Annotated in this window: 206 protein-coding genes, 1 tRNA gene, 1 rRNA gene, 1 pseudogene and 3 riboswitches (1 of these 212 cut by a window edge); of the genes and pseudogenes, 43 read left to right on the forward strand and 166 right to left on the reverse strand. The window is 40.4% G+C overall.

The window, feature by feature from the left end; translation table 11 throughout:
• Positions 1-81: ribosomal RNA gene (locus ACFVSW_RS05915) — 16S ribosomal RNA — on the reverse strand; the annotation flags it as partial.
• A gap of 368 nt (positions 82-449) precedes the next feature.
• Positions 450-1,352, reverse strand: a complete 903-nt coding sequence (locus ACFVSW_RS05920; protein WP_387313446.1) for a DMT family transporter — start codon at positions 1,350-1,352, stop codon at positions 450-452.
• A 114-nt stretch (positions 1,353-1,466) separates the two neighbouring features.
• Between ACFVSW_RS05920 and ACFVSW_RS05925 the strand changes: the two genes are divergently transcribed.
• The gene (locus tag ACFVSW_RS05925; protein ID WP_387313449.1) at positions 1,467-2,162 is read left to right on the forward strand and encodes an MgtC/SapB family protein; all 696 of its coding nucleotides are present in this window, start codon (positions 1,467-1,469) and stop codon (positions 2,160-2,162) included.
• Between the two features lie 85 nt (positions 2,163-2,247).
• Positions 2,248-2,320, forward strand: a tRNA-Ala gene (locus tag ACFVSW_RS05930).
• Between the two features lie 93 nt (positions 2,321-2,413).
• On the opposite strand, the gene ACFVSW_RS05935 is transcribed toward ACFVSW_RS05930, so the two are convergent.
• Complete coding sequence (locus ACFVSW_RS05935) at positions 2,414-2,593, reverse strand: hypothetical protein (RefSeq protein WP_387313452.1); 180 nt, start codon at positions 2,591-2,593, stop codon at positions 2,414-2,416.
• Between the two features lie 56 nt (positions 2,594-2,649).
• Between ACFVSW_RS05935 and ACFVSW_RS05940 the strand changes: the two genes are divergently transcribed.
• Both ACFVSW_RS05940 and ACFVSW_RS05945 read left to right on the forward strand, forming a co-directional pair.
• Positions 2,650-2,976, forward strand: a complete 327-nt coding sequence (locus ACFVSW_RS05940) for a DUF485 domain-containing protein (protein WP_387313454.1) — start codon at positions 2,650-2,652, stop codon at positions 2,974-2,976.
• Positions 2,976-4,520 carry a solute symporter family protein gene (locus ACFVSW_RS05945; protein WP_387313456.1) on the forward strand — a complete coding sequence of 515 codons (1,545 nt, stop codon included), beginning with the start codon at positions 2,976-2,978 and terminating at the stop codon, positions 4,518-4,520. Before ACFVSW_RS05940 ends, ACFVSW_RS05945 begins: the two co-directional genes overlap by 1 nt.
• 43 nt (positions 4,521-4,563) lie before the next feature.
• Here the strand turns inward: ACFVSW_RS05945 and ACFVSW_RS05950 are convergent, their stop codons facing one another.
• The 17 genes and pseudogenes from ACFVSW_RS05950 to ACFVSW_RS06030 form a co-directional block, all read right to left on the reverse strand.
• Complete coding sequence (locus ACFVSW_RS05950; RefSeq protein WP_387313458.1) at positions 4,564-5,940, reverse strand: DEAD/DEAH box helicase; 1,377 nt, start codon at positions 5,938-5,940, stop codon at positions 4,564-4,566.
• 116 nt (positions 5,941-6,056) lie between these two features.
• A complete protein-coding gene (locus ACFVSW_RS05955) occupies positions 6,057-6,818 on the reverse strand; it encodes a DeoR/GlpR family DNA-binding transcription regulator (RefSeq protein WP_387313461.1) in 762 nt (253 codons plus the stop codon).
• Between the two features lie 363 nt (positions 6,819-7,181).
• Complete coding sequence (locus tag ACFVSW_RS05960) at positions 7,182-9,251, reverse strand: bifunctional aldolase/short-chain dehydrogenase (RefSeq protein ID WP_387313464.1); 2,070 nt, start codon at positions 9,249-9,251, stop codon at positions 7,182-7,184.
• A 193-nt stretch (positions 9,252-9,444) separates the two neighbouring features.
• Positions 9,445-11,235: an L-fucose isomerase gene (locus ACFVSW_RS05965; protein ID WP_387313467.1), complete on the reverse strand. Its 1,791-nt coding sequence runs from the start codon at positions 11,233-11,235 to the stop codon at positions 9,445-9,447.
• Positions 11,236-11,255: 20 nt separating this feature from the next.
• Positions 11,256-12,725, reverse strand: coding sequence for a rhamnulokinase (locus ACFVSW_RS05970; RefSeq protein ID WP_387313470.1), 1,470 nt, complete (start codon positions 12,723-12,725; stop codon positions 11,256-11,258).
• Positions 12,726-12,749: 24 nt separating this feature from the next.
• Positions 12,750-13,400, reverse strand: a complete 651-nt coding sequence (locus ACFVSW_RS05975) for a class II aldolase/adducin family protein (RefSeq protein WP_387313472.1) — start codon at positions 13,398-13,400, stop codon at positions 12,750-12,752.
• Between the two features lie 18 nt (positions 13,401-13,418).
• Positions 13,419-14,402: a Gfo/Idh/MocA family protein gene (locus tag ACFVSW_RS05980; RefSeq protein WP_387313475.1), complete on the reverse strand. Its 984-nt coding sequence runs from the start codon at positions 14,400-14,402 to the stop codon at positions 13,419-13,421.
• A 58-nt stretch (positions 14,403-14,460) separates the two neighbouring features.
• Complete coding sequence (locus ACFVSW_RS05985) at positions 14,461-15,417, reverse strand: ABC transporter substrate-binding protein (RefSeq protein WP_387314091.1); 957 nt, start codon at positions 15,415-15,417, stop codon at positions 14,461-14,463.
• Positions 15,418-15,509: 92 nt separating this feature from the next.
• Positions 15,510-16,493 carry an ABC transporter permease gene (locus tag ACFVSW_RS05990; RefSeq protein ID WP_387313477.1) on the reverse strand — a complete coding sequence of 328 codons (984 nt, stop codon included), beginning with the start codon at positions 16,491-16,493 and terminating at the stop codon, positions 15,510-15,512.
• Positions 16,494-16,530: 37 nt separating this feature from the next.
• A complete protein-coding gene (locus ACFVSW_RS05995) occupies positions 16,531-18,036 on the reverse strand; it encodes a sugar ABC transporter ATP-binding protein (protein WP_387313479.1) in 1,506 nt (501 codons plus the stop codon).
• A 249-nt stretch (positions 18,037-18,285) separates the two neighbouring features.
• On the reverse strand, positions 18,286-18,717 hold the full coding sequence (gene fucU / locus ACFVSW_RS06000; RefSeq protein ID WP_387313482.1) for an L-fucose mutarotase: 432 nt from the start codon (positions 18,715-18,717) through the stop codon (positions 18,286-18,288).
• A gap of 240 nt (positions 18,718-18,957) precedes the next feature.
• Entirely contained in the window at positions 18,958-22,644 is a 3,687-nt protein-coding gene (locus ACFVSW_RS06005) for a glycosyl hydrolase family 95 catalytic domain-containing protein (protein ID WP_387313484.1), read from the reverse strand.
• Positions 22,645-22,740: 96 nt separating this feature from the next.
• The gene (locus tag ACFVSW_RS06010; RefSeq protein WP_387313487.1) at positions 22,741-26,688 is read right to left on the reverse strand and encodes a glycosyl hydrolase family 95 catalytic domain-containing protein; all 3,948 of its coding nucleotides are present in this window, start codon (positions 26,686-26,688) and stop codon (positions 22,741-22,743) included.
• Positions 26,689-26,914: 226 nt separating this feature from the next.
• The gene (locus ACFVSW_RS06015) at positions 26,915-32,755 is read right to left on the reverse strand and encodes an OmpL47-type beta-barrel domain-containing protein (protein ID WP_387313489.1); all 5,841 of its coding nucleotides are present in this window, start codon (positions 32,753-32,755) and stop codon (positions 26,915-26,917) included.
• A gap of 301 nt (positions 32,756-33,056) precedes the next feature.
• Positions 33,057-33,383, reverse strand: a pseudogene (locus tag ACFVSW_RS06020) (transposase zinc-binding domain-containing protein); the annotation flags it as partial.
• 77 nt (positions 33,384-33,460) lie between these two features.
• Positions 33,461-36,208 carry an FIMAH domain-containing protein gene (locus tag ACFVSW_RS06025; protein ID WP_387313491.1) on the reverse strand — a complete coding sequence of 916 codons (2,748 nt, stop codon included), beginning with the start codon at positions 36,206-36,208 and terminating at the stop codon, positions 33,461-33,463.
• A gap of 61 nt (positions 36,209-36,269) precedes the next feature.
• The gene (locus ACFVSW_RS06030) at positions 36,270-37,190 is read right to left on the reverse strand and encodes a hypothetical protein (protein ID WP_387313494.1); all 921 of its coding nucleotides are present in this window, start codon (positions 37,188-37,190) and stop codon (positions 36,270-36,272) included.
• A 778-nt stretch (positions 37,191-37,968) separates the two neighbouring features.
• Here ACFVSW_RS06030 and ACFVSW_RS06035 point away from each other — a divergent pair.
• Together ACFVSW_RS06035 and ACFVSW_RS06040 are read left to right on the forward strand one after the other, a co-directional pair.
• Complete coding sequence (locus ACFVSW_RS06035) at positions 37,969-38,376, forward strand: InlB B-repeat-containing protein (protein WP_387314098.1); 408 nt, start codon at positions 37,969-37,971, stop codon at positions 38,374-38,376.
• A gap of 69 nt (positions 38,377-38,445) precedes the next feature.
• Positions 38,446-38,832, forward strand: a complete 387-nt coding sequence (locus tag ACFVSW_RS06040; protein WP_387313496.1) for a hypothetical protein — start codon at positions 38,446-38,448, stop codon at positions 38,830-38,832.
• 484 nt (positions 38,833-39,316) lie between these two features.
• Here the strand turns inward: ACFVSW_RS06040 and ACFVSW_RS06045 are convergent, their stop codons facing one another.
• The 4 genes from ACFVSW_RS06045 to ACFVSW_RS06060 all read right to left on the reverse strand — a co-directional run bounded on the left by ACFVSW_RS06045 (position 39,317) and on the right by ACFVSW_RS06060 (position 44,764).
• Positions 39,317-41,581, reverse strand: coding sequence for an alpha-galactosidase (locus tag ACFVSW_RS06045; protein ID WP_387313499.1), 2,265 nt, complete (start codon positions 41,579-41,581; stop codon positions 39,317-39,319).
• Positions 41,582-41,633: 52 nt separating this feature from the next.
• The gene (locus ACFVSW_RS06050) at positions 41,634-42,449 is read right to left on the reverse strand and encodes a carbohydrate ABC transporter permease (protein ID WP_387313501.1); all 816 of its coding nucleotides are present in this window, start codon (positions 42,447-42,449) and stop codon (positions 41,634-41,636) included.
• Positions 42,446-43,396, reverse strand: coding sequence for a carbohydrate ABC transporter permease (locus ACFVSW_RS06055; RefSeq protein WP_387313503.1), 951 nt, complete (start codon positions 43,394-43,396; stop codon positions 42,446-42,448). The genes ACFVSW_RS06050 and ACFVSW_RS06055 overlap by 4 nt, the downstream gene beginning before the upstream one ends.
• A 111-nt stretch (positions 43,397-43,507) precedes the next feature.
• Positions 43,508-44,764: an ABC transporter substrate-binding protein gene (locus tag ACFVSW_RS06060; RefSeq protein WP_387313506.1), complete on the reverse strand. Its 1,257-nt coding sequence runs from the start codon at positions 44,762-44,764 to the stop codon at positions 43,508-43,510.
• 173 nt (positions 44,765-44,937) lie between these two features.
• On the opposite strand from ACFVSW_RS06060, the gene ACFVSW_RS06065 reads away from it, so the two are divergent.
• A complete protein-coding gene (locus ACFVSW_RS06065; protein WP_387313508.1) occupies positions 44,938-46,689 on the forward strand; it encodes a cache domain-containing sensor histidine kinase in 1,752 nt (583 codons plus the stop codon).
• Positions 46,667-48,172 (forward strand): response regulator transcription factor, encoded by a 1,506-nt coding sequence (locus ACFVSW_RS06070; protein WP_387313510.1) that lies wholly within the window; start codon positions 46,667-46,669, stop codon positions 48,170-48,172. Before ACFVSW_RS06065 ends, ACFVSW_RS06070 begins: the two co-directional genes overlap by 23 nt.
• Before the next feature lie 112 nt (positions 48,173-48,284).
• On the opposite strand, the gene ACFVSW_RS06075 is transcribed toward ACFVSW_RS06070, so the two are convergent.
• Complete coding sequence (locus tag ACFVSW_RS06075) at positions 48,285-52,241, reverse strand: FIMAH domain-containing protein (protein ID WP_387313512.1); 3,957 nt, start codon at positions 52,239-52,241, stop codon at positions 48,285-48,287.
• A gap of 175 nt (positions 52,242-52,416) precedes the next feature.
• Positions 52,417-55,062, reverse strand: coding sequence for an FIMAH domain-containing protein (locus ACFVSW_RS06080; RefSeq protein ID WP_387313514.1), 2,646 nt, complete (start codon positions 55,060-55,062; stop codon positions 52,417-52,419).
• A gap of 395 nt (positions 55,063-55,457) precedes the next feature.
• Between ACFVSW_RS06080 and ACFVSW_RS06085 the strand changes: the two genes are divergently transcribed.
• Complete coding sequence (locus ACFVSW_RS06085) at positions 55,458-56,027, forward strand: RBBP9/YdeN family alpha/beta hydrolase (protein ID WP_387313517.1); 570 nt, start codon at positions 55,458-55,460, stop codon at positions 56,025-56,027.
• Between the two features lie 581 nt (positions 56,028-56,608).
• Here ACFVSW_RS06085 and ACFVSW_RS06090 read toward each other — a convergent pair.
• The 5 genes from ACFVSW_RS06090 to ACFVSW_RS06110 are packed head-to-tail and all read right to left on the reverse strand — an operon-like array spanning position 56,609 to position 59,628.
• Entirely contained in the window at positions 56,609-57,061 is a 453-nt protein-coding gene (locus ACFVSW_RS06090) for an OsmC family protein (protein ID WP_387313520.1), read from the reverse strand.
• Between the two features lie 11 nt (positions 57,062-57,072).
• The gene (locus tag ACFVSW_RS06095) at positions 57,073-58,242 is read right to left on the reverse strand and encodes a vitamin-B12 independent methionine synthase (RefSeq protein WP_387313523.1); all 1,170 of its coding nucleotides are present in this window, start codon (positions 58,240-58,242) and stop codon (positions 57,073-57,075) included.
• A gap of 16 nt (positions 58,243-58,258) precedes the next feature.
• Positions 58,259-58,972: a sulfurtransferase TusA family protein gene (locus tag ACFVSW_RS06100; RefSeq protein ID WP_387313525.1), complete on the reverse strand. Its 714-nt coding sequence runs from the start codon at positions 58,970-58,972 to the stop codon at positions 58,259-58,261.
• A gap of 15 nt (positions 58,973-58,987) precedes the next feature.
• Positions 58,988-59,350, reverse strand: coding sequence for a DsrE family protein (locus ACFVSW_RS06105; protein ID WP_387313529.1), 363 nt, complete (start codon positions 59,348-59,350; stop codon positions 58,988-58,990).
• A gap of 44 nt (positions 59,351-59,394) precedes the next feature.
• The gene (locus ACFVSW_RS06110; protein ID WP_387313531.1) at positions 59,395-59,628 is read right to left on the reverse strand and encodes a sulfurtransferase TusA family protein; all 234 of its coding nucleotides are present in this window, start codon (positions 59,626-59,628) and stop codon (positions 59,395-59,397) included.
• A 152-nt stretch (positions 59,629-59,780) separates the two neighbouring features.
• On the opposite strand from ACFVSW_RS06110, the gene ACFVSW_RS06115 reads away from it, so the two are divergent.
• Positions 59,781-60,668 (forward strand): selenium metabolism-associated LysR family transcriptional regulator, encoded by an 888-nt coding sequence (locus ACFVSW_RS06115; RefSeq protein WP_387313533.1) that lies wholly within the window; start codon positions 59,781-59,783, stop codon positions 60,666-60,668.
• Positions 60,669-60,802: 134 nt separating this feature from the next.
• Here ACFVSW_RS06115 and ACFVSW_RS06120 read toward each other — a convergent pair whose 3' ends face one another.
• The 14 genes from ACFVSW_RS06120 to ACFVSW_RS06185 form a co-directional block, all read right to left on the reverse strand.
• Entirely contained in the window at positions 60,803-62,296 is a 1,494-nt protein-coding gene (locus ACFVSW_RS06120; RefSeq protein WP_387313535.1) for an acyl-CoA synthetase, read from the reverse strand.
• Between the two features lie 205 nt (positions 62,297-62,501).
• Complete coding sequence (gene fabG, locus ACFVSW_RS06125) at positions 62,502-63,242, reverse strand: 3-oxoacyl-ACP reductase FabG (protein ID WP_387313538.1); 741 nt, start codon at positions 63,240-63,242, stop codon at positions 62,502-62,504.
• A 3-nt stretch (positions 63,243-63,245) separates the two neighbouring features.
• Entirely contained in the window at positions 63,246-64,136 is an 891-nt protein-coding gene (gene phaZ / locus ACFVSW_RS06130; protein ID WP_387313540.1) for an intracellular short-chain-length polyhydroxyalkanoate depolymerase, read from the reverse strand.
• Between the two features lies 1 nt (position 64,137).
• Complete coding sequence (locus ACFVSW_RS06135; RefSeq protein ID WP_387313542.1) at positions 64,138-65,154, reverse strand: 3-oxoacyl-ACP synthase; 1,017 nt, start codon at positions 65,152-65,154, stop codon at positions 64,138-64,140.
• A 6-nt stretch (positions 65,155-65,160) separates the two neighbouring features.
• Positions 65,161-65,346 carry a hypothetical protein gene (locus ACFVSW_RS06140; protein WP_387313544.1) on the reverse strand — a complete coding sequence of 62 codons (186 nt, stop codon included), beginning with the start codon at positions 65,344-65,346 and terminating at the stop codon, positions 65,161-65,163.
• A gap of 12 nt (positions 65,347-65,358) precedes the next feature.
• Complete coding sequence (locus tag ACFVSW_RS06145) at positions 65,359-66,357, reverse strand: branched-chain amino acid ABC transporter permease (RefSeq protein WP_387313547.1); 999 nt, start codon at positions 66,355-66,357, stop codon at positions 65,359-65,361.
• Between the two features lie 4 nt (positions 66,358-66,361).
• Positions 66,362-67,222 (reverse strand): branched-chain amino acid ABC transporter permease, encoded by an 861-nt coding sequence (locus tag ACFVSW_RS06150; protein ID WP_387313549.1) that lies wholly within the window; start codon positions 67,220-67,222, stop codon positions 66,362-66,364.
• Between the two features lie 18 nt (positions 67,223-67,240).
• Entirely contained in the window at positions 67,241-67,951 is a 711-nt protein-coding gene (locus ACFVSW_RS06155; RefSeq protein WP_387313551.1) for an ABC transporter ATP-binding protein, read from the reverse strand.
• A complete protein-coding gene (locus ACFVSW_RS06160) occupies positions 67,926-68,702 on the reverse strand; it encodes an ABC transporter ATP-binding protein (RefSeq protein WP_387313552.1) in 777 nt (258 codons plus the stop codon). Before ACFVSW_RS06160 ends, ACFVSW_RS06155 begins: the two co-directional genes overlap by 26 nt.
• An 87-nt stretch (positions 68,703-68,789) precedes the next feature.
• Positions 68,790-69,986, reverse strand: a complete 1,197-nt coding sequence (locus ACFVSW_RS06165; RefSeq protein WP_387314100.1) for a substrate-binding domain-containing protein — start codon at positions 69,984-69,986, stop codon at positions 68,790-68,792.
• Positions 69,987-70,132: 146 nt separating this feature from the next.
• Positions 70,133-73,366 (reverse strand): winged helix-turn-helix domain-containing protein, encoded by a 3,234-nt coding sequence (locus ACFVSW_RS06170; protein WP_387313554.1) that lies wholly within the window; start codon positions 73,364-73,366, stop codon positions 70,133-70,135.
• Between the two features lie 92 nt (positions 73,367-73,458).
• Entirely contained in the window at positions 73,459-74,370 is a 912-nt protein-coding gene (gene thrB, locus ACFVSW_RS06175) for a homoserine kinase (RefSeq protein ID WP_387313556.1), read from the reverse strand.
• Positions 74,357-75,427 carry a threonine synthase gene (gene thrC, locus ACFVSW_RS06180; protein ID WP_387313558.1) on the reverse strand — a complete coding sequence of 357 codons (1,071 nt, stop codon included), beginning with the start codon at positions 75,425-75,427 and terminating at the stop codon, positions 74,357-74,359. The genes thrB and thrC overlap by 14 nt, the downstream gene beginning before the upstream one ends.
• Complete coding sequence (locus tag ACFVSW_RS06185; RefSeq protein WP_387313561.1) at positions 75,424-76,719, reverse strand: homoserine dehydrogenase; 1,296 nt, start codon at positions 76,717-76,719, stop codon at positions 75,424-75,426. The genes thrC and ACFVSW_RS06185 overlap by 4 nt, the downstream gene beginning before the upstream one ends.
• A gap of 644 nt (positions 76,720-77,363) precedes the next feature.
• Here ACFVSW_RS06185 and ACFVSW_RS06190 point away from each other — a divergent pair.
• Both ACFVSW_RS06190 and serA read left to right on the forward strand, forming a co-directional pair.
• Positions 77,364-78,521, forward strand: a complete 1,158-nt coding sequence (locus tag ACFVSW_RS06190) for a pyridoxal-phosphate-dependent aminotransferase family protein (RefSeq protein WP_387314103.1) — start codon at positions 77,364-77,366, stop codon at positions 78,519-78,521.
• Entirely contained in the window at positions 78,514-80,157 is a 1,644-nt protein-coding gene (serA, locus tag ACFVSW_RS06195; protein ID WP_387313564.1) for a phosphoglycerate dehydrogenase, read from the forward strand. Before ACFVSW_RS06190 ends, serA begins: the two co-directional genes overlap by 8 nt.
• A gap of 339 nt (positions 80,158-80,496) precedes the next feature.
• Here the strand turns inward: serA and ACFVSW_RS06200 are convergent, their stop codons facing one another.
• From ACFVSW_RS06200 to ACFVSW_RS06210, 3 genes are all read right to left on the reverse strand, one after another.
• Complete coding sequence (locus ACFVSW_RS06200; RefSeq protein ID WP_387313566.1) at positions 80,497-81,621, reverse strand: HAD family hydrolase; 1,125 nt, start codon at positions 81,619-81,621, stop codon at positions 80,497-80,499.
• 210 nt (positions 81,622-81,831) lie between these two features.
• The gene (locus ACFVSW_RS06205; protein WP_387314105.1) at positions 81,832-83,253 is read right to left on the reverse strand and encodes an NAD-dependent succinate-semialdehyde dehydrogenase; all 1,422 of its coding nucleotides are present in this window, start codon (positions 83,251-83,253) and stop codon (positions 81,832-81,834) included.
• A gap of 215 nt (positions 83,254-83,468) precedes the next feature.
• Positions 83,469-84,071 carry a cell wall hydrolase gene (locus ACFVSW_RS06210; RefSeq protein ID WP_387313568.1) on the reverse strand — a complete coding sequence of 201 codons (603 nt, stop codon included), beginning with the start codon at positions 84,069-84,071 and terminating at the stop codon, positions 83,469-83,471.
• A 352-nt stretch (positions 84,072-84,423) separates the two neighbouring features.
• Here ACFVSW_RS06210 and ACFVSW_RS06215 point away from each other — a divergent pair, with 352 nt between their 5' ends.
• Positions 84,424-84,870 carry a Dps family protein gene (locus ACFVSW_RS06215; RefSeq protein WP_387313570.1) on the forward strand — a complete coding sequence of 149 codons (447 nt, stop codon included), beginning with the start codon at positions 84,424-84,426 and terminating at the stop codon, positions 84,868-84,870.
• Between the two features lie 110 nt (positions 84,871-84,980).
• Here the strand turns inward: ACFVSW_RS06215 and ACFVSW_RS06220 are convergent, their stop codons facing one another.
• The 20 genes from ACFVSW_RS06220 to ACFVSW_RS06315 all read right to left on the reverse strand — a co-directional run bounded on the left by ACFVSW_RS06220 (position 84,981) and on the right by ACFVSW_RS06315 (position 110,881).
• Complete coding sequence (locus tag ACFVSW_RS06220; RefSeq protein WP_387313573.1) at positions 84,981-86,279, reverse strand: MFS transporter; 1,299 nt, start codon at positions 86,277-86,279, stop codon at positions 84,981-84,983.
• Between the two features lie 314 nt (positions 86,280-86,593).
• Positions 86,594-87,340: a LytR/AlgR family response regulator transcription factor gene (locus tag ACFVSW_RS06225; protein WP_387313575.1), complete on the reverse strand. Its 747-nt coding sequence runs from the start codon at positions 87,338-87,340 to the stop codon at positions 86,594-86,596.
• A complete protein-coding gene (locus ACFVSW_RS06230; RefSeq protein ID WP_387313577.1) occupies positions 87,318-89,096 on the reverse strand; it encodes a LytS/YhcK type 5TM receptor domain-containing protein in 1,779 nt (592 codons plus the stop codon). The genes ACFVSW_RS06225 and ACFVSW_RS06230 overlap by 23 nt, the downstream gene beginning before the upstream one ends.
• A gap of 102 nt (positions 89,097-89,198) precedes the next feature.
• Positions 89,199-89,903 carry a response regulator transcription factor gene (locus tag ACFVSW_RS06235; RefSeq protein WP_387313579.1) on the reverse strand — a complete coding sequence of 235 codons (705 nt, stop codon included), beginning with the start codon at positions 89,901-89,903 and terminating at the stop codon, positions 89,199-89,201.
• Positions 89,893-91,041, reverse strand: coding sequence for a sensor histidine kinase (locus ACFVSW_RS06240; RefSeq protein WP_387313582.1), 1,149 nt, complete (start codon positions 91,039-91,041; stop codon positions 89,893-89,895). Before ACFVSW_RS06240 ends, ACFVSW_RS06235 begins: the two co-directional genes overlap by 11 nt.
• Before the next feature lie 98 nt (positions 91,042-91,139).
• A complete protein-coding gene (arcC, locus tag ACFVSW_RS06245; RefSeq protein ID WP_387313585.1) occupies positions 91,140-92,102 on the reverse strand; it encodes a carbamate kinase in 963 nt (320 codons plus the stop codon).
• Positions 92,103-92,132: 30 nt separating this feature from the next.
• Positions 92,133-93,032, reverse strand: a complete 900-nt coding sequence (locus ACFVSW_RS06250; RefSeq protein WP_387313587.1) for an oxamate carbamoyltransferase subunit AllH family protein — start codon at positions 93,030-93,032, stop codon at positions 92,133-92,135.
• A complete protein-coding gene (locus ACFVSW_RS06255; RefSeq protein WP_387313590.1) occupies positions 93,033-94,313 on the reverse strand; it encodes a YlbE family protein in 1,281 nt (426 codons plus the stop codon).
• A gap of 54 nt (positions 94,314-94,367) precedes the next feature.
• Positions 94,368-96,116 (reverse strand): acyl-CoA synthetase FdrA, encoded by a 1,749-nt coding sequence (fdrA, locus tag ACFVSW_RS06260; protein WP_387313593.1) that lies wholly within the window; start codon positions 96,114-96,116, stop codon positions 94,368-94,370.
• Positions 96,117-96,352: 236 nt separating this feature from the next.
• Positions 96,353-97,402: an ureidoglycolate dehydrogenase gene (allD, locus tag ACFVSW_RS06265; protein ID WP_387313597.1), complete on the reverse strand. Its 1,050-nt coding sequence runs from the start codon at positions 97,400-97,402 to the stop codon at positions 96,353-96,355.
• A gap of 41 nt (positions 97,403-97,443) precedes the next feature.
• Positions 97,444-98,493 carry an ureidoglycolate dehydrogenase gene (gene allD / locus ACFVSW_RS06270; RefSeq protein WP_387313599.1) on the reverse strand — a complete coding sequence of 350 codons (1,050 nt, stop codon included), beginning with the start codon at positions 98,491-98,493 and terminating at the stop codon, positions 97,444-97,446.
• 37 nt (positions 98,494-98,530) lie between these two features.
• The gene (allE, locus tag ACFVSW_RS06275) at positions 98,531-99,295 is read right to left on the reverse strand and encodes a (S)-ureidoglycine aminohydrolase (protein ID WP_387313602.1); all 765 of its coding nucleotides are present in this window, start codon (positions 99,293-99,295) and stop codon (positions 98,531-98,533) included.
• A gap of 27 nt (positions 99,296-99,322) precedes the next feature.
• Positions 99,323-100,549: an allantoate deiminase gene (gene allC / locus ACFVSW_RS06280; protein WP_387313604.1), complete on the reverse strand. Its 1,227-nt coding sequence runs from the start codon at positions 100,547-100,549 to the stop codon at positions 99,323-99,325.
• Positions 100,550-100,726: 177 nt separating this feature from the next.
• The gene (locus ACFVSW_RS06285; protein WP_387313606.1) at positions 100,727-101,110 is read right to left on the reverse strand and encodes a RidA family protein; all 384 of its coding nucleotides are present in this window, start codon (positions 101,108-101,110) and stop codon (positions 100,727-100,729) included.
• 63 nt (positions 101,111-101,173) lie between these two features.
• Positions 101,174-102,850 (reverse strand): PucR family transcriptional regulator, encoded by a 1,677-nt coding sequence (locus tag ACFVSW_RS06290; protein ID WP_387313609.1) that lies wholly within the window; start codon positions 102,848-102,850, stop codon positions 101,174-101,176.
• A gap of 86 nt (positions 102,851-102,936) precedes the next feature.
• A complete protein-coding gene (locus ACFVSW_RS06295; protein WP_387313611.1) occupies positions 102,937-104,280 on the reverse strand; it encodes an allantoinase in 1,344 nt (447 codons plus the stop codon).
• Positions 104,281-104,592: 312 nt separating this feature from the next.
• Positions 104,593-105,951: an allantoinase AllB gene (gene allB, locus ACFVSW_RS06300; RefSeq protein ID WP_387313613.1), complete on the reverse strand. Its 1,359-nt coding sequence runs from the start codon at positions 105,949-105,951 to the stop codon at positions 104,593-104,595.
• 82 nt (positions 105,952-106,033) lie between these two features.
• Positions 106,034-107,503 carry an allantoin permease gene (allW, locus tag ACFVSW_RS06305; protein WP_387313616.1) on the reverse strand — a complete coding sequence of 490 codons (1,470 nt, stop codon included), beginning with the start codon at positions 107,501-107,503 and terminating at the stop codon, positions 106,034-106,036.
• A 311-nt stretch (positions 107,504-107,814) separates the two neighbouring features.
• Entirely contained in the window at positions 107,815-109,212 is a 1,398-nt protein-coding gene (locus tag ACFVSW_RS06310; protein WP_387313619.1) for an NCS1 family transporter, read from the reverse strand.
• 346 nt (positions 109,213-109,558) lie between these two features.
• On the reverse strand, positions 109,559-110,881 hold the full coding sequence (locus tag ACFVSW_RS06315; RefSeq protein WP_387313622.1) for a uracil/xanthine transporter: 1,323 nt from the start codon (positions 110,879-110,881) through the stop codon (positions 109,559-109,561).
• Positions 110,882-111,132: 251 nt separating this feature from the next.
• Here ACFVSW_RS06315 and ACFVSW_RS06320 point away from each other — a divergent pair, with 251 nt between their 5' ends.
• The 3 genes from ACFVSW_RS06320 to ACFVSW_RS06330 all read left to right on the forward strand — a co-directional run bounded on the left by ACFVSW_RS06320 (position 111,133) and on the right by ACFVSW_RS06330 (position 114,299).
• Positions 111,133-112,791 carry a PucR family transcriptional regulator gene (locus ACFVSW_RS06320; protein WP_387313625.1) on the forward strand — a complete coding sequence of 553 codons (1,659 nt, stop codon included), beginning with the start codon at positions 111,133-111,135 and terminating at the stop codon, positions 112,789-112,791.
• A 359-nt stretch (positions 112,792-113,150) separates the two neighbouring features.
• A complete protein-coding gene (locus ACFVSW_RS06325; protein WP_387313628.1) occupies positions 113,151-114,008 on the forward strand; it encodes an alpha/beta hydrolase in 858 nt (285 codons plus the stop codon).
• 192 nt (positions 114,009-114,200) lie between these two features.
• A complete protein-coding gene (locus ACFVSW_RS06330) occupies positions 114,201-114,299 on the forward strand; it encodes a YjcZ family sporulation protein (RefSeq protein ID WP_387313631.1) in 99 nt (32 codons plus the stop codon).
• Between the two features lie 308 nt (positions 114,300-114,607).
• Here the strand turns inward: ACFVSW_RS06330 and ACFVSW_RS06335 are convergent, their stop codons facing one another.
• The 4 genes from ACFVSW_RS06335 to ACFVSW_RS06350 form a co-directional block, all read right to left on the reverse strand.
• The gene (locus ACFVSW_RS06335) at positions 114,608-115,036 is read right to left on the reverse strand and encodes a disulfide oxidoreductase (RefSeq protein ID WP_387313634.1); all 429 of its coding nucleotides are present in this window, start codon (positions 115,034-115,036) and stop codon (positions 114,608-114,610) included.
• Positions 115,029-115,745 (reverse strand): DsbA family protein, encoded by a 717-nt coding sequence (locus tag ACFVSW_RS06340; RefSeq protein ID WP_387313636.1) that lies wholly within the window; start codon positions 115,743-115,745, stop codon positions 115,029-115,031. The genes ACFVSW_RS06335 and ACFVSW_RS06340 overlap by 8 nt, the downstream gene beginning before the upstream one ends.
• Positions 115,746-115,948: 203 nt before the next feature.
• The gene (gene manA / locus ACFVSW_RS06345; RefSeq protein WP_387314108.1) at positions 115,949-116,896 is read right to left on the reverse strand and encodes a mannose-6-phosphate isomerase, class I; all 948 of its coding nucleotides are present in this window, start codon (positions 116,894-116,896) and stop codon (positions 115,949-115,951) included.
• A 7-nt stretch (positions 116,897-116,903) separates the two neighbouring features.
• A complete protein-coding gene (locus ACFVSW_RS06350; protein WP_387313639.1) occupies positions 116,904-117,782 on the reverse strand; it encodes an ROK family protein in 879 nt (292 codons plus the stop codon).
• Positions 117,783-117,932: 150 nt separating this feature from the next.
• Between ACFVSW_RS06350 and ACFVSW_RS06355 the strand changes: the two genes are divergently transcribed.
• Positions 117,933-118,997, forward strand: a complete 1,065-nt coding sequence (locus ACFVSW_RS06355; RefSeq protein ID WP_387314110.1) for a lactonase family protein — start codon at positions 117,933-117,935, stop codon at positions 118,995-118,997.
• Between the two features lie 104 nt (positions 118,998-119,101).
• Positions 119,102-119,803 (forward strand): DUF421 domain-containing protein, encoded by a 702-nt coding sequence (locus ACFVSW_RS06360; protein WP_483871746.1) that lies wholly within the window; start codon positions 119,102-119,104, stop codon positions 119,801-119,803.
• Between the two features lie 59 nt (positions 119,804-119,862).
• Here the strand turns inward: ACFVSW_RS06360 and ACFVSW_RS06365 are convergent, their stop codons facing one another.
• The 30 genes from ACFVSW_RS06365 to ACFVSW_RS06510 all read right to left on the reverse strand — a co-directional run bounded on the left by ACFVSW_RS06365 (position 119,863) and on the right by ACFVSW_RS06510 (position 149,902).
• The gene (locus ACFVSW_RS06365; RefSeq protein ID WP_387313644.1) at positions 119,863-120,984 is read right to left on the reverse strand and encodes a DegT/DnrJ/EryC1/StrS family aminotransferase; all 1,122 of its coding nucleotides are present in this window, start codon (positions 120,982-120,984) and stop codon (positions 119,863-119,865) included.
• 30 nt (positions 120,985-121,014) lie between these two features.
• On the reverse strand, positions 121,015-121,581 hold the full coding sequence (locus tag ACFVSW_RS06370; RefSeq protein WP_387313646.1) for an N-acetyltransferase: 567 nt from the start codon (positions 121,579-121,581) through the stop codon (positions 121,015-121,017).
• Positions 121,578-122,660: a Gfo/Idh/MocA family protein gene (locus ACFVSW_RS06375; protein ID WP_387313648.1), complete on the reverse strand. Its 1,083-nt coding sequence runs from the start codon at positions 122,658-122,660 to the stop codon at positions 121,578-121,580. The genes ACFVSW_RS06370 and ACFVSW_RS06375 overlap by 4 nt, the downstream gene beginning before the upstream one ends.
• Before the next feature lie 11 nt (positions 122,661-122,671).
• Positions 122,672-123,997 carry a nucleotide sugar dehydrogenase gene (locus tag ACFVSW_RS06380; protein ID WP_387313651.1) on the reverse strand — a complete coding sequence of 442 codons (1,326 nt, stop codon included), beginning with the start codon at positions 123,995-123,997 and terminating at the stop codon, positions 122,672-122,674.
• Positions 123,994-125,100: a non-hydrolyzing UDP-N-acetylglucosamine 2-epimerase gene (wecB, locus tag ACFVSW_RS06385; protein WP_387313653.1), complete on the reverse strand. Its 1,107-nt coding sequence runs from the start codon at positions 125,098-125,100 to the stop codon at positions 123,994-123,996. Before wecB ends, ACFVSW_RS06380 begins: the two co-directional genes overlap by 4 nt.
• Positions 125,101-125,186: 86 nt before the next feature.
• Positions 125,187-125,810: an acetyltransferase gene (locus ACFVSW_RS06390; protein WP_387313656.1), complete on the reverse strand. Its 624-nt coding sequence runs from the start codon at positions 125,808-125,810 to the stop codon at positions 125,187-125,189.
• A 44-nt stretch (positions 125,811-125,854) separates the two neighbouring features.
• Complete coding sequence (locus tag ACFVSW_RS06395; protein ID WP_387313659.1) at positions 125,855-126,100, reverse strand: acyl carrier protein; 246 nt, start codon at positions 126,098-126,100, stop codon at positions 125,855-125,857.
• Between the two features lie 65 nt (positions 126,101-126,165).
• Positions 126,166-127,128: an ATP-grasp domain-containing protein gene (locus ACFVSW_RS06400; protein ID WP_387313661.1), complete on the reverse strand. Its 963-nt coding sequence runs from the start codon at positions 127,126-127,128 to the stop codon at positions 126,166-126,168.
• 24 nt (positions 127,129-127,152) lie between these two features.
• A complete protein-coding gene (locus tag ACFVSW_RS06405) occupies positions 127,153-128,400 on the reverse strand; it encodes a type III PLP-dependent enzyme domain-containing protein (RefSeq protein ID WP_387313663.1) in 1,248 nt (415 codons plus the stop codon).
• Positions 128,387-129,328, reverse strand: a complete 942-nt coding sequence (locus ACFVSW_RS06410; RefSeq protein WP_387313665.1) for a beta-1,6-N-acetylglucosaminyltransferase — start codon at positions 129,326-129,328, stop codon at positions 128,387-128,389. The genes ACFVSW_RS06405 and ACFVSW_RS06410 overlap by 14 nt, the downstream gene beginning before the upstream one ends.
• Positions 129,329-129,343: 15 nt before the next feature.
• A complete protein-coding gene (locus tag ACFVSW_RS06415; protein ID WP_387313668.1) occupies positions 129,344-130,279 on the reverse strand; it encodes a polysaccharide pyruvyl transferase family protein in 936 nt (311 codons plus the stop codon).
• A 197-nt stretch (positions 130,280-130,476) separates the two neighbouring features.
• The gene (locus ACFVSW_RS06420) at positions 130,477-131,820 is read right to left on the reverse strand and encodes an ANL family adenylate-forming protein (protein ID WP_387313671.1); all 1,344 of its coding nucleotides are present in this window, start codon (positions 131,818-131,820) and stop codon (positions 130,477-130,479) included.
• The gene (locus ACFVSW_RS06425; protein WP_387313674.1) at positions 131,821-132,519 is read right to left on the reverse strand and encodes an SDR family NAD(P)-dependent oxidoreductase; all 699 of its coding nucleotides are present in this window, start codon (positions 132,517-132,519) and stop codon (positions 131,821-131,823) included.
• Positions 132,504-132,818, reverse strand: a complete 315-nt coding sequence (locus ACFVSW_RS06430; protein WP_387313677.1) for an acyl carrier protein — start codon at positions 132,816-132,818, stop codon at positions 132,504-132,506. Before ACFVSW_RS06430 ends, ACFVSW_RS06425 begins: the two co-directional genes overlap by 16 nt.
• 26 nt (positions 132,819-132,844) lie before the next feature.
• Positions 132,845-133,897, reverse strand: coding sequence for a 3-oxoacyl-ACP synthase III family protein (locus ACFVSW_RS06435; protein WP_387313680.1), 1,053 nt, complete (start codon positions 133,895-133,897; stop codon positions 132,845-132,847).
• A gap of 14 nt (positions 133,898-133,911) precedes the next feature.
• A complete protein-coding gene (locus ACFVSW_RS06440) occupies positions 133,912-134,967 on the reverse strand; it encodes an ATP-grasp domain-containing protein (RefSeq protein WP_387313683.1) in 1,056 nt (351 codons plus the stop codon).
• Between the two features lie 92 nt (positions 134,968-135,059).
• Positions 135,060-136,292 carry a glycosyltransferase family 4 protein gene (locus tag ACFVSW_RS06445; RefSeq protein WP_387313686.1) on the reverse strand — a complete coding sequence of 411 codons (1,233 nt, stop codon included), beginning with the start codon at positions 136,290-136,292 and terminating at the stop codon, positions 135,060-135,062.
• Positions 136,273-136,953 carry a WbqC family protein gene (locus ACFVSW_RS06450; RefSeq protein WP_387313688.1) on the reverse strand — a complete coding sequence of 227 codons (681 nt, stop codon included), beginning with the start codon at positions 136,951-136,953 and terminating at the stop codon, positions 136,273-136,275. The genes ACFVSW_RS06445 and ACFVSW_RS06450 overlap by 20 nt, the downstream gene beginning before the upstream one ends.
• 19 nt (positions 136,954-136,972) lie before the next feature.
• Positions 136,973-137,608, reverse strand: a complete 636-nt coding sequence (locus ACFVSW_RS06455; RefSeq protein WP_387313690.1) for a PIG-L deacetylase family protein — start codon at positions 137,606-137,608, stop codon at positions 136,973-136,975.
• A gap of 15 nt (positions 137,609-137,623) precedes the next feature.
• The gene (locus ACFVSW_RS06460; protein ID WP_387313693.1) at positions 137,624-138,724 is read right to left on the reverse strand and encodes a glycosyltransferase family 4 protein; all 1,101 of its coding nucleotides are present in this window, start codon (positions 138,722-138,724) and stop codon (positions 137,624-137,626) included.
• On the reverse strand, positions 138,721-139,989 hold the full coding sequence (locus ACFVSW_RS06465; RefSeq protein ID WP_387313696.1) for an O-antigen ligase family protein: 1,269 nt from the start codon (positions 139,987-139,989) through the stop codon (positions 138,721-138,723). The genes ACFVSW_RS06460 and ACFVSW_RS06465 overlap by 4 nt, the downstream gene beginning before the upstream one ends.
• Before the next feature lie 68 nt (positions 139,990-140,057).
• The gene (locus tag ACFVSW_RS06470; RefSeq protein ID WP_387313698.1) at positions 140,058-141,407 is read right to left on the reverse strand and encodes a polysaccharide deacetylase family protein; all 1,350 of its coding nucleotides are present in this window, start codon (positions 141,405-141,407) and stop codon (positions 140,058-140,060) included.
• Complete coding sequence (locus ACFVSW_RS06475) at positions 141,404-142,357, reverse strand: GNAT family N-acetyltransferase (RefSeq protein WP_387313701.1); 954 nt, start codon at positions 142,355-142,357, stop codon at positions 141,404-141,406. Before ACFVSW_RS06475 ends, ACFVSW_RS06470 begins: the two co-directional genes overlap by 4 nt.
• Before the next feature lie 68 nt (positions 142,358-142,425).
• Positions 142,426-143,712 carry an oligosaccharide flippase family protein gene (locus ACFVSW_RS06480; RefSeq protein WP_387313703.1) on the reverse strand — a complete coding sequence of 429 codons (1,287 nt, stop codon included), beginning with the start codon at positions 143,710-143,712 and terminating at the stop codon, positions 142,426-142,428.
• Between the two features lie 59 nt (positions 143,713-143,771).
• Positions 143,772-144,536: a tyrosine-protein phosphatase gene (locus tag ACFVSW_RS06485; protein WP_387313705.1), complete on the reverse strand. Its 765-nt coding sequence runs from the start codon at positions 144,534-144,536 to the stop codon at positions 143,772-143,774.
• A gap of 36 nt (positions 144,537-144,572) precedes the next feature.
• Positions 144,573-145,271, reverse strand: a complete 699-nt coding sequence (locus ACFVSW_RS06490; protein ID WP_387313708.1) for a CpsD/CapB family tyrosine-protein kinase — start codon at positions 145,269-145,271, stop codon at positions 144,573-144,575.
• The gene (locus tag ACFVSW_RS06495) at positions 145,240-145,989 is read right to left on the reverse strand and encodes a YveK family protein (protein WP_387313710.1); all 750 of its coding nucleotides are present in this window, start codon (positions 145,987-145,989) and stop codon (positions 145,240-145,242) included. Before ACFVSW_RS06495 ends, ACFVSW_RS06490 begins: the two co-directional genes overlap by 32 nt.
• A 222-nt stretch (positions 145,990-146,211) precedes the next feature.
• Entirely contained in the window at positions 146,212-147,327 is a 1,116-nt protein-coding gene (locus tag ACFVSW_RS06500) for a DegT/DnrJ/EryC1/StrS family aminotransferase (RefSeq protein WP_387314112.1), read from the reverse strand.
• 113 nt (positions 147,328-147,440) lie between these two features.
• On the reverse strand, positions 147,441-148,064 hold the full coding sequence (locus ACFVSW_RS06505) for a sugar transferase (RefSeq protein WP_387313713.1): 624 nt from the start codon (positions 148,062-148,064) through the stop codon (positions 147,441-147,443).
• Between the two features lie 14 nt (positions 148,065-148,078).
• A complete protein-coding gene (locus ACFVSW_RS06510; protein ID WP_387313716.1) occupies positions 148,079-149,902 on the reverse strand; it encodes a polysaccharide biosynthesis protein in 1,824 nt (607 codons plus the stop codon).
• 569 nt (positions 149,903-150,471) lie between these two features.
• Between ACFVSW_RS06510 and ACFVSW_RS06515 the strand changes: the two genes are divergently transcribed.
• From ACFVSW_RS06515 to ACFVSW_RS06560, 10 genes are all read left to right on the forward strand, one after another.
• Positions 150,472-150,843 (forward strand): helix-turn-helix domain-containing protein, encoded by a 372-nt coding sequence (locus tag ACFVSW_RS06515; RefSeq protein WP_387313719.1) that lies wholly within the window; start codon positions 150,472-150,474, stop codon positions 150,841-150,843.
• 49 nt (positions 150,844-150,892) lie between these two features.
• Positions 150,893-151,010: riboswitch (SAM riboswitch) on the forward strand.
• Positions 151,011-151,123: 113 nt separating this feature from the next.
• A complete protein-coding gene (locus ACFVSW_RS06520; RefSeq protein WP_387313721.1) occupies positions 151,124-152,236 on the forward strand; it encodes a methionine biosynthesis PLP-dependent protein in 1,113 nt (370 codons plus the stop codon).
• On the forward strand, positions 152,236-153,429 hold the full coding sequence (gene metC, locus ACFVSW_RS06525; protein ID WP_387313724.1) for a cystathionine beta-lyase: 1,194 nt from the start codon (positions 152,236-152,238) through the stop codon (positions 153,427-153,429). Before ACFVSW_RS06520 ends, metC begins: the two co-directional genes overlap by 1 nt.
• Entirely contained in the window at positions 153,426-155,285 is a 1,860-nt protein-coding gene (locus ACFVSW_RS06530) for a bifunctional homocysteine S-methyltransferase/methylenetetrahydrofolate reductase (protein WP_387313726.1), read from the forward strand. Before metC ends, ACFVSW_RS06530 begins: the two co-directional genes overlap by 4 nt.
• Complete coding sequence (gene metH / locus ACFVSW_RS06535; RefSeq protein ID WP_387313729.1) at positions 155,266-158,715, forward strand: methionine synthase; 3,450 nt, start codon at positions 155,266-155,268, stop codon at positions 158,713-158,715. The genes ACFVSW_RS06530 and metH overlap by 20 nt, the downstream gene beginning before the upstream one ends.
• A 229-nt stretch (positions 158,716-158,944) precedes the next feature.
• The gene (locus tag ACFVSW_RS06540) at positions 158,945-159,358 is read left to right on the forward strand and encodes a MarR family winged helix-turn-helix transcriptional regulator (protein ID WP_387313730.1); all 414 of its coding nucleotides are present in this window, start codon (positions 158,945-158,947) and stop codon (positions 159,356-159,358) included.
• A 15-nt stretch (positions 159,359-159,373) separates the two neighbouring features.
• Positions 159,374-160,588: an MFS transporter gene (locus ACFVSW_RS06545; RefSeq protein ID WP_387313733.1), complete on the forward strand. Its 1,215-nt coding sequence runs from the start codon at positions 159,374-159,376 to the stop codon at positions 160,586-160,588.
• 69 nt (positions 160,589-160,657) lie between these two features.
• On the forward strand, positions 160,658-160,882 hold the full coding sequence (locus tag ACFVSW_RS06550; RefSeq protein ID WP_387313736.1) for a hypothetical protein: 225 nt from the start codon (positions 160,658-160,660) through the stop codon (positions 160,880-160,882).
• Positions 160,883-160,959: 77 nt separating this feature from the next.
• Complete coding sequence (locus ACFVSW_RS06555) at positions 160,960-161,523, forward strand: NAD(P)/FAD-dependent oxidoreductase (protein ID WP_387313737.1); 564 nt, start codon at positions 160,960-160,962, stop codon at positions 161,521-161,523.
• A 178-nt stretch (positions 161,524-161,701) separates the two neighbouring features.
• Positions 161,702-163,213, forward strand: a complete 1,512-nt coding sequence (locus ACFVSW_RS06560) for an MDR family MFS transporter (protein ID WP_387313740.1) — start codon at positions 161,702-161,704, stop codon at positions 163,211-163,213.
• A 253-nt stretch (positions 163,214-163,466) separates the two neighbouring features.
• On the opposite strand, the gene ACFVSW_RS06565 is transcribed toward ACFVSW_RS06560, so the two are convergent.
• The 6 genes from ACFVSW_RS06565 to ACFVSW_RS06590 form a co-directional block, all read right to left on the reverse strand.
• Positions 163,467-163,862: a hypothetical protein gene (locus tag ACFVSW_RS06565; RefSeq protein WP_024029616.1), complete on the reverse strand. Its 396-nt coding sequence runs from the start codon at positions 163,860-163,862 to the stop codon at positions 163,467-163,469.
• Between the two features lie 110 nt (positions 163,863-163,972).
• Entirely contained in the window at positions 163,973-164,101 is a 129-nt protein-coding gene (locus ACFVSW_RS06570; protein ID WP_387313743.1) for a hypothetical protein, read from the reverse strand.
• 12 nt (positions 164,102-164,113) lie between these two features.
• Complete coding sequence (locus ACFVSW_RS06575; RefSeq protein WP_387313745.1) at positions 164,114-165,334, reverse strand: helix-turn-helix domain-containing protein; 1,221 nt, start codon at positions 165,332-165,334, stop codon at positions 164,114-164,116.
• A 271-nt stretch (positions 165,335-165,605) separates the two neighbouring features.
• On the reverse strand, positions 165,606-166,544 hold the full coding sequence (locus ACFVSW_RS06580; RefSeq protein WP_387313746.1) for a magnesium transporter CorA family protein: 939 nt from the start codon (positions 166,542-166,544) through the stop codon (positions 165,606-165,608).
• Positions 166,545-166,763: 219 nt separating this feature from the next.
• A complete protein-coding gene (locus ACFVSW_RS06585; RefSeq protein ID WP_387313749.1) occupies positions 166,764-167,663 on the reverse strand; it encodes a cation diffusion facilitator family transporter in 900 nt (299 codons plus the stop codon).
• A gap of 126 nt (positions 167,664-167,789) precedes the next feature.
• A complete protein-coding gene (locus ACFVSW_RS06590) occupies positions 167,790-167,927 on the reverse strand; it encodes a hypothetical protein (protein WP_387313751.1) in 138 nt (45 codons plus the stop codon).
• Positions 167,928-168,014: 87 nt separating this feature from the next.
• Here ACFVSW_RS06590 and ACFVSW_RS06595 point away from each other — a divergent pair, with 87 nt between their 5' ends.
• The gene (locus ACFVSW_RS06595) at positions 168,015-168,188 is read left to right on the forward strand and encodes a YozQ family protein (protein ID WP_387313754.1); all 174 of its coding nucleotides are present in this window, start codon (positions 168,015-168,017) and stop codon (positions 168,186-168,188) included.
• 50 nt (positions 168,189-168,238) lie between these two features.
• Here ACFVSW_RS06595 and ACFVSW_RS06600 read toward each other — a convergent pair whose 3' ends face one another.
• Positions 168,239-168,994 (reverse strand): TraR/DksA C4-type zinc finger protein, encoded by a 756-nt coding sequence (locus tag ACFVSW_RS06600; protein WP_387313756.1) that lies wholly within the window; start codon positions 168,992-168,994, stop codon positions 168,239-168,241.
• A gap of 223 nt (positions 168,995-169,217) precedes the next feature.
• Here ACFVSW_RS06600 and ACFVSW_RS06605 point away from each other — a divergent pair, with 223 nt between their 5' ends.
• The gene (locus tag ACFVSW_RS06605; RefSeq protein WP_387313758.1) at positions 169,218-169,376 is read left to right on the forward strand and encodes a hypothetical protein; all 159 of its coding nucleotides are present in this window, start codon (positions 169,218-169,220) and stop codon (positions 169,374-169,376) included.
• Between the two features lie 200 nt (positions 169,377-169,576).
• Here ACFVSW_RS06605 and ACFVSW_RS06610 read toward each other — a convergent pair whose 3' ends face one another.
• From ACFVSW_RS06610 to ACFVSW_RS06620, 3 genes are all read right to left on the reverse strand, one after another.
• On the reverse strand, positions 169,577-170,203 hold the full coding sequence (locus ACFVSW_RS06610; RefSeq protein WP_387313761.1) for a LysE family transporter: 627 nt from the start codon (positions 170,201-170,203) through the stop codon (positions 169,577-169,579).
• Positions 170,204-170,317: 114 nt separating this feature from the next.
• A complete protein-coding gene (locus ACFVSW_RS06615) occupies positions 170,318-171,349 on the reverse strand; it encodes a glycosyltransferase (protein WP_387313763.1) in 1,032 nt (343 codons plus the stop codon).
• 20 nt (positions 171,350-171,369) lie between these two features.
• Positions 171,370-173,040, reverse strand: a complete 1,671-nt coding sequence (locus ACFVSW_RS06620; protein WP_387314114.1) for a DUF6044 family protein — start codon at positions 173,038-173,040, stop codon at positions 171,370-171,372.
• A gap of 213 nt (positions 173,041-173,253) precedes the next feature.
• Here ACFVSW_RS06620 and ACFVSW_RS06625 point away from each other — a divergent pair, with 213 nt between their 5' ends.
• Positions 173,254-174,525, forward strand: coding sequence for an MFS transporter (locus ACFVSW_RS06625; RefSeq protein ID WP_387313765.1), 1,272 nt, complete (start codon positions 173,254-173,256; stop codon positions 174,523-174,525).
• 15 nt (positions 174,526-174,540) lie between these two features.
• On the forward strand, positions 174,541-175,134 hold the full coding sequence (locus ACFVSW_RS06630; protein WP_387313767.1) for a helix-turn-helix domain-containing protein: 594 nt from the start codon (positions 174,541-174,543) through the stop codon (positions 175,132-175,134).
• A 46-nt stretch (positions 175,135-175,180) separates the two neighbouring features.
• On the opposite strand, the gene ACFVSW_RS06635 is transcribed toward ACFVSW_RS06630, so the two are convergent.
• Entirely contained in the window at positions 175,181-175,345 is a 165-nt protein-coding gene (locus ACFVSW_RS06635; RefSeq protein WP_387313769.1) for a Spo0E family sporulation regulatory protein-aspartic acid phosphatase, read from the reverse strand.
• A gap of 201 nt (positions 175,346-175,546) precedes the next feature.
• Between ACFVSW_RS06635 and ACFVSW_RS06640 the strand changes: the two genes are divergently transcribed.
• Positions 175,547-176,533, forward strand: a complete 987-nt coding sequence (locus ACFVSW_RS06640; protein ID WP_387313771.1) for a potassium channel family protein — start codon at positions 175,547-175,549, stop codon at positions 176,531-176,533.
• A 44-nt stretch (positions 176,534-176,577) separates the two neighbouring features.
• Here ACFVSW_RS06640 and ACFVSW_RS06645 read toward each other — a convergent pair whose 3' ends face one another.
• From ACFVSW_RS06645 to yugI, 4 genes are all read right to left on the reverse strand, one after another.
• Positions 176,578-177,924 (reverse strand): glucose-6-phosphate isomerase, encoded by a 1,347-nt coding sequence (locus tag ACFVSW_RS06645; protein ID WP_387313773.1) that lies wholly within the window; start codon positions 177,922-177,924, stop codon positions 176,578-176,580.
• Between the two features lie 110 nt (positions 177,925-178,034).
• A complete protein-coding gene (locus tag ACFVSW_RS06650; RefSeq protein WP_387313775.1) occupies positions 178,035-179,198 on the reverse strand; it encodes an iron-containing alcohol dehydrogenase in 1,164 nt (387 codons plus the stop codon).
• Between the two features lie 109 nt (positions 179,199-179,307).
• Positions 179,308-180,579 carry a Glu/Leu/Phe/Val family dehydrogenase gene (locus ACFVSW_RS06655; protein ID WP_387313777.1) on the reverse strand — a complete coding sequence of 424 codons (1,272 nt, stop codon included), beginning with the start codon at positions 180,577-180,579 and terminating at the stop codon, positions 179,308-179,310.
• Positions 180,580-180,771: 192 nt separating this feature from the next.
• The gene (yugI, locus tag ACFVSW_RS06660) at positions 180,772-181,173 is read right to left on the reverse strand and encodes a S1 domain-containing post-transcriptional regulator GSP13 (protein ID WP_387313779.1); all 402 of its coding nucleotides are present in this window, start codon (positions 181,171-181,173) and stop codon (positions 180,772-180,774) included.
• Between the two features lie 236 nt (positions 181,174-181,409).
• Here yugI and ACFVSW_RS06665 point away from each other — a divergent pair, with 236 nt between their 5' ends.
• Complete coding sequence (locus ACFVSW_RS06665; protein WP_387313781.1) at positions 181,410-181,646, forward strand: helix-turn-helix domain-containing protein; 237 nt, start codon at positions 181,410-181,412, stop codon at positions 181,644-181,646.
• A 344-nt stretch (positions 181,647-181,990) separates the two neighbouring features.
• On the opposite strand, the gene ACFVSW_RS06670 is transcribed toward ACFVSW_RS06665, so the two are convergent.
• The 7 genes from ACFVSW_RS06670 to ACFVSW_RS06700 all read right to left on the reverse strand — a co-directional run bounded on the left by ACFVSW_RS06670 (position 181,991) and on the right by ACFVSW_RS06700 (position 187,403).
• Entirely contained in the window at positions 181,991-182,254 is a 264-nt protein-coding gene (locus tag ACFVSW_RS06670) for a DUF1871 family protein (protein ID WP_387313783.1), read from the reverse strand.
• Positions 182,255-182,375: 121 nt separating this feature from the next.
• Complete coding sequence (gene gndA / locus ACFVSW_RS06675) at positions 182,376-183,788, reverse strand: NADP-dependent phosphogluconate dehydrogenase (protein WP_387313786.1); 1,413 nt, start codon at positions 183,786-183,788, stop codon at positions 182,376-182,378.
• Between the two features lie 123 nt (positions 183,789-183,911).
• A complete protein-coding gene (locus ACFVSW_RS06680; protein ID WP_387313789.1) occupies positions 183,912-185,114 on the reverse strand; it encodes an alanyl-tRNA editing protein in 1,203 nt (400 codons plus the stop codon).
• A gap of 136 nt (positions 185,115-185,250) precedes the next feature.
• The gene (locus tag ACFVSW_RS06685) at positions 185,251-185,565 is read right to left on the reverse strand and encodes a spore coat protein (RefSeq protein WP_387313791.1); all 315 of its coding nucleotides are present in this window, start codon (positions 185,563-185,565) and stop codon (positions 185,251-185,253) included.
• 136 nt (positions 185,566-185,701) lie between these two features.
• Positions 185,702-186,259, reverse strand: coding sequence for a superoxide dismutase family protein (locus tag ACFVSW_RS06690; RefSeq protein ID WP_387313793.1), 558 nt, complete (start codon positions 186,257-186,259; stop codon positions 185,702-185,704).
• A gap of 100 nt (positions 186,260-186,359) precedes the next feature.
• Positions 186,360-186,569: a hypothetical protein gene (locus tag ACFVSW_RS06695; RefSeq protein ID WP_387313795.1), complete on the reverse strand. Its 210-nt coding sequence runs from the start codon at positions 186,567-186,569 to the stop codon at positions 186,360-186,362.
• Between the two features lie 93 nt (positions 186,570-186,662).
• Positions 186,663-187,403 carry a peptidylprolyl isomerase gene (locus tag ACFVSW_RS06700; protein ID WP_387313797.1) on the reverse strand — a complete coding sequence of 247 codons (741 nt, stop codon included), beginning with the start codon at positions 187,401-187,403 and terminating at the stop codon, positions 186,663-186,665.
• A 130-nt stretch (positions 187,404-187,533) separates the two neighbouring features.
• Here ACFVSW_RS06700 and kapB point away from each other — a divergent pair, with 130 nt between their 5' ends.
• Positions 187,534-187,917, forward strand: coding sequence for a kinase-associated lipoprotein KapB (gene kapB, locus ACFVSW_RS06705; protein ID WP_387313800.1), 384 nt, complete (start codon positions 187,534-187,536; stop codon positions 187,915-187,917).
• A 36-nt stretch (positions 187,918-187,953) separates the two neighbouring features.
• Here kapB and kapD read toward each other — a convergent pair whose 3' ends face one another.
• From kapD to ACFVSW_RS06750, 9 genes are all read right to left on the reverse strand, one after another.
• Complete coding sequence (kapD, locus tag ACFVSW_RS06710) at positions 187,954-188,580, reverse strand: 3'-5' exonuclease KapD (RefSeq protein WP_387313802.1); 627 nt, start codon at positions 188,578-188,580, stop codon at positions 187,954-187,956.
• A 279-nt stretch (positions 188,581-188,859) separates the two neighbouring features.
• Positions 188,860-189,243, reverse strand: coding sequence for a hotdog fold thioesterase (locus ACFVSW_RS06715; protein ID WP_387313804.1), 384 nt, complete (start codon positions 189,241-189,243; stop codon positions 188,860-188,862).
• A gap of 125 nt (positions 189,244-189,368) precedes the next feature.
• Positions 189,369-189,581 (reverse strand): hypothetical protein, encoded by a 213-nt coding sequence (locus ACFVSW_RS06720; protein WP_387313807.1) that lies wholly within the window; start codon positions 189,579-189,581, stop codon positions 189,369-189,371.
• A gap of 116 nt (positions 189,582-189,697) precedes the next feature.
• Positions 189,698-191,206: a leucyl aminopeptidase gene (locus ACFVSW_RS06725; RefSeq protein WP_387313810.1), complete on the reverse strand. Its 1,509-nt coding sequence runs from the start codon at positions 191,204-191,206 to the stop codon at positions 189,698-189,700.
• Between the two features lie 63 nt (positions 191,207-191,269).
• Complete coding sequence (locus ACFVSW_RS06730; protein WP_387313812.1) at positions 191,270-191,653, reverse strand: DUF309 domain-containing protein; 384 nt, start codon at positions 191,651-191,653, stop codon at positions 191,270-191,272.
• Between the two features lie 96 nt (positions 191,654-191,749).
• Entirely contained in the window at positions 191,750-192,358 is a 609-nt protein-coding gene (locus ACFVSW_RS06735) for a 3D domain-containing protein (protein ID WP_387313815.1), read from the reverse strand.
• A gap of 119 nt (positions 192,359-192,477) precedes the next feature.
• Positions 192,478-192,801 carry a YuiB family protein gene (locus tag ACFVSW_RS06740; RefSeq protein WP_387313817.1) on the reverse strand — a complete coding sequence of 108 codons (324 nt, stop codon included), beginning with the start codon at positions 192,799-192,801 and terminating at the stop codon, positions 192,478-192,480.
• 128 nt (positions 192,802-192,929) lie between these two features.
• Complete coding sequence (locus ACFVSW_RS06745) at positions 192,930-193,055, reverse strand: YuiA family protein (protein WP_387313820.1); 126 nt, start codon at positions 193,053-193,055, stop codon at positions 192,930-192,932.
• Positions 193,056-193,273: 218 nt separating this feature from the next.
• Positions 193,274-194,491, reverse strand: coding sequence for an NAD(P)/FAD-dependent oxidoreductase (locus ACFVSW_RS06750; RefSeq protein ID WP_387313823.1), 1,218 nt, complete (start codon positions 194,489-194,491; stop codon positions 193,274-193,276).
• A 474-nt stretch (positions 194,492-194,965) separates the two neighbouring features.
• Between ACFVSW_RS06750 and ACFVSW_RS06755 the strand changes: the two genes are divergently transcribed.
• Positions 194,966-195,967, forward strand: a complete 1,002-nt coding sequence (locus tag ACFVSW_RS06755) for an NAD(P)/FAD-dependent oxidoreductase (protein ID WP_387313826.1) — start codon at positions 194,966-194,968, stop codon at positions 195,965-195,967.
• A gap of 50 nt (positions 195,968-196,017) precedes the next feature.
• Here ACFVSW_RS06755 and erpA read toward each other — a convergent pair whose 3' ends face one another.
• Both erpA and ACFVSW_RS06765 read right to left on the reverse strand, forming a co-directional pair.
• Positions 196,018-196,383, reverse strand: a complete 366-nt coding sequence (erpA, locus tag ACFVSW_RS06760; RefSeq protein ID WP_387313829.1) for an iron-sulfur cluster insertion protein ErpA — start codon at positions 196,381-196,383, stop codon at positions 196,018-196,020.
• A 164-nt stretch (positions 196,384-196,547) separates the two neighbouring features.
• Entirely contained in the window at positions 196,548-196,787 is a 240-nt protein-coding gene (locus ACFVSW_RS06765; RefSeq protein ID WP_387313832.1) for a YuzB family protein, read from the reverse strand.
• Between the two features lie 208 nt (positions 196,788-196,995).
• Between ACFVSW_RS06765 and ACFVSW_RS06770 the strand changes: the two genes are divergently transcribed.
• Complete coding sequence (locus ACFVSW_RS06770) at positions 196,996-198,063, forward strand: NAD(P)/FAD-dependent oxidoreductase (protein ID WP_387313835.1); 1,068 nt, start codon at positions 196,996-196,998, stop codon at positions 198,061-198,063.
• Positions 198,064-198,112: 49 nt separating this feature from the next.
• On the opposite strand, the gene ACFVSW_RS06775 is transcribed toward ACFVSW_RS06770, so the two are convergent.
• A complete protein-coding gene (locus ACFVSW_RS06775; RefSeq protein WP_387313838.1) occupies positions 198,113-198,439 on the reverse strand; it encodes a YuzD family protein in 327 nt (108 codons plus the stop codon).
• Between the two features lie 149 nt (positions 198,440-198,588).
• Between ACFVSW_RS06775 and ACFVSW_RS06780 the strand changes: the two genes are divergently transcribed.
• A complete protein-coding gene (locus ACFVSW_RS06780) occupies positions 198,589-198,825 on the forward strand; it encodes a NifU family protein (protein ID WP_024028418.1) in 237 nt (78 codons plus the stop codon).
• Positions 198,826-198,865: 40 nt separating this feature from the next.
• On the opposite strand, the gene ACFVSW_RS06785 is transcribed toward ACFVSW_RS06780, so the two are convergent.
• Both ACFVSW_RS06785 and yutH read right to left on the reverse strand, forming a co-directional pair.
• Positions 198,866-199,855, reverse strand: coding sequence for a 2-hydroxyacid dehydrogenase (locus tag ACFVSW_RS06785; RefSeq protein ID WP_387313841.1), 990 nt, complete (start codon positions 199,853-199,855; stop codon positions 198,866-198,868).
• A gap of 93 nt (positions 199,856-199,948) precedes the next feature.
• Positions 199,949-200,962, reverse strand: coding sequence for a spore coat putative kinase YutH (gene yutH / locus ACFVSW_RS06790; RefSeq protein ID WP_387313844.1), 1,014 nt, complete (start codon positions 200,960-200,962; stop codon positions 199,949-199,951).
• 172 nt (positions 200,963-201,134) lie between these two features.
• Here yutH and ACFVSW_RS06795 point away from each other — a divergent pair, with 172 nt between their 5' ends.
• Entirely contained in the window at positions 201,135-201,647 is a 513-nt protein-coding gene (locus ACFVSW_RS06795) for a phosphatidylglycerophosphatase A family protein (protein ID WP_387313846.1), read from the forward strand.
• 38 nt (positions 201,648-201,685) lie between these two features.
• On the opposite strand, the gene ACFVSW_RS06800 is transcribed toward ACFVSW_RS06795, so the two are convergent.
• The 3 genes from ACFVSW_RS06800 to ACFVSW_RS06810 are packed head-to-tail and all read right to left on the reverse strand — an operon-like array spanning position 201,686 to position 204,211.
• Positions 201,686-202,450, reverse strand: a complete 765-nt coding sequence (locus ACFVSW_RS06800) for a TIGR01457 family HAD-type hydrolase (protein ID WP_387313849.1) — start codon at positions 202,448-202,450, stop codon at positions 201,686-201,688.
• Between the two features lie 33 nt (positions 202,451-202,483).
• Positions 202,484-202,921 carry a DUF86 domain-containing protein gene (locus ACFVSW_RS06805; RefSeq protein ID WP_387313852.1) on the reverse strand — a complete coding sequence of 146 codons (438 nt, stop codon included), beginning with the start codon at positions 202,919-202,921 and terminating at the stop codon, positions 202,484-202,486.
• Positions 202,922-202,939: 18 nt separating this feature from the next.
• The gene (locus ACFVSW_RS06810; RefSeq protein WP_387313855.1) at positions 202,940-204,211 is read right to left on the reverse strand and encodes an EAL domain-containing protein; all 1,272 of its coding nucleotides are present in this window, start codon (positions 204,209-204,211) and stop codon (positions 202,940-202,942) included.
• A 162-nt stretch (positions 204,212-204,373) separates the two neighbouring features.
• On the opposite strand from ACFVSW_RS06810, the gene ACFVSW_RS06815 reads away from it, so the two are divergent.
• Together ACFVSW_RS06815 and ACFVSW_RS06820 are read left to right on the forward strand one after the other, a co-directional pair.
• Positions 204,374-204,640: a DUF3055 domain-containing protein gene (locus ACFVSW_RS06815; protein WP_387313858.1), complete on the forward strand. Its 267-nt coding sequence runs from the start codon at positions 204,374-204,376 to the stop codon at positions 204,638-204,640.
• Between the two features lie 61 nt (positions 204,641-204,701).
• Complete coding sequence (locus ACFVSW_RS06820; protein ID WP_387313859.1) at positions 204,702-204,986, forward strand: cytosolic protein; 285 nt, start codon at positions 204,702-204,704, stop codon at positions 204,984-204,986.
• A 39-nt stretch (positions 204,987-205,025) separates the two neighbouring features.
• On the opposite strand, the gene ACFVSW_RS06825 is transcribed toward ACFVSW_RS06820, so the two are convergent.
• The gene (locus ACFVSW_RS06825) at positions 205,026-205,301 is read right to left on the reverse strand and encodes a YutD family protein (protein WP_387313862.1); all 276 of its coding nucleotides are present in this window, start codon (positions 205,299-205,301) and stop codon (positions 205,026-205,028) included.
• A 117-nt stretch (positions 205,302-205,418) separates the two neighbouring features.
• Here ACFVSW_RS06825 and ACFVSW_RS06830 point away from each other — a divergent pair, with 117 nt between their 5' ends.
• A complete protein-coding gene (locus ACFVSW_RS06830) occupies positions 205,419-206,060 on the forward strand; it encodes a YhcN/YlaJ family sporulation lipoprotein (RefSeq protein WP_387313864.1) in 642 nt (213 codons plus the stop codon).
• A 97-nt stretch (positions 206,061-206,157) separates the two neighbouring features.
• On the opposite strand, the gene lipA is transcribed toward ACFVSW_RS06830, so the two are convergent.
• On the reverse strand, positions 206,158-207,075 hold the full coding sequence (lipA, locus tag ACFVSW_RS06835) for a lipoyl synthase (RefSeq protein WP_387313866.1): 918 nt from the start codon (positions 207,073-207,075) through the stop codon (positions 206,158-206,160).
• 172 nt (positions 207,076-207,247) lie between these two features.
• Here lipA and ACFVSW_RS06840 point away from each other — a divergent pair, with 172 nt between their 5' ends.
• Positions 207,248-208,243: a M23 family metallopeptidase gene (locus tag ACFVSW_RS06840; RefSeq protein ID WP_387313867.1), complete on the forward strand. Its 996-nt coding sequence runs from the start codon at positions 207,248-207,250 to the stop codon at positions 208,241-208,243.
• Between the two features lie 31 nt (positions 208,244-208,274).
• Here the strand turns inward: ACFVSW_RS06840 and yunB are convergent, their stop codons facing one another.
• The 23 genes from yunB to ACFVSW_RS06955 form a co-directional block, all read right to left on the reverse strand.
• Positions 208,275-209,081, reverse strand: a complete 807-nt coding sequence (gene yunB, locus ACFVSW_RS06845) for a sporulation protein YunB (RefSeq protein WP_387313869.1) — start codon at positions 209,079-209,081, stop codon at positions 208,275-208,277.
• A 90-nt stretch (positions 209,082-209,171) separates the two neighbouring features.
• Positions 209,172-209,474, reverse strand: a complete 303-nt coding sequence (locus ACFVSW_RS06850) for a YunC family protein (protein ID WP_387314117.1) — start codon at positions 209,472-209,474, stop codon at positions 209,172-209,174.
• Positions 209,475-209,535: 61 nt separating this feature from the next.
• Positions 209,536-210,888 (reverse strand): bifunctional metallophosphatase/5'-nucleotidase, encoded by a 1,353-nt coding sequence (locus ACFVSW_RS06855; protein ID WP_387313872.1) that lies wholly within the window; start codon positions 210,886-210,888, stop codon positions 209,536-209,538.
• A 9-nt stretch (positions 210,889-210,897) separates the two neighbouring features.
• Positions 210,898-211,719, reverse strand: a complete 822-nt coding sequence (locus ACFVSW_RS06860; protein WP_387313874.1) for a sulfite exporter TauE/SafE family protein — start codon at positions 211,717-211,719, stop codon at positions 210,898-210,900.
• 51 nt (positions 211,720-211,770) lie between these two features.
• Positions 211,771-212,616: a DUF72 domain-containing protein gene (locus ACFVSW_RS06865; RefSeq protein ID WP_387313876.1), complete on the reverse strand. Its 846-nt coding sequence runs from the start codon at positions 212,614-212,616 to the stop codon at positions 211,771-211,773.
• Between the two features lie 345 nt (positions 212,617-212,961).
• On the reverse strand, positions 212,962-214,359 hold the full coding sequence (gene sufB, locus ACFVSW_RS06870) for a Fe-S cluster assembly protein SufB (RefSeq protein WP_387313878.1): 1,398 nt from the start codon (positions 214,357-214,359) through the stop codon (positions 212,962-212,964).
• 54 nt (positions 214,360-214,413) lie between these two features.
• A complete protein-coding gene (gene sufU, locus ACFVSW_RS06875; protein WP_387313880.1) occupies positions 214,414-214,851 on the reverse strand; it encodes a Fe-S cluster assembly sulfur transfer protein SufU in 438 nt (145 codons plus the stop codon).
• Positions 214,841-216,070, reverse strand: coding sequence for a cysteine desulfurase (locus tag ACFVSW_RS06880; protein WP_387313882.1), 1,230 nt, complete (start codon positions 216,068-216,070; stop codon positions 214,841-214,843). The genes sufU and ACFVSW_RS06880 overlap by 11 nt, the downstream gene beginning before the upstream one ends.
• The gene (gene sufD, locus ACFVSW_RS06885; protein WP_387313884.1) at positions 216,070-217,380 is read right to left on the reverse strand and encodes a Fe-S cluster assembly protein SufD; all 1,311 of its coding nucleotides are present in this window, start codon (positions 217,378-217,380) and stop codon (positions 216,070-216,072) included. The genes ACFVSW_RS06880 and sufD overlap by 1 nt, the downstream gene beginning before the upstream one ends.
• A 21-nt stretch (positions 217,381-217,401) precedes the next feature.
• Positions 217,402-218,187: a Fe-S cluster assembly ATPase SufC gene (sufC, locus tag ACFVSW_RS06890; RefSeq protein ID WP_387313886.1), complete on the reverse strand. Its 786-nt coding sequence runs from the start codon at positions 218,185-218,187 to the stop codon at positions 217,402-217,404.
• A 443-nt stretch (positions 218,188-218,630) separates the two neighbouring features.
• The gene (locus tag ACFVSW_RS06895; protein WP_387313889.1) at positions 218,631-219,461 is read right to left on the reverse strand and encodes a MetQ/NlpA family ABC transporter substrate-binding protein; all 831 of its coding nucleotides are present in this window, start codon (positions 219,459-219,461) and stop codon (positions 218,631-218,633) included.
• Positions 219,462-219,477: 16 nt separating this feature from the next.
• Complete coding sequence (locus ACFVSW_RS06900) at positions 219,478-220,143, reverse strand: methionine ABC transporter permease (RefSeq protein ID WP_387313891.1); 666 nt, start codon at positions 220,141-220,143, stop codon at positions 219,478-219,480.
• Positions 220,136-221,161, reverse strand: a complete 1,026-nt coding sequence (locus ACFVSW_RS06905; RefSeq protein ID WP_387313893.1) for a methionine ABC transporter ATP-binding protein — start codon at positions 221,159-221,161, stop codon at positions 220,136-220,138. The genes ACFVSW_RS06900 and ACFVSW_RS06905 overlap by 8 nt, the downstream gene beginning before the upstream one ends.
• Before the next feature lie 134 nt (positions 221,162-221,295).
• Positions 221,296-221,404: riboswitch (SAM riboswitch) on the reverse strand.
• A 125-nt stretch (positions 221,405-221,529) separates the two neighbouring features.
• On the reverse strand, positions 221,530-222,846 hold the full coding sequence (locus ACFVSW_RS06910) for an O-acetylhomoserine aminocarboxypropyltransferase/cysteine synthase family protein (protein WP_387313895.1): 1,317 nt from the start codon (positions 222,844-222,846) through the stop codon (positions 221,530-221,532).
• A gap of 72 nt (positions 222,847-222,918) precedes the next feature.
• Positions 222,919-223,021, reverse strand: a riboswitch (SAM riboswitch).
• Between the two features lie 172 nt (positions 223,022-223,193).
• The gene (locus tag ACFVSW_RS06915; protein WP_387313896.1) at positions 223,194-223,556 is read right to left on the reverse strand and encodes a hypothetical protein; all 363 of its coding nucleotides are present in this window, start codon (positions 223,554-223,556) and stop codon (positions 223,194-223,196) included.
• 134 nt (positions 223,557-223,690) lie between these two features.
• Entirely contained in the window at positions 223,691-224,953 is a 1,263-nt protein-coding gene (locus ACFVSW_RS06920) for an MFS transporter (protein WP_387313898.1), read from the reverse strand.
• A gap of 192 nt (positions 224,954-225,145) precedes the next feature.
• Entirely contained in the window at positions 225,146-225,454 is a 309-nt protein-coding gene (locus tag ACFVSW_RS06925) for a thioredoxin family protein (RefSeq protein WP_387313900.1), read from the reverse strand.
• 7 nt (positions 225,455-225,461) lie between these two features.
• Positions 225,462-225,818, reverse strand: coding sequence for a toprim domain-containing protein (locus ACFVSW_RS06930; protein ID WP_387313903.1), 357 nt, complete (start codon positions 225,816-225,818; stop codon positions 225,462-225,464).
• 304 nt (positions 225,819-226,122) lie between these two features.
• Positions 226,123-226,506, reverse strand: a complete 384-nt coding sequence (gcvH, locus tag ACFVSW_RS06935) for a glycine cleavage system protein GcvH (RefSeq protein ID WP_387313905.1) — start codon at positions 226,504-226,506, stop codon at positions 226,123-226,125.
• A 70-nt stretch (positions 226,507-226,576) separates the two neighbouring features.
• Positions 226,577-226,933, reverse strand: a complete 357-nt coding sequence (locus ACFVSW_RS06940; protein WP_387313907.1) for an arsenate reductase family protein — start codon at positions 226,931-226,933, stop codon at positions 226,577-226,579.
• Between the two features lie 226 nt (positions 226,934-227,159).
• The gene (locus tag ACFVSW_RS06945) at positions 227,160-228,944 is read right to left on the reverse strand and encodes an acyl-CoA dehydrogenase family protein (RefSeq protein ID WP_387313910.1); all 1,785 of its coding nucleotides are present in this window, start codon (positions 228,942-228,944) and stop codon (positions 227,160-227,162) included.
• A gap of 25 nt (positions 228,945-228,969) precedes the next feature.
• Positions 228,970-230,145, reverse strand: coding sequence for an acetyl-CoA C-acetyltransferase (locus ACFVSW_RS06950; protein WP_387313912.1), 1,176 nt, complete (start codon positions 230,143-230,145; stop codon positions 228,970-228,972).
• 163 nt (positions 230,146-230,308) lie between these two features.
• Positions 230,309-230,686: the 3' portion of a 3-hydroxyacyl-CoA dehydrogenase NAD-binding domain-containing protein gene (locus tag ACFVSW_RS06955; protein WP_387313914.1), read on the reverse strand. The gene runs 2,007 nt beyond the window's last position; 378 of the gene's 2,385 nt are visible here — the last part of the coding sequence; its start codon lies off the right edge, out of view; the stop codon is at positions 230,309-230,311.

Below are 230,686 nucleotides of genomic sequence, written 5' to 3' on the forward strand. Positions count from 1 at the left end.
GCTCCCAAAGATTCGCTCGACTTGCATGTATTAGGCACGCCGCCAGCGTTCGTCCTGAGCCAGGATCAAACTCTCCAAGAAAGTTGATTAGCTCAATTGTTACGTTGGCTTAGTTTTTTTAAAAAACTAAAAAATATTGTTTGTTGACGTTTTTGTTTGTTTAGTTTTCAAAGAACAATGTATTTACCAGCGAAAAAATATTATTGTTTTCTTCGTGGCTTGTACTCTCTTTTTTTAATCAGCCGCTTTAAAGCGACCTCATTAATTTATCATATTCAACTTCGTAATGTCAACAACTTTTTTAATTTCTTTTTTTCGTTGTTTGACTCTCTCGAAGAGGACGAGATTTAATATAACATGAAAAAATAATGATTGCAATATAATTTTAAAAAGTTTTTTCAAAATGGTTTTCGCAATCATCATTTATCATAATACGAGTGAAATCATTACTATTTTTCCACTATTTTATTTAATTTCGCTTTTTTCCTTTCAGACATGACAAATAACAGAATTCCGCCAATTACAATTAATCCACCCAAAACTTGAGTCCAAACCACATTTTCATCTAATAAGTAGTAGGCGAGAACTGCGGCTCCGACTGGTTCGAATAAGATCGCCATTGAAATGGTCGAGGTACTGAGCCATTTTAACGACCAATTGAATAAGGTATGGCCAAGTAGATTTGGAATAAGGGCAAGCAAGATGAAACATACCCAATCTTGTTTTGGGTACGGAAATAATGGCTGACCCGCTGCCAAGACATAAATTAACAGGGTGATCGAACTCATAAAATAGACGACAAATGTATATGTAATAAGTGATAGCCTTTTTCGAACATCTTGACCAAATAATAAATAGGCAGTAATTAAAGCACAGGCGATTAGGGCAAGTAAATCTCCAATTAGTGCATTACCGCTAATTCGGAAATCCCCCCAACTAATGAGGACACTCCCAGCAATAGCAATGATTCCGCTGATAATCGCCTTACCCGAAAATTTCTCCTTGAAGAAAAAATAGGTTCCCACAAATGCAAATAAAGGTTGCAGGGTAACAAGAACTGTTGAACTCGCTACCGAAGTGTAGTTTAAGGACTCAAACCACAGGATAAAATGGAATGCCAGTAATACTCCTGCAATGGCTGAAAAAAGCCAGTCCTTTTTGGTGATATGACGAAACTCGGAAACATATTTCGTTAGGAAAATAGGAAGCATGAGTAGGACAGAAAAAAGTAAACGGTAAAAAGCAATAACTCCTGATGGAGCTGAACTCAGCTTTACAAAAATGGCCGATGTCGATACCGAAATCACACCAACCGCCAGTACGAAATATGGATTAATTTTTGATTCTTCCATGACGATCTCCTTTATAGTACTATAAGTTTGATTTCATTATTTTACTGTTATTAAATCATTTTTACTATATAAATACATTATATCAATAGAACTTAACATTGGACGTGAATTTAGATGAGTAGTATTGATATCGAAATTTTAATGAAGTTAGGAATTTCTGCTGTCTTCGGGTTAATAATCGGTCTCGAACGAGAGCTAAAAAGAAAACCAGTCGGCTTAAAGACGAGCCTTGTTATTTCCACCGTAAGCTGTCTACTGACCATTGTTTCAATTGAATCAGCTTATATGTTCCCTGATTCGGATCATGTTAAGATTACAATGGACCCGCTCAGGTTGGCAGCCCAGATTGTATCGGGCATGGGCTTTATAGGTGCTGGAGTCATCTTAAGGAGAGGCAATGACAGCATTTCCGGGCTCACGACGGCTGCGATGATCTGGGGGGCGGCAGGAATTGGAATTGCCGTTGGAGCTGGATTTTTTATAGAAGCATTTGCTGGTGTGGCCCTGCTTATTATTAGTGTTGAACTAATCCCTTATTTAGTGAAGTTCATTGGCCCTAAACAATTAAGGGAAAAAGAAATCATGCTCCAACTTTTTATTAAGGAAAAAGTCCAAATCGATAAAGCCATTTCTTTAATAGTAGAAAAAAAGTATATCATTCGAAGGATTCGCATTAAAGATTTAGACAACGGAGATCATCTCGTGCAAATATTAGTTGCTGTAGATTATCGTGAAAAGACAACGGATGTTTATTTTTTTATTTCAGAATTAGAAGGAGTGCGGAAAGTGGAAGTTGAAAGCATGAGGTAACACTAAAATTTTCTTTCCGCTTTTTTTTAAATTCCCTCTTGCAAGAATCAGTTTTTACAGATATAATTTTTCTTGTACCAAACAAGGGGGCTTAGCTCAGCTGGGAGAGCGTTTGGCTGGCAGCCAAAAGGTCAGCGGTTCGATCCCGCTAGTCTCCATATTAAACAATAAAAAACCCTAGTCATATCAACTATGACTGGGGTTTTTTATTGTTTTCGCATTGTTCCATACTGGAGCTTGATAGTAGGCCTTTAGGAGCATTTTCCTCTTTTTACAATTTCTTCTTGCGTATTTATTTCTATTTCTACTATAATTATAAACAAATTATATTTATAAAATTTAGAAAAATCTGCATTTAAGAAGGTGAGTAAAGCAAAATTTTCAACCAAAATGCCGCAAACTAATTTTTTCAGCAAATGACCAATCAGCATTGTCTTTTTAACCTCAGATTTGAACAAAGGGTTTTATACGAGAGGGGGAGCTTCCATTGGAAGCACGAAAAACAAAGGCTTATTCTGAAAGCGATTACAGTTCCATTGTTCAATCACCATCATTCCAAGCATTACTCTCTGAAAAGAAAAAATTTATTATCCCGGTCACGATTTTCTTTTTTTGCTTCTATTTTGCCTTACCTATTTTAACTTCCTATTCCACCGTGTTAAATCACAAGTTTATCGGCAGTATTACCTGGGCTTGGGTTTTTGCTTTCATGCAATTTGTTATGACCTGGGGATTGTGCATGCTTTACTCTAAAAAAGCGGCTAAATTTGATGAATTAGCGAACCAGGTTATTCAAGAAGGGGGAAATCGCTGATGAACACTTCTGCTTTTATCATGTTTCTTGGAATCGTTTTTGTAACGTTGATCATTACATACTACGCTTCTAAAAAAACAAAAAATGCTAGTGAATTTTACACGGCCGGCGGTGGGCTAACGGGCTGGCAAAATGGACTAGCCATTGCCGGGGATTATATGTCGGCCGCTTCCTTCCTAGGAATTGCCGGTGCGGTGGCCTTAACGGGGTTTGATGGCTTCTTTTACAGCATTGGTTTCCTAGTTGCCTATCTGGTTGTGCTTTATTTAGTAGCTGAGCCGTTAAGGAATCTCGGAAAATATACGTTTGCCGATATGATCGCCTCACGTTTTGATGCCAAAAAGGTTCGCGGCTTTGCCGCAATGAACACGGTAACCATCTCGATTTTTTATATGATTGCTCAGCTTGTCGGTGCAGGTGCACTTATTAAATTATTATTAGGCTTGGATTACACAACATCTGTTTTGATTGTTGGGGTTTTGATGACAGTCTACGTAATTTTTGGCGGCATGCATGCAACGAGCTGGGTGCAGATCATTAAAGCTGTTCTTTTAATGGGCGGAACCTTCTTAATCTCGATTATTGTTTTGGCCAAATTTAACTTCAGTATTACCGATATGTTTGCGCAAATGAAAACGGCAACACCTTTGAAGGAATCGTTCTTAAATCCAGGGGTTAAATACAAGATTGGTCTTGATACCATATCATTAAATATGGGTCTTGTGTTAGGTACTGCCGGGCTGCCGCACATCTTGGTCCGCTTTTTTACCGTAAAGGATGCGAAAACAGCTCGTTCTTCTGTCGTCTATGCCACATGGGTGATTGGAATTTTTTATGTAATGACAATCTTTCTAGGCTTCGGAGCTGCCGCCTTTGTTGGTAATTCTGCCATTGTAACGGCAAATCCTGCCGGGAATATGGCTGCACCTCTGTTAGCAAAAGCGATTGGCGGCAATATGATGTTTGCCTTTATTTCAGCAGTCGCCTTCGCAACAATCCTAGCTGTTGTAGCCGGGCTTGTTTTGACAGCCGCTTCGGCGTTTGCCCATGATTTCTATAATGAAATCCTCCGCAAAGGAAAGGCTACGGAAAAGCAGCAGGTTAGTATGGCACGCTGGGCCGCGATCGGAGTTTCGGTTATTTCGATTATTCTAGCATTAGGGGCACAAACACTGAACGTTGCCTTCCTTGTATCCCTAGCTTTTGCAGTGGCAGCCAGTGCAAACTTACCTGTTATCATTTATACCATCTATTGGAAAAAATTCAATACAACTGGCGCCGTATGGGCAATGGTCGTTGGACTTATTTCCGCAATCGGTCTTGTTATCATCAGTCCGAATGTTTTCAGTCCAGAGGCCGGTAAAGCTATTTTTGTCGGCAACCCGATCTTCCCTTATTCAACACCAGGAATTGTCTCTATCCCGCTTGGATTTTTAGCAGGGTATCTCGGAACCCTCTTCTCCAGTCAAAAAGCTGATGTGAAGAAATACGAGGAAGTGCTAGTAAAATCAAATACGGGAATTGGGATGGCAAATAACCGCTAAATAAAAGTGGGACTGAAGTTTTTCTCAGTCCCACTTTTATTTATCATTTTGGATAACTTCGTTTCGTTTTACCGCTTGATTTACGAGCATCTTCCCGTTTATTTTTTGGGGGTGCTCCTATAGTAGTTTTGTTTCTTCTTTTATCTGGACCAGCTTTGGTTCCCCGTTTTTGCCCGCTTCTATTCTCATTCGGGCTCGAATGCGTTCGATTCCGCGGTCCGCTTTTTTGATTTTCCCTCGCTGTACCTCGTTTATCACTCTTACTATTAGGCAGGCCACCGCGCGAATTGTTTTCGCTCTCCTCAGAATTACCTGTGTCCTGCTTTTGAATGGTAATATGCAGTTCTTTTTCAATCATAGTGAGCACAGGTACATTTGCTGATGTATATAATGTAATCGCTATGCCGGTCATTCCCGCTCTGCCCGTTCTTCCAATACGGTGAATATAGCTTTCCGCATCCTCAGGAATATCGTAGTTAAACACATGGGTAACCCCTTCAACATCGAGTCCCCTGGCAGCTACATCGGTTGCTACTAATAATTGTGTCTCAGCATCTCTAAAGCGTTTCATCGCCTGTTCTCTTTTAGCTTGTGACAAATCGCCATGCAATTCATCACAGGGAAAACCGTGGGCTTTAAGCGCATCATAAAGTTTGCTTACTCTCCGTTTTGTCCGGCAAAAAATAACCGCTAAAAACGGCCGATGCGTTTCAACTAAGTGAATGAGCGCTGCTTGTTTCCCACGGTCAGTTGTATGAATGGCAAGCTGTTTGACATTGTCTGCCGGTCCTTGTGTTTTTTCCACCTGAATGTATTCCGGCTCACGCATATGCTTTTTGGCCAATTGGCGGATTTCCGGCGGCATCGTTGCCGAGAATAACATTGTTTGTCGTTCAGTCGGTGTTTCCCTAATAATATCTTCCACTTCACCAAGAAAGCCAATATGAAGCATTTGATCTGCTTCATCTAAAACAAGGAAGGATATTTCTGATAATCGGACTGTTTCTCTTCTTATGTGATCCAACAGCCTGCCGGGTGTTCCAACGACAATTTGCGGATTCTTCTTTAGTTTTTTTAGCTGTTTAGCAACATCCTGACCGCCATACACAGCTAAGACATCGACACCCTCAATATCAGCGATCAATTTTTCAATTTCTACCGTGATTTGCAACGCCAGTTCTCTTGTAGGAGTCACAATGAGCGCTTGAACATGCCCTGCATCCCGGTCTATTTTTTCAAGAATTGGCAGGATAAAGGCAAATGTCTTCCCTGTTCCCGTTTGCGCCTGGGCAATAATATCGTTCCCTTTCATCACAAGTGGAATCGCTTGTTCTTGGATTGGTGTCGGTTTAGCGACACCATGGCCGCGTAATTTATCTACTACTACTTCTGAAATACCTAATTCTAAAAAATCTGACAAAACTACCCCTACTTTCACATTTCCTATCCATTAATATTGCGTGTTTATCGTCATAATTGCAAATATCAATCTGTTAAATGGAAAAGGAGTGAGCTTCTTTTGAAGATGTGTGGCCTCTAGTTAACAATTTTCAACTTTATCTTGTTTTCTTCCAATTGCTTTTTCGTATTTTTAGCTATTTTTGAATCAGTAATAATCGAGTCGACATTTGAAAGCGAGGCAATTTGTGAAAAAGCGCGTGTTCCAAATTTACTGGAATCAACCATTAAGATTGTTTTATCTGCGGTCTCCATCATTTTCCCTTTCAATAAGGCTTGCAACTCATTGGAATCACTTAAACCATTTTCAAGATGAACTCCTTTGCAAGAAAGGAATGCTTTATTAACGTGATAAAAACTAAGAGAGCGTTCTGCAAGCGGTCCTACATATGACAAAGAGCTGGACAGTAATTGTCCCCCAGTAGAAATGACTTTTATTTGCTCCTTTTTACTTAGCTCGATGGCTACTTTTATGGAATTAGTCACAACTGTTAAAGGGATATCCGGCAATTCCTTTGCTACATACCAGGCTGTAGAACTTGCGTCAAGAATGATTTGGTCACCCGGCTCTATGAGTTGAACTGCTTCAACTGCTATCGCTTTCTTTTCCCCTACATTCGTGATTTCCCTTTCCAGATAAGAAGGCTCAGATTGATCCTTCTCAACACTTACTGCACCGCCATGACTCCGCATTAATAGATTCTCTTTTTCCAGCTTCTCAAGGTCACGACGAATTGTTTCTTCCGTTACGGAGAAAATTTTGCTTAGTTCGGATACCCGAATACTTAAACGGTCATTTACTAGTTCTACAATCTTTCTCTGTCTTTCCGCTACAAGCACTAGCCCTACACCCTTCCTGATCATAACAAAAGTGGATTTATTTTGATATTCCTTTATTTATCTGTCATTTCCCAAAATAATATATCATAACTTTTGAAAAACAAAAAGACAATCCTTAAAAATAGGCTGTGTTAAAAGTGAATGTTGATTTCCGTTCCAGGCGCGAGCGGTTCGCGGGGCGGGCGGTGAGCCTCCTCGGCGCTAAAACGCCTGCGGGGTCTCACCTGTCCCGCTGCTCCCGCAGGAGTCTCGCGCCTTCCACTCCAATCAACATTGTGCTCAAGATCAACAATGTTCTTTAACACAGCCTAAAAATAAGACCCCAACAAATAGTGGAGTCACCAAATTGATATTCTAATCATTTTATCTTGTAAACGCAGCCGGTACACCGCCATCAACGGTTACCATAGATCCAGTTGTTTTTTCTGATTTTGAAGAAGCAAAGAAGGCTATTGCTTCGGCAATATCTTTTGGATAAATGTTCACAAGCAATGTCGTACGTTTACGGTAATGTTCTTCTAATTGGTCAGGGTGGATTCCGTATGCTGCAGCACGTTCCTCACGCCAGCTTGACCCCCAAATCGCTGAGCCTTGGAGGACCGCGTCCGGAAGAACTGAATTCACACGAATTCCGTACTGACCGCCTTCAGCTGCAATACATCTGGCAAGGTGGGTTTCAAGCGCTTTAACAGAGCTATAGGCCGCTGCATTTTTTCCGGCATAAATTGAATTTTTCGACCCAACGAAGACCATACTTCCGCCAATTCCTTGCTGCTTCATTTGCTTGAATGCTTCGCGGGCAACTAGGAAATAGCCAGTTCCTAAAACATTCATATTTAAATTCCATTCTTTAAGGGTGGTTTCGTCGATTGGACTTGATGTTGCAAGACCGGCATTGTTCACAATAATATCTACACCGCCAAAACTGAGGGCAGTTTGGTCGAACGCTGCATGGACATCATCTTCTTTTGTAACGTCCATTTTAACTGCAAGGGCACGTCCTGTTCCGTACTTTTCATTAATTTCTGCAGCCACCTTTTCTGCACCTTCAATATTCAAGTCCGCAACAACCACATGGGCACCTTCCGAAACGAAGCGGCGGCAAGTTTCACTGCCAATTCCGCCGGCGCCCCCAGTAACAAAAGCTACTTTTCTAGAGAATTCAGCTTCAGCTGGTGCAAGTGTTAACTTATACAGTTCTAATGGCCAATATTCTACGTTGTAGGATTCGTTTTCACTTAAAGAAACAAAGTTTCCAAGAGTGGTAGACCCTTTCATAACTGCAATTGCCCGATGGTATAATGCACCGCTTACTCTTGAATTCGCGACATCCTTACCGGTATTTACCATGCCGATTCCAGGGATAAGAATCACTCGTGGAGCTGATTCAAACATTTTATCGCCTTCATGCTTATTGCGCTCAAAATATTCCTCGTATTCTGCTTTAAAGCTGGTAATCCCATCTTTTACACTTGCAATTAGCGCTTCGACAGCCATTGTTTGTGGATTCCAATTAATATAAAGCGGCACACGTTTTGTATGAACAAGGTGGTCAGGGCATGCTGCACCTACTTGGGATAGTTCTGATGCCTGATAGCTATTAACAAATTGGAGGACGTCCTCACCACGGTCATAGGTTAATAGCATTTTCTTTTCACCGCTTACGGCACCGCGAATAATAGGCATCACATTAGCTAGAATACTAGTCGCTTCTTCTTTAGAAAGAGATTCATATTTTTGCCCGCCAAACAAGGAGACTTCATTCATTTTTTCATTTATAAACTGTTCTGCTTCGCTAATGATCTCAATCGTTTTGGCATAGGACTCCTCTGACGTTTCTCCCCATGTGACCAGTCCATGCTTTTCCATTAAGACAAGTTCCGCATTCGGGTTATTTATTACCCCTTCTGCAATCATTTTTGAAAGGGTAAAGCCAGGGCGTACATACGGAACCCAGACAAAACGATTGCCAAAAATCTCTTCAGCCAGCTGCTTGCCATTGTCTGCACAGCAAAGGCTGATGATGGCGTCTGGGTGGGTGTGGTCCACATGTTTAAAAGGCAAGAATGCATGGAGTAATGTTTCAATCGATGCCCTTGGATGTTTACTGTCAATCATACAATGTGAAAGATAGGCAACCATCTCTTCATCTGACATTTCCTCCCGTTCAAATAATGGACGGATATCTTCTAAATTTAGGCCAGTGAAATTAGGTGCTTTCATGGTTGCTAAATCAGAACCGCTTCCTTTAACCCACATAACCTCAATATCACGGCCGCGGAAATCCTTTTCAACCGTCTTCATGGATGTATTACCGCCGCCCCAGTTACACACCGCACGATCTGACCCGATTAAATTAGAACGATAAACTAGTTCTTCTACCCCTTTGGAAAGCAGAGAGGCTTTTTCTTGATTCCAGTGATTTTTAACCATCCGAATTCCCCCGTTTCATATTTATAATTTTCTGTTTCTATTATAAAATACTTCCGTTTATTTTTGAATATAAAAATATTTTTTTGTTTACGTTTATTCATTTTTATTTAATTTGGATATTATTTTTTCAAGCCCAACTTCCGTAATAAAAACCCCTGAATGGTGAATCAGGGGTTTTATACCAATACGTTTTTTAACGATATAAAGGACCAAAATTTTGGCAAGCCCTGAAATCGGCACCCTCCGGATCTTTAGTACCGAACATTCCCCACGCACTTGGTCTAAAAATTTCCTTCTCGTCAACATTATGCATATTCACAGGAATTCGCAGCATGGAAGCAAGTGTAATCAGTTCCCCGCCAATATGACCGTAACTCATTACACAATGATTTGCTCCCCAATTATTCATTACAGAATAGACATCTTTAAATACCCCTTCACCCGTTATGTTTGGTACAAACCAAGTTGTCGGCCAAGTAGGGTCAGTACGCTCATCAAGCGTATCATGAACCTGATCTGGCAGCTCAACTGAGTATCCTTCCGCAATTTGCAGAACTGGTCCAAGTCCTTTAACAAGATTAATTCTTGCAATGGTCACTGGCATACCGCCCTTTGTTAAGAAATCACTTGAATAGCCGCCACCGCGGAAGTATCCAGTGGATGCTGGTCTCCAACTAATAACATCCAAACATTTTTGCGCTTCTGCCTCAGTAATTTCCCAGAATGGCTTAATTACTGGTTTGCCGTCCCTCGTTTGTTCTCCTGTGCCATCAAGGGCTGCAGGACCAGAATTAATCAAATGAATAAATCCGTTTTCCGCCATGCCTTCAGGTTTATACCCTGTTACACGTTCCACTGCTGCCGGACTCCAATATGTTCGAACATCCGCAAACACCTGAGCAGTATTTGTTAGTAAATGGCCAAAAAGCATCGTCACACCGTTTAGGCTATCATTTTCTGTCGCAAGAAGGTATGGCGGACGGATACCGTTCCAATCGAAAGAGGAATTTAAGATTGCCTCCATAAAATCACCGTTCGGGAAATGGTCGGTCCATTGCCGCTGCCCTTGGAATCCGCCAACAATTGCGTTATGCCCCAATGCTTCTTCTCCAAAACCAATTTCCGCTAATCTCGGATTTCCAATCATTAAGTCGCGCGCAATCAGTGCCATTTTTACACTAACTTCCCAATCCCGGTCCTTTTCTTCTCGTGACTTCTGCATGTCCTCCGGATTATTATCGGGACCTTCCTTACAATTTTCTTTCACCCAGCTTAATGCTCGTTCATACTCTTCTTGATCATAAATTTCCTTATCCATTCTTCTAATAAACTCAGAACTATCAATATATTCATTTCTCATACCGAGATATTCTTGGAAAAAGCTCTCTTGCACCATGCTCCCGGCAATCCCCATTGAGACGCTGCCCATTGAAAGATATGATTTCCCTTTCATGGCGGCTACTACAAGCCCTGCTTTGGCAAATTGAAGCAGTTTGTCTTTTACATCATCTGGAATCGTAGTATCGCCGACGTCTTGAACATCCTTACCGTAAATTCCAAATGCAGGGATACCCTTTTGGTTATGTGCTGCAAGGACGGCTGCCAGATAAACCGCTCCCGGGCGTTCAGTTCCATTAAATCCCCAAATCGCTTTCGGGATATCTGGTGTCATATCCATTGTTTCTGAACCATAGCACCAGCAAGGCGTGACAGTAATGGACACCCCAACACCAGCTCTGGCAAACTTTTCTGCCGTCTGGGCAGCTTCTGCTACTCCGCCGATGCAAGTGTCAGCGATAACACATTCAACAGTCTCACCATTATAATGCTTTAAGTTTTCAGTTAAAAAATTAGCAACTAATTTTGCTAGATTCATTGTTGTTTCTTCTAATGATTCACGAACACCATTTCTTCTTCCATCTATTGTTGGTCTAATACCGATTTTCGGTAATTGTCCATAATATCTGTTCTTGATTGTATTCATTGTAAATGTCTCCTTTTTATCTATTTTAAAAAGCGAATAAAGCGTCCATAAGCATCTTGCCAGTCAGACTGATTTTGCGGTTCATAAGTCTTCAGTGGAAACGATCGTTCAACGATTTCTCGTCCTTCTTTTAGATTCTTGATTTCTCCAAGGGCAATCCATTGAGATAAAGAATTGCCAATTGCACTTGCTTCAATTGGACCGGCAACAACAGTGCGATTTGTCGCATTAGCGGTAAATTGACAGAGGAATGGATTCTGAATTCCTCCTCCACCCATATGAATAACTTTTATTGGGTTACCTGTTAATTCTTCCAATCGCTCGATAACCCAGCGATATTTCAATGATAAGCTTTCCAATATACAGCGCAGGAAATCACCGTTCGTCTCAGGCGGCAGCTGTCCTGTTTTTATACAGTAATCCCTGATTTGTTTTGGCATATTTACTGGATTAAAGAAATCAGAATCATCAGGATCAATAAACCGTTGAAAAGGCTTGGTATGCTGTATTAATTGACCCTCTTCTTCATAAGTAATGTGCTTCCCTGCTTTTAACCACGCTGATCGGCATTCTTGCATGAGCCATAGTCCCATCGTATTTTTAAGCAGACGGTATTCGCCATCCGCTGTTCCTTCATTTGTGAATCCCCATTCCAATGCTTTTTCAGTTACGACCGGCTCACATACCTGGACTCCCATCAAAATCCATGTTCCACAGCTCATGAAAGCAGCATTGTCTGTTTTAATTGGTAATGCTGCAAGGGCGCAAGCAGTATCGTGGCCTGCTCCAGCGACAACTTTAACCGGTGAAATTCCTACTTCTCGATTAAGCGAATCAAGCGTTAAGCCAAGCACCGTTCCCGTCTCAACGATATTTGCCATTAATTTCGTAGGTAGGTTTACTTTTTCCATAAGTGAAAAATCCCAATTACGCTGCTTGTAATTATATAAAGATGTAGTTGTACTTATCGTGTATTCATTGGCTTTTACACCGGAAAATAAATAGCTAATTAAATTTGGCGTCAATAAAAGGGAAGCCGCTTTTTCAAGCAAGTCAGGATTTCTCTCTTGAATCGCCAACAGCTGACAAATGGTGTTTATGGCCGCCGGTTCTATACCCGTCAGCATGAAAAGTTCTTCCTTTGAGGTTATTTTTAATAGTTCTGTTAAACTATCTGTAGTTTGTGGATCTCGATACGAATAGGGATTTCCAAGAAGCTCACCAGTTGCCGAAAGCAATCCGAAATCCACTCCCCATGTATCGATAGATAAACTTTCAATCGTCTTATACCCCTTATGAATACTTTTTACCATGCCATTCTTCATTTCTTGATAGATTCTGAGAATATCCCAATAATAGTGGCCCGTTAACTGGACTGGATAATTAGGGAAGCGATGGATTTCTTCCAGATGCAGGCTTCTTCCATCAAATCCACTGACCATTAGGCGGCCATTTGATGCACCTAAATCGAAAGCCCATACATTTTTCATTCATTCACGCCCTTTGGGAAAAATTCAATTAGAATCTTTCAACAGCTCCGATCGATATTTCTCAGATGATAGATTCCTTAGCGCTTGGCATTCTTCTTCTGTCAGAATCCTTGGCACTCCGACAGTTGAAGCAATGGTATAAACCTTAGCCGATTCTTCAACGATCTGCATAAAGAAGTAGGCTTCCTTCATCGTCTTTCCAACTGTAAGGACTCCGTGATTCCTCATTACAACGACATCAGTCTCCGGAATCACTTCAGCAACTGCGTCCGCCAATACTTCTGTTGTTGGAATTAAGTACTCTAAATAAGAAACATTTCGAATCATCGCCGGAAAGTCTGGAAATAGACTTGGAATATCGTGACCGGCAGAAGAAACGCCGACTGAATAGCTTGGATGTGCATGGAGAACTGCTGTTATCTCTGGTCGTTGACGAAAACATTCAAGATGCATCAAAACTTCAGAAGAAGGTTTTAATTGATCTAATACTTCGCCAGTTTCAATGTCTACCCGGACCCATTGATGATCTTCAATTTCTTGAAGATCAAAGCCGCTTGGGGAAATATACATAATATTTCCGTCACGCATACTTAAATTTCCTCCTGCCCCAACAACGAGGCCCGATCTTACAATTTTATCGGCATACTCCCTTAAATCCTTGATGACATTTGACAAACATCTCACCTCTTTAAATTATTGAACTGGCTGGTTTGTTAATTTTTCTATTAGTGAATCAATGACTTTTAAGTTGGCCAAACTATCCTCACCTGTGTAACTAGGTTCTCTGTTGTTAATGATACAGTCGGCAAAATGTTCTACCTCTAATAAATACTGATCACCGTTAATGATGAATTCTTTGTATTCATTGTCCAGGTAAATCTGTACCATTCCATTACCAGCATTTAAATCAGGTCGATAGGCATACGGTACACGGATAGTTCCCTTAGTCCCAATAATCTCATATTCATGTTTTAATGTTGCATCAAAACTGCACATAAAAGCTGTATATACGTTACCAGGAAAAAGCATCACGGCAGCAGCTGATGTATCTACGCCATCTGGATTCATATCACCAAGGATTGCCATATTTAATGGCTCTGTCCCCAATATATAACGAATTGAATTTATACAATAACAGCCAATATCATAAAGGGCTCCGCCACCTAAATTAGGATTTAAGCGGATATTTCCAACCCGATCTTCCATATAGAAGGAAAAATAAGCTCGCACCATTTTAATATCGCCAATGACCTTTTCAGTTAATAACTCCTTTACCTTTTTATGTTGGGGATGGAAACGGTACATGAACCCTTCCATAAAGATAACCCCGTTGTTTTTACAGGCAAGGATCATTTCCTCTACCTTCTTTGGATCCAATGCCGCCGGTTTTTCACACAACACATGTTTTTTCGCCCTTGCTGCCTTAATTGTCCATTCATAATGTGAATTGTTCGGTAATGGAATGTAGACAGCCTCTATGGAAGAATCCTTCAGTAACTCTTCATAACTCTCATAGAAATTTGGAATATGAAATTGTTCAGCAACATCAGCAGCTTTTCCACTACTACTGGCTACGGCATAAACTTCACCATTTGAAGACTGTTGTATTGCAGGAATTACCTGTTCGACCGCGATGGTTGCGGTGCTTAAAATACCCCATTTTATTTTTCTGCCCATTGCAATCCCCTCTTATAGTAAGAGGATACTCTTTATTTGAGCATCCTCCACTTATTACTTATTCGTAAAGAACTGCCTTAATTTTTTCGTCATCAATATTAGATTTATCGTAATAGTAGAAACCGGTATCAATATTTTTCTCAACTGTTTTTCCATTGATCGCGTCGACCGCAGCCTTTACAGTTTCGTAACCTATTCCAATTGGGTTCTGCGTAATAGCTCCTGCCATTAAACCATTTTTAATCGCATCAATTTGCTGTTTTCCAGAGTCAAAGCCAATTACTACTACGTCTTTCTTATTCATTTCAGAGACGGCATTTACAACACCAATCGCGGAACCTTCGTTGGTACCAAAAATACCCTTAAGATTTGGATGTGCTTGCATAATCGCCTTGGCAGCATCTGTCGATTTTAGATGGTCACCGCCGCCATACTGAATGTCGACAATTTTGATATCCGGATATTTCTGTTCGATTTGATTTTTAAAGCCATCACGGCGGTCTTTACCAGTTTGACTCACTTGGTCATGAGCTACTATGGCAATTTCACCTTTTCCACCAATTAATTCAGCCATTTTATCTGCTGCAAGAGCTGCGGCTGCACGGCTGTCAGTTGCAGCTGTCGCCAACGGAATTGGGCTGTCCACACCCGAGTCAAAAGCAATAACTGGAATTTTCTTATCTTTAGCTTCTTCTAAAAGCGGTATGGCTGCCTGGCTGTCTAAAGCGGCAAATCCAAGTGCCGCAGGCTTTTTATCAAGTACTGCACGAAGCATTTCAATTTGTTTATCTACTTGTGATTCGCTTTCAGGGCCTTCAAATGTAACCGTTACATCAAACTCTTTTGCCGCCTTTTCCGCACCTTGCTTTACAGCTTGCCAGAATTGGTGTTGAAACCCTTTTGAAATAATCGCAACATAAGGTTTTCCATCTTTCTTTCCACCACTTTTAGAATCATCTGTGCTGGAGCCTGTTTTGTCAGAGCAGGCACTTAATACTAAAGAGAATAAAAGCATGGCACCTAGAAAAATACTACTTATCTTCTTCAAATGATATTCCCCCTAAATTTTTTATATTATTCTCTTAAAAAGAGATTAATACCGTCAGTTTATTTTGATTTTTTATTTCTTATTACGTCCGCATATACGGCGAACAAGATGACTGCGCCGACAACTACAGTCTGCCATTCCTGCGGAACGGATAAAATCCGCAGACCATTTGTTAGGACACTCATAATTAAGGCGCCGATTACTGTACCTAGAATCGTTCCCTTGCCACCGCTTAAGGAAGTTCCACCGATCACAACTGCAGCAATCGCTTCCAATTCATAGCCTTGACCTAATGCAGGTTGTGCTGAATTCAGGCGAGAAGCCATCACAATACCAGCAACCCCTGTAAAAATCCCGGCAATGATATAAATAATAACTTTCCACTTGTTCACATTGACACCTGATAATCGAGTTGATTCCTCATTACTTCCAATTGCAAATGTATACCTGCCAATGATGGTTTTATTTAAGAGAATCCCTCCAATGATTGCCATTAGAAAGAAAATCACAACCGCATTCGGAACTCCGGGAATCGAATTGCCCATTGCTATTTTTGTGAAGCTGCGAAAAGAAGTGAAATAGATTGGAGCTGCTCCTGATATGACAAGAGCCAAACCTTTTGCAATCATCATCATCGCAAGTGTTGCGATAAATGGCGGTATCTGCATTTTAGAGATTGCTAAACCGGCTAGGAATCCTGCAAGTGCACCGGTTAAAATCCCGCCAATAACTCCAACAAAAATCGGAAGTCCCATACTTGAAATAAAAATCCCTGTCATGACAGAACATAGCGTCATAACGGTTCCAACCGATAAATCGATCCCACCAGATATAATGATAAACGTTGCACCTAAAGCAAGGATTCCAATAACGGATGTTGAAAGAAGGATTCCAATAATATTGTCAAATTGAAAGAAATTCGGCGAAGCTAACGAAAAGAAAATTACAAGAACTATTAAACTGGCAAAGGCTAAAAATTGCTGAATCGCATTTGATTTCAATTTGATTTTTTTCTTTTCAGGTGAAACTATTTGTGCCTCCATAACTACACTCTCCCTCATCAAGTCTGGTGCCCACGAATTAACTAACCACTCGTTTAGTTGCCAGGGTCATGATTGACTCTTGGCTAATATGTTCGTCATTTTTAAGTTTTCCGGTAATCCTTCCCTCACACATGACAATAACCCTGTGACTCATTCTTAGGATTTCGGGGAGCTCTGAAGAAATCATGATAATCGATTTTCCTTGTTCTGCTAAATTGTTTAATAATTTATAGATTTCATCTTTTGCACCAATATCGATTCCTCGGGTTGGTTCGTCAAAAATTAATATTTCAGAATCCCTTGTTAACCATTTACCGATGACAACCTTTTGCTGATTTCCACCTGAAAGATTTTTGACCAACTGGTTTACGGATGGCGTTTTGATTTTAAGTGATTCAACCATTTCAGCAGCTTGATGATTTATTTTTGAACCGTTCATAAATCCCATGTTTACATAATCCTGCATTGCGGCAATCGCAACATTTGCTTTGACATCCATCTCAAGCATTAAACCGTATTGCTTTCGATCCTCAGATAAATAGCCAATACCATTTTGGACAGCATCAAACGGCCTCTTCATTTGAACCTTTTTTCCTTTAATAAAGATTTCACCTGAATCAATTGGGTCGGCACCAAATATCGCCCGGGCCACTTCCGTTCTTCCCGCCCCCATCAGCCCAGCAAAACCAAGTATTTCACCCTTATGGAGTTCAAAGCTTACATTTTTAATCGTTGAACCCCTGGTTAAATTTTTTACTTCAAGCACTTTTTCTTTGCTTTCAACTTTTATTTCTGGTTTTTGATTTTGATAGATTTGCCGCCCGACCATCATCGAAATAATCTGGTCGATAGTGGCCTCATCTGTATTCACCGTGCCAACATAGGTACCATCTCTCATAACAGTAACCCGGTCGGTAATTTTCTTTAATTCTTCCATCCGATGAGAAATGTAAATGATCCCAACCCTCGCGTTCCGTAATTTCCTAATCATTGTAAATAAAGAATCAATTTCGGACTCAGTTAATGCTGCTGTTGGCTCATCCATGACCAATACTTTTGAATCAAAAGAAAGTGCTTTTGCAATTTCAACCATTTGCTGCTTCGCAACAGATAGATTTTCAACCTTTTCACGTGGGTTTAAGTTAATATTTAAGCGATCAAATAACTTTTGAGTGTTAACATTAAGCTGCTTCTCGTCTAAAAACAGATTAAAACCTTTTTTAGGCTCTCTCCCAATAAAAATATTTTGGGCGACGGTCAGATCTGGGGCTAGATTTAGTTCCTGGTGAATAATACTAATTCCTAGTCCTTGTGCTGTCTTTGTATCCGGGACAGCTATTTCTTTCCCCTGATAAACAATAGATCCTTCGTCCTTTTGATAGATACCGGTCAAAATCTTCATAAGGGTAGATTTCCCAGCACCATTTTCCCCCAGAAGAGCATGAACCTCGCCTGAATTCAACTCTAAGTCGACATTCGATAGTGCTTGTACTCCCGGGAAAGCCTTGCTGATCCCCTTCATTTTAAGAATAATTTCACCCATAATCCCACCTGCTTACTTATCATTTTATGTAATCGGTTACAAATTGAATTTTAAGAAAAACAGTTATAAATCCATACAAATCCAAATAATAAAACAAAAAATATCTGTATTTATTTTGATTTTAATAAAAATACGAAATAAAATCAATTGAATTTTTAAATAATTTAAACATTACACTATTCATATATTCCTAATTTTTTTAAATATAACTAGGCCTATTTTCATACTCTATACAGGTTGTTATTTCGTTTATTCAACTACTACCCCTTTTTTAAGGAGTATATTGGCATATAGAGCGCTCTCGCCTGTTGCCACGATGGCAAAAGCCTTTTTCGATCTTTCGTAAAATGCAAACCGCTCAACCATTTCAAAGGAAGTGAAATCTTGATCATATTTTTTTATGGCTGAACGATAATCTTTCCAAATGGTTGGGGTGGCAGGATCTCCTTCGACAACCTGCATTAATGAAACAGGATTTTCACTGTATGTATCTAAAGGGAAAAACTTTAATATCGCATCTAACAATTCAATAATTCCATGTCCATCACACCTAATTAATCTCGATGCACATGATGCGGCTGGGAAATTACCGTCTGCTAAGACAATTTCATCACCATGCCCCATTTCTAACAAAACCTTCATAAGCTCTGGGCTAATAATTTTCGGTATTCCTTTTAACATGATAGTCTCCTTTTCTATTTTTATTTAATACTGTTTCCTTCTGTTTTCCTTTATTTTAATATAAATTAACATTTTTTTCATCCATTTTTAGAATATTTAATCTCCTTTCAATAATAAATAGTCCTATGAAAAAGTAGTATTAATAATTTCATAAAAAAAGAGACACGATTGCTAAACTTCAACAAACGTCTCTCTATTAAAAACTATCAAATCTAAACATTTTCTAAATTCTAGCTGTATCTATTTCCATGTTTCCAATAACGTATTTACCTGATTATTTAAATCGTCCTTGGCCCCGGCAGTAATGTACTTATCCATTGCTGGATTATTCAGATGCCTTAAGAAATCACCCATTTTCTTCGCAGCTTGTTCCTTCGAACCTTTGTTTAATTGATGTTCGGCTTGATCTAGGCTGTTGCTCAGTTGAGTAATGAGCGGGCCTTTCAGATAACCTGAGGAGGAATACTTTTCTATTAAACTACGGATTAACTCAATAACCGGCTGCAATTCATTAATAGCTGCTTTCAGGTTAGCCGCAGCGGTATTAACTTGAGCTTGAGTCGCGTTTGCATCGTTGTTTACCGTAATCGCTTCCGTTAACGACTTTTGCAGCGCTTCCCACGAGTTACTGTTATAATGCTCCGCCTTTAAGATTTCCGCGGTGTCGATTGTGTTCCCAAGGACCGTTTTGTCGATGGTGCTGTAAAATTCGAGCTCGCTCACATTAGCTCTCGATCCGTTCGTACCAACAAGTCGATAGTAGCGGTATGTTGTCGCATTATGAAAGGAAATGGCGTTCCATCCCGGCTGCGGTGTGTCAGGAATCGTGTATAGATCGACAAATCCGCTGCTCGTCGAAGTATTCGACCCTTGAATTTTCGCCTTTTCCATCCGGCCCTCGAAATCTTTTCGCGGATAGAATTTGATCAGGTTCACTGCTTTCGCATTCCCCGCGCCAAAATCCCAGCCAACATACGGTGTCGCTGTACTATGATCGTAAAAAGTTTCCGTTTTACCGTCAAAGACATTCGTCGGCGGATATGTCCCCGAATTTGTCGATCCAAAAGGACTGCCATTGCCGGCGACAGTTAATTTGGTCAGCGGAGACAGATTCTTGAAGGTAATCGCCATTTCTACTGGATTACCTGAAAGTGTTGTGGCCGCTACTTTATACGTACCTTCTTTGTTAGCGTATAATAATCCGCTCGAATTGATGACGGCGTCATTTGTCGGCTTTCCATCTAAATCGGTAACTGCCCATTTCACAGCGTCTCCCCATGGTTCATCAGCCTGCAGCTGAACTGTGCTGCCATAAATGGTCGTGTAGCCAATAGGTACGCTTACAGTTAGTTTTGGTTCCGGTATGTTAGCGAGAAATGGATTTGTCACAACATAGGTCTTTTTAGCAATGGTATTAAATTGGATCGTATCGCTATTTATCGTTTTAAATGTGACCTTGGACCCATCTGAAGTTGTGATTTTCATTTTACTAATATTCGGATACTGGATCGTAACAGGTTTACCAGAATCTGATGTAATCTTCGCTGTCGCTAAATGTTTCTTTTCCCACTCGATATCGACCCCGAAGTTCCCGCGTGCTCGCAAACCAGAGAAGCTGCCGCCTTTAGACCAAGCTTTTGGCAAAGCTGGCAAGAGGTTAATCACTGGTTTTTCCGCTGTTCCTTCATGGCTTTGCAGCAGCATTTCCGCGATTCCTGCCGTACCGCCCAAATTGCCATCGATTTGGAATGGCGGGTGCATATCAAACAGGTTGTTGGCCGTACTGACTTGAAGCAGTCCCATTACATTTTCATACGCTTTTTCGGCATCCTTTAAGCGGGCAAAAAAGTTGATTGTCCAGGCGCGGCTCCAGCCCGTTCCAGCGCCGCCATATTCGAGACGTCGGTCAATCGATTTCCTCGCTGCCTCAAACAATTCAGGCGTTTTAGCTTGAGTAATTTGTCTGCCCGGGTGTAATGCGAATAAATGCGAAACGTGGCGATGACCAGGTTCAGTTTCCTCAAAGTCCTCAATCCATTCTTGGATAGTTCCGCCGTAACGTTTGCTAAGCTGCATCGGTGGCAATTGCTTTAATGTATCTACCATTTTCGCGCGAAATGCCGGGTCTTCATTCCCGAGAATGTCGTTTGCTTCAATCACATGCGTTAACACTTCATTGATAATTTGAATGTCCATCGTCGCAGCGTAAGTCAGTCTGACATTCGAATTCGTCCCCGGCAGTTTGTAAGTATTCTCCGGCGAATAAGAAGGGGATGTGACCAAATATCCCGTTTCCGGGTGCTTAATTAGGAAATCGAGAATAAACTCCGCCGATTCCTTCATTAAAGGATAGGAAACTTGCTCCAGATAGTTCCGGTCGGAAGTATATTCGTACCGATCCCATAAGGATAGGGACATCCATGGGCCGCCCATCGGGAACATCCCAGAGTTGATTTGGTCGTGGATCCCGGTTCTGCCAAACGGATCCGTCAGATGATGGACTGTCCACCCGCCAGCATTATATAACTCGCGTGCTGTTATTCTGCCATTAACCGCTAATTTGTCCAAAAATCCAGATAATGGTTCTACCGTTTCGATTAAATTGGTCACTTCTGCAGGCCAATAATTCATCTGCAAATTAATATTCGTATGAAAATCGGACTGCCATGATGGGGAGAACTGATAATTCCAAATCCCCTGCAAGTTAGCTGGCAGCTTTCCTGGCGCCCGGGAACTTCCCATCAACAAATAGCGGCCGAACTGGAAATATTGAGCGATAAATTGGGGGTCCTTTACGCCCTTTTTCGCTTCCGCCAAACGCTGGTCCGTCGGTAAATGCGCATTGACCGCCTCACCTAAATCTAAATGAACACGATTAAACATCTCGCTATGATCGCTAACATGGTGATTTCTTAATTGATCATATGATTGTGTCTTTGCTTTATCTAAAATCCTTTGCGTAATCGAACCAGGATCTTTAGAAGGATCTAAGTCCATTTTTTCAAAATCATAATCCGTTGCTGCTGTAAGCAGGAGCGTCAATGAATCGACCCCGCTCGCAGTGATCTTTCCATCGTCCGAAGTTGTAACTGTTCCGCCATCGGGAATGGCCACCATTCGCGCTTCAAATCTCATATGTGCTCCACCGGGACCGTGTGGCGCGCTTTCCTCATCAATGATTTGTCCCTGAAGTGCAATCGTATTGTCCGCTATTTTGACCGGTTTGGAATCTTTATAGGTTCCACCAACAAAATCACGGGTGAGGTCAATCACGGTATTAATTTTTCCTTTTTGATTACTCGTCAGTCTCACGGCAATCAAATCATCCGGCGCGGAGGCAAACGTTTCGCGAGTATACTGGACATCATCCATGTTGTAGGTGACTTTTACAATTCCCGTTTCCATATTTAATTCGCGACGATAATTTGTTGCCGTTCCGTTTTTGCCAAAATCTAAATTCAAGTTACCTAGAGTTTGATAAAAACGTACTCTAGGAGGGGTGGATAAAAGATGTTTCGTCGCCAAAGCCTGAGCCTCAACGATTTTCCCTTCAAAAATCAACCGGCGGATTTCAGGAAGATTCTCTTTGGCACCGGGATTATTATCATTAATCGGCAACCCGCCCCAGAGACTTTCTTCGTTTAATTGAAGCCTCTCTTTGTGAACTTCACCATGAACCATTGCGCCTAAACGGCCATTCCCAACCGGAAATGCTTCCAGCCAGTTTTTTTCATACGGCTGATTCTGACCTTCGTGATACGGCGCATCCGTTTTCGCAGGGTGATCAAACCATAATGTCATTTCATCATTGGCTTTTCTATTAAATGGGTCTTGTTTTTCAATAACGTCATTTGCTGACCCGTTCATTGGTAAAAGAGAGACTAGCAGAATCATAACTAATATGAATGAAACATAGTTTTTCTTCAACTCATTATTTCTCCTTTGAAAATATTTTTCCTAGTAAGGCTTTGTTTAAAAGAGACACGATTGTCAAAATACAACAATTGTGCCCCTTCCTAAAATCTAAGGATTCTTCAACAGTTCAATTAACTTACTTACCTCTTCAGAGAACGACTTTGCCGCTTCTGGAGAAATATGCTTCTGCATTGGTGGATTATTCAATTGGTTTAAGAATTTCTTCAGGTGCGTAATCGCATCTTCTTTTCTTCCATTCTCCCAATGATGAACTGCCTGCTTATGGCTATTGGTTAATTGATCAGCCAGTGGTTTCTTTAATTCCCCAGTCTCCATAAAATGTTTCAGCTGCTTTTGGACCGACTCAAAAGTATAAGAGGTCAGCTGCTTTATGGTTTCCTTCAGATCTACTATTGCCTTTTCCAGGCTTGCCTGTGCTGTGTCAACCGCGGCCTGTGATACGGACAAATTGTTTAGGGCCTTTTCGGCATCCTGCTTTGCTTTAATAAAAGCAATTACGGAAGGATCGGCCGTATCAATCGGTGTGGTATCAATTTGATCCGCATTCACCAGTGTCTTGAACAGACCTTTTTTGTCTGCAGGAGCTGTCGTTCCAGAACCTGATACTTCATAAATGGTCTGTCCTTTCGTGTTAACAGTGTTGGCCCAGGTAATGCGAACTTTGGAACCTTTATTTTTTTGTAAATCAAAAATCGTCTTCTTACTTCCGTCTGTGTTCAGGCTCTTTTTGTCAATCACCGTATACCAGCTACCATCAATGTACAGCTCTACGGTTGTCTGATCCGAACGAGTTTTTTCACCACTGCCTACGAATTCGTTAATGATCAGATTGTCCAGCTCATAGACACCTTGAAGATCAATTTCAGTGGTAAGGACACACGGCACCCCTGTACAATCCCTTGTTGCCATCCGCGTTGATGTATCACCATCAACCATATTTTCAAATGGATATGGTGCACTATGTGGATCCTTACTGGCTTTAATCGGTTTATTAAGGAACACGTTGTCAATTTTTAATTCTTTAGAAATCGCGACAGGTGTCATTGCACTTTCACGGGCGGAAACAGCACTTACGAAATATTCATCGCCGCCGGAAGCATTTTCAACAACCAGCACATTATAACGGCTATTTAATACCAAATCGTAATTGTCGCCACTCTTTTTGTAAACGTTATAGCTCGTCGCTTCGCTGACCTTATCGAACCAAATTTGGAGATCTGTACCGCTTGCCATGTAACCTTTTACATTTTCCGGTTTTTTAGGCTGCAGCATAAGCGCACTTGCCCCGTCGCTTTCGCGTCCGTTAGCCGCGACCGCCGTAACACGGAACGTACATTGATCCGCTTTTTCAAGATCGGCTGATTGATAAGTATACGATGTGCCTTGCACATTTGAAGCAATTAGCTCATAATCCGGCGCGCTTCCAACTGCTCGGTATACATTGTAAGACACAGCATCCTTACTGGCTTTCCAGTTAAGTGTAAGTTTATTTGCTGAATGATAATCAATCTTCAATGCAGAAGGAGCCTCCATTTTTGTATTTGCCGGAATGCTGGTAAAAATATAGGTTTCACCTTTTTTCGTTTCAAAGCTGATCTGATCACGATTTTCCACGGTGAAACTTACTTTTTCGCCGTTGGAGGTTTTGACCACCGCATCTTTAATGTCGGCGTATCTTACTTTCAAGTTTCCGCCCGATTTAGAAAGGATTTCAAATTGTTCTGCCTGTCCGCCGGACCATTTGGCCGAAACTTCAAAGTTGCCTCTTGCAAGCAGTCCACGGTAACTGCCGTTTGCCCATTTCTCAGGTATGGCTGGCAGCGGTGCAATTACATATTCATTGCTCTGTAACAGCATTTCGCTAACGCCCGCTGAAGCGCCTAAGTTTCCATCGACTTGGAACAATCTGTTCGTATACGAATCTCTGTGATTATTAAACAGATTATGCATCGAATGACGCTTGATTAAGTAATTGTAATAGAAATACGCTTGTTCTCCGTCCAGTGTTCTAGCCCATGTCGCTATTCTTTCCGCTTCCGACCATCCTGTACCGCCCGGACCACGCTCTTTCAGCGAAACTTTCGTGGCGTCAAGCCAAGCAGGAGTGGAGGTATTAATTAATTGACCCGGAAATACACCAAGGAGTTGAGAGATATGACGGTGGTTATATTCACCAATGTCACCGTAATACTCTTCTTCGCGGTATTCCTTGATTTGACCCGATTTGCCGACAATAATTGGATCAAGGAGTGGAAGCTGGGATTTCAGTTTATCAAGAACGCTGTTAGAATAGCCCAGTATCTCCGCGGCTTTTAGTGTATTTCGATGGTTTTCATAGATCGTCTGCTGATCAAAGGTCGTTCCAATCGTTTGCATGCTATCCGCATTTTCCGGAGAGGAAGACGGATTTGCCAGCAGTTTGCCGTTATTATTTTGTACAAATCTTGAGAGGAAGTTCGCCTGACCATAAATCGCCGGGTAAACAACATCTTTTAGCAGCTTTTCATCGCGGGTAAAGTCATAATAATCCCAGAAGAGCATTGCCGTCCATGCGCCTGTACCAAAGCCGGAATGGGACGCCTTTCCGGAGCCGTTATACGGCCATGAGGAGTTGCCGTAAGCCCATCCGTTATCTCCGCCGGGGTCGAGCTGAGATTTATTGTACTGATTGATATATTGGGTTGCATATTGCTGTTGTCTTGGTAAATAAGTGTTGTGGTAATCGATATAGGATTCAAACAGTTCAGGCATGTTGGTGGAAAACGCCAGCCAGTAATTCATCTGAAGATTAACGTTGTGCCAATAACCGGATCTCCAAGGTGGATCCTGATACACATTCCAAATCCCCTGAAGATTAGGCGGCAGTGTGTTATCTCTCGAAGAACAGATCAACAGATAACGTCCGAACTGAAATACTAACTCTTCCAAATACGGATTACTATCCCCATTCCGATAAGCATCCACCAATTTATCGGTTGGGATGGAAGGCTCCGGAGCACCCAGATCAAAATTGACCCTGTCATAAAGCCCAAGATAATCCTCTTGGTGTGCAGCAAGCAGCTGATCATACGATTTTGCCGAGGCGTCGGCAAGATACTTTGTTACTTTAGCATGTGGGTGGGCGAACCCTTTGAGTTTATCCAAGCGGTTACTCGCCGAAACTACCTGACTATTAAACTCATAATTGGTTCCCACGGCAATAAGGATGACGGCGCTGTTGGCGTCTGATACAGTGATCGTGCCGTTGTTGTTGTTTTTGTCATTTTGAGTTTGCATCGTTCCGCCGTCAGGAATAACCTTAAACTGCCCTTCAAATTGGAGATTGTAATACTCCATAACACCGGAAAGCGTAATGGTGTCACGTTCGGCTTTCACCGTGCCACTTTTCCCGCGGTTATCCCCAGGCTGTTCGCGATAAGTCGTAAGGTAAGGAATGGTCGGACGAAGGGTGAATGATAATTTTCCCTTTTCGGATGCACTTAAACGGACGGCCATGACTTTGTCGGGATAACTGGTGAAAAACTCCCGCTTGTAGTTCACTCCGTTGTAGTCATACTGAACATGGGAAACCCCCTCATTTAACACCAAATCCCTTGAATAATTAGCGGCCCCATTATGATTGAAATCGAGGAAAACTTCCGCAAAATTATTGAGTCCTCCAATCGTGCTGTTTGAATCCTGCGTGCTGTTTTCAGTGATTTGGATTCGCTCTTTATCAGTTCCTCCAAACAAATTCACCCCCATGTATCCGTTTCCCATTGGAATCGAATTATCAATCCAACCGGTATCGTTATCGGGCGCAGGTTTGTCATACCATAGTTTTAAATTTTTATTTGCTTTTGAAGTAGGAGAATTAGTGACCTCCTTGGCAGAAGCCGTTAATCCAACAGACGTTGATTTAGCGGATTCCATCGTAAATCCGCTTGCCGGGAACAGGGTGATTAGAAGTAAGAATACCGTCACGATCGAAATGAATTTTCTATTAATCAGCATTTTTCTAATTTTTCCTCCAACCCATGTAGTTTGTTTATTCATTTTTACCATCCGATGTATTCGCTCACATTTGTATTTTATTGAATCTTGGCGGCGATCTTTCGGCTGCAATTCCCACTACAAAGCTCACCTCCCTTCAGCTCATTTAACAAGAAATTGAAGATTTATGTTGAAAATATGAATTTAATCTTGAATGCCAACATTAAATCGAATGAGTGCTATGTAGAAAAAATCCTAACACCAAAATTGCTGTTAGGATTTTAAAAAGTTAATTCTGTTCGAGAAGGTAATTCGCATCCCGAAGGAGATAATTCGCTGCCTCTATTGAAATGTGATTACCACTTTGTGCATTTACATGGTTAATAAATTCCTTTAATCCTTCGTGGTTTAGCTTAGTGAGTAAACTGTTCTTTATTCCTTGGTTGTCAATCAAACCTTGATTATAGAATTGCTCAATCAATTCCTTAATTGACTCAATGTTCGTTGTAGTTTGGAAGGTTACAGAGTAAATCGATTTATTACCCGCATAGTCACTGGAAACTACCTTTAACTCATGGGATCCAAGTGCCAAGGAATAAAGGGCGATTTTTTGTCCATTTTGAATGACCTTTCCATCAAGGGTTACAACCGCCTTACTCTTTTCAACACCTGAAACCTCGTCAACTATAGAAATTTTTGGAGTTATTTCATCCGCATCACTATAAGTCGTTTTGATTGGTGATTCAACTGTAATCGTTGGACCACGCTGATCAATATTTAAATCTAGGTGTTTAACTGTCTCGATATTTCCTGATTTGTCAATTGATTGGTAACTAATGGTATATTTAGCATCCTTGTCTAATGTGATTGGGGCAGAGTAAGTCTCCCAGGATTTTCCGTTATCAAGGCTGTACTTTGTTTCTGCTACCCCTGATAAATCATCAGTTGCGGTAAGAGTAACCTTTACAGGCTGGGTATACCAACCGTTTAAACCATTCGGTTCGATCGGTGAAACCGCAGCTACAGTTACCGGAGGTGTAACATCGTCAACACCTTCATTTGTGAAAAGATTAACCTCGTCACTCACAAAGTTATTTGTACCATCGGAAGCTGTAAATTTCACAGTGTAGGTTCCAGGCTTCTGGTAGTCCTTTTGATTAATGCTTGCTTCGTAGTTACGAAGTACGAGCCCTGTTCCTGCCGGAATGATGTTTTCATTATCCTTATCATATTGATAGGAAACTCCAGTTTCAGGTTTTATTTCTGTTTCCTTTACAGGAAATGGCTCGCCAATTGGTTGACCGTTTTTAAAGATTTGATAGGTTACATGGTTTCTTACTTTATTTAAATTTGCTGTCGTACTTGCAGCAACAGTTGCTGTAAAAGTCGTTGTATCTGCAGATGCCGCCGATACAGATGCCGCCGATACATTTGCCGCTATCGCTGTGTAATCTGAAACTGATGAAAGACCAATCTTATCAAGATTTGGAGCATTGTTATTTTTAGACAGGCTGGTATCACCAAATAACTGTAAAGTATTCTCCCCTGGATTCAGTGGGACTGTTACCATAAGCGGTACGACCTCAGGGAAATCGTAGTTATAGCTCATACCGTGAGTAATGAACTTATAACTATTACCGTTAATGTTAATCGCTAAAGCGCGCATACCTGACGTTAGATTTCTTGCTGTTGTAGTGGCATAGTACACAACAAGGTTGTAATTACCGCCATTTTCACCACCATCAATTTTTGCAATTTGCAGTCCTTTCGTGTTAGTTAAGTTGCCTGCGAGACTGCCGGCAGAAGATGATGAACCGCTAACGGCTTTGTCAGCGCCTGTTCCATTGCCGATATACGAGGAATTAGGGTTCTTGCTGATTTCGGCCTCTTGATATTTTATTGAGTTGCCAGAAACGGTGACGATATAATTTGCCGCAACACCACTTGCCCTATTTGTAGCTGTTACGATCGCTACTCCTTCATGGTTGGCTGTTACTGTGACAGTTGAATCAAATTGTTGAATCGCTTTTCCTTGCGCTGAAGCAGTACTGGTCAGCATCGTTAGTTTCGCACCTTCACCTGTCTTTGGAGTACCTAAAATGACTACATCTGATCCGACAAGATTCTTTACTGTCCATTCTAATGTTTTTTCCGTGGCTAATTCTGGGTACGTATTTGCCACTAAAGTTGTTGTATTGGTTGGTCCTGGCAGAATCTTAGTATCTGTATTCAAATCCAAACCAACAGCTCCTAATTGATAAGCAATATAACCAGAGTTATTCTTATCATAGAAAGAGGTGCCGCTTCCAAGATGAGCGAGCGAAATCGTTTGGACTGGCATTTTGGATACCTTGCTCATAGCAGACTGCAATTGTTCGAGGGCATTGTCTACTTCTTCCTGGGTGGCTTCTGCGTTATTATAAACATCCTCTGCCACAGTTAGAGCCGCTTGTAACTTAGCCCAATCGTCCATGGTGTCGAAATTTACTGATGTATACTGCTTGGCAATATCGATGGCAGATTTTAGTTCAGCCCGATCCACATTACTAATAATTAATGCCTTACTTGGGTCAATGGATCTGATGCCTTCATTTAAAGCGATGGCCGCAAAGTACGCTGTATCTTTGCTTATATTGACGGTTGAATAACCAGAGTATTTTGCTTTTACACCCAGGGCGTTCATATAAGCTTTTTGGAATCCTTCTTGCATCCCTTCCCAATTTGGGCTATTGGATTGCTGGGTAAAACCTCCGCCAGATGTACGGTCTCCTATATAGGCTGAAATCGATTTTGCCGCTGACAAAACAGATGCCAGTGTTGTATCACCACTGTTATCGTCTCCTATAGTAGTAACAGTGACGACAGTTTTAACTGGAGGCAGGCTTGGATTCGCCATGCTTGTACCTGTAATCGTGACAGTCCCTCTTCCACGTCCAATCACTAAACCATTTTTGTCTACCATTGCAATGTTTTGATCGCTTGATGTCCACATAATACTCTTATCATAGGCATTATTAGGCTTTATGGCAGCAGTTAACTGTAATCTGTTTGTGCCTGTCACCTTGGCTGTAGAAGCGCTTGTGCTGGCTGGTCCATAAATGGTTGCTGTAGTCGGGCTGTTCAATTTCAGGCTGGTTGGGATCGTTGAAGCATCCGCAACCTTCACTTTTAAGGTCTGGGTAACTCCCGCATCCTGTGTACTTTTCGCAGTAACGGTCACATTCGCAACTTTGTTTGTACCCGTTCCCACTGCTTTAATTGTCGCTGTATTCCCGTTACCTGTAACAGTTAAAATCTTTTCATCTGATGAAGTCCAGGTAACCGTATCGTTCGGATTACCTTGAATGGCTGCCCTCACACTACCTGTATCTGCCCCATTTGCGCCATTGTAGATAAGTGTTGTCGAGTATTTGTCTAATGTTATGTCAGCTGCATGTCTGGTCAAATCGGAATGATCGTTCATGACCATATATCTAAAAGACTTTTGAGCTTCAAAAATAATTTTTCCACCCTTAATCGTGTAATTTACAGAATCACCTAATGACTTATCCTCGTTCACCACTTGAATCACCGGTTTACCAACTGACCAAGGATTAACGAGAGCAATTTTGCCATCACGTTTACTTGTAATATCGACATAAGGAATCGTTTTTGTTGCAGCATCATAAGCACTTGAAACTTCCACATTCCCCTTTGCACCAAGTCTCTCAAAACTTACAGATTTGGTCATATCCCAGTTCGGAAATACCGAAAGGGTACTTGGCATGCTTGGGGTTGTACTGCTTTGGATCAGCATGGAGTTTAAACCCTCCATTGCTCCAATTGTTTCTAACGCTCCCCCGCTCTGTAAATAGGTGAGATTTGTGTTTCGAACCTTTGCAGTTAATGCCGTTTTAAATTTAACTATTAAATCAGCAGCGGGCCAGCCCGCTCTTGCGGCTATTGGAAAGACCTTAGGGAAACCGTTATTTTGGCTGCTCCAGCCGGAGAATCCAACAGCAGACCAAGAATTCATATATTCAAGCGTATTTAATACCTTTTGCAGAATTTCTTTGTCACCGTCCAGCAGCTGTTCATTTTGGAACGGGAATACAACCCCCTCAAGTTCAACAGGCTGATCTCCAGGCTCAATCATGTCAACGTGCGCCTGATTTGGCGATTGGTAATCCGTTGCGATAATCGTGGGTACAAAATTGCTATTATTCGCTGAGTTAAAAGTTCCCTTTGGCAGCATCGCTTCAGGATAATAAGTATGGTCGAACAGGTCCTGCCATCTGTCGAGTGTGGTCTTATTTTCGTTAATTTTTGAACCTTGTTCCATTAAAAATTTGGCCATAAATTTAATAGCGCCAATATCCAAATCAGGATTAATATCCGCGGCATCACCTTCATGGATCGATGAGCCGATAATGGAATAATGGTATTGACCATTGCCATCATCTGTTTTTAATACATATGAGCTGTAGAAAGTAAGTAATTCTTTAAGGTGTGGGTATAGCACTGTTTTCAGGTAATCCTCGTCCAGAGTATACTCGTAGTAAAAAATCATCGGAACCGCTGCAAACATCCCGTTTGACTTCTGATCTGTTGATCCTGCATTAAAGGCATATGTCTTTTTAGAAGACTTTGAGCTAGGTGTCGGCTGGTCACCTGTCATAAGATGGAACGGGGAAAGCGTTCTTACATGTGCCGCCCCATCAAAACCTTGATTCGCGGCATTGTTGATTTGCCAAGGCAGGTCATAAGCGATTACCCGATTAAAAGGAATGGCTGTTTCCATCCTATTGGTTGTTCCTGAAGCATAATATTGCGCTTGTTGATTATAGTTTAGGAAATATCTCCCGCCCCATCCCATGTTATCGCCTGGGATCCAAGAGCCGTACATGGAGCCAGGGAGATTTTGTGCGTTTACTTTCCCATTCGGGCTGGTTGGTCGATTCGAACTGCCAAGAATGTAAAGGGAGCCATAATAGTACTTATTTAATTCGGCATCATTAAACTGTGAATAACTTTTAAGCCAGTAATTTTTCCACCATTCTTGATGATCCTTTTTAAGTTGCAAAATAGAATTTTCGGATGTATAAGCGGAAATCCCTTTTATGGAATCTGCTTGAACGTCTGAAACACTTTTAATATTTTTGTAGTTTCCACTGCTGCTTGCAAAATAAGTAACCAAGTAAACGGTTGAATCAGCCTCTACGGTAAAATCTCCTGACTCACCAAGAGAGTCATAATACTTGCCCTTATTATTATCAAAATAATTATTTGCTTCGATTTTTTCTTGCGTATTCGTTAATTCAGTACCTACAACCGTTGTTGCGGTTGCCATTCTACTTCTAAAGTTAGAAGTATTGCCATTGTCACCCGCATTTGTATCCCGAGTTGTCCAAAGAATAGGGTTTGAGCTGCTTCCTTCTATTCCACCAGTATATGGATAGGTCTTATTTGCATCTGTTAAATCAGTAGCACTCGCAGATGCATACGCCATTGCTGGTACCCATTGCTTCGTGTTAAGAGTAACAGCACCTGCACCTTTGTTTGTAACTTCGGTAACAAATACATTGTCAGTATCGGCAGTCCATGAATTCATTTCAATGGTAGTATCATAGCCTTCATTGTTTTTAAGCTGAATATTGGTGATAACCTGAGCGTTCAGTATGTCCTGTTTCATGTTAAAAACAGACGAAGCTTTGCTGCCAGCTGCAGTTGTCGGTCTAATATCAAGACCACCGCCTGATAAAATTCCCTGATTATCCTTTATTGAAGTTGCTTGTGCGTGTAAAGTTCCCCAAAAATCATTCTTGCCGAAGTAAAACTGTTGTGTGGTTGTGGACACGCCGGCGGCAATTGCACCGATGTCACCGTTACCCATGAGTTGTCCTTGTGTGTAGTTGCCTTTACTGACATCCGCAATTTTAAGTGGGGTTGTGATTGAGCCGTATATTTCCGAAAGGATACTTTTCAGGTTTGACCAATCATCTTGCATTAAGTGATCGTTCACTGCTTGTGGAGCTGTAAAACTTGAGGATGCATTTATTGTCAAATTACCAATGAAGAGACTCGAAATCGTTGTTGCAACAATCGTTGCTGTAAACAATTTTCGTAAACGGTTTAAACTTGCTCGTTTCATTTGTTTCCTCCCTTAATTTAATTGAACATAATTTCTTTGAAATACCTCTTCCTTAGATTCTTCTGCCGAAATTAGTTTCCCTTTCTATTTAATTGGTAGATTCATAAAACCTCTGGATTCCGATTAGGAGTTTCTATTAAAGGAAACGCTTTTACTGATATTTTATCAGAATTTTCTTTAATATTTACCAACCCATTTCTACACTTCAGAAGCTCTTTTCTATACTTAAATTTACCTAGGAATATTTACCTATAAGAAAAACCGGGCAAAAACCGCCCGGTCCTTTTTTGTTTAGCGAATATAAATGTCGATACAGTAGAAATACATCCAGCAATCCTTCATCAATCGTAACAATTACATGTCGATGGTTAACTTGAAGCACATCTTCTGTAAGTAACCGACTCCACTCTTCACTCTCTCCGACAGAGCAGGTGGTGTAGAAACGTCCTTTACAACGATAAGGAACCATACGCACATCGTGGCAACCTTCGCACACAAAAAGCTTAAATCCCTTTTTTATATCTCCACAATCGCGAAATTTCTCAACCTCCTTTATTACGATCGGGCGAATTTTAGCTCCGTATTTATTCTTGAATGCTTCCCAATGTTGGTTTTTATCAAAAAATATCTATAAAAAAAATACCACAATCCAAATGACCGTGGTAGACCCTAAATTTTATACTCAATTTCAAGTGAAAAATTGTATTAACGGTTTAAGCTTCCCCAATCTTCAATCAAAGATTGTGCATCTGATTTGAGATTTGATCCGGCTTCTTTGGTAATGTAACGCTGCATCGGCTCGTTTTCTAAATGTTTCAGGAAATCCTGCATTTTCTTCACAGCTTGTTCGTGCTGACCTTTAGTAAAGTACTCTTCCGCCTGATCCAATCTATTTTTCAACTGATTTACAAGTGGTCCAGTTAAATCTCCTGATTTAATATAGCCTTCAATCGTGTCACGTAATGATTGAATAGTTATTTCCTTCGCAGGTACAATAACTTGAATCTCCCCTGTTTCTGCCTTCTCACCATCATAAATTCTCGTTACTTCCAAAACTAGGATTACTTTAGTGTCCTTATTGGAAGGCTGTATCATTCCGTCCGTTTTAACTATATCAGGATGGTCAGAATTCTTGATCGCAATTGTAAATCCAGCAGGAACTTCCGGTAAAGTTAAAGAAACATCACCTTTTTGCGGTGCCGTAATGGATGTTATGTTTGAAACAATTGAATCCGGGTGTATAAAATTAATGGAAATACTAGCCAAATCCGGGCCATAGGCCGAATCGTTATATATTTTTACAGTATTTGATCCTGCTTTAAGATTTACCATCATATTAGGAGCCATTAAAGGTGTATTAAAATCTGGACCATTTAATGTGATTGGCGTTCCTTCTCCTCCGTTCACACTTACATAAAATGATCTTTCATTGCCTGTTAAATATTCGAGCTGCAAATTGTACGCTCCGTCTGCCGGAACTTGTACATTAAAGATTGCATAATTGTTCGGATTATTTCCGATGTTTCCAATCTTTTGTCCTCCGGAGCATTTTGCACAGCTGACAAGTTTCGCTGAACCATTTAATTTCGCCAAGGTAGCATCATAGGTATTTCTTACGTGACCAGGGCTGCCTGCTGGAATAGTTACCGCGAAACTCTTGGTATCAGCTCTTAGACCATCGGAAATTCTTCTTATTTCAAATACTAGGTTAACGGTCGTATCAACAATGGGAGGTTGAATGGCTCCGCTAGTTTTAATAACTTCCGGTCGATCAGAGCTCTTAATCACAAGATCATATCCGTTTGGCACAGCCGGCATTGTTAGTGATACCGCATCCCTTTCCTGTTTAGGTACCGATGTTATCCCAGCTGCAACTTCTGCCAACGGATGTTGCTTATGTGCAACAAACTTTGCGGAAGCCTCGTAGCTTGTTCCGTCAGCTTCAATAACTTTTGCACGAAGTGTAGTAGGTTTATCGATAACAATTTGTCCAGTATATAAAAGAGAGTTAGCATCTGGTTCACTACCATCAATTGTATAGTAAATTGTTGCTGTTGAATCTATAGACTGTAACTTAACTGTTTTTGGTTCAGTTAAAAATCCACCGTAAGGTTCCATCGATAATTTGGATATTTTAATTAATCTAACTCCATGCGGTTCAATCTTTTCCTTGTATGATGACATGGTGCCAATGACGGAATGTGACCACATATCACTTACAAGATAATCACCGCTAAGACCTAAATCTGCCTGGAAATCGATTGCTCTTTCCTGTGGTGTATCTTCCCTGTTAAATAATCCCACTATCCAAGTACCGTCAGTTAGTTGACCTTTCCAAATCTGGCTTAATGGATCTTTAACATCTCGAACTAGCGGTTTTCCTATAAACCCTCGCTTGTTCATTTCAGTAATTTCCCAGTTTTTATAATAGACGTCATTAAAGCCAATATTTTGGTAATTATCACCGATATTCATGCTGCTTCCAGCCATTGCTAGCAAGCTAATTCTGAATTTCTTTTCTGCATCGCTTGTACTAGTACTAAGAACGCTGTAATCTCCGTCAAGAGCTACCTTTCCTGGTCCACTTATGTCTGACAACCATACAAATCCGTCAAAAAGATTGTAAGCTGGCGGCCAACTATTATCCTTTACTTGACCTCTATTTCGGACACTTGTGTGATACCATATATCTTGTCTGAAATCCTCACTAGCTCTAATTAAGTCTGCATATTTATTTTCAGCTTCTGCATGATTACGATTTTTTTGGTTGGCATAATACAAGATGATTTCATCACCAGCTGCTTCCCTCATCCAGCGATAAAAGGTTTCCGTAGCTTTAGATCCATATGCATCATCGAAAAGTCGAATAAAATCAACTTTAAGCAAATCAGCTCCGATGCTTTTGTAATATTCAACCATTCCTTTAACATATTCCTCAGCACCTGGCTTATTCGGGTCGATCATATACCAATCTTGGAAATTTTTACTTGGATCATCAGGATGAACGAGGCTTTTAATCGGAATGTCAGTTCCCACTACTTTAATCGACTCATCATCAGCAATAGATTTCAACACCCATGAAGGATTATAGTAAACACCCAATTTTAATCCTTTAGAATGTACATAATCCGCCCAATATGCATAATCATTTTTCCATTTTTTATAACTTACAATGTATCCGTTCTCATTATGATTTGTTGCATCATTGATCCACCCATCAATACCGATATATTCGTACCCAAAATCCTTGAAATTCTCGGCCATCCAATCAACATTCGCCTTCATTCTTTCCTCGGTAAAACTGCCACCATACTGTGTGGCATGCCACCCCATTGTTCCGGCACCTCTTTTTGCGTATTCAATATCAGCTGCATAAACCTTGGAATCTAAGGATATATACATGTAAACAAACAAAAGGACTGTAAAAATAGCAAACTTATAATACTTTTTCAAATCAGTTAATCTCCTTCCTGGTTAATATTGATTATTTTGTAAAGAATAAATTTTGACAAATTTAAGGACAATAACGCAGGGAAAAGAAGGTCACCCACTTTTCAATCAGTTCTGGCTTATTGTCAATTTCAATAAAAGACTTGGACCAGTACTCGCGCCACCACTTCGTGTGGGAATTACGAGTTTTCTCATAGTTTTGCTCTTCAGCATATTTCAGCTCATTTAAAGCCTTTTGAATGACATCCTCATTTCGATCAAATGTTGACGCACTCGCCATTAGCACCGTGTATTTCTTTTTTTCAGGATGGGCGTTCAGCCGAATTTTCTTGTTTTCAACTGAAATAGCAGCATCCTCATCCGGCACGCTGATGACAACAGCCGAAGCATTGTAATGATCATTCTCCTTTATGCCGGTATCACTTGGTACGTCAAAAACTTGCTTTAAAACGATTTTGTCCCCAAGCCTTTTCACTTCGGTCTTGTCTGGATTAACGGCTTTCAAATCAACCGTTACGGTATTGTTGCCTTTACGCTTGTCGTGGACGCGGACTAGCATAACATCATGATCGCTCCAAGCAATTGTACTTGAGGTAACTTCTGGTCCAGCAACGGTGGCTTCTGCCTCATAAAAAGAAAGATGCTGGCTTACGTTATCCTTCGGGAATACAGCCCCCCAAAAATTAATATCCACATCACCGGCTGTGCAACAGTCATCTGCTTCAGCTGGCCCTCTCGATCCGCTTTGGAAAATGTCGACCCTATTCAAGTAGTACTTGAGCTGCGAATCGGTCGCATAAACGAGGCTTCCCATTTTACCATTTCCTACTGGCAGCCCGTTTCTTGGCAAATTCATTAATTTGTCATACTTTAAATCAAATTGGGATACATACGATTTATAATCAATTTCTCCCACCGCGCTTTGAAGAGGCAATTTGTCCTTTTCAGTGTCCGCCGAAACGCTTTGAAAACTAAATGTGTTCAAAAGTAAAACAGCACATAGCAAAAACAGACATACATTTTTTCTCCTTCTTAATTATTCCTTCTCCTCCCTCTATTTTTTTCTTCAGCACAACCTTCTAAGGTGTATTAATATAAGATTAATATAAATATTCAGTTAATTTAACTGCCCCATTTCTACATTGAAAGCGCTATTTTATACGATGACCATTTCTGACCTACTGTTCTATTCGACTTCGCAGGCAATCCCGCCATCTTTCTGCGGATTCCCGCAGATTTCAAGATTTAACCCGCCAAGCCCAATGTTCCCTTTTAAACCGTAATATTATGGGGTATCATGGATATAAAATAAAAAAGAGAAGTGCTGGTAACGCTTCTCCCTGTAAACTGCTACCGTGCCATTAAGGTACTTACTTCCTATGGAAATAAGCAAGCGGTATAGGTAACACCAGAAATGATTAACCATTTTAACAATGGTACCTCCGGATCCCAATCTGTTAAAATTTCATATAAAACGATGTCAATCAACCTTAGCGTCACCGTACTTAAAGCTTATGATGTAGTGTTCAAGGACCATAATGGGGAGATTTTAAAGACAGATAGGGTTGCTCATGGAGGAACCGCCAAGGCGCCGAAAGACCCTGCTCGTAGGATATGTATTTCAGGGCTGGAGCAGATTTTTTGATAATGTTGTCGAATATCCCATTTATGAGGTGGCCTACTATCCTGTAACGTACATGGACGGGGATCAGGTTTTACACAGAGTGATATACCGATACGGTTCAGATTTTTGATCTACCTAAATCCCTGAAAAACCAGGGTATACATTTGCAGGCTGGTATAAAGATACACGCTTCCAAGAATTATTTTCAGACCAAACCAGCGTAGACTCAGATATGAATTTATATGCAAAGTTTATCAAAAACCCTTCTACACCAAGTAAGGTTACAGTATCTAATAATGGATATGACCAGTTAAAACTTTCCTGGGCTCCGGTAATCGGAGCTAATAAATATGAAATCTACAGGGCTACATCTAAAAATAGATCTTACAGCCCCGTTTCGGTTGTATCCGGTAATACTACAAGTGCTATTATGAATAATTTGGATACCGGAACCGCCTACTATTTTAAGGTTGCAGCCTTATATGAATCTAACGGCCAGACCATCTATGGTGATTACTCTAATGTTGTAAGTGCTGCACCCCGTTGAGATACCATAACTTCCGTTAAAGCTTCGGCCGTTAGGTATGACCAGATTAAACTAACCTGGAAACAAGTAATGGGCGGAATGGGATATGAGGTTTATCGATCTTCTTCAGCCAATGGAAGCTATAAACTTGTTCAAACAATAACAAATAGCAGTACGTTAAGTTTTACAAACACCAGTTTGGCAACAGGGACCAATTATTATTACAAGATTCGGGCCTATCGCCTCGTAAATGGGAAGCGAGTATATGGATCTTTTTCCTCGATTGTCAGCGGCAAGCCTACGTTAGCACAGGTTACGTCAGTAAAGGCAAATTCCCAAGGCTACGATAAAATCCTGGTAAAATGGTCAAAATTAAATGGTGCGAGCGGATCAAGTGTATCGTTCAACAACAAAGAATGGTCCTTACGGCAGTCTAATAACGATAGCGAATGGCAGCACGGTAAGTTATATAAATAGTAAGGTTACAACGGGAACAACGTATTATTACAAAGTCAGGGCCTATCGCTTGGTAAGTGAAAAGAAAGTTTTTGGCCTCTATTCAAGTATTACTAGTGGCAAAGCCCAATTACCGACGCCTTCCCGTTTTCAGGCAAAAAAAAATTAACTCTACTTCTAATATGCTGTCTTGGTCACCTTCTACGGGAGCAAATGGTTATGAGTTATTCCGGGCTACATCCAAGAATGGAAAGTATAGTAAGATAGCCACAATCAAAAATGGAAAGTCAGTAAGATATACAAATAAAAAATTACAAAAGCGGATAATATATTAATATAAGATTCGCAGTTACCGTATAGCGGGCGGAAAGAAAGTATATAACAGTTATACACACATTATCACTTTCAAAAATTAATGCAAAGCTGTCCAATGGCACCTAAAAAAAACGAAAAGAAATGTCCTATAAGAACAGGCCATTTCTTTTCGTTTTTAAGGTGGATAATTTTATATTTCAGCTTCCATCTTAAATATTCTTGAAGAAAAATCTCCACCGAAATCAATTCCTTCAGCGTCAAGACCTGAATATTCACCATCCATAATGATTCCTGCATTCATCAATTCATTGCCAAAGCGCTTGCCCACTTTCCCTTCAATCTTGTATTGATAATCAGGATTCAGTCCTTTCAATAGTAGTTTTGAATATCCTGGGTTTGGTTTGGCAAGTACTTGGTAATAACCAGCTATCGCTTGTTTTTGATCTTGCGAAACAACGACCCAAGCAGTGACATTCCCAGCATCTTCGAATGGACTTTTTAAGCGATAAAATGTTCCATTCTGAATAATGTCTCTATTCTCTTTATAAAAATTAATTTGTTTCCTTAATTGTTGCTTTTCTTCCTCAGGCATTTTCGTCACGTCTAATTCATAACCGAACATGCCAAAGTATGCCACATTCGCCCTAGTTTCAAGGCTAGTGCTCCTCTTCACCTGATGGTTTGGAACCGCAGAAACATGAGCACCCATGGAACTCAACGGATAGACGACTGATGTTCCATACTGGATTTTCAATCGTTCGATTGCATCGGTATCATCACTCGTCCATGCTTGCGGAGCATAATAAAGCATACCCGGGTCAAATCTTGCTCCTCCGCTCGCACAGGATTCAAATAAAACATGTGGGAATTCACTCGTTAAGCGATCATATAAATCATAGACTCCTAGAATATACCGGTGAGGGACCTCCTTTTGCCTGTCTGCAGGCAGGCCCGCTGAACCGATTTCTGTCATATAACGGTTCATATCCCATTTCACATAAGAAATAGGTGCCGCTCTTAATAGGGCAGACATCCTCTCATAAATATGGTCGACTACTTCTCTCCGTGAAAAATCGAGGACAAATTGATTTCTACCATGTGAGGAATGTCGATTAGGTACATGGATAATCCAATCAGGATGTTGGCTGTACAGTTCACTTACTTTCGATACCATTTCCGGTTCGAACCAAAAGCCGAATTTCAACCCTAATTTAGTGATTTTTTCCGCTAAACCAACAATTCCATTTGGTAACTTTTGAATATTTGGATACCAGTCTCCAAGTGAAGTCTTATCGGTATCACGATTCCCAAACCATCCATCATCGAGGACAAATAACTCGATGCCAAGGTCTTTGGCTGTGTTTGCAATCGTAAGAATTTTTCCTTCATCAAAATCGAAATAAGTAGCCTCCCAGTTATTGATTAATACTGGTCTTGTCTTATCTCTCCACTCTCCTTTAGCAAGGCGTGTCCGGTATAATTTATGATAGGTCTGGCTCATCCCATTTATGCCTTGATCGGAGTAAACCATGACCACTTCCGGTGTTTGAAAACTCTCGCCACTTTCAAGTTTCCAATTAAAATCAAAAGGATGAATACCCATCATAATACGCGATACATCATATTGATCCACTTCAATTTGTGCTAAAAAATTACCGCTGTATACAAAGCTGAAGCCAAATACCTCACCAATATGCTCATTAGTTTCTTTTCTTTTTAATGCCACGAAAGGATTTTGCTGCGTACTGCTTGTACCTCTTGTACTTGAAATACTTTGTATCCCAGGACGAAGAGGTCTTGACAACAGATGCCGCTCCCGTGCCCACGAACCTGAAAGCTGAATCATCTCAAAGTCAGAATCAAAGAAATCAACACTTGTGCTCATCGCTCTGGAAAGGTCCAATGAAAGCTTGCCATGATTAATAAATTTCGTGCTTCGTGTAAGAACATTTAATTCCTTATAAACGGTATAAAGCAAAATGATGTCCATATCAATCAGCTTGTCATGAAGCGTAATTTCAAGTGTTACCGCCTCATCGCCGTTTTCTGTATATGTAGCTGGAAGCCCGTCTAATTTTGGTTTTCCATCATAGATCTGATGACTTTTGTATTCAAAGTTGGTAATGCGGCTTCCATTTTTTTGATGGATTTGATAGGCGGGTTCACGATAATCCGTTGTCCCATAAGCAGGATATTCCTGCTTTAACATATCTAGAGAAAAGGCTAAGTCCCCCTCATAAACGCAGGAGCTAGTTGCCTTTGGCTCGATGACAATTAAATGAGAGTAGGATTCACTATGATGGATTCGCTTTCCATAATAGATATGGCCCAATTGCTTATTTCTTAAAATGTTGAATATATAGCTAAAATCCTTCCCCTGAATATGAAACTCTTTTGTGTCCTCATTGTAACGGACTAATCCAGAAGATTGTGTATTAACCGGCACTCTGAACATCTCGATCTCTCCTTGTTTGAATCGTTTTCAAATCTGTTTTCCATCATTGATTTTAATCCTTAACAGCACCTGCAGATAATCCTTGAATAAAGTATCTTTGCAGAAACAAATAAAGAATCGTAAGCGGGAGCATCCCCAATAATGAACCAGCCGCAACCCAACCTAGGTTACTATTAAATTGAGAAAAGAATTGGGATAAAGCAACCGTAATCGTCAACCTTTCACTATCTTGCAAGAAGAAAACAGAAAACTGATAATCGTTCCAGATTGCAACGCCGGTAAGAATAACAACCGTCACGGTCACCGGCTTTAATAATGGAAGGAGAATTTTGAAAAACAACCCAATTCGCGAAGCTCCGTCAATCATTGCAGCCTCATCTAACTCACGGGGAATCGTATTGATAAATCCTGTGTATAAAAAGATTGTGATTGGAAGGTTAAACGTTACATTTAACACAATCATCGCCCAATATGAATTTAAGCCCCCAAGGTCTATAATAAATTTATAAAGCGGAACAAGGATGGTTAACGGAGGAACGATCAAGGCAGATATGAAAATGATATACATGACCTTGTTGAACCTTGTCTGGTACCTAGCAAGCGGATAGGATGCACAAGCCCCAATAATAATCACTAGAATCACAGAAATAACGGTAATGACAATGTTGTTAAAAAAGGCTTTACCAAGATGCGCATATTCCCAGGCATTTTTAAAGTTATCAAGATATAAGTAGTTTGGAAATTGCCACTTTGAGCTCAAATCACTATCACTTTTAAATGACGTACTCATTAGTAAATAGAGAGGGATGGCATGAAAAATACTAATTATGATCGATGTAACAATAATTAGATTTCTCTTTTTATTCATCGTGTAATCTCCCTCCTTCTCAAATAAACGAGTGCGAATAAACTTATACAGCTGATCATGATAAACATGAGATTTCCTAATGACGCTGCATACCCAGCATCCTGTCTGGCGAAGTACGTTTGATACATCATCGTTGACAGCGACTGTGAAGCATATCCTGGTCCACCGTTTGTCATCGCAATAATCACATCAAATAACTTAAGTCCGCCAATGACGTTTAACACGATATTAATCGTGATCGATGGTGCAAGCATTGGCAATGTAATATGGATAAACCTTTTAAAAGATGAAGCCCCGTCTAGCTGTGCAGCTTCATAATAATCATGTGGAATCGATTGCAGCCCCGCAAGGTAAATGGTCATGGCAATACCAAGAAATTGAAAGGTATTAACAAATGTTATAAGCCATACATTTACATTCGGCATCGCAAGTAAATTAATCGGTTTGTCCGTAAAAAGAAGGATAATGTCATTCAGAGCTCCCCCGTTAAATTGGAATATAAAATACCAAATATACCCCATAATCAGCGGGCTGATAATGACTGGTAAATAGATGATGGTTCTTGTTAAACCTCTAGTTTTCAAGCTTTTATTTAATAAAAGCGCATATCCAAGCCCAATCAAATTTTGAAAGAAGGTGCTCCCTAATCCATAGATCAGTGTATTTTTTATAACGGTAAAAATATTTGAATCTGTTAGCATGCGCTTATAATTTTCAAAACCAATCCAGCTGGATGTTTGAGAATAGCCATCCCAGTTTGTAAAGGAAATGATGACTCCTTTTACAAAAGGATAAAATATAAAAATACTGAAAAGCAGTAGTGCCGGTAAATACATTAAATTAATCAAAAAAATGGATTTCTTCTTATTATTGATCAACTGCCTAGGGGAGACAGTTTCTTTAGGAATGGTTGATTGGCTGCTTGTATGACTGACTTCGTTCTGCATGTTAGTTCTGTCCCCTTTCTTTCATTATTACAAAAAGGGGAGAAACTCCCCCCTTTTTTATGACATAAATATTGTATCGACTTTGAGAATTGTTCAGCTCCAGTGCTTTTCTTATTTCTTATTAAGTCGATTAACCTCTTCTTCCATCTTTTTCGAATAGTCAGCTGGAGTAATATTTCCTGCAATTAGATCTTCTCCAAGGGTACACATTACATCCCACATCCCATTTGGAAGGAATACACGGTCAAAATATGGGAAAACTCTAGCATCCTTATATTTATCGTAGTATTCAGCAAACTCTCCGCCTGCAGAAATACTCTTGAATGGTGCAGGGGCAAGTGTGGTATCAGAAATTTTCTTAATGTTATCTGCTTTTGCAACAAATTCTAATAATTTCTTTGCTTCTTTCTCGTGCTTTGTATCTTTCCAAAGACCTAAAGTGAAGCGTTCACCACCGACGAATGCTGCCTCATCCCCACCATGAATCGATGGAATCGGGAAAACTCCCATCTTTGCATTCGGATTTATTTTTTTCACATCAGCAATTGATGCTGGCGCATGAAGGGCAAAGGCCAATTTATTTTCAGCAAACAATCTAGCCTCATCTACATATTTTGCTGTTAACATATCTTGGTTAATAAGCTTCTTATCATACAATTTCTTAAAGTTATCTGGAAGGAAGGTCCATTTTGACCAATCAAACGTCCCGTTTTCCAATGCCTCCGCGTCATTGTTTTTTGCACTGATTAATAATGGAGTAGCAAAGTAATCAAAATATTGTCCAATGGTCCAATTGTCTAATCCGGCAAAATAGAATGGGTACACTTCACCATTGCTTTCTTTTACCATTTTCTCGGAGGCAGCGACAAGCTCATCAAATGTTTTTGGAATATCGATGTTATATTTGTTTAATACATCGACATTATAAAGAACTCCTTCTTTAGCTTCATTTAATGGCAGAACATATAGTTTTCCGTCTTTATCTGTAATAACCGGTTTGATTGTATCAGATAAATCCACAGCCCATTTTTCTTCGCTTAAGTCAGCTAAATAGTCACCATAGCGCTTAATGGCCCAGCCGTGAGTGTCAAATAAATCTGGCAAATCGTTAGATGCCATTTTCATCTTTAAGAGATTTTCATAGTTTGACGGAAATTGCAAATCTACTTTAATTGAAGGATTTTCACTTTCGAATGCTTTTACCACCTCTGTCAAAGCATTTTTCATCCCTTGATCAGCAGTGTTTGACATAACGGTCAATTTCACTTTGTCATTACTAGTACTTGTCTTCTTCGTCCCATCATTCGAACAGCCAAACAATCCGATGCATAAAAGCATAATCAGGACTAGTGCAAGACTCTTCTTCATTTTTATTCCCCCTGTTTTTGTTTTTTACGTAAGTACTTTGTTGTTAATATATAGATTAACATTCCGGAAATCGCTTTCATATGTACTAATTCTACACTTAGTGCGCTCATTTTTAATATTGACAATTTTTTAATAATTACCTATCCTTGATACAAATAAAGGAGTTTATAAAAATGAAAACACGGTCTCTTCAATCTAAGTTAACAATATTTTATGGTTTAACCATTTTTGTTCCCATTCTGATTTTTTCTTTTATTCTTCCATATTATTATCAGCATTTGATTGAAAGAGAAACTCAAGCATTAACAGAGAATACATTAACCGTGGCCACTCGGAATATAGAAACCTATTTGGATGATTTAGAGAGACTCACAATTGTTCCTTATTTTAATAATAGTTTGATGAAAGCACTTAATTTAAAAGCATCCAGTGAATACCCGCAAAACGACCTATCCACTAAAAGGTTTGTGGAAAAAACACTTTCTTCTTCCCTGCAGACTTACTTTCAAAATTTACAAAAGGACAATGCCGGCACCATCCTATTGACAAATGACAATTCAGTATATGTCGAAAATGCGGGCCTAACCAGCTCTGTACCTGATTACCCCTACAAGGACCAGGAATGGTTCAGAAAAACAATCGCCTTAAATGGAAAAGCGGCCTTTATTAGTGCACACAAGCAAGATTATTTGACTTCTCCTGCTGCAGAAGAAGTATTTTCCGTGGCCCGCTTGATAAAGGATCCCGAGTCCCTTGCTCCTCTTGCCGTTATTATGGCGGATGCAGACACCAGTGTCCTAAACCAGCTTTTTAATTACTTAAACTTTGATGTGAAGTCATATGGAGCGATCCTAAATGAGAATAACGAATTATTTTATTCCAGCTCTCAGCTTCCATTTAGTATGTTGTTACAATTGCAAGAAGGGAAGACAACAATTAAAAGCGAAGATGATTCATATGTCCTAGTTTCAAAGATGATTCGTCCTGCTAACTGGAAGGTGGTCGTTTTACTATCTAAATCCGAGCTTAATAAGAAAGTTAAGTGGATGTATCTGACAGGGATTCTTTTTGCTTTCGCCGGCTTGTTATTAACTTTTCTGCTGTTTTTTGTTCTATCGCGTCGGATTGTAAACCCTTTCAAACAGTTGATTAAAGGAATGAACAAAGTCGAACAAGGTGATTTTAGTGTAAGAGTCCATGCTAGCGGAAACGATGAAATTACACAGTTGGGCAACTCTTTTAATAGTATGGTAGATAAAATTAACGACCTAATTGACCGGGAGTACAAAGCAGTTCTAAGTCAACGAAATGCAGAGTTTAGGGCATTGCAATCTCAGATCCAACCCCATTTTTTATTCAATACTCTCAATGGCTTCATCGCTTTAAATCGAATGGGGGATCGAAATACACTTGAAGATGCAATTTACTCGCTGAGTAAAATGCTTCGCTATAGCTTAAAACAGGAAGACTGGACAACCTTGAAAGCAGATTTTGAATTTATAAAAAGCTATTGCAGCATTCAACAGTTACGCTTTGATGATCGTTTAAAGGTAAATTTTCACCTTGATGAACAAATAGAAAATTATCTAATTCCAACACTGTTGATCCAGCCGTTTGTAGAAAATGCCATTATTCACGGTGTCGAACCTTGTACACACCCGTGTACCTTGAACATATCAGCAAAAGTAATTAAACAGGAACAAGAGCAGTATTTAGAAATTCGTATTCAAGATGATGGTGTTGGATTTAATGCAGACCAGATATTCGAAAGCAATAGTATTGGAATTACAAATGTTCGTGAGCGTTTAAAAATTATTTATCCGTCCTCGTCCTTTCAAATTACAAGCTCAATTCATAATGGAACCATTGTTATAATCCAAATTCCTGAAATGGGTGTGAAAAATGAAAGTAATGCTAGTAGATGATGAAAGGCTAATAAGAATTAGTTTAAAAAGCATGCTAGAAGAGAGCCGATTTCCTATTCAAATGATTGAGGAGGCTGCAAACGGCACAGAAATGGTCGAGAAAATAAAAAATTGGCAGCCGGATATTGCTTTCGTTGATATTCAAATGCCTGGTTTAAATGGACTCGATGCTATAAAAATTGTCCAAGCTTTGTCACCTTGTACTCAATGGATTATTTTAACTGGATACTCCGAATTTAGTTATGCCCGTGAAGCGCTTGATATTGGTGTCTCTGGATACTTATTAAAGCCTGTCAGCCCAGATGAATTACATATTGGACTTGAAAAAGCAAAAAATAGTCGCCAAGGATATCTATCTAAATTAAATCGAGAATTTGAGAATGAAATGAGTTCTTATTTTCACGGACTTTGTACGATCAAGGAAATAACCAAGAAATTCGTCAATTCAAACTATCAATTGACCATTTTTTATATTGATAGCCATTTAGAAGAAAGCGAAAGAACAATGCGGGTTACAAATTTCTGCACCCAACTTCAAACTATCATAAATGATTGCCAATCAAATAATACACGATTTGCATTGTTCGCATTATCCAATAAAGAATTAGCTTTAATTACAATATGGGGCCTGTCAGAAATACAAGATGGAGGAGAAGCGATAAAGAAATGCCTTCAAAAGATTGAAGAAATATTACCATTTAACTGTAGTGATGATTTCTCACTTACGATGATTTCAAGCTCATCTTCAAAAATAGGCGGCACTCTAAATATAGTAAAAGAAATTAGAGACGTATCATCACTTCGAACTGTTTACGGCATTAATCAAAAATGGACTTTAGGACAATTAAAGCAGATAAAACAGCAAAAAGGGGTATATCAGCTTAGCTCTATGTTAATTAAACTATCCGAATTTTACAGCAATCGAGTCTCATTAAACTTTCTAAAAATATTAAATGATCTTGAAAAAAAGTTTACCGGTATTGAATTTAATAAAGTAAAAACAAGCCTCAGACAATTCCTTTCTGTCGCCATTCCTTGCCAGCTTGACTTAAATGGAACGGCTTCTGATTGGATTGGGGTTCTCCGGAATTGTAGTGAAAATCTTTTAAATGATCCGATTCAAGAAGAGGACCGGAGCCAGCACCTGGTCGAACAGGTTATCATGTATATTGACGAACATTATATGGATGATATTGGTATTGGACAAATTGCCCAGGAACTGCATGTTACCCCAAATTATTTAAGCACGTTATTTCATAAAAAAATGGGGACTACATTTACAAAATACTTAACGACAAGCCGCATCTTAAAGGCAAAGGAACTGTTAGCAGATCCAAGAAACAATGTACAAAGGGTAGCCGAACTAGTCGGCTATTACAGTACCAGGCATTTTACAAAACTATTTACCGAATTAGTTGGCTGTTATCCTTCTGAATACCAGAAAAATCTTAAAAATAACAGAAAAAGACTACAAGGAAGCTAGTAAGAAAACTTTTAATATAAATCTAGAAAACTTGTTAATTTTTTATATGATTATCCTAAACATGTAAAAGTGCCCAAAATTTTCGATTTTGGGCACTTTTTTATCTTGTAGTTTAAGGACTAGACCACTTTGCAATCAGCTTTTGAGCGTCTATTGCTAAGTAGTTTTTAGCTTCTACAGAAATGTACCGCTGCATCGGCGCATTGTTCAAGTGCTTCAGGAAATCCTCCATTTTCTTCGCGGCTTGTTGGTATGAACCTTTGTTTAATTGGTATTCTGCCTGATCCAACCTGTCTTTCAATTGGTTTTCAAGTGGGCCAGTCAAGTCTCCAGATAAGATATAACCATCGACAATATCCCTCAGTGATTGAATGGTGAGATCCTGCAAATCGACAACAGCCTGCTGAAGAATTGCTGCAGCTGTATCAATTTGATTTTGCGTGGCTTCTCCATTACCATTCACGTTGACTGCATACGTTAATGCTGACTTCAGTGCTTGCCAAGAAGAGGAGGTATAGTCTGCTTCCGATAAAACTTTGGCATCATTTATTTCGTTTGTAAGCGCCGTTCTATCAATATTTACGAAGAACTGAAGTTCAGCTACATTGGCACGTGTATTATTTCCATCTATTACCGCGCCTAACCAACGATAGTATCGGTATTCTTTTTCATTATTAAGATTAATGACGTACCATGATTTGTCTGTTCCATTTTGTGGGTACTCCGAAATATAATACAAATCTTCGAATCCGCTACTTGGCGATACGTTAGACCCCTGGAGGATCGCCCCCTGCGATCTTTGTGCATTGGTGCCGAGTCTCGGTAAATATCTGACCACGTTAATGGCTACAGGCTTGCCAAAATCCCAGCCGACATAGGCATTTGTACTATTATGTTCGTAAAAAGTAGCCGGATTGCCGTCAAAGACATTCTCTGGCGGGTAGGATCCTTTCGTTGAGCCAAATGCGCTGCCGTTCCCGTTATTATTAACCGTTAAATTAGGCATCGACGTCATGTTGCTGAAAGTAATCAGGATTGACTCTTCATTACTGACCGACACTTTATAAGTACCTTCTTTAGTTGCGTACAAGAAACCGGCCGCATTGATAACCGCGTCTGTTGTTGCGGTACCATCTGGTTTGGTGACGGACCATTTCGAACTGTTGTTTTCCGTACTCAGTTGAACTGCACTGCCGCCATAAATGGTAGTTTGGCCATCGGTCATACTTACTTCTGGGATTCTGCCCGATTTTGTTTCAACCGGATCAGAGCTAACAGGATTAGATCTTGGTCCCTCTCCATTCGTATTAGTGGCCGTAACGAGATAATAGTAATTCCTGCTGCCATCGTTTTGTGCGTTTCTATCCGTATATTCAAGGTCGGTCAAATTCGATGCAATCAAGACATAATCTTCATTGCCCTCCGCCGTAACGATTTTCCTGTATACAGAATAACTAGAAGCTAAGTCCAAAGACTTCCATGTCAGCTTTACCGTATCTTGTGATATCCTCATTGCATTTAAACCGCTAGGAGCAGATGGAGGCAATGTTTTTTTCGCGTAAAAAGTGTATACTCCTCCCGTGTTTGCGGTCATTTCTTTAGTTTTTTCATTGATTGCTATTACCTTCCAAAAATATTGTTTATCGTTCGTCAGCTCCGGAATTATTTTTAAAGTGGTATTTACGGTTTCATCAAAAACTACCTTTTGAAATGCCGAATCTGTAGCAACGATTAATCGATAACTGTCGGCTAGTTTCGCAGCTTCCCATTCAAAGGTAACCTTCGGAGCATCTACATCCTCTCCTTTATTCATCGGTGATAACAAGTGAAATGCACTTGGATGATTAAATTCTGTTGAATCAGACGGAAAGATGGAGATTCCCTGCCCAGCTGATAAGGTTAAACTAATATTACCTTCGGAAATCCGCTTATTTTTTTCTAGCAATTTCAAACCATCTAGTCCGATAGAATAAATATCCACTGCGGTGATGTTAACCCAATCGTCTGGAAGTGTCCATGTCCTGTTTACATAACCGTTTTTACTAAATGCCAGCAATTCTTTTTTACTATCCTCGTTCCATTGTGCAGGGAATAAGACATCGTCGCCATCCCGCAGCACGCGGCCATTTTGTTTTATTAGCAAGCTGCCACCAAGCTTCTCACTGGTTACACCGTTCGAAAATGTTACCACTCCAGCTTTGTCGGAAATTCTGTCCAATCTGTTTAGAAAAAACCATGGCAATGTTTTTAGTGAAAACTCTTCGAGAAATCCTTTCAGGGTAGTTGGATCGGCTTTAATCGTTCCTTCACCAAGCATGCCAGTGCCTAATCGATCGTCTCCACCGTCGCCTCCCACATATAAGGATGCCGGTATACTAAATTGCTCCGCTGCATTCCAGCGAATATGCCATGCCATTGGCTGTAAACCAATGAGTGGATCCACCCTGTAATTTTTGTCAAATTCAGAAGTGAAATCAATACCCTTGTCGTTAAAATAGCGAATAATTTTTTTCTGTGTTTCGGCTTCTTCTTGTGAAGTGATTTCGTGATATGGACTAATATAGCCTGCGGCTAATCCAGGAATATTCTGATGAAATGCATCTACATGAATCGTGTGCGCACGTTCAATCGGCAGCAATTCTAATAGCTTATCAATCCTTTTTTGTGTTAAACCCGCTTCCCATTCTCTTGTATAACTAATTGGGTACCCCCACACATACTTTCTTAATGAACCATCTGCTTCTCTAGCAATCACATCCGCATCCAGATATGTTTGCCATAAGGGACTCTTATCACTGGCATCTAGCATATTAATATGCAAGCTGACGGTGGTATTGTATTTAAACGCTTCGTCCATCAGCCAAATTAGGCTATCCTCCGCTTTTTCATCCTGAGCACGTTTCAGCTTTGGATTGACCACATCAAGTGCAGGATAACCCGTATCATGGCCATCAAATTGCCAGCCGACCAAATAGATAATCTTTGGAATTCCGCGTGTCAGTTGATCCATTTTTTTGATTGCTTCTAACCCTTGTTCAAAGGTCATACTTACTTTGCCTTGATTATCAGCCATAAACATTTTCATCGTTAATGTTTGATGATATTGATGGAATGATGGACGATCCTTTTCAAATTTCACCGTAAATGTCAGTGTATCCGTTTTCGTAACGCCATCCAAAGTGACACTAACAGTTACAACGGCAGTACCCGCAGAATTGATTTTCGTACCTGCCCTAAGGTCCGCTCCGGTATCTGTTGGAGTCACAGAAGCAATCACATTCGTATTGCTTACAGTATATTTGACTGAGGCATGGCTAAGATCTGCAGCACGACCATTTTGCATTTTTCCACTAAGCTCCAAATGAGCCAACCCATCCAAATTTAAATTATTCTTGTCAGTTTTCAACGTTACTGAGTCTAAATAATCCGCTCCTCCAATAATTTTTGAAGCAAAAAATTCGGAGAGCGCTAAGTTTAATACAGCAATCGAAGCATCAACACCATCCTGTTTAACATTATTATCGACCATAACAGACCTAGCGATTTGAATTGAATTGAGTAACCGTTCCTTAGATCCTTTTGGATATTGGCCTGGCTCTGTTCCTTCCGTGGCTTCGTCATATGCAGACTGTGCACTTGTAATAATGTTCAGTAGTAGTGACTTATCAACGGATGATTCCTCTTTTAACCCTGGCACGACAATCTGAATGGGTGCAGTATCCGCCCTGGATCCATCTGATATTCTCGTGACTTCTAGAATGAGGGTTACTGTAGTATCCGTCTCCATTGGAAAAATTTGCGCGTCCATCGAAGGGATGACGTCTTCCCTACTGGAGTTTTTTATTTTGATTGAAAAACCTGACGGCACGGTTGGAAGTGTCAAAGTTGTCGCGCCTTTAACAGGTGCCGCAATCGAGGTAATACCCGTAGCTATTTCCGCCGCTGTTAGTTGCTGTACACTCTCGCCTTCTATAACAGCTGCATGGCTATGGCTTGTCTTAGCAGGAAAGAATAAAGATCCGGGAAACACCAGCAAAAAAGATAATAACAAAAGCATTGCCTTGCGCATGAAAATCCTCCTTTTTCATTGATATAAATGGTATCACTTTAGCATACCTATTAATGTCTCGATTCTGCTATTGAAGCACTCGTTTCTATTATCCTTAGACCTTAGTAATTTTCTGAAAGTAATAACAAAGTCTATTGATTATTTCGAAACAATCAATAGACTTTGTTCAAGAGAATTACTTAGAAGACCATTTTGCAATCAGCTTTTGTGCATCTTCCTTTAAGACGGCTTTAGCCTCATCAGAAATGTACCGTTGCATCGGCGCATTGTTCAAGTGCTTCAGGAAATCCTCCATTTTCTTCGTCGCTTGTTCGTATGAGCCTTTGTTTAATTGGTATTCTGCCTGATCCAACCTGTCTTTTAATTGATTTTTAAGTGGGTCGATCAAATCTCCAGAGTGGATATAGCCATCAACAGTATCCTTCATCGATTGAATCGTGATCTGCTGTAAATCTGCAACAGCCTTCTGAAGAGCTGCTTTAGCCAAATCAATTTGACTTTGAGCGGCCTGTTCATTCCCATTCACATTCATGGCATTGGTTAATGCCGACTGTATTGCTTTCCATGAAGAGGTTGTAAACTCTCCTTCCAGCAGGGACTTCGCTTTATTTATTTCATTTGTAAGCGCCGTTCTATCGATATTTACGTAAAACTGAAGTTCGGCTACGTTCGCACGTGTATTGTTTCCATCGATAACAGCACCTAACCAACGATAGTATCTGTATTCCTTTTCATTATTAAGATTAATGGTATACCATGATTTGTCCGTTCCATTTTGTGGGTACTCCGAAATGTAATACAAATCTTCAAATCCGCTGCTTGGCGATACGTTAGATCCTTGGAGGATCGCCCCCTGTGACCTTTGAGCATTGGTACCGGTTCTTGGTAAATACCTGACCACATTAATAGCTACTGGCTTGCCAAAATCCCAGCCGACATAGGCATTTGTACTATTATGTTCGTAAAAAGTAGCCGGATTGCCGTCAAAGACATTCTCTGGCGGGTAGGATCCTTTCGTTGAGCCAAATGCGCTGCCTTTCCCGTTATTATTAACCGTTAAATTAGGCATCGGCGTCATATTGGTGAAAGTAATCAGGGTAGATTCATCATTACCGGCTGACACTTTATACGTTCCTTCTTTTGTTGCGTACAAGAAACCAGCCGCATTGATGACTGCATCTGTTGTTGCGGTACCATCTGGTTTGGTGACGGACCATTTCGGTTTACTGTTTAGAGTTTGCAGTTGAACAACACTACTTCCATAAATTGTAGTCGGACCATCAGTTACTGTTACTAACGGTATACTAGTCGTTGATGTAGGCGGAATGACTACTTGAATACTGCCGGTGTCCGCCTTCACACCATCCGATGTTCTTGTAACCTCCAAAATGAGTGTCACTGTTGAAAGGGCAGCTTGAGGGACAATGGTTCCGTCCATCCTTACGACATTCGGTTTATCTGTGCTCTTAATGGCTATTGAATATCCATCCGGAACAGCAGGAAGTTTCAGTTTTTTATCACTGCTAGCCGGAGCTTCAATCGACTTAATTCCGGCTGCAATTTCAAGGATTTTAGGGTCTTTATTGACTGAATCCTTAAATACCTGAAAGGCTTTCGCAAGCTCATCATATGCCTCATTTACTTCATATTGGAACAGACTATTGTCTTCCATGATCAATTTAGCAGCATCAATCACTGCCTTTAGCTGCTCTTTCGCCCCAGCCGGATACTGGCCAGGCTCCGACCCGGTTACAGCCGCATCGTAGGCTAACTTCGCCTCGGTCATTAATTTTCCTAACGAGCTTTTATCGGCATTCCGTTTAGTAAGTGAATCTTTAATTCTTTTAAACATAGCGAAATGGTTCTTCGTAATATGACCATCCCAAGTTATTCCTATATTCCAAGAGATGGCTCCACCATTTCTTATTACTCTATTGGTATAATCAATTGCCTCTTGGTCCTTACGCGTGATACTGTCTCCCGACCAGCCGCCGAAAGGAGTAAGCGCATGCCATTGCACCCCTTCAATCCATCGGCCCTCGTTACTCGTACTCAGCAAGGTATCTGTACCTCTCTCGCCTGCCAAATAGTCCTGATAATCAGATGCTTTCTTAAAGGATGATGCACCTAGATTTAATGAGATTACTGAATTAGGGTTCCCGGATTTTGCTGCATCTGAGTAATATTTCCCCCATGGCGCGGTGTAGCCATTTTGTCCATAAAATCCGTCAAACCACCAGCCTGCGATTTTCGTTCCGTATCGGTCAGACCATTCTTTAATAACCTCGGCCCACTTTTGAACAAATGCTTCATCTGCATGCCAATTACCATTTGCATCTACTTGTTTTAAACCGAATCCGTGTGCAATGTTAGTGTCCTCTTTCGGAGCATTACTAGGCAAATAAAGGATTAACTTAATATCTTTAGCTTTCAATGCATCGGCCATGTCCATTATTAAATCCCGCTCGGAATTCCGTTCTCCGGGTTTATATCCTGAATAGCTGTCTAGTGTAGCATTCGGTGCCACATAATATCCGGAATTTTGCCCCACCGTAAAGATTACCCATTTGGCACCTGTTTCCGAAACTTCATTTGCAAATCCATTCACATCAAAAGCATTTACAGCATCGTTCCACTCTTTACTTCCTCCGTCTTTTGTCTCATTAATCCAATTTTGTAAATAGTGAAACGCCACTCCATAATTACCAGACATCCAATCTGTGTTCGGATTGTTCAGCTGTGCATTGGCTCTAGGTATTGGCACGATTAGCGACACAACTAAACTTAGAATGATAAAAGCTGATAGATTTCGTTTTATCATGGTTTTAATCTCCCTTCTATTTTGAAATTATCGGATATATCTGTATCCGTTTTCAATTTTAAACTTATCAAAATATTCAATTTTCTAATATGCCTCAATTCTACTATTGAAGCGCTCTTTTCTCTGTTTTATTTAATGTGTAGCCGATTCGGAATCTTCGTTAGTTCATGTAGGATTGAATATAGTATTATTTAGGTATGACTTGTGTAAACCACTCTTTTATTAATTTGATTGGTTTAAATGCAAGGATTGGAGGATATTTTTCTATTAACATATTTTCATATATTGGAACCAATTATCTTTAATTCGCGGTTGCCTTTTCAACCCAAGAGAATTATACTTTTATTAATACCAACTTATTCAATCGGAATAGTAAAATTAAAAGGAGCGAGGTTATGTACCATCAAAGTTTTCTTATCATCCATGGATTAGGGGGAAGCGGACCTGATCATTGGCAAACTTGGCTTGCTAATGAATTAAAAGAAAGAAACTTTCATGTTTGTTATCCAACCTTTTCACAGTTTGATTCACCTGATAAAGTGGTTTGGTTAAAGGAATTAAATTCAGCTATTGAAACAATTCCAACAAATTATCGACTCACAGTTATTACGCATAGTCTTGGCTGCCTATTATGGTTTCATTACGCAGCTAGTAAAAATAAACGGCTTGCTAAACAGGCTATTCTTGTTGCACCGCCATCTCCAAAAATTATTCTCTCTGAGGCGAAAACTTTTTATCCGGTTCCTTTGAATAAAAATCAGCTAGTGGAAGCGGCTGAGGAGACACTTTTTGTTCATTCATCCAATGATCCATATTGCAGTCCTGATGATGCCGAAAAGTTCAAGAGTTTAAATTTGCCCACGATCACACTACCTTCTGCAGGCCACATTAATACCCTCTCAGGGCACGGAAAATGGCCGTTGATATTGGATCTATGCCTTAATTCTGAAATGATTTTTCATTAGAAAAACCGGGCAAAAACCGCCCGGTCCTTTTAGCGAACTTCCAATCGTTTAATACTCTTTCCATACATTGCTTAATAATAATCAGGATACGTTTCTAGTACACATTTTTCACAAGAAAACATTGTTTAGTTGTTGGATCCCCGTCATCGTCTACCGGACAACCATTTTTTCTTGACTAAAGTCGCTTATAATCTCTATAAGCTTCCGAACACTAACTTTTTTCTAGGTTACGGTCGCTTATAACCACTTTAAGCTACCGAACAACCACTCTTTTCTTGGCTACGGTCGCTTATAACCTTAATAAGCTACCGAACAACCATTTTTTTCTTAGCTACGGTCGCTTATAACCTCTATAAGCTACCAAACAACTATTTTTTTCTTAGCTACGGTTGCTTATAACCACTTTAAGCTACCGAACAACTATTTTTTCCTTAGCTACGGTCACTTATAACCTCTATATGGATTCGTTTCAGAATCTTCGGCTCCATACCTCCATTTTCTCGTAATCAAAAAAAGGGGCAATATATAAATTCTTATATTATTAAAAAGGAGTGATGCCGAAACATCACTCCTTCGTTATATTAAGCTACTACCGCCGCTTTCACCCATTGATTTTCAACAGGAATTCCGGCATCCTTTATTGTACGGAAAACAGGGCATCTAAGGTCAACTGCCTTTTGCAATTCATCAATTCTTTCTTGCGGTTCGGAAGTTTCGACAACTGCTTTGACGGTGACTTGCTGGAAGTAAGGTTTTACGGATAAATCCCCCATCAACCCTGCTAAATCCAAACTGCCTTCTACATTAAATGAAATTCCTTGAAGATCGAACTTCATTTCCTGAGCGATCAATTGAGCCATAACATTTTCACAGGCAATCAGTGAGGATAGAAACGTTGACAGCGGATCAATCGCCGAGTCCTTTCCGCCAAACGATACCGGTTCATCGATCGCGATTGTATGTTTGCCGGCAACCGCATCGAGGCGCATTCCCGTTCCTTCACCTTCTACTTTAAAGTTCATCATTTGTCCCATTTTAATTCCTCCTATACCAAAACCATTTCCCGCAGCTTCTTTGCCGCCTCTGACATAACCTTTAATTTTTCAAAAGCAATCTTGTCACTATTCATTGGTCGTTGTGCAAACGTTCCGAAGCCGCAATCCGGATTTAAGAAGATTTTTTCATCCGCGATATATTTTCTCGCTTCCTGGACCCGTTCAACGATTGCCTCCACCGTTTCAACCGTTTCCGTCCTTGGGTTGACGATGCCAAATCCGAGCTCTTTTCCGCCAAAATCTCGAATTGCATCAAGCTCCCCGGCTCGAGGTGTCGCATATTCAAGTATTAGCTGGTCGATATTTACATTCGCCAGATACGGGATTAACGGATAATATGGACCGCGCAGCAGCACCTGCTCTTGCGTGCTCCAGTTGCCACGGCAGACATGAACCCCGATTCTTGAACCCCTGCCTAACATCCCGTCTGTAACCTGATTCATTAAATCCAGTGCAAATGCAATTTCTTCTTCGGCATCAGCCTTAGCGGTCAATGCACCGCACATAAACGTCCGATTGGCATTTTTTTGTGTAAAGACAAGCTCCGTTAATACTGGCTCATCGAATTGAATAAAATCAACTCCAGCCGCAATTAACTCTTCCAGTTCTTCCCGCAAAACTTTAATAATATCAACAGCCAAATCCTCTTTCGTCGGGTAAGCGTCTTTCGATAACCCTTCTACCCACATGGCCCTTGTTAACAGATAAGGACCTGGCAGCATGACCTTAATCGCTTTATCTGTATGTTTCTTTAAAAATAAATAGTCATTTAATGCAAGCGGCTTTTTACGGCTGATTTTTCCCGCAGCTGCCGGGTTAGACATCGAGAACGCCGGAACATCTAATGTTCCAAGAATTTCCTCAAAACTTGCTTTATCTTCGACATATTCAAGCAACTCAGACACCATCAGCATTCGAACATTATTGAGATGTTCTGCTACAAACGAAATAAAATTATCGCGGCGCTGTTCACCGTCAGAGACAATATCAATCCCTGCATCTTCCTGCCATTTCAAGCATTGTAACACCGCCACATCCGCAATTGACTGAAACTCGTCTTCGCTTATTCTTCCGGCCCGCTTGTCACGCATAGCCTTTTTCACTTCAACTGTCCTCGGCCAGCTGCCAATCACAGTAGTTGGAAACGTTGGTAAATTCACGATTGTTGAGACCCCCTTAAAACACAATTGAGAGCTTAATGTTAATCGATACTGCTTGTTTAAGAGTTTGGTAGATTGGTGATCGCTCTAGTGTATTTCTCCATAAATCCTCAAGGACCGCTTCCGTTTCAGGTGATGATACATAAAACGCCCCCGTAATCTGTTCGAGTTTCGGACTGCCTTCATCTTCTAATTCTAGATGAAACAACACATTATCCAAGCCGCCTTTTAATGCAAGCTCAAGATTATCAATCTCTAAATTCCGCTTGGAGGCTTGGGCTTTAAAACCAACTGTCAAACAGGAGGCAAGCGAGGCGAGCAGATAATCAATCGCACTTGGTGCATTGACCTTCGGACTAAAATCAGCCGGCTGCCCCGCTAAAAAAGTATGGTTTCTGGAATGGACTTTTGCAGAGAGATCTTTTTCTCCCCGAACCCGGACACTCCATTGATAGCCTTTTGCTGCTTGTAAATCCTGCTCTAATTCTTCTTGTGCAGAACCTTTTCTGATAAAATATCGGGTTGTATTTTCGCCTGGTTCTGAACCGAGGAATTCATGATTGACCATTCGGCACCATGCCGGCAGGTCCTCAGCAACGGTTCTCTCTCTGCTCCGGACTTCAAGGATCTGTCCATCCAACAATGGGTCCATTGCTTTTTTAATAATCAATAGCAGACCCGAACCGCAATCTAAGTCTCCGCCATCACAAACTCCATGAGGTATTTCCATTTTAGTCACCTGATTTTAGTAAGTAATCGAAGCTGCACCTTGGCTGAGGAACTCAACTAATTTTGCTCCGCCAACAATCGTAGCACCTTCTACGAGATTTTCTTCATCTAACTCGCGCTTTTTATAACATGGGCTGCACACCCAAAGAATTCCGCCAGCTTCGACAAATTGGTCCATAAGCTGCTTTAACGGAGCAAAACCTGCTTCGTGAATGTCATCAGCATACCCTTTCGAGGCAAGGTAAGCGCCTTCAACATTTAGAAACACAACGGTTTCTTGCCCAGAGGCTACTGCTGCGTTGGCTACGACGAAACCAACCGTTGCTTTGTCAGGATCGTTCTTCGCATTTGTTAAACTTACTAAAAATTTGCCAGCCATATTTCATTCCTCCATTATTTTCATATTTATGTAAAAGGTTGTAATTAACCTTTTTCAATATAGTAATGACTTGTTTTTCCAAAATCTCTCCGTTCAACAAGTGTATGCTGCTGCATTCTGCACCATGCCGGCAAGTCTTCTCTTGCACCGGGGTCATAGGAGATGACTTCGATCATTTGACCTTTGTCCATCTTTTTCATTGTGAGGAATAGATTCATAATCAATTCTCCACAGCCAGTCGGACCCGCATCACATAGGAAATCTGGTTTATATGACATCATTTCCACTCCCTTCGGTAAATATGTCATAAACATTTCAATTTGGCAGCTCACTTCCATTATAAAAAAGTGGTACGCTTAAATAAATTCAATTTATCTATTCTACCAATCTCTATTAATCGAATATATGAATATATAAGGAGAAGATTCTGATGGATTTGCACCAACTCTTCGTTTTTACAAAGGTGGTTGAGCATAAGAGCTTTTCTAAGGCAGCAGAGGATATTTTTTTAAGTCAATCTACAGTAAGTTCTCACATTCACGGATTGGAAAAAATGCTGGGCTTGAAGCTTTTTGACCGCGTTGGCAGGGAAAGTATTCTGACACCACAAGGGGAACGTTTATATCAATGGGCACTTAAACTATTACTAATCAAAGATCAGGCATTGCTCGATTTAACAGAGGGGATGGCCGAGCTTCGGGGCATCATTCGAATTGCGGCAAGTTCTGTTCCTGGACAGTTTATGCTCCCAAAGATCGTTAAACAATATAGAGAGCAGTATCCAGAAGCACTGTTTCATATTAACCAATCTTCTTCAAAAATTGTTGCTGAAAAGGTGCTTCATGGTTCTGTGGATATTGGGATTTTAGGCGAAAAATATGTGGATGATAAACTTCGCTACCTTCCATTGTTAAAAGAAAAATTAGTGCTGATTACTTCGAATCAGATTAACTTATCCGATGGGGCCGTCAACATCGAAGATATCCTTCAGTATCCTTTTGTGATGCGGAATTCTGATTCAGGAACAAATGCTATTTTGGAAAAATTCTTGAAGAAAAATAACATTGCAAAGGACAAATTAAATGTTATTTCATACATAGAGGACGGTCAGAGTTTAATGCAGTTTGTGATGCAGGATGTCGGAATATCAATAGTTTCGGAAATAGCCGCAAGAGAATACGCCGCTAAGAACATGCTTAGGATGCATGATCTTAATGGTTTCAATGAAGAAAGATACTTTTATCTGGTTTACAACATTAATAAAACCCAATCGCTTCTTTCAAAATTATTTATTGATAGTGCGAGAGATTTGATTTAGGTTTGTTTAATTTCTTGGCGCAGGTAACGCTATAAGCGACCGAGGACTGTCAGTTTTCTATCTCACGGTGTCAGGCACCGCTCTGGATCTTGCTGAAAAAAGCTAAGAGGGAGAAAAGTGGATTGTTCTCCCTTTTAGCTATGAATACTCATTTCTTTTAACTTTTTTTTATCTATTTTTCCCACGTGGGTTTTTGGCAGTTCCGCTAAGCGAATGAACTGTTTTGGAATTTTGTATCGGCCCAGTTTTGATTCACAATACATTTTTAATTCCTCATCTGGTATAGTGTAGGATTGCTTTAAAGTAATGAACGCGGCAACCACTTCTCCCCATTTTTCATCAGGCAACCCTAGGACTGCCGCTTCGTCAATCGCCGGATGTTCGGCCAGCCACTGCTCTACTTCAAGTGGATAGACATTTTCTCCGCCCGAAATGATCATCTCTTTTTTCCGGCCGACAATATAATAGAAGCCCTGTTCATCTCTTTTCGCTAAATCTCCCGTATGAATCCAGCCATCCTTCCACGTTTCCTCTGTTGCTTGTTCGCGGTTCCAATAAAACGAAAAGGCATGCTTCCCTTTTATTAAAAGTTCACCGACCTCATCGGGCTTCGCCTCGCAGCCATCTGTTTTTACTAGTTTTATTGAATTAAACAGCATCGGTTTGCCGACAGATCCACGTTTCATTTGAGCATCTTCCGGACGAATATAAAAATTATTCGGCCCCGCCTCTGTAAGACCATACCCTTCTTTAAAAGCTAACCCCTTTTTCTGAAAGGCCTCGTAGATTTGCATAGGACACGGTGCTGCCCCCGATAAAAAAATCTTCATAAAAGGGAAATCACTGTTTTGAAATTCGGGTGTTTGAATCAGCATATGGTACATGGTTGGGACGAGGAGAATTGTTGTACAGCGGTATCGATTCAGCGATTCCACCGCTTTTTGTCCAGTAAATGGCTCGCCTATTACGACTGTCCCGCCAATCATCAAGACGGGAATGGTCAAGGCATTTAATCCGCCCGTATGAAACATCGGCATATAGTTTACTGTCACTTCATCCTCTGTTAAGCTCCAGCTTACAATTGTATTAAGCGCGTTCCAAAGAATAGATTGGTGGCTTAACACAACTCCCTTTGGTTTACCGGTGGTCCCTCCGGTATATATCATCGCCAGCGGGTCAGTTTCAGCGATTTCCTCTTGTGGTAAATCCCCAATTGGAAACGTGACTAGTTCTTCGTAACTGACATCCCCTATAAAAAAGGTATTTAAGTTATTAAGTTGTTGATGTTTAGCTTTGAACTGCGGATGGATTCCGATCAAAACAGGTGTACAATCCGCCAATATCTCGTTTATTTCATGCAATGATAAGCGCCAATTAAGCGGAACGAAGATGGCACCAATTTTCCCGCAGGCAAACAATAAGTCGAAATAGCTAATATGGTTTGGCGATAATAGTGTTACTCGATCGCCTTTTTTTACGCCCCGGGTATGAAGCCAGCTTGCGGTTGAGTTTGCCCGCTTATTCAATTGTTCAAATGTCCATGCATTGTTTGTCTGTTCATCTATAATTGCATCCTTATTTGGCGATAATCGTGCCCGATTTTCCAGCCAATCCAGTTCCCAGTTCACCGACCAATCGCTCCTTCTCTACTAGATGGAACTATTCTACTCATTTTTAGTTACAGAGCAGTTACAGGGGATTGCATAAAGAAAACTCGCCGATTGGCGTGCCCGTTAGGGCTAAGACAGAGGCGTAGTTGCACTTATGCCTGATAGGAAAGTTATACTTTCCTATCGGCCAAAAAAAACGACCCTAATAAGGTCGCTTCCACCATTACATCATAATCCCGCCATCCACATGGAGCACGGTTCCGTTCACGTAATTCGATTCATCCGAAGCAAGGAACAAATAAGCATTCGCGATATCCTCCGGCTTCCCTAATCGGGCAAGCGGAACCATCTGCATCATTTGCGCCATTACTTTTTCCGGCACCTTTGCCGTCATTCCTGTTTCGATGAATCCCGGGGCAACAGCATTGACATTAATCCCTTTCCGCCCAAGCTCCTTCGCCCACGTTTTCGTCATGCCGACAACACCGGCTTTGGTAGCCGCATAATTCGTTTGTCCGACATTACCATAGACTCCGGAGACAGAAGATGTGTTAATAATTCTTCCACTGCCATTCGCAATCATCGCTGGCAATACAGCCTGTGTACAGTGAAAAACACCCTTTAGATTGACATCAAGTACGGATTGAAAATCTTCCACTGATAGCTTTGACAGCATCGCATCTCTTGTGATGCCTGCATTATTAATCAGGATATCGATTTTGCCATAGGTCCCCAGAACCTTTTCGACCATTTCATCCACACTCTGGCGGTCTGCTACATTTACTTGAAAAAAAGTAACTTCATAGCCTTGTTGCTGCAGCTCACGAGCCCGTTCTTCGCCTTGTTCCACATTGAAATCTGCCATCGCCACCTTTGCACCTTCTCGTGCAAATACCTCTGCAGCGGTTAAGCCGATACCGCCCGCCGCCCCTGTTATAATGGCTACTTTATCTTGTAATCTCATCTCCTACTCCTCCAAAAATTGTGTCATCGCCTTCAATAATTGCGGAAGATCATCCACTAATGGAGAATGCCCACAATTCTTTAATTCTACAAACTCAGCTTTTTCTCCTAGGTCCTCAACAAGTTCTTTCGTCATCTCTTTTAAAATCACCATATCACGGTCCCCTTGCAACACCAGAACAGGGACATCGATTAAATCTACTTTGCCATTCCCCTCGACAAGCCCATTATAGTGACGGCTAATATTAAAGGTATTATTGGCATGATGTACCTCAGCCAAATTCCTTTGTGTTCTCATGTCTTGAACATACTCATCATAAAGTTCAGCAGCTGGCTGTTTATCTGTATAAATAACCGCATTCCAAATCAGTTTCAATAAGTCCACATTATTCGTGTCATAGGCTGTTTGCACAGGAATCGTCCGAATTAAATCCTGTTTAATCTCTTCATGTAAGGCAAACCGCCGCGGCTCATCCGTTTCATTTATTTTCCCATCAAATGGGTAGCCGCGGGTTGATTCCGATGCTAATAAAATCAGCTTATTACAATAGCCCGGGTAATCAGCAGCAAAATGCATCGCTACCGCTCCGCCCGTTGACCAGCCCGCTACAGAAAAATCCTTCAAGCCAATTTCATCAACAAACAGTTTCACATCATCGGAAAAATCTTTAATCGACATGACTAGATTGTTATAGCTGGAATCGCCAAAGCCGCGCAAATCAACCGCATATAGCTTATAGTTCTCATCCATATTGTCAAGCACCAAATCCCAATGCTTCGACGATGTCATATTTCCATGGATTAATAAAACCTTTACCTCGCCGCCCTCTCTCTCCCTATAAGCCAAAGTTTCTCCATTCGGCAAAAGCACTTCCTTCATTGAAACATTAACCATCTCAATCACCCTTTCCCCATTTAATTGTGGTTGCTCCCCAAGCGTAGCCAATTCCGGCACTGACAAAAACGACAACATCACCTTCCTTGATTTTCCCTTCTTTTAAGGCAAGCTCCAAGGACAAAATTTGATCGATTTGTCCGATATGTCCATAGTCCTCAAGATAAATAGACTGTTCTTCGGACAAGCCTAGTTCCTTTAATACATATTCATGGGCCGATTTTTTCATGTGTAGAATCGCCAAGTAGGAAAGATCGGCCTCACTATAGCCGCTTTTTCCTAATGACTCGCGAATCACCTTTAAAAAATTATCCATCGACTTTTGTTCCAGACGCTGCTTCATGCCTTCAGGATCAAGAACATCGAGCATATTGAGGCGCTGCTCAATTGCCTCCACAGTAATCGGGTTCTTGGTACCGCCGGCAACAACGACAACATCCTCGGAAAAAGAACCATCCGTGATAAGTTCTGTTTCTAATAGAAGATTTTCGTTATGCCCCTTTTGTAAAATAATCGCGCCGCCCCCGGCACCCAGATTAAACATAAACCGGGTTCTCGGATTCTCGTAATCAATGAAATCAACATTGCGATACCCGCCTGCGAGCAGGACAGTTTGTATCCCAGGGTCAGCAATCATCAAACTTTTCGCCACTTTCAAGGCCATGACGGTCGTCCCGCATCTTAACGCCACATCAAAGGCCCAAGCATTAAACGCACCCACTTCTTCCTGCAGCTTAATCCCGGCCGTCCAAAGCGGGTACTCCTTATGTTCTTCGCCGATATAAATAACGAGATCAATCTCCAATGGATCAATCCCCGCCTTGGCAATTGCCTTTTTCGCCGCGGTAATCCCCATTTCACATGTATGATCATCGGGTCCAGGGATATGCTTTTTTTTGATTCCCATTTTCTCTTCGACAACAGGTGCAGGGATACCTGCCAGTTCTGCAATCTCTTTACCAGTCAAAAATTCGTCTGGTAAATAAATCCCTGTGCTCAGAATGCCAATTTGCACCACAATCACCTACTCCCTAAGATCCTCTGCCATTTCTTGCATGAATTCCATCGCTTTCTCAATCGACTCAAACAACGTCTCCCGATCTTCTTGGACATGTGTTACCTTTATTCTCCATTGTTTTTTTCCTGTTTCCTTTTCAATAGCGGCAAGTTGAAAACGAACGACAAAGGAAGCAATTTGATTGATGTCCACGTGTCTCCCCCTTTATCCCGCTATCTTTTCTTCTTTTTTAACAGCAGGTTGTTTTTTTCGTTTCCAAGAAAGTGTACTTAACGTCCCGACAATTCCTCTTGGGAAAAACATCACGACCAAAATATAAATAATGCCAAAGAAGATAATCCAGCGCTCAAAAATCCAATGCTCTTTCGCCAGTTCCGTCAGCCAATGATGGGCAAACTCGATTAGACCTGCGCCAATGATGGCACCGACTAATGTTCCTACTCCGCCAATGATTGTCATTAATAATGCATCCAAGGTAATATCCATTGCAAACACACTTGTGTTCACAAAACGCAGCGAAATCGCATATAAGATTCCTGCTATTCCTGCTAATACGCCGGACATCACACTTGCGGCAATTTTATAATGCAGCACATGAAACCCTAATGATTCCGTTCGTTGTTCATTTTCCCTAATCGCCTGAAGCACCCTGCCAAGAGGGGAATTGGTAAACCGCTTCAGGATGAGAAATACCGCAACCATGACGACCAAACAAAGCAGGTAAAAATTAGTCCGATCAATAAACAGTTCCGGGACGCGAAAGGTGAAGCCATCATTGCCATAGGTCATCGTCCGCCACTTTTCCGCTAAGACAAGAAAAAGCCCTGATAACGATAAGGTTAACATCGCATAAAAATGACTTTTTAAACGAAGCGTAAGCAAACCAACAAGGAAGCTGACGATACCAGTAAGAACAATGGTAGTCATTACTGCCAAGAGGAAATACCCGAGCGTTGGTTCAAACCGCTTCATAAAAATCCCCATCGAATAGGCTCCGATCCCAAAAAACATCGCATGTCCAAAAGAAACAATTCCAGTAAACCCCAACAACAAGTCATAACTCATCGCGAAAATCGAAAAAACAAACACCTGTGTTAATAAAATCAATAAGTTTCGCGATTCGTAGACAAACGGCAAAAGGAGCAGAAAAGCTGCAACGACTAAAACGATAGCCGTCATCCTATTTCCCTGAATCAATCGCATGTTCTCACCCCTTCGCACCAAATAGACCCTGCGGCCGAATAATTAACACAATCGCCATGAGGAGCATATTTACAGCCAGCGATAGATCGGGGACATAATAAGCCATAAATGAACCGGAAAGCCCTACCAAGATAGCGGCTAACACAGAGCCTTTGAAATTGCCCATCCCCCCGATAACGACGACAATGAAGGCTAAGATGGCGAATTCCATCCCCATACCAGCATGAATTACCCCGGAATAAGGGCCGAGCAGTACACCGCCAAGCGCGGCCATACCGGCACCAATCATAAATACAAACATGAACACCCTTTGAATATTAATTCCCAGCGCCTGCACCATTTCTTTATTCATGACACCTGCGCGGACAACAAGACCAATCTTTGTTTTTTTAAGCAAAAATTGCCCTCCTGCAAAAATGAGGAACCCTACTAAAATGATAAATACGCGGTACTTGATGATAATAACGCCGCCGAGTTCCCAGCTGCCCTTTAAATAGTCCGGAGGCGATGCGGTAATTTGATTGGGCCCCCAAATGACTTTCAACATTTCGGATAAAACAAGCATGAGACCAAGGGTGATTAAAATCTGCTGTACATGGTTGCCGTAAACCGGTTTAATAATCCATTTTTCAGTAATAATCCCGAGCAGAAAACCGGTCAAGATGGCGCCAATGATCCCGATGATAAAGCTATTTGTCTGCGAATAAATCCACAGACCGCTATAAGCTCCCCAGGCAAATAACCCGCCGTGGGCAAAATTCAGCACATCCATCAAACCGAAAATCAGCGTTAAACCGGCCGCCAATAAAAAGATCAGCATCCCTGTTGCCAGACCATTTAAGGCTAAGTTGATGATTAAATCCACTTAGTTGTCCCTCCTTCCTTACGCAATCCCTAGATATTTTCGTTTCATTTCTTCATCTTCTTTCAGTTCCTTCATGGAGCCATGACTCACGGTTCGTCCATCGTCAATAATGTAAAATTGATCGCCAATCGTGCTCGCCATCATGAAATTTTGTTCCACCAACACGATGGTTGTTTGAGCTTTCATTTGGATTATGGAATCCATAACCTTTTCCACGACAATGGGAGCCAAACCTTTACTTGGCTCATCTATTAACAGCAGTTCGTTTTCATTCACATACGCTCTTGCGATGGAAAGCATTTGTTTTTGACCGCCGCTTAACAGGCCGCCCGGTTTTTTCCAAAACTTTTTCAAATCAGGGAACAGATTTAAGATCCAATCCATTCGTTTAGCGGTTTCTTCATCGTCTTTTTGAATCGCCACTCTCATGTTTTCCTCAACCGTGAGTCCGGCAAAAATCCCCTGATCCTCTGGAACATAACCGATGCCCTTTTTGGCAATAGTATAGGTTGGCAGGGACTTAATCTCTTCGCCTTTAAACATGACGCTCCCTTTTGATGCCGGATTCAGCCCCATTATCGTTCGTAAGGTCGTTGTTTTTCCGGCTCCATTTCTTCCGAGAAGCACCGTCACTTCCCCTCTTTTCACCTCAAAGGAAACACCTTGGAGAATATGATATTGACCGATATAGGTTTCGACTTTATCAAGTTTTAACAGGTCTTTGTTCATCGAGCTGACCTCCTAAATAGGCAGACTGCACTGTCTCGTTTTTCATGATTTCTTCCGGGGTTCCGTCGGCCAAAAGCCTGCCATTAAAAAGAACCATGACCGAATCCGATAAATCGAGAATCATATCCATCTTGTGTTCAATCAGGATAATCGTTCGGTTCCCTTGTTCCTTAATTCGTTTTATCACTTCTAGAATCGCCGGCACTTCCTCAAGGGACATGCCTGCTGTTGGTTCGTCTAATAAAAGCACTTCTGTTTCAAGTGCCAGCAGCATCGCAATTTCAAGCTTCCGCTTTTCGCCATGGGCCAGATTGCTAGCCAGTGACCCCTTTTTATCGTCTAACAGGACAAGCCTGAGCCATTCTATTGCCTTTTCTTCAAATTCTCGATACTTTTTAAAATGAAACAGCATCTGATATCGAATTCCTGCCTGCGATTGGACCGCTAATCTTACATTCTCTAATACTGTTAAATTAGGGAATACATTGGTAATTTGAAAGGAACGGCCAATCCCCGCTCTTGTGCGGTTTGTCGGTGAAAATTTCGTGATATCCTTCCCGCGATAATAGATTTTTCCTTGAGTCGGCGTTAATTGGCCGCTTAAGAGATTGAAAAAGGTTGTTTTTCCCGCGCCATTTGGCCCAATAATTGACTTAAAGTGCTTCTCCGGAACAGAAATACTGACAGCATCCACAGCAGTATGACCGCCAAAGGTAATCGATAGATCAGTTGTTTCAATAAGCGAAGACATTCGCTTCACCGCCTTGTAATAGAAATAAGGAAGAGGGTGACCGTGTTTTACTCGGTCGAACCCCCGTCATTTTTACTTGATATTTTCTTACTTGTTGCGGATCGGCGGCGCCGTTTCTTCCGGAGTCAGTTCCCTGATCAATACTGGCACTGGGTATGCCACACCGTCTTTCTTTTCCAGCTTAATTGCATACAATGCTTGCAGGGCTTGATGATCTTCCGGACGGTAGGTCATTTTTCCTTTCGGCGTCTCAAAGCTCATGCCTTCCATTGTTTTGATCAGTTTATCCGCATCTGCATCACCATTCGATTTCTTCAATGCTTCCACAATGGAAATGGCTGCACTCATCCCGCCAGGGGTAAACAGGTCGGGAACGTCGCCGTTAAAGCGCTTCTTATGCTCGGCTACTAGCCAGTCGTTAATTTTATTTTTCGGCAGGTCATGATAATAAACGGTGAAGCCTTCCATCCCAATCAACGGCTCCATTGTCGATAATGCCGCAATATCCGGCGCTCCGGTTGAAATCTTGATTCCTTTTTCCTGCACCTTCATGTCGGCAATCTGCTTCCATGGGGAGTTTGCGCCAGCCCAAACAACGAATAAATAATCAGGTTTGGCATCGACGATTTTTTGAATATTTGAAGTGAAATCCGTTGCTGCAGGATCCGCGTATTCTTCTTTTACAATTTCAGCTCCAAGCTTTTTAGCTGCTTCTTTAAAAGCTGCAACCCCATCACGTCCAAAGGAATAATCTGGTGCAAGGGTGGCAATTTTTACACCCTTTTTCGCAATTGCTGCTGCGCCGGCAACCGCATCCTGTGATGAGTTACGTGCTGAATGGAACATATACTTATTAAACTCTGAACCTGTAATACTATCCGCGGCCGCTGGTTCGACAACCATAATCCTCTTATATTCCTCTGCTAGAGGGAGGACAGCCAAAGTGTCAGCCGAGCTGGACGATCCGACTAGAAAATCAACCTTATCTTCTTCTAATAACTTCGTCGCTTTTTGCACGGCTACTTCCGGCTTCGTTTCAGTATCTTCGACAATAAATTCAATCTTTCTGCCGGCAACCTCCATCTTTCCATCCGTTGCATAATCAAGCCCAAGCTCAAAACCTCTTAATGTTTGCTTTCCATAGGATTCGAGTGCGCCAGTTTTAGAAGCAAGGACACCGATTTTAATTGGTTCCTTATTTTCCGTTTTCTTTCCGCCATCGTCCTTTGGCTCTGTTGATGATTTGTCAGAGCTGCAAGCACTGGCAAAAATCATCATAAACATAAGTAATCCTAATAATGCCCATTTCCCGCGATACCGCTTCACACATTTTCCCCCTTAAAATATTTACTTTAAAACTTGCAAAGCTTTGAGTTTATGATAGGAAATTGAAGTTACAAGGGAGTTACAAAATAAAAAACAGCCCTATTTTATGGCTGCTCAATTGGATTTATCATGTTTTCCGATTCAATGATCATATGGTACATATGTTTTGTCGGTTCTAATGGGGTTACGCCCAGTTCTTCCTCTAATACTTCTGTACATTTTTGGTACCATTTCATCGCCTGCGGGCGGTTGTTTTTTCGATAGTAACAATACATTAATAAGCGATAGGCTTCTTCCCATGTGCGGTCGCGTTCGAGAATTTTTTCACACCAATAAATAGCCGCTTCGCAGTTTTCGCGGCGAACCATTAATTGCGCCATTTTTTCGGCTCCGCGTAAAAAATAAACGAGCAGGCTCTCTCTTTTGCTTATACACCAATCATCATAACGGCGGTCAGGCAAATATTCGCCTTGATATAGGGTCAAGCCTCTCTCAAGGAAATATATAACCTTTTCGTCAGCGCTTTCATTTAAGCCGTCTTGGATCAGCGCCTGAAAATGTGTTGTATCCACTTCAATCACGGCATGTGGATTTAACCCATAGAACATTCCGTCTCGATTAATGAAAAACGGGGCTGCTCTTGCTTTCCGCGTTGGTTCTAATACTTGCAGAAGACTATTTAAGGCCACCTTGAAATCACGGTCAGCACTTTTTTTATCTTGATAGGGCCATAGAATTTGCATGATTTCATCTTTGGCGACTGGCTCATTCAAGGTTATGAATAACTGAAACAATTCCTTCGCCTTTTCTCTTTGCCACTCCTTTTCCCCAACTTCTTTCTCACCAAGCCAGAGCCGGAAATGGCCAAGGGTTTGAACGCGAATCGAATACCCGGGATGGGAGTCAAATGTGCTAACCCCGAGATTCTGTAAGGTTTTTGTGACAAATGACGTTTGGATTTCCGCTTTCATACACTCAAGTAATAATGGCACAAACAGTTGTAAATCCTTTGGGCCGAAGACGGATCTTTTATGAAAAAAGAATTCGTATTCATGCATTTGCACGAGAGTTAAAAATTCAGCGGTTGCTTGCTTAAATAAGTCTTGCCTTTGCTGAAGATAAAAAAGATTCGACAACCAAAACTTGCTGAGCATTTGTCCATAGGAGTCATCGCACTGCTGGAATAGGGAATCTGTTTTTTCCAAGTATACAAACGCCTTCGGCAGCCGTTCATTATAAATGCATGTAATCCCCATGCAAAGAGTGATTAAGGCTGACAGCCAAACGTCATGAACCTTTTCTGTCTCTTGGAGCGCCTTCTCTCCTGCCTCCAATGCCCGTTCCAGTTCTCCTTTTGTTCCGTATAAAATACAAAGTCCCATTAACGGCTCGGCCTTCCCTCTGTCAACACCCAGCTGGTCCATGATTTCTAACGCTGTTTGATAGCAGTTTTCGGCTAAATGGGTATCATATTTATTTAAAATCTGGACAGCATGACCCATACGGATCCAGCCGCACGCCTCGACGAACGGAGCTTTAGAGCTTATTCCTTGTTGGATGGCATCCTGGGCAAGCTCTTTCGCTTTTACTCCCTCGCCAGTAAAGGCTTCTATTAAGGAAAGTAATAAATCGGTTTCTCGATGGGCCTGCGGCAGTGAGGTAGCGATAGTTCCATTCAACGCTTCTTTGAAAAGGACTTTCCTTGCTTCCTTAAATCGGCCGGTTCTTAAATACAATCTTGCTTCTAAATTTCCATCAAAATGAACGGCCTTTGTTTTTTGAATCCATTTTCCAGCCTCTGATGCTTTTCCTAAGTTTAGCAGATTCTCAGATAGCAATTGATAGAGTCTACCTCTTTCTTCATCCGAACCCCTGCATTTTTCCCTGTAGGCAATCGCCTCATATAAAAGCCGTTCGGCATGGTGCGGCTGAATCGTATCTAAATAAATCTTCGCCTTCCCTTCCAGTGCCATACTCATTCCAAGGGCATCTTGCTTTTTTTCTGCACCAATAAAGGCCTTTTGATAATAATCCTCTGCCTCTTGGTATTGGGAACGGTAACGATGAATTTCCGCTTTTAAATACCATAGAAGATAGTACGATTCCATCTCAGATTCTGGGAGAATCGTTATTTGATCATTTAGGCTCTCTAGTTTTCCACTTTCAAGCATCCTTAAGCCATTCTCTTGTAAGATGGAGGCAATCGCCTGATAGTGATTGATTTTTTTATAATGATGAAGTGCTTCTTCCCACAATTGCCTTTTTTCATAAAAACGGGCACATTTTTCGTGGAGGACGGCATAATGATTCGGGTTATTTTTTTGAAAAATATTTTCAAGAAAGTCTTTAAATAGGGCGTGATAACGATAATGATTCATCCCAACCTTCTGGATGAATAAATTCCGGTCTTTCAATTGCTCAAGCATTCCGGAGGCTCCATAGAGGCCAATGACTTCATCGCAAATTTCTTCCTCTATTTCTTCAAATATCGATGTTTGCTCAAGGAACTGCTGGATCATTGGCGGTTGTTTCGAAAAAACCTCCATCACTAAATACTGAAAAAAATCCTGAAGGGAGTGTGAGGAGTGTTCAAAAAGCTCCGTAATGTCCCTTTTAAGCGGGATTTGCTGGGCAATCATGCATAAGGCGATAACCCAGCCTTCTGTCATCTCATAAATCGTTTGTAAATGCTGGGGCTCGACTTCTAATCGATAAAGATCGGTTAACAGCAGCTCCATTTCTTCTATTGTAAGAACTAGGTCGTCTTTTGAAATCTCTAATAACTGACCGCAGACCCTCATTTTCGTCAGATACTTCCATCCCGGGCGGCTGCGGCTCGAAAGGACGATATGTAAATTGGCGGGGATGTGTTCAAGCAATTTTTCCATCCAGCTATTGATGGTATAAGAATGTTCAATTTGATGAAAGTCATCCAGGATCAAGGTAATCTCGGAATCGATCGCAAGGATTTCATTGATAAAAAGGGAACATAATACACTCAATTCCTCTTCGCGGATATAACGGTCCATCGTGTCAATATAAGTAGATAATTCCTCGCCGAAATCAGGTAGAACAGGTCGGATGGAATGGATGATATAGGAGAGAAAAGGAAGGATGTCATCATCCATCGACGAAATGGAGTACCAGCTGCCCGGGATTTTTTCGTCTCTCATAAATAAAGCAAGTGCCGTACTTTTTCCATAACCTGCTCCGGAATGAATGATCGTCAGCGGATAGTCAGGGATCTTCTTTAGTTTCCGGGTAAGCTGTGCCCGTCTGATAAAATCTTCCTTCACGGCTGGAATCCGCAGCTTTGTTTGAATAATCGGCAGCTTCAATTCTTAATCCCCCCTCTCCATTTTTGAAATATTTACACTATTTTACCATATATCAATAGGAAAAGGGCAGCATTTCGCTGCCCTGTTCTCAATTAGTAAACTTCAACTACTTTTACCCTGCTACCAATATTGTCTATTTGGAGAGGTTTCACAGTCATTTCAGGAAAAATGACTTGTAAATCCAGTGATAGCTGCCTTCCATTTCCTTTTTCGGTAAAGCAAATAACGGTCGGTCCAGCACCACTCAAGGCCGCTCCGAATGCCCCGCTTAATTTTGCGGCACGTTCAATTTCCTGATAACCGTGGACCAGTGGTTTTCGATATGGCTGATGGAAAAGGTCTTGTCCCATCATTTTACCTGCTAATTCCCAGTTTTCACTTAAGAGGGCTGCAACTAAAAGATTCGCCGTCGAAGAGGCTTGGACTGCTTCATTCCGGGAAAATGCTAATGGGAGCACCTCCCGGGAATCCTTTGTCAATAGGGTTTCCGGCGGGATGACCACTGCCATTTCAAAGGGAAGGTTCGTGAACGACAGCATATCCACTTCATCTTGACGATAACAGCCAATAACGAGACCCCCATATAGCGAAGCACCGACATTATCAGGATGGCCCTCCAGTTCTGTTGCCAGCATCAGCTTTTCTTTCTGCGTTAAGTTTAAGTGTCCCACTGCATCCGCAAGCTCAATTCCAGCAACAATAGCGGCTGCACTTGAACCGAGCCCGCGGGCTAACGGAATCTCGCTTTCCATTATCACCTTACAAGGTGATAAGACTAAGCCATATTTTTCGGCAATCTGTAACGCTATTTGACCGATAAAATGTGTCTCGTCCTTTGGAAGCTGCTGGAGTTCATCTGTGACAGACAAGAATTCCCAGCGGTGGCTCATCTCTACCTCTAGCGTCAAATACAAATCAAGTGCCACGCCCATGGAATCAAATCCTGGGCCAAGATTGGCTGAGCTCGCCGGGACTTTGATGATGAACCTGTTATTTTGAGGCATGTAAGACAACCCCTCGAATATGTTCTGTCACTGCCTTTTCATCATTAGGTAAATGGGTTGGCTTCACCAGACTGCTTTGGATGGCTGTATCTGGATCCTTCAAGCCATTGCCTGTAAGAACGGCGACAATTTTCGTTCCCTTATTGATTTTTCCATTTAGCAGGCTCTTATAAACACCTGCGATAGAAGCACAGGAAGCCGGCTCCGCAAACACACCTTCTGATGCTGCCAATTTTTTATAAGCAGCGACAATTTCTTCATCACTGACCTCATCAAACTGGCCATCTGATTCTTGGACAGCGGAAACAGCGAGGTTCCAGCTTGCCGGATTGCCAATACGAATCGCCGTTGCGATGGTTTCCGGATTTTCAAAGACTCGGTTATGAACGAGGGCCGCAGCACCTGCTGCTTGATAGCCAAACATTCGCGGCAGCCTTGTACCTTTTTTAACGGCAAATTCTTTGAATCCCTTCCAATAAGCACTGATATTTCCGGCATTTCCAACCGGTATCGCTAATATATCAGGAGCGTCACCAAGCTGGTCGCACACCTCAAAGGCCGCTGTTTTTTGCCCTTCCAACCGGAACGGATTTACTGAATTAACAAGGGTAATCGGTTCTACTTCACTAATAGTACGAACCATTTTCAACGCTTCATCGAAATTCCCTTCTATCGAAATAATTTCTGCCCCATACATCATCGCTTGGGCAAGCTTGCCAAGGGCGATTTTTCCTTCAGGAATGACGATGATACAGTTTAAACCTGCCCGTGCCGCATAGGCAGCAGCGGCAGCAGATGTGTTGCCAGTTGAGGCACAGATGATCGTTTTGCTGCCTTCTTCAACTGCTTTGGCAACAGCCATCACCATTCCCCGGTCTTTAAAGGACCCCGTTGGATTTGCCCCTTCCATTTTCACATAAAGCTCGATATCCCATTCTTGAGAAAGTCGTTCGAGCTTTATTAATGGGGTATTGCCTTCATTCAGTGTAAGCTTTGGAGTTTGATGGTTGACTGGTAAATACTCTTTATATGCTTCTAATAACCCCGGCCATCTCATAATGATTTCCTCACAACCCGATAGGCGCTTTTTATTTCCTTCACTGCCTTTAAATCATATAACTGCAGTAAAATTTTATCGTAATTGGTTAGCGATGCTTTGTGGGTAACTAAAACGATTTCCGATGTTTCATTTTTCTTAATTGGCAGCTGAAGTATTTTTTCAAAGCTTACGCCGTATTTGGCAAAAATGGCGGTAATATCTGCAAATACGCCAACCTCGTCCTGTACGTGAATACGCAAGAAATATTTTGAGAACTGTTCTTCATTATCCTTTAACAGCTTAGGGTATTGCGGTGTGACAGCACTGCGGCCATTTACACCTAATCTAAGATTTTTCATAACGCCAACCAAGTCGGAAACAACCGCTGTTGCTGTTGGCAGACTGCCGGCCCCAGGACCATAAAACATCGTTTCCCCGACTGCCTCACCATAGACGTAAACCGCATTGTATTCGTTTTGCACGGAGGCAAGCGGATGATTATTTGACAAAAAGGTAGGTGCGACACTTACCTCCACTTTTTCACCTTCACGATGAGCATAGCCGATGAGTTTCATGGTATAGCCTAATTGTTTTCCATACCGTAAGTCTTCTTCGGTAACGCTGGAAATTCCGCTTACCTTCACATCATCTAAATCAATGTGCATAGAAAAACCTAATGTCGCCAGTATCGTCATTTTGCGGGCGGCATCTAAACCCTCGACATCTGAAGTGGGATCGGCTTCAGCAAACCCGAGGTCTTGGGCTTCTTTCAGGACTTCATCATAGGAACGGCCTTCATCACTCATTTTTGTTAAAATATAATTCGTTGTCCCATTTACAATCCCCATCATTTGGGTAATACGATCGGATGCAAGCCCATCAACAAGGCCCCGTAAGATGGGAATACCTCCGGCCACACTTGCTTCATAGAATAGGTCACAGCCATGCTCGGAAGCAACCGTTAACAGCTCTGAACCGTGCAGGGCCATCAAATCCTTATTTGCGGTAACGACATGCTTTCCTTGGCGGAGAGCAGTGATTAAATAGTCTTTTGTTTCTTGAACCCCGCCCATTACCTCGATAACCACATCTATTTCATGGTCAAGCAGAATTTCGTCCGCCTTTGATGTTAATAGACCGGTTTCGACTTCAGCCGGTCTCTCCTTATGTAAATCTTGAACAAGGATTTTTTTGATGATAACCGGACACCCCACTTGGTGGATTAATTTATCTTGGTGATTTTTGACAATTTTTACAACTCCAGAACCAACTGTGCCTAAGCCTAATAACCCAATTGAGATGGCTTTCACTCGTTTCCCCTCCTGCATTTGTCCATCTGGGACGCACAAATGTTTTTCTATTGTAGACATTATATGATTCTCTGAATATTTTTACAATAGATTTGTTATCCTCAAATACTTTGTAATCGCTTACTATTGCGTCATACATGGATTATTATTTTAGGGTAAAATTTTTTCTCCTTTATCCCTTTACAATACTGAAGGTATCGTTGTAGAATAGTCCCTATATTTAGTTAATTTTTGAAATTTCAATCAACTTAGGTTATGATAATGATGATAAGTGATGATGAAGACGGCATTAAGAAAATGCTTCAGAGAGCCGGTGGCTGCTGTGAACCGGTGCAAATTCTTAAAACATGCTAACCAGAATTTACGCGAGGATTTTCTGATTAGCATACGGCCCAGCCCTTCTGAACTGGCAGCTGAAAGCTTTAAGTAGGTATGCCCGGCTAAAACCGTTATTTTCTTAAGGCTGCATCTATTTTTCAAGCAGCAAAAGAGGGTGGCACCACGCGTTGATTCACGTCCCTCATAACAGGATTATTCTGCCTGTTATGAGGGACGTTTTTTATTAGAAAAGCGGAAGCGCCTTGCTTAGGCGCTGGAGCTAGACAATTATCAAATTATAAAGAAAGAAGGAAAGGATGATTTTGATGTTACTTGATCAGCAATACTTGTTCGCCCCTGGTCCGACGCCGATTCCTGACCGTGTGAAAGCGGCAATGAATCAGCCAATGATTGCCCACCGCAGCCAAGAATTCCCTACATTACTTGAAGATGTGGCTACCCGTCTTATGCCTGTGTTTGGTTCGGAGAATCCTGTTACTGTCCTCGCTGGAAGCGGCACTTCCGCATTAGAAGCAGCGGCTGCTAATGTGATAGAAGAAAATGATGTGGTCGTGGTGGTGGTTGCCGGGGCTTTCGGTGACCGGTTTGCTTCCATTTGTGAGACCTTTGGCGCTAATGTTCACCGGCTAAATATTGAATGGGGGGCAGCGTGTAAGCCCGAGCAGCTGGAGGAGTGCTTGCAGTCGATTCCAAAAGAGATAAAAGCAGTGTTTGTAACTTATTGCGAGACGTCTACAGGGGTCCTTAATCCGATAAAAGATTTAGGCGAAGTTGTAAAGCGATTCACCAATGCCCTTTATATTGTTGATGGTGTAAGCTGTATCGGCGCAGTCCCAGTAGATATGAAAGAATGGAATATCGATATTCTCGTTTCCGGTTCACAAAAAGCGCTCATGCTTCCTCCGGGATTAGCGTTTGTTGCGATGAATGATACAGCCAGAGAAGTAATTCGCAACTGTAAGGCGAAACGGTTTTATCTCGACCTAAATCGCTATCTGGCATCCTATGAAACTGACAAATCTACCCCATTTACACCTGCCGTGTCACTCATTTACGGTGCTCAAGAGGTTTGCCGCATGTTTGAAGAAGAAGGCTTTGAAAATGTGATTAAACGGCATTTGCTTTTAAAAGAGATGGTTCGGGAAGGCTTAAAAGCGATTGAGCTACCGCTATTAACAGCTGATAAAGATGCCTCACCAACAGTTACAGCAGTAAGAACGATTGATGGACCATCAAAACAAATCAAAAAAATGCTTAAAGATAAATTTGCGATTACGGTTGGCGGCGGCCAGAAAAAATTGAAGGGTGAAATTTTCCGAATCGGCCATATGGGGTATTGTACGCCGTTCGATGTCATAAAAGTATTAGGAAGCATTGAAATGACCTTGAAATTTTTAGAAGGAAAAGACGTGTTAGGTATTGCGGTGAAAAGAGCTGAGGAGGTTTGGATGGAACATGTATAAAGTACTGGTAACCGACGGAATTAGCCATACAGGTTTGGTCAGTTTAATTGAACATCCGCATTTTGTTGTGGAACGGCAGCCGACTCTTCCTGTTGCAGAGTTGAAAAAGATTATTGGCGATTACGATGCCCTGATAGTAAGAAGTCAAACAAAGGTAACCGCCGAACTGCTGGAAGCTGCCGGCCGGCTCCGTGTCATTGCCCGTGCAGGCGTGGGTGTCGATAATATCGATGTTACTGCGGCAACCCGCAAAGGGATCATCGTTATTAATGCACCGGGCGCTAATACGATTGCCGCTACCGAGCATACTTTGGCGATGATGCTGTCTTTAGCGCGAAAAATCCCCCAAGCCCATCAAAAAACGGCAGCTGGTGAATGGGACCGCAACTCCTTTAAAGGGGTGGAGCTGTATAAGAAAACGCTTGGTGTGATTGGGATGGGTAAGATTGGGACGGAGGTTGCCAAACGTGCCAAGAGCTTCGGCATGAACATATTAGGGTTTGACCCATACTTAACTGAGGAGCGGGCGAAAAAATTAGGATTCACAAAAGCAAGCCTTGATTTAATCGCTTCGGAATCTGATTTTATTACAATTCATACTCCGCTGACCAATGATACACGCGGGCTTGTGAATGATGATTATTTGCGTAAAACCAAAAAAGGCGTCCGCTTTGTCAATTGTGCCCGCGGCGGGGTGATTGACGAGAAAGCATTGGTTAGAGCAATTAAGGCTGGGCATGTAGCAGGAGCCGCACTCGATGTGTTTGAAAAAGAACCGGTTGCGGATGTAGAATTGCTGCAAAACCCAAATATCATTGTGACGCCGCATCTTGGAGCTTCTACTGTCGAGGCACAGGAGAAAGTCGCCCAAGAGGTAAGTGCGGAAATTATTGATATTTTTGAAACACAGTCGATTCAGAATGCAGTCAATATGCCGCAAATGTCTGGTGAAACCCAGGCAAAGCTCCAGCCCTATTTACTGCTTGGCGATCAAATGGGGCAGCTCGTGATTCAGTTGTTAAATAAGCAGGCTCCTACTAAAATTGAAATCAATTATTATGGCGATTTAATTGATGAGGATACAGAATTGCTAACACGGACGCTGTTGAAAGGCGTACTATCCTACCATTTAAGTGATTCTGTCAATCTGATTAATGCGCTTCATCTGTTGAAGGAGCAGGGTGTTTCATACAATGTCGTGAAAAATGCTACTAATAAAGGCTTTGCAAATTATATGGAGCTTTGTGTCTCTAATGGTCTGGAAACAGCCCGGATTGGCGCCACCGTCTTAAATGGCTATGGCGCGCGGATATTAAAAATCAACCAATACCGGATTGATGTGAAGCCGGAAAAATACCTGTTATATATTAAGCACCGCGATGTTCCGGGAATGATTGGCAAGGTCGGATCGTTGTTAGGCGATTATGGGATAAATATTGGTACGATGCAGGTTGGGCGGACCGAGGTTGGCGGAGAGGCCATCATGGTATTAACTCTCGATAAAACCATGGGCGCGACTGTCATTCGTGAACTAACATTAATTGATGGGCTGGACGAAGCACAATTATTGGAGTTAACCAATGTGGACACGTTTGAACCGGGACGTGTGGAGCCGGAGAAAGTAGAAAGCGTTTAGTTGTTGTTCTAGTGAAAAAGGGATTGCGATGTTGGCAATCCCTTTTTTTCTTATTTTATAGGCTCTGTCATAACTGAATGTTGATTTCGCAGTGTTTGAAAAATAAACGGAAAAATTCCGTTTAAATTGGGAAATACCCATATTTCCTTAATAATAAAGGGAGTTTTTCCGGTTATAGTATCCAAATCGTTGGATTTCGCCTAATTTAGAGCGGTTAATCGGAATATCTCCGCTTATATCGGCTTATTAAGCTTCCTCTATAGACATTAGCCGGAAATTCTCCGCTTATGAATGCTCGTACCTACACGAAAATCAACAATGAATAATAACAGAGCCATTTTATAAAATCCCTTTCAAATCAAGTACAGAGTCAAGAATATAATCCGCCTCATGCTGTTCAAATTCACTTCGCGCATCTTTTCCAGAGAGCCCTGTTAATACGGCTGCAAACTGACAGCCCATTTGTCTCGCGGCTAGTAGGTCGGCCAAAGAGTCTCCGACAACAAGAACCTCTTCGCCGTTTTCAATTGGCAGCACCGTATCTAAGTATTCTTGTACAAATGCCCCTTTCCCTTTAAGACCCATTATGTAGGTGTACGGATGCGGTTTCGATAAGGATTTCCATTCAGGAATCTCCTTTTCTGCTTCCAACACATCATCAGCAGTCACGATCCGATTGTCAGCAAAATGCTTCAACCAATCTAAATGATGAAAAGGCTGGATTGTTTCTAGTGCGGGACGACCTGTTCCGATTCCAATCGTGAATCCAGTGCTGGTTAGAAATTGAAAAAGCTCATCAATCTCCTCCCTCGGAGCTAGCGTTGTTTCGTTTGCTAGAAAACCTTTTTTACCTGTTTGCACAGATGGTCTCCCGGTAGAAGCAAGGACATTTTCATCACCAACATACCATTCCTGTGAAACATGCTCACAAATGGACCATAGCTCCCCCTTTAAGAAGATAGATGTTTCCACACCAAGCTTTTCTCGTGCCAACTCATTCAAATACCCAAGCAATTCCTGCTTCATCGCCTGCGAGCGCTCAAAATCCGCCACAAACAAACTAAAATCCATCTTTACCGGATAATTACTCAACACCCTGCCCATCTCTAATAACGTTTCACGGTTAATTGGTGCCTTACACCATTTGTTAATTTTTTCAAATTCCATTTCCTTAATTTGCGATAGAAGGTGGATTAGTTGGTGACTGAATGATAGGTAGATCATGTCCCAGTTGGCGTTTAAGCCGCGGGATTTTAATAATTTGAGAACTTTATCTCCCTCAAATATCTGCTCTCGTATTGCCTTAATTTCGGCTCCATTGTAGTCCGTCTTAAATTTTTCAGGTACTAACGCTAAGTAATTGCTGCTAATCAACATTTCCCAAACCGTTAAGGCAGATGCATCAAAATAATGCTCTTCGCTTAAAAGTACCCCATCTACGTCAAACAAAATAGTCTTAATCAAATTCTCCATCCTCTTTTCAATCTTCGCTTTTATACGTTATCGTAACACAGCGGAACCCATTTTTTAAGTATATTTATTTGAAAAGCAACGGATCGAAATACCATTTTACAGATTATTCTTTCCTCACCGCTACGAAGAACTCTTCGTTTTTCTAACAAGTAAGTCCTTCATCACGTTGATGAAGGACTTATTTCACGTAAGCTTTAAAAATTATAGATCCAATCCAATGGATATATATTTCACTTCTAAAAACTCTTCGATTCCGTAATGTCCGCCTTCACGGCCGAGCCCGCTCTCTTTATAGCCGCCGAATGGAGCTTGAACGACTGAAGGAAGGGCATCATTCAGGCCAATGATTCCATACTCCAGCTGCTCTGTGATTCTAAAAGAACGGCTTAAATTTTCCGTAAACACGTAGGCAGCCAGTCCATAGCAAGAATCGTTCGCCCGTTCAATGACTTCCTCTTCGGTTTTAAAGGTTCCGATTGGGGCGAGCGGGCCAAAGATTTCATCCTTCATACATTCCATCTCATCGTGAATATCGGTTAAAATCGTTGGCGCATAGAAATAGCCGTTTTCGTCAGCGGGTTTAAGCCCGCTGTAAGTGACTTTTCCACCCTTTTTCACGGCATCTTTGACAAGTCCGTCTACTTTTTTATAGGCAGCCTTATCAATTAATGGCCCGATATCCGTATCCTCTTCCAGCCCATTACCTACCTTAAGCTTTTCTAATTCTGCTTGGAACAGTTCAATAAATGGTTCGGCTACCCCTTCTTGGACGTAAACCCGATTTGTACAAATACAGGTTTGACCTGCGTTGCGGAATTTTGATTGAACGAGCCCAGCAGCTGCTTTCGCTAAATTGGCATCATCCATCACGATAAACGGGGCATTCCCGCCCAGCTCAAGTGATACCTTTTTTACATTTTCGGCTGCGCCGCGCATCAATGTTTTTCCAACCTCTGTTGAACCTGTAAAGGTAATCTTCGTCACCCGTGGGTCCTTCAGCCATACCTCGCCAATTTCTGATGATCTTCCGGTAATCACGTTTAACACGCCTGCGGGAATTCCAGCCTCATGTGCAAGCTCAACCATTTTCAAGGCAGTAAGCGGTGTTTGGTTTGCCGGTTTCACAACTGCTGTACACCCGGCAGCAAGCGCAGGAGCAACCTTTCTTGTAATCATTGCCGCTGGGAAATTCCAGGGCGTAATTGCCGCAATAACCCCTACTGGTTCCTTCCGTACTAAAATTCTTTTATTCGAGTGAGAAGCCGGAATTGTTTCCCCATAAATCCGTTTGCCTTCTTCTGCATACCAGGAAATAAAGCCATTCGCATACTGGACCTCTCCTAGTGCCTCTTTTAACGGTTTCCCTTGCTCAATCGTCATGATCCGAGCTATTTCATGTTTGTTTTCTTCTATTAAGAGGTTCCACTTCATGAGAAGCTGATAGCGTTCACCGGCTGTTTTTTTCGACCAGGTTTTGAATGCCCTATGGGCGGCGTCAACTGCCTGTTCCGCCTCATAAGCACCACCAGTCGGCACAGCACCAACGACTTTCTTTGTCGCCGGATTGATGACTTCAGTAAATACTTCATAATCATTTCCAATCCACTCACCGTTTAGATACATCGGATAGATCTGGTAGTTCTTTTTAACAACGTCCATATGATTCCCTCCCAGTGTTTAAAGACGATGCACTCTTTATTATTTAATTGTATCTACCTTATTCTACCACTTTATTCAGAATTTTTAAAATTTATTAAACGCAAAAAAGCAATGAAATCCATGGTCAGGATTTCACTGCTTTTTGTGTAAATTTTTATTTTCTTGGCATGCTAATAGTATTATTTCGCGAAACGGTGGTTTCCGATCGTTACAGTTACTTCACGAGAAAAGATCCATTTACTTACTGCTGTTTTTGGATTATAGAAGAATAATGAGCCGTTTCCTTGGCCTTTAAATGCCAATGCTTCATTTACCGCTTGCTTTGACGCGGCATCAGCAGGCTGGTTAATCGCGCCATTTTGAACTGGTGTAAAAGCATAATGGCCGTTAGACTTTTCATAAATAACACCATTAATAGTATTTGGGAAATCCTTGCTATCTACACGGTTAAGAATAACTGTAGCAACCGCTACTTTCCCTGCATATGGTTCGCCTTTAGCCTCTGCATGGACAAGACGTGCCATCAACTCTTTTTCTGCTGCAGTAACAGTAGAATTTGGGATTACTAGATTTTGACCGATATTAAGTGCACTGCTAGTTGCATTGTTTGCTTTCATTAAATTAGTCACCGGTACACCGAATTTGGTAGCAATTTTCCAATAAGATTCACCTGATTGCACCTTATGAGTAGTCGTTGCTGCTTCAGTCATTCCATTTAACGTAAATGCTGACATTGATAGGATTAATCCCGTTGCGATTACTAGTTTTTTAAGTTTATTCATTTTATTACCTCCAATTTGTTTTTCGTTTCTCTACTACTAAGGCTATCAGTTGTAACACTCTTATTCATCGCCCAATAAATGGTAATCTCAAATCAACTAATCTAGCGCCCACCATGAAGGCATTTGTCTAGCAATTGGAAGTAACAACCATCGTTTTCTTTTTTCCTAAAAATTACACGCATGGATAGTTACGGTGCTATTATTACATTGTGTTTCATGCTCGTAACATAAAACCGTGCCAGCTACTTCGAAATTTTCACCAAATTGACAACAAATCCTTTGATTTAATAGAGGATTTCATCTCAATCTTTGGAATAATATAAGGGAGACAAATTGAAGGAGGGTTTTATTTATGGAAAATTCATTAGTCAGTGTACTTAACAAGCAAATTTCCAACTGGTCTCTTATGTATATGAAGTTACATAACTACCATTGGTATGTGAAAGGCGCCCAGTTTTTCACGCTGCACGTTAAATTTGAGGAATTTTATAACGAGGCTGCACTACATGTCGATGAATTAGCAGAACGCTTGCTGGCAATCGGCGGAAAACCTGTTGCAACCATGAAGGAATGCCTTGAAAGTTCATCACTTCAAGAAGCGTTAGGGGCTGAATCAGCAGATGAAATGGTTCAATCCGTCATCAATGATTTCTCCATTATCATTGGTGAATTAAAAGAAGGCATGAGCATTGCTGCTGAAATGAATGATGAAACAACGGGAGATATGCTGCTAGCAATTCATTCCGGTTTAGAAAAGCATGTATGGATGCTGACTGCATTTCTTGGGAAATCCATTTAAGTTTTAGTCGAACAATACTTGTTGAAAAATAAATAAAGGCCTGTCCCACGCTGCATCATTCGTTAATGCAGCCAGGACAGACCTTTACTATTCTTTCCACTTTCTATTTATTAAGCGCCGAGTTTAGTGGCTAAATTTACTGGTTCATCTTTTGACTTCCCAGAAATAGTAATCGCGATACCGGCTGCTATTACTAGAGCCACAATCATCATAATGAATGATGAATTGAATGAGCCGGTTGAATCAATCATGTAACCCATTAAGAATGGAGAAATGAAGCCTGCTAACGATCCTAAACAGTTAACTGTAGCTGAACCGGATGCCATAATTTTTGCAGGCAGACTGTCAACGACCAATGCCCAGAATCCCCCTTGGGCTAGGAACATAAAGAATGCTGCAAGACATTGGTAAATGATAACCATTGTTAAGGACGAAGCTTGAAACATTAAATATAACGCTAAACCTCCAGCTAATGCGTTCGGGATAAATACCCATTTTCGATTTCCTTTCATTCTATCGGATATATACCCTCCTAGAACGACTCCTACTGTTCCTACTAAATATGGTAATGCACTATAGATGCCTGTCTGCATTAAAGAGAGACCTTTTTCGTTGATCAGATAAGAGGGAAGCCATGAGGTAAAGCCCCAAAACGTAATATCAAAGAAGAACCAAATAAGTGCCATTTGCCATAAAATTGGCTTTTTTAACAGTTCTTTGAAAGATACATCAGATTTCTTTTTCCCAGAAGCCTTCTCCACCACTACATCTTCGTCTAACTCGGCAAGTTCCTCTTTGGTTATTTTAGGATGATCTTTTGGATTATCTTTAAACTTGAACCATATATATATACCGACTGCTAGTCCTGGAAGTCCCATTACGATAAAGACAACACGCCATCCATATAACCCGATGATTGCTGCTGCCACAACCGCTGCTAGTGCCGGTCCCAGCGTATTTACGGTTGATTGAATCCCCGTGGCCGTTCCACGCTGCTTACTTGGGAAGTAGGTAGCAATTGCCTTGTATGATCCACCCGGTAAACAGGCTTCACCTAGACCGAAGACAAAACGAACCAATAAGAACAGAGGATATGAGAAAATTAATCCTGTTAAAGATGTAAAAATAGACCACCAAACGATAGCAACACTTACTACCCGACGGAAACCAAATTTATCTGATAGCATCCCGCCGGGAATCTGGAACAATGCGTAGCCAGCAAAGAACATACTTAATAGTAATCCTTGAGCTGTCTTATTTAAGTTAAGGTCTTCCCCGATAAATGGCAGAGCAATCGTAATAACCATCCGATCTAGAAATGAAAATAACCAACATAACCATAGGACTAATAAAATTGAATAGCGAACTTTCCATTTTTTCTTTGGCTGTACTTGAGATAAGTCACTCACCAAAATTCCCCCTTAAATACCTTCGTAGATTTGTGACTAAAAATAAAGCGATTTCATATTCTCGGGAATAACTATAAATTCTAAACTCTCATCTATTTTGAAAAGGTTTTTTTACTATTCCCTAATTTCATGATATATAAATGGTTGGGCATTTTGTTATATTAGTCACGAAATGAACATATTTAGATATAAAATGCTTTCAAATACATACGAATTGCAACGAGTAAAGTTAAAAAAACGTTAAAAGGGGGTTAAAAAAACATTAACCTTTCCATCTAAATATAAAGATAAAATAAAAACAGCCTCGAATTTGGTTAAAAACCTAAGTATTGGCGAACGGTTTTTGCATAGGAGCGACTAACTGGAACTTTCGATTGATCACAAAAAATTAAATTATAGGTGCCATTAAACCATTGTTCTATTTCACTCACATATTTAAGGTTGATAATATAGCCACGATGTACTCTCAGAAAAGAATGACTTTCTAATTTTTGTTCTATTTCATATAGATTTGTATCTATGGCGTATTTATCATTTACTGTTTTTACAAATACTTGGCGATTTTCTGTTCCAATATATAGAATGTTTTCGAAATCCACCAAGATAATCCGCTCATCTTTAACGACTGCTAGCTTATTTATTTTAAGGCTCGATTTCACTTCTTTTACTGGCTTTGATTGGCCGTCTTCATTTTTTAATTGATGCCACTCCACTATTCTTTCAATTGTTTGTTCAATTCTTTTTTCGTCAAACGGTTTTAAAATATAATCGACGGCATCAAGTTCGAAAGCTTTGATTGCATATTCTTCGAACGCAGTAGCAAAAACAATGAAAGGCGGATTCTTTAATGAACGGAGTTGATGAGCTAATTCAATCCCATTTCCTTTTGCCAATTGTATGTCTAAAAAAATTACTTCGGGCTCCAATTGATGAATCCCCAAAATGGCTTGATCTATTTCATCTGCTTCTCCAACGACCTCAATTTTATTACTTTGTAAAAGTATGTCCTTAAGGTCTTCTCTGGCAAACAACTCATCCTCAACCAAGAAAGCTCTTATCACTAGACTCTTCCTTCCTTTCATATTGGAGGGGAACAATGATTGTAATGTTTGTTCCACTGTTAACCTGGCTGTCTATAGAAAAAAAAGCTTCTGAACCAAACACTAATGATAGCCTCTCCCTAATATTTTGTATCGCTATCCCCGCCCCTTTATTTGAAAGAATGGTTTCGCTGCCAATAAACTTTAGCCTTTTGCTAGGAATTCCTCGACCATTATCATTAATTAAAAGTCTAAGGAAACTTTCTTCCTTAATGTCTATCGTAATTTCAATGGTTTCCTGTTTACGTCGTTGTGAAAATCCATGAACAATTGCATTTTCAACCAGAGGTTGAATGGTGAACGGAGGGATTAATGCCATATTAACGCTTGGATCTACCGTTGTTTTAATGGTAAAACGCTCCGGAAAACGTGCTTGTACTAAAATAAAATAAGCTTTTAGAGTCTCCATCTCCTTCTCAATCGGGATTAAAGTCTGACTTGCCGCACTCGTATTATTGCGCAGAAAAGTACTTAAGTGAAGTAGCAGCGATCTCGCATACAAAGGATCTCTTTTGCAAAGTGCGGAAATCACATTAATCGAATTAAAAAGAAAATGAGGGTGAATTTGGGCTTGTAATGCTTTAATTTTTGCATTTTGCAGCAATTCTTTATGCCGTTCAGCATCACCTATTTCTAACTGGGTTGAAAACAACATGAGTAATCCTTCCGCTAATTCTAACTCCGCTTCATTTATTTTAAATGGCTTTTTATAATATAATTTGAATGTACCTATAGGTATTTCGCCCACCACCAATGGGACAATAATGACTGCTTTCAATGGACAATTACTATTTTTCAAGCTAATCGATTTTAAGGTATTTATTTCCCCTTTTTGGAGTACCTCTTTTACTGCGTCTTGATCAGCGTACCTCAGTAAGTGTCCATATTCTTTCCCTTCACCAACAAGGGTTAAAACATCCGTTAAATCGGTAATGGCTACAGAATCAGCCTTTGTATATGTACATAGTATTTGTGCTACCTTTTCGCATGAGTCCACATTGAACCCCCGGCGAAAAAATGGCAATGTTTTGTTTGCGATAAATAATGCCTTTTGGGTTTGAATGGCCTTTACTTTTTCTTCTTCGCGTACCACACTATTGAAGATTAATGCACAGATCCAAATTCCAATTCCATTTACAATGATAATTGGTAATCCAGTGAATTGAATTAATAATAAAGCCACGTTATGGGATTTCGTAAAGACAGGGATTAAAATTATTTGCAGAAATAAGATTAATACACTTATCAATAAAATAAGCGACGGCTGCATTCGTTCTTTAATGGTAATTTTCCGATTGATCCAACCTGCTGTTAATCCACCTAGTATCGTCAGAATAAAAGTGGCCGTATTAATAAATCCGCCTAATAGAAATCGATGTCCGCCTGCGATAATTCCCGCACCCAATCCGACTGCGGGACCGCCGAAAAGCCCGCCAATAATTACTCCGATATTACGAGTATCCGCAATTGCCTTAAAGGATTCCAGATTATGTGCCACATCTCCAGATTGTATTTTTGAAACATCTGGATGGATTGCTATTCCTGTATAATTCCCTATGACTCCAAATAAACCAAATACAAAAATCATAACAATTTTACCTTTCCAGCTTAAGTGCTGGTAAATCATTTGCCTAAAGAGATTTAGCCGGGTAATTAAGAATGCTATCGTAACAATCATGCACATCCGCCAAATCAGCTGGCTGATTAGATCTAACATGGAAACTTCTCCTATTTTTCAAAGTGCTAACTAACTTAATAAATGCGGTGTGTTTAGTGCCAAGCTGCCCTTTTTCATAAAAGACGGCACTTGCCGTCTTCTTTACTTTTCGGCTGTTAAAAGTGAGTACCCAATTCCCGGATAGGTACGAATAATTTTAGAAATGTCCTTGCAGCCAGCATCCTTCAGCTTTTTCCGAATTCTCGCAATCGCTACACGCAAGTACTCCACTTCATCTCGATATTCTGCTCCCCAAACCGACACGAGAATTTGTTCATGGCTGACAATTTTGTCGGCATGAATCGTAAGATGCTCTAAAATCAAATATTCCGTATTGGTAAAGCGCATTTCTTTCTCATCCACAAACACACGTTTTTGTGCAAGATTAATATTAATTCTGCCTATGGTAATCTTCTTGTCCTCGTGAACAGACTGTTCGAGATGCGAAGTTCTTCGTAAAACAGCCTTCACTCTGGCAAATAACTCTTCAAGCGAAAAGGGCTTTGTTAAATAATCATCTGCCCCACGTTCAAAACCTTCCACCAAATCGTTAGAATTGCTGCGTGCAGTCAAGATAATGACCGGAACGTTTGAAAATTTCCGCAGCCTTTCTAGAACGGTGAACCCATCCATGTTCGGCATCATAATATCAAGCAGGACTAAATCAAGTTCATGCAAATCAAAGTTATCAAGAAACTGTTCACCATCTGAAAACGTTTCTACTTTATATCCAAGAGAAAGTAAATTGGCCTTTATGAATCGGACAATTTTTGGTTCGTCATCTACGATTGCAATTTTATGATTCATAATTACCTCCATGATCTTCCTCGTTAATCGGGAGCTTCATCGTAAAAATACTTCCCTTTCCGGGTTCACTTTCGACTAGTATATCACCATTATGCTCTTTCATTAATCCAAGGCAAATCGACAGACCGAGACCTGTTCCTCCTGTTTTCCGCTGCGGCGAGTTGTCGACCCTATAAAAACGATCAAATATTTTTTTGCAAAGTTCCTTTGATATACCGATTCCGTTATCTTTAACATGAATAAATACATCCTCGGACCCGACCTCCACAGTTATTAGAACCTTTTTCTCAGGTAAGTCATTGTGCACAAGTCCGTTCATAATTAAATTAAGCAGCACTTGTTGAAGACGCTTTTTATCTCCATAAAGCAAGGAAATACGGGACTGATTATCTTCGTCATAACGAACCATATCACTTGCTGCTATTTCGCGGGGAAGCTGATCCAAGGTATTTGAAATCAACTGCGAAATAGGAAAATACCCCTTATTTAAAGACATGGTTCCCATTTCGATTTTCTTGATATCAAACCAGACAGAAATTAAATCCTGCAGATGCAAAATATCTTCATGGATTCCCTGTAGAAGCTCGATTTTGAAGTCTTCTTCCCAGTCCGCATCCTGTCTCATTAGCGTTTCCACGCTGCCGCGGATGTTCGTAATCGGTGTCTTAAATTCATGGCTGGCAATCGTAATTAAATTGCTCTTTAGTTGGTCAATCTCTTCCTCTTTCGTAATGTCACGAAGCAAATAGCCATTACCAATAAAGCCTGTTTCAGAATACACACTAAATTTGTTCAACATAATATATTTTAGCTGATTCTCATACTCAATCGTCAGTTTTAAAGTTATATCCTCTGATTGTAATAACTCATCCACTTTATCATTTTTCAAAACACTTACCTTTTGGATGAAAGCAATTAAATCTACTTCTGTTTTAAGGCTATCTGACCCAATTCCGCGAAAAAGATGTCTAGTAACAAACTCATTTTGGTAAACAATATTTTTATTGTTATCAACTAGGATGATTCCTTCAGACATACTTTTTAATACAGCATTTAGCCGGGCATGCTGGTCCTTATCTTCCTCAAAATTGAATTTTCCTTTATTCATCATTGCAAATTGTACTTCTGATTCCTTCATTAAATGGTTACACCCCATTCTATTAAAATTCACTCGCCGACGACCATTATTATTAAAAACCCCTATATGCTTTTTACATACAGGGGCTGAGTAGAGATTTAGTTATTTGTAACTGCTGCTTCACGTTTCATTACGATACGTGTACCAGTTTTTCCTTGAAGAGCATCCTGAAGTTTATCAATCGATGTAATGATAACGTTCTTTCCGCCTTTTTGCAGGAATAAAACAGCTGCCTCAATTTTTGGTCCCATACTTCCCTTTGGAAAATGACCTTCATCCATATAGCGGAGTGCATCATCAGCTGTCATTTCTAATAAATTTTGTTGCTGTGGTGTGCCAAAATGAATGGCTACTTGTTCCACACCTGTTAAGATAAATAAATAATCTGCATTAATTTCAGCAGCAAGTAATGCACTTGCAAAGTCTTTATCGATGACAGCTTCCGTACCTTCAAGCATACCGTTATTCTCGATAACTGGGATTCCGCCGCCTCCAGCTGTAATAACAGTAATGTCCTTCTCAAGCAATGCTTCAATTGCCTCTTTTTCAACAATTTTGATTGGCTTTGGAGAAGCAACTACACGTCTGTATCCTCTGCCGCTATCTTCGATAAAAGTAAGCTTTTCAGTTTTAAGAATTTCTTCCATTTCTTCCTTAGAATAAAATGGTCCAATTGGTTTAGTAGGAGCTTCAAACGCTGGATCATCTTTAGAAACAATTGCTTGCGTAACAACGGTTGCAACTGTCTTACTAATATTACGCTCAACCATTTTATTTCTAAATGCCTGCTGGATTAAATAACCCAAGTTACCTTGAGTTTCCGCATCAAGTACATCTAAAGGATAAGCTGGAACGACTGATTCAGCCATTTTAGTTTTAATTAACGTGTTGCCAACTTGCGGTCCATTTCCGTGAGTGATAACTACAGTGTGGCCCTGTTCGATTAATCCTAGGACTGGTTCACAGCTTTCATTAATATTTTTTTGCTGTTCTTCAATCGAACCCTTTTGTCCTTCTTTAATAATTGCATTGCCGCCGATAGCTAGGACAATTTTACTCATGTAACATCTCTCCAATGTTGTAAGATAATTTTATTGTTCATTTGGGTTTTTAAAGGCCAGCATCCCGATAAGAATACCGAATAGTGTATCCAATCCCGAACTGTGGCCGACTTCAAGCAAGTTCTGAAAGGCCTTATTGAAGGTAGCATCATCACCGCTGGCAAGTGAGTTCACCAATTCGGTAACGGCTGAGCCAAATTCATGCCGAATCGCATACCGTAAGTATTCCCTGCTCACATCCGTTGTGATTGGTTCACTCTCCAGCAGCTCTGAAAGCTGTTGGTAAAATAGTGCAGAAATAAAATTGGAAGTGGCATCAAAAGCTAATAACCCGACGATCATGTCGTCACCTGATGGTGTCAGGCCTTTTCCCCTGCCAAGGAAATACCTAAGGGTCTTCTCAATTAAATACAGGTCACTCGACATCACCACTTCAATCAACATGACCAAATATGATTCAGGTCCGAACCACTTTTTTTCGCCGACATCATTAAACCTTTTTAAAAATTGATTTATATCGATATCCAACCCAGTTAATTCTTCCATTGTGCTTAACCGCGAGCAAAGTTTTTCAAAACCGATTTCGAAGACCCGGTTGTTTTTTAGAGAAGTTAACTCATTTTTAAAACGTTGACCATTTTCTAGGCTGATTGATAACCCTGAAAAATCCAAAGAATTCGTCCCCGTATTCCAGGAAACGGTTTCTCCATTTTTCACGACTGAAACAGCCTTTAATGTTTCTTCTTCTAAAAGATGAATTCCAAATGGGAGCAGCCCGTTTTTTTTATTGCCAATAAAAATGAGTGAGTCATCCATTTTAATATTAAAACCATTTTTAAAAATACTATGGACATGACCATTGCCCTTTTTACAAAGGAGGAGAGGAATTAGATCACTATATCCCTCTCCAAAAAGAGTACTTTTCTTCATTTATTCTGCAGCAGGTTCAATTAAACCAAGTTTAACAGCATAAGCATCAATCGCTTTTTCGAAGCAAGCTAATGGGGCACGAACGGTACCTGCACCGATTTGGCCAACTCCTGCTTCTTTATGAGCAATACCAGTGTTGATTATTGGTTCAATTCCAGTTTCAACAACCTTTCTTGCATCGATTCCAAGACAAGAACCTTTGAAATCCCAAGTAGGAATAGAGAAGTTAGAGTTATGATCGATACAAATTTCCATCATTTCATTACTTGTTCTAACTGCATCGTCCATCCCGCCTGCACCTACGAAGCGTGTAACACCAGGAGCTGCAATCATCGCCATAGCGCCGACACCGAATGTTTCAGTGATCGCACTGTCCCCCATGTCAGGACAAGCCATGTCTTGATCATAACCTGTAAAGAAAAGACCTTGAGGTGTATTAACCGGTGCTGTAAACCATTGATCCCCCATACCTGCAATACGGATTCCGAATTCATAACCGTTACGGCACATTGCTGTTACAACAGTACCATGTTGAATTTGACGAGCTGTATCCATAACCGCTTTACTTGTTGCCATCGCAATATTCAAGAAGAACTGGTCAGTATCAGCTAAGAATTGAATAACGTCTTGCTTATCTTTCTCAGAAGCATCTGTTTGGATAATATATGGAGCAATATCTTTTAGGAAAATAAGTGATCCAGCAATATTACGTTGGTGGAACTCATCTCCCATTGTAATTGCTTTTGCCATCGCAACGTTCACGTTTAAGCCGTCGCCTTTTACTTTAAGTGCTTTAGAAATTACTGGACCTAGTACATCTCTAAACCATCCAAGACGGTTGATTACTTCCTGAGAATAGGCACCGAAACGAAGAACTGCACCAATTCCTTCATTCATTGTGCAATATGCACGATTTTCGCCGCTGCGGTTTTCTACAACAAGAACAGGCATGCTTCCAGATGTGATTCCACCCATTGGGCCGACTGCATCAACATGGTGACATGGAATGAATTCGATTTCGCCATTTTCAAGCATTGCACGTGCTTCGTCAGCGTTTGTAGCCCAACCTTCAAAAAGTGTTGCTCCTACACAAGATCCTTGCATCGGGCTAGTCATATTTTCCCACTTCATAGGCGGCCCTGCATGAAGTAATACTTTTCCATTTAATTCTTTAATCACAGATTTAGCTGGAACAACATCCACTAAAAATGGTGAGCTTGATACAACCTGATCGATTACTGCTCTATTTGCTTCATCAATTGTTTTAAATTGTCCGTACATAATGCATTTCCTCCTGAAAATTCAATGTTAGTGCAAATTCGTTTACCCTTTGGTTTAGCGAAGGACACTTAAGACTTTGCGCATTCTTTCATTACCACCGGCTACTGGACGCCAGTCGAATTGAACAGCTTTGCCGCCGTTAGCTGTAATAGAATCTGTGAATTTCTTTAGACCTACGTTGATCACGCTTGGCTTTTCGTTCAGGAATTTTTCAATTGCTGAAGAAACTGTGATTTCAGCTTTTGCAGCCTCAACTTTCGCAGGAACTACTTCTTTATCTGCTTCTTCAACCTTGATATCAAGCATAGCTAAAGCTGTGCGAATTGCTTGGTTATTACTGTCTCTTAATATAACCCCAGCTTTTTCAAGCTTTGATTTTTGTTCTTGAATGTTTTGCGGATCTTGATCTGTTCCACATACAGTAGCAACAAAGTAAATATTTCTGCCGTTTTCCTGTGCAGCTTTTTGGATTTTTTCGATACCAGGAAGTAACGCACCGGCCATATCTTCATGTGAACCGTACCCAAGAACAACATCGAATAGGATAATCGCTGTTTGCTCATCCTGCGCTGCTTTTTGGAAGAATTCAATTCTTGTATTAGGGTCAATCATTGGGTGTGGTTTACCTTGTGTATAAATATCATCACCTAGGTCAGCTACTTCGAAGCCATTTGCATTTAATAGATAACCATCCTCATGATGTTCGCTTTTTCCAAGTCCAAGACCTCTGCTAATAAGTGTTGCCGCTTCATAGCCAAGTGTACCGCCGGAATAAAGTCCTTTGATTGTTTTTTGTTCAGGCTTTAAGTCTACTGCCGGTACTTCAAGGTTGTATTGATAGTAGTTTGCTTTCACCGCATTTCCTTTTGCAAGGTCTACAGAGATTGCAGCTGTTTCTTCAAGGGTGTTCGCATAGTACATATTTCCTTCATGTGCATGCGGCTCTTCGCCAAGGAAGATGGCAACTACTGGTTTTGAAACACTTTGAAGTAATTGAACAACTTCGTCACGTACTTCTTTTGCAGGCGGCTTAGAAATAAGTGTGATGACTTCTGTTTGGCTATGGTTTGCTAACCCTTTGATTGCATCTAACATCGTAATCGCACCAATTTTATCAGAAAGGTCACGTCCACCTGTTCCAATCGCATGTGTAACACCGCCGCCAAGACGGTCGATTTGAACCGTTACTTCCTGAATACCAGTTCCGGAAGCCCCAACAATACCAATATTTCCTTGCTTTACAACGTTTGCAAATGCAAGCGGTACACCGGAGACAATTTCAGTACCACAGTCTGGACCCATAACAAGAAGGCCTTTTTCATGCGCCTTTTCTTTAATACGGCGCTCATCTTCGATTGACACGTTATCACTAAAGATTAAGACATGCATGTCATTGTCAATTGCTTTCTCAGCTTCTTCAGCCGCATATTGACCTGGAGTAGAAATAAGCGCAATATTTGCATTTGGTAAAGCTTTAAGCGCTTTATCCCATGTACGTACTGTTTCAAATTCTTCCTTGCTTCCTGCAATTGCTTGATTGTTTAAATATTGATCAACTTCATCAAGAACTTCTTGAATTTTGTCTTCTGAATCTGTATCAACAACGATACACATATCATTTGCAGCAGCTTTTTCAAGCTCTTCAGTATGGAGACCTGCAGTTTTGAAGATATCTTTATTGGCCGGAGTTCCCATCATAATTTGGACTTTGTTAATTCCGTCCATAGTGGAAATTTTATTGGTGAGAAGCATCAGGTTAACTGAATCCTGGTAGGAATTCTCTTTGATAATCGTATAAAGCATTAATGAATGCACCTCTTTAATATATTTTTCGCTTTCATAATAAGCGGGGATATAAAGCATTTGTTCCTCTGTAATGGTAAGGTTTTTTACCTTGCAATGTAATAAAAAACAATACATACACATTAAAAATTCGTTAAAACTACTTATGTTATATTCTTATGAATTTTCGCTCTTTTACAGATTTAAAAGAGCGGCTAAACATGGAAGCCGCCCTTTTTTATAGAGATTATTTACGATTATTTTGCAAAAGGGCTTTTATTATCATAAGCGTTGTTGTGAACAACATCTGATGTTAAATATTCATAAATATGATCAACAATTTCGATGCCATCTACTTCTGATTTATTTTCTCTTTCTGCACTTCTTTGTCCAGGATAGTAAACTTTATCAAATCCTGTAGCTGGCTTAATAGCATTCAGATCTTTCATTGTTTGAGCAACACTTTCTTTGAAAGCGTTAATTCCTGCAAAACGTTCTGGATCAATGACAATATGCAGCTGACCAAGATTTCTGCCTTCAGTTAAATCATGATACATCGAACTTACCTTATTTCCGAAGGGAAGGCCTAATAGGATTCCGGATAATACGTCGACCATCATCATTAACCCGTATCCTTTTGGACCGGCGATTGGCAATAACGCATTAACTTTAAATGGATCTGTTGTACCCGCGCCTTCGCTATCCACAGCCCAGCCTTCAGAAATAGGTTTATTTTTGGATCTGGCATCAAGAATTTTCCCCCATGCCTGAACGGTTGTTGCCATATCGATAATAATATGTTCTCCATTCTTTCCAGGAGCCGCAAAGGCAATAGGGTTCGTCCCATAATAAGGCTCAGCTCCGCCAAATGGCACTGCCATTGGGTCAGATTGACAAAGGGAAATCGCAACCAAGTCTTTATCAGCAGCTTGTTGTACAAAGTATGATAGGGCACCACTATGGCCCAAGCGTCTCATGCCTACAACAGCAATCCCATTTTCCTTAGCCATTTTAATCGCTTCATCCATCGCTAATTTGGCCACAACTTGACCCGCTCCATTATCACCGTCGAAAACGGCTGTGCACGGACCAGTTTTGGTAAACTCAAAATTCGGATTATGAGTTGTACCACCCTTTGCAATTCTTTCAGCGTAATATTCTACCCGCATTGCCCCATGAGAGTGATATCCTCTTGCATCAGCATGAACAAGAACATCCGCTACAATACCAGCATGATCCACTGTTAATCCTGCTTTATGAAGCTTTGTGACAATTAGATCCTTTAATTGCTCTTTTGTTACCCTCATCCCTTGCACCTCTTTAGTTATTGTAGGTTTAATAAATGTAACTATTCAGCAAATGGATTTTTGTGATCGTATTGATTGTTATGGATGGTATCAGAGATTAAATATTCATAAATATCATCAACGATTTCAATGCCTTTTTCCTTGTATTCTGCTATGACTACATCATTATTTTGACCAGGATAGAGGACTTTTGAAAAGCCTGTTGCAGGTTTAATCTGATTTAGATCTTCCATCGTATTAGAAATATTTTGTTTGAAATCCATTAGGCCAGTAAAGAATGCTGGGTTAATCACAATATGAAGTTGACCCAATTTACGATATTCGGATAAATTTTCATACATGGAAGAAACCTTGTTTCCAAAAGGGAGTCCTAGAAGAATTCCAGATAATACATCAACCATCATTCCAAGGCCATATCCCTTAGGTCCGGATATAGGCAATAACGCACTTACTTTTAATGGATCTGTAGTCGGTTCTCCCTTTTCATCCACTGCCCATGTATCGGGAATAGATTCATTTTTTGATCTTGCATGAAGGATTTTCCCCCAAGCTTGAACCGTAGTCGCCATATCTAATGTGATCTTTCTTCCATCATTACTTGGCGCAGCAAAGGCAATTGGGTTGGTACCATAGTAAGGCTCAGCCCCGCCAAATGGGACCACCATCGGATCGGATTGACAAACAGAAAATCCAATTAAATCTGCTTCTGCTGCTTGATGGGTAAAGTAGGAGATTGCACCGCTATGGGACATATCTCTCACCCCAACGATTGCTACACCATTTTCTTTTGCCATATTGATGGCTTCAGCCATTGCCAGTTTCGCAGCGGCATGTCCATTGCCGCCATCAGCATGAAAAACTGCCGAACAAGGGCCTGTTTTTTCAAACTTAAAGTCAGGATTTGTATTTATTCCGCCCTTTGCAATTCTTTCTGCATAGTACTCCACACGCATTGCCCCGTGTGAATGAATACCTCGTTCATCAGCAAATACAAGGACATCTGCTGCTATTTCAGCATGTTCCTCTTTAAGACCTGCCTTTTGAAGCTTCGTTTTGATTAGATCTGTTAATTTTTCTTTTGTAACTCTCATTTAGGCACCTACTTTTTAGTAAAAAACTTGTTGTAAATTATAATGATGCGTCTCTGTTGCAATCTTTAGAGTAAACGTATGCTAATGGCTCTCTGCCAACTGCGTATGCTGCTTGATGAACATAAGGTCCCATAAAGATGTAATCACCTTTTTTAACCGGAATCCATTCGTTATCAAGATTGTACATGCCTTCTCCAGACAGTAAATACGCTCCATGTTCTTGAACGTGAGTTTCGATAAACGGATGGCTCGCCGCCGGGTCAAACGATAAAATATGGAAGTTCATATCAAAATCAAGATCCGCTGGTAAAAGATCTTTAATATGAACATTGTGCATGTCATCATAATCTCTAAATTCGATTTGATTTGCATGACCAGTTACTACCCATGGCTTGCGTCCTTCAAGCGGTTTATATTTTTGCTTATAAAGGAATAGACGTGAGTCACCAGCTTCAAGGTTTTCTAAATACATTTTTACTCCAGGCGGGCAATATAAATAGCCGCTGCCTTCAAGAACATGCTCCTCTTCACCTGCTGTTGCTTTCACTTTTCCCTCAAGCACATAGACAAATGATTCTACATCTTCTTGACCGCAGAAGCCTTCACTATTCTTTCCGCCTTCGTGCATCGTAATGATGTAGTCAACAAAACTTGCACCAAGCTTTGGTGAACCTAGAATGGACATTGAGCAATTCTCAAATCCTGGAACAACATTATTTACCAAACCTTCAGGTGCGATTAAAGCGTATAATCCGTGTTTAATAATTGATCTGCTTGAAAGTAAATCTTTTGGATAACCCATGATTCAATTCTCCTCTATATTTAAAGTTTATTTATAACCCAATTCATATAGGGCACCTATAAGACCCTTTACGCCTTCTGCTAAATCTGAAGGCTCTGTATATTCGGCCGGGTTATGGCTGATTCCTTTGTGACTAGGGACAAATAGCATGGCTGTAGGTACGAATGGAGCAAAAATTTGTGAGTCATGCCCTGCACCACTGTGCATTACCTTGAAATTCAAGCCGTTTTCTTTAAATTGGTTCTCAATTAATTCCACTACTGTTGTATCCATTGGAACCGGGTCAGCATCCATCCACATATCAATGGTTGTTTCAACACCATGTTCTTTTGAAATTTCGTTCATTCGTGCAGTTATCTGATCTGTAAACGATACGAGTGCCTCTTTTTCCGTGTGGCGGACATCGATGGTGAAAATCGCCTTTCCTGGCACCACATTCACGATGTTAGGCTGCGCTTCAATTTTACCAACCGTAGTTACAAGCGGATCTCCCGCTTCTCTGGCCATTGTAATCATTTCAAAAACCATTTGGCTGGCAGCGTAGAGTGCGTCTTTTCGATATCCCATTGGAGTTGTACCGGCATGGTTCGCTTCACCGTTTACTTCAACAGTAAAACGTCTTTGACCAACAATATTGTTGACAACAGCTACTGGTATTTTTTCCGTTTCTAAGACACTGCCTTGTTCAACATGAAGCTCAACAAATGCTTTTAAATCATTGCGCGGTGCTTTTGAATCATCCTTGAAATTAAAGCCAGACTCTTTCATTGCTTCAACAAATGGGATTCCATCAAAGTCGGTAATCGTTTCAACATCTTCGCGCTTAGCTAAACCTACGATGTTTTTAGAGCCCCAAAAAGCATAAGGGAAACGGCTACCCTCTTCTTCCGCCATAGAAACTACCTCAATGTTACGAAGTGGCTGTCCGTATTTTTGCTTTAAATATTTTAAAGCCAAGATACCTGCAACTACACCATACGCGCCATCATAGAGGCCGCCATTTTTAACGGTATCTACGTGCGAACCAGTAAGAACTGTCTCATTCGTATTTTTTCCTTTTAACGTCCCAAATAAATTGCCAATTTCATCAAAGCCGGCTTCAAGGCCTTCTTCTTCGATCCAGCCTTTTAACGCGTGCTGTGCTTGGGTCCACTCTTTTGAATATAGAAGACGTGAAACTCCGCCAGCAGGATCTTCCCCAAATTCCCCCAGCCATTCAAGTCTTCCAACTAATTCTTTTTGTAAATCTTCCATTGCATCTACCCCCAAAAAACATTCTACAGAGATATAAATTCTTTTTCTTCCTTCTTTTAGTGTAAGCATTTTCAGCTGAAATATCATTATGACTATTGGATAAAGATGATTTGTTTTTTTGTCCAAAATGGATAAATAAAAAGGAGCAAGCCGTTGCTTGCTCCTTTTTAACTACATTTAGCTGGATCTCTTAGCAATTAATTCAATTTCTACCTCTGCACCAAGCGGCAGCGCTAAAACAGCGACGCAAGTTCTAGCAGGATACGGATCCGCAAAGAATGTTTTATATACCTCATTCATTGCTGTGAAATTCTTCATGTCTGTCAGATACACATTTACTTTTACAACATCATCAGGTGTTAGGTTTCCAGCTTCTAATACCTCGAATAAATTAGCAAAACACTGCTTGGTCTGTGCAGCAATATCGCCCGTCAACTTTTCAGCTCCGACTGTGTTCATTGCTGTTTGACCCGATAAAAAGATAAATTCACCTGCGTCAACCGCATGTGAATATGGTCCGGAAGCGACGGCATTTTTTGCAGTATAAGCTTTTCTAGTCATGCAGATTCCCCCATTCTATATTCATAAGGTTAATGTACTAGTATAAAGAAATTAGCTAAAAAATCAATTCAAAAGCGTTTTATTTTCTCGTTCGAGAAGATCTACTATCTTCAAACCAACTCGAACGGATAACATTTCCTCTGGGTCTTCAAAATTCATACCAGTAATCTCTTTAATCCTATCTAATCGATAAATAGCCGTTTTATGGTGTATAAATAACACTTGGGACGCTTTTGTCGCATTTTGATTACACTCTAAAAAAGTTTTTAACGTTTCGATCAAATCATTTTTATTTGCTTGTGAGTAATGAAGTAATTTTTGTAAAGAAGACGGGATAAAAGGCTTTAAAAGGGTCGGATCATCAAATTGGCAAAGGAGTCTAAATATCCCTAATTCAGAAAATGCCGTTACGGCTTCTTTCCCTTTCAGAATTTCCCCCAGTTCCAAAGCATCCTTGGCTTTTTGATAACTTATGGGAATTTCATCTATACTATTAGCTAAGCTTCCTATGCCTACCTGTATCATGATATCCCCAATCTGTTTTTTTAACAATTCTTGGATATCATTCGCTGTTTCTTTAATTCTCGATATCCAGTTTAATTCATTCTCATTCTTTTTTATTTTCCATAACACAATAACCTGACTGCTTTTATTTCCAATAATTTCACTTGGCAAATATCGGTGAATGACCTCATTAACCATTGGCTCGTGCTGGTTGGAAATTCCCCGCTTATTTTTTACCCTTGGTGAAAGTGGTTCATTATTTTTGATGATTTTGAACAAAACAACTGCAAAGGAACGTTCTAAATCCCAACCTACTAAATTCGCATTTTGGTACAGCGTGACCTTTGATTGATATTTCCCCTCTATTATTTCCCCGATTAAATCATTTTTAAATTTCTTATCCACCTCTGCTACCGCGAATTGTTTTACTAATTCCAGTGATAAAGCTGTTGCTGCATTTTCAACAGCGATAAAGTCAAGTTCTTCTAGAGGTTTATTCATTTCTCCGATTAACAGATATGTTTTAATGTGGTTAATTGTTTCGACTGGTACGACGATTTGATATCCCTTTTGGCCGGTCAGCTCAGGATACTTGACTACTTGCCGATAATGCGGGAATTTAATTTCCTCTGTTTGATTGTAATAAGGGATTTTTTCAACAATCTCAAACATTGCCAAGGACGGAAGCGTGGAAGCAATACAATGGAAATTCCGGTCAAATAGGGCCACTGGATTTCCGATTAATAACTCTAATGTTGCAATTATTTCTTCAGGTCCCTCATCAGCTAAGGATAATGCAGTAAAACGGTCATGAATTTCCTTGTAATATTGGAGCTTCTTTACTTGATTATTCAAGATTTCGCCCATAACCGGATACATAACGTCAACATAGGGAATTTCTTTCGGAATCTGGATAATCGGCAGCTTGAATTTTTCCCCGGCACTTACAATTGGCTCCGGAATCTCTGTCACAAAGCGATGATTCTTTATGACCAGTGCACTAACCCCTTTTTCCGCTAACCGAGAAATAAACTGCCGCTGCTCCTGTTTATCAAAAGTACGGATAGGATAGAGACTGGTTAATATTAATTCCCCGCCCTTCAACCAGTCAGTAATGTCGGGGGCTTCCATAATCGTGGCACCTTTAATTATATTGTTTAAATAGGTGTGCCCACTTAGTACTACAGCATCCTTAAGTGACGCAATTTGGAGCAAATCTTTTACTCTGAATTCCATAAGCCGCTGCAACCTTTCTACATCAATAAATAGGTGAAAAGGGCTAAGAGAACAACTCTAAGCCCTTTTTTTACTCTAATCATTCTTTAAGAATTAATTAACTCTTTTGTAATACGCCCGTTTTCAAAAACAACTTCTCCATTGACAATCGTGGTTTTGACATTTCCTTTAAAGGTCATTCCCACATATGGTGAATGTTGATGACGATAGAATAAATCTTCTTTATTAAGTTTAAAGCTTTCTTCCAAATTGACAAGAGCTAAATCAGCATCATAACCAGCAGCAATTGTTCCTTTATTGGAAAGCCCAAATAATTTCGCTGGGTTTGCAGCTGTTAAGGCAGCGATTTTTTCTAATGGAAGATTCCGTTTAAAATGCCCTTCAGTCAACAAAATATTCAAGGTAGATTGTGCACCGGAAATACCGCCCCAGCCTTCGAAGAAGTTTCCTTCAATTTCTTTCATAGAAGCAGGTGCTGGTGAATGGTCAGACCCAATCACATCAATCTCGCCGTTCGCTACAGCAACCCATAAATCTTCTAGTTCACCTTCATCGCGTAATGGAGGGCAGCACTTTGCCATTCCGCCTTTTTCTTCTAAATCCTTAACGGTTAAGGACAGATAGTGCGGGCAAGTTTCGACTGTAATATCGACGCCCCGACGTTTTGCCTCTTCAATTACTTCAACAACCTTCCGGCTGCTTGCATGAACAATGTGCAGTTTACATCCAGTAGCTTCCGCATAAGAAATGATTCTTCTTACTGCTTCAATTTCAGAAATGATCGGTCTTGACTCAACAAAATCACGTGCCGATGTTTTGCCTTCGCTCTGTTTCTTTTGTGCAAGCTGATCGCAAATGACCGTACTTTCGGCGTGAACAGCTAAAAGAGAGCCAAGAAAAGCAATTTCCGTCATGCCTTTAAAGATGGTTTCATCATCAACATTATCAAAATCGGCAATTCCACTTGGAGACATAAAGGCTTTAAAGCCAATAACGCCATTTTCATGAAGTTCTTTTAGATTTTCAATGTTTTCCGGTACAAGCCCGCCCCAGAAGCGTGGATTCACGATTGATTTTTGTTCGGAAAGTTCTCGTTTTAAGGCAAGATTCTCCTTGTTAATAGTTGGAGGTGTACTGTTTAATGGCATATCAAAGAATGTTGTTACTCCACCGGCAGCTAAACTTCTGCTCCCGGTTTCAAGGCCTTCCCATTCTGTTCTTCCAGGCTCATTAAAGTGAACATGTGTATCAATTAAGCCTGGGAATACATGAAGACCGTCAGCCTGAATTTCGTTTTCAGCCTTTCCATCAATTGCCTTTCCAATGGACACTTCTGCAATCTTTCCTGCCTGAACTGCAATATCCCCTTTGACAATTGAATCTACAGTTACAATATTACCGTTTCTAATAATTAAATCGTAATTAGTCATGGCAGTTAATCTCCCTTTTTTTAGGCTGTGATAAAAGTGAATGTTGATTTCCGTTCCAGGGGCGGGCGGTGAGCCTCCTCGGCGAATTCCGCGCCTGCGGGGTCTCACCTGTCCCGCTGCTCCCGCAGGAGTCTCGCACCTTCCACTCCAATCAACATTGTGCTCAAAGTCAACAATGTTCTTTAACACAGCTTTTTTTAAAATACATTCAAATTCTCTTTTTTATATTGTAATTATTCAGAAAATATGGTAATTTTATTATTATCATAGTTGTATTATAACAACCCCTGTTAAACTAATACAGGCAGGGTATTATTTTTGAGCTGAAATAAGTTTTCCGACAGGGTTGCCGACAATACCTTTTTCTAAATCGAAAACAACATGTCCACGAACAATTGTTTTTGTCACTCGGCAGTCGATTTTTCTGCCTTCATAGGCACTATGTTTATTTTTGTAGTAAAGGTCTTCGCGTTTGACAACATATGATTGGTTAGGATCTACCAAAATAATATCTGCATCTTTGGAAACGGCAATTTCACCTTTATGAGGCAGGTTAAAACGTTTAGCAGGATTGGAAGCAATTAAATCAACAAACTTTTCAACAGCTAAACCACGTTGTTTTACAGCCAAATCAAACATTAAATCGACGTTATTTTGAACGCCGCTAATTCCGCCCCATGCTTCCCAAAGATTTCCTTGCTTCAAGTCCTCGGTACAAGGCGAATGGTCGGAGGTTAGCCAATCGATATTTCCATTAAGAAGCTCGTCCCATAATTTTGCTTGATCTACTGCTTTTCTAATAGGCGGCTGACATTTTGCTCTAGGTCCAATCTCATCAACTTGTTCTGCAGTCATGGCAAAATAGTGCGGGCAAGATTCAACTGTTACATCGACACCTTCAGCACGTGCTTTCAAGATGGTCTGAATTGCCTCAGAGGTACTAATATGGACAAGATGCAACTTACAGCCAGTGTCTTTAGCAAAAAGAATCGCACGACTGACAGCTTCAACTTCTGTAACTATCGGGCGTGATTCTGCATATTCTACACCTGAATTTTTGCCTTCTCTCGCAAATTCTTTTGAAAGGCCAGAGGTAACCGATGCGTTTTCGGCGTGAATACATAGTATCTGATCCAATTCTGCTAATTTTTGCATACCTTTATATAAAGTGTAATCATCAACATTAGTAAAATCCCCTGGAATATCACTTGTAATATCTGATAAGAAGCATTTGAAGGCAAGAACACCTGCATCTGCCAATTCTTGCAGTTTATCAAGATTTTCCGGCACAAGTCCGCCGTAGAAAGCATAATCTACATAGTTTTGGTTAACAGCTGCTTCAAGCTTAAGATCCAGAGCCTCTTTATTGATTGTGGCAGGCAGTGCATTAAGCGGCATTTCTACATAGCTTGTTGTACCGCCTGCTGCCATTGCTTTTGAGCCTGTTTCAAAGCCTTCCCATTCAGTACGCCCAGGTTCACTGATGTGAACATGTGTATCAACCATTCCTGGCATAACATATTGACCGTTTGCATCAATAATTTCTTTTGCATCTTCAGTAATTTGCTCAGCAATACAGGTAATTTTTTCATCTTTAATCCCAATATCAACTTTACGAACACCATCATGGAATACTACGTTTCCACCTTTAATAATTAAATCGTATTTCATATTATTTCCTCCCTGAAAAGATTGAATTTATATTTAAACAATAACTAGTCTTACCAGTCATCGCTTTAAAACATTTTAGAATTCAGGAAATCTCTTTCAGCCGGTCTTCTGAATGGCCTGTTATATTAATTTTAGACATCCCTGTTTTTGCAAATAAAATATAAAGAATAAAAGCTGTGATTGTACCTGTGAAAAATGACATATCATAAAGAGGTTTAAAGACCGGGACGAATTGCCCAATCAAACTAATAACCCCTGCAATTGCAGTCGTGACTAATGCTGGTATATTAAAGCCGTTTCGGTATCTATACATCCCATTTGCACTGTACAAATCCTTTATATTAATTTCCTTTTTCGCAATCACAAAATATTGAGCAAGCATGATTCCCAATACTGGGCTTAGTAACCCACCCATAATCCCTAAGAAAGTAAAAATACTCGTAGGGTTTTCCATCAGCTTCCATGGCATGATGAGGATTCCAACCACAGCAGCAATTAATGCTCCTGTTTTAAAGTTCAGTCTTTTCGGAAAAAGGGTCGCTAATTGGTAGCCTGCAGGGATGATATTTCCCGTAATATTTACAGATAATGTTGTTAAACAAATGGTAATGACGGAGACAGCAATTGCAAATTTACTATCAAATTTATCTACGACATCAAGTACATTCCAAATTGGTGTTCCAAACGCAATTTCAGAACCCACAATAACAGCGATACTGGCAAAAGCAAATAATAAATACGTTAGAATGACTCCTGCAATTTGTCCAATCGTTTGATCTTTTTGGCTCTTTGCTTCTCGTGTAAAGTCTGAAACGCTTACAGCAAGGGAAGCCCATGTTGCCAAGAGGGCACTTACACATGCTATAAAAACAAGAACACTATTTCCCTCAATCCCTTTAGCAGTATAATGAAGGATTGGCGTGATTCCACCGGCTAACCTAACAGCCCAGATTGCCATTCCACCAAATACGATATAGATGATTGGAGAAAGAATGTTTGTAAATTTTCCAAGGACACCCATTCCTCCATAAACAAACAAAATATTTATACTCCAAAATAGAAGGAAAGAAATTAAACCTGGTAAATGCAATCCAAAAAGGTTCCAACCGCCACCTAGATTTAAGAAAGCTGGCCAAAATTCACCAATTAAGATGGTAACTGCAAGACTTCCTGCATAAGTTTGGAACCCAAACCACATAATAGCAGCTATAACACCTCTAATGATTCCAGGTACAATTGCACCCCTTTGACCAAATGAGGTTCTTAAAAGCATTGAGGTCGGTACACCAAACTTTGCACCCGCATGACCGCCTAACACAAGGATCGCTCCAAGAATCACCGCCGCTATCATGATTGCCCAAAAAACTTGGCCAATAGATAAACCGAGTGCAAAAAATCCACCGATTGTCAAATAGGATGGAACGTTATGGACAGCCCCCATCCAAAGGGAAAAATAATTTCCAACTTTCCATTTTCTATCTTCCTGCCTCGTTGGCATTAAATCTTTGCTGAAACTTACCTCCTGGTTCGATACAGGATTATTTTGTCCCAATATTTTCCCTCCCAAAAAAAAGATATACGTTTACTTTCTTCCTAATCAATCAAATTAAAAGAGGAAAGTATTCCCTAATATAAGGCCACAATCTACAGATATGAATTATACTATTTTTATATTATGTAACACTTTTTAATCTTTTTTTAACTTGAAACACTTTGTATTCTAACCCTCTCCATTTGTTTTGTCATTGTTACTTTTATATAATTCATATCGAAACTTTTAGCCAATATAAACAAGAAAATAACAAAAAGCCGCATTTTTCAAGTGAAAAATGCGGCCTTTTCGTAATTCTAAATAAACTTTTATTATTTTTCAAAGATTGTACCTTTTTTAAATTTCGAATCTTTAAAGGCATACTTAGATAGAAGGAAATAGGAAACGCCTGCAACGACTAGTCCAATAATCCATGCTAGGTCTACTTCGATAAAGGCTGCGGCAGCACCAATAAACATAGCAAGCAGCCCACTTGGATTATATCCAGCAAATGAACCATCTTCCTTATACATTTCTGCAACATTTACTTTTTGCTTTCTTAATACATAATAATCGATTAATAAAATCGCAACAACTGGTCCCAAGAATGCGGAATAGACAAGAATGAACACATTAAGACCTTTTGCCGATGACTCCTGAACAAGCAACCAAGGGAATGCACCTAATGCAAGCAATCCAGTGATGATGACAGACATTTTATATTTTAATTTTGTCAGTAATGTAATAACGTAAGCCGGCGGAATAATGTTGGCAACCATATTTGTTGCAATAACCCCAAGGACAATAAACGCAGACACACCTATTGAAATATAAGGATTATCGATTACAACCGGTATTGCTTTTGCAGGATTTGTGATACCCGTTGCTGAAGCAAGCATGGTCCCGATGACAATGACAAAGCCATACGCTACAGTGATTGGCGCAAAATATAATGACCCCCGCTTTGTATCACTTAAACCAGTTTTAAGCTCTCTGGAATAGTCTGCTGCACTGACAAAAATCCCTGCATAGTTTCCTAAAAAGACCATAATCATTCCAAAGAATGGTAAGCCCCATGATCCTTTTGCATGCACCCAATTCTTTGCAATGTCGGCACTATGGGATGTTAAAAGAATCCCGAATACATAAATAAGTGCTAGCATAATCACAACAGAGGCAAGTGTTTCTACCCATTTAACAGCATGGAAACCAAATGTTGATAAGACAATTTGCACTACCTGAAGGATGATAAAACAAATAGCAATATTATCAAATGAACCATTTGTAACAATCTTCATAATTTCATTTAAGGCCGTACCACCAATCCAGCTTTGAATACCGTACCAAACGATTGCTGGTATACCACGTAAAAGTGACGATATTACGGTTCCTTTTATTCCAAAGGACATCCTTAGCTGAACAACATATGGGATCCCTTCTTTGTATCCAAGCCTATCATTCAAGGCAAAAATAGTTGATATGATAGCAATCGCAACGATAGCAGCTGCAATGGTTTGCCAGATGTTAAGTGTTGCCACTCCCGCTACAACGACACTAGCCCCAAGCGTCATATTTCCTAAGTTAACACCGTCTCCAATCCACATAAACATATAGGATAAAGGATTAACCGTTCTACCCTCTTTGGTTTTCGGTTTTAGTGAGTCATCTAAGCCTGCTGCATGTTGCATATCTATCTCATTTGAAGCAAAAGTTTCAGAATGTGTAGACATATAAACTTTCCCCCTATTCTTTGTGTACGGAATATTCTTGTTTTGAACCTTGTCCAAGAATTTATCCCTTTCTAGATGTGGTCTTTTTGTTGTTATTATCAAGTTAAACGAAGGCGGAAAGTGTTTCTTTAAACTTTTTTTGTAAAAATCATTATCTTTATTTTATATCAAGGTCACACTTTTTAATCTTTTTTTAACTTGATTTGATAAATTGATTTTAACCGTTTGCAAAAAGCTTGTCATTGGCAATTGTAAACAATCCTTTTTCGACTTTTTTAGATAAAATGAACAAAAAAACGCCACAGTCGCGAAAACTGTGGCATTTTTGTATTTAATGTATTTTTATTTAACTAACCTTTTCCTCTTTTACCATACTTTTTTTGACTTGGTCCAACTTTGACCAATTAATGGTATTTTCAAGCAGTACGGCTAGGATAATTCCAATTAATAAACCGCTGCTTACAAGTGGTCTGACAACCATTGGGATGGATCCAAACATAGCAGCAGGAATATTCATAATGGCAATCCCCAATAAAACTGGAGCAGCAATCCGATAAATAGTCTTTGAGGTAAAGGTAATTCCTTTTAAATTCGAAATAGCCCCGCTAAATAGCTGTAAATATGCAACAAATAAGACGGCGTTTCCTACACTTACTGGTAATGTTGAAAAGAGATGACTAAGCGCTGGAACTAAACCAAGCACCATAAACATAACCGCACCAATGATCATTGGCAGAGTTTGAAATATGAGTGTTGATTGTAAAAAACCTAGCGACGACACATATGGTGCATAAGGAACCATTCCGAACGCTCCTGAAACAACTGAATTTAAACCTGTTAACACAAATGATTTGCGGTACTGATTATTTGTAGTCGAGGCATTAACCATAGGTTCAAACCCTTTAATAGCGGAAACGGTATTGGTTGTATTCACTAATCCAGTGATGACAGCAAATATAATAAGACTGAGATTAAAGGTTGGTTTCCCCCAAGGAAAAACATTGAAAATCTTCGTTGATGTAACAACTTCAACTGACTGGGCCGGGAAGAAAATCACATAAATAATCCAGCCTGCTACAATACCAATCAGAATTGAAAAATTTCGAATGACTCCAGGTCCCTTTACATTAATCCAAACCACAAGAATGACTAAGAAAATCGACAAAGCCGCTGTCGGCAAGTGAATTTGATCCCCAGTTGACAACCCCAGCATTCCTTTTGTAAAAATTCCAACCAACTGTGCCCCTAACAAAAATAACACTGTACTCATGACAACAGGTGTAAACAAACGTTTTAACACATTCCCCATTCCAAGAGCACCAAGTATCGTAACAAGAACCCCGGAAAGGATGATACCAACTGCTAAACCACCACCCATTTCACTGGCAGTTAACCCTGCTGAAGAAGCGGATGCACTAATGCTTAAGAGCGCTCCCCACCATAATCCAGATTGCCCTTCCATCAGCGGATATCTATGTCCAATTACTGCCTGAAGTACACAAGCCACGCCTGTGAAAATAAATGACCTTTGAAGTGCACTCGCGACTTCCATGGAGGATAAATCGAATGCATCCCCAATGGTTAACGGGATGACAACCGTATTTGCAAACATAAAAAACAGCCATTGTAAGCCGGCAAAAAACATTGTAGATGATGATTTTTGATTCATCACTATTTCCCTCCATTTCCCCTTTATCTTTTCCCAACAATTAAGATCTATTTGAGTTTAGTTCTTCCTAATTTTTAACTACAACAAACAAACAAGTAAAAATTCCGTACCAGATAAAAAACCCATTAGAATTTAATATACTAGAAAAGGTAAACAAAATCATTAGTCATTATTCATAATTATATGTGGTATTTTTGTCTAGTATAGATAATAATAAACAAGGAAAAGGATTAGCTAGGTGGAGGTACCAAATGAAAATAGTTGAGGATTTATTTATTGTCGATGTCTTTCAAGACGCACAAGTCATTGCCGGGCATGCCGGACTAAAACGAGTTGTCGAATCAATCGAGGTTTCCGAAACACCGGACGTGATAAATTTTTTAGCTGAAAACTCTCTGTTATTAACAACGGGTTTTGCATTTAAAGATGATCCGCTTGCACTCGGGAAGTTCATTTCGCAAATGAGTAAGCATCCCTGTGCTGGCATAGCTATAAAACTAAAAAGATTCATTGATGTAATCCCTAAAGAGGTTGTGGATTTAGCCAATTCATTAGAATTTCCGATTATCGTCATTCCCCCCTCTCTTACTTTAGGAACTGTTGCCCATCAATTGTTAAGTTTTTTATGGAATAACAAAATCGAGGAACTATTTTATGCTATCCATATTCATAAGAAATTTACCGAAATGATGATTAAAGGCTATAATCTTCAATCCCTAATTGAAAATCTCGGCTTTTTTTTAAAAAACCCTGTCCTGTTACTTAGCCCTCTAGGTGATATTGTCTCATTTTCCCAGCATTTTCATAAGGAAAACATGAAAAACGTGAAAGAACATGTGGAATCTCTTTTCAAAGAAAATATTGAGAAATATAGCGAAAAAGGTATGATTACGATTGATCATCCAAATTCTACTCATTCGTCGATATCACTTAATATCGTTCAGGTAAAAACGATGCATCCATATCCAAGTCTGCTTATCATCTTTAACGCAGAAAAATTGCCCTATCCGTCATCGCAATTAGCGATTGAGCAGGCGTCAACCGTTATTTCCTTCACCTTATTAAAGAACGAAGCGATCCGGGAAAGCAGCCGCTTATTGGAAAACAACTTTTTTGGCTCCCTCGTTGAAGGGAACATCTCCTTAAAGGAAGAGATTATTTATCGTGGCAAACAACATGGTTTAATTGAAAATGCAAAATACCTTTGTATTGTGTTTAAGATTGACGAGGATAAGCAAGATCCATTTCTGCAAAGTGACCTCACGACAAGGAATCGGTCATACGATTTTTTATATGATTTATTTAATAAATCAATGATAAAAATTAATAAGGAAAGTATTCTTTTTATAAAGAACAAGTATTTTGTCAGTATCATCCAAACGACAAATGATAATCTCACCGCTTCAATTAAGAAAAAACTTGAGGAATTTCAAGAGGAAGCTTATAACACATTAAAGGTCTCGCTTTCCTTTGGTGTTGGTAACTTTGTCAACGATGTAACCTATATTCCGATCACCTATTCGGAAGCTGTGGAGGCTTGGAAACAAGGCGAGGAATTATACCAAAAGAAATTTATCAACCTTTACGAAACAAAACAATTAATCGAACTCATTCATTTAATTCCAAAGGAAAACTTAAAGAACTTTTATGAAAACACATTGCGGTCGCTCGCGTATCCCAAAACAAAGGATGAGGAAGATTTAATCAATACATTAATTGTCTTTTTGGAAAATAATTGTGAGATCACGATTACATCCAAAAAATTATTTATTCACCGGAATACGGTTAAATATCGAATCGCAAAATGTGAAGATATATTAGGGTATTTAGTTCATGAACCGCAAAACTCATTGCATTTGAGGATGGCATTACTAATGCGCCAGATTTTCACAAAAACAGGTGGGATTTAACCTTATTAAAAGAAGGCTGTGTTAAAGAACATTGTTGATTTTGAGCACAATGTTGATTGGAGTGGAAGGCGCGAGACTCCTGCGGGAGGAGCGGGACAGGTGAGACCCCGCAGGCGCTTTAGCGCCGAGGAGGCTCACCGCCCGCCCCGCGGAAAGCGAAGCGCCTGGAACGGAAATCAACATTCACTTTTAACACAGCCTAAAAAAATAGCCGAGCAGAGAATAATTTCAGTCATTGTCCAAAACGGATAAATTGAATTAATATTTTTAGCAAATACTACTAAGAAACTTTACCTTTTTTTTATTATACTATAATAAATAGTTGAATTTACTTAAACGAAAGTGTGTGAAGCATTAAGATGAAAACAACCATTGTTTATAAAAAAGCGGATCGTTATGAAATAAAAGGAGATTTTTATCCTACTTCTCAAAAGCGTCGCCCAGTCATTGTTTATATCCATGGCGGCGGTCTCTTTTGGGGTTCGAGGGAAGATATGAAAGCCGAACAAATTGAACTTTATCTTCAAGCTGGTTTTAATGTATTCTCCATCGATTATAGGCTTGCTCCTGAGACGAAGCTGCCAGAAATTAAAGCGGATATTGCCGCTGCCCTCTCTTGGGTTGAAAACGAAGGTGTCAAGGAATTTGAGTATGACGCTGAAAGAATAGCCGTAATTGGAGGCTCAGCAGGCGGCTATCTTGCCCTATTGTCGGGAACTTTCAAGAAAAAGCCCCAGGCAATTGTCTCGTTTTATGGGTATGGTGATATCACCGGCGATTGGGCAATGAAACCAAGCCCCCACTATCAAAACATGACAACCGTTCCCAAGGAACTTGCAAAAATGCTCGTTTCAAACGAAATTATTACCGTCGGTCCGATTCAAAAACGTTATGCCATCTATATGTATGCCAGACAAAATGGTGTATGGATTGAGGAAATAAGCGGCGGCCTTAATAAGGAACAGCTTTCCCAATTTTGCCCGATAAACTTTACTAGTGCCGATTTTCCACCTACACTTCTTTTGCACGGAACAATGGATGAAGATGTACCTTATGAACAGTCGGTGCTAATGTCCGAGGCATTAACTATAGCCGGAGTAGAATGCAGCTTAATTACGATTCCTAATGGCAAGCATGTGTTCGACGAGGATTGGCAAAACCCGACTGTTCAAAAAGCGTTTGATGAAGTAATTACCTTTTTAAAAGAGCATTTATAAAAGAAATTATTAAAAAACAATGAAGTAATAAATTATTTAAGGCTGATTCAAAGTGAAATACTTACTTTGAATCAGCCTTTTTTGTATATTCAAAAAAACCTCATAACATATTTTCTTTAACAATATGTTTGTCCATTCCTTTCTAAGGTGGCACACATAAAATGTAATAATTAAATGTGGGAGGTGATAACTATGGGTGATTTCAGAGAGCACAGAGAACACAACAACTTTGCTATAATTGTGGTGTTGTTTGTTTTATTAATCATTGTTGGTACAGCCTTTGTGTTCTAATGAATGATTAACTATAAATCATCACCATAGTTTTGGGACACAAAAGAGCGGCTGCCTTTTTTGGATAACCGCTCTTTTTGTGCTGGCTAGAGAAAACTATGCTATTTACATGATGACATCTATCAGTACACTTTCATTACTCGCATTCACTGCTTCTGTTAACAAACAAATTCAACACCTTCGTTTTCTAAACAGCTTACAACTCCGTCTGATGCTTTCATGACTGCCTCCAAAGAAATTATTTGCTTTCTTTTATTCTTTGCCGAATTTCAATAATCATGACCAGCGGCTAGGACAAAAAGAAGAGACTACCTTTGACGGATAGTCTCTTCTTCGTTTCTACTCCTAGATACGATGACTAGGCTTACGGTAATAATCGTAAAAGCAATAAATGCTAACATAGGGATCGTAATAAAGCCGAGCCAGTTTATGTAATCCTGTGAGCACGGCACCCCTGTGGTACACATTTCAAACTGCTGTAGGTAGGGGATTTTTTGTAATAAAGTGTGATAGCCAGAAATCAGCATGCCTACGATTGACAACGGCAGCACATATTTATAGATTCCTTTATCATTCCGATAAACCGCTATCCCGAGAATTATGACTAAGGGATACATGAAAATCCGCTGGTACCAGCAAAGTGTACAGGGAATAAAATGTTGAACTTCACTGAAATATAGGCTGCCAAGTGTGGCAATGATGGCAGCTATCCAGGAGAGAATCAAGGGTTTATTCATTCTTTTTCTCCTTTGCCGCTTCATCTACCATTTTTATCAAATCATCGATTTTTGCACCAGTGAACATCTTGCCATTAACGAACATCGTCGGTGTACCAGTAACCCCTAGTTTTTCAACATAATCCATATCCTTTTGCCAGGCATCATCTGACTTCTTAGCTTGGAAATTTTCAACAACCTTTGCGGCATCTTTATCACTAGCCACTTCTTTTAACGTATCAATCAAGAAGCTTTCCGTAAAAACATCCTTTTTTTCTTCTGCCGGGTCCTCTGGCTGCTTATCAAAAAGGCGATCATGGAATTTCCAAAACGTTTCATTACCAAGCTCCTGATAAACCGATTCAGCAAACTTAGCAGAACGTTTGGAATCAATATTGATAAAAGAAAAGTTCATAAAATAAAACTTAGCCTTTCCAGTATCAACCAGCTCTTTTTGAATTATCGGCACCCAACCTTCGGAAAAATATTTACAGTTTGGGCATTTATAATCGCCAAACTCAATAATCGAGACTGGTGCGGACTCGTCACCAAGGAACGGCTGATTACTATAATCAATCGTTTCCTCCGTATTTTGCTTTTCTTCCGGTTTTGTATGATTGCCAAAAAAAATTAAACCTAATACTAAAGCGGCAATAAGCCCAATCATCCAAAAAACAAACTTGGAAGAGGATTGCTGCTGTTTTTTTGTATTTCTATTGTTTTTCGCCATAATTTAACTCCTTTTATGATTGTTAATATAAGATACTAAGTACATTGGTTTGCTTAATAGTTTAACTATTACTTATCCTACTTAAGAATGCAAATAAAAGAGTCATTATACCAAAAAAACGCCATGCTAAAAGGAATTTTTTTATAGTTTTTGCTTATTCATCCAACTTGTTATCAGTTTTTTAGTACAATTTCAATCTTTGCCTATGGATGAGAAACAATCAATTCACATTCGCCATTCACTTCAAATTCCCCAAACCCGAAAGGCAGGATTATATGTCTGCCTTTTTCTAATTTGTAGCTTTTACCTTGATGAACGAGTGAACCCTCGCCTTTAATGATACTTACCAACAAGTAGGTATCATCTGAAGCAAAGCTTAATGTCCCGTTGATGTCCCATTTGTACACCGAAAAGAAAGTTGATTCTACAAAAGTTGTGATGACTGCATTGTCCTTTGACTCAATTTTAGGAACAGTTACACTCCCGTGATGGGGTGCGGCTGTTACATCAATTGCCTTTTCCAAATGAAGATCACGTAAATTCCCATCAGCATCTCTGCGATCATAATCATATACCCGGTACGTGGTATCAGAGCTTTGCTGTGTTTCCAATACGAGGGTGCCTTCACAAAGGGCGTGGATTGTGCCGCTTGGGACATAGAAAAAATCCCCCGGTTTGATTTTCACGCGGCGGAGCAAGGTGTCCCATTTTCCGTCTTTTGTTTGTTGAATGAATTCCTCTTTTGTTTGGGCGTTATGACCGAAGATCATATCTGCCCCTTCTTTACAATCAATGATATACCAGCATTCTGTTTTACCGAGCTCGCCGTTTTCATGGGTTTTCGCATAAGCATCATCTGGATGAACTTGAACCGATAAATCCATATTGGCATCTAAAATTTTGGTTAACAGAGGGAAAACCGCCTCTTTTGGGTTTCCAAAAAGCTCAGGATGATCTTTCCATAGCTTATCAAGTGTTTGGCCGGCATATGGTCCATTTTCAATTACCGACGGTCCGTTTGGATGTGCGGAAATCGCCCAGCATTCCCCGGTATGTTCGGTTGGAATCGAATAACCGAATTCCTTTTGTAATGCCGTTCCACCCCAAATTCGTTCTTTAAAAACCGGTTTTAAAAATAATGGCTGCAAAATTTGTCCCTCAACTTTCTCTTTGTGTTTTATCCTGTAATGCTTGTTCCGCTAGAAGTAATGAGCCAATGATTCCTGCCCGGTCACCTAAGCCAGGGTTTACTATGTAACTGGAAAGTTCCGGTAAGGTTACATAACCATTTATCAGTCCTTCTAAATGCTTATAGATGGAAGCAAAAACTTGCTTTTGGTTCATGACACCGCCGCCAAGAATGATTTTTTTCGGTGACAGAATTAAGATGTACTGCATTAGCGCTTGAGCTATATAGTAGCCTTCCAGATCCCAGACTTCTTGACGTTCCACCAAATTAATTCCTTTTTCTCCCCAGCGTTCTTCAATGGCAGGACCTGCGGCAAGCCCTTCCAAACAGTCATGGTGATAGGGGCATTTTCCTCGGTAAGGATCTTCTGGATGACGCCTTACTAATATATGCCCCATTTCCGGATGTGACAATCCTTGTAGCAGCTTGCCTTGATTGACTGCACCTGCTCCAATTCCAGTGCCAACTGTTATGTATAAGCAGCTATCCAAGCCTTTTGCTGCACCAAAGGTTACTTCTCCTAATGCAGCCGCGTTGACATCCGTGTTAAATCCGACCGGAACATGAAAAGCCTTACTCATCGCTTCGACAATCGGATAATTCCTCCATGCTGTTTTCGGTGTCGATGTTATCGTGCCATATGTCTTACTTTCCCGGTCAATATCTATTGGACCAAACGAGCCAATTCCAATTGCCTTCATTTCAAATCTCTTAAAAAATTCACTGACCTGCTGCATCGTTTCATTTGGTACCGTTGTTGGAATCTGAATTTTCTCGGTAATATTCCCTAAGTTATCTCCTACAGCGCAGACAAACTTTGTTCCCCCAGCTTCAATTGCACCTAGCATAATTTCCCCTCCAAAGGCTATGACTTCGAAAGTAATTTTTCCAATACAAATTTATCATACACCAAATTTCATGGAAAGCGTCTCTGTTTGAGTAAATATTAGATAGTTTGATACAATAGGTTCATTAGAAAATTCATGAACGGAGTGTTGATGATGACAAGCAGTAAATTCATAGGGTTTATTGGGACGTACACGAAGGGTGAGAGTAAGGGGGTTTATTCTTTTACATTAGATACAAACGAGGCAAAAATAACGAATATTAAAGTGGCGGCACAAGTAGAAAATCCTACATACTTAACCATAAGCAAGGACAATCACTTCCTATATTCAGTGGCAAAAGAAGGAGAAACAGGGGGTGTGGCCGCTTTTTCCATAAACGATGACGGCCAATTAACGGCAATTAACAGCCAGTTTCTCACCGGTTCTTCACCATGTCATGTGAGCGTTGATAGCAAAAACCGCTATGTATTCAGTGCAAATTACCATAAAGGCGAAGTCGTTTCTCACTTGATTAACCATGAAAATGGCAGCGTACAACCTGCTGCTTCAGTGATCAAGCATGAAGGGCGAGGGCCGGATTCCAGGCAGGAAAAACCTCATACCCATTATGCGGGACTAACCCCGGATGAAAAATATCTGACCGTCGTTGACTTAGGTCTTGATGCCCTTATTACCTATGCAATTAATAATGACGGTTCGCTTGAAAAGGTAAAGTTGCTGCCATTAAAGGCTGGCAGCGGTCCGCGCCATCTCACGTTTCATCCAAACGGAAAATTTGCTTATCTCATGACAGAATTTAGCTCTGAAGTGATTGTTTTAAACTATCACTCAGAAAATGGCCATTTCTCCGAGATACAATATATTTCCACACTACCTTCCGATTTTTCCGAAAATAACCAGGGCAGCGCAATACACATTTCCTCAGATGGACGCTTTATTTATGCTGGCAATCGCGGACATAACAGTATTACTCTGTTTAGTGTTAATCAAGAATCGGGTGAGCTTAGCTTTATTGAGCATACTTCTACTGAAGGGGATTGGCCGAGGGATTTTGTGCTAGATCCATCAGAAAAATTCATTGTAGCTTCCAATCAGGAATCGGGCAATCTTGTGTTATTTTCACGGGATGCAGGTACGGGGAAATTGACCCTTATAAAATCTGATATTGCCGTGCCCTATCCGGTTTGTGTGAAGTTTTTACATGTTTTGAGCTGATTAGAATTTTCTAATCGGCTTTTTTATTTTTTCATCGTAAAAAAAGCCGTGTCCATGAGAATACTAATAGAAACGCTTATCAGCTAAAGGATGTGCCTTCATTGTTGGATTTTTTCCATGGCCAAGAATCACTTTCAGGAATCGAGTGGATTTTACGCTCTGTCGTCACGTTTATCTTTTTGCTCCTTGCGGTCAAAGTTATGGGCTCTCGCGCGATTTCGCAATTAAGATTACTTGATTTTGTGATGGCTTTGATGTTAGGAAACATCATTGCCCATCCACTTTCAGACCATAGAATCGGATTAAAGGGATCGGTAATCTCTACAATTGTAATCATTGTTCTATACTTGATTGGGATTTTCTTAAATTTAAAATGGACCTGGCTAAGAAACACAATTGAGTCATCGCCCATTCCACTTATTAAGGAGGGGGAAATTAGTTATAAAGGGCTGAAGAAGGCAAGAATCTCGATAGATACATTATTAGCGGAGTTACGAAAAGAAAAAATTGCCGATATAAAAAAAGTTGCGTTGGCATTTTGGGAGTCGGATGGGAAGATTTCAATTTTTTTGGATCCGCAGTATGAGGCAATTACACCATCAACATATCAGTTACAAACGGAACCTTTTGACCTGCCGAGGACATTAATTAAAGAAGGAAAGATTGATTATCAGGCACTAAATCAAAGCAACAAAGATGAAGAGTGGCTGATTAACATGCTAAAGGTCCAATATAAAACAGAAATTAGTGAGATTTTACTTACCACCATTGATAACAAAAGTAATTTGCAGGTTTTCCTGTACTAATAATAATTTATACAGTGCCCGGAAGGCACTGTATAAATTAAAAACTACTTTCCAACTTACTATCCTTTAGCCACTTCACATATTCTATTTACATCATCTTCACTCAAATAGGGATGCATCGGCAATGAAAGCACTATATCACAAAGCTCATTCGTTATTTCAAAGTCTTTAGATTCAGCTTCCAAATTTGAAAAGGCCTCTTGTTTATGCATTGGTTTTAGATAATAAATCATGCTGGGAATTCCATGTTCATTAAGTTTTGCTTGTAAGCCATCGCGCTGTTCCTTGTTTTTAAGTTTTATTGTATACTGGGCAAAACTTGAATAATATCCATCGGGTATAAATGGAATTTCTACAATTCCTGTTAATTTTTCGTTATATAGATGCTGTATTTGGTTTACAGCTTTCAATTCATGATCAATAAATGCTTTTAGTTTCACTTTTAATATCGCTGCTTGGACGGTGTCTAATCTTGAGTTAACGCCAATTCTAACATTGTCGTATTTATTCTCGCCTTTTCCATGAATTTTTAACGACTTCAGCAATGCTGCTAATTCATCATCATTAGTAAAAATAGCCCCACCGTCGCCATAGCATCCAAGTGGCTTAGCTGGGAAGAATGATGTTGTTGCTGCATCTCCAAAACTGCATGCTCTTTTACCATTAATATTGCCGCCAAATCCCTGGGCACCATCTTCTAACACGAATAAATTAAACTTCTTAGCAATTCTTTCTATCTCATGATAATCTGCAGGCAGGCCAAATAAATCTACAGGAATAACAGCCTTTGGCGTTAGCTTTCCCTCTTCAACTGTTTTCCTAATTGCTCTTTCTAGCTTAGCCGTATCAATATTAAATGTTTCTCGATCTACATCGACAAAAACAGGAGTTGCCCCTCTAAATGAAACCATTTCTCCAGTTGAAAAGAAAGTAAAGTCTGGCACAAATACGGCGTCACCCGCTTTGATATCCCATGCCATCATTACTAAATTCAATGCGTCCGTTCCATTAGCGCAAGTAATGCAGTGGTTTACCCCAACAAACTCGGCTAATTGTTCTTCTAGCTCTTTTACTTCTGTGCCGCCGATAAAATTTGCTTTTGTTAATACTTCCTGTATTGCTGAATCAATTTCCTGCTTATATTTCTGATACTGAGTCTTTAAATCTCTGAATTCCATCATCTATCAATCTCCATTATGATTAGATTTCCGCTATTCAGCCTTTTCTTGAAGGACTCCATCACGAACAGTATATTCTCTGTCACAGTTATTACATTTCAGCTCATTTTTTAGAACCTGGCCGCACTCACATACCCAGCCTATTTGATGGGCTGGTACTCCTGCGATTAATGCGTAATCTGGAACTTCCTTTGTGACAACTGCACCTGAAGCAATCATTGCCCATCGACCGATGGTATTGCCACATACTATTGTAGCGTTTGCCCCAATCGATGCACCGTATTTAATCAGTGTTCTGATATAGCCTTCAGTACCTTTTGGATATTTACTTCTGGGCGTTAAATCATTGGTAAAAACCATTGATGGACCACAGAATACATAGTCTTCTAATTCAACACCTTCATAAACCGAGACATTGTTCTGGATTTTCACTCCATTACCAATTTTTACATTAGCAGAGATATTGACATTTTGACCTAACGAGCAGTTCTCACCAATTTGAGCACCTTTTTGAATATGGCTGAAATGCCATACTTTAGTGCCCGTACCTACCGATACATTTTCATCGATATAACTACTTTCATGAACAAAATAACTCATCTTTCAAACCTGCCTTTGAATTCGAGCGAACTGCATTTACTCAGTGGCAGTTTAACGCTTTTGCCTTCTGCTGCGGATTTGTAAATGGCAAGGACAAGCTCAAGTGCTCTTCTTCCATCTTCTGCTGTCACATATGGCTGCCTATCATTTTGAATGGCGTCAATGACATCAGCATAAAGTGGATTATGGCCAAAACCATAGACATTCGGCGGGTCCTCCTGAAACCTCTCCTTTACATTATCTGGGTCGTCTAAATTGTCAGCAAACTGCCATTCTTCAATAAGATTTACAGACTTCCCGCCAGCTTTTACTGTCCCTTTTTCCCCGAATAAATACAATGTTTCTTCCAGGTTGTTTGGATATATATTAGTTGTCCCTTCAACAATTCCATAGCTTCCATTCGAAAACTTAATCAACGCCATCCCCAAGTCTTCCGCTTCGATAAAGTTATGATTCAAATTATCTGTCATACCAACTACTTCTACGATTTCGTCTCCCATCATCCAACGAAGAAGATCGATATTATGGAGGCACTGGTTCATCAATGCCCCACCGTCTTGTTCCCATGTTCCACGCCAAGTAGCTTGTTTATAATAATCTTCTCCCCTGTTCCAACGAATATGAGCAGTCCCATGGAGCAGCCTTCCAAAGCGTTCCGCTTCGGCTGCTTCTCTTATTTTTTGAATCGATTTATTAAAACGGTTTTGATGGCAGGCGCTCACTTTTAGCTTTTTTTCTTTTGCCTTTTTAATGATTTCATCAGCTTCTTCAAGTGAAAGAGTGATAGGCTTTTCAATGATAAGATTGCTGCCTGCTTCGATACAATCTAAGGCAATTTGGCCATGTTTACCACTTTCAGTACAAATGGCAACTAATTGCGGTTTCTCCTCTTCAAGTAACTTCTTATAATCTGTATATTGCGAAATTGATTCTGGAAGGTTATTTTTCAAAATTTTATCCTTCATATGTTCAGGTTCAATGTCACATAAAGCAACAATTTCAAGTCCATTTTCGATTGCAGCGGCAATATGATTGGGCGAAATTCTTCCACAGCCAATTATTGCATATCTTAAACTCATGAGGCTCCCCCCTATAATAATTCAATGTTTTCTCGATTCACTACTAGTTTCATAGCATTTTTCGTATCAAATATAGCCTTTGCATACTGCTGGACAAAAGAATAATCAACATCAGTATGGGCCGTTGTTACGATAACTAGATCAGCATGTTCAATCAGTTCCGCTGTTAATTCAGATTCGCCCTTTTTAAGCTTTCCATGTTCCCGATACTCCTGAACGTAAGGATCATAGTAAACTACTTCTGCTCCTTCTTTTTCTAACTCTTCAATAACTCTTAGAGCAGGGCTCTCACGATAATCATCAATATCTTGTTTATAGGCGACACCCAATACTAGGATCCTTGAGCCATTCATCGCCTTTTTATGTCTATTTAAGATTTTACTCGTTCGCTCAACACAGTATTCAGGCATACGGTCATTAACCATCATGGAAGATTCAATCATTGAGGTGTGAAATCCATATTCACGTGCTTTCCAGGAGAGATAATATGGATCAAGCGGAATACAGTGTCCTCCAAGTCCTGGTCCAGGATAAAAGGCTTGGAATCCATATGGTTTAGACTTCGCAGCATCAATAACTTCCCAGAAGTTTATGCCCATCTTATTACAGAGAATGGCAAGTTCATTTACAAGCCCTATATTTACATTTCTATAGGTGTTTTCGAGGATTTTCTCCATCTCAGCTATTGCTGGTGATGAAACACGGTGAATTGGGGCTTCTAGGATGCTTTCGTAGAGTGTAGCTGCGACATCAGTACATCTTGGAGTGATCCCTCCGACGACTTTGGGTGTGTTTTTAGTCTTATAGATTAAATTTCCCGGGTCTACACGTTCCGGTGAAAAGGCAAGATAGAAATCCTCACCGCATGTTAGTCCGGATGTTTCAAGAATGGGCTTCACGAGTTCTTCCGTTGTTCCAGGATAGGTCGTTGATTCCAAAACGATTAACATATCTTTATGCATATAAGGAACGATGCTTTCGGCAGAGGTTTTAACATAACTGATATCTGGCTGTTGGTGTTTATCAAGAGGTGTTGGGACACAAATACATACACAGTCTGCATTTGCTGCCTGGGCAAAATCGGTAGTAGCTGAAAGAAGTCCTGACTTCACAATTTCTTGAAGATCTTCATTGACAACATCACCAATATAATTTTTTCCCATGTTAACCATTTCTACTTTAGATTCCTGTACATCAAAACCAATCGTTTTAAACCCAGCCTTGGCTTTTTCAACCGCAAGGGGCAAACCTACATATCCCAAACCTACAACTCCAAGTGTTGCCGTCTTTTTTAATAATTTATCTTTTAATTTACTAGTCAAAGTAACAGTGCTCATGTTGCTATTCCCCCCCTTTTTAATATGGCCTGACATATATGTTCTGCCGCATTTCCATCACCGAATAACGGAGGCTGTGGATGCTGCAAACAGTGTAATGGTCTTGAGACAGTTTCTAAAATGGCGGTGCCAACAATTGGACTTAACCTATTCCAGCCATTTTCTAGGGTTTCAATCCATTCTGTTTGATCCCTTAGAGTTGTACACGGCGTCTTAAGGAAATAGGCTTCCTTTTGAAGTCCGCCAGAATCGGTCACTACCATGTAGGCATTTGAGGTTAAGTAAAGCATCAGCAGATAGCCGGCCGGTTTGATGATTGTTACATTGTTTAACTTTATATCCAGTTCAGCAATTCGTTTACGTGTTCTTGGATGAAGTGGTATTAGAACCGGCATCTCCATCATTTCAAAAGCAGAAAAAATTTCACGTAACTTCATATCATCATCTGTATTTTCTGCACGGTGGATGGTAGCAAGGTAATATTCTTTTTCTTTGAACCTATGGATTTCCCCGTTTTCAAAGCTTAATTCATCCAGCCAAGCACCGTCAGCATATCGATTTTTTGAAATTTCCTTATTTCTTTGGACTGTATCCAACATGATATCGCCTGTATTAATAACGCCGGCTGTGATTCCTTCTTTTTCTAAGTTGTCTACAGCTGTTTGTGTTGGACAAAGTAATAAATCGGAAATATGGTCTGTTAATACTCTGTTTTGTTCTTCTGGCATATGCTTGTTATAACTGCGTAACCCAGCTTCCACATGAATGACAGGGATATGTAATTTACTGGCTGCCAACGCTCCTGCCAAAGTAGAATTCGTGTCACCATAGACAAGCATGCCATCGGGCATTTCTTTCAAAATGATTTCTTCTATTTTTTCCAGCATACGTCCTGTTTGGACACCATGACTCCCTGAGCCAACCCCTATGTTATAATCGGGTTTTGGTATGCCAAGCTCCGCAAAAAAAACAGCAGACATATTGGCATCATAGTGTTGACCAGTGTGTACTAATACTTCTTCATTTTCTTTTCGAAACACTTCGGAAAATGGTGCTGCTTTGATAAATTGCGGACGAGCACCGAGGATTGTTACCAATTTCATTTTCTCAGTCCTTTCTTTGCTCGGTTTTACGCAATAATGACACCCACCTTCTAGTGAGTGTCATTATTTTGCTGCTGCATTTTGGATTAGATTCGTTTAGCCGGTATACCAAAGACCGTGGTATCCTGAGTAACCTGTTTAACTGCAACACTGCCTGCCCCAATTTTTGCAAAGTCCCTAACTTTTACGTTTGGGGTAATGACTGCATGACTGCCAAGAAATACCCCCGTACCTAGTTGAGTGCATCCAGTCACATCTGAATGAGAATTAATCGTACAACCATTACCAATACTTACATCATGACCAACCGTTGCACCTAAGTTAAGCAACACAAAGGAACCCAATTGAATATCACACGTTAATACGGCCCGCGGACAGATGACACTCCCTTTGCCAATTTCAACATTTTTACCAATTATCGCTGTCGAATGGATGAGGGTGATAAACCGGGCGCCGCGTTCCTCAAGCACATTCGCTATTGCAAGCTTTGTCTTTGGGTCCGCAATTGCCATCACTAAGATGTGATCGTGTTCAGGCTGATAATCCTGAATTGAACTGATAATAGGAAGATCATATTTATAACCATCAAGAAGATTTAAATTATCACTAATAAACCCGATTGGCTCCCAACTTTGATCTGTGAAGTCAGTTAACCAACTGTAGATCATCCTTGCTAGACCGCCGGCACCAACAATAATTAATTTATTCATCGAGTATTCTTCCTTTTCTTTTCAAATGGGCTTCATTGTGATGCCTAATTTCCAACTAATTCACGTTTGTCATTGATGAGTTTTAGCAAATCCTCAACGTTCATACACTTGCGAATCGCTTCATTTGAAATCGTCAGCTGAAAATTTTCATCGACCATAACAATGACAGAAATAAGAGCTACGGAATCCCAATTCTCATTTTCTTCGAATCGATAATCGCTGTTTAAATCAGACTTTTCTATTTCCAGTAAATCCGCCAATTCAGCTAAAAAGTTGTCCATTTCCATCATCAATGCACACTCCTTTTCGATTATTTGTTCTTTAAATAGAACGTAATGGTAAAATTTTCTTTCATTTAAACAAGAATCATAAAATCATCATATTTAACCATGATGGTGCCCACTAAATAATCATTTTCATGATGGCCATTAGGACTACCGTTTAGATTATTAATAATATTTTTTATAAAGTTTTGACCCGATTCATGTGCATGCAAATATCCTCCGCCAAATCTGGGGTTAATTTCGGATATAATATAACCTTCATCGGTTTTAAAACAGTCAATATCGATAGGTCCAATCGGTTTAAGTGCAACAATTAGTTTTTCGATCATCTGTTTTAAAACGGGGTCTCTTACTGAAATAGATTTATCTGTTTCGCCTGCACGCATCTTTAACTTCTGTTTAATAAATATATTTACAGCTTTTTTGGTATGTAGATCAATATAACAATCGACACCCATTTCATCTCCGGTTATAAAAGGCTGTACAATATAATCCTGTTGATTATCTTGGAATACTCTAAGCTCTTCTATTGAAGTAACTCGATGAATCCCGATACTTGCGCTTCCGTTTTTCGGTTTTACTATTAATGGAAAATTTATTTTGCATTTCTTTAGATCCTCTCGTACTCTATCAATTCCGACATAGGTTGGAATTGTTGGTATATGATTGGCCTGTAAAAATTTATAGGTTTTATCCTTGTCGCAGCAAATATCGACAATATCCTTATCGGACATAATCAGATGAATACCTTCCTTTTCAAACTCCTGCTTACAGCTTGCTAATAAAGGTAATTCAGGGTCGATTAGCGATAATACACCTCTTATATTAAATTTATTACAAAGGTATTTAACATGATGAATATATTCTGGATTGTCAATCGGCGGCACGACCTCAAAGAAATCAGCATGATGTAATGCTGCCGCATTGGGGTCGCAATCAATCGCGACTACTTTTCCGTTTACTTTTTGAAGTTCCTTCTTAAAGTATTCAACTAGCTTTACTCGGCGACCAACACTACAGAGTAATATATTCATTTATGAATCCCCTTTTTTCATTACTTAAAACATATAGATGTCTTCATTGAAAAATTGCTTAATGGATTCCTTTTTTCGGACGATAAATACTTCACCATCCTCAGCAGCTGCAATACAAGGGCGCTCTTTAATAAATGGCGGATTAAAAACGATGGTATAGGCTCCCACATTTTCAAAGATAATATAGTCACTTTTCTCGGGCAGTTCAGATAGAATTTCGTGTGCTAGGTAATCCTTTTCCATACAGGTATAACCGACAATATTGAAAACTTGCTTTGCTTCTGCAGTTCCGCTTTTTCTGATTATCTTCATTGGCAGATTATGTTTGTGCATGGTCGGTTTGATATTATGAACACTGCCATCCACTAACACAAAAGTCTGCTCTCTAATTGTTTTCGTTTCGATCACTTTTGCAATAAAAATGAAGGTATTGGCCACCATTGCCATTCCAGGCTCTATTATTAATCTTGGTTTTTTTTCATAGCTGCTAAACTCCTGATTCATTATTTGGCAAATCGCTTCTGCGTAGTCATCAAATGATGGAGCATTTTGGTGAAAGGATGGCGGTAATTCTCCATAAATTCCTCCACCGACATCCAAGTAGTCTAAATTATCTAATCTATATTCTTTGGCAATGTCGCATAGTTTTTGGGTTATTTTCCGATATGATTCTATCTCTCGATTCCTTGTAGAAAAATGCCCATGCAGCCCAGCTATTTGAATGTTGTCTAAAGCGGCCAATTCATTTAGTCCAGCTTGCAGATTTCCATTTTCGATACAAATACCAAACCTGCTAACTTCATAACCTTCTTGAAGGGCACTTTGACCATTATAGGAAATATCAAAATTTAACCGCAGCCCCACATTAATTTGTTTGTTTGGATGATGTAACGCATATTCTTTTACAAACTCAAGTTCATAAAAAGAATCAATATTTATGGTACTTTCATTTTTTAATGCTAAATGAATATCATCCTGACTTTTTAATGGACCATTAAAGATGATTCTTTTCGGATCTTCGCCTATTTTAAGCGCCAAATCATACTCTAATCTTGAGACAACTTCAGCGTATGCACCTAGTTTTGACAGTTCCTTGCATAAAAAGGGAAGATAATTTGTTTTATAGGAATAACCTATAATAAAGTTTTCATATCTGCTTTTAAATGCGGTCTCGATTTTATGGTAGTTTTGTCTTAATTTATCTACATCTAAAATATAAAAAGGGGAACCCAACTTCTTTTCTAATTTATTTATTGCTTTATATTCGAACATAAAGTTCCTCATCCTTATTAGCTAATTTAGTACTCTCAAATTTCACCTTATCAGCAAAATAATTAATTACGGAGTCATCAATGTTTTCATCAAATTTTCTTGCAAAATAACCATTCGATTCCTCAATTAATGGAATATCTTCGCTTGTTAAATCCTGCGGTGAATTTTGCGAACTTAAGGTTTCACCCCATTTTAAAAACAAGAGGTTGTTATCCATCACAGCTGTTTTATATTGAGAATTCATAATCAACGTATGAAAAAACCATTGATCAGGCACCAATGAATGTTCAAAGTAGTTATAAAACCATTCATTTTCATCTAAAAATTGGATGATGTATTTTGCTGCATCATATGGCACCGTAAACCACTGTGAACCTTTATATAAAGAGTATTCCTTGGGCATTTTGTTTCGATTAGGGAAGATATTTATCCCCTTGCGATATAAGCCTAGGACAATACTGCGAAATACCCGGGCGGGGTGAAAACTAGCATAGCGTTTGCGCATAAATTTAGGCCAGGATATCTCCATTAAACCCGAATTAAATCTACCTACATTTCCTAGCGTCATAAATATTTTTCCTTTGTTATTAATCAGGAAATCTTTGAAACCATCTTTCACCAGTAAATCCTGCCCGCTTCTTAAGCAGACAAAATCATATTCATTCTTGGAAGCTACTACTTCTCTCAACAACCGGATAGTTGATTCGACCTGGCTTATATCTCCCCATTCACAAATACCGCATTGTTGCAAAACGTTCACAAATGGACTCTTCACGATGCCTTCCTTTAAATTTTGATAATTCCTTTTATCAATGTGAACAAAGACATCTGCTTGTTCTTCTGAAATTAACTGCTTAATAAATTTATTTACTTGGTCTTGGTTTTTGTGAATCTGTAAAATATATGCCGTTCGCGGAGAAGAATTCAATATCATTCACCTCTTTCAAAGTGGCCAATTTTTTAAAGCATCCAATAACGGTCCAAACTTTTCGCTTAAATCTAGGTTCATTTCCTCAGTATTCGTATTATTAAAGAGCGAATTAATCTTACCCACTATTTTCTGTTCATCATAGATGTTAACAAAAGCAATATAATTTAGATTGGCCAGCCACTTCTTATAGGTACTGGCGATTTTATGATTTGTATTCGGTAACACGACACAAGGTGTTTTCGTAATTGCGCAAAAAATCATCCCATGTAACCGATCCGTGACAACAATCTTTGACTTTTTGAAGGCAGTCCAAATATTTTCTAATTCTTGTTCCTCATTGTCTTTTGGAAATTTCCCAATATGGGTGTCATAATAATGAACATTTGGATATCGTTCCTTAATGGATAGTAGAAGACTTTCTTTTTGCATATTTGATATTTTTTGTTCCTGATCGTTCCTTAAACACAGGATGATTCCATCCCGAGTTAATTTTGGTTCGATTAAATTAAGGGATAAGACAATATCAGGGACTAAATAGACATGATTATCACTAAAGCATTTTTTCATCATTTCATAGGACTCCGGCTCTCTTGCAAAAAGATGCAAATTTTTATGCTTAGCGTATACCTTTCTACTTTTGTTTAACGATTTTAATCCTCTAAAATCCATTGTTTGCGGGAATGAGATGATTTTATTATTTGGGAAAAGCTTAATGATCTGGCGTCTGCGAACCTCCAGCCCCTCGTATACGTCGCCCATATTTCCGCCGCCAATTGTGGTAATAATATCTTCTGGATTTATTGATTTCTTTAGACCAGAAAGCATCCCAAAATCATTAGCATATAACGTTATCATTTTATAATTAGGAAAATGCTCCATTAAAAACTTCTTTTGTGCATAAGTAATCGAAATATCGCCTAGGTTGCCGTAATTTGCTGCAATGCTCACAATTATTTTTAACTCATTTTTTGAAATTTGAGGATATCTACTTTTTTTGGATAATAAAAACTTAAGCTTTAACTTCCACTCCATTGGTATAATATTAGTAAATTTTGAGGCCCCTATTTTATTTAAAATTTTTATCATTCCGAATCCACTCCGTAGATATATAGACTAATATCCGCTCAAATTTCTAATTTCTTTACTTAACTTTTTCTCATCTTTTTAAATCTGTCATTGTGCAGCCAATTATCAACCAATACAAGCTTTTGCGGAATTTTGTATCCAGGCAATTTATCTTTACAAAATTGTAGTAATCGGAAGCGGAATTCCTTTATTGTTTCAGGTGTAGACAACTTTACAAATGCTTTAACCATTTGCCCGGTAATAGGGTTAGGCTCACTACTAACAGCAACCTCTGCTACACCCTCCATTAATTGAATGATACTCTCTACTTCAGCAGGAAATACCTTTTCTCCGCCGACATTGATAACCTCTGAAGTCCTCCCAAGAATTTTAATATAATCTCCGTCGACCTCAACTTCATCCTGGGTCATGAACCAGCCATCTTCTGTAAAGGGAGTTGGTGCATTGAGATAGCCCAGCATGGCTGATTGTGCCTTTATTTCCAGCATTCCCTTTCTAACCCGCGTTTGAAATTCATCCCCGCCAACCTTCACCCAAAGTGAATCGGATGATTTTGATTTTGATCTTAGTATCCCTACCTCGGATAAACCGTAAGTCTGCAAGAGACGAACATGAGGAAATAAACTATGGAATTTCTTTAGTGTTGTTTCTGGCATTACTTCCGTTCCATAGGTGACTAACTCAAGACTTTCCAAATTACAGCCCTTATAGGCTTCGCTTAGCATCATAAGATTAAGAAATGTCGGGGATGTTGGAAGCGTCTGTACTTGATAATTTTCGATTGCTGAGCAGACAAACGCTGGTGACCGGTCTTGAACTGTAATAAGACAGCCGCCATTTGCTAAGGTATAAAACATTGTGTTCAGCCCGCCGATATGATCGAAAAGTAAAAAGGCAATCGTCCGCTTAGCATGCCTTGCTCTTTTAAACTTTTCTAATAATGGCACGAAATCGTGTACGGCAGCTTTACTCTTACCCGTTGATCCTGAAGAAAAGAGAATAACGCCAGGATGTCCGATATGGCGGAGCTTGGTATAGATTTCATGCGTAGCTTTCTTATTCTGTTTACTAATTGAAATATGGTCATCTAGATTTAAGGAAATTAGATATTCTGCCTCTGCAATCTCACAAAACTCTGCTTTCTTTTCCTTCACCGCTTTACTTAACAGGGCGATGATACATTGTGATTCAATCAATGCTAACAACAAGGCGACAGCGGCTGGGGAAAAATCTGCTTCGAAAGCAACAACACTTCCTGCAGGCAAATTCTCTTCCGCTAATTTCAATTTCCAGTTTTCAAAAAGATCAAGCATACTACCGTAGGAATAGGCTTCATCATGCCAAATAAGCGCTTCATTATTGAAATTTTGCTTAAATTGTTCCAGTATAAAATCAATAAACATTTATACCCCTCCTAGAAAAAGAGTTTGCCCTGTAATAAATGAACTTTTCTCCTGTAGAAAAAAATCGATCACATTGGCGACATCTTCAGCTGTTCCATATCGTTTTATTGCTTGCCTATCGATAATGGCAGCTATCTTTTCTTTCGGAACCGCACGAATTAAGTCTGTTTCGATTGGAGTAGGGCCTATCGTATTTACAGTAATTCCAAAAGCTGCTAACTCTTTGGCAATGACTTCGGTAAATGAGATAATGGCAGACTTTGATGCTGCATAAACTGATTCCCCCTCAAGCTTCAGAGGAGCAGCTACCGTGGTGAAATTAACAATCCTTCCATACCCATGTTTCTGCATAAGCTTTGCGGCTTCTCGACAACAGAGAAAAGTACCAATCACATTGGTATTCAGTATCTTGTTTACAGTCGAGAGCGGTGTCAATAAATAGTGATTCATTGAGGCTACACCGGCATTATTAATCAGATGATCTAGTCTCCCATACTTTTTCCTAATGGATGAAAATAGCGACTTTACGCCATCTTCATCTGCGACATCTACCTGAAAGTGCTCATACCCATCGAGACTCCAATCCGGTCTATTTCTACTGCAGCCAATCACAAAATGTCCCTGCCGTATATAATATTGGGCTAAATATTTTCCGATGCCCTTTCGAGTGCCAGTTATTAAGGTTATCGGTCTGTCCACATTGGCATCTCCTCTTCAATTAATCTAGAAATATAATCAACTAGTAGACCCGCCTTTAAAAACGGACTTGTTTGTTGACTCATTGCCTTCTCATCTGCCAAAATGAAGGATACCGCAAGCTCATCTTCAAGCGCCTGTTCAACCATGACAATTAATGAAACTAATCCTAATGAATCCAGTACTCCTTCTTTTCCAAACAATGGAGCAGCTTCACCTAATTCAATCGGGATTTTCTGTTCGTAAGTAATATTAAATTCTTCAATCGTATTTAGCACAATGTTGGAGATCTTTTCACGCATATTATGTCCTCTTTCTTTAATAAGACTTAAATTTCAATTGGATCTAATATTAGTGTTGAAGAAAGATTAAGTGAACAGGACGCCCATGATAATCCCACACCAAACCCGCAGCAAATCACCTTTTGCAGCTGATTAGCTTCAGTTAATACCCGGTGTTTGAGGGATAACATCATAGGGATTGACGCTGGTCCAGTATTGCCAACATTTGCTACGGCAATCGGAACAGAATTCAGCGGAAGCTTCATTTTTTTGCGTAAATACTCAAGCATAAATTTGTTGGCTTGGTGAAAGGCAAACGTACCAACCTCGTCCTTTCGCCATCCTGTATCATGGAGGAGCTCATCAATCATCGGCGGAACTTCCCTCAGAGCAAAGGACATGATTTCCATTCCATTCATTCGTAAGGTTTCTTCATTACGGATAATCCCATCCTCTGATTCAAAGGGTATTGCTGTCTCAACACTGAGCGGTTTTCTAGAACCTCCTGCAGGAATGATTAAGTTTTCTGCTCCAGAACCATCTGTTCTTAAGCTAAAATGGGAGAGGGATTCGCCTTTTTCAACAAGCGCAGCGCTGCCTCCATCACCAAACACCATCCGAACAGACCTGTCATTCGGGTGAACCATTCTTGTTGAAGTATCACCAGAACAAACTATAACTCTTTCATATCCAGCAGCTTCAATCATCATTGCCGCTTGGTATAGGCCGTAAACAAAGCCTGAACAGCCATAATTAATATCAAAGACAGCAGCAGTTGTCCGCAGCCCAAGCCGATGCTGCAGTAAAACACTGGTTGCAGGCATTTTATAATCCGGTGTTTGGGAAACAAATACAATCCCGTCAATTGTTTCCGCGGGGACTTCAAGCTTTTCCAGTAATCCTTCAGCTGCAGCTAGACATAAATCAGATGTACATTGATCATCCCTAGCCACTCGGACCTGTTCAATTCCTGTACTTGCTATGATCCTTTTAACCTCTTCTGTTCCGTAAAGGTAGGATAGTGAGGTTAAATCAACTGAGTCAGAGGGTATGGCGCTGGCGATACCGCTAATAACTGATTTCGTAAACTTAGACTTCAAGTGAATCACCTATCTCATTTATTAATAATAAAGAAACTTAACTCATAAAAGGGATCACGAATAAAAAGCTTAGTTTGAATAAAGATTGATTGAAAATCTTGTCTGCTAAAAGAAAGTTTGCTTACCTTCTTCATCATAGAATTTCTTTTAAGTGAGACAGTCCCAGACTTGACCTCATTAAAAGGGATTTCATTGCTTTGATGATTAATCGCAAGTTCAATAAAGTTAACCCCAGCATAGGTTGAATGCAGCATACTTCCCCAAACCCTTGGATTGCATTCTAATACGGAGATGGTTCCATCTTGTTCATTACATCTTAAATCAAAGTGGATGATTCCGGAAAAATGAAGGGCTTTAACAATTTCCTCACCTATTTGTAAAGCTTCTTTATTTTGCTCAAAGACTAAACCCTTGTCAGTTCTTCTATTAATGATCCACGCTTTTATAGTTCCATTTAAACTAAAAATGCCCAAGTTCAAATCATAACCCGGGATATATTCTTGAATTAGCAGGGGAATAGAGGATTTATCTATAACCTTAGATAATTCGTTTAAATTTTCTGACCTTATGACGTCTTTTGAGTTTTCACTATCAAGCGGTTTGGTCATGACCGGAAAATGAACATGGCTCGTTATCTTTTCAATTTCTAAAGGGGCTAATAATTCTGTCTTTGGTGTTGGAATACCTTGTTCTCGTAAGAATAAGTAAAAATCCCATTTATTATTTAGCATTGAAAGCGTTTGATAATCGGACATAGGGTAATGATTGTTATAGTTGGGGCTGTTGGTTGCATATTTACTAATATATAAAGTAGAGCGAATCCCCGTTGGAATGACAAAATTATTGTCATTTTTACTTATAAGAGTTTCGATGATCTCATTGATCTTTTGACAATCAATATTTAAATCTTTTTCTTCAATTTCATAAACAGATTTAGACAACTTTGATAAGGAGACTGATTGAATTAATTCTTTCGTACCTATAAATGAAAATTTAATTTTACTGGTTAATAGACTTCTAATCACACATCTTGTTAAACCTTTGTGGCAGCCTACGATTATTACATTCATATTAACCTCCCAAAGCTCATTTTCAACTTTAGATAAGTAAACGTAAAATATTCCCCACCTCTCAATAGGCGGGGAATATATATAAAGATTGCTTATTTTAAATCTTGCTCTAGCACAGTTACTAATTTTTGGGATAGCATTTCCCAGTTAAAGTTTTTTTCTAAATAACGTTTCCCGTTCGCACCCAGCTTATCACAGAGAGATTTATTTAAACTAAGGGAATCTAAGGATTCAGCCATTTCAACTGGGTTTTGCGCCCACACGATACTTCCAAAGTCATCCAAATCCCCAACTTTCATCGTACTATTCACAACAATTGGAAGCTCCGCTGCCGTATAATCATACATTTTATTAAAGCTCATTCCCCATTTATAAAGTTCTGCATTGTGCATCGATAGCAGGCCGACATCGCAGCTTTCTAATAATTTCGGAATATACTCTTTCGCAACTGAAGGAAAAAAGATCACGTTCTCCAGTTTTTCCTCCTCTTTGAACTTTATTAATCTCTCTTTCTCCGGTCCTTTTCCAAAGAATAATAAACATACTTTACTATTTTTTTCTTTCAACTTCTTAGCCGTTAACAGCAATGGCTCTAGATTATCTGACATTCCATGGGACCCAATATAAATGGCTTTAAAGTGATCTTTTAACTTACTATTTATGAATACATCCAAATCATTTGGGAGTTCCTTTGCATTATCAAACCGTTTAATATCAACACCATTTGGCAGGACTAAGACCTTCTCTTTGCTTATACCCTTGCCTTCGATATAATTTACAGCATTCTTAAAGAGAATAATGATTCTATCTGATTTCTTATACAAAAAAATCTCTAACCAACTCAATAATTTGACGATTGGATTTCGTTTTGAAACCTTCCCTAAATCGATTAGTGTTTGCGGCCACAAATCCCTTTCCTCAAAATAGAACTTGCTTCCTTTAATTTTTGAAATGATATACCCTAGTAAGGCCGCAGGCGGATGCATTAATGACCCGATTATTACATCTGGTTTCTCCTTCGTTTTTATCGCGGTTAGAAAGGCTCTAAATGTATAACCCAATATATTCCATACCCTTTTAAAATCATTCTTTTTATACTGACATGTTTTGATCCACACAAATTGAATATCATCAACTGATTCTATTCTTACTTTTTCTTTAGGATTTATAATATTGGTATCGGAAGCGCCATGATGTTCAAATGATGAGGCAAATATTTTGACATTGTAATTTTTATTAACTAGTTCTTTTGCCAAATCAAAATGGCGGGTACCTCCACTTGATTTTGGAGTAATCGCATAATGATTAAATATCCATATATTCAACGTTGCTGACCTCCTTATTAAATAAATAATCAAGTGAAGTTAAACCGGTTATGAAATCATTATATTTTTGGGGATAGACGTCTTCTTGAAATTCATGATATTCAATCCTTATATTTTCCGCTTTAAACATGGTTTCATCTAAATACTTTTTACCGCTCGGTCCTGATAAATAGACTGTTCCGCCAACTTCTTTGACAAGATTCACTAACAAACGGGAACTGTTTCCATCTAGATTTAATAAGGAGGCATTTAAGGTATTGGATTTTATCTCCAGCATACTCTGGATCAACTGAATCCCTTTAGTGGTAAAATCAACTAGTAACGTATTTTCTTGTTTGTAAACTTCTTTTATTCGCGTAAATATGCTTTCAAAGTTTATTGCGCCGCTATACAAAGATTCAATGGTACTAAGATGTTTTTTCTTCCAATCATTTTGATGATTCATTTCCACATCATTTGTCATTTGATAAGCTCTGCCTTTTGTTTTTACAGGCACTGTCAACCATTGAGGACCATTTGGGCCTTTAACCTTCACTCTATTTTGAAATCCGCCTTTTGTAAATTGGACATTATCAAGGAAGATAAACAAATCTGATTTGGCCATTTTATCAAAATAGCCTAACCATGGGAAAAGGTTAGGCTGATGAATTGAAACAATCACTTTATTCTCTCCTTCAAAGCTATAAATTTATCCGCAATACTTCGAACGCCTCTGCCCATTCTTTATTAATCTGTGTCCCTCTAACTCTTGCAAGTCCCTCAATAAACTCCTTAGTAAAATATGGCCTGTGTAATTCAATCTGAGAGGTATAGGATTGCAGCGCCTCCCATTTACTAACAATATGATGATAATTTAACTCCATAAATGCCTGAGTAGAAAAGGTAATATGATTCCATGGAAGCTCATACCCCAAGATCGACAGGTTCTTAAATGCCCTAATTCCCTCTGAATAGATGACTTGATGATCTTGATGAACGTCTTTTCCGGATGGCAGGAAAACAAGATCCGGGTTAATTAGATTTTTTAGTTTAATCAAATCTTCTAAAATATCTTGTCTGTAATATGATAATTTTCTAACTTGATAGTTATAGACAAATAAACATTGCTTTGGAATTTTCATTATTTCCATTGCATGATAGAATTCTTTCTCTAATAAATCGTTAGGTGCTCCTTTTGGCACTGATTCCTCAGCAGTGGAAAAGACGGCAATAAAAACCTCGGATCCTTCATCTAATAGTTTAGCAATCGTCCCGCCGCAGCCTAATTCTGCATCATCAGTATGCGGCGCCAGCACTAAAATTCTTTTATATTTCAAAACAATCATCCCTTATCAATTACATTCATTAGCAAAACTTTTATAGATCGCAATCAACTTACTGCTTTCAGCTTCCCAATTATATTCTGTTTCGATTGCTTTTCGTCCGTTATTCCCCATTCTTTCCGCTATTTCCGGGTTCTCAAGCAAATAATTAATGACGGCAGCAATCGCTTGCGGATCTTCCGGATTTACGCAAATACCACATTCGTTTTTCTCAATAATTTCCCTCCAGAGCGGAAAGTCGGAGCATATGACAGGAATACCCGCTGACATGTATTCAAACATTTTATTTGGCTGTGCATTAATATGATTTGGCTCCGGTAAAAACGTTACTAAACCTGCTGCTGACTTAGAAAGAAGGTTTTTCAATTCGTTTCTGTTTAATATTCCTAGATAATGGACGTTTTCTTGCTTATCCAATTTCTCCTTATTTTCTGAACTAATTGGACCGGCAAATTCTATTGCACCGTTAACCAAATTTGCCGCATGAAGCAGCTGATTTACTCCCCTCATTTCCGCTATTACGCCGATATAGCAAACCGAATTGGCCTTTTTGACAGTCCCTTCAGTGTGAGCGTCCAATAATTCATTAATTAATGGATAGTTATTAATATTAACTGTATTAAGATTGGCCTTCTTAAATCGTTTTGTAATAAATGGGGTTGCCGTTGATAGAAAATCAAATTTCTTTGAACTGGTATTTTCAAAGACTTCAAAAGCATATGCTACTGGTTTTCGAATCGCTGCAGAAATCCAATGCTTCGACAATATCGCTCTGGGCACGTCCTCATGAATATCATAAATTACTTTCTTCCCAAGCCGTTTCAATTTCAAGCCTATTGGAATAAGCTCAGGGTCATGAAAATGATAGACATCTGCATCAATTTCTAAGCCCTTCCTGTAAACTTGATTAACCGTCTTCGTCATTCTTTTAAAACGGTTGTCATTCACTTTCATTACTCCATGCAGCTGGACACCATCAACCTCAAAATCACTTATATCGGGAACAACATAATGCACCTGATAACCTGCTTGAACTAACGAACGGCATTCTTTTATAAAAATTCTTGTATCGTTATGATCATGTACGGATGTTAAATGACAAATTTTCATTGGAACTCCCTCATATTGTTTTGATTTTCAATAATGACTTTTTGTTTAAAGTTTTTCATTACAAAAATCGATACACCCAGAAAGGCAAAATAATATCTATTTTCATTGATATCACCACTTATAAGTGAATTAATAAAATAAAAAATTAAGATGGAAGTCAGCAGTAAGGAGAAAAAGGAAAAGCTTTTGTTTGCAGCATGTAAGTCCCTAATAATATACAAGTGCAAAAATACAAATAAGATAATCCCAATTAGCCCCAGTTCAGAACCTAGTTCTAAAATGATATTATGGGGATAATTCTTAATGTCCATGCCATCGTGTAATAGCGGCCAAGCTCCTATTCCGTTTCCAAATAGCAAGTTTTCCTTCCAATATAATAAACTTTGGTTATAATACTCTAAACGTGTTGCCGCAGAAGCCCCCATCCCTTGCTCTTGAAAGATAACCATTATTCTTAAGAGGGCAGTGGGTAAATTATTGGTAAAATAAAGTAAACCAATATATAACATTCCGATGAAACTGGCTGCGGCTACATAAATAACACTAACATGGAGTTTAAATGATCTATTTCTGATAAAAGATCCATAAAAAAGGATTGGGAATAACGAAATAATTAATGCCAATAGCGGTCCTCTCGCTCCGGCATTCAGAATATTAAAGAGCATAAATAATAAAAGAAAAGCAATAAAAAATTTTGTCCATTTGTTCCTCTTTATAAATAGCAAAATATACGTAAGTATAATTGCCGCCAACCCCAAAACCCGGCTAAATTCAATATAATTCCCGCCTAAAACATCTGTAAATCCACCCTTATTAACGTTGACAAAAAGTCCTTCCACTGACATCCATGTACCAAATAAAACACATAAAAATAGGAATCTTTTCAATCTCTCCAACGTGCTTGAAATAATTATGGTAGTTGCTGCAATTGTCCAGGATAAAATAGTACAAACAAAAAAAACCTTTTCTCGGGCGTAAACGGTACCTGGAGTCCACAATAGTGTAAGCAGTACATATCCCGCAAAAACGCTAAATAGAAGAATAAACTTGAGATCCTTAATATTTACTTTAAGTTTTTCCTTCCAGATAAAAATATTTAATCCGCTAAAAATGCTCAACCCAAAAAAGAATAAAGTAAAATCGATCGGAAACCAGGCAAGGCTTGGATTCGCTTTATAACTTCCCGCAAATAAAAATAAGGTAAAACACATTTCGAAACTCAATAGGCCATTTAGTATTCGTCTCATTCCATTTAGATTTAGCATGAATGGTCCCCAAACCTCAAATAAACGAATTTTTTATCCACTAAACGTAAATTTAGTTCCATTTTGCATTAGCCATTCTTCAACTCTGTTAGAATATGTGTATACACTGAATCGTGTTTTTTCCAATGTTCAATATTAAAGCTGGAGTTATGCCAAAGGTAAACAAACTTACCTTTATACTTTTTAGTAATTTCCAAAAGCTTCATCGTTGCCGATTCCATTTGTTTTGGGGATAAATCTTGGAATCCAAAAAGTGTTCCATCCATTACAATCAGTGGAAACTCCTTAATAGTTAGTTTCTTCTTCTCGATAAAATCAAAAACGGTAAACTCATAACACGTCCCGCAGCGAAAGCCTTCCCGTTCCGGATAACCTAATGTGCAATCCATTTCCATTCCATTACTGTCCCAAATATTCCATGTTACCGGCACTTCAAACCTTAGATAATGTTGACGGCCTTCTTTCACACTAAATCCAAGCGCTTCTTCTAGCCGCTCTTTTTCTTTCTTCCACTGCAATGGATCATTGTAGGCATTAAAGCTTGGATGAAAACCAATGATGTGACCTCTTTCTTTAACCTTCTTTATTATCTTTAAGGATGCAGACTCATTGATTTGATAATTATTATCAAATTGGGTGCTGCCGCCGCTCATGAAATAAAAGCGTGATTTAATGCCGGCACTCTCAGATAGATTCATAATGTAGTCGAAGGTATCATACGGGTCGTTCTGTTTTCCTAATTTAACCCGCGTCAAATCTACAATATTTCGAAAAAACAAAGTTACATTCCGTCTTTTTAAGATATCCGCTCCTAAAACTTGAACATGACGTAAGGGTCCTTTCCAATAGGAGATGTGATCGACATCATGGGTTAAAATGATTTCAAATTCACGTTCTTTTCTCTCCTGTTCAATCCCAAGATTTACAAGCATATTCCACAGCATTTCAACGTACTCGTTAACAACAGGACGCTTTAAAAAGACATTTTTGTATGCCGCACTCGCTTTTGCTGGAAACCGATTATGCATGTCTCTTTCTTTATTTACATACTCTTCCCAACGAGTGAGCATAAAAAAAGCAGAACCGAAAAGATCGATTCCACATGTTATCTCCTGGGACGTTGCTTCAATTTCATCATTTCCATAAATAATCGGAATATCATCCTCTACACAAAATGGATTCATTCCCCAGCCTATTTTGGCGGGAATGTTTTCTGGCTTTAGATAATCCTCCCCCGCTTGATAACTAAAAAATGAATCTCGAATGATTAGGATAGAATGATTTTCTAAGACAATTTTGTAATCTGCCCCTTCATATTCACAAATTTCATACGCAATTCCTAAATATTCACAAAATAAAATATCAATGATATAAGTCCGCTCAGACCAAAAATTTCTCGGAAGATAAATTGTAATCATTTCAAAACCTCTTTCAAGCCATTACGAATTTTTAATAAAATTGAATTTGTTTTTGAGATATTGAAATAAGGTTTTTGTTCTCCGCCAAATGAACTAAAGAAATGCTCAATAGGCTGAACCATACTTCCTTCAAAGTCAAACTTGTCCGTGACGGTAGAAGCAAATTTAATGGCTTCCCACATTAGCAACGAGGTGGCTCCGCTTGTTCTAAGGATCGGATCCCCTCCCCCCATAAGATAAAAAGCACTTTGCGAATCCCAAATCAGATAGATTGCACCATGAAGATGATTATTTTCATCACTTGCAAAAAATATTTTGCGGCAATTCTCCTTTGCACAAGCAGCATCAATTTTCTTTACGTATTCTAAATCGTAGGGCATCTGCCGATTTTGCCGGTCAAAGGTTTTTTTATTTATGATAAAAAAATCCTCAACTGAGTCACCGGTATAGATTGTAACCTTTTTCTCTGCCTTTCTTATTTCCCTTCTGATATTCTCCTTAAATCTCGAGAACAGCTGCTGCTGATCTTTAATATTTTCTAAGACATACGTATAACGTGTAGTTTGGCTAAATCCCTGCCAATAGAATGGCAGCCAGTTAGTAAATGAATAATGAAAATTTTGATTGAAAGCCGCAACAGATGGTAATTTCTTAATAACTTCTTTGCATATCTCTCTTTCAAAAGCTAGTTTGTTTACGTATTTTTGCCCTTCAGGATAGTTCATCCACACTCCCGCTGTTTGCGTTAATAACGGCATCGAAATATAACGAATAAACGATCTTTTCTTCAACACAAAAGGCAGACTCGCCACTATCTTGCCGCCTTTTTCAACTAAAACAACATCCCAATTCTCTTCTCCCGCCGCAGCATCAAGCCACCAATCTTTTGAAAATATCGGGATTGATGGTTCAGCCTTGCAAAGCGCCCTATATTTTTCTTTGTTATCCACAAAAAATTCAACACCTTCTCCCCCTTTGCCAGCTCTTTTTAAGGAGGTACACTTTCTTTTAATTGGTTTTATACCTCAAGTTTTTCAGGATTAGGTTTTCCATTAACGGCAAAACGATATGTCATAAATCCATCGACTATATACATAATGCTGTAGGCGATGGTAAACAGGATAATGCTTGCCTTGATTGAATTGAATATCTTATACCCAATAACAAGACTGCTCGTAGTAGAAATAAAGAGTGCAGCTTGCCAAATAATCTCATATTTATTCTTTTCTAATATGATCGATAAAGTACTTAATGGACTAGTAATAAATTGAAAAAACAGCATTGGCATCATTAAACGGGCATATTCTCCGGCAACTGCCCATTCAGCGCCAAAAACAAAAGAAAAAAGCCATGGACTGAAAATATACAGCAGCGTGAAGGGAATGATTGCCAGTAAAAATAGCAATTTAAAGGATTTTATATACAGCTTTTTGCAATTCCCGTTTATTTGTATTTCTTCTGCTGCATTTTGTCTAAAAACATCGGTAATAGCCGTTCCGATTAGAGAGACCGGTAAACTTAATACTCTCTGGGTAAGCGTAAAATATCCGACAGTTAGCGCGTTAAAAAAACTTGAAAACAGAATATTTGCCAGATTTCTTGATGAGACGTTTAACGTGTGTGCAAAAGTAAAGTATTTCGGAAAATTAGCAAATCTCTTTGCTTGCAGTAACATCTCTTTCTTTGAAATTTCCTTCAATATCATTTTCTCTTTGTTCAGCAGCCTTTTGATAATTAACCACAAGGCAAAAGCTTGCCCTATGATTGTTCCTAAAATAAGTCCTATCCCATTGGTTGCAAAGCCAAAACTAATATTCGCGGTGCCAATCCCCGCCTGTTGAATGACTTTATTAACAGACATTACTTTATACAATTTCCGTCTGTTAAACCAATAATAGATGATGGCGTAAAATCCCAATATTATTAAGGAAACAGGGATAAAATACAGCCAGATTCCCAGCTCATTGACCCCGAATAGATTAGCGAGATTTTCCCCGCCAATTAAAAAAATAAGAAAAATAAAAATGGAGATACATACATTAATCACAGCGGCCAAACCTGCTACATTAATCGCTTCGCTGTCTTTCTCAGGAATAATGATTGCTAATTCATATCTTCCTGTTGAAAGAACAGACAGAATCGATACGATTGCTGTGTAGACTGCAAAAACGCCAAATTCCTTTGGTCCATATATCCTCGTCAGTATCGGAGTAATCGCAACAGGTAAAACCTGAGCAATTGCTGTACCCGTAAATAAAGTAAAGACATTTTTAAAAAAATCATTTTTTAATAGTTTTTTCAGCATAGCTTTACCTTCTCGCAATCGGCATATTTATAGGTGAAAAAGTACTGTGATAAAATTAGTTAAAAAATCCCCAATATCTTTTTACGAATTGGAGTCGGCTTCTCAACCTGAAGATGCTGACCAAGTAAGAGCAGTTCCGTATTTTCTTGAAAATAAAAGGTATAATTGATTTCGAATGTTTTTGTGATTGCCTCATAAGCTTCATGAAGTGAGAAGCCTCTTGAGCCGCAATTATGGGCATCGGTTGCGATAAAATGCGCTAAATTATGTTCAATGAGTTTTTCGGATAAGGATTTAACTTTTTTCCCAAAATGACCGATAATACTTCCGGATGTAAGCTGGGTCAAGGCCCCTTCCTGAACCAGTTCAAATAATAGATGATGATCCTCAAGAAATCCGCTATTTCTTTCAGGATGGACAATAATTGGTGTAATCCCTCTGACTAACAGTTCATAAACTATTTCCTGTGTATAAGTCGGAACTTCCCCAAATGGAAGTTCTAATAACATGTATTTACCTTCATTGTTAAGAGTCAGGATTTCATCCATTTCAAGTGAATGGAATAATTCCCGGTGAATCCTTACTTCCTGACCCGGATGGATGGTAAGATGAATATTCTCCTGTTGTAAATGCCTATTTAACTCATGTGTCCTCTGCAAAATAACACTCTTTGAATTTTCATATTGCCCGTTTAGATGGTGCGGTGTTGCAAATAGATGGGAAATTCCTGCTGTTACTGCGGCATTCGCCATGTTTAAACACTCAATAAGCTGCGTCGGACCGTCATCAACCCCTGGGAGTATATGACAATGTATATCAATCATCCATATAATCTCCCTTTATTATTAATAAAATAGCCTTTAACCATATTGGCCATAATAATGATCCTTTTTGGAATCCACTCCATTGACAACGACACCAAGTATTTGCGAGTTCGCTTTTTCTAATAATTCTTTCGCTTTGCTCCCCCGGTCCTTTTTGGTTTTTCCACTGGCAACCACCATTACAACACCATCACTTTTACTTGCCATAATCTGGGCGTCTGTGACCACAAGTAATGGCGGTGTATCAAAAACGATATACTCATACGCTTCCTTCAGTACTTTTATTATTTGTTCCATAGTCTTTGAACCTAATAGTTCTGAAGGATTTGGGGGGATTGGTCCACTAGTTAAAAGGTCTAAATTGGGAACATATGTCTTCGTAATTGCCGTTTCTATATCAATTACCTTTGTGAGAATGCTGGTCAGGCCGTCAATATTACTGACGTTAAAGGTAAAATGAACAGAGGGTTTCCTTAAATCTGCATCGACAAGCAAGACTTGTTTTCCTTGCTGCGCCAGTACAATGGCAAGATTGGCAGCTGTTGTCGTTTTCCCATCAGCAGGTTCAGGAGAGGTTACTACTATTGTTTTGATTTCTTTATCTACTGAGGAAAAATGCAAATTGTTCCTTATTAGCCGGTACTGCTCGGTTATCGGCGATTTAGGGTTGTATTGTGCAATTAAATTCACAGATCGTTTAGCATTATTTTTCACCTTGCGAGACAATCGTTTCACTTCCCATCTTTTGCATTTTGGAATCTCTTCTCGCCTTTTTCTCTGAATGAGACATTTTCTTAATAGACCCTAGCACCGGCAGTCCAAGGTATGTTTCAACATCGTGATCATCCTTCAGCGTATTATCTAAAAATTCAATCAGGAAAGTCATTACTATTCCAATTATCAAACCAACAACAACCGCGATGGCAATATTCAATATTGGATTGGGTTTAACGGGAACAGGATTTTCCATTAATTCTGCTTTCGCAAGAATGCTCACGTTATTGACACTCATAATATTTTGGATTTCCGTTTGAAAAACTTCTGAAATGGTGTTAACAATTTCTACTGCGTTTGCAGCATTTGAATCCCTAACCACTAAAGAAAATATTTGCAAATTTTCTTGGCTGTTAACCGTAATGCTCTGATTGAGTTCCTCCACCGTTTTTGGAAAATCAAGTTTGTTAACGACTTTACTGAGAATGACAGGACTTTTGATAATCACGCTATACGTATTAATCAAATCCACGTTACTTCGCAATAAAGAGTAGTCCAGCTGATTCTCCGGATTTTTTTGATTGACAAGGATTTGCGTTGATGCCTGATAAACAGGTGTCATCACATAATATGAAATTGAAGCACTTATCAACCCTGCTAATACTGTTAAAGAAAAAATTAGCTTCCAGCGTTTTTTAAGGATTGTAAATATATCTAGTAAACTTATTGTTTCCTCCATAATGCCCTCCGGACCTCTTTATTCATTTTTGACACCATATCAATTTAGTGAATGTTGATTTCCGTTCCAGGCGCGAGCTTTCCGCGGGGCGGGCGGTGAGCCTCCTCGGCGCTAAAGCGCCTGCGGGGTCTCACCTGTCCCGCTGCTCCCGCAGGAGTCTCGCGCCTTCCACTCCAATCAACAATGTGCTCTAACACAGCCTTTCAATAAATAGATTATCTTTTAGTAATTCTCACTCAAAGCCTTCTTAATGCAGTCAATTACTCTCATTTGATCCTGTGGTGTCATATTTGAACCTGAAGGTAAGCAGATTCCAGTTCGAAAAAGTTCTTCGGAGATGCTGTTGTTCGTGGAATGCGGATAGTATTGATACTTTTCAAAAAGCGGCTGCATGTGCAGCGGCTTCCATACAGGTCTTGCTTCAATATTCTCGGACTCTAGTAAAGCAAGTAATTTGGATATCGACACGCCTGTTTTTTGCTCATTTATTGTTAACGTAGTCAACCAGCGATTTGAAACTGTGTTTTCCAATTCCGGCATAAAGGAAATTTCAGGATAACCCACTAATTCTTGTTGATAGGTATTAAAGATAGCCCTTCTTACATTGACTCTCTCTTCCAATACCTGCAGCTGGCTTCTTCCTATTCCAGCCAAGATATTGCTCATTCGATAGTTAAACCCAAGCTGGCTGTGCTGATAATGTGTTGCAGGGTCCTTCGCTTGCGTTGCTAAAAATCGTGCTTTACTTAGCGCTTCGGTATTATCAGAAATGAGCATCCCTCCGCCAGAAGTGGTAATAATTTTATTGCCATTAAACGAATAGACACCAAATTCACCAAAAGTCCCGCTCGATTTTTCTTTATACATGGATCCAAGTGATTCTGCTGCATCTTCTACGATAGGAACCGCGTATCTATGACAAATGGCTGCAAGTTCGTCCATCTTGGCAGACTGTCCATACAGATTCACGATGATCACAGCTTTTGGCAATTTATTGGCGATCTCCGCTTCCTTAAAAGCTTCTTCCAGAGCTGAAGGTGACATATTCCATGTGGCTGGTTCCGAATCAATGAAGACAGGCTCTGCACCTTGATAGAGGATTGGATTAGCAGTCGCTACAAAAGTAAGGCTTGAGCAAAATACAGTATCCCCTTTTTGTACCTCTAATAAAGAAAGAGCCAAATGAAGCGCTGCAGTTCCTGAACTGACTGCTACGGCTCCATTGGCTCCAATGTAACTTGCCATTTCCTTTTCAAAGGCATCGACATTCGGTCCCAAGGGGGCTATCCAATTGGATTCGAACGCCTCATTAATGTATTTCATTTCAGTTCCGTTCATATGCGGCGGAGAAAGGAAAATTCGACTTTTCTTTGCTGTTTGTAACAAATCATACACCTCCAATTCATATCATTAATCTAGTAAATTATAAGAATATGACTGGTTCACGAACATTACAATATATATTCTTTCCGCTCTTTTTCTTTTGCTTCGGTACCCGTAAATGAAGCCATTGGTTCATTTTCAGTTTGGTTAATATCTTTGGGGCGAATAACCTTTATTATGGTTAACCCTAAAATTTTCAAATCAAGTAACAGTGTTTGATGATTTACATACCAAACATCCAGTTCAAATTTTTCTTCCCACGTAATTGAATTTCGCCCATTAACCTGGGCCCATCCAGTAATTCCCGGTCTAACAAGATGCCTCTTTGCCTGTTCTTCGGTATATAAGGGAAGATATTCCATTAATAATGGTCTAGGCCCAACCAAGCTTATATCACCTTTTAATACATTAATAAGTTGTGGGAGTTCGTCAAGACTATACTTCCTTAAAAAGGAACCAAAGGGAGTCATTCGTTGAAAATCAGGCAGAAGTTGTCCATTGCTATCCTTCCGTTCATTCATACTTCGGAATTTAAACAGGGAAAAAGGCTCTCCATTCATTCCAGGTCGAAGCTGTTTGAAAATGATTGGAGAGCCAAGTTTATATTTGACCAAAATGACAATGAATAAAATGATTGGGGAAAAAATAGCTAATAATGACAATGAAATAAGAACGTCCAACATTCGCTTCATGCAATTACCTCCCCTTACATTAAGACTGACAATTTTTGTTTCTCCTCTTTATGATTGGCTAGAAATAAAAGGCTTTCTCTGATTTCCTCTTTTTCCAGGTTTGAGTATGTTAAAATAAATTCTTCGATTTCTTGGATATAAAGCTCTGAGGTTTTGCCAATATATATTTTTGGATAGATTTGTTCTTCATGTACCTCATCTTCTTTTAATAGTTCTTCGAAAAGCTTCTCCCCAGGTCTAATCCCGGTAAATTCAATCCCAATTTCATCAACAGAATTTCCGGATAATTTGATTAGATTCTTGGCAAGGTCAACAATTTTCACCGGTTCGCCCATATCTAACACAAAGATTTCCCCACCCTTGGCAAGGGCCCCAGCCTGGATGACAAGTCTTGAAGCTTCAGGTATCGTCATGAAATAACGGATCATATCAGGATGGGTAACGGTAACAGGACCACCCTTTTCTATTTGCCTTTTAAATAAGGGAATAACGCTGCCGCTGCTTCCTAGGACATTTCCAAACCGAACAGCGACAAATTTGGTATTGCTTCTTCTATCCTTTGACTGAATAATCATTTCTGCCAGTCTTTTCGTAGCCCCCATGACGCTGGTTGGATTAACAGCTTTATCAGTAGAGATCATCACGAATGTTTTAACTCCATTCAAGCTGGCAGCATTTGCGGCATTGATGGTCCCAATCACATTATTCTTCACTGCCTCTTCAGGGTTGTGTTCCATCAGCGGGACGTGCTTATGTGCAGCCGCATGATAGACAACATCCGGCCGATACATTCTCATCACTGCTGCCATTTTTGCGGCATCCTTTAAATCAGCAATTTCCGTTATAAATTCAATCGTTGATTCTCCAAAGCATTCCTTTAGTTCCATTTCAATCGAATAAATACTATTCTCTCCGTGCCCTAATAGAATCAATTGTTCAGGTGAAAAAATAGCAACCTGACGGCAAATTTCCGAGCCAATCGACCCCCCCGCACCGGTTACCAACACTTTTTTTCCGGTAATGTATTTTGATATCGCGGCAATATCCAGATTAATTGGCTCCCTGCCTAAAAGATCCTCCACTTGGACATCACGGAACTGACTAACAGATATCCTTCCTGTTACTAAATCCTCAAGCATCGGGAGGATTTGCGTTTTTGCAGAAGTCTTTGCACATTCTTGAAAAATAATATTTAACTCTTTCCTGCTTAAGGAAGGGATGGCAATAATAATGTTGTCGATGTGCAAGGTTTGAACTTTCTCTTCTATAGAGCTTACCCCGCCGAGGACCGGGATTCCTAATATATCTAATTTTTGTTTATTCAAGTCATCATCAATAAATCCTACCGGAAGAAGATGGGTCTCTTGACTTTTTAACAGCTGCCTTGCCACCATCGCACCTGCCGAGCCGGCCCCAACAATGAGTGTTCGTTTTTTATTTTGAATTTTGTTCATAAAGGTATCGCGGTACACTCTCCAGCAAAACCTAGAACCGCCAATTAGCAAGATATTAACTGACCACGTTACACCCAGCAGCCTAATCGGAATATCATAGAGGATCAGCTGCGCCAGTAGTGCTGTCAAAAGTATTGAAGATGTCACAATTTTAAAGATAATTAATAACTCTCCAACACTTGCATATTCCCATGCCTTTTTATACAGCTTAAAAACCAATGAAAAAATATGGTGGCTAATCAAGATGGATAATGTGATGACCATCATTGGAACATGAATGACATAAACAGCAGCATCGACCAAGAACCTGCTGACAAAAATGGCTGTTATGACAATACATGAATCTACTAAAAAGAATATAGACATCCTTTGCCGATAGGTCATTTTCTCCCCCCTTTTAATTTCTATTCATTTTAAAAGATTAAAAGTTTTGATTATAGCGGCTTTCATAGCCATTATCATCAAAACCTTTAATCATTTGATTTGGGGCATCTAACCCCTCCTCACATCACACTCTTGACGACTAGCGTCTAAGGTTAATAACCCACAGTATGACCGAGTGCCTTCATTGATAGCGGTAAGAAGGCATCACCAAAAGAAAATTTGTACACCCTAATTTTAATTCTTTATAAAGAACAAGTCAATTTATTATTTGTATTACATTTCATTAATAATAATTCCATTTAGTTTATAAAAAGTCTGTGTAACCCTTGAGGTTCAGCGGAGTAATAGGATTAATCATTCCTCTATATAATATTTACGCACTAGGAAAATATATCTGTTTATTAAAATTTATCTTAAGTCAACAAATCAATTCTTTAAAAAGAACGAATTCTGGTTTATAATATCAGTAATATGACATAGTTTCATAATATTTACGTCAACAATTCGCAGCCGATAGCTACGCAATCTTTTATACATACACATTAAAATTTGTTTAAAAGGAGAAGCCTATGATTGGAACACGAATTAAAGAAGTACGAGAGCAAAACGGTTATACCCTTACGGAGCTTGCTGACCTTGCCAATGTCTCTAAATCCTATTTGAGCAATATCGAGCGGAGCCTTAATAAAAATCCATCTATTCATTTTCTAATGAAGATTGCCAAACCGTTACATGTTTCAATTGAATATTTATTGACTGGAATCGATCAATTAGATACCGAGTTGAATGCAAATGGGAAAGAGCTTCTGGACAAAGAGTGGAAGCGAATAATCGAAAAGGCTATTATAGATGGTATGAATAAAGAGGATTTTATCGAATATATAAATTTTATTAAATTTAAAAACTGGGAAAAAAATAATAAGTTGATTAAAACCGATTGACATACCGCCTTCCATGTAGTAAGTTTTATAAATAATCTAAATAATTGATTTCTTATCAAGAGAGGTTGAGGGAATGGCCCTGCGACGCCTCAGCAACCATCAATGGTTTCAACCATTGAAAAGGTGCTAAGTCCTGCAAATTAGTTTGCTAATTTGCGAGATAAGAAGAATGACAATTTGGTCGTATTTACAAAAGTCTTCTTCTTATAGAAGGCTTTTTTTATTGGAAAAGCGGAAGCTCTCGCAGTTGGCCATTCCCATCATTAAAGGAGTGTGCAGCATGTACAAAATCGAAACGAAACTGGCGCAAATTGGAAATCGCAGTGAGACAGTGACTGGAACGGTGAATCCGCCGATTTATTTTTCAACGGCTTACCGACACGCAGGAATTGGGCAATCAACCGGCTTTGACTATATTCGTACTGGAAACCCCACAAGACAAATTCTTGAAAAGGCAATTGCTGATTTAGAACACGGTGACCAAGGATTTGCCTGCAGCTCTGGTATGGCGGCCATTTTCACAGTGCTTTCATTGTTCCAATCTGGTGATGAATGGTTAGTGAGCGAAGATTTATATGGGGGTACCTATCGCTTGTTAGAACAAGGATTTAAGAAGTGGGGCTTAAAAACGCAATATGTAAATACGTGTTGTCCGGAAGAGGTCGAACGCAGGATTACTCCTTCAACAAAAGCCATCTTTCTGGAGACTCCCACAAATCCCCTGATGCAGCAAGCAGATATTGCCGCGATCTCAGAAATTGCTAAGAGACACGGTGCGTTACTGATTGTTGACAACACATTTTATACTCCATTATTGCAGCAGCCAATCCTGCTAGGAGCCGATATTGTCATCCATAGCGCGACTAAGTATTTAGGAGGCCATAATGATGTGCTGGCAGGACTTATCGTTGCCAAGGGAAAAGACATTTGTGAAGGATTAGCCCTTCATCATAACGGTGCCGGCGGTGTGTTAAGTCCGTTTGATGCTTGGGTGTTAATGCGCGGAATGAAAACGTTGGCGCTGCGGATGGAACGCCATGAGAAAAATGCAAAGGCGATTGTCGAATACCTTTCCAAACATGAAAGTATTGCAGATGTTCTCTACCCTGGTAAAGGCGGAATGGTGTCCTTCCGATTGCAAGAAGAAGCATGGGTAAATCCATTCCTTCAAAATATAGCTCTAATTACTTTTGCTGAAAGCCTTGGCGGCACGGAGAGTTTAATTACCTATCCAGCGACACAAACCCATGCGGATATTCCAGAAGAAATTCGCCTGCAGCAAGGTGTCGACAATTGTTTATTACGTTTTTCTGTTGGAATTGAAGATGCCGGTGATTTAATTCAAGATCTAGAGCAAGCTTTAGCTAAAATTACAGAAGGAGTGATTGCCTAATGGCTCGCGTCGAATATAGCTTTCAAACAAAACTCCTTCATAATCAGCACAAAGTCGATCCAGCTACAGGGGCTGTAAGTGTACCAATCCAACATGCCTCTACTTTCCACCAATCTGATTTCGATCAGTTTGGCAAGTACGATTATGGCCGCAGTTTAAATCCGACAAGAGAGGCGCTTGAGGATGTGATTGCGGAACTCGAGGGCGGACTAAAAGGATTTGCCTTTTCATCAGGGATGGCCGCGATTTCGACGGCATTCCTCCTGCTTTCCGCAGGAGACCATATTGTCATTACGGAAGATGTCTATGGCGGAACCTTCCGGATGGTTGCACAAGTCCTTCCCCGGTTAGGAATTGACCATACATTTGTCGATATGACGGATTTAGATGCAGTAAAGCAGGCGATTCAACCAAATACAAAAGCCTTTTATATGGAGACACCCTCTAACCCATTAATGAAAGTCACAGACATTAGGGCCATTTGTGAGTTAGCGAAGGAAATCGATGCGATCACTTATCTCGATAATACCTTCCTCACCCCTGCCCTGCAAAAACCATTGGCGTTAGGCGTCGATGTTGTCCTTCATAGTGCGACTAAATTTTTATCAGGGCATAGTGATGTGGTAGCAGGACTTGCCGTCGTAAAGGACGAAGAATTGGCTAGTCGATTAGGCTTTTTACAAAACGGGTTCGGGGCTATTCTTGGTGTTCAAGATGCCTGGCTCGTCTTAAGAGGGTTAAAGACGCTTCACGTTCGCTTGGAGCAATCGCAAAAATCAGCTCTTAAACTGGCAGAATTCTTAGATGCACATCCGCTTGTTGAAAAAGTATATTATCCAGGCCTTGCCCGTCATCCACAATATCAAATTCAGAAAGAGCAAGCTGGTGGGCCCGGAGCCGTCTTATCCTTTGAATTGGCTAACGAAGATGCACTTCGAACCTTCCTTGCTAACGTAAAAATACCTGTCTTTGCTGTCAGCCTTGGTGCGGTGGAGTCGATTTTATCTTATCCGGCTAAGATGTCACATGCAGCAATGCCGCAAGCAGAAAGAGAAAAGCGCGGAATTAAAAACAGTCTGATTCGTTTATCAGTTGGCCTTGAAAATTCTGACGATCTGATTAAGGATTTTTCCCAGGCACTAGAATTTGTTTATGATAAACAATTGGTGTTACAGCAAGGAGAATTACAATGAGTTTTTTAGAAAAATTAAACAAACAAATCTTGATTGCGGATGGAGCGATGGGGACGCTCCTGTATTCGTACGGTACTGACTGTTGCTTTGAGGAACTGAATCTTTCTCAGCCTGGGCAAATCCAAAATGTTCATAAGGCTTATATTGATGCCGGTGCAGACGTTATTCAAACCAATACGTATGCGGCCAATTATTTAAAGCTTCAGCGCTATGGTCTCGAGGATTCGGTGAAGGAAATTAACAGTGCCGCAGTTCGTAACGCCAAAAAGGCAGCCCAAAATAATGCCTATGTGCTTGGGACAGTTGGCGGGAATCGCGGCGTTAAGCCTGACTCTGTGTCGATTGAGGAATTAAAGCGAAGCTTCCGTGAACAATTATATTGTCTTTTGCTCGAAGGGGTCGATGGGTTGTTACTAGAAACCTTTTACGACCTTGAAGAGCTTGAAACGATTCTTACGATTGCCCGGAAAGAAACGAAGCTGCCCATCATTGCCCAGGTCTCCCTTCAAGAGCCTGGAATTTTACAAAATCAAACGCCCGTTAACGAGGCAATAACGAGACTGGAAGCCCTTGGCGCCGATGTCATTGGACTCAATTGCCGGCTTGGACCGCACCATATGCTGCTCGCGCTTGAGCAGATTGAACTCCCGAAGCATGCCTTTCTATCCGCCTATCCTAATGCCAGTCTGCCAGCTTACACAGACGGGAAGTTTCATTATGAGGGAGATGCCGATTATTTCCGCCAATCTGCGCAAAGCTTTCGAAAGGAAGGCGTTCGCCTTCTCGGCGGTTGCTGCGGCACAACGCCGGAGCACATCAGGGCATTTGCTGAAGAACTAAAGAATAGTGTTCCGGTTACTGAAAAGGTAGTAAAATTGAAACCAAAGAAAATTGTGGTTGAACCTTCTGCTGTAAAAAGGGAGTTCGCTCCCCTTCAGGAAATTGTCAAACAGAGACCATCAGTGATCGTTGAATTAGATCCACCAAGAAAGCTGGATACGACGAAATTTTTCGAAGGGGCTAAAGCCTTAAAAGAAGCTGGAATTGATTCGATAACACTTGCGGATAATTCGCTTGCGACCGTAAGGATTTCAAATGAATCATTGGGCTACTTAGTAAAACAGGAATTAGCGATGCGGCCGCTAATCCATATTGCCTGCCGCGACCGTAATATCATTGGCTTGCAATCGCATTTAATGGGGCTGCACACACTTGGGTTGAATGACGTTCTCGCGATTACCGGCGACCCGGCTCGGGTAGGCGATTTTCCGGGTGCCTCCTCTGTTTACGACGTGTCCTCATTTGAGCTGATTCAAATGATTAAGCAATTAAATGAAGGGCTGTCTTTTTCCGGAAAAGATCTCGGGCAAAAGACAGATTTTAGCATTGCCGCTGCCTTCAACCCAAATGTCCGTTCTTTAGAGAAAGCAGTGAAGCGATTAGAGAAGAAAATTCATTTTGGGGCCGATTACTTTATCTCCCAGCCTGTTTTTTCAGAAGAGAAGTTAGTCGAAATCTATGAAAATACGAAACATCTTGATGCACCTATTTATATTGGCTTAATGCCGCTTTTGAATAGTAAAAATGCTGAGTTCCTTCATAATGAAGTACCTGGAATCAAAATCGCTGATTCGATTCGGGAACGGATGGCTGCGCTGAACAGCAACCCGATTCAAGCTGCTCGAGAAGGAATTGACATTACTAAGTCACTCATTGATGCGGCATTGGATTTATTTAACGGGATTTATTTAATTACACCATTTTTACGCTATGAACTGACTGCCGAACTCGCTATCTATGCCCGGCAGCGTGCTGAAGAATTAAGGGGGAACATCTATGCCGAAAACACCATTTAATGAGCAGCTAAAAAAACGCATCCTCGTCATGGACGGGGCAATGGGAACAATGATTCAACAGGCCAATCTTAGTGCTTCGGATTTTGGCGGAGAACAGTATGAAGGCTGTAATGAAAACCTGAATTTAACGGCCCCATCAGTTATTGCCGGAATTCATCGCGAATACCTTGAAGCCGGCGCCGATATTATTGAGACGAATACGTTCGGGGCAACAAGCATTGTCCTTGATGACTATGAGCTGGGATTTAAAGCTTATGAAATTAATAAAATTGCCGCAATGATTGCTGTCAGAGAGGCGGTGAAGATTTCTACCGATGCTTGGCCCCGCTATGTGGCAGGATCAATGGGGCCGACGACGAAAACCTTAAGTGTTACTGGTGGTACAACCTTTGATGCCCTTGCCGCTTCTTACGAGGAACAGGCTATCGGTTTAATTGACGGTGGAGTCGATTTACTGTTGCTTGAAACGAGCCAAGACATGCTAAATGTGAAAGCGGGCTTTGTCGGGATGCAAAGGGCCTTTGAAAAAACAGGCAAAACATTGCCGCTGTTTATTTCGGGAACTATCGAACCAATGGGGACGACACTTGCGGGACAAACGATTGAATCATTTTATATTTCGGTTGAGCATATGAATCCGGTTGCGGTTGGGTTGAATTGCGCAACTGGTCCTGAATTTATGCAGGATCATGTCCGGTCACTTGCAGGTCTTGCGTCTGTTGCGGTCAGCTGTTATCCGAATGCCGGATTGCCGGATGAAGAAGGCCACTATCATGAAACACCAGAAACACTGGCGAAAAAGCTGGCTGACTTTGCGGCTCATGGCTGGCTGAATATTGTTGGCGGCTGCTGCGGGACAACACCTGAACATATTCGGGCGATTGCTGAGGCGATGAAGAATTATCATCCGAGGGAAGTGCTGCAATCCAGTGTTCATATGGTTTCCGGCATTGAACCGTTCGTTTATGATGACCCGACATTAAGACCCATTTTGGTTGGGGAACGGACGAATGTGATTGGTTCACGCAAATTCAAACGGTTAATCACGGAAGGGAAATTTGAAGAAGCAGCGGAAATTGCACGGGCACAGGTAAAAGGCGGTGCGCATGTGATTGACCTTTGCCTCGCGGATCCGGACCGTGAGGAAATCGTTGATATGGAAAATTTCATCAAAGAAGTGGTTAAGAAAATTAAGGTTCCCTTGGTGATTGATTCAACAGATGAAAAAGTCATTGAACGGGCACTTAAATATTCGCAGGGAAAGGCAATTATCAATTCGATTAACCTTGAAGACGGGGAGGAACGATTTGAAGCGGTTGTACCTTTGATTCACCGCTATGGTGCTGCTGTCGTCGTTGGAACCATCGATGAAGAAGGAATGGGCGTTACGGCCGAGCGGAAACTGGCAATAGCTAAACGTTCCCATGACCTGTTAGTAAATAAATATGGCCTTAAACCACAGGATTTAATTTTTGACCCGCTTGTTTTTCCAGTTGGCACGGGTGATGCCCAATATATCGGTTCTGCCAAAGCGACTGTTGAAGGAATCAGGTTAATCAAAGAGCAGCTTCCGGGCGTACAGACGATTCTCGGTGTAAGTAATGTATCCTTTGGACTTCCGCCTGTTGGCAGAGAAATTCTCAACTCCGTGTATCTCTACCACTGCACTTTGGCTGGGCTTGATTATGCGATAGTTAATACGGAAAAACTGGAGCGGTTTGCTTCTATTTCCAAGGAAGAAGTTCAATTGGCGGATTCACTGCTTTTTGATACGACGGATGAAACGCTCGCGACCTTTACTGAATTTTATCGGGGCAAAAAGAAGGAATCAAAGGTAACAGTTCCGGATATGAGCTTAGAAGAGCGCCTAGCCTATTATGTGGTCGAAGGTACGAAAGAAGGCTTGCTGCCAGATTTAAATCTAGCCCTTGAAAGCTATCCTGCCCCGTTGGATATTATTAATGGCCCGTTAATGAATGGAATGAAGGAAGTCGGCAGACTTTTTAATGATAACCAATTAATTGTTGCTGAAGTTTTACAAAGTGCTGAGGTAATGAAAGCGGCAGTATCTCATTTAGAGCCGCATATGGAGAAAGGCGATGTCTCCGCTTCTAAAGGAAAAGTTATTTTAGCAACCGTCAAAGGCGATGTTCATGATATCGGGAAAAACTTAGTTGACATTATTCTTAGCAATAATGGCTACGATGTTCATGATTTAGGAATTAAGGTCACTCCTACCGAGCTGGTTCAAGCCATTCGTGAGGAAAAACCGGATTTTGTTGGGTTATCTGGTCTGCTGGTGAAATCGGCGCAGCAGATGGTGTTAACCGCCCAGGATATGAAAGAAGCAGGAATCTCATTGCCGATTTTAGTCGGTGGTGCTGCCCTTTCCCGAAAATTCACAGATACAAAAATCGCCAAAGAATACGAAGGGCTCGTTCTTTATGCAAAGGATGCGATGACAGGACTGTCGCTTGCCAACCAGCTACAGTCACCCGAGGAACATCAAAAGCTGCTCGATGAAAAACAAGAAAAGCTGGCTGCAATTAGCGTTCCACTTGAATTGCCAAGCCGTTCTGCCGTGTCAGTCGCGGTGAAAGTAAAGCCTTCTGTTTCAACCGAAGTACCAGTCTTTACGCCAATGGATACGAAAAGACATATTCTAAAATCGTATTCGCTGTCTCATATTGAACCGTATATCAATATGCAGATGCTGATCGGGCATCATCTGGGCGTAAAAGGGAAAATTGCGAAATTGATTGCTGAGAAGGACGAAAAGGCGTTAATGGTAAAAGATGTGGTTGATCAATTACTTGCAGACGCCAGCTTGAACAACTGGATTACTCCGGCGGCTGTTTATCGTTTTTTCCCAGCACAATCGGATGGGAACAAGGTAATTATTTATGACCCGGAAAACCCGGTCAATATTATTGAAACATTTGATTTCCCGCGCCAGGGGTCAGCACCATATCTTTGTTTAGCTGATTTTATAAAATCGGTTGACAGCGGCACTATGGATTATGTTGGCTTTTTTAACGTAACAGCTGGGAGAGGAATTCGTGAAAAAGCTGACCAATTGAAGGCAGAGGGACGTTTCCTTGAATGTCATGCTCTTCAATCTCTGGCTTTGGAGACTGCAGAAGGCTTCGCGGAGTTAATTCACCGACAGATGCGCGACCGCTGGGGATTCCCGGATCCGCTTGATTTTACGATGCAGGATCGTTTTGCAGCTCATTATCAAGGACAGCGGTTTTCGTTTGGCTATCCGGCATGCCCTGATTTAGAGGATCAAAGGAAATTGTTCAAGTTGCTTCAGCCAGAAGATATCGGTGTGCAGTTAACTGACGGTTGTATGATGGAACCGGAAGCGTCTGTTTCTGCAATGGTGTTTGCCCATCCGGAAGCAAGATATTTTAATGTGTTGAGATAAGGTTTTGAAGTAATTCCGCGGATTTAGGTTGTCCTCCGCGGAATTTTTGTTTTATTTTGGGGATTTCTGTCAACATGGATGGGATTTCCGCCAAACCGGACGAGGATTCCGCCAAACTGGTTCTTCACGCAAAAACCATCCAATGTGAACATTCCTTGACAATTAATATAAAAAAGAATATAGTTACCTAGGTAATTAATTTGAATTATTGGAGTGAAATCAATCCCTAATGAATAGCCACGAATTATTCCATACACTGCACCAACTTTCACGACAGCTTACCAATAAACTCAATGAAGCCTTGAAACCATTTGGATTATTTAATGCCCAGTGGGCAGTTATCTTTGTTCTAAATAATAGGGGTTCACTTACCCAAAAGGAACTTTGTGATTACCTATTTGTCGAAGCACCGCCAATGACCCGTACCATCCAGCGGCTTGTCAAACAAGGATATGTAAAACAAGTTCCAGGCATAGATAAACGCGAGAAACATGTTCAATTAACTCAAGAAGCTTTAAAGCTTTATCCAGAATGGGAAAATGCTGTGAATGAAGTCAACCAAGGATTACTTAAACATTTCCCATCAGCATCACAGGAGGAGCTTTCCAAATTACAAAAAAGCTGGTTACAACAGCTTCTATAAAAAGGAGTGCATCATATGAATAAACCTAAACTATGGACCAAAGATTTTATCAGTGTTTCTTTAAGTAACTTTTTTCTATTTTTGACTTTTTATATCCTGCTTGTCACACTTCCATCTTATGCGCTGGATGAATTACATAGCAGTGCGTCACAAGCAGGACTAATGACAACAGTATTTTTGCTTTCTGCCATCGTCTCACGCCCGCTTGCTGGACAATGGATGGAACGGGCCGGGAATAAAAAGGTACTATTAACGGCGCTGATTATTTTCGCTGCTGCTTCACTCTTTTACTTTTTCCCAACAACAATTACCGGTTTTCTTGTTGTTCGTCTATTACACGGGATTGGGTTTGGTATGGCGACAACAGCGGTAGGTACGATTGTCGCAGATCTCATTCCCGCATCTCGCCGGGGTGAAGGAATGGGCTACTTTGTCATGTCGACCAATATGGCGATGGTTATGGGTCCATTTGTCGGATTGTTGGCTATTCAACAGTGGGGCCCAAAAGTTTTATTTATCCTAAGTGTTATTGTCGCGGTTGGTTCCTTGATTACCGGCCTAAGTGTCAAGCTGACGAAAACGGTACAGCCAAATCAGATCGAAGTCCTTTCATCCTTCTCATTCCGAAACCTTTTTGAAGCATCTGCCGTTCCGATTGCAGTAGTGGGCAGCTTCCTGGCTATCGTCTATTCTGCCCTGCTTTCCTTTGTTTCGATCTATGCAAATGAAATTCACTTGGCAAGTGTTTCAAGTCTATTCTTCGTAGTCTATGCGATTGTGCTGTTACTTTCCAGACCGTTTACCGGCAAATGGCTCGATCAGTTTGGTCCAAACGTGATTTCCTATCCATGCCTGGTGCTTTTTGCAATTGGGATGTTTATATTAAGCCAAAGCGGCGGTGTGGTGACATTTCTTCTGTCTGCCGGTTTGATTGGATTGGGCTGGGGTACTCTATTTCCAACCTTCCAAACGATTGCGATTCAAAATGCTGAACCTAGAAAAAGAGGTTTAGCGACAGCTACCTTTTTATCCATCTATGATACAGGGATTGCTTTGGGATCGTTTTTAGTGGGCGTGATTGCCGCAAAAATGGAATATAGTTCTTTATATTTCTATTGTTCGTTCTATGTCCTGATTGGAGTGGTTCTCTTTTACTTCCTTCATACGAAAAAGAAAAACGCTTCAGCAAAATTAGATACTCAACAATCATCGAAAGTACAGGAAATTTAAAAATCAACTAAACAAACCTCCTCCAAATGTTATATAATGGATTGTAACCAACATGGAGGAGTGATTTTTATGGCGAAATCTAAAGCCAAAAAGTTAAGAGAAAGACTTACGCGCGAAGGAAAAATGAATCCGGAAGTAAAGCGAAGTGAATTTGTTTTTTCAGACATGCGCACGCGAACAACTAAGACGAAAAAAGACCACTTGTACCAATTTAAACACAAGAACCATCAATCCCAGGACGGAAATGATGGTTCTTTTTTATTTCTAAACCATTTCGTTTTCCCAATATCTTAAAACGAGCAGTTTATTTTACATAGCTCATTTGTTGCGTTAGGATAATACTGTTAACTGAAAATTTGGGAGGTTTTGAAATGTATGATGTTGTAATCATAGGAGCTGGACCTACTGGAGCAAGTGCAGCGTTATTTACAGCGAAAGCTGGTAAGAAAACATTAGTCATTGATAATGATAAAAGCGTTACCAAAAGAGCTTGGATTGAAAATCATTATGGTGTTGCAGAAATCACTGGCCAAGACCTTGTGGAAACGGGTAAACAACAAGCAAGCAAATTTGGTGCAGAAATTGTAACAGCAACTGTTACAAACGTAAGTAAAACTGACAATGGATTTAAAGTAGAAACTGATCAATCGGAATTTGAAGCTAGTCATGTCATTATCGCAACCGGGATGATGGCTGACCTTGCTGAAAAAATCGGCTTAACAACCAAGCCTGGTACTGAACCAAGAATTAAAACGATTCTTGATGTCGATGCGGCTGGAAAAACGAATATTGATGGCATCTGGGCTGCCGGAACTATCGCCGGTGTTAGCATGCACACGATTATTACAGCCGGAGATGGGGCAAAGGTTGCCATCAACCTAATTAGCGAGCTAAACGGCGAACGATATGTTGACCACGATATGTTGAAAAAATAGATACTTGAATAACAATGAAGGGACTCAAAAAGGGTCTCTTTTTTTATTCGTTGACAAGGTTACTCCTTCCTTTTAAAATTGCATTATCTTTATTACCATTTTTTGAAAATGTAAGTGAGGAATATTGGACTTATTTTTTCCAGTACTAACATTACATGATCTACAAAGGAGACAATTTATGATCAAAAAAGACAGTAATCTTAAGCTCGTAGTTGCCGGTATCCTCTTGGCGATTTTAATGTCGGCCATGGATAACACGATTGTCGCGACGGCGATGGGAACCATCGTTTCCGACCTTGGAGGCTTTGACAAATTTATTTGGGTAACTTCAGCCTATATGGTGGCCGTTATGGCGGGGATGCCAATTTTCGGGAAGCTCTCAGATATGTACGGTCGAAAACGCTTTTTTATTTTTGGATTAATCGTGTTCCTCGTTGGTTCTGCTTTATGCGGCATTGCCCAAAGTATTATTCAATTAAGTATTTACCGGGCGATTCAGGGGATTGGCGGCGGTGCTCTTATGCCAATCGCCTTTACGATTGTGTTTGATATTTTTCCTCCGGAAAAGCGGGGGAAGATGACTGGCTTACTTGGAGCTGTATTCGGCGCGTCCAGTGTATTAGGACCGCTATTAGGGGCCTACATTACGGATTATATTAGCTGGCATTGGATTTTCTATGTAAATGTTCCGATTGGAATTATTTCATTTATTTTAATCAGTCGTTTTTATCATGAGTCTCTTAGCCACTCCAAGCAAAAAATTGACTGGATTGGGGCGATTACACTTGTTATTTCTGTTGTAAGTTTAATGTTTGCTCTTGAGCTAGGCGGTAAGGAATATGCATGGAAATCGATTCAAATTGTCAGCTTATTTTCAAGCTTTCTTGTCTTTTTCGTTGCCTTTTTCATTGCTGAGTTAAAGGCGGAGGAACCTATTTTACCGCTTTGGCTTTTTAGGAGAAGGCTGTTTGCGACCTCGCAAATTCTAGCTTTTCTATATGGTGGTACATTTATTATTTTAACCGTGTTTATCCCGATATTCGTTCAAGGAGTATACGGCGGCACCGCCAAAAATGCAGGATTAATTTTGACACCAATGATGCTAGGCTCTGTCGCTGGAAGTTCCGTTGGCGGGATTTTCTTAACGAAAACTTCTTACCGAAACCTGATGTTGATTTCAATTGTTTCCTACGTGTTGGGGATGTTTTTCCTTGGCAGTATGACGGTTGATACTGCCCGCTATCTTTTGACCATTTATATGATTCTTGTTGGATTTGGGGTAGGTTTTTCCTTTTCTTTACTTCCGACTGCTTCGATTCATAATTTGGAGCCGCAGTATCGCGGAACCGCAAACTCAACCAACTCGTTCCTTCGTTCATTTGGGATGACACTTGGCATAACGATATTCGGTACGATTCAGGGTAATATTTTTCAGGATAAATTGAAAGCAGCATTTGCCGGCATGCAAGGCGCAGGTAATTTTAAAATGGGCGATCCGCGTGAGATTTTCCAAGCTAGTGAGCGTGCGAAGATTCCTGATTTCATCTTATCCAAAATTGTTCATGCGATGTCCGATTCAATTACCCATACCTTCATGGTTGCGTTGATTCCGATTGCACTTGCAGCAGTGACGATTTTCTTCATGGGGAAAACCCGAGTCGTAGTGAAGAAGCAGCCAGCAAAGAACTAATGAAACAAGCACCTTGAATGAGGTGCTTGTTTTTATTTTGGGGAGTGGATATTATCGGTAATTTTCAATCGCTGATAGAATAAAAATATTCGCCGATTGAAACAGCAAATTCGCCGATAGACACTCAAAATTCGCCGATAAAATTAAAATAACATAATTTCAGCTGTAAAATTTACTAATAAAAGCGAAAAAAGGACGCCATAATCGGTGTCCTTTCCCATCTTTGCACAAAATCAGCTATTTTCCCCACTATCTATACCTCAAGATCCTTTCCCTCTTCAACAATATGGAACAATAGGTGTGCAAGGTGATGAATTGGACCGTATTCTTCTTCCTCTTCATCCGTTTCTTCATTAAATTCGAGATCATTTAAGAAAAGTGCCATGAATTCGTAGAAGTCCTTCAGCTGGAACGAGTAGCAGGCAACAGGTTCTTCACTTTCCTCTTCGTATTGCAGCACCATATAGGAGAGATCCCCATCAATGTCTGCAGCATCGAAAAAGACAAAGAAGCCTATGTTTGTGTCGAGCTCAAATAAATGCCTTGTACCGCCTGCGGTTGCCTTTTCAAATTCCTCTTGATTTAGTTTTTGAATCTGCATGCTATCAACATTATCTTCTTGATGAAAACCAACAACAAATGATTTCATGATATCCTCCTCAGTCCTCTTCCGAAATTTTTAAACACATATTGGTAGGATACCCTTTTTAAATGAAAAAAACCCCCTAATGATTCAGGAGGCTGAAAAGTACGAGCATATTAAACTGGAGGATAAATAGGGTGATCTTTTTGAGTAGAATCTGCAACTTTAACTGGATTTGCATCATTTACCGGTGCTGCACATACAAGCAAGGCAAGTGAAAATAATACAATTATAGCTTTTTTCATTTAAACTCCTCCTCAAATTATTTTATTTAAATAGTTAACTGCTTCCAAATAGCTTCCTTGTTGGCGATAAAAATCTGAAAGCATTTTGTAAAAACGGGTTAGGTCGTTATTATGCTCTTTCGTCCCTTCCAAATGGGGAATTACTTTTGCTTCTAAATATTTAAATGCTTTATCAGGAGAGATTATATGGAACAGATAAAAATCTGCCAGCAATCGGTATTTTTTTACTCCAAGCTCCTTCGCCAAAGAACTGACTACTTGCAAACTCTCTTTCGCTTTGGCTACTTCATTCAGTGAATATTGGATTTCACCAATAGAATATAAAGTCACAAGATAATGCTGATTTTTGATTGGTTGAAGCGCTAAGCTTTTTTCATAATAATCCAGGGCGTCCTTCGGTTTATTCCTTTTATTCTGCAGATAGCCCATATTGTGATAAATTTGCGGAAGAAGCTTTTCCTCATTTAACAATTCGGCATTACGAATCAAATGCCTAAAGCTATCTTCTGCTTCTTCATATATATTAGAGTGGGTGTAGTTAATTCCTAACATCATTAGTGTATGAAGAATTCGGAAGAAGTTATGCTCATTCATAAATAACTGGAGGGCCACTTTGCCAAAATGAATCGCATGCCCAGACTGCTCAAGCGAGCCTTTCACAAAAGCACGATGATAAAAAAAATCGGCATTTGACCTTTCATTGCTCGGATCATTATATAAAGCCTCAAGTATTTCGTCAGCTGCTTTATAGTGTCCCTTAATAATTAAACATACAGCATTAAAGTAAGAAAATAAATACTCTTCATGTTGGGAAAAATTTTTCTTTTGTTTAAATAATAAATCCTTTTGCCACTCTGCCTCGTCCAATAATCCTTTAAATAATAGATACCGATATTTATATAGTTCATATAAATGAATATAAGTGGAAAAAGGAATAATATCCTCTATTTCTTGCAGCTTTTGATAGACCTCATCTGCCTTATCTTTTAAATAAAAATTAATCTTTTCTCCAAGTTGCTGTAATAAATTCTGGATTAATTCCTCTTTTTCCTCGATTTCCTTAAAGTTTATATGTAATCGGCTTAGTAGCAGGGAAACCGTGGCCTCATTGGCTTCTTTTGAGTTGTTTTCAATCTTACTTAAATGCGGGACAGAGCATATTCCTTTTGCCAGCTCCGTCTGTGTCATTCCTCTTTGCGTTCGATAGAATTTAATCAGGGCACCGAATTCCATAATGCAACCAAGCCCCTCTCGTTTCTTACCATTTTACTATATTAGATTCACTATTTACAATTTATTCAGAATATTTCTCCATATTTTATTACTTATCGAGACGGCAATAGTAGATAAGATTACAATTTAATAGCATCAAAAACTTGGGAAAATTTTTATGTTTATTAAAATTTAGCTAGATTTTTTTAAAAAAATTATATAAAGCAATGCCGCTGCAATAATATGAAACCCGCCCCTTTAATAAAAGAGGCGGGTTTTTTAGGCTGGCAGTCTAGAAATATTTCTTTTTCCAAAAAACAAAGGCGGTTACCGCCGATAATATACTACAAATTAATAACGTAATAATAAAGGCATGTGGATTATTTTGAAACGGTAAGTCCACGTTCATTCCGTAAAGACTGAACACCATCGTTGGAAATGACAAAATGATCGTAATCGAAGTTAAAAATTTCATGACAATGTTTAGGTTATTCGAAATAATCGATGCGAAGGCATTCATCATCCCTGTTAAAATGGAGCGGTACGTTTCGGCCATTTCAATTGCCTGTGTTTTTTCAATAATCACGTCTTCTAATAAGTCCTTGTCTTCTTCATACATTTTTAAATAACTAAAGCGCAAAATTTTATCGAGGACGACTTTATTTGATTTTAATGAGGTGGTAAAGTAAACCAAACTCTTTTCTAAAGCTAGAAACGCAAATAGTTCTTTATTTTTTAAGGATTGGTGAACAACCCGTTCGATTTCATTTGTTTTCTTGTTAATTTGTTTTAAATAACGAAGATAATAAGAAGAAATGACAAAAAGAATTTGCAGGGCAAAACGTGTCTTTTTAAAGGTAAAGAACTCCTTCACTCTGTTTTTCCTAAATTCTTCTAAGATCGGTGAATCTTTTAAGGAAACGGTAATGATGCATTCATCAGTTAGGATGATACCAATTGGAATCGTCTCATAACCGGCAAAACCAGTTTCATCATGGATGATATAAGGGAAGTCAACGATGATATAGACCCGGCCGTCATCCCGTTCGATTCTCGGGCGTTCCTCATCATCGAGGGCATCTTTAATAATATCGATATCGACCTGGGCATCATTTGAGACCCTGGCAATTTCTTCTGCTGTCGGTGCATATATATTGACCCAGCAGCCTTTAGTGATAACATCAACTTTTTCTAAAACCTTTGCTTCCGTGCTTTTGTAAATCTCCAGCATGCGAAAACCTCCTCACTCACTTTGTTTGAGGAAGCCAACAACCTTTTCCAGAGTTGATATTTAAGATATTCAATTCAATCCATTCAAAGACATTGACTTCCCCTCGCCTCTTGGGGTCCGGGTCCATGGAATAACTCAAAAATATCAACTCCCTTTAACTTTTTTATCCTACCCTATCATAAACCGAAACTCCATAAAGTACAAAGGAGTTTTTATAAATTATTTATCTTCCGGAAAATAGGGGTTTAAATGAATTAATACCTCTCTAATGTTATCATTGTTTTCCATCAGTTTCCCTTTAATTGATTTTGCCAGATCATGCCCCTGCTTGATTGTTTTGAAGTGGTCGATGGAAATTCGTAAATCAACTAGTACATAATGGCCATGTTCACGTGCGCGAATGCGGTCAATCCGCTTTACCTCGGGAAATTCGGAAATGATGGTCATGTATTCCTGAATGATTACTCCGTCTATATTACGCTCGAGTAAGATATCAAATGCCTCTGTTAACATTTCCTTCGCAATTTTAAAAATTAAATAGGCAACAAAAATACTCGCAGCCTTATCCCCGTAAAGCAGGAAATGGATATCGAATCGTTCACCCACAATCGACAAGAGTACACCAATCGCGGCCGCAATCGAGGCGACAATATCTGCCTTATGATCAAAGGCAATCGCTTCAATCGCCTTGCTATGATTCTGTTTTGCCACTTTTAATGAACTGCGGTATAAAATGATTTTTGTAATAAATGAAAAGAGCGCGACCCACATAGCCAAAAAGCTTGGTGATTCCACTTTTTGAAAGAAACCGCTGATCCCTTCGTAAGCTACATAAATGGACACAAGCAGCAGCAAGAAACCGATAATTTCAGAAACAATGACCTCGGCCTTTCCATGGCCATATGGATGTTCTTTATCTGCTGGCTTATCAGAAATTTTTATCACCAACAAAACAATAACAGATGCAAACACATCTGCCGCCGAATGGATTCCGTCTGCAAACACAGCGTCACTATTTCCATACCTGCCAATAATGATTTTTCCTAAAGTAAGAATAATATTGCTAATTACGCTTATCCAGGCTACCTTTTTGGCTATCGTTTCTCTCGTTTCTCTCATTCCCAACATTATCCACCCCTAAGAATCCACCTAGAAATCATAACAAACCTGACCTATATGGGTCCAGAGAAAAAGTTTTGCCCGCTTCAAGATAAGTTAGCCTCAGGCAAACTTATCTTGAAGCGTTTATTCTTTAAACCCGTCTATGTCCTTTTTTATCATTTCCACTTCTTCGACAACGGAAATCTTGTTAATTTGGTCATGCAGGAAATGAAAGGCTTGATCTAATTCTTCGCGTGATGGAAATTTGTCTTTTTGTTTCATTTTATTTAACCCCTTAATTTTTTTGAGTAAAATTTTTGAAAAAAGAAGAAAATACCGATGTACCAACAATAAAAAGGAGTGTTTATTTTGGAAAAAAAGAATTCGACCGAAAATACCGAACTGGCCGGACGCACCTATCAAGCAAGCGATTATCAAAAAATTGATCCTCTTTCCTCTGGACTTGCGACCACACATGAACAAGTAAGTGATTCATACATGGAAGGCGATATCAGTTCTGACAATGGTTCTTCCGAAGGGTAGAAAATTAGAGAAAACAGCTCTCGCTCGAAAGCTGTTTTCTTTTTTTATTTTCATTTGTCATCATCAACATATGCGTCATGTTCATATGCCGGCAAATCCCCAAAACTTGTCATAATTCCTTCTTCATCGAGGGCATCTTCATAATGTTCATGCTGGGGATTGGGATAAACCTTGATGTCATTTCCATACATGTCATTGCCAACAAAGTTTTCATAGTCCTCGACATAGCCAATATTTTCATCCGCTTCCGTATAAATATCATTGTAATCATCCTGGGGGAAAGCTAAATCTGATGGTGTATCAGACGTACCCCATGCTGCAACAGTTTGCCAGGAATCCTCGGAATCAAAGCTTACATTTTCTTTTCTATCATCCATATCAAATTTTCCAAATGGAGGCGCCAACACCTCTTCCTCAACAGGGCGCTGGTGTGAAGTGATTTGATCCTGGCTATGCTCAATACAAAATGTGGTATTTGGCAGTGCCTCTAATCGCTCTAACGGAATCTCCTTTCCACACACTTCACATTTCCCGTACCTGCCTTCTTCCATTGCCTCTAAGGCTCTATTGACATTGGTCAGCTGTGATTGATAATGCTCATTTAAAGCGATATCTTTTTCACGTTCATATAGTTCGGTTCCCTCATCTGCAGGGTGATTATCATAGCTCGATAACTCCCCCACCGACTCATGGGCATGGCCGCGCTCTAATCCAAAGTGATCATTTTGTTTGAGATATTCTTCTACTTCACTCTTTTCCTGCAATAATTGTAACCGTAACTCAGCAAGTTGCTGTGTCGATAGCATGTGTTACTCCCCTTTCATCAAATTGTTCATTTGACCCGAAAATCTATATCGTCCTTTATTTTTGATTTTTTTAGTGTACCTTTCTATTGTCATTTGTTTCGCCCTTGATTATGTACTAAAAATTTAATTCCACCAAAAACCTATCTGCTAATTGCCAGGCAGACCGAATAAGATTTGCTAAGGTGTGTATCTTAAGAGAAGAAATAAGAAAAGGGGAGATTACGTGGTAAATCTAGACTTTGAAAAATTTAATAAAGTTCAGCAAGCACATCGGGCCGAATATTTAGGTGGCAGCAAAAATCAAAAGCCGGGACTTAATGACCCGGAATATAACAATCAGGATATTACGGATAAGTCTCCAGGAGCAACTGGACGAGAATGATCGCTACTATCAAAATTTAGAGGGTTGGGGCTTTTTCCTCAACCTTTTTGAACGAGCCCTTTTAAGAAGAGAGAATTTCGATAAGCAAATCGATGGAACGCCTGGAGCGGAAATCAACAGACCTATTGAACCAGCCAATAACTAAAAGAAGAGGGGGCTAACAAAGGTCAGTTACCTGACTTTTTGGACAGCCCCTCTTATTACCCAAATAGGTTATTAAAGGCCTGGATCCCGAAGTATATTCCAAAGCCAATCAACGAAAGACTGGACAAGAAGGAAATAACAACGAGTAAATTGGAGGTTAAATATTTTCGAAAACTGCTGGCCACACTGGCCATGGCAATATCCCATAGCAAAAGCCCGATAAAAATAGCGCTGCTGTAGAGGATTAATTGGCTGCTTTCATAGGCGGCAGCAGTCTTTGCAAGCACGGAGCCGTAAATTCCTAACCAAAACAGAATCGTTAATGGATTGGAAATTGACATCAAGAAGCCGGAAAAAAACGATTTTATCAGCGGTTCACTGCTTCTTGTATACTCTAGCTGGATCTTCCCGGCATTCATAAACGTTTCAATCCCAGTGTACATTAAAACAAAACAACCAAAAAACCAGAGAAAGGTTTGCATAAATGAGGTTTCCAGAAATTGGACAACCCCTATGTAAACAACAAGCATATACACGCCATCCGCTACAACAGCCCCTACTCCAATCAACCATGAGTGCATGAAGCCATGTCTGATTCCCCGATCAATTTGCGCCGCATTAATCGGTCCAATTGGTGCCGCCAGTGACAATCCTAACAATATATAGCTTAAAAAAACGTTCAAAGTACTCCCCCCAGTCAAAGAAAAAGCCTGTCTCCTCATATTTATTCGGGCAGGGAAAGTTGTACGACAATAAAAAAGAGTTTCTCTTTTTAAAGAAAACTCTTTCCACTAAATTTATCTTTTCGATGACAAAATTCCTTTGTCCAAAATCTCATTTTCCCCTGTTTGCTGAAGCAAATGGCGTCTTGGCAAGGGCAAATTAAAGGAATCAATATCAACAATGTATTTTGGACGCTGCTTTGTCTCTTTATAAATTTTTCCGACATACTCCCCAATCAAGCCAATCGCAATTAACTGGAGACCGCCGATAAGCCAAATGGAAGTGATCAGCGACGTCCAGCCTGTCTCGGTGTTTCCCAAAAATTTAAGCGTTAAAAAGTAGCCGCCAAAGACAAGGCTCATAATAAACGAAACGAGTCCAATGACTAAGACAAAGCGGATTGGTGAAACAGAAAAGGAAGTAATTCCATCAAAGGCAAAGGCGAGCATTTTTTTTAAAGGATATTTCGTTTGACCAGCTTGTCTCTCTAACCGATCATAATAAACGACATCGGAGCGAAAGCCGAGCAGTGGAACAATCCCTCTTAAGAAAAGGTTAACCTCCTTGAACCTTGCCAACTCTTGGACAGCCCTTTTACTCATTAACCTGAAATCAGCATGATTATAGACAAGATTAACACCAAGACTTTGCATCATTTTATAAAAGCCCTGTGCAGTACTCCGTTTAAAGAACGTATCCGTCGCCCGCCCTTTCCTGACACCGTAAACAATTTCACAGCCTTCGTGGAATTTTAAAATAAATTCGCGGATAACCTGAATATCATCCTGCAAATCAGCATCAATGGAAATGACACAATCCGAAAGCTCCTTGGCTGCAAACAGCCCGGCGAGTAAGGCATTCTGGTGCCCGACATTACCCGCCAATTTTACTCCGCGGACAAATTCATTCCGTAATCCCTCTTTATAAATTATTTCCCATGTGCGGTCTTTACTTCCATCATCGACAAACAAAATCTTACTTTGTTTTGAAACCAGTGTTTCATTAATCAGCTCCTTCAGCAGCTGCTGCAGCTGATCTATCGTCTCCGATAATACCTCTTCCTCGTTAAAGCATGGCACTACAATGGTTAGGACTGGTTCCATCATCTGTTCAAAACCTCCGATGTCTACAAAGTCTTATATAAGTAAATTTTCCAGGCAGACGTTTTTGATTCGAATATTTTATCGAGCTTGATGCTATTTTCCGCGGCATTATCGATTGGGATCGCCGAAAAAATATAGCGGCCGCCCATTTCTTTAAATACATCTGTATTCAATTGCAATTTTTTTAAATGGCGTTTGGAATCCTTTTTGATCATATACCGCTTTCCAAGCTGTGCTGTGAAAATATAGCAGCGTCCGCCCCATTGATCGAAATAGTTGCGAATGGTTTTATTTTCTGCAAGTTCTTTTTCAATTATTTTCCTAAATTGATGTTTATAGCTTAATGGATAAAAATTATTGTAGGTATCCAGTGTGTAAAAGCCGTTATATTGGGAGATCGCCGGGTGAATTCCGATACTGGCAATTCGATATTCCTCCTGCTTCAAGCCAATATGATTTTTTATTTCATGAAACATTTCCTCAGCGAAAAATTCTTTAACATTCGGCTTTTGCCGATAAATAATTTCGTCATTAAACAACCCTAAAAAAAGAATTTGCATGACGATAACCCATTTTGCCATTTTCGCCCAGCTTATTCCTTGAAGTGAAATAATTTTTAACGCGAGAGCAAAGCTTGTATAGATCACAAGCGGTCTTAGGAAGTGATAGCGGGCAAAATTAAAGGTATCCATGAAATGAAACCTTTTAGTTAACGGGAGCCAGCCCTCATAAAACCAAAAGGCATACCAAAGCGACAAGACAAGATTTAAGCCAAATAAAAACACAAACCACTTTTCCTGCTTCCACAGCCTTTTTGAATAAACTAAATAGATGGCAATGAAGGTGGCAGGAAGGATAAATAAGCTATGAACAGTCATTACATGGGTGTGCCCCAGCAGATAATTTTTGACAAAAAGCCGAACAGCGCTCCAAAAAGGGAGCTGCGCGTGAAAATATTCATCGCGGCTATTGGGCTCTCCCTTATAAAGAAAGGAAAAAACTAAGCGATATTCCACTATCATAAAAATAAATGACATATAAGCAATCGAAAACAAAAAGCGAAGATTCCAGCCCTTTCCCCGGAGAAAATCCGTCAGCCAAAAAATCCCCATTGCACTTAAGAAGAAGAAAAAGCCTAAAACAATACTTGCGTATAACGGCAGCAAGGTTAGCACCAGATAATCCTTCCACGTTCCACCGTCATTTCGAATATTAAGAAATGCCCAAAGTGCGAGTGGTATCCCTAATGTACTCAGCATTCCTGACGGCCAAAATGGTGTTAAGGCAAACGCAAGCGCGCTGCCTATTTGCAAGGGCAGCCACCGCTCACCAGGAAGCAAATGTTTTTTCAACAATAAATACATGCCGACAAAGGCAGCAATTCTAGTAATTGTCTGGCTTAGGCCATAGGCAATCATTGTCGGAAAGAGAGCATATAACCATACAATCAGGCTATATTCAGTCCCAAAGGCATTCCTCGACAGCTGCCCATTAATAATTTGCGGTATTACTCCATTTACGCCGCCGAACATTTCCCCGCTTCGCGCTAACACCTTATACCACGCCAAGTTTGAATCCAAATTATCATGAACCCGGATATGGGCATTTTCCTGCAGAATAAAAAGTGGAGAAAGATAGACCGCTAGAACAATGAAAGCGAAGAGAATGTATCGCCGCTCTTTTTTTATCGCCATAATCACTTCCCTACACCCCTATTCAAAAGTGTATGTCAGTTTTAAAGTCTGCTTATTGAATGGAAATTATTCCTTTTTCATAATCTGGTCTCCGATCTTTTTTAAAAAGGGTGATTTCCATTATTTACATTTGTGGAACTCCCTGTTAAAATAAATTTAATCATTAAAATTAATTTTAACGAATAAATTTATTTTATCGGAAGGATGATCATTATGTTTAGAATTCTTAAAAACCAGAACTACCTGCGGTTCTGGCTCGGGCAAATCATTTCACAATTAGGGGATGGATTTACAAGAATTGCGATTGTCTACTTAGTCGCGACCTTAACGAAGGACCCGCTGGCCATTGGTCTGGTTATTTTCGCTCAGCTTCTCCCAACGGCTTTCTTTGGGATCTTTCTAGGTCCGTTAGCGGATAAATATAACCGAAAATGGCTCATGGTCGGGGCCGATTTCTACCGGATGGTGATTGTCTGCTTAATGATTCCCTTCCATCACTCGGCCGCGGCGCTGATTATCTTAATTGCATTCCAAGGTCTTGGTTCCGCTCTATTTGATCCGGCTCGTTCCTCATCGATACCTGACCTTGTTGGAGAAGACAATATCCAGCAGGCGATTTCACTGTCACAATCGACAAGGGCGGCAATGGATATCATTGGTCCTTCATTTGGCGCACTGTTAATGATGACAAACAATTACAATTTTATTTTTGCGATTGATTCGGCGACCTTTGCCGTTTCAGCTCTGTTCATCCTCTCGTTACGAAATCTTGGTAAGAATAAATTGGCAGCCGCTCGATCTTCTGAATCTTACTTCAGTTCGATTGGCTCGGGTGTGAAAGAGGTCGTCGGTTTGCCGGCCTTACGATTCCTGCTCATCCTGCTGATGCCGATTACCCTTGTCTGCGGAATATTGAATACCAATCTGATCGCCGTCCTCACTAATGAGTTTCATGTTTCTGCCTTTCATTTTGGTTTTATCGAAGCTGCGTCGGCGGTTGGTGTTATTTTTGGCGCTAGTATTGCCGCTCCCTATGCTCTTAAGAAATTTAATCCAAGTACGATTTTTCTACTGGGTACTGCCGCAATTGGTGTTTTGATGGTGGTAATCATTCCACTTGATACGCTCCAATTACTTTATGGCATCCTTCCTGTCTATATTTGGAGTATAATGACAGGAGTCCTGAATGCCTTTTTAAATGTTCCGTTAAGCAGCATCTTTTTAAAAATAACTCCATCCGCTTTTAGAGGCAGGGGCTCCTCATTACTGGGGATTACAGCCAGTACTTCGTCGATCATTGGAATTTTGTTTGGCGGATGGTTATCGAAAGAAATCGGTGTTTTGTATGGAACAGCGATATCAGGGGCACTGCTTATCATTGTCGCAGGATTCATGCCTTTCCTAAGGGGCTATAAAAGCCTGTCTGGTAATCAGCAAACCGAATCTGTTCCTGTAACAGCAGAGCCGGCAGCCTTTAATGAATAATGGGGGTAAGTTTTTGTGAAAAAAATTGTTGATATTGAAATAGCTAAAATGTTGTTAGATGTTAGAAAAAGAGGAATCTTGGACATTGCAAAAGAACCGGTTACAGTCGGTCAAATTGCCGAGGAATTGAATGAGAAACCATCGCGGTTATATTACCATGTAAAAAAGCTCGAGGAAGCAGGCCTGCTAGAGCTGGTTGAAACCCGCCAGCAGGGAAATTTAATTGAAAAATACTATAAGCGGACGCATGCTGCCGGCCATAGTTTTGAGCTTGATGACGCATTGTTAAAGGAACATCATGGCACCGTTATGGAGGAAATCATGAATCTGCTCCAGCCTGGCCTGAAGCTTCTTCAATCAGAATTAAAAAAAGGAAAGCCCGACTTTGATAAGCAAGTGAATTTAATGATTAGTCTGCCAACCTTGACGGGAAGAGAATGGGAAACATCACACGAGCGAATGATACGCTCAATTCGCGATCAGCCGGATCAGATGGAAACCATTGAGGAATCAAGCCTGCCCAAACTCACCGAGGAACAGCTAAACCAAAAATCAAAATACGCCTATATTATGTTGAGCTACCGGGTTGAGGACGCGGATGAGGAGTAACAAAAAACCTTCCAAATTATTTGGAAGGTTTTTTACTATATTTTATTTAACGTTTTTCATTTTTTTTATCATAAACATTTAACAGGGAATCGAGTTTTTGGCTGCATTGGACAACATTTGGATTAGAATAACCATAAAGATGGGCTAAATGAATCATTTCCAGCCTTGTTTTTTCAATCGTTGATAGAAGTGTGTTCATACCAATACCCATGTCTCCAACCCTCTTTTCTAGTTATAATTATAAACATGTTATTAACCATAATTTATAAGTTTTCACAATGGAAAGCAAGTAGTTATTAGAAGAACATTAGAACATATAGTGAATAATGTACTGGTTAAAATATACCAATTCCTAATTATCAAATGGAACTTTTTCGTCCATAATAGGTGGTAGTAGAAAGAGGTGTCGGTCGTGCCAAACAGAGTTTATATTAGCTTTTTACGATTGCCGCTCCTAGTCCGTATCTTAGTCATTGCCCTTCTGGTATTTCTATCATTTGGCATTTCCATTCACCTTTTAGAGCCTGAAACCTTTCCATCGATTTTCGATGGCATTTGGTGGGCAATTATCACTGCCTCGACGGTGGGCTACGGTGATTATGTCCCCCGCTCTTTCCTAGGCAGGCTTACAGCGCTCGTATTAATCTTGCTCGGAGTCGGTTTTGTCTCCTCCTATTTTGGGACCTTAGCAGCGGCTGCCGTTACCAAACAAGATGCCTTTTCTGAAGGCAGAATCCCCTTTAAAGGAACAGGCCATATCATTATTATCGGCTGGAACGAGCGATCAAGAGAGTTAATTCATAAGCTGACATGCGTTAACTTCCCGCAAATGATTGTCTTAATAGACGAAACGCTCGAAGCAAATCCGGTTAAATCGAGATTTGTTCATTTTATCCAGGGGAAAGGGCATGTAGATGAAACGATTCTCAAAAGTGATATCCAGCATGCCGAGAAGGTGCTGATTACCGCTGACCGGGGAAATGATGAACTCCAGGCGGACATGAATAGCATTTTAACGCTGCTGACGATTAAAGGCTTATGCACACAGGTAAAATGCATTGTGGAAATTTTAACGGCGGAGCAGGTAATTAACGCCTTTAGAGCAGGAGCAGACGAAGTAATTCAGTCCAATAAATTGACAAGTGTCTTTATGGTCAACAGTTTGCATTCAAATGGTGACGGGCTGTTATCAAACGTTGTCCATCAGTTACAGGATAGCAGATTGTCGTCTTTTATGGCGAAGGAAAAGGACATTGGAAAAAGTTTTGGGGAAGTATGCCAGAGGTTGTTAAATCAGGGCTTCCTCCTAATTGGCATTAAAAGAGGCGAGGATACCATACTTAATCCTGTTCATTCATTTACAGTTGAAGAAAACGACCAGTTATTAATATTTAAATAAAAGAGTGCTGATAATTTTCATATCAGCACTCTTTTTTAGTTTTTCTACAAGCGTTTTTCTAATTCTGCTTTCTTTTCTTCAAACCCAGGTTTTCCTAATAACGCAAACATATTAACCTTATAGGCCTCAACGCCTGGCTGATCGAATGGGTTGACACCAAGCAGGTAGCCGCTCATCGCACAGGCTTTTTCAAAGAAGTAGGCAAGGTAGCCAAATGTATATTCATCCATCGCTGGAATCGTAACAATGAGGTTTGGCACGCCGCCATCGGTATGGGCAAGCATCGTTCCTTCAAATGCTTTATTGTTTACAAAGTCTAGCGATTTTCCGGCTAGATAATTGAGACCATCCAAGTCTGTTTCAACTGCTTCAATCGTTAGCTCACGGCGGGGCTTTTCAACCTTGATAATCGTTTCAAACAAATCGCGCCGTCCTTCTTGAACATATTGACCAAGCGAATGAAGGTCTGTCGAGAAGTTGGCTGAAGCTGGGAAAATACCTTTTTGATCTTTGCCTTCGCTTTCTCCGAACAGCTGCTTCCACCATTCTGAAAAATACTGCAGGCCTGGCTCATAGTTAATCAGCATTTCGATGGTTTTGCCTTTATTATAGAGCGCATTTCTAACAGCCGCATATTGGTAGGCGAGGTTATCTTCAAGCTCTGAATGACCGAAGTCTTCTTGGGCCTTTGCAGCCCCCGTCATCATTTTTTCAATGTCTGCACCGCTAACAGCAATTGGCAGTAATCCAACAGCTGTTAAAACCGAGTATCGGCCGCCGATATCATCGGCAATCACAAAGGTTTCGTAGCCTTCTTCGTTGGATAATGTTTTTAAGGCACCTCTTGCTTTGTCTGTTGTCGCATAAATTCGTTTGCGCGCTTCCTTTACGCCGTATTTTTCCTCAAGCAGCTTGCGGAAAATCCGGAAGGCAATCGCTGGTTCTGTTGTCGTCCCTGATTTCGAGATGACGTTGATGGAGAAATCCTTGCCATCAAGGAGGTCGATTACATCACTCATATAAGATGAGCTAATATTGTTGCCGACAAAAATGATTTGCGGCGTTTTCCGTTTTTCTTTCGGAAGGGCATTATAGAAGCTATGCTGCAGCATTTCAATCGCCGCTCTTGCCCCTAGATAGGAACCGCCAATCCCAATCACAAGGAGAACATCGGAATCAGCTTTGATTTTTTCAGCTGACTTTTGAATGCGTGAGAATTCTTCTTTGTCATAGTTTGTTGGCAGGTCAATCCAACCTAAAAAGTCGCTCCCTGCGCCTGTTTGCTCATGTAAAGAATGATGGGCAACCTTAACAGCATCTCGTAAATATGTAAGTTCATGTTCCCCAAAGAAAGTAAGGGCTTTCGAGTAATCAAAACGAACGTGTGTCATGTATGATCCTCCATAAATTTATTTTCACTACCACTTTATCGAAAGACGGACGGAATATCAAGAAAGGTCAACTCATGAAAGCGAACCCATTTTAGACAAATTTTTTTCTTTTATAACGAAGCCCGATAAATTGCTAAACAATCCTCACGATTCAGCTTTTTAAAATTCCCAAATTCGCCGTTTGCCATTGCCCGATCGGCCATCAACGCAAGCTTCTGGTCATCAATATCATAATCCGCTAACCGAGCTGGCGCCTCGATGCTGTTCCAGAATTCTCGTAATTTGCTAATTCCTTCACGACCTGCTTCTTCCGCACTTTTCCCTTTAGGGTCAACTCCAAAGACTCTGACCGCTAACTGCTGAAAACGTTCTGGTTTGATGCTTAAGTTATGCTCCATCCAGTGCGGGAATAAAATAGCAAGACCGCCGCCATGCGGGATGTCGTAGACTGCGGATACTGCGTGCTCTAGGTTATGAGTCGCCCAATCGCCGCGATAACCCATATTTAAAATCCCGTTTAACGCCATCGTGCCGCTGTAAAGAATCGTTGCCCGGTGTTGATAGTTTTCAAGGTCTGCCAGTAATTTAGGCGCCGTTTCCATCACGGTGGTGAGCAATGATTCACACATACGGTCCTGAAAATCGGTATTCTCTTCGAGGTGAAAATAGTGTTCAAGCACATGCGACATCATATCGACGATTCCATAAATCGTTTGGTTTCTTGGGACTGTGAACGTATTAACGGGATCTAAAATAGAGAATTTCGGAAATGTCACAGCGCTTCCCCAGCCGTATTTTTCGTTTGTTTCCCAATTCGTAATGACCGAGCCGGCATTCATTTCTGAACCAGTTGCAGCAAGTGTCAACACGGTGCCAAAAGGCAGCGCATCATAAGCGAACGCTTTTTTTACGACTAAATCCCAGGCATCCCCATCATATTTCGCACCCGCTGCGATTAATTTAGTACAATCGATGACACTTCCACCGCCAACGGCTAGAAGGAATTCAATTCCTTCTTGTTTACAGATTTCTACCCCTTTGCGGGCCGTAGAAATGCGCGGATTTGGCTCAACCCCGGACAGTTCAAACACTTCGGCACCGATTTCCCCCAAAAGTCCGATAACCTGATCATAAAGACCGCTTCGTTTAATACTGCCGCCGCCATAAACAAGCAAAACCTTTTTCCCGTAAAAAGAAACTTCTTTTTTCAATTGCTCGAGCTGGTCTTTTCCAAAAATCAATTTAGTGGGATTCAAAAAAGTGAAATTTTGCAAAATAAACACCATCCTTTTCACTTTTCATTATTATGTATTTGAAATTGTTTTGCAAAAATCATGATTTCATATTTAAAAAACCCCCGCATCAATGATGCAAGGATTTCAATTAAGCCCAGCCTCGAAATAAGGAGGCCTCTGCCATTTTTCTAACACCAACCATGTATGCGGCTAACCGCATGCTGATATTGCGGGATTCGGCCAAGTCATAAACATCATTGAATGATTTGACGAGCCTTTCTCGTAATTTCACGGCTATTTCCTCTTCCGTCCAATAATATCCTTGGTTATTTTGAACCCACTCGAAATAGGAAACGGTGACGCCGCCCGCACCGGCAAGCACATCGGGGACCAACAAAATCCCGCGTTCTGTGAGAATTTTGGTCGCTTCCAGCGTCGTCGGACCGTTTGCTGCTTCCGTTACAATTCTTGCTTTGATGCTGCCTGCATTTTCGGCGGTAATTTGGTTAGAAACAGCAGCCGGTACTAAAATATCACAGTCGTGCTCAAGCAATTCTTGATTCGTTATCGCACCCTCAAATAATGTGGTCACTGTACCAAAGCTGTCACGGCGGTCGAGCAAATAATTAATATCCAAGCCATCTGGATGATAAATTGCTCCATACACATCTGAAATCCCAACTATTATCCCTCCTGAATCATGGAGAAATTTAGCGATGTAGCCGCCGGCATTTCCAAAGCCTTGGATGATCACACGCGCACCTTTCAACTGAATTCCGCGCTTTTTTGCCGCTTCTTCGATACAAATGGTTACACCCTTAGCCCCTGCTTTTTCCCGGCCCTCAGAGCCTCCAAGCACGAGCGGCTTCCCTGTGATAAAGCCTGGGGAGTCGTTTTGACGTAGAGAGCTGTATTCATCCAGCATCCAGGCCATAATCTGCGAGTTTGTATACATATCCGGTGCCGGGATATCCTTGACTGGTCCAACAATTTGGCTGATAGATCGGACATAGCCGCGGCTTAAACGTTCAAGCTCACCAAATGACATGGTGCGCGGGTTACAGATAATTCCGCCCTTTCCTCCACCGAAAGGTAAATCCGCAATGCCGCATTTTAGACTCATCCACATCGATAACGCCATTATTTCATCAACATTGATCCGCGGATGAAAGCGAACACCGCCCATTGTCGGTCCAACCGCATCATTATGCTGGGCCCTGAACCCGGTGAAGATTTTTGTAGAGCCGTCATCCATCCGGACAGGAATCCTGACACAAAATGTCCGAATAGGTTCTGCTAATAAATGATACATCTCCTCGTTGTAGCCCAGTTTATTTAACGCATCATGAATAACGATCTGTGTTGATGTAAGAAGGTTTAACATCTCTTGTTTCTTGTCATCTCCATCAGTAGTCCCCATTTTGGCACCCCTAGTTATTTTTCATCCTAATACTTTGTTAATCCGCTTAATCGCCCAATCCAACACTTCTTAAATGTTATGTACAATTCTATTGTAGCCGAGCCTGAAAAAAGAATGAACCCTTTTTATTTCAAAAATAAAAAAGCCTGGGGCAACCTACAATAAATTGCAGGGCCAAGGCTTTTAGAAATATTACTTTTTAATTAAATCTTCCCGCTGTGACTGGTCAATCCACTCTTGAAGCTTATCTTTTAATGTATTAAATCCTTGCTGGCCTTCAGCCTCAGGAATAATTGCTGCTGCTTGGCGCTTACGCGGCTTTTTAGCTTTAGTTACTTGTTGAACTGGGGCTTCTTCTGTGGCCCGAATTGAAAGACCAATTTTTCCTGCACCTTCATCCACTGATAATACCTTAACCTGTACTTCATCGCCCACTTTAAGATGTTCATTGATATCCTTCACATAGCCGTGCGTGATTTCTGAAATATGCACAAGTCCCTGTGTATTTTCATCTAAGGCAACGAATGCACCATATGGTTGAATTCCTGTAACTTTACCGGTTAATATACTTCCTGTTTCAATCTTTTCTGTCATGTAAACACTCCTAAGTAAATGAATTATTAATCCCTTATATACGCATTAAAAGATTATATCACAATATATAGCTTTAGGCAAAAAAGCTTATCGCATCCAAAATAAGTTCTCCTCATTTGAACCAGAAAAATTGTCAGAGTTTCTTAACAAATTATTCACAGAACGAATAAAAAAACCCAACTATCCAATGATATACTAATAGTGAGTAAGTATCCTTTCTAAGAGAGGTGACCAGTATGAATTCAATCGGCCACACCATTAAAACTTCCCGTGAAATGCTAAAAATGACCCAGCAGGAGCTGGCTCAAAAGGTTAGAGTGGGAACACATACGATCGAGAAATATGAATCTGGGGAACAAATTCCAAGCACTCAGACAATCATGAAATTGTCTACTGTTCTAGATATCCCTGCATCTGAGTTATTGAAGTACAATCAGGTTCATACATCCTCCACTTCTACGGACCATATTTGAAAAAGTCACTTTAGCTTAAAAGCGGTAAATTGTACCGCTTTTTTTATTTTTTCTTCATTCTTTTGTATAGAACCATAAAAATGTGGAAAACCTTATATCATAATGCTTTCTAGTATTCCCCCTTTTTTGAAGTGGACAGCCCAAATGGGTATGTTCACTTTTTTTGCATTGGCTGTGTTAAAAGTGAATGTTGATTTCCATTCCAGGCGCTTCGCTTTCCGCGGGGCGGGCGGTGAGCCTCCTCGGCGCTAAAGCGCCTGCGGGGTCTCACCTGTCCCGCTGCTCCCGCAGGAGTCTCGCGCCTTCCACTCCAATCAACATTGTGCTTTAACACAGCCTTTGCATTAAATAGAACAAGTTTCGTTCTCTTTGATGGCTAATAATTCAGCCGCAATTTTCACACAGTCATGGAGTGGAATCAGTTTTTCAAATGAAAATTCATAAATGGTTTGGATTCTCTTGGCCAGCTTTGGACAATCATTCAGTTCATGCAGCGCCTGAATCACATCAGCAATTTCCGTTTCATAGCTGCCGTTTTTCAGTTGAAAGGGATCCCATTCATTTAAAACATCAACATATTGCAAATTAGTTTGAATTTCTTTTCGCATATATTTTAGCTCCTATTATTGTTACATTTGATGAAAATATTCTATCATACAAAACGGTCACATAGAGTGGTTCTATGTGACCCGAAACCATGAAAAAAGACGAGCTAGCTCGTCTTTTTGATTATTTTTCCAGCCATTCGGTATGGAAGGTTCCTTCCCGGTCCACCCTTTGATACGTATGGGCTCCGAAATAGTCTCTTTGGGCTTGGAGTAAGTTGGCAGGCAGAACCTCTGAGCGGTAGCTGTCATAATAAGCAAGTGCGCTGGAAAGACCAGGCACCGGTATGCCTGCTTTAATCGCAATGGATACTACTTCTCTTGCGGCATCCTGATAGTCGGCAACAATTGCTTGAAAATAGGAATCCATTAATAAATTGTCTAAGTCTGGATTACGGTCGTAGGCTTCCTTAATATTTTGCAGGAAGGCTGCCCGAATAATACAGCCGCCGCGGAAAATCATCGCAATTTCTCCCGGTTTTAAGTTCCAATCATATTCTTCCGAAGCCTTTTTCAATTGTGCAAAGCCTTGTGCATAAGAAATAATCTTACTTAGATACAAGGTTTTTCGAATCAGCTCAATAAACTCTTGCTTATCGCCGGCAAATTCATTCGCAGCCGGGCCCCTTAATACCTTGCTTGCACGCACGCGTTCATCCTTCATCGCCGATAAAAAGCGGGAGAAAACAGATTCTGTAATAATCGACAGCGGAACACCTAAATCAAGTGAACTTTGACTTGTCCATTTTCCAGTCCCTTTTTGCCCGGCTGTATCAAGAATGACATCCACTAACGGCTTCCCTGTTTCTGAATCTATTTTTGTAAAAATATCGGCCGTTATTTCAATTAAATAGCTGTCAAGCTCCCCTTGATTCCATTCTTTAAACACTTCATGAAGTTCTTCAACAGACAAACCAAGCAGATCTCTCATTAAATGATAGGACTCGCAAATTAACTGCATATCACTATACTCAATGCCGTTATGTACCATTTTCACATAGTGCCCGGCCCCATTTGGACCAATATATGTACAGCATGGATCTCCATTTACCTTAGCAGAGATAGCCGTTAACAACGGGCCGACAGCATCGTACGCTTCCTTTTGCCCGCTTGGCATGATTGACGGGCCTGTCAGCGCCCCTTCTTCTCCTCCCGAAACTCCGGCACCGATAAATAGAATTCCCTTTTCAGCAAGTTCCTTATTTCTTCGGATTGTATCTTGATAGAAGCTGTTTCCGCCATCAATTAGGATATCGCCTTTATCTAAATGAGGCAGCAGGGATTCAATTGCTTTATCGGTAATGGCTCCGGCATTCACCATTAATAATATTTTTCGCGGACTTTCTAACGATTGCACAAAATCTACAATATTTGTCGTGCCAACTAACTTTTTCCCTTTATTATTTTCGACAACTTCATTTACTTTCTCTGCTGATAGGTCGTACACAGAAACTGGGAAGCCTTTGCTTTCAAAATTTAAGGCCAAACTTCTTCCCATTACTCCAACACCCACGACTCCAACTTGTTGTTTTTCCACTCTAAATCATCCCTTCATGGTGTTAAAAAATCAACTTAGCTTTATTATATATGAAAATTAATTAAACTCCACTTTGTTGAACCATTTCCATTTTAAAAAAGGCAATCCAGTGAACATGGTCTGTTATTTGCCCAGCGTTATCTTCATTTCTAGTTCCAGAAAACGCTCGAGCATTTCCCGGCCTGTCATTAGTGCTTCACCGCCGCCTTGGGCAAAAGAGTCATTCCCGCCGCCCTTACCATTTATTAGTGGGAGAGCCGCTCCAAGCACTGATTTCATATTTTCCGTCCGGGCTTGTCCCCGCGCACAAACGAGCTGGAGACGATTTTCATTTTCGGAAACAAAGAAAACCATTGTTTTGTCATCTTCGGCGATGATGATTCGAGCTAGCTTCTGAAGCGCTTGAATCGTCCGATTTTGAAACACTTCACACACAAGCCCGTTCTCATTTTTCGCAAGTAATTCTCTTGCTTCAAATGTAAGTAATTGTTGTTGGTTATGATCCAGTTCCTTCTCCAATGCCTTTCCCTGCTCAACAAGCCGGCTGACAGCATGAATCATTCCTGATTCTGGGGCATTTAAGAGCTTTGTTAACTCAAGCAGCATTTTTTGTTTTTGGTCAAACTGTTTTAAGACCCGCTCGCCGCAGACAAATTGGACACGGATGTTTTTCCTTTGCCGTTCCCATTCCAATATTTTAATTGCCCTTACCTCGCCCGTCACCTTCGGATGTGTCCCGCCGCAGCCGTTATAATCGAAGTCAGGAATCATCACCAGCCTGATATTATCTTTCACCTTTGTTTCTTTTCGTAATGAATAGTGGGATAGCTCATCTTCTGTTACCCATTTTGTTTCAATCGGCCGGTTTTCCAAAATAATTTGATTCGCGAGGTCCTCTACACGCTTTACATCCTGTTCAGACAATGTCTCAGTCGCTAAATCAATCGTTACGATTTCTTCACCTAAGTGAAAGCCGACTGTCTTATAATCGAGTAATTCTTCGAACGCCGCAGAAAGGATATGCTGGCCGGCATGCTGCTGCATATGATCAAAGCGCCGTTGCCAATCAAGCACCCCCCTTACATTATTGATGTTCGTTAATTGCCCTTCAAGGTAATGCCGAATTTCCCCCTCGATTTCTTCCACATTTACGACCTTTATATTTTCGATCGTACCCAGATCGTGGGGCTGTCCGCCGCCAGTTGGATAGAAGGCAGTTTGATTTAACACCACATACCATTTCCCTGAATGATCCTTTTCTTGTTTATCCACCTTCGCTGTAAAAGTAGTTATGTAAGCATCCTGATAATATAATTTGTTTTCCATTGTCTGTGCACTCCTATTTGTCTCCAGTATTCTTTCATTCTATTTTCTTGAAAAAAATAAGATAAATCAAGGAAAGGCGTAAAAAGTTAAAAACTGCTCCTTCATTCGAAGGAGCAGCCGGCATGACAGGTAATACTTACTTGTTTTCTTTTCTCGGCATTTGACCTTGTCCAGCTTGTGGCATTCCGCCCATACCTTGAGGGTAACCTGTATGTGGATAACCAGTCATTCCTGGATAGCCACCATGGTGATAATGCCCATATTGTGGGTATCCCCCCATATGAGGATAACCTGTGTGCGGATACCCTCCCATTTGTGGATAGCCTGTTTGCGGATATCCACCCATTTGTGGATAGCCTCCCATTTGTGGATATCCACCCGTCATTTGGGGGTAGCCCATTTGTTGGCCAAATTGTCCTGGGAATCCGCCCGGAAATTGTCGTTCTGTCATGATATCGCCTCCTAAAAGTCTCAAGATAGTGTATGTCTCCCTAATTGGATAAGCTTAGATTTTTACCCATAGATGCGATATAAATTCTGATAAAATAAAAAAATAGACTATCCCATTGGAGACAGCCTTTTCGTTCCTATTTATTTTCATCCTGAGCTTTCCGCTGTTGGCCTGCTTTATTTTTATCTTTGGAGATTTCACCACAGGCAATTCGCTTGCCTGAGTCTCCTGCGGGCTGGGTCATGCCGTCATCCTTTGTTTCGTCTACGACAATCGATGTGCCTTCTTTTGTTAAAACCGATTTTTTCCCGTCTTTCAAGGTGACATTGGGTGCCATTAAATCCGCCTTAACGGAGCCGTCATCGCCAACAATTAAATTCGGCAAGTCACCGGCATGGGCACCTTTTGGATGCAGAAGTCCATGCTCCTTTTTTTCAGGATTAAAATGGTTCCCCGCAGACTTGAAATCTGGTGCCAGGCATTTTCCCTTTTCATGAATATGTATCGCATGTTCGCCAGGTGGCAGTCCCTTCAAATTTACCGTCATCTTGATACCGCTGGACTGTTCAGCCAGTTCTACCGTCCCGAGTGAATCACCAACAGCATTAAACATTTCCACATCGATCTTTTTCACATTCTTTTCCATACATCCAGATAGCAAAATCAGTGGAATCATCATCCAGCTTTTCTTCATCTCTATTCCCCCCACTAAAGACAATTTGCCTTTAGTATGGACCAATGCCCCTTCACCTATTCCGTTAAGGTCGAAGGACAAAAAAAAGAACAGCTTCTTGTTAACTGTTCTTTGGTGTTTGTTCTTGATTTTTTAATTGTTCTTCCAATTCCTTCGCCTTTTGTGCCTCACGTTTTGAATATTTTATGATGAAGCGCATCGTGAAAACAGCAGCAATCATAAAGATTGTTAGGCTGATAACAGCTGGAATATACTCAGATTTATCTTCCGGAAAGTATAGAAACAAGGAAAGTACGGATGGTAGGAACATTTTTCTTCTCCCTTTCTTTAAAGGAACTGCTCAATTTATAATTATAGCAAGAAATAATGCTTCCTACCAATGAATCATTCCGAGACCGCCCGCTTATTTTAACACTTTAATCTTTTTAATGATGACATCTTGTTCCGGTTTATCTTGCGCACCTACTGGCGTGTCTGCAATCTTATCAACGATATCCATTCCCTCAATCACTTGGCCAAAAACAGTATGCTTGTGGTCAAGCCATGGAGTTCCGCCATTCTCATCATATGCCTCAATAATTTCCTTAGGGAATCCTGCCTGCTCCATTTGTGACTTCATCGAAGGATCAAGGCTGGTACTTTGGACGATGAAAAACTGGCTTCCGTTTGTATTTGAACCCGAATTAGCCATTGACAAGGCACCGCGCAGATTATAAAGATTTCTCGAGAATTCGTCTTCAAATGGTTTTCCCCAAATGCTCTCACCGCCTGTGCCGTTGCCATTCGGGTCCCCGCCTTGAATCATGAAATCTTTAATGACTCGATGAAATAGGAGTCCGTCATAATATCCATCTTCACTATGCTTTACAAAGTTCTCCACTGCCTTTGGTGCATATTCAGGGAATAATTTAATTTTAATGTTTCCCATCGATGTTTCCATTTCAACGAGTTTCTCATTTTCGGATACTTCTGTGGAAAGCTGAGGATAGACTCCATTGCTCACTTCTTTGTCCCCTTCCTTCTGTTCTGTTTTTGGCGCAGCAGTTTTTGGTTTTGCCTCTTCCTTCTTCGAGCTTGTCCCACATGCTGTCAAGACGAAAACAATTGTCAATAATGCAAATAGTATTTGCCATTTCTTTCTCATAATATATCATCCCTCCATTTTTCCACTTTAATCGAAATAAAAATTTTTTGCACTATGTTTTTAATTTAGACTATTTCATATTAAAATGAAAGAAACAATAGTAGAAAAATTTCAGACAGGAGTGGTTTTGTTGGCGGAATTGCAGGTTGGTGAAAGGGTCACAGGAATCTATAAGACAGGTAAATATATTGGAGAAATAACCGAGGTACGCCCGCAGCATTATTTAGTCAGAGTCCTAGCGGTCGTTAAACATCCAATGCAGGGCGATTTGCACAGCCCTAAAGATGCAGATGTACTTTTTTTTCACGAAAGACGTGCCCTCAGCTTTCGGGAGCAGGCCAATATTCCAAAACAAATGGTCAAACAATTCGAGAATGAAATCCCTGACTATCAGGAATCCTTAAAGCAGGCTGTTGAAAAAATGAAAGCTGAACTGACGGTGACCGGATCGCAATGGGCTGAAATGAGCCTAAATGCACTTAAAACACTGGAGAAAGATTATAAATTTAATTAACATAAAAGGCCAAATCATTTATAGTGATTTGGCCTTTTATGCGAATTCATTTAATAGCTTGGAAAAGTCAATTCGATCACCAATCGTTGTTGGTTCTGGCTTTTCTAAATAGCGTTTATCCTTTTCAACGAGTTTAAATATATTATAGGTAGTCAAGGCATCATCGAGTGCTCGGTGATGTCTGCCTGTCCCCTCTTTTCCATATTCCTGTACTGCCTTCCACAAGCCTGTTTGATTTTGGTCCCCAAAAAACCGTTTATACTCCATTGATAAATCGATCTCTTTGGCGTTATTAAATGGAAAAGCAACGCCCGCTACTAAGCAATTATGCCTTAGTACCTTCATATCCATATTTCCCCAAGTAACAATGGACGTCTCATACTGATCTTTATTGAATTCCTCTAACTTTTTAATTAATTCATAAATCGACATCCCTTTGTCAACCTGCTGCTGTGAAATATGTAAGAATGATTTACAGCGTTCTGATAGTTTCAGAAATTTACGTGGAGTAACAAAGGATGAAAATTGCTCGGTAACCTGATCGTCGACAACCGCAACAATTCCGACCTCGATTATTTCCGGGAAAAACTCCTTCATTCGAATATTTCGTTCAGGCATCGTAAACTCAAAATCAATAAATAAATATTGCCGCCTTGCCTTCATCATTTCACCACCTTTACTTTTTACTTCTTATTCCATTATATAAAGAAACCTGTACAAAAAATTGTGCTATTTGGCTATTTTTTTATTTATTAAATTATAACATGAATTGGAAAGAAATTTTTTAAATTTTTCAATAATATCTAAGAAAACTCGCCGACTGGCGAGACCGTTAGGGCGAAGACAGAGGCGTAGTTGCACTTATGCCTGATTGGAAAGTTATACTTTCCTATCGGCTAAAAAAGTGGAGGATATTTCCCCCACCCGGGTCTTAAATAATCGTTATTTTCTCAATTGAATGACGGCCATTGTGCAGCGCGAAACACAGATAAGGCGGTCTGTCTCATCGGTAATTTTGATATCCCAAACCATTGTTGATTTCCCTTGATGAAGCACCGTGCCAACTGCCTTAACTATCCCGTCTGTTTTAGGGCGGACATGATTAGCGTTGATCTCAAGTCCCGCAACAGCTTCTGTTTCTTTATTAACCAACTCATAGGCGCCAACACTTGCAACCGTCTCAGCAAGAGCAACAGAGGCACCGCCGTGCAGTAAACCGAATGGTTGCTTTGTTCGGCCGTCGACTGGCATAGTAGCAATGACTTTCCCTTCCTCCACATGGGTAACCTCAATTCCGAGTGCTTCAATTAATGTATCTTTAATCATTCCTATCCCTCCGTTATGTATATTGACCTCACCTTTTACCTATTCTTCTTTTTACTTGAATATCCTTTTAATTAAAGCCTTTTATTAGAAAAAAACAGCCACAAGAGCTGTTTTTAACTTTGTTATTAATAATACCCTGGATAGCCCATCGGAGGATAGCCAGGTGGAGGGTAGCCATATACGGGATAGCCGTAAAATGGGCGAGATGCAAAAGAAGCACCTATCCCCCCTCCCAATAGACCGCCTAAAAAGCTAAGCCCTCCAATGGCCAATGGCCAACCTAGAAAACCGATAAATCTTTGATCATGTACCGGGTATGCACTTCGATATGGGTACATGCCGCATTACCTCCTTTTTCTGCGATACTTGCCTACACTATTTCATATGCGAAAAGAAGGTGGTTTGAGTGGGCATTCAAACAGAAAACCTCCGGAATAAGTCCGGAGGCACAACATTATTCTTTTATTGGTTCAAACCGTTCAACAAAGAGGGCAAGTGTACGGGTCATGACGCCTGTCGCCCCTGCAGGACCAAGGTCATATGCTTTTGAAGTGACAGCTGTCCCGGCGATATCTAAATGAACCCATGGAGTTCCCTCGGCAAATTCACCAATGAAAGCGCCAGCGACAAGCGCATGGCCTTCGCTTCCAGGAGAGTTATTTAAATCGGCCACTTTACTGTTTCGAACCCGCTCTTTTTCACTCTCAAATAATGGCAATAGCCACATTTGCTCGCCCGCTTCCATCGAAGCCTCCAAAACCTGTTCATACAATGATTCATGATTGGTCATCGCTCCAGTGGTATGCAAACCGAGTGCAGTAATGACGCCGCCTGTTAAGGTTGCCACATCGACTAAATAATCCGCCCCGTGATGCTTCGCATAGGTAACCGCATCCGCTAACACAAGCCGTCCTTCAGCATCGGTGTTTAATACTTCAATCGTTTTCCCACTCATCGATGTGATAACATCATCGGGCTTAAATGCGCCTCCACTGATCATATTGTCGGTAGACGGAATAACGGCAACGACATTTTGCTCTGGCCGAGTCTCGCCGATAATTTCCATCGCACCAAGAACAGCTGCAGCTCCGCCCATGTCCGTTTTCATTCCGACAATTCCCGCTTTTGTTTTAATCGAGTAACCGCCCGTATCAAAGGTGATTCCTTTTCCGACCAGACCGATGACATCTTTCCATTCATCTTTCCCCTGATATTTCAGTACAATCATCTTAGGTGGCTCTGAGGAACCCTGATTGACCGCAAGGAACGCACCCATTCCGAGCTTTTCTATCTCAGCTTTTTCTAAAATTTCAACTTCAAAATCATACTTAGCGCCTAGTTCTCTTGCATAGTTGGCCATATCTGTTGCTGTTAGCATATTTCCAGGAGTGTTGACAAGTGTCCGAGCCGAATTTGCCGCCTTCCCAAAGGCATAGCCAACGGATAGAGACACTTGCACATCGTCTTCAGCAAACATTTCACTATAAACGTTAAGGTGCTCCAGCCTTTTCTCCGGTTCATTTGATTTCTGCTTATAGCCTTCAAATTGGTAGGTTGAAAGCGCCCAAGCCTCACTTAGGGCATGGGCGGCATCAAAACCATCGAGTTCTTCTGTAATAAAGGAATCTAAATAAATGGCTGTTTCCTCAAGCTTACTTGCTGTAACGTTCTTAAACAGCTTACCAAACGCCTCTTTCAGCTTCTCAAAGGTTATGTCCTTTTCTTTTCCAAGACCGACAAACCAAACGCGTTTTGAACCGATTTTGCCAAAGCTATGTACCTTGCTAATACTTTTTAACTTTGCTGAAATATCCCCTGATTTGACTAGCTCTGTAAGCTGCCCGTCAAACTCGGCATCCAGTTTTGCAAGTGACCCGGCAAATTTCTCCGCTTTATCAAACAGACCGATAACCAATCCCTCATGTACATTTGCTAATTTAAAATCTTTTTTAACCTCAAACATTTCCCTTCACCTCCGTGATATTCAAGTTTTATTATATCGAAAAGTCCCATTTATTTCGATAATCTAATTACTCTCCAAATACAACAGCAAATGAGGGAGCTTTGGCAAATCTCCCACCTCTTCAAACGCAACCCGATCAATTTTTTTCGGAAAAAGGCTAAGGCATTGTTCAATGAAAGGATAGACCCTTTCTAAATCTAATCCCCAAAACTTCGGGCGGTAGGCTTGCAGGTAGTCATGGGCTGTTTGCATCATCAACCTCGCGCCTTTTATATTTCCGTACTCATAATGGTAAATCGCCACACTCATTTGCAGAAGTCCCTTTAAAAATAAATTATCTTTATCGGTCATCCACATTTCTTCCAATAAATCGTGGCAAGTATAGTAGTCCCCTTCATTAAAGCTGACAAAAAACTCATAGTATTCGATTGGGTACTGTTCATCCATGATATCCCGTCCCCTCACAATGATTCATTTCTATTTTAAGGGAAACTGTATCTAAATGCTCGCGTCAAAATAAAAAACAGGCACACGACCTGTTTTTTACCTTTTTTCTGAGCTAATATACTGTTGACGAAAGACCTGCATCGCTTTATCTTCATTTAACGCTTTAAGTGTTTCCTCTGATAGTTTTCCATTTCCTTTTTCCACTACATAAACATCCAAATTTCTTTTACCCCATTTATTATATACATCTTCAACGGTTTCATAATAAAGGTCCAGTCTGTCACCCTTAATTGCCCCCCCTTTATCAGCAACCACTCCATAGCCGTATCCTGGGATAAACAGGATGGTACCAATCGGAAAAACAGTTAAATCTGCAGCAACCGTCGAAAATAAATCACGCTTCACTTTTACACCCGAGTAGGTGATTCCATACTCCGGATGACCTTTGGTTTTTCCAGTCGATTCAATTCCCGCTGTATAGCCCGTAGCCGTAACCGTATGTTTAGGATACTTAGACCAATCAATCGACTCCTCTAATGAGGGTTGTGTTCCGGAAACAGTTTTGTTTGCCGAAACCAGCGCTGTAATATGGCTAATGAGCAATTGGGCATTGACCCCAGAAATGGATTGGAAGGTTGCGAATAATGCCATCATGAAGAGGCAGACCATCGCAAACCGCTTTGTCCAATTTTTTAAATGATTCATTGAAATTTTCACTCCTCCCAAAATATTCATTCCCAAGCTACAGGGAATTATTCAAAAAAGGAGGAAAGAAATTTGTTCAAAAATAAAAAAAAGACTCATTACCCAAAAGGGAACAAGTCTTAAAACATTTGATAGCCGTTTTTTCGTAACAGTTTGATTGTTAAACCTGCTGCGATGGCACCGGCAAATCCGCTCGCCAAAATGAGGATATCGGCCGTCGCTAATGAGCTGAACCGTTGCCCGAGTTCAATAAAGGATGTTTTACTGTTTGTAAAATATTCACTAAAACTTACTTTATCCACGATTAAAATCGCAACTATAGGATAAACTATCGCCATAACCCATGACATTCTTAACAGCATATTTAAGATAAAGCCAATTCCAAAAAACAGCACAAAAAATAGGACAATCGATATAATTAAGACCACAATGCTCATTTGCATTGAAATTCCCCCTTTATCCATCAACAAATAGTGTACTTAATGTCGAAAGGGGAGTCAATATTAACTGCTTTTTGCAAAAAAAAATAGCCTCTCGAAATCAATTCGAAGAAGCAGTTATAACTGTTTCATTAATCCTTTTTCTTTCCTGAGCCCCCGCAGCAGGAACAAGTTTCTGATCCTCCAAGCACCAATTGGAAATAGCCCGTTCCTGAACAATAATCACAATTTTTAGTATCCAAACCCTGCCCTTTCATTTCCATCATCCCCTCATTTTATTAACTTAATATTCTGATAATATCAAGGATTTTGGAAAAAGAAAAGAGCTAAAAATGCGCAAATTCACGAAGGAAAGCGGATACATTATAAGTTTTCTTTCATTATCGAAGCGTTACTTTAATTTCTAAAAATTACAAAAAAATTTTTAAAAAACAAAAAGGACTGGGAATCTCCCGTCCTTTTTGCATAATCTAGCTTAAAAAATCTTAAATTTCCCTTTTTTCACGACTAGACCCACTCCGCCGATCATGAAAAGAGAGCGGTTATCGACCACTTTCTTCATAAAGGAAGCTTTTGCTCCGGTTATTTTTTTACCAAAAACAACACCGATAGCATCATCTTCACCTAAGGAGCAAACCGTACCTTTATTATCAAACGTAAACGTCTCTAACTCTGTTTTATTACGAATCAACGCAGCGATATTGCGGGCAACAACCTCGCCTTGCTGCATGGCAATTTGAGCGGTCGGAGGATATGGGCGATTGATTTCTTCATTAATAACAAGCGAACTGTCACCAATAATGAAAACATCGTCAAATCCGGGAACGCGGAGATCTGGCTGTACTTTAACACGGCCTCTCATTGCTTCAAAACCTGATTTTTCAATAATCGAGTTACCACGTACCCCTGCTGCCCACACTACAGTGCCGGCTTTAATTTCACGTGGTTCTTCCTCAGCTTTTCCAACAATGATACTGTCTGGAGTACACTCCTTAATCGCTGTTCCGATTAAGAATTCCACGCCTTTACGTTCAAGCTGGGAAACCGCATAATTTACTAATTCCGGATCGAAACCAGGAAGTACGGTTGGTGCTGCTTCAACACAAATAATTTTCACTTTATGATAATCGACATCATATTCATGACATAATTCAGGGATTCTGTTCGTTAATTCACCAAGGAATTCAATTCCAGTAAAGCCAGCACCGCCAACAACAAGGACCAAACGATTATCGTTTTTCTCTTCTTCCATATTATAGGTAGCAAATTGATATTCGATGTGCTCACGCAATTGACGGGATGAATTCACATTGGTGATTCCAAATGCGTATTCCTTTAATCCTTTGATGCCGAATGTTTCCGGTTCGCCGCCAAGAGCAATCACAAGGTAGTCATATTCGACTTCACCTTTTTCTAAAATTACCTTTTTTCCTTCTTTATCAATCTCGACCACGGTATCTTGAACAAAATCAACCTTACTGCGGTCAATCACATCACGAATATCATAGCGAACCTTATCGTGATGGAGCGTACCAGCTGATGCCTCATGTAACCAAGTGGTTTCGTAATGGTAGTCATTTTTATTAATTAATACAATATCTGCTTCATTTACTCCGATTAACTTTTGCAACCGCACTGTGGTCATAAGACCGCCATAACCAGCACCGATAATAACAATTTTTGGCTTTCTCAAAGTGATCACTTCCACCTTTTTTAATATTTTTAGTAAATTCTCTTTTTCTTATCATCCACTGCTAAGACCATTTTTATTTTGCACTGCCGAAAAATGTATGTGAGATAATTCACGAATGGGTTCGAAGAAATTTCCAAATAGAAAAGCATACAGAAAACGACAGAGATATCATTGTATTATACAAATAAAAAAAGTAGAATTAACTTCCCAATCGTTCATTAAAATTTGCCTTTTTCGTCACAAAATCTTAACAATATATCCACATTACATCATATGCTACTTCTCCTCTATTTTCAAGTGATATATATAAATTATTTAACTTAAGAATATTGGCAACATTGACATTTCATTACGTTTATATTGATTATTTAATTTTTTTCCAATATGAAGAATTACCTATAAAGATGTGAGGTTTCTTTTATTTTGTGATATTATAGTGAGTGGAGTTTGTTACTACTATTGGGGGGATACGGAGTGCAAGAGAATCAAAAAGTTTATGACATTACCATCATCGGTGGCGGCCCTACCGGTCTATTTACTGCCTTTTACGGAGGAATGAGACAAGCATCGGTGAAAATCATTGAAAGCTTGCCACAGCTAGGCGGTCAATTGTCAGCGCTTTATCCGGAAAAATATATTTATGATGTTGCTGGTTTTCCCAAAATCCGCGCACAAGAATTGATAAATAATTTAAAAGAACAAATGGCTAAGTTTGAACCAGCTGTTGCTCTTGAGCAATCTGTTGAAAAGTTAGAACGACAAGAGGATGGAACATTTAAATTAACGACAAATTCAGAAGTGCATTATTCAAAAACGATTATTATTACGGCAGGGAATGGGGCATTCCAACCGCGCCGTTTAGAGCTTGAAAGTGCAGGTCAATATGAGAAGAAAAATCTATACTATTTTATTGAAGATTTAAATCAGTTTGCCGGTCAAAAAGTGGTTGTTTTTGGCGGCGGCGATTCTGCCGTTGACTGGGCATTAATGCTGGAGCCAATTGCCAAAAAGGTAACAATTGTTCACCGCAGAGATAAATTCCGTGCACATGAACATAGTGTGGAGAACTTGTATAATTCAAAAGTAGATGTAAAAACACCATATGTTCCTGCTGATTTGATTGGTGATGAAAATGGCAATATTAAGCAAGTCGTGCTTGGAAGTGTTAACGGAGAAAGCCAAGAAACGATTGATGTCGACGCTGTTATCTGTAACTACGGCTTTGTTTCGTCTCTTGGACCAATCAAGGAATGGGGACTGGAAATCGAAAAGAACTCGATTGTTGTAAATTCCAAAATGGAAACGAATACACCGGGAATTTATGCAGCAGGAGACATTTGCACATATGATGGTAAAGTGAAATTAATTGCTTGCGGCTTTGGTGAAGCGCCAACAGCTGTCAATAATGCGAAATCCTTTATCGATCCAAAAGCAAAAGTTCAGCCATTGCACAGTTCTTCTATGTTTGATAAATAATAGGTAAAGGCGCCCACTTCTGGACGCCTTTTATTTTTTGCGCTATTTGTCTAACATTCCTCTGGTGTTCCGGTTGCAGAGGCTGTTCGGAACGAAGAACCGCAGCCGCAAGATGCGATCGCATTAGGATTTTCGATGGTAAAGCCTCCTCCCATCATTGATTCTTTATAATCTATTTTCGTGCCTTGAAGAATCGCTGCACTCTCTTTATCAACGAGAACTTGAATCCCATACTGTTCAAAATGAAGGTCATCTTCGTTTACTTCATGGTCAAAGCCCATTCCATAGGATAAGCCGCTGCATCCGCCGCCCTTTACGCTGACACGTAAAAGCGCACCCTCTTCCTCATTATGCTTCATCATATCTTTAATTTGGAGTGACGCGGCTTCAGTTAAAATAACAACATCTTTACTCATCATGACTCCCCCTTTTAAGGCGTTTACTATAGTATATCACTTGATAGCCAGGACTCAACTGATTAGATTCTTACTAATAACATATGATAGCTATATAAAAAGGGAGCGGCGATGCTCCCTTTTCTTACTTATCTAGCTTCAGCGCCCAGGGGCTTCAGCTTTTATTAAAACATCGGATTCTCTTCAAGATATTCATAAATGTTGTCTACGAGTTCATCTGGTGTATTCCCGGTAACTACTTCACCATTCACAAGAGCGTAAAGTGTGACAGCACATTTTCCGCAGTATCCGAGACATCCATATTCAATAATATCCAAGTTAGGATCTTTTTGTAATTTTTCAAGTGCCCTTTGTGCACCATTTGCCAGATTGCTTATACAGAATTCAATGATAGGTTGAATCATTGCTTTCACCTCTCCACAAGTAATTATCCTACCCTATTTATTGTGGTTCGTCAATTAACATGTTTAGGTCTGCTTTGTCAAGAAAAGAGGGAAAAATGTTGTTATTTTGACACACTTTAGATATACTCTTATGTGGTAAACAAACGGGGTATAATACTACTATTATTTACAATTCTTTAAAACCGGACAAACAAAGGGGATTTTAAAAATGAAAAACCTTGTCATTCTTGGTGGTGGATATGGCGGGATGAAGATATTGAACGAACTTCTTCCCAACCACTTACCAGAGGACGTAACCATTACACTTATTGACCGCGTCCCATATCACTGCTTAAAAACCGAATACTATGCCTTAGCCGCTGGGACAATTTCCGACAAAGACATACGTGTTTCTTTTCCGGAACATTCTCGATTAGCTGTGAAATATGGAGAGGTAACAAGCATCGATACAAAGGATCGAAAGGTTATCCTAAAAGATGCTGAGCCGGTTGCCTTTGATGACCTTATCATTGGTCTTGGCTGTGAGGACAATTATCATGATGTTCCTGGTGCCGAACAATTCACTTACAGTATCCAAAGTATAGAAAAATCCCGGCGCACCTATTCAGTCTTAAACAATCTTGGACCTGGTTCAGTTGTGGCTATTGTCGGCGCTGGTTTAAGCGGTGTCGAGTTAGCGAGTGAATTAAGCGAAAGCCGTGAAGACCTAAATATCAAATTATTTGATCGGGGAAACCATATCCTTTCTGCCTTCCCGGAACGTTTAAGTAAATATGTTGAAAATTGGTTTGTAAGAAATAATGTCGAGATTATCAACAATTCTAATATCACCAAAGTGGAAGAAAATAAACTATATAATCACGATCAACCGATTGATTGTGATGTGATTGTTTGGACAGCAGGGATTCAAGCCAGTAAAATTGTCCGCGCTATGGATGGGGAAAAGGATCGCTCAGGACGGATGGTTATCTCCCCTCTCCATCATTTGCCTAATGACGAGCATATTTTTATTCTGGGGGACTGCGCAAGCCTTCCACATGCGCCAAGTGCTCAATTGGCTGAGGGACAGGCTGAGCAAATTGCCGAAGTCCTTAAGAGGCGCTGGAAAGGCGAAGCACCTCCCGCTTCCTTCCCGCAAATCAAATTAAAGGGAATTCTAGGTTCCCTTGGGAAAAAACATGGATTTGGGATGATGGCAGAGCGTCCGATTACAGGAAGGGTCGCCCGCTTACTAAAATCCGGTATATTGTGGATGTATAAATTTCATAAAGGATGATTTTATTTAAGCAAAAAGCATTCCAAATAATAATGGAATGCTTTTTGTTTTATATTGCTTTATATCCATATTTCTCAAGTTCTGCAAAGATCGTTTTAAGTCGCGGGTTGCCTTCGCCAACGACTTTTTCTTTAATGACGACAACGGGATAAAACATGTCTTCTTCTATTACCTTTTTAGCAAAATCAACCTTTTCACTCCCGCCAGACGGCTGATGAATATCAACATAGGTTATTTTAAAGGGCTGACTGGGGAACTTTCTGGCAATTGCCGCCTCCAGCCACTCATACGTTTCTTTGGATGATGGTAAATTCACACAGCTTGGGCATAGAATTTCTGCCCCGTAAAGAACAATTTCCACTTCCTGAACATTCATAAGACCATTCCTAACCTTTTTCTTCTATTTTATCTTATTTCAAACGTAAAAACTAAAAAAATGATTAAATTGGACAGCTTCCTAATTTCTGAGAATGGATTTTTACTGCCGTTGACATTATAATATAGATAGGAAAGGAGTCGATTAACATGGTAGAACAAGAAATGTTTGAGCAAGTTCAAGAAGTATTAGATAAATTGCGTCCATTTCTTCTTCGCGATGGCGGGGATTGCGAATTAGTAGATGTAGAGGATGGTATTGTTAAGCTCCGCTTATTAGGTGCGTGCGGAACCTGTCCAAGTTCAACGATCACATTAAAAGCAGGTATCGAGAGAGCTCTTCTAGAAGAAGTTCCTGGTGTTGTTGAAGTAGAACAAGTATTTTAATGAAAAGCGATTGCCATGACGGCAATCGCTTTTATTATTTTCAAGCTTTAACTAAGGGCATCCAATCTTTATTCACAAGTGTCTTCGGCTCTTTTCCTTCTAGGATCAAAGCGACATTATCGATACATAGCCCCATCATCGTGGTTCTCGTTTCGACACTAGCGCTGCCGATATGCGGAAGTGCAACGACATTGGAAAGCTTTAATAATGGATGACTGGAATCAATCGGTTCTTTGTCAAAAACATCAAGCCCTGCCCCGGCAATTTCTCCTGCCGCTAATGCCTCATACAATGCCTGTTCATCAACCACTGGACCTCTTGAAGCATTGATGAAAATAGCCGATTGTTTCATTTTTTGAAATACTTCACGAGTAAACATGTTTTTCGTTTCGGGGGTAAGCGGCGTTAGACAAACAATAAAGTCCGACTTTTCCACAAGCTCTTCAAACGGCAGGTAAACTGCCCCGAGCTCTTGCTCGGCCGCTGGTTTTCTCGTCCGGTTATGGTACAGGATGTTCATCTCAAAACCCGTGGCCCGCTTCGCCACCGTTTCGCCAATTTTCCCCATGCCAACAATACCAATGGTTTTATGGTGAATATCATGGCCAGCCAATAATAACGGGCTCCAACTTTTCCACTTGTCTTCTTTCACGAATTCCGCAGCCTCGACAATCCTTCGGGCCGTCGCCATCAATAAGCCGAACGTTAAATCGGCTGTTGTATCAGTTAATACATCAGGCGTATTACAAACCGCAATCCCTTCCCTGCTCGCGGTTTTTACATCAATATTGTCAAAACCAACAGCAAGGTTTGCTACAACCTTTAAATTTTTCCCCGCGGTTAAAATAGCTTCATCAATGGAATCAGCCAATACTGTCAACAAGGCATCGGCTTTTTTCGCCTCAGAAAGTAAGACGTCTCTTGGCACTGGAACATCGTCATGGTCCCACATTTTTACTTTAAAGTTTTGCAGTAGTGGATTAATTACTTCATCTGGAAGCTTTCGTGTTATATAAACGTAAGGCTTCATGCTGCGTTCACTTCCTTCTTCATCATCTTTGTCTACTTAATTTTACCATAAGTTTATTATTGACTCCTGCAAAACAGCTTGATTCGTCTCATCTTATTGAAAAAGCCATTCTAGCTGCGGTATATGGAGCCGTTTAACCGGCGCCCCTGACATTTGAAAGAATCCCGCCAAAAACCGTTCGTAGTCGCTTGACTGCCGTAAGATTTTACTTAAGCGTTCCTCTAATACCTTCCTATCCTGTTCTGAACGCGTAATATAATAACTTTCTATACAATCGAAGTAATGCAAGGGAAAGATTAATCGTGCATATAATAAACGCCACGAAAAGGGTGACAAGGGAGCAATCCTTTGGTACTCTGCAAAGAATTGCTTTAATTCAACATCGTATGTCTGGATATTGCGAAAATACCTCTCCCTCGTCCATTCCGCTAAATCACGGCTTCGATGATCAAACACCCAATCAAACGGGTTTTTAATCATATAATGACTGTATGGCCCCCATGTTTTTTTCATGAAACGTTCATGGCAAACGGTGCCGCCATCCGTTTCTAACGGTTCTTCATCCAGTTCTGTATCAACTAGATATTGAATCGCATTTTCTGTTAATCCCAGGTAATAGGGAAAGGAATCGATAAACATCCGTTCAAACTCATCTTCAGGTGTCTGAAAAAGGAGACCGCTCCAAACCCTTTCCATTTGCTCCAGCCGCTTTTCCCACAAGGCCTTCCATTGGCCAATCCTGCTTGACCTTTCGATTTGAAAAGGAACCCTCCTGCCGCGCTCATGGAATTTGGCGAGCTTCCGCCCTAATTTTATTTTCCGCTGTTCTTCGTTCTGTCGAACCGCTAACACGCAATATTTATTTTTTTCCCACTCCGCAATTAAAATACCCTCCTTGGTCGGCAAAAAGATCGGGACATTTTGATCCCCGTAATTTCTTAAATGTTCGGCCATTTTCCCAAGCTCGGCGATTTCCTCTTCTTCCCTACCGGACGGATTAGCAATTAAATACAGCCAGCCGTTTCCCCGCAGTGCATCAAAACGATCTAATTTCACATATTCCTCGACCGTGATTCCATATTGATTTTCAAGCATTTTCTGAAGCATCCAAGCCCCCACCTCTTCTTTATTCCTTTTCTATCTCAAGTATATGTATAGGCTTTTAAAAACTTGTTTCTTGGTGGTTTCTTTAGGAAAAGAATAACCGAGAAGAAATTGCATATGGGATCATTTTAGCGTATATATATAGTGTAAATAAAAGGAAAAGGTGATTGAAGAAATGGCAGAAGACAAAAAAGTGGACCTAACCGAAGAAACAGCACGCAGATGGCTGAAAGAGAGAGGCGTTGAAGTTCAGGACATCGCCGATTTAGTTTTCTTTTTGCAGGAAAAGTATCACGAAAACTTAAAGATGGAGGACTGTTTGGCGAACGTAGAACGGGTCCTTTCCAAACGTGAGGTACAAAACGCAATCATCACCGGAATCCAGCTTGATATGCTTGCTGAAAAAGGGATGTTAGAAGAACCGCTTCAATCGATTATCGGCAGCGATGAAAGCCTTTACGGGGTGGATGAAATCCTGGCCTTTTCTATTGTAAATGTTTACGGCTCCATCGGCTTTACCAATTACGGTTATATCGATAAACTAAAGCCCGGAATCCTAGCACATTTAAATGATAAATCAACTGGCGAGTGCCATACCTTTTTAGATGATATTGTCGGAGCAATAGCCGCTGCGGCCTCCAGCAGGCTGGCACACCGGGCAGCAAGAGCTGCAGAAGAAAAGAAATAAGAAGCAAAAAGGATGGGTGCTTTTTCCCCATCCTTTTCTTATATTTCCCACTGGTCTAATGTATCCACCGTATAAGTCGGCATCCGCTCGCAGCCGGCAAGCAATTCTTTTGTCGTTACACCGGTATGCACGAGTAATGTGTCCATTCCCGCATTCATCCCAGCTAAAATGTCGGTATCATAATAATCGCCGACCATCAGTGTCTCTTCTTTTGCTGTTCCTAGAACCTTTAAGGCCTGTTCCATAATAATGGACTCCGGTTTGCCGATAAAAATCGGGTTGGTCTGTGTAGATACGGCAATAACTGATGTTAGTGATCCATTCCCAGGCAGCAATCCTCTTTCCGTTGGGATGGCAATGTCGCCATTGGTGGAAATAAAGGTCGCTCCGTTACGGACTGCCAAGCAGGCAACGGCTAATTTTTCATAGCTGATGGAGCGGTCAATCCCTGTAACAACGTAGTCTGCATGCTCCCCGGCAAATTGCAATCCTTTTTCCGCTAGAGCCGTTCGGATTCCCTCTTCGCCAATACAATAAACCGTTGCGTCATTTTTACGTTCATAAATGTAGTTAGCGGTTGCCTGACTTGTTGTAAACACAAGCTTTTCTTCCGCCGGAATGTCAAAGCGGACGAGCTTTTCAGCTACCTGCGCCGGCGTTCGTGATGAATTGTTCGTTACAAATAAGTAAGGGATCCCCTTATCCCGGAGCTGCTTAACAAAATCAGAGGCTGCTTCAATCCGTTCTGTTCCCTTATACATCGTACCATCTAAATCAATTAAATAACCCTTATATTTTTTCAAAAAAAATCACTCCAATCAGCAGACACTCCGAATTTAGTTTTTAAACGCCGAAACAGGTCCTAATTCATTTGCAAGATAATCACGAACGTTTTCAGCAAAAGTCTTTAATTCATGAAGATTTCTCGAAAAATGGTCCTGCAGCTCGCTATGGTCAATCGTTATGTAATCGTGAACAAGTTTTTTTCGATATTGGATGATATGCTTTAAATTTTCCCCTGTTTGCGCTGAAACAACCTTTTCATCCATCAATATGTCAATTATGTCGTCATAGCTGCCGGGGTCTCGCATGATAAAACCATCAATCATCGCATTTCCAACATCTAAAACAGACTCGATCATCATTTGGCTCAAGCGTTCTAACGCTGCGTGTTCAAGTGGTGTTGACCAAGCTGTTTGGTCTTTGAAGAGAGTGATTTGTTTTTCTAAGTAAATTAAGATTGCTTCAATTTTTTCCCTATCAACAAAATACATGATACCGCTTCCTCCATTCTAAGTTGCAATACTATTTATCAGCGCGGTTGGCCGTGCATAGAAATAACCCTGTGCTAGATCAACATTATTTCGTGTCAAAACGGCTACCACTAATGAACCGGCCTCTCTGGCGATTAACATTAATCCTTTTAACATCGATTCTTTGATTGAATTCTTATCAATATTCTGAATGACAGATCGGTCAATTTTAATAATATCGGGCATGATTTCACTAATGATGCTTAAACTAGAATAGCCTGCCCCTGTATCATCCATGGCAATTCGGAACCCCATTAATCTTAACATTTTGAGATTATAAATGAAATTCTTTAAGCCTTCGATTGAATCATTCTCGGTCACTTCAAAGGTTATTTGCTTCGGTGAAATTCCTTTATATTGCTGCATGATTGTTTTCAAGTCACGGGTAAAGCGAATATTCCCGAGCGTCATCGGTGTACAATTGACAAAGATGTCCTGCCGGCATTTTGTCGCCTTTATTTGACTGAAAACCCTTTCAATGACTATCATTTCAAGTTCATAGAGTACACCTGTCTGCCTGGCAACCGAAAAAAGTGAGAGTGGACTTTCTAAAACGGTTCCCGCTGGACCGCGGGTAAGCATTTCTAGTGCATATGTTTCTTTTGTGGCAACATTGATAATCGGCTGGGCTAATAATTTTAAATTCTTCTTTGAAATAATTCTTTTGATCGCAAAAACCATTTCATTAAATTCAGATTTGACTCGTTTTTCTGCCATCGCAAGCGCCTGCCGATGAGCTCTGACAACGGAATCCTGAATCGAATGATACTTTTTTTCAACGAACATATAACCCGTTGTAAAGATGGTCTGGATAGCGGGATTATACTTTTGCAAATTCCGCTCAACATGATTGATGATTTTTTTCATAATTGTATCGATTTCCGACAAGCAAAGGCGTGCCTCATCCACCTTAATGTAAAGTGTCAAACCGTCCCCATAAAAATCGTGAAGGGTAATGACATCCTGCTTAGCGATTTCTTCCTCAACAGCAGCGCGGAAATAATTTTTTATCTGTTTGATTAAAAGTGCGTACTGGGATTGACTTAGTTGTTCTGCCAGTTCATTCATATTCTTTAAATTAAAGACAATAACAGCTACTTCATGTCCATCGTTAATGGCAGCCGTTACTCCTTGCATGACAGGGTTTCGCAAGATAAATTGGGGAGGGTAAAAGCGTATTGACGAAAGAGGTAATAAAATTTTTCCCCATTTGGCGATGGTTTTGATTTTTTCTATGTAACGACGGACCATTATTTCCATCCCTCTCAGAAGTCAACTTAAATGCTTAGCTACATTGTAACATAATTTGACATCTTTCGTCTTTTTCAGCAAGAAAAATTGTTAGAAGTCCCATCACGCCGAATAATTTGTTACTATAGAGAAGATGTCAATTTAACAAAGGAGATCTTTTTGATGAGTGAACACTTTTTCTTATACGATGATACAGAAGATACAAAAACAAGATTTGTCAGCTTTGTCGGTGAAAACCAACGCTTCGATTTAGCGATTGTTCAAAGTAATCGCCACTATGGAAAGCTGCTTGTTCTTGATATGCAAGGAAGCCGGTTTGCGATTATTGGTCCGGATGACTTGGAAGAAGAGGGATATTTAGAATTTGCTTTTCAATTGAATGAAGCAGATGGAGCGGAACTGCGGTCTTTCTTAACGGAAATCATTTAATGATCTGCTTATGTTTTTCACCCCTTTTCGACATAATAACACCTATAAGGAGTGTGAAAACATGGAGGAAAAGGATTCGCATAAATATACTGAATTATCCAATGTTGAGAAGCAGTTCAATTTCTTAACAGCACAAGAGTTTCCGGAAGGCCCCTATGGTTCAACCTTTAAAGTTAATGATGCTGTTCAAAATAAAAGCACTCCCTGGAAGGAAGGGCAGCGGCAATATAGTGCTTTCAATTATGAATTCAAATCCCTGCATCAAGATTTACCAAGGCAGATGGACGGGGCACATCCCACACATGATGACCCGGATACAGATGAACAAGTACCATATGATAATTAAAAAGGGAAATAAAAAACGAAGGGTCCGATTCCCTTCGTTTTATTTCTTTACTTTTTTCAATACAAAGTAAGCACAGCCGAAATTGCAGTATTCATAAAGATATTCCTTTAGGGTGCTAATTTTTGAATCGAATGTTGCCTTTTGGTTTTGGTCATCAAAAAAGCCCTTTAATCGGAGCTGCCCATAACCCCAATCTCCGACGATATAATCATATCTCGATAAAATATCACTAAACCTAGCCTTTAGTGCTTCCTCATTAAACCCATTTCGATATTCCTGCACTAATTCATACATGGTGTTATTAATAATAATCATGCTTTTTTCCACCTCATTTTACCAGCGAATTCTAATACCCATTATAACCGATTCCCCATCAATTGCTAAGAAATAAAATCCTCTCTTTGGCTATTCTAATAAAAGGAGGTGTTTAAGTTGAAAAAATTAGTCATCATCATGGGATTATGTACGATGACAGCTTTAACTGGATGCTCTAAGGATATGGCCAATCGTGATGTTTATCAGGAAAGCGGCAATACCATTAACGTTAATAATAAAAGGCATGACCTCTACAATGAAGGCGCAAGCCGCGGAGTCCGGAATGTTAGCAACAATTATGGCTTTGTCCGTCACCAAAAGAGTCCGTTGATGAACGATAATACAGCGAATAACCACTATACAGCGCTCGATCGAGAACAGGTCGCCAATATTATCAGCAAGCACAGCACCACTATTCCCAATGTCAATGATGCCGCAACACTTGTTACTGATCAAGAGGTTTTAGTAGCTTATAATACCGATTCAAAAGACCGCAATCTGACAGCTGACCAGGTAAAGAGGACGGCGATGTCGGTTGTGCCGCGGTTTTACCATGTATATGTCACAGACAATAAGGTGTTAATGCGTGATGTAGAAAATCTCGCTAATCTAGATTCAACAAGCCGAAATTCCCGTAATTTGGTTACCGGCCTTGTGAAGCAAATGAAAAAATCACCACAGGGACAACGAATCAGTCCAAATGAAGACGAAAATGGCCTGACTCCGGATGATTATAATAAGAGCAGACCACATCGATAAAATACCTCTGGGCTTATATTCAAAAGAGTTCAGCCGTTTTACCGGCTGAACTCTTTTATAAATAAGGTAGGACACCGCTAAACGGAATCTTTGCGTTTTACGCTTCCTTTACGTCTTGTTCACCTAATAATTGCTTATGTTTGGCAGCGGCATTTACTTGTTCATCAGCATGGTAAGAGGAACGAACCAACGGACCTGCTTCACAATGACTAAAGCCTTTGCTCATCGCAATTTGCTGTAATTCCTTAAATTCATCAGGACTATAATACTTTACAACCTTAAGATGACTCTTTGTAGGCTGCAGATATTGACCAATGGTCATAATATTGACATGATTTGCGCGCAGATCGTCCATTACTTCGATAATTTCCTCTTTTGTTTCTCCAAGCCCAATCATTAAACTGGATTTTGTTGGAATGCTTGGCTGCATTTCTTTTGCCCGGCGGAGAAACTCGAGAGACCGATCATATTTAGCACGCGCCCTTACTCTTGGCGTCAAGCGTCTAACTGTCTCGATATTATGATTTAAGATATCAGGTTTAGCATCCATCAACAGCTGTAAATTTTCTTCTTTCCCGCCCATATCAGAGGGAAGAACTTCAATACTGGTAAATGGATTTTTGCGGCGAATTGCCCGAACTGTTTCCGCAAAAACTGCTGCCCCGCCGTCCTTTAAATCATCACGCGCTACGGCGGTTATTACCACATGCTTAAGATTCATTAATTGAACGGAGTCAGCAACTCTTTCCGGCTCTTGCCAATCCAGCTCTGTCGGCAGACCTGTTTTTACTGCACAAAAGCGGCAGGCTCGAGTACATGTATCTCCAAGAATCATAAAGGTTGCTGTTCTTCTTTCCGCCCAGCATTCATGAATATTTGGACAGCGAGCTTCCTCACATACGGTATGAAGATTTTTTTCCCGCATCATTTTTTTCAAGCCGGTATAAGATTCATTTGTATTCAGCTTTATTTTTAACCAGTCAGGCTTTCGTAAAATTTCTTCATTTTTGCTCATTGTTACACCCCTAATATGTATAAATAAATGAGTTCTTCTGAATCACTTTAACATACTGCAAATAGAACAACAAGCAGACTACCTTTCCGTTTCGATTACCAATTATTAACCTTAATGAAATAGCAAAGAAGTCATAAACTAATCATGTACATTAATCGGAAGGAGGATTCCTGTGCGGGCTTTTCTGATAATTGGAACTTTCCTTTTATTCTTCACCTCTACAGTGGCTGTCAGGGATGCTCATGCAAAAGAACCTGATCCATACCTGGAGAGAATGAAGCTTTACAAAAAGGTCGAAACCGTTACACAGATTCCTTGGTATTATTTAGCAGCCATTGATCAATATGAAAGAAGCATCCGCCTTGTCCGTCGCGACCTGCCAAAACCGGACAGCACTATTGCTATTTATTTCAGACCTGAACAATGGGCAGGCCTGACCAATCCTAACACCGCCGCAGAAAACCCGGCAGTCCTCCAATTTTTTAATGGACTGGGGGTTGATGGAGATGGGGATGGAAAAGCGAGTTTAAAGAGTGATGAGGATGTCTTATATGCCATTGCTCATTATCTTCTTTCATACGGGGTCGATGCTGAAAATCTTAAAATTGGGTTATGGAATTACTATCACCGCGATAAGACCGTCAGAATTATTACTGGAAAGGCAAAAGTTTACCGTCATTTTGGCCGGCTTGATTTAGATAAGCAAGTGTTTCCTGTTCCGATTCGAAGCAATCACAGCTACCGCAGTACTTGGGGGGATGCCAGGGGGTGGGGCGGAAGAAGGAGTCATGAAGGGACCGATATTTTTGCCGATTATGGGGTTCCTGTACGCGCTACCAACTATGGCGTTATCGAAATGAAGGGCTGGAACAAGTTCGGCGGCTGGAGAATCGGCATCCGTGATATTAATAATACCTATCATTATTTCGCCCATCTCAGCGGGTTTGCGAAGGATTTGAAAGTCGGACAAATTGTTGAGCCTGGGATGGTCATTGGTGGTGTCGGAAGTTCGGGCTACGGTCCGCCGGGAACCTCCGGAAAATTCCCGCCCCATTTACATTACGGCATGTATAAAGATAATGGGATTACCGAATGGTCGTTTGACCCTTATCCGCATTTAGCAAAATGGAAGCGGATTGAGCGGGCGAATACTCGTAAGAAGAAATAGGACTGTCCTTGATGGATAGTCCTTGTTTTTTTCACGGCTTTTTTGTATTGGATTTGGTATCTGTCTTCGTATCGGACTTTGTATCGGTCTTCGTATCCGGAACCTGAATCGACGGAACGGTCCCTCCTCCTTCGTTATAGAATTGCGGGACATCTCCTTGTATATATGTCCCTCCTACCGGAATACTCTGGGTTAGCTTGGTGATTTCGGTTGCAAAAGGGGTAATAATTTGCACAGAAACTTCGATATGGATCGAAACTTCGGCCCAAAAATTATTGATGCCAATTCGTTTCGTTTCTATTTTCACATCGGGTTCAACTTCCCCGATAGCATGAAACTTTACTGGGATTTTTGGGCCAATATTCCCTAACAAGGATATATTTGTTGCCTGGCCTAACGGTACATACCAGACGATTCCATCTTCCTTTGTCGTATTTTCCGTTTCAATCTCAACATCTGTCAATTGTTCTAAAGAGGCAAGATCTCCTTTTTTGGCCGCCTTTAAGTTCTTTTGAATCTGTGCCGTTGTTTCTGCCAATACTCGGTTTATGTAGACTGAATTGAGTTTTCCGTTGTCCGGTTTCCCGTCTTTACCAGGTATTATCGTGATTACATCATCAATAGCCATCGTCCGCTTAGTGATCGCCTTATTGATAACAAGCGAAGCAATATTGCGGGTTTCGGATGTAGCAATTCTCATTAACGTCGGCTCAATCCCTTTATTTACCAGCCAGAGACCTGATGCGGTTGAGAAAAGGAAAAAGACAAAAGATAATAGCAGGACATAGCGGAAAGGCAGCGGTCCCCGCTTCCTGAGCCGCCGGCGAAACTTTGCCAAAGAAATCACCCCTTCTTGCTATATGTATGCTAACACGAAGGGAACTAGCCTAAAAATGGAATAAAAAAAGCCTGCCGTCAATGCAAGCTTTTACACCATCTTTAATAAGGCATCCTTTCCAAGCATTCCTTGGTGAATCCCTAATTCCTCTGCCTCCAAGGTCACTGACTCTAACGGGGCATTTAACAGCTGATCAATCGTTCTTACACCGACGGCTCGGCCGGCAATAATTTTGCGGTCCTTTAATTTTTCATTTAATAAGCCCACGTCCAGGGCACCGCACATAATATATCCCTTGTCGCTTGTCACCGCGAGCAAGGTAGTTTTTGGAAGTAACACAGAAACAGCCAAAAACGTATGACCGTTAATTTCAACTGGTGAAAGATCAATCAAAGTGTCCCACACTCCTTTCCTCCCTATCACTCTATGACAGCGGAGGAAAATCCGTGATGGGCTAGGTGTCCGTCTCTAACTTCCATTTTAATATGTCGCGAAAAAATTCCGGCAGAAAATATTTTTTCTGCTTGCTTGGAAGCACTTCTTTGAAAAAATGACCAAAAGTAAACATATCCGGCAGTGCCAATGTGTAGTTTTGTTCATCGTTTAATTCTTTGCCATCCACATATATCGTGTTTCCATGAAGGCTAATCCGATCATAGACGAATATCCCCAAGACCGTTCCTCTAAACCCTAGGCCTTTTATATGCTTATGGGGTAAGCTTTCATCCATCGTTTGAAGGTAAACCTCCTGTAACTCTTTGCCTGTCAGTTCAATAACACAAGGATTGATCGGATGGGGGCAAATTTTCAGCAGGTCATATTCAGTCACATCGCCTGCTAACGGGCCTAAAAGCAAACCGGCATTCAACATTGCACAATCAGCATGGCACCATTCCCGCAATGCCTTGCACAGCAAAAGGGAGAGGTCTGTTTCCTGGAAAAGATCATTTGACATAGGTTTGAGCAGTGTAGTGACTTTCTTATTTAGCAGCTGCTTCCCTTTCTCTAAGAAGGCATCGACCTGTTCCTGTTCATTTTGAACGGCGGGAAGCTCTTTTGCGTCATAAAGAAGCGCATTTTTGTTTATTATGGATTTGGTCTCATCAATGGTGACGGTAACATGCCCGACAAAATAACCATACTTCCCTGCCGCTCCTAGGAGCGTGCTGCCCACCTGCTTTCCCTGTTCAAGAACATGATGGGTGTGGGCGCCTAAGATGACATCGATTTCTGGGAATTCTAAAGCGATTCGTTCATCATCGTGGATGCCAAGATGGGACAGCAAGATAATGAAGTCTGCCTCTTCCTTCAAAGTTTGCAGCCATTTTTTCAGTTCTGAAATTGGCTCCGTCAATTCCCAGCCAAGCAATTCATAAAGGTGAGCAAATTGGACGGTGAGTCCAATCACTCCCACCCTTGTACCCTTTTTCGTATGATAAATCTGATAGGGTTTCACCCAATCAGGGTAAATTTCATTTTTTTTATAAAAGTTTGCTGCTAAAACATCAAATTGCGCTTCGTCATAGAGGTGATTCAAATCTTCATAGGGAAGATTTACCCCCTCATTGTTGCCGATTGTAACTGCAGTATATTGACACTCATTTAAAAGGGCAATATTCCCTTGCCCTTTCGTTGCTTCGGTATATGGATGCCAGCGGTCAAGAAAATCGCCGATATCAAACAGAAAGACTTCCTCCTCTGTTTGGAGATGCCGCTCTTTTTCTTTAAGCAGGAACTGCGCTATTCGCGGCCAATTTTCCAAGTGACTGTGAACATCGTTTGTATGATAGATATGAATGGTTTCCATTGTTCTCCCTTACCCTACTATCCCTTGATAAATTAATCGAATTCCAACAATCACAAGGATGGTTCTGATAATTAAGACAATCGTTTTGCTTTTTAGCTTCGTATTTAGAAACACTCCCACCTTTGCACCAATCCACGCTCCAGGTATTAAGGCCAGTGCATACAGCCAATTGACATTTCCTAGAGCAATATGAGTAACCGAACTTAGAATGGAAGTAGGTAATATCATGAACATGGAAGTTGCGGTTGCCACATGTGGTGGAAAAAAGAATAACAAAATCATCGTGGGAACCATTAGCGAACCCCCGCCAATCCCAAAGATTCCTGATAAAAATCCTACCGCAAAGGAAATGAGAATGGCGATAGTTGGACTAAAACCGTATTCAAAGGTTTTGCCGCCATTATCGGTGAAGCTGCGAACAATCCCCTTATCTTTCCGATAGGGAATTGGTTTTAATTTATCCTTTACGACCAAAACAAGCGAGACAAAAAGAATAAATACACCGAAATAGATATTAAAGGAATGCAAATCTAATTTTTCCGTTATCCATGCGCCAAGTATACTCCCCGGCCCGCTTCCAATAAGGAAGATAAAGCCGCTTTTATAATCAACTGTCTTATGTTTCATATAGGCTAATGTTGAGGATAGCCCTGTAAAGATCATCGTAAAAAGTGAGGTCCCTACGACTACCTGCGGGGTTAGATGACTGAATGTTGATAATGTTGCCAAGTACAGCAAGGCGGGAACAACTATGATTCCTCCCCCCATGCCAATCAACGAGCCCAGTGAACTCGCGACCAGCCCTACTAAAATTAAAATAATCCATTCCATTTGTTTTCACCTTCTAGTGTTGTTTTATCTGCCTTGAGGTTGAAGGAATTTTCAAAATAACCCTAACTGCCTTGGGGCAAGATCGTCATATTCTATATGTAAATGATTCATCATTTCCTTGGCATTATCTGCCGCGTCCCCGCCTGAATTGTTGTTAAAGAGGAGATACACATTTGCGGACTCTTTGGCTAATATTTGGATGGAATCTGTCCATTCTTTTAGCTCTTGCTGGTTATAGCGATAAAGATAACGAACCTCGCGCCAGTTCTCGGCATTCCGCTTTTGCCAGCCATGAACATTACGGCCGTGAAACCTTACCAGGACTTTATCAGGATCAGTAGTCTTTAGAATCGTTGGAATCGAACCCTCTCCGGATTGCGGTTCATCGCAAATGCTATGAATCCATTTTTCTGTGTTCATAAATTCAAGCGTTTTTTGAATGTATTGAGGTGCGAACCACGATTGGTGCCTGAATTCAAGTGCACAAGGAATATCACCCATTTCACGCTTGCACCATCTTAAGTACTCAACATTTTCCCGTTTACAGGCAAACCATGGCGGGAATTGAAAAAGGGTCATGGCTAATTTATTGGTTTCTATGTATGGAGCGAGCGACTCTTTAAAGGCATTGAACATCGCTTGTTTCGTTTCAAACGGGATTTCACCCCTTATGTGTCCGGTCATCCCTTGGTATGCCTTGACGACAAATTGGAAGCTTGCCGGCGTCTCATTGACCCACTTTTCGGCATTACGTGTAGGTTGAATCGCATAAAAAGCAGAATCCACTTCGACAATTGGAAAATGTCCCGCATATTCCTTTAATTTATCTCTTGAGGAAATTTGACCTGGGTATAAGCTGTCATGGTCGCCCCAGCCTGTTACACCAATATAAATCAAGAAACTCACCTCCATTTATTAATAATAGCATAACCATTTTATGAAGATGCTACATTTTTCTCGATTGGAGATAGATGGCGTTTGCCTGACGACAGTTGGCGTTCGCTTCTCGACAGTTGGCACTCGCTTCTCGACAGTCGGCTCACGTTTCGCGACAGTTGGCTCACGCTTGGCGACAGTTGGCGACGCTCACGACAGTTGGCGCTCGCTTCTCGACAGTTGGCGCACGTTTCGCGACAGTTGGCGCTCGCTTCTCGACAGTTGCGCATCCTATCCGCCAGTAACCCTCATTCCAACGCAAAAACCCGCCTGCCAACGTGGCAAGCGGGTTAATTTTTTAAAATATTAACCGATCGAACCTTCCATCTCGAATTTAATGAGACGGTTCATCTCAACGGCGTATTCCATTGGCAGTTCTTTTGTAAATGGCTCGATGAAGCCCATGACGATCATTTCGGTTGCTTCTTGTTCAGAAACCCCGCGGCTCATCAAGTAGAAAAGCTGTTCTTCAGATACTTTAGACACCTTCGCTTCGTGCTCAAGTGAAATATTGTCATTTAAGATTTCGTTGTATGGAATTGTATCCGATGTTGATTGGTTATCCATGATCAACGTATCGCACTCGATATTGGCACGGGCACCGTCAGCTTTACGTCCGAATTGAACGATTCCGCGATAGGTTACCTTTCCGCCATGCTTCGAGATTGATTTCGATACAATCGTTGACGATGTATTTGGAGCTAAATGAATCATTTTTGCTCCTGCATCCTGGTGCTGACCTTTACCGGCAATTGCAATCGATAACGTCATTCCACGGGCACCTTCGCCTTTTAAAATAACGGCTGGATACTTCATTGTCAGCTTCGAACCGATGTTGCCATCAATCCATTCCATTGTTGCATTTGCTTCACAAACCGCACGCTTCGTAACAAGGTTGAAGACGTTGTTTGCCCAGTTTTGAATCGTTGTATAGCGGCAATAAGCATCTTTTTTAATCACGATCTCAACAACAGCACTGTGCAATGAGTTAGTTGTATAAACTGGCGCTGTACAACCTTCAACATAATGCACATGCGCGCCTTCATCGACAATGATTAATGTCCGCTCAAATTGCCCCATGTTTTCGGAGTTAATCCGGAAATACGCTTGTAATGGCGTATCTACTTTAATGCCTGGCGGTACATAAATGAACGAGCCGCCCGACCAAACAGCAGAATTCAGCGCAGCAAACTTGTTGTCTGTTGGCGGAATTGTTTTGCCAAAGTGTTCGCGGAAAATATCTTCATTTTCCTTTAAAGCAGAATCCGTATCTTTAAAAACGATTCCTAATTCTTCAAGGTCTTCCTTCATGTTGTGGTAAACAACTTCTGATTCATACTGCGCAGATACACCGGCAAGGTACTTTTGCTCAGCTTCTGGAATCCCAAGCTTATCAAAGGTTGCTTTGATTTCCTCAGGTACTTCATCCCAAGACTTCTCAGATTTCTCAGATGGTTTTACATAATAAGTAATTTCATCAAAGTTTAAAGAAGACATATCGCCGCCCCATTGCGGCATTGGCATTTTGTAAAAATGCTCAAGTGACTTTAAGCGGAAGTCTAGCATCCATTGTGGTTCGTTCTTTAACTTGGAAATTTCTTTAACAATATCAGCTGTCAATCCACGCTTAGATCGGAATATGGAAACGTCTTTATCGGCAAAACCATATTTATAATCACCGATTTCCGGCATTTTCTTCGCCATCGTCCTTTTCCTCCATTTCTTAAACGAAAGGGGCTAAAAATGCCCTATTTCATCCTATTCTTGGTCCTCTTCCTTCAATCCTTTTTCCATTGCCTTCCACGCTAATGTGGCACATTTGATGCGCGCTGGAAATTTTGAAACACCCTGAAGTGCTTCGATATCGCCTAAATCGAGATCTTCATCAATCTCTTTTCCTTGCATCATATCTGAAAAGACCTTTGATAACAACAAAGCCTCTTCTACTTTCTTACCCTTAATCGCTTGCGTCATCATCGATGCTGAGGACATTGAAATCGAACAGCCTTCGCCTTCCTGCCTAGCGTCAACCACGATTCCATCCTCCACCTTCAGACTCAATTGAATCCGGTCGCCGCAAGTTGGGTTATTCATATTAATCGTATGACTGCCATCCTCCAAAACTCCGCGATTACGAGGTTTTTTGTAATGGTCCATAATTACTCTTCGGTAAAGTGCATCTAAATTAGAAGACATCGCTGAAATACTCCTTCGTTTTGACAAGTCCTTCAACAAGTTTATCAATATCATCTTCTGAATTGTATAGGTAAAAGCTGGCACGAGCAGTGGCTGAAGCTTTAAGCCATCTCATCAGCGGCTGGGCGCAATGATGTCCGGCGCGGACTGCAATTCCTTCCGCATCCAAAACAGTTGCCACATCGTGCGGATGAACATCTGTTAAATTAAAGGTAACAAGACCTGCACGCTTGGCTGCATCCAGCGGCCCGTAAATCGTCATGCCTTCCACTGCCGCCATTTTTTCTAATGCATAAGCAGCAAGGCGATGTTCATGCTCAGCAATATTGTCTAAGCCTATTTCATTTAAAAAGTCGATTGCAGCTCCAAGACCGATTGCACCGGCAATAATCGGTGTGCCGGCTTCGAATTTCCACGGCAGCTCTTTCCAAGTTGACTCGTACAGTTCGACAAAATCAATCATCTCACCGCCGAATTCAATCGGCTCCATGTTTGCAAGCAGCTGTTTTTTCCCATAGAGGACACCAATGCCAGTAGGCGCGCACATTTTGTGGCCTGAAAAAGCAAGAAAATCACAGTCGAGATCTTGAACATCAATTTTCATATGCGGCGCACTTTGGGCCGCATCGACAACCATAATCGCTCCGTTCTGATGGGCAATTTCGGCAATTTCTTTTACCGGATTGATGACACCAAGGACGTTCGATACCTGCATTACTGACACGACCTTCGTGTTAGCAGTGATTGTCGCACGGACATCATCCAGTGAAATCGTGCCATCCTCTTGAAGTGGAATGTACTTAAGTTGCGCTCCTGTCCGTCTGGCGACTTGCTGCCACGGAATGATATTACTATGGTGCTCCATATAAGTAATAACGATTTCGTCGCCTTCTTTTACATTCGCGGCCGCATAGCTCGCCGCTACAGTATTAAGGGATGTCGTTGTGCCTCTTGTAAAAATAACTTCCTGCGTTGATTTTGCATTGATAAACTTGCGAACCTTTTCCCGTGCTCCCTCGTACGCATCTGTCGCTCTTGTTCCTAGTGTATGGACACCGCGGTGGACATTGGAATTGATTTCGCGATAATATTTTTCAATGGCCTCGATTACTTGGAACGGCTTTTGTGATGTTGCCGAACTATCCAAGTATACTAACGGATGGCCGTTAACCTCTTGATCTAATATCGGAAATTGTTTGCGAATATCCTGGATATTCATTAGCGTACTTTCCTTTCGATCACTTCAGTCAGCTGTTTCTTAACCCCTTCTATCGGAAGTTGGTTAACAACTGGTGCTAGGAAACCATGAATAATCAAGCGTTCCGCTTCCGTTTTCGTAATGCCGCGGCTCATTAGGTAGTAAAGCTGTAAGTTATCAACCCGGCCGACAGAAGCAGCGTGACCTGCCGTTACATCATCCTCATCAATTAATAGGATTGGATTGGCATCGCCGCGTGCTTTTTCACTTAGCATTAACACACGTGATTCTTGCTCAGCATTTGATTTAGAAGCGCCATGTTCAATTTTACCGATTCCATTAAAGATGGAAGTAGCACTGTCTTTCATTACACCATGCTTCAAAATATAGCCTTCGCTGTTTTTCCCGAAGTGAACAACCTTGGTGGTGAAGTTTTGTGTTTGCTCACCGCGTCCGACAACAACTGTTTTAGTATCTCCATAAGAGCCATCGCCAATTAAATTAGTCGTGTTTTCTGAAATCGTGTTTCCTTCATTCATTAACCCTAAGGCCCATTCAATTCGTGCATCTCTGCCGGCAACACCGCGGCGGTTCACATACGTCGTAATTCCTTTTGCAAGGTTATCAACTGCCCCAAATGTCACTCTCGCATTGGCGTTCGCAATCACTTCTACCAGAATATTAGCAACTGTATTTGATGTTTCCATTGTTGAAATGTAGTTTTCAACATATGTTACGGCACTATTATCTTCAGCAACAACAATCACATGGTTGAACAGATTGGCCTCAGCATCATCGTGGACAAACACGGCGTGAATTGGCTCGGCAACTTCTACATTCTTCGGAACATATAAGAAAACCCCGCCATTTACAAGTGCTGCGTGAAGCGCCGTCAAACGATGTTCGTCAGCATTGATAGCCTGCGTCATGTAATACTTTTTCAACAGATCACCATGCTCTCTAGCAGCAGTGAAAATATCGGTAAAAATTACACCCTTGTTTTTTAGCTCTTCAGATAAAGCTGAAAAGGCAGGCGTTTGATTTCTTTGGATATATAAGTTCTTGTTTTCAGCATCCATATCAATTAATGCTTTCACTTCTTCCGGCAATTCTGCAAGTGAAGGATAGGCAGCACTTTTGACCGTATGTTGATTGAATTGCGTGAAATTCCATTTATCGATTTTCGTTTTATCAGGTCTTGGCATTGGCAGCTGTTCGAAATCTGTTAATGCCTTAAGACGGAATTCTTCAAACCAAGCAGGCTCGCTCATTTCTTTGGAGAACGAGCTTACTTTGCCATTATCAAATGATAATTTTGTTTCTGTTGTCATTGTAATCCTCCTAACGCTCTCTTACGCTTCTTGCCCAACTGTTTCATCTTCAATTCCAAGTTCTTGCTTGATCCAGTCATATCCTTCTGCTTCTAAGCGTTGTGCTAGCTCTGGTCCGCCGGATTTCACAATGCGGCCTTGCATCATTACATGCACATGGTCAGGAGTGATATAGTTTAACAGACGTTGATAGTGCGTAATAATTAAGCAGCCGAAATCTTCGCCGCGCATTTCATTGATTCCCTTGGATACAACCTTTAGGGCATCGATATCTAGTCCGGAGTCAATTTCATCTAAGATGGCAATTTTCGGTTCTAACATCGTCAATTGCAAGATTTCATTCCGTTTTTTCTCACCGCCGGAGAAGCCTTCATTTAAATAACGCTGTGCCATATCAAGATCCATTTCAAGGAATTCCATTTGCTTATCCATTTTACGGATGAATTTCATCAATGAAATTTCGTTTCCTTCACCAAGACGGCTGTTGATTGCAGAACGTAGGAAGTCTGCATTTGTAACGCCGTTAATTTCACTTGGATATTGCATTGCTAAGAAAAGACCGGCACGTGCGCGCTCATCTACTTCCATTTCAAGAACATTTTGTCCATCTAATGTAATGTTTCCGCTTGTCACTTCATATTTTGGGTGACCCATGATAGCAGAAGATAAAGTGGATTTACCAGTACCGTTTGGCCCCATGATTGCATGGATTTCTCCACCCTTTATTTCAAGGTTTACCCCTTTTAATATTTCTTTACCCTCAATTTCTACATGAAGGTCCTTAATTGTTAAAGTTGATCCAGCCATATTTATACCTCCGAAAAGAATGATTTGTATCTTGAAACTACAATGTTCTATGAAGCAATTCTCATTTTATTCTCATTACAATCTTATAACAAATGAAATGTATTAGCAACTCCTAAACAGTAAAAACAAAGCTGCTATTTTCATTAAGCAAGTCCTAAATGAGAATGAAAGGAGTAATTTTGTGAAAATTCAGACGAAAACTCTTTATGTAAAACACATTCGGTATAAATGATACCTTATTTTATATTGTTTTGCCAATGGTAATACATGTTCTATTAATTGGAGCGAAAATATAAAGAAAACTCGCCGATTGGCGAGCTCTTAGGCGAAGACAGAGGCGTAGTTGCACTTATGCCTGATAGGAAAGTATACTTTCCTATCGGCCAGAAAAAGCCAGTGAAGTTGTCACTGACTTTCTGCTTTTCTTCCTATTTAAATACGTTTTATTTAGAAACCGGTACAACGGCCCCTTTGTATTTTTCAAGAATGAAGTCTTGGATTTCTTTTGATTTGAGAACTTCTACAAGTGTTTTGATGGTTTCTTTGTCTTTGTCCTCTGAACGAACGACCACAAGGTTTGCCGGTACAACGTCATCGCCTTCAAAGGCAATTCCATACTTTCCGATGTCAACGCCGCCTTCTAATGCGTAGTTCGTATTAATAACCACTGCATCACCTTCACCGCTTTCGAAAGAAGATGCTAATAATTTGGCTTCAATTAACGTTGAGAAATCAAGGTTCTTTGGATTTTCAATAATATCCTCAACTCTTGCATTCGCGCCAACGCCTTCTTTAAGCTTAATTAATCCTGCTTTTTCAAAAATAGGTAAAATACGTCCATGGTCACTAAATGAATTACTCATTATTATTTTTGCACCTTGTGGAAGGTCTTTTAAGCTCTTATATTTTTTAGAATAAATTCCGATTGGTTCCTTATGAATTTCGCCAACACTTACAAAATCAAAGTCCTTATTATCTTTCATTTGCAGGTCTAAATACCCTGGTGTTTGAAAATAGTTGGCATCGAGGTCTTTATCCCTTAATGCTACGTTTGGAAGAATATAATCTTGGAAAACTTTGATGTCTAGGTCAATACCTTTTTCCTTTAATAATGGCTTTGCTGCCTCTAGCACTTCCGCATGTGGTACAGAAGAGGCACCAACGACTAATTTTTTGTTTCCATTTTTCCCCGCTGAATCGTTTTTTGTACTGCCACACGCTGTAAGGGCAAATGCCAGTAACGTAATTCCAATGAAACTAAATACCTTTTTCATGATATAACTCCTCCTGTTATCGCTTATCTGTTTTCTTTGTAAAATAATCACCAATAAATTGGACAATAAAAACTATAATTAAGATCGCAATCGTTGCAACTAACGTGACAATCGGTTTATTGCCCTGAAACCCATAGAGATAGGCAAAATTCCCAAGTCCGCCAGCTCCAATGACTCCAGCCATTGCCGTAAAGCCAACGAGCGAAATAGCTGTAACGGTAATCCCTGAAATTAATGCCGGTAAGGATTCCGGTATTAATACTTTAAAAATAATATGGCCATGGGTTGCTCCCATCGATTGCGATGCTTCGATCACACCTTTATCGATTTCCCTAAGCGCAATTTCTACCATTCGCGCATAAAATGGGGCTGCACCAATAATGAGGGCTGGAAGCGCCGCATTTGCCCCGAGTATCGTCCCTAACAATAATTTTGTAAATGGAAATAATAAAACTATTAAGATAATAAAGGGAATGGATCTGAAAATATTGACAAAGCCGCCAATAACAACATTAACGGTCCGATTGGCCCATATATTCCCTTTATCTGTTAAAAACAACAGCAGACCAAGTAATAATCCTAAAACAAATGTCGCAAACACGGAAATGGAAGTCATATACATCGTTTCACGTGTTGCTTCAATTAATTTGTCCCACTTTACCATTTCCATAAAATCAGCCATTACTGATCACCTCCACGCCGACTTGCTGTGAGTGAATATAATCGATGGCCTTCTGTATTTCGCTTACTTGCCCATCCAAGTGAATAAATAATGTTCCGTATGATCCGTTTTGGGTGTGTGAAATCTTCCCTTGAAGAATATTGACAACCACATCGAAATTCCGGATAACATTTGTGATTAATGGCTGTTCTGTTGTCTCCCCAACGAACGAGAGCTGAACCACACGACCATGCGGATAAAGTTCGAGTAGATGTTGGGTTGTTTCCTTCGTTTCTTCCGGTTCCGTTACCTGCTGGACAAATCGCTTCGTAATCGGCTGCTCCGGGTTTTTAAACACATCAAGCACTGGACCAAGCTCAACGACTCTTCCACTTTCCATGACCGCTACCCGGTGGCATATTTTCCGGATGACATGCATTTCATGCGTAATCAAGACAATTGTTAAACCCAGCCGTTTATTAATATCGACCAACAAATCCAAAATCGAATCGGTCGTTTGCGGATCGAGCGCGGAAGTTGCTTCATCACAAAGCAATACTTTTGGATTGTTAGCAAGTGCTCTAGCAATCCCGACGCGCTGCTTTTGCCCGCCGCTCAGCTGCGCAGGGTAAGCATTTTCCCTGCCTTCGAGACCGACTAGCTTAATAAGTTCCTGCACTCGCTGTTTTCTTTGCGAACTATTTACCCCTGCGATTTCTAATGGAAAAGCAATATTTTCACTTACTGTCCGAGACCACAGCAAGTTAAAATGCTGGAAAATCATACTGATTTCCTGGCGAGCTTTCCGGAGCTCAGCACCCTTTATTTTCGAAATCACCCGGCCGGCTACCGTAACGGTTCCATTCGTCGGGAGCTCGAGTCCATTTAACATCCGGATTAACGTACTTTTTCCGGCACCGCTATATCCAATCACTCCGAAAATTTCTCCTTCTTGTATTTCCAGGTTTACATCATTAACTGCCTTTAAATGCCCCTGTTTTGAAGGAAAAATTTTACTTGCGTTTTTTATCGATATCACTTGAATCACCTGCTTTTTATCCAATTTACAGATTCTTGTTTATAGAGTTAGGCTGTTTTCAAGAAAAGATTCTTTTTTTTAAAATAAAAATGCCTCTCTGCACAGGCAGAAAGGCATTATTAAAACAATCCTTTCTCCCATCTCCCAAAGCAACCGCTTTGTGTGAATTGGCACCATTTCAATACAAATATTGACGGTTGCCGGGCTTCATCGGGCACATCCCTCCACCTCTCTTGATAAGAGCTTACAGCATTCTATATTCAATTTACACGTTAAATTATTTAAGTAATGATATTACGATTGCTATCGTATCACGGATAAAAAGCAGTGTCAATGAGAATTTATTTGGATAATAGTGTCAGCTGAATTTAAGCATTTGTTTTTAGGGAAGCTAAGCCGGTCGCCGTTTCAATCGCTGATTCGAGATCTTCGATTAAATCCTCGACATTTTCAATACCAATGGAAAGGCGAATTAAATCCTCAGATACCCCTGCAGACTTAAGCCCATCTGCATCTAATTGCTGATGAGTGGTGCTTGCCGGGTGAATAATTAAGCTTTTTGCATCGCCAACATTGGCAACATGTGCCCACAGCGTAATTGCATCAATCAATTTAGCCCCTGCCTCTTTGCCACCTTTAATCCCAAAGACAACCATGGAGCCGGCACCTTTTGGCAAATACTTTTGCGCTAATTCATGATCCGGATGTGATGGATGTCCAGGGTAAGAAACCCACTCCACTGCAGGATGATTGACTAAGTAATTTACCACTTCCTTCGTATTGGCAACATGCTCTTTCATCCGCACATGAAGTGTTTCAAGACCAAGTGTGAACTGGAAAGCATTTTGCGGACTTAGTGCCGGCCCCAGATCACGTAAAAGCTGGACGCGTGCTTTGATAATATAAGCGACCGCACCTAGTGCTTCTGCATACACGAGATCATGATAACTTGCATCTGGAGTTGTAAAGCCCGGAAATTTCGGCGAGTTCCAGTCAAATTTCCCGCCATCGACAATCACACCGCCAGTTGTCGTGCCATTTCCCAACAGCCATTTTGTGGCCGAGTGAACGACAATGTCTGCACCATGCTCAAATGGCCGGCACAGATACGGTGTCGCAAAGGTATTGTCAATTATTAATGGAACCCCGGCCTCATGAGCAATTGCCGCTACCTTTTCAATATCGAGTACGCGTAAGCTCGGATTACCAATCGTTTCAGCGAAGACTGCTTTTGTTTTTTCAGTAATCGCCGTGCGGAAATTTTCAGGATTATCCGGGTTGACAAATTTCACTTTAATTCCGTATTTAGGAAGGGTAACGGCAAATAAATTATAAGTTCCGCCATAAAGATTCGCGGCAGAGACAATCTCATCACCGGCTTCAGCAATATTTAAAATCGCAAGTGTGATCGCTGCCATGCCGCTTGCAACTGCAAGTGCTCCAACGCCGCCTTCTAATAAAGCCACGCGATCTTCAAAAACGGTGGTGGTTGGATTATGGATCCGGGTATAAATGTAACCAGGCTCCTTTAAGGCAAATAAGTTGGCCGCATGTTCTGTGCTTTTGAATTGATACGCATTGTTTTGATAAATCGGGACCGCCCGAGCACCTGTCACCGGATCTGGCGACAATCCTCCATGAACACTCAATGTTTCAAAACGATAATTCTTTTGATTTTCTCCCATTATTCTCGCTCCTTTTATAACAATACAACAAGCAAAAAACCCCCTCTTCATAAGAAGATGGGGGTCCCACTCTTCTTATCTTCCAGAGCTAAAGTGCTCTGCTGGATTTAGCACCGTGTTAAAAACCGGTTGCCGGGCATCGTAGGGCCAGTCCCTCCGCCACTCTTGATAAGAATGCTTATTGAATTGTTTTTATTGATAGAATATTTAAATAATACTTTACATGAAGATTAATTCCGAGTCAATAACTTTTTGTAAAGGGGCGGAGCGCCGCAAAAACAAACTTGTATAGTAAATTAGTGGAAATTATTTAAATTCTACTTTGAATGGACTTAGTCTAGCTCTGCTCACACCGCCTTTATTTTTGTACGCTCACGGTTTTGTGCTTTTGTTAAAAAGAAGACCGATTCTAGTAAAAGAGTGGTTCTTAGTGGTGCTGAAACCTTTAGCTGCCCTTGCTGTTCGAGAACTCGCAGCCTTTGAGTTCCGTCAAGCAGCTGTTTCATTGCGTTTGGCGATCCGTTAATCTCGTGCTTTGTCTGGAGTGCTTCTGAGTTTTGCAAGATCATGGTACTCCCGTTTTTGATCATTAACTGCATTGTTTGTCCCTCACAGCGTAGGTTAATTTGTAAATCCGCCTGATGAATTAAGGGAAGGACATGCCCCTGGTCTTTGATTTTTGCTAGAAATGCTTCTACCGCTTCCATCATTTCCACCACTCCGGTCTTGTCACTTTTACATTACTTATTCAGCAAGAATTGGAGGAATCCTTTCATTATCACTCGACAATTTCCTGCGCAATTTGGCAGTCTTTTTGAAATTTCCCGAGAAATATGTCGGATATTTATGAAATTTTGGCAGATGCTGATGGTTCCTTTTTCACGGTAAATCCTCTAAATACAAGGAAGAAATACGTCGAACCAATTAAGTATAATCCAGCTGTTATCGTGAACACATAGGCATAGCCCCAGTACGAACCGTACTTAACGACAATTCCTGTCGAAACCGGCCCCATGAACGCCCACCCTAAATTAAACACCATTTGGTTGACGGAGTTGGCGAGCCCCTTCATCGAGTCGTTCACCTTTGACATCATTAACGACATTTGAATCGGGTTCCCGGCATTCATCAATGCCTGGCGGAATAAGAAACCAATGGCTGCCAGCCATAAATGTTCAGTATAGGCTGTTAATAATAGGAATGGAAGCGATGCAAGCTGTAAATAAACAACCGCCTTCACGTCCCCGACCTTTTTGACGACTTGCGGACCGATAAACATCGCCAAGGCGGTTGCTGCCTGCCCCATTGAGATAATTAAGCCAATTGAAGTTGTCGTGGCACTAAAGCGGTCGGCAAAGTACAGGTTTAGATAGGGAATAACTAGACCTGCGCCAAAGCCGATTAACAGCTGGGCAATGGCAAATAAAACAATCAACTTCAATCCGTCACTTTTCCAAGATATAGTCGCGGTCTTTTTTTCTGTTGGTTTAAATTTCGGTTTAGGTAGTTCTGTGAATTTTGTGGTTGGGAAAATCCCAATTAGATATATAACTGCCCCGATTATTAAAGTAAAGCGGATGCTATTTAAATCACTAACAAACAATGAAAATAAATCGGTTAATCCGCCGCCTAATAAGGTTCCTACCACGTTCGCCGCGGTCATTAAGGCAAAATGGAGACTAAATAGATTCACTCGCTGCTCGGCGATGGAATTTTCCGCAAGCCATGGAATTCCTGAAACTTGCAAGAAAGCCATTGTCAAGCCGCTGATAAAGGCAAGCGTAATCAAGACTCCTTGATCAGCAAAAATACTACGGAGCAGCAAGATGACACCTGAGATTAAGATGCCGAAAAAAAACACTTTCTTGCGTCCATAGCGGTCACTAATGAGTCCTGCCGGTACCAAAATAATCGCTGTCGCAAGCGAAGTCATCGCAATAACCTGGCCATTAACCGACTCTGCGTATCCTAGTTTACGAATATAAAAATTGTATATCACCATAAAAATCCCGAGCCCAATTTGGGTGATAATATTGGCCATAAAGCTTAATTTGATATTCCGGTTATAAGTTTTAAATTGTGCAGCCCAATTTTGATAGAAGGCCATTTCGTGTTCGCCCCTTAGGTTGGTTATTTCGTATCCCTAAGTATCATAATGCAGAAGAGAAGTTTTTGTAAATGGGGAAGTTTTGAATTTTTCATATATTTCAGTTGTGGCTGAATTTTTTGGAAAGTGTTGAAAAGGGCACTCTGGGATCAAAATTTCCCCAACAAAAAAACAGATGCACTCTGCATCTGCTTAGGTGAGATATTGTTTTGTTTTTTCAAGTAAATATGGTACGGAATGAAAAGCGTAAATGGTTTCTTTGACCTTGCCGTTTTGCACAATTAGCAGGCATGGGACACTTTCGATGCCAAAATGCGCAGCAATATCGGGATAAAAATTCAAGTTCATTTTTCCCATATTAACCTTTACAAGTTCCTCAAGCACGACTAGCATCCTTGAAGCAACCTGGCAGGTGCCGCATAGAGGGGTATAAAAATATAGCAGGCCGCTTCCTCGATCATCAAGAAAAGCAGCTAAATCATTTCGATTCCATTCGTTCATATGCTCATTAACTCATTTCTAAATACTCTGTATGAACATCAATATTCGCGCCCATTAGAACGGTCGCCAAGTGGTGCACCGGGGCAGTTGCGACCTCGCGATACATTCGGTCAATATATAAATGTTCAGCTTGGGGGAATTCCCGTTTAAATTGCTTGCGAAGCTTTTCGCCAGCTTTATCCGCATCAACAAGGATATAGACATCCTTGTCTTCAAGAAATTCAATCCATTCATCTAGTTTCGTAAAACTGATGGTTCCATTTGTACAAATGATTTCTACTGGTTCCTTTACAATCCGCTTTACCTTATTTTTATCTGACTTTCCTTCAACAATAAGAACTTTGTCAACATACGAATCATTCATATCCATCACCTGTAATAGAAGTTGTTTATGTTAACATATTCTAAAATATTAATTTCGTGTGTTTTTCTTCTTAGTATGTTAACTATAGCACTATTGTCATATTTAAAATAGGAATTTGTCCGACTTTATTATATACTTCCCAATTTAAAGCAGAAGAGATGTTGGAAAAATAAAGAAAACTCGCCGACTGGCGAGCCGTTAGGCGAAGACAGAGGCGTAGTTGCACTTATGTCTGATAGGAAAGTTTACTTTCCTATCGACTAAGAGAAAAAGCACCTTTGAAAAGTGCTTTTTCCAATTATGATTAGCCTTCCTTAGTCATTGCTTCATATTGTTCAGCGGTCATCAGCTTGTCGAGCTCGCTTGAGTCAGATAGTTCAATGACAACCATCCATGCTTTTTCATATGGTGATTCATTTACAAATTCTGGGCTGTCACTTAAATCTTCATTTACTTCCACTACTTTGCCACTTACTGGTGCGTAAAGCTCAGAAACGGTCTTAACAGATTCAACACTGCCAAATGGTTCATCAGCCGAAATCTCATCGCCGACTTCAGGCAGCTCAACAAATACGATATCGCCTAGTTCATGCTGTGCAAAGTCCGTGATTCCGACGCGCACTTTTTCCCCTTCAATCTTTACCCATTCATGTTCTTCAGAATAACGTAATTCTTTTGGTGTACTCATTAGCAAAAATCCCTCCATTGTGTTTTCTAAAATCTATCATCGAAATAAATCGATTTCCGTTAGTAAATGCTCACAGCCACATTTTTTCGTACTCTTCTTCTTTAAAGCCTACTGTGACGTGTTCTCCATCGGTTAAAATCGGCCTTTTGATTAACATGCCGTCAGATGCAAGGATATCAAGCAGTTCATCTTCAGAAGCAGATTTCATTTTGTCTTTTATCCCTAATTCGCGGTATTTTAAACCGCTAGTGTTAAAAAATTTCTTTAATTCCAGACCGCTTTTTTGTAAAAATCCCTGCAATTCCGCACGCGACGGAGGATTTTCAACAATATGTACTTCTTCATAAGGCAGATGATGCGCATCCAGCCATTTCTTCGCATTTCGACATGTACCGCATTTTGGATACCAGTAAAATGTCAGAGACATTCGTTTCACCGCCCTCCTGCCTAACATTTATGCATCACTTGAATATTACCATAACTTTTTTCTAACGCAAAAAGTATTGTCGTCTTCACCAAAGAAATTCGACTAATTTCGAGAAAATCCTGCATCATTTTGACAAAAATTATTTTATTAAGAAAACAAGCACTAATTCCTGTTAGAAAAGCTATCCGCCGAAATAAGCCCCTCCAAATGAAGGGGCTCAGGTTTTTTAAACGATATAACGCTCAGCTTCGATTACCACATCGGCTGCTTCACGTTTTTTCGCGATTACATTGATTGGTGTATGACGCGTAAATTTGCGAAGTGACGACAACATCATCCGAAGTGTATCGCCCTGTTCAATCGCTATTAATGTTTCTTTAGCATCTGCTTCAATTTTATTGAATGCTTCCTGACAGAAGATTTGCGTATACAGAAGCTTTTGATTGCTCTTTTCTAAGCCGTCTTTAGCAATCGCCTTTTCGGTTCGTAAGACTACAGATTCCATGGCGTATACATTTGAAGCAATATCAGCAATATTTACGAGTATCTCTTGCTCTTTTTCAAGCGCTTTGCCAAATTTTTGCGCGGCCAATCCTGCTGCTAATAAGCCAATTTTTTTCGCATTTTTTACAAGATGTTTTTCCTGCGCCAGCGGCTCATCGCCTGGCTCTTCCGGCATTAACATCATAAGTTCCTCTTGGAGTGCCATTGCTTTTTGGAATAATGGCAGCTCACCTTTGAATGCCTTTTTCAAGAAAGTGCCTGGCACCAATAGACGGTTGATTTCGTTCGTTCCTTCAAAAATACGGTTGATACGGGAATCACGGTAGGCTCTTTCAATTGGATACTCCTGCATAAAGCCGTAACCGCCATGAATTTGCACACCTTCATCGACGACATAATCTAACACTTCACTGGCAAAGAATTTATTAACCGAGCACTCGATTGCATATTCAGCAATGGAATTTGCCACTTTCTTAATATCTTTGGCATCTTCTGTTGAAAGCTGGCCCTGGTTATCTTCATATAGTCCAACTGTCCGATACACGGAACTTTCGGCCGCATAAATTTTCGAAGCCATTGTGCCGAATTTTTCTTTTGTTAAATTAAATTGGGAAATCGGTGTTTTGAATTGCTGGCGGCCATTTGCATATTTAACGGTCATTTCAAAGGCAGTTTTGGAACCGCCGACAGCGCCGACCGCTAATTTATAACGACCAATGTTTAAGATGTTGAATGCAATCACATGGCCGCGGCCGAATTCACCTAATAAATTTTCAACTGGTACAGGAACATCCTCTAAAATAAGCGTGCGGGTAGATGAGCTCTTAATCCCCATTTTCTTCTCTTCAGCGCCAGTGGAAACGCCCTGGAACTCTCTTTCCACGATAAAGGCGGTGAAGTGCTCGCCATCTATTTTTGCATAAACTACAAAAATATCAGCAAAGCCGGCATTGGTAATCCATTGCTTTTCACCATTTAGGATATAGTGGGTACCCTCGACGTTTAATTTTGCAGTTGTTCTTGCGCCAAGGGCATCGGAACCTGAGCCTGGCTCGGTTAATGCGTAGGCGGCAAGCTGTTCACCTGAAGCAAGAGCAGGCAAATACTTGTTCTTTTGCGCATCATTACCGAATAACACGATTGGCAGTGAACCAATCCCCACATGAGCTCCGTGGGAAAGCGAGAAACCGCCAGCCCTGGACATTTTTTCCGTAAGCAGGGATGAAGTAATTTTATCTAAGGCGAGGCCTTCATATTCTTCAGGTACATCTGCAGCTAAAAGACCAAGTTCGCCTGCTTTTTTAAGCAGCTTTACAGTCCGATCGAATTCATGTTTTTCTAGATATTCAAGCTGTGGAAGAACTTCTTTTTCAACGAAGTCTTCAGCTGTCTTGGCAATCATTAAATGCTCTTCAGTAAAATCTTCCGGTGTTAACATATCTTTATACGAAATATCTTCGATTAAAAAGCTGCCGCCTTTAATGAACTTTTTTGTTTCGTTTGTCATGAAAATTTCCTCCTAATCCGTTTTTTTAAATTAGCTCAAATACTCCAGCAGCGCCCATGCCGCCGCCGATACACATCGTCACAACACCGAATTGTTCATTTCTGCGCTTTAATTCATGAATGAGTGACAGCGTTAATTTTGCTCCCGTACAGCCAAGCGGGTGGCCAAGGGCAATCGCGCCGCCATTTACGTTAACGATTTCATCATTTAATCCAAGCTCCCGAATAACTTGCAGTGATTGCGAGGCAAAGGCTTCATTCAATTCGAAAAGTTTAATGTCAGAAAGCTCAAGTCCGGCGAGCTTGACGGCTTTTGGAATCGCAACAACAGGACCGACACCCATAATTTCCGGCGGGACGCCGCCAACCGCAAACGATCTGAATTTTGCTAATGGCTTAAGGCCGAGCGTCTCTGCTTTTTCACGGTCCATTACCATCAGTGCTGCAGCCCCGTCACTTGTTTGCGAAGCATTACCTGCCGTTACAGTGCCTGACACCGAAAAAGCAGGGCGAAGTTTCGCAAGTGCTTCGAGGTTTGTGTCGGAACGAACCCCTTCGTCCTGCGAAAACTGGATTGTTTTTTCAACAAGTTTATTGTCATTTCCAACAGTGCGGACCGTCACATCGACCGGGACAATTTCATCGGCGAATTTGCCTTCCGCAATCGCTTTAGCTGCACGCTGATGACTCCTTACCGCAAAGGCGTCTTGATCCTCGCGGGAAATTCCATATTTCAGCGCTACTTGTTCTGCGGTATGACCCATACCCATATAATATTGCGGAGCTGTTTCAGCAAGTTTGATATTTGGACGGACGACATGCCCCATCATCGGAATCAGGCTCATCGATTCTGCACCGCCTGCGATGGCCGTGTCAGTGTGTCCAAGCATGATTCCCTGTGCCGCATAGGCAATTGCCTGTAATCCTGATGAACAGAAACGATTAATGGTAATCGCAGGAACAGTATATGGAAGCCCTGCTAATGCTCCGATATTGCGGGCCATGTTATTGCCTTGCTCTGCTTCCGGCATTGCACAACCAATGATTAAATCATCAATATTTCCTTCATAATTCCCAGCTCGCTTTAATGTTTCTTTTACTACCAATGCTCCCAAATCATCGGGGCGAACATGGGCAAGCGTTCCTTTCTTTGCCTTACCAACCGGGGTACGAGCTCCGGCAACGATTACCGCTTCTCTCATGCAAGTTCCCTCGCTTTCTTTCATTTTAGAAAAATACGAATCTATTATTTTCGGTGTCTGACCTCTAGCTCCACACTTTTTTATTCACGAAATTTTGTAAGAGGGGGCTGACCCTGTGCTTTCGTGCTCTGAAATTTTGACAAAGGGGTCCTGAACCCGGCTATTAGTTTCTTAACGGTTTCCCCTTCACAAGCATATGCTGCATGCGCTGCTGTGATTTCGGCTCTGCAATCAGGCTTAGGAAAGCCTCTTTTTCTAAATCTAATAAATATTGCTCGTCGACTTCGGTTCCAAACGGCACTTTACCGCCGGCGATTACATAAGCAATTTTTTTCGCAATTTTTAAATCATGCTCAGAAATATAGCCGGATAAGCGCATCGCTTCTGCACCAAGCAGCAACGTCGCATAGCCAGTTTCCCCTACTACCGGAACCTTTCTGCGCACTTTTGGCTTATAGCCTTGTTCATGCAGCGACAGGACGGCTTGTTTCGCATCGTGGATTAGATGATCGCTATTGACGCTGATTCCATCTGAAGCATC

This window comes from Neobacillus sp. NPDC058068 (genome assembly GCF_042885335.1).
GTDB lineage: Bacteria > Bacillota > Bacilli > Bacillales > Cytobacillaceae > Neobacillus.

Bases quoted from the DNA above. Each gene is read 5' to 3' on its own strand.
- ACFVSW_RS05920 (WP_387313446.1), bottom strand. From the start codon at position 1,352: ATGGAAGAATCAAAAATTAATCCATATTTCGTACTGGCGGTTGGTGTG.
- ACFVSW_RS05925 (WP_387313449.1), top strand. From the start codon at position 1,467: ATGAGTAGTATTGATATCGAAATTTTAATGAAGTTAGGAATTTCTGCT.
- ACFVSW_RS05935 (WP_387313452.1), bottom strand. From the start codon at position 2,593: ATGCTGATTGGTCATTTGCTGAAAAAATTAGTTTGCGGCATTTTGGTT.
- ACFVSW_RS05945 (WP_387313456.1), top strand. From the start codon at position 2,976: ATGAACACTTCTGCTTTTATCATGTTTCTTGGAATCGTTTTTGTAACG.
- ACFVSW_RS05960 (WP_387313464.1), bottom strand. From the start codon at position 9,251: ATGGTTAAAAATCACTGGAATCAAGAAAAAGCCTCTCTGCTTTCCAAA.
- ACFVSW_RS05965 (WP_387313467.1), bottom strand. From the start codon at position 11,235: ATGAATACAATCAAGAACAGATATTATGGACAATTACCGAAAATCGGT.
- ACFVSW_RS05970 (WP_387313470.1), bottom strand. From the start codon at position 12,725: ATGAAAAATGTATGGGCTTTCGATTTAGGTGCATCAAATGGCCGCCTA.
- ACFVSW_RS05980 (WP_387313475.1), bottom strand. From the start codon at position 14,402: ATGGGCAGAAAAATAAAATGGGGTATTTTAAGCACCGCAACCATCGCG.
- ACFVSW_RS05985 (WP_387314091.1), bottom strand. From the start codon at position 15,417: ATGCTTTTATTCTCTTTAGTATTAAGTGCCTGCTCTGACAAAACAGGC.
- ACFVSW_RS05990 (WP_387313477.1), bottom strand. From the start codon at position 16,493: ATGGAGGCACAAATAGTTTCACCTGAAAAGAAAAAAATCAAATTGAAA.
- ACFVSW_RS05995 (WP_387313479.1), bottom strand. From the start codon at position 18,036: ATGGGTGAAATTATTCTTAAAATGAAGGGGATCAGCAAGGCTTTCCCG.
- fucU (WP_387313482.1), bottom strand. From the start codon at position 18,717: ATGTTAAAAGGAATACCGAAAATTATTAGCCCAGAGCTTATGAAGGTT.
- ACFVSW_RS06010 (WP_387313487.1), bottom strand. From the start codon at position 26,688: ATGAATAAACAAACTACATGGGTTGGAGGAAAAATTAGAAAAATGCTG.
- ACFVSW_RS06015 (WP_387313489.1), bottom strand. From the start codon at position 32,755: ATGAAACGAGCAAGTTTAAACCGTTTACGAAAATTGTTTACAGCAACG.
- ACFVSW_RS06040 (WP_387313496.1), top strand. From the start codon at position 38,446: ATGGGCGGAATGGGATATGAGGTTTATCGATCTTCTTCAGCCAATGGA.
- ACFVSW_RS06045 (WP_387313499.1), bottom strand. From the start codon at position 41,581: ATGTTCAGAGTGCCGGTTAATACACAATCTTCTGGATTAGTCCGTTAC.
- ACFVSW_RS06050 (WP_387313501.1), bottom strand. From the start codon at position 42,449: ATGAATAAAAAGAGAAATCTAATTATTGTTACATCGATCATAATTAGT.
- ACFVSW_RS06055 (WP_387313503.1), bottom strand. From the start codon at position 43,396: ATGCAGAACGAAGTCAGTCATACAAGCAGCCAATCAACCATTCCTAAA.
- ACFVSW_RS06060 (WP_387313506.1), bottom strand. From the start codon at position 44,764: ATGAAGAAGAGTCTTGCACTAGTCCTGATTATGCTTTTATGCATCGGA.
- ACFVSW_RS06065 (WP_387313508.1), top strand. From the start codon at position 44,938: ATGAAAACACGGTCTCTTCAATCTAAGTTAACAATATTTTATGGTTTA.
- ACFVSW_RS06070 (WP_387313510.1), top strand. From the start codon at position 46,667: ATGAAAGTAATGCTAGTAGATGATGAAAGGCTAATAAGAATTAGTTTA.
- ACFVSW_RS06075 (WP_387313512.1), bottom strand. From the start codon at position 52,241: ATGCGCAAGGCAATGCTTTTGTTATTATCTTTTTTGCTGGTGTTTCCC.
- ACFVSW_RS06080 (WP_387313514.1), bottom strand. From the start codon at position 55,062: ATGATAAAACGAAATCTATCAGCTTTTATCATTCTAAGTTTAGTTGTG.
- ACFVSW_RS06085 (WP_387313517.1), top strand. From the start codon at position 55,458: ATGTACCATCAAAGTTTTCTTATCATCCATGGATTAGGGGGAAGCGGA.
- ACFVSW_RS06090 (WP_387313520.1), bottom strand. From the start codon at position 57,061: ATGGGACAAATGATGAACTTTAAAGTAGAAGGTGAAGGAACGGGAATG.
- ACFVSW_RS06100 (WP_387313525.1), bottom strand. From the start codon at position 58,972: ATGGAAATACCTCATGGAGTTTGTGATGGCGGAGACTTAGATTGCGGT.
- ACFVSW_RS06105 (WP_387313529.1), bottom strand. From the start codon at position 59,350: ATGGCTGGCAAATTTTTAGTAAGTTTAACAAATGCGAAGAACGATCCT.
- ACFVSW_RS06110 (WP_387313531.1), bottom strand. From the start codon at position 59,628: ATGTCATATAAACCAGATTTCCTATGTGATGCGGGTCCGACTGGCTGT.
- ACFVSW_RS06115 (WP_387313533.1), top strand. From the start codon at position 59,781: ATGGATTTGCACCAACTCTTCGTTTTTACAAAGGTGGTTGAGCATAAG.
- fabG (WP_387313538.1), bottom strand. From the start codon at position 63,242: ATGAGATTACAAGATAAAGTAGCCATTATAACAGGGGCGGCGGGCGGT.
- phaZ (WP_387313540.1), bottom strand. From the start codon at position 64,136: ATGGTTAATGTTTCAATGAAGGAAGTGCTTTTGCCGAATGGAGAAACT.
- ACFVSW_RS06145 (WP_387313547.1), bottom strand. From the start codon at position 66,357: ATGCGATTGATTCAGGGAAATAGGATGACGGCTATCGTTTTAGTCGTT.
- ACFVSW_RS06155 (WP_387313551.1), bottom strand. From the start codon at position 67,951: ATGAACAAAGACCTGTTAAAACTTGATAAAGTCGAAACCTATATCGGT.
- ACFVSW_RS06160 (WP_387313552.1), bottom strand. From the start codon at position 68,702: ATGTCTTCGCTTATTGAAACAACTGATCTATCGATTACCTTTGGCGGT.
- ACFVSW_RS06165 (WP_387314100.1), bottom strand. From the start codon at position 69,986: ATGTTTATGATGATTTTTGCCAGTGCTTGCAGCTCTGACAAATCATCA.
- thrB (WP_387313556.1), bottom strand. From the start codon at position 74,370: ATGCCTCAAAATAACAGGTTCATCATCAAAGTCCCGGCGAGCTCAGCC.
- thrC (WP_387313558.1), bottom strand. From the start codon at position 75,427: ATGAGATGGCCGGGGTTATTAGAAGCATATAAAGAGTATTTACCAGTC.
- ACFVSW_RS06190 (WP_387314103.1), top strand. From the start codon at position 77,364: ATGTTACTTGATCAGCAATACTTGTTCGCCCCTGGTCCGACGCCGATT.
- serA (WP_387313564.1), top strand. From the start codon at position 78,514: ATGTATAAAGTACTGGTAACCGACGGAATTAGCCATACAGGTTTGGTC.
- ACFVSW_RS06205 (WP_387314105.1), bottom strand. From the start codon at position 83,253: ATGTATCTAAACGGTGAGTGGATTGGAAATGATTATGAAGTATTTACT.
- ACFVSW_RS06210 (WP_387313568.1), bottom strand. From the start codon at position 84,071: ATGAATAAACTTAAAAAACTAGTAATCGCAACGGGATTAATCCTATCA.
- ACFVSW_RS06215 (WP_387313570.1), top strand. From the start codon at position 84,424: ATGGAAAATTCATTAGTCAGTGTACTTAACAAGCAAATTTCCAACTGG.
- ACFVSW_RS06230 (WP_387313577.1), bottom strand. From the start codon at position 89,096: ATGTTAGATCTAATCAGCCAGCTGATTTGGCGGATGTGCATGATTGTT.
- ACFVSW_RS06235 (WP_387313579.1), bottom strand. From the start codon at position 89,903: ATGAATCATAAAATTGCAATCGTAGATGACGAACCAAAAATTGTCCGA.
- ACFVSW_RS06240 (WP_387313582.1), bottom strand. From the start codon at position 91,041: ATGAAGGAATCAGAAGTACAATTTGCAATGATGAATAAAGGAAAATTC.
- arcC (WP_387313585.1), bottom strand. From the start codon at position 92,102: ATGAGTAAAATTGTCCTAGCTATCGGCGGCAATGCAATTATTAAAGAA.
- ACFVSW_RS06250 (WP_387313587.1), bottom strand. From the start codon at position 93,032: ATGAAGAAAAGTACTCTTTTTGGAGAGGGATATAGTGATCTAATTCCT.
- ACFVSW_RS06255 (WP_387313590.1), bottom strand. From the start codon at position 94,313: ATGTACGGACAATTTAAAACAATTGATGAAGCAAATAGAGCAGTAATC.
- fdrA (WP_387313593.1), bottom strand. From the start codon at position 96,116: ATGCTTTATACGATTATCAAAGAGAATTCCTACCAGGATTCAGTTAAC.
- allD (WP_387313597.1), bottom strand. From the start codon at position 97,402: ATGAGGGTAACAAAAGAGCAATTAAAGGATCTAATTGTCACAAAGCTT.
- allD (WP_387313599.1), bottom strand. From the start codon at position 98,493: ATGAGAGTTACAAAAGAAAAATTAACAGATCTAATCAAAACGAAGCTT.
- allE (WP_387313602.1), bottom strand. From the start codon at position 99,295: ATGGGTTATCCAAAAGATTTACTTTCAAGCAGATCAATTATTAAACAC.
- allC (WP_387313604.1), bottom strand. From the start codon at position 100,549: ATGGAAGATTTACAAAAAGAATTAGTTGGAAGACTTGAATGGCTGGGG.
- ACFVSW_RS06285 (WP_387313606.1), bottom strand. From the start codon at position 101,110: ATGACTAGAAAAGCTTATACTGCAAAAAATGCCGTCGCTTCCGGACCA.
- ACFVSW_RS06290 (WP_387313609.1), bottom strand. From the start codon at position 102,850: ATGGAATTCAGAGTAAAAGATTTGCTCCAAATTGCGTCACTTAAGGAT.
- ACFVSW_RS06295 (WP_387313611.1), bottom strand. From the start codon at position 104,280: ATGACTAATTACGATTTAATTATTAGAAACGGTAATATTGTAACTGTA.
- allB (WP_387313613.1), bottom strand. From the start codon at position 105,951: ATGAAATACGATTTAATTATTAAAGGTGGAAACGTAGTATTCCATGAT.
- ACFVSW_RS06310 (WP_387313619.1), bottom strand. From the start codon at position 109,212: ATGTCTACACATTCTGAAACTTTTGCTTCAAATGAGATAGATATGCAA.
- ACFVSW_RS06315 (WP_387313622.1), bottom strand. From the start codon at position 110,881: ATGAATCAAAAATCATCATCTACAATGTTTTTTGCCGGCTTACAATGG.
- ACFVSW_RS06320 (WP_387313625.1), top strand. From the start codon at position 111,133: ATGAAAATAGTTGAGGATTTATTTATTGTCGATGTCTTTCAAGACGCA.
- ACFVSW_RS06325 (WP_387313628.1), top strand. From the start codon at position 113,151: ATGAAAACAACCATTGTTTATAAAAAAGCGGATCGTTATGAAATAAAA.
- ACFVSW_RS06330 (WP_387313631.1), top strand. From the start codon at position 114,201: ATGGGTGATTTCAGAGAGCACAGAGAACACAACAACTTTGCTATAATT.
- ACFVSW_RS06335 (WP_387313634.1), bottom strand. From the start codon at position 115,036: ATGAATAAACCCTTGATTCTCTCCTGGATAGCTGCCATCATTGCCACA.
- ACFVSW_RS06340 (WP_387313636.1), bottom strand. From the start codon at position 115,745: ATGGCGAAAAACAATAGAAATACAAAAAAACAGCAGCAATCCTCTTCC.
- ACFVSW_RS06350 (WP_387313639.1), bottom strand. From the start codon at position 117,782: ATGCTAGGTGCAATTGAAGCTGGGGGAACAAAGTTTGTCTGCGCTGTA.
- ACFVSW_RS06355 (WP_387314110.1), top strand. From the start codon at position 117,933: ATGATGACAAGCAGTAAATTCATAGGGTTTATTGGGACGTACACGAAG.
- ACFVSW_RS06365 (WP_387313644.1), bottom strand. From the start codon at position 120,984: ATGATGGAATTCAGAGATTTAAAGACTCAGTATCAGAAATATAAGCAG.
- ACFVSW_RS06370 (WP_387313646.1), bottom strand. From the start codon at position 121,581: ATGAGTTATTTTGTTCATGAAAGTAGTTATATCGATGAAAATGTATCG.
- ACFVSW_RS06375 (WP_387313648.1), bottom strand. From the start codon at position 122,660: ATGAGTTTAAGATATGCAATAATTGGCTGTGGAAGAATTTCGCCCAAT.
- ACFVSW_RS06380 (WP_387313651.1), bottom strand. From the start codon at position 123,997: ATGAGCACTGTTACTTTGACTAGTAAATTAAAAGATAAATTATTAAAA.
- wecB (WP_387313653.1), bottom strand. From the start codon at position 125,100: ATGAAATTGGTAACAATCCTCGGTGCTCGTCCGCAATTTATCAAAGCA.
- ACFVSW_RS06390 (WP_387313656.1), bottom strand. From the start codon at position 125,810: ATGAATAAATTAATTATTGTTGGTGCCGGCGGTCTAGCAAGGATGATC.
- ACFVSW_RS06395 (WP_387313659.1), bottom strand. From the start codon at position 126,100: ATGATGGAAATGGACAACTTTTTAGCTGAATTGGCGGATTTACTGGAA.
- ACFVSW_RS06400 (WP_387313661.1), bottom strand. From the start codon at position 127,128: ATGAATATATTACTCTGTAGTGTTGGTCGCCGAGTAAAGCTAGTTGAA.
- ACFVSW_RS06405 (WP_387313663.1), bottom strand. From the start codon at position 128,400: ATGTTCGAATATAAAGCAATAAATAAATTAGAAAAGAAGTTGGGTTCC.
- ACFVSW_RS06420 (WP_387313671.1), bottom strand. From the start codon at position 131,820: ATGTTTATTGATTTTATACTGGAACAATTTAAGCAAAATTTCAATAAT.
- ACFVSW_RS06430 (WP_387313677.1), bottom strand. From the start codon at position 132,818: ATGCGTGAAAAGATCTCCAACATTGTGCTAAATACGATTGAAGAATTT.
- ACFVSW_RS06440 (WP_387313683.1), bottom strand. From the start codon at position 134,967: ATGAATGTAATAATCGTAGGCTGCCACAAAGGTTTAACAAGATGTGTG.
- ACFVSW_RS06460 (WP_387313693.1), bottom strand. From the start codon at position 138,724: ATGAAAATTTGTCATTTAACATCCGTACATGATCATAACGATACAAGA.
- ACFVSW_RS06465 (WP_387313696.1), bottom strand. From the start codon at position 139,989: ATGCTAAATCTAAATGGAATGAGACGAATACTAAATGGCCTATTGAGT.
- ACFVSW_RS06470 (WP_387313698.1), bottom strand. From the start codon at position 141,407: ATGATTACAATTTATCTTCCGAGAAATTTTTGGTCTGAGCGGACTTAT.
- ACFVSW_RS06480 (WP_387313703.1), bottom strand. From the start codon at position 143,712: ATGCTGAAAAAACTATTAAAAAATGATTTTTTTAAAAATGTCTTTACT.
- ACFVSW_RS06485 (WP_387313705.1), bottom strand. From the start codon at position 144,536: ATGATTGATATACATTGTCATATACTCCCAGGGGTTGATGACGGTCCG.
- ACFVSW_RS06495 (WP_387313710.1), bottom strand. From the start codon at position 145,989: ATGGAGGAAACAATAAGTTTACTAGATATATTTACAATCCTTAAAAAA.
- ACFVSW_RS06500 (WP_387314112.1), bottom strand. From the start codon at position 147,327: ATGAACGGAACTGAAATGAAATACATTAATGAGGCGTTCGAATCCAAT.
- ACFVSW_RS06505 (WP_387313713.1), bottom strand. From the start codon at position 148,064: ATGAAGCGAATGTTGGACGTTCTTATTTCATTGTCATTATTAGCTATT.
- ACFVSW_RS06510 (WP_387313716.1), bottom strand. From the start codon at position 149,902: ATGACCTATCGGCAAAGGATGTCTATATTCTTTTTAGTAGATTCATGT.
- ACFVSW_RS06515 (WP_387313719.1), top strand. From the start codon at position 150,472: ATGATTGGAACACGAATTAAAGAAGTACGAGAGCAAAACGGTTATACC.
- ACFVSW_RS06520 (WP_387313721.1), top strand. From the start codon at position 151,124: ATGTACAAAATCGAAACGAAACTGGCGCAAATTGGAAATCGCAGTGAG.
- metC (WP_387313724.1), top strand. From the start codon at position 152,236: ATGGCTCGCGTCGAATATAGCTTTCAAACAAAACTCCTTCATAATCAG.
- ACFVSW_RS06530 (WP_387313726.1), top strand. From the start codon at position 153,426: ATGAGTTTTTTAGAAAAATTAAACAAACAAATCTTGATTGCGGATGGA.
- metH (WP_387313729.1), top strand. From the start codon at position 155,266: ATGCCGAAAACACCATTTAATGAGCAGCTAAAAAAACGCATCCTCGTC.
- ACFVSW_RS06540 (WP_387313730.1), top strand. From the start codon at position 158,945: ATGAATAGCCACGAATTATTCCATACACTGCACCAACTTTCACGACAG.
- ACFVSW_RS06545 (WP_387313733.1), top strand. From the start codon at position 159,374: ATGAATAAACCTAAACTATGGACCAAAGATTTTATCAGTGTTTCTTTA.
- ACFVSW_RS06550 (WP_387313736.1), top strand. From the start codon at position 160,658: ATGGCGAAATCTAAAGCCAAAAAGTTAAGAGAAAGACTTACGCGCGAA.
- ACFVSW_RS06555 (WP_387313737.1), top strand. From the start codon at position 160,960: ATGTATGATGTTGTAATCATAGGAGCTGGACCTACTGGAGCAAGTGCA.
- ACFVSW_RS06560 (WP_387313740.1), top strand. From the start codon at position 161,702: ATGATCAAAAAAGACAGTAATCTTAAGCTCGTAGTTGCCGGTATCCTC.
- ACFVSW_RS06565 (WP_024029616.1), bottom strand. From the start codon at position 163,862: ATGAAATCATTTGTTGTTGGTTTTCATCAAGAAGATAATGTTGATAGC.
- ACFVSW_RS06570 (WP_387313743.1), bottom strand. From the start codon at position 164,101: ATGAAAAAAGCTATAATTGTATTATTTTCACTTGCCTTGCTTGTATGT.
- ACFVSW_RS06575 (WP_387313745.1), bottom strand. From the start codon at position 165,334: ATGGAATTCGGTGCCCTGATTAAATTCTATCGAACGCAAAGAGGAATG.
- ACFVSW_RS06580 (WP_387313746.1), bottom strand. From the start codon at position 166,544: ATGCTGGAGATTTACAAAAGCACGGAAGCAAAGGTTTTAGAAAAAGTT.
- ACFVSW_RS06585 (WP_387313749.1), bottom strand. From the start codon at position 167,663: ATGAGAGAAACGAGAGAAACGATAGCCAAAAAGGTAGCCTGGATAAGC.
- ACFVSW_RS06590 (WP_387313751.1), bottom strand. From the start codon at position 167,927: ATGAAACAAAAAGACAAATTTCCATCACGCGAAGAATTAGATCAAGCC.
- ACFVSW_RS06600 (WP_387313756.1), bottom strand. From the start codon at position 168,994: ATGCTATCGACACAGCAACTTGCTGAGTTACGGTTACAATTATTGCAG.
- ACFVSW_RS06615 (WP_387313763.1), bottom strand. From the start codon at position 171,349: ATGATGGAACCAGTCCTAACCATTGTAGTGCCATGCTTTAACGAGGAA.
- ACFVSW_RS06620 (WP_387314114.1), bottom strand. From the start codon at position 173,040: ATGGCGATAAAAAAAGAGCGGCGATACATTCTCTTCGCTTTCATTGTT.
- ACFVSW_RS06625 (WP_387313765.1), top strand. From the start codon at position 173,254: ATGTTTAGAATTCTTAAAAACCAGAACTACCTGCGGTTCTGGCTCGGG.
- ACFVSW_RS06635 (WP_387313769.1), bottom strand. From the start codon at position 175,345: ATGGGTATTGGTATGAACACACTTCTATCAACGATTGAAAAAACAAGG.
- ACFVSW_RS06645 (WP_387313773.1), bottom strand. From the start codon at position 177,924: ATGACACACGTTCGTTTTGATTACTCGAAAGCCCTTACTTTCTTTGGG.
- ACFVSW_RS06655 (WP_387313777.1), bottom strand. From the start codon at position 180,579: ATGGGGACTACTGATGGAGATGACAAGAAACAAGAGATGTTAAACCTT.
- yugI (WP_387313779.1), bottom strand. From the start codon at position 181,173: ATGACAGAAAAGATTGAAACAGGAAGTATATTAACCGGTAAAGTTACA.
- ACFVSW_RS06665 (WP_387313781.1), top strand. From the start codon at position 181,410: ATGAATTCAATCGGCCACACCATTAAAACTTCCCGTGAAATGCTAAAA.
- ACFVSW_RS06670 (WP_387313783.1), bottom strand. From the start codon at position 182,254: ATGCGAAAAGAAATTCAAACTAATTTGCAATATGTTGATGTTTTAAAT.
- ACFVSW_RS06680 (WP_387313789.1), bottom strand. From the start codon at position 185,114: ATGGAAAACAAATTATATTATCAGGATGCTTACATAACTACTTTTACA.
- ACFVSW_RS06685 (WP_387313791.1), bottom strand. From the start codon at position 185,565: ATGACAGAACGACAATTTCCGGGCGGATTCCCAGGACAATTTGGCCAA.
- ACFVSW_RS06690 (WP_387313793.1), bottom strand. From the start codon at position 186,259: ATGAAGAAAAGCTGGATGATGATTCCACTGATTTTGCTATCTGGATGT.
- ACFVSW_RS06695 (WP_387313795.1), bottom strand. From the start codon at position 186,569: ATGTTCCTACCATCCGTACTTTCCTTGTTTCTATACTTTCCGGAAGAT.
- ACFVSW_RS06700 (WP_387313797.1), bottom strand. From the start codon at position 187,403: ATGAGAAAGAAATGGCAAATACTATTTGCATTATTGACAATTGTTTTC.
- kapD (WP_387313802.1), bottom strand. From the start codon at position 188,580: ATGAAGGCAAGGCGGCAATATTTATTTATTGATTTTGAGTTTACGATG.
- ACFVSW_RS06715 (WP_387313804.1), bottom strand. From the start codon at position 189,243: ATGATTAAAGATACATTAATTGAAGCACTCGGAATTGAGGTTACCCAT.
- ACFVSW_RS06720 (WP_387313807.1), bottom strand. From the start codon at position 189,581: ATGTACCCATATCGAAGTGCATACCCGGTACATGATCAAAGATTTATC.
- ACFVSW_RS06725 (WP_387313810.1), bottom strand. From the start codon at position 191,206: ATGTTTGAGGTTAAAAAAGATTTTAAATTAGCAAATGTACATGAGGGA.
- ACFVSW_RS06730 (WP_387313812.1), bottom strand. From the start codon at position 191,653: ATGGATGAACAGTACCCAATCGAATACTATGAGTTTTTTGTCAGCTTT.
- ACFVSW_RS06735 (WP_387313815.1), bottom strand. From the start codon at position 192,358: ATGAATCATTTAAAAAATTGGACAAAGCGGTTTGCGATGGTCTGCCTC.
- ACFVSW_RS06740 (WP_387313817.1), bottom strand. From the start codon at position 192,801: ATGCAAATGAGCATTGTGGTCTTAATTATATCGATTGTCCTATTTTTT.
- ACFVSW_RS06745 (WP_387313820.1), bottom strand. From the start codon at position 193,055: ATGAAAGGGCAGGGTTTGGATACTAAAAATTGTGATTATTGTTCAGGA.
- erpA (WP_387313829.1), bottom strand. From the start codon at position 196,383: ATGAGTAAAGATGTTGTTATTTTAACTGAAGCCGCGTCACTCCAAATT.
- ACFVSW_RS06765 (WP_387313832.1), bottom strand. From the start codon at position 196,787: ATGATTCAACCTATCATTGAATTCTGTATAAGCAATCTGGCAAATGGT.
- ACFVSW_RS06770 (WP_387313835.1), top strand. From the start codon at position 196,996: ATGAAAAACCTTGTCATTCTTGGTGGTGGATATGGCGGGATGAAGATA.
- ACFVSW_RS06775 (WP_387313838.1), bottom strand. From the start codon at position 198,439: ATGAATGTTCAGGAAGTGGAAATTGTTCTTTACGGGGCAGAAATTCTA.
- ACFVSW_RS06780 (WP_024028418.1), top strand. From the start codon at position 198,589: ATGGTAGAACAAGAAATGTTTGAGCAAGTTCAAGAAGTATTAGATAAA.
- ACFVSW_RS06785 (WP_387313841.1), bottom strand. From the start codon at position 199,855: ATGAAGCCTTACGTTTATATAACACGAAAGCTTCCAGATGAAGTAATT.
- yutH (WP_387313844.1), bottom strand. From the start codon at position 200,962: ATGCTTCAGAAAATGCTTGAAAATCAATATGGAATCACGGTCGAGGAA.
- ACFVSW_RS06795 (WP_387313846.1), top strand. From the start codon at position 201,135: ATGGCAGAAGACAAAAAAGTGGACCTAACCGAAGAAACAGCACGCAGA.
- ACFVSW_RS06805 (WP_387313852.1), bottom strand. From the start codon at position 202,921: ATGTATTTTGTTGATAGGGAAAAAATTGAAGCAATCTTAATTTACTTA.
- ACFVSW_RS06810 (WP_387313855.1), bottom strand. From the start codon at position 204,211: ATGGTCCGTCGTTACATAGAAAAAATCAAAACCATCGCCAAATGGGGA.
- ACFVSW_RS06815 (WP_387313858.1), top strand. From the start codon at position 204,374: ATGAGTGAACACTTTTTCTTATACGATGATACAGAAGATACAAAAACA.
- ACFVSW_RS06820 (WP_387313859.1), top strand. From the start codon at position 204,702: ATGGAGGAAAAGGATTCGCATAAATATACTGAATTATCCAATGTTGAG.
- ACFVSW_RS06825 (WP_387313862.1), bottom strand. From the start codon at position 205,301: ATGATTATTATTAATAACACCATGTATGAATTAGTGCAGGAATATCGA.
- lipA (WP_387313866.1), bottom strand. From the start codon at position 207,075: ATGAGCAAAAATGAAGAAATTTTACGAAAGCCTGACTGGTTAAAAATA.
- ACFVSW_RS06855 (WP_387313872.1), bottom strand. From the start codon at position 210,888: ATGGAAACCATTCATATCTATCATACAAACGATGTTCACAGTCACTTG.
- ACFVSW_RS06860 (WP_387313874.1), bottom strand. From the start codon at position 211,719: ATGGAATGGATTATTTTAATTTTAGTAGGGCTGGTCGCGAGTTCACTG.
- sufB (WP_387313878.1), bottom strand. From the start codon at position 214,359: ATGGCGAAGAAAATGCCGGAAATCGGTGATTATAAATATGGTTTTGCC.
- sufU (WP_387313880.1), bottom strand. From the start codon at position 214,851: ATGTCTTCTAATTTAGATGCACTTTACCGAAGAGTAATTATGGACCAT.
- ACFVSW_RS06880 (WP_387313882.1), bottom strand. From the start codon at position 216,070: ATGAATATCCAGGATATTCGCAAACAATTTCCGATATTAGATCAAGAG.
- sufD (WP_387313884.1), bottom strand. From the start codon at position 217,380: ATGACAACAGAAACAAAATTATCATTTGATAATGGCAAAGTAAGCTCG.
- sufC (WP_387313886.1), bottom strand. From the start codon at position 218,187: ATGGCTGGATCAACTTTAACAATTAAGGACCTTCATGTAGAAATTGAG.
- ACFVSW_RS06895 (WP_387313889.1), bottom strand. From the start codon at position 219,461: ATGAAAAAGGTATTTAGTTTCATTGGAATTACGTTACTGGCATTTGCC.
- ACFVSW_RS06900 (WP_387313891.1), bottom strand. From the start codon at position 220,143: ATGGCTGATTTTATGGAAATGGTAAAGTGGGACAAATTAATTGAAGCA.
- ACFVSW_RS06910 (WP_387313895.1), bottom strand. From the start codon at position 222,846: ATGGGAGAAAATCAAAAGAATTATCGTTTTGAAACATTGAGTGTTCAT.
- ACFVSW_RS06915 (WP_387313896.1), bottom strand. From the start codon at position 223,556: ATGATGGAAGCGGTAGAAGCATTTCTAGCAAAAATCAAAGACCAGGGG.
- ACFVSW_RS06920 (WP_387313898.1), bottom strand. From the start codon at position 224,953: ATGGCCTTCTATCAAAATTGGGCTGCACAATTTAAAACTTATAACCGG.
- ACFVSW_RS06925 (WP_387313900.1), bottom strand. From the start codon at position 225,454: ATGAACGAATGGAATCGAAATGATTTAGCTGCTTTTCTTGATGATCGA.
- ACFVSW_RS06930 (WP_387313903.1), bottom strand. From the start codon at position 225,818: ATGAATGATTCGTATGTTGACAAAGTTCTTATTGTTGAAGGAAAGTCA.
- gcvH (WP_387313905.1), bottom strand. From the start codon at position 226,506: ATGAGTACACCAAAAGAATTACGTTATTCTGAAGAACATGAATGGGTA.
- ACFVSW_RS06940 (WP_387313907.1), bottom strand. From the start codon at position 226,933: ATGTCTCTGACATTTTACTGGTATCCAAAATGCGGTACATGTCGAAAT.
- ACFVSW_RS06945 (WP_387313910.1), bottom strand. From the start codon at position 228,944: ATGACAAACGAAACAAAAAAGTTCATTAAAGGCGGCAGCTTTTTAATC.
- ACFVSW_RS06950 (WP_387313912.1), bottom strand. From the start codon at position 230,145: ATGAGAGAAGCGGTAATCGTTGCCGGAGCTCGTACCCCGGTTGGTAAG.